The sequence below is a fragment of the Paraburkholderia sp. JPY419 genome (genome assembly GCF_050435705.1).
Classification (GTDB): Bacteria; Pseudomonadota; Gammaproteobacteria; order Burkholderiales; family Burkholderiaceae; genus Paraburkholderia; species Paraburkholderia youngii.
In genome coordinates this window covers 1024670-1255355 of sequence record NZ_JBNDKV010000001.1, presented here as the reverse complement: position 1 = coordinate 1255355, position 230686 = coordinate 1024670, and the positions used below count along the sequence as shown (strand labels likewise).

206 protein-coding genes and 2 pseudogenes (1 of these 208 only partly in view) are annotated in these 230686 nt (G+C 61.9%); 129 read left to right on the top strand and 79 right to left on the bottom strand.

The annotated features are described in order from the left end of the window. The 4 genes from QFZ91_RS05820 to QFZ91_RS05805 all read left to right on the top strand — a co-directional run. Positions 1-332 carry the final stretch of an enoyl-CoA hydratase/isomerase family protein gene (locus tag QFZ91_RS05820; RefSeq protein WP_429566559.1) on the top strand. 463 nt of this gene lie to the left of the window's left edge, so only the last 332 of its 795 coding nucleotides appear in the window; its start codon lies off the left edge, out of view; the stop codon is at positions 330-332. A gap of 52 nt (positions 333-384) precedes the next feature. Beyond that, on the top strand, positions 385-1164 hold the full coding sequence (locus QFZ91_RS05815; protein ID WP_429566558.1) for an SDR family NAD(P)-dependent oxidoreductase: 780 nt from the start codon (positions 385-387) through the stop codon (positions 1162-1164). Between the two features lie 21 nt (positions 1165-1185). Then, on the top strand, positions 1186-2178 hold the full coding sequence (locus tag QFZ91_RS05810; protein ID WP_368591436.1) for an NAD(P)H-dependent flavin oxidoreductase: 993 nt from the start codon (positions 1186-1188) through the stop codon (positions 2176-2178). Between the two features lie 132 nt (positions 2179-2310). Beyond that, entirely contained in the window at positions 2311-2991 is a 681-nt protein-coding gene (locus tag QFZ91_RS05805; protein WP_184228899.1) for a TetR/AcrR family transcriptional regulator, read from the top strand. Between the two features lie 20 nt (positions 2992-3011). Here the strand turns inward: QFZ91_RS05805 and QFZ91_RS05800 are convergent, their stop codons facing one another. Next, positions 3012-3899, bottom strand: a complete 888-nt coding sequence (locus QFZ91_RS05800; protein ID WP_429566557.1) for an SDR family NAD(P)-dependent oxidoreductase — start codon at positions 3897-3899, stop codon at positions 3012-3014. A 180-nt stretch (positions 3900-4079) separates the two neighbouring features. On the opposite strand from QFZ91_RS05800, the gene QFZ91_RS05795 reads away from it, so the two are divergent. From QFZ91_RS05795 to QFZ91_RS05785, 3 genes are read left to right on the top strand one after another with little or no spacing between them, the layout of a single operon-like run. Next, a complete protein-coding gene (locus tag QFZ91_RS05795) occupies positions 4080-4523 on the top strand; it encodes a nuclear transport factor 2 family protein (RefSeq protein ID WP_429566556.1) in 444 nt (147 codons plus the stop codon). Continuing rightward, positions 4520-5539, top strand: coding sequence for an SDR family NAD(P)-dependent oxidoreductase (locus QFZ91_RS05790; RefSeq protein ID WP_429566555.1), 1020 nt, complete (start codon positions 4520-4522; stop codon positions 5537-5539). The genes QFZ91_RS05795 and QFZ91_RS05790 overlap by 4 nt, the downstream gene beginning before the upstream one ends. 37 nt (positions 5540-5576) lie before the next feature. Further along, positions 5577-6728, top strand: coding sequence for a Gfo/Idh/MocA family protein (locus QFZ91_RS05785; RefSeq protein ID WP_429566554.1), 1152 nt, complete (start codon positions 5577-5579; stop codon positions 6726-6728). A gap of 82 nt (positions 6729-6810) precedes the next feature. Here QFZ91_RS05785 and QFZ91_RS05780 read toward each other — a convergent pair whose 3' ends face one another. From QFZ91_RS05780 to QFZ91_RS05760, 5 genes are read right to left on the bottom strand one after another with little or no spacing between them, the layout of a single operon-like run. Further along, entirely contained in the window at positions 6811-7587 is a 777-nt protein-coding gene (locus QFZ91_RS05780; protein WP_176122725.1) for an enoyl-CoA hydratase-related protein, read from the bottom strand. 43 nt (positions 7588-7630) lie between these two features. Further along, a complete protein-coding gene (locus QFZ91_RS05775; protein ID WP_176111384.1) occupies positions 7631-8395 on the bottom strand; it encodes a glucose 1-dehydrogenase in 765 nt (254 codons plus the stop codon). Between the two features lie 38 nt (positions 8396-8433). Next, the gene (locus tag QFZ91_RS05770; protein ID WP_429566553.1) at positions 8434-9687 is read right to left on the bottom strand and encodes a CaiB/BaiF CoA transferase family protein; all 1254 of its coding nucleotides are present in this window, start codon (positions 9685-9687) and stop codon (positions 8434-8436) included. Between the two features lie 2 nt (positions 9688-9689). After that, on the bottom strand, positions 9690-10166 hold the full coding sequence (locus tag QFZ91_RS05765) for a MaoC family dehydratase (RefSeq protein ID WP_176111382.1): 477 nt from the start codon (positions 10164-10166) through the stop codon (positions 9690-9692). 48 nt (positions 10167-10214) lie between these two features. After that, complete coding sequence (locus QFZ91_RS05760) at positions 10215-11378, bottom strand: acyl-CoA dehydrogenase family protein (RefSeq protein WP_429566552.1); 1164 nt, start codon at positions 11376-11378, stop codon at positions 10215-10217. Positions 11379-11761: 383 nt separating this feature from the next. Here QFZ91_RS05760 and QFZ91_RS05755 point away from each other — a divergent pair, with 383 nt between their 5' ends. The 16 genes from QFZ91_RS05755 (at position 11762) to QFZ91_RS05680 (ending at position 27056) form a co-directional block, all read left to right on the top strand. Beyond that, positions 11762-12127, top strand: coding sequence for a Zn-ribbon domain-containing OB-fold protein (locus QFZ91_RS05755; RefSeq protein ID WP_176378387.1), 366 nt, complete (start codon positions 11762-11764; stop codon positions 12125-12127). 57 nt (positions 12128-12184) lie between these two features. Beyond that, positions 12185-13336: a thiolase gene (locus QFZ91_RS05750; RefSeq protein ID WP_429566551.1), complete on the top strand. Its 1152-nt coding sequence runs from the start codon at positions 12185-12187 to the stop codon at positions 13334-13336. 92 nt (positions 13337-13428) lie between these two features. Next, on the top strand, positions 13429-14229 hold the full coding sequence (locus QFZ91_RS05745) for an enoyl-CoA hydratase/isomerase family protein (RefSeq protein WP_429566550.1): 801 nt from the start codon (positions 13429-13431) through the stop codon (positions 14227-14229). Positions 14230-14240: 11 nt separating this feature from the next. Next, on the top strand, positions 14241-15047 hold the full coding sequence (locus QFZ91_RS05740) for an enoyl-CoA hydratase/isomerase family protein (RefSeq protein ID WP_429566549.1): 807 nt from the start codon (positions 14241-14243) through the stop codon (positions 15045-15047). 17 nt (positions 15048-15064) lie between these two features. Then, positions 15065-15874 (top strand): enoyl-CoA hydratase/isomerase family protein, encoded by an 810-nt coding sequence (locus tag QFZ91_RS05735; protein WP_429566548.1) that lies wholly within the window; start codon positions 15065-15067, stop codon positions 15872-15874. Positions 15875-15918: 44 nt separating this feature from the next. Then, complete coding sequence (locus tag QFZ91_RS05730) at positions 15919-16773, top strand: SDR family oxidoreductase (protein ID WP_429566547.1); 855 nt, start codon at positions 15919-15921, stop codon at positions 16771-16773. A 3-nt stretch (positions 16774-16776) separates the two neighbouring features. Then, on the top strand, positions 16777-17919 hold the full coding sequence (locus QFZ91_RS05725) for a CaiB/BaiF CoA transferase family protein (RefSeq protein ID WP_368597038.1): 1143 nt from the start codon (positions 16777-16779) through the stop codon (positions 17917-17919). A 42-nt stretch (positions 17920-17961) separates the two neighbouring features. Beyond that, the gene (locus QFZ91_RS05720; protein WP_429566546.1) at positions 17962-19161 is read left to right on the top strand and encodes an acyl-CoA dehydrogenase family protein; all 1200 of its coding nucleotides are present in this window, start codon (positions 17962-17964) and stop codon (positions 19159-19161) included. A gap of 31 nt (positions 19162-19192) precedes the next feature. Continuing rightward, positions 19193-20347 carry an acyl-CoA dehydrogenase family protein gene (locus QFZ91_RS05715; protein WP_429566545.1) on the top strand — a complete coding sequence of 385 codons (1155 nt, stop codon included), beginning with the start codon at positions 19193-19195 and terminating at the stop codon, positions 20345-20347. 34 nt (positions 20348-20381) lie between these two features. Next, on the top strand, positions 20382-21548 hold the full coding sequence (locus QFZ91_RS05710) for an acyl-CoA dehydrogenase family protein (RefSeq protein ID WP_176122713.1): 1167 nt from the start codon (positions 20382-20384) through the stop codon (positions 21546-21548). Positions 21549-21564: 16 nt separating this feature from the next. Next, positions 21565-22371, top strand: a complete 807-nt coding sequence (locus QFZ91_RS05705) for an enoyl-CoA hydratase (RefSeq protein WP_176378378.1) — start codon at positions 21565-21567, stop codon at positions 22369-22371. Positions 22372-22393: 22 nt separating this feature from the next. After that, positions 22394-23263, top strand: a complete 870-nt coding sequence (locus QFZ91_RS05700; protein WP_176111370.1) for a MaoC/PaaZ C-terminal domain-containing protein — start codon at positions 22394-22396, stop codon at positions 23261-23263. A 139-nt stretch (positions 23264-23402) separates the two neighbouring features. Then, positions 23403-24611 carry an acyl-CoA dehydrogenase family protein gene (locus QFZ91_RS05695; RefSeq protein ID WP_368597043.1) on the top strand — a complete coding sequence of 403 codons (1209 nt, stop codon included), beginning with the start codon at positions 23403-23405 and terminating at the stop codon, positions 24609-24611. Positions 24612-24620: 9 nt separating this feature from the next. Beyond that, a complete protein-coding gene (locus QFZ91_RS05690; protein WP_429566544.1) occupies positions 24621-25403 on the top strand; it encodes an acyl-CoA dehydrogenase family protein in 783 nt (260 codons plus the stop codon). Further along, positions 25384-25755 carry an acyl-CoA dehydrogenase family protein gene (locus QFZ91_RS05685; protein WP_429566543.1) on the top strand — a complete coding sequence of 124 codons (372 nt, stop codon included), beginning with the start codon at positions 25384-25386 and terminating at the stop codon, positions 25753-25755. The genes QFZ91_RS05690 and QFZ91_RS05685 overlap by 20 nt, the downstream gene beginning before the upstream one ends. A 71-nt stretch (positions 25756-25826) precedes the next feature. Then, positions 25827-27056, top strand: a complete 1230-nt coding sequence (locus QFZ91_RS05680) for a cytochrome P450 (RefSeq protein ID WP_429566542.1) — start codon at positions 25827-25829, stop codon at positions 27054-27056. A 99-nt stretch (positions 27057-27155) separates the two neighbouring features. Here QFZ91_RS05680 and QFZ91_RS05675 read toward each other — a convergent pair whose 3' ends face one another. Next, positions 27156-27815 (bottom strand): TetR/AcrR family transcriptional regulator, encoded by a 660-nt coding sequence (locus QFZ91_RS05675; RefSeq protein ID WP_176122707.1) that lies wholly within the window; start codon positions 27813-27815, stop codon positions 27156-27158. 1370 nt (positions 27816-29185) lie between these two features. Between QFZ91_RS05675 and QFZ91_RS05670 the strand changes: the two genes are divergently transcribed. The 5 genes from QFZ91_RS05670 (at position 29186) to QFZ91_RS05650 (ending at position 37439) form a co-directional block, all read left to right on the top strand. Beyond that, a complete protein-coding gene (locus QFZ91_RS05670) occupies positions 29186-30883 on the top strand; it encodes a DUF1302 domain-containing protein (protein WP_429566541.1) in 1698 nt (565 codons plus the stop codon). A 14-nt stretch (positions 30884-30897) separates the two neighbouring features. Next, positions 30898-32247 carry a DUF1329 domain-containing protein gene (locus QFZ91_RS05665; RefSeq protein WP_368597048.1) on the top strand — a complete coding sequence of 450 codons (1350 nt, stop codon included), beginning with the start codon at positions 30898-30900 and terminating at the stop codon, positions 32245-32247. 145 nt (positions 32248-32392) lie between these two features. Continuing rightward, on the top strand, positions 32393-33754 hold the full coding sequence (locus QFZ91_RS05660; protein WP_429566540.1) for a DUF1329 domain-containing protein: 1362 nt from the start codon (positions 32393-32395) through the stop codon (positions 33752-33754). 127 nt (positions 33755-33881) lie between these two features. Continuing rightward, the gene (locus tag QFZ91_RS05655; RefSeq protein ID WP_429566539.1) at positions 33882-34946 is read left to right on the top strand and encodes a WD40/YVTN/BNR-like repeat-containing protein; all 1065 of its coding nucleotides are present in this window, start codon (positions 33882-33884) and stop codon (positions 34944-34946) included. 12 nt (positions 34947-34958) lie between these two features. After that, entirely contained in the window at positions 34959-37439 is a 2481-nt protein-coding gene (locus QFZ91_RS05650) for an efflux RND transporter permease subunit (RefSeq protein WP_429566538.1), read from the top strand. A 78-nt stretch (positions 37440-37517) separates the two neighbouring features. Here QFZ91_RS05650 and QFZ91_RS05645 read toward each other — a convergent pair whose 3' ends face one another. Further along, on the bottom strand, positions 37518-38300 hold the full coding sequence (locus QFZ91_RS05645) for an SDR family oxidoreductase (RefSeq protein WP_176378370.1): 783 nt from the start codon (positions 38298-38300) through the stop codon (positions 37518-37520). Positions 38301-38332: 32 nt separating this feature from the next. Next, a complete protein-coding gene (locus QFZ91_RS05640; protein WP_429566537.1) occupies positions 38333-39343 on the bottom strand; it encodes a zinc-dependent alcohol dehydrogenase family protein in 1011 nt (336 codons plus the stop codon). 137 nt (positions 39344-39480) lie between these two features. On the opposite strand from QFZ91_RS05640, the gene QFZ91_RS05635 reads away from it, so the two are divergent. The 17 genes from QFZ91_RS05635 (at position 39481) to QFZ91_RS05555 (ending at position 56552) form a co-directional block, all read left to right on the top strand. Next, complete coding sequence (locus tag QFZ91_RS05635; RefSeq protein WP_429566536.1) at positions 39481-40230, top strand: electron transfer flavoprotein subunit beta/FixA family protein; 750 nt, start codon at positions 39481-39483, stop codon at positions 40228-40230. A 2-nt stretch (positions 40231-40232) separates the two neighbouring features. Next, positions 40233-41165, top strand: coding sequence for an electron transfer flavoprotein subunit alpha/FixB family protein (locus QFZ91_RS05630; RefSeq protein WP_429566535.1), 933 nt, complete (start codon positions 40233-40235; stop codon positions 41163-41165). Between the two features lie 159 nt (positions 41166-41324). Further along, positions 41325-42683, top strand: coding sequence for an aromatic ring-hydroxylating oxygenase subunit alpha (locus QFZ91_RS05625; RefSeq protein ID WP_429566534.1), 1359 nt, complete (start codon positions 41325-41327; stop codon positions 42681-42683). Continuing rightward, positions 42683-44392 (top strand): FAD-binding protein, encoded by a 1710-nt coding sequence (locus QFZ91_RS05620; protein WP_429566533.1) that lies wholly within the window; start codon positions 42683-42685, stop codon positions 44390-44392. Before QFZ91_RS05625 ends, QFZ91_RS05620 begins: the two co-directional genes overlap by 1 nt. A 16-nt stretch (positions 44393-44408) precedes the next feature. Further along, the gene (locus tag QFZ91_RS05615) at positions 44409-45395 is read left to right on the top strand and encodes a thiamine pyrophosphate-dependent dehydrogenase E1 component subunit alpha (RefSeq protein ID WP_176122697.1); all 987 of its coding nucleotides are present in this window, start codon (positions 44409-44411) and stop codon (positions 45393-45395) included. Then, positions 45392-46384: an alpha-ketoacid dehydrogenase subunit beta gene (locus QFZ91_RS05610; protein ID WP_429566532.1), complete on the top strand. Its 993-nt coding sequence runs from the start codon at positions 45392-45394 to the stop codon at positions 46382-46384. Before QFZ91_RS05615 ends, QFZ91_RS05610 begins: the two co-directional genes overlap by 4 nt. A 44-nt stretch (positions 46385-46428) precedes the next feature. After that, entirely contained in the window at positions 46429-46659 is a 231-nt protein-coding gene (locus QFZ91_RS05605; protein ID WP_152851317.1) for a biotin/lipoyl-containing protein, read from the top strand. A 91-nt stretch (positions 46660-46750) separates the two neighbouring features. Beyond that, positions 46751-47527: a 2-oxo acid dehydrogenase subunit E2 gene (locus tag QFZ91_RS05600; RefSeq protein ID WP_429566531.1), complete on the top strand. Its 777-nt coding sequence runs from the start codon at positions 46751-46753 to the stop codon at positions 47525-47527. Between the two features lie 33 nt (positions 47528-47560). Beyond that, positions 47561-49093: a class I adenylate-forming enzyme family protein gene (locus tag QFZ91_RS05595; protein WP_429566530.1), complete on the top strand. Its 1533-nt coding sequence runs from the start codon at positions 47561-47563 to the stop codon at positions 49091-49093. A 32-nt stretch (positions 49094-49125) separates the two neighbouring features. Then, positions 49126-50019 (top strand): crotonase/enoyl-CoA hydratase family protein, encoded by an 894-nt coding sequence (locus QFZ91_RS05590; RefSeq protein WP_176378362.1) that lies wholly within the window; start codon positions 49126-49128, stop codon positions 50017-50019. A 48-nt stretch (positions 50020-50067) separates the two neighbouring features. Then, the gene (locus QFZ91_RS05585) at positions 50068-50847 is read left to right on the top strand and encodes an enoyl-CoA hydratase/isomerase family protein (RefSeq protein ID WP_429566529.1); all 780 of its coding nucleotides are present in this window, start codon (positions 50068-50070) and stop codon (positions 50845-50847) included. Positions 50848-50920: 73 nt separating this feature from the next. Next, the gene (locus tag QFZ91_RS05580) at positions 50921-52123 is read left to right on the top strand and encodes an acyl-CoA dehydrogenase family protein (protein ID WP_429566528.1); all 1203 of its coding nucleotides are present in this window, start codon (positions 50921-50923) and stop codon (positions 52121-52123) included. Positions 52124-52125: 2 nt separating this feature from the next. Further along, positions 52126-53247, top strand: a complete 1122-nt coding sequence (locus tag QFZ91_RS05575) for an acyl-CoA dehydrogenase family protein (RefSeq protein WP_429566527.1) — start codon at positions 52126-52128, stop codon at positions 53245-53247. Positions 53248-53508: 261 nt separating this feature from the next. After that, a complete protein-coding gene (locus QFZ91_RS05570; protein ID WP_429566526.1) occupies positions 53509-54321 on the top strand; it encodes an SDR family NAD(P)-dependent oxidoreductase in 813 nt (270 codons plus the stop codon). A gap of 11 nt (positions 54322-54332) precedes the next feature. After that, positions 54333-55118, top strand: coding sequence for an SDR family NAD(P)-dependent oxidoreductase (locus tag QFZ91_RS05565; RefSeq protein WP_429566525.1), 786 nt, complete (start codon positions 54333-54335; stop codon positions 55116-55118). A 25-nt stretch (positions 55119-55143) separates the two neighbouring features. Next, positions 55144-55977, top strand: a complete 834-nt coding sequence (locus QFZ91_RS05560; RefSeq protein ID WP_429566524.1) for an SDR family oxidoreductase — start codon at positions 55144-55146, stop codon at positions 55975-55977. After that, complete coding sequence (locus QFZ91_RS05555; RefSeq protein ID WP_176378355.1) at positions 55974-56552, top strand: nuclear transport factor 2 family protein; 579 nt, start codon at positions 55974-55976, stop codon at positions 56550-56552. Before QFZ91_RS05560 ends, QFZ91_RS05555 begins: the two co-directional genes overlap by 4 nt. Positions 56553-56580: 28 nt before the next feature. Here the strand turns inward: QFZ91_RS05555 and QFZ91_RS05550 are convergent, their stop codons facing one another. The 4 genes from QFZ91_RS05550 to QFZ91_RS05535 all read right to left on the bottom strand — a co-directional run bounded on the left by QFZ91_RS05550 (position 56581) and on the right by QFZ91_RS05535 (position 59794). Further along, complete coding sequence (locus QFZ91_RS05550; protein ID WP_429566523.1) at positions 56581-57351, bottom strand: SDR family oxidoreductase; 771 nt, start codon at positions 57349-57351, stop codon at positions 56581-56583. Between the two features lie 11 nt (positions 57352-57362). Next, positions 57363-57683, bottom strand: a complete 321-nt coding sequence (locus tag QFZ91_RS05545; RefSeq protein ID WP_018436097.1) for a 2Fe-2S iron-sulfur cluster-binding protein — start codon at positions 57681-57683, stop codon at positions 57363-57365. 21 nt (positions 57684-57704) lie between these two features. Further along, positions 57705-58967: an NAD(P)/FAD-dependent oxidoreductase gene (locus QFZ91_RS05540; protein ID WP_429566522.1), complete on the bottom strand. Its 1263-nt coding sequence runs from the start codon at positions 58965-58967 to the stop codon at positions 57705-57707. A gap of 98 nt (positions 58968-59065) precedes the next feature. Continuing rightward, positions 59066-59794, bottom strand: a complete 729-nt coding sequence (locus QFZ91_RS05535) for a TetR/AcrR family transcriptional regulator (protein ID WP_429566521.1) — start codon at positions 59792-59794, stop codon at positions 59066-59068. 165 nt (positions 59795-59959) lie between these two features. On the opposite strand from QFZ91_RS05535, the gene QFZ91_RS05530 reads away from it, so the two are divergent. The 6 genes and pseudogenes from QFZ91_RS05530 to QFZ91_RS05505 all read left to right on the top strand — a co-directional run bounded on the left by QFZ91_RS05530 (position 59960) and on the right by QFZ91_RS05505 (position 66644). Next, positions 59960-61204 carry a cytochrome P450 gene (locus QFZ91_RS05530; RefSeq protein ID WP_429566662.1) on the top strand — a complete coding sequence of 415 codons (1245 nt, stop codon included), beginning with the start codon at positions 59960-59962 and terminating at the stop codon, positions 61202-61204. A 115-nt stretch (positions 61205-61319) separates the two neighbouring features. Then, positions 61320-62922 (top strand): annotated as a pseudogene (locus QFZ91_RS05525) (GMC family oxidoreductase). Beyond that, positions 62919-63689, top strand: a complete 771-nt coding sequence (locus QFZ91_RS05520) for an enoyl-CoA hydratase/isomerase family protein (protein WP_429566520.1) — start codon at positions 62919-62921, stop codon at positions 63687-63689. Before QFZ91_RS05525 ends, QFZ91_RS05520 begins: the two are co-directional and overlap by 4 nt. 38 nt (positions 63690-63727) lie before the next feature. Continuing rightward, a complete protein-coding gene (locus QFZ91_RS05515; protein WP_429566519.1) occupies positions 63728-64894 on the top strand; it encodes a serine hydrolase domain-containing protein in 1167 nt (388 codons plus the stop codon). An 8-nt stretch (positions 64895-64902) separates the two neighbouring features. Next, on the top strand, positions 64903-65760 hold the full coding sequence (locus tag QFZ91_RS05510; RefSeq protein WP_429566661.1) for an FAS1-like dehydratase domain-containing protein: 858 nt from the start codon (positions 64903-64905) through the stop codon (positions 65758-65760). Between the two features lie 62 nt (positions 65761-65822). Then, positions 65823-66644 carry an HpcH/HpaI aldolase/citrate lyase family protein gene (locus QFZ91_RS05505; protein ID WP_429566518.1) on the top strand — a complete coding sequence of 274 codons (822 nt, stop codon included), beginning with the start codon at positions 65823-65825 and terminating at the stop codon, positions 66642-66644. 75 nt (positions 66645-66719) lie between these two features. On the opposite strand, the gene QFZ91_RS05500 is transcribed toward QFZ91_RS05505, so the two are convergent. Then, entirely contained in the window at positions 66720-67625 is a 906-nt protein-coding gene (locus QFZ91_RS05500; RefSeq protein ID WP_429566517.1) for an SDR family NAD(P)-dependent oxidoreductase, read from the bottom strand. A gap of 157 nt (positions 67626-67782) precedes the next feature. On the opposite strand from QFZ91_RS05500, the gene QFZ91_RS05495 reads away from it, so the two are divergent. After that, a complete protein-coding gene (locus tag QFZ91_RS05495) occupies positions 67783-68985 on the top strand; it encodes a cytochrome P450 (protein WP_429566516.1) in 1203 nt (400 codons plus the stop codon). A gap of 32 nt (positions 68986-69017) precedes the next feature. Beyond that, positions 69018-69188 carry a rubredoxin gene (locus QFZ91_RS05490; RefSeq protein WP_018436109.1) on the top strand — a complete coding sequence of 57 codons (171 nt, stop codon included), beginning with the start codon at positions 69018-69020 and terminating at the stop codon, positions 69186-69188. 49 nt (positions 69189-69237) lie between these two features. Here QFZ91_RS05490 and QFZ91_RS05485 read toward each other — a convergent pair whose 3' ends face one another. The 5 genes from QFZ91_RS05485 to QFZ91_RS05465 form a co-directional block, all read right to left on the bottom strand. Further along, a complete protein-coding gene (locus QFZ91_RS05485; RefSeq protein WP_429566515.1) occupies positions 69238-70434 on the bottom strand; it encodes an acetyl-CoA C-acetyltransferase in 1197 nt (398 codons plus the stop codon). 50 nt (positions 70435-70484) lie between these two features. Next, complete coding sequence (locus QFZ91_RS05480; protein WP_429566660.1) at positions 70485-71777, bottom strand: acetyl-CoA hydrolase/transferase family protein; 1293 nt, start codon at positions 71775-71777, stop codon at positions 70485-70487. 13 nt (positions 71778-71790) lie between these two features. After that, positions 71791-72978 carry a CaiB/BaiF CoA transferase family protein gene (locus tag QFZ91_RS05475; RefSeq protein WP_429566514.1) on the bottom strand — a complete coding sequence of 396 codons (1188 nt, stop codon included), beginning with the start codon at positions 72976-72978 and terminating at the stop codon, positions 71791-71793. Further along, positions 72975-73961 carry an NAD(P)H-dependent flavin oxidoreductase gene (locus QFZ91_RS05470; protein ID WP_429566513.1) on the bottom strand — a complete coding sequence of 329 codons (987 nt, stop codon included), beginning with the start codon at positions 73959-73961 and terminating at the stop codon, positions 72975-72977. Before QFZ91_RS05470 ends, QFZ91_RS05475 begins: the two co-directional genes overlap by 4 nt. A gap of 107 nt (positions 73962-74068) precedes the next feature. After that, positions 74069-74845 carry an enoyl-CoA hydratase gene (locus QFZ91_RS05465; protein ID WP_429566512.1) on the bottom strand — a complete coding sequence of 259 codons (777 nt, stop codon included), beginning with the start codon at positions 74843-74845 and terminating at the stop codon, positions 74069-74071. Between the two features lie 201 nt (positions 74846-75046). On the opposite strand from QFZ91_RS05465, the gene QFZ91_RS05460 reads away from it, so the two are divergent. The 5 genes from QFZ91_RS05460 to QFZ91_RS05440 all read left to right on the top strand — a co-directional run bounded on the left by QFZ91_RS05460 (position 75047) and on the right by QFZ91_RS05440 (position 80244). Next, entirely contained in the window at positions 75047-75841 is a 795-nt protein-coding gene (locus QFZ91_RS05460; RefSeq protein ID WP_429566511.1) for a crotonase/enoyl-CoA hydratase family protein, read from the top strand. Positions 75842-75889: 48 nt separating this feature from the next. Continuing rightward, positions 75890-77131 (top strand): CaiB/BaiF CoA transferase family protein, encoded by a 1242-nt coding sequence (locus tag QFZ91_RS05455; protein WP_429566510.1) that lies wholly within the window; start codon positions 75890-75892, stop codon positions 77129-77131. A gap of 168 nt (positions 77132-77299) precedes the next feature. Continuing rightward, positions 77300-78451 carry a Re/Si-specific NAD(P)(+) transhydrogenase subunit alpha gene (locus QFZ91_RS05450; protein WP_429566509.1) on the top strand — a complete coding sequence of 384 codons (1152 nt, stop codon included), beginning with the start codon at positions 77300-77302 and terminating at the stop codon, positions 78449-78451. 17 nt (positions 78452-78468) lie between these two features. Next, complete coding sequence (locus QFZ91_RS05445; RefSeq protein ID WP_018436118.1) at positions 78469-78789, top strand: NAD(P) transhydrogenase subunit alpha; 321 nt, start codon at positions 78469-78471, stop codon at positions 78787-78789. Beyond that, on the top strand, positions 78790-80244 hold the full coding sequence (locus QFZ91_RS05440) for an NAD(P)(+) transhydrogenase (Re/Si-specific) subunit beta (protein ID WP_429566508.1): 1455 nt from the start codon (positions 78790-78792) through the stop codon (positions 80242-80244). Positions 80245-80976: 732 nt separating this feature from the next. Here QFZ91_RS05440 and QFZ91_RS05435 read toward each other — a convergent pair. Next, positions 80977-81849: an SDR family NAD(P)-dependent oxidoreductase gene (locus QFZ91_RS05435; protein ID WP_429566507.1), complete on the bottom strand. Its 873-nt coding sequence runs from the start codon at positions 81847-81849 to the stop codon at positions 80977-80979. A gap of 139 nt (positions 81850-81988) precedes the next feature. On the opposite strand from QFZ91_RS05435, the gene QFZ91_RS05430 reads away from it, so the two are divergent. Beyond that, positions 81989-82783, top strand: coding sequence for an IclR family transcriptional regulator (locus tag QFZ91_RS05430; RefSeq protein WP_176111329.1), 795 nt, complete (start codon positions 81989-81991; stop codon positions 82781-82783). Between the two features lie 109 nt (positions 82784-82892). Here the strand turns inward: QFZ91_RS05430 and QFZ91_RS05425 are convergent, their stop codons facing one another. After that, the gene (locus QFZ91_RS05425; protein ID WP_429566506.1) at positions 82893-84332 is read right to left on the bottom strand and encodes an MFS transporter; all 1440 of its coding nucleotides are present in this window, start codon (positions 84330-84332) and stop codon (positions 82893-82895) included. A gap of 218 nt (positions 84333-84550) precedes the next feature. On the opposite strand from QFZ91_RS05425, the gene QFZ91_RS05420 reads away from it, so the two are divergent. The 3 genes from QFZ91_RS05420 (at position 84551) to QFZ91_RS05410 (ending at position 87433) form a co-directional block, all read left to right on the top strand. Beyond that, positions 84551-85747, top strand: a complete 1197-nt coding sequence (locus tag QFZ91_RS05420) for an amidohydrolase family protein (protein ID WP_429566505.1) — start codon at positions 84551-84553, stop codon at positions 85745-85747. Between the two features lie 135 nt (positions 85748-85882). Next, on the top strand, positions 85883-86677 hold the full coding sequence (locus QFZ91_RS05415; RefSeq protein WP_176122671.1) for an enoyl-CoA hydratase/isomerase family protein: 795 nt from the start codon (positions 85883-85885) through the stop codon (positions 86675-86677). A gap of 60 nt (positions 86678-86737) precedes the next feature. Continuing rightward, positions 86738-87433 (top strand): SDR family NAD(P)-dependent oxidoreductase, encoded by a 696-nt coding sequence (locus QFZ91_RS05410; protein WP_429566504.1) that lies wholly within the window; start codon positions 86738-86740, stop codon positions 87431-87433. 242 nt (positions 87434-87675) lie between these two features. Here QFZ91_RS05410 and QFZ91_RS05405 read toward each other — a convergent pair whose 3' ends face one another. Further along, positions 87676-88518: an SDR family NAD(P)-dependent oxidoreductase gene (locus QFZ91_RS05405; RefSeq protein ID WP_429566503.1), complete on the bottom strand. Its 843-nt coding sequence runs from the start codon at positions 88516-88518 to the stop codon at positions 87676-87678. 134 nt (positions 88519-88652) lie between these two features. Continuing rightward, positions 88653-89804, bottom strand: a complete 1152-nt coding sequence (locus QFZ91_RS05400) for an NADH:flavin oxidoreductase (RefSeq protein WP_429566502.1) — start codon at positions 89802-89804, stop codon at positions 88653-88655. Between the two features lie 108 nt (positions 89805-89912). Between QFZ91_RS05400 and QFZ91_RS05395 the strand changes: the two genes are divergently transcribed. Beyond that, positions 89913-90377 (top strand): PaaI family thioesterase, encoded by a 465-nt coding sequence (locus QFZ91_RS05395; protein ID WP_429566501.1) that lies wholly within the window; start codon positions 89913-89915, stop codon positions 90375-90377. Between the two features lie 34 nt (positions 90378-90411). Here the strand turns inward: QFZ91_RS05395 and QFZ91_RS05390 are convergent, their stop codons facing one another. The 6 genes from QFZ91_RS05390 to QFZ91_RS05365 all read right to left on the bottom strand — a co-directional run bounded on the left by QFZ91_RS05390 (position 90412) and on the right by QFZ91_RS05365 (position 96926). After that, entirely contained in the window at positions 90412-91110 is a 699-nt protein-coding gene (locus tag QFZ91_RS05390; protein WP_429566500.1) for a TetR/AcrR family transcriptional regulator, read from the bottom strand. 112 nt (positions 91111-91222) lie between these two features. Then, positions 91223-92587, bottom strand: a complete 1365-nt coding sequence (locus QFZ91_RS05385) for a hypothetical protein (protein WP_429566499.1) — start codon at positions 92585-92587, stop codon at positions 91223-91225. Positions 92588-92619: 32 nt separating this feature from the next. Next, positions 92620-93471, bottom strand: coding sequence for an oxidoreductase (locus tag QFZ91_RS05380; RefSeq protein ID WP_368597093.1), 852 nt, complete (start codon positions 93469-93471; stop codon positions 92620-92622). Positions 93472-93508: 37 nt separating this feature from the next. Beyond that, entirely contained in the window at positions 93509-94939 is a 1431-nt protein-coding gene (locus QFZ91_RS05375) for a hypothetical protein (protein WP_429566498.1), read from the bottom strand. Continuing rightward, positions 94894-96354, bottom strand: a complete 1461-nt coding sequence (locus QFZ91_RS05370) for an acyl-CoA reductase (protein ID WP_429566497.1) — start codon at positions 96352-96354, stop codon at positions 94894-94896. The genes QFZ91_RS05375 and QFZ91_RS05370 overlap by 46 nt, the downstream gene beginning before the upstream one ends. Positions 96355-96428: 74 nt before the next feature. Next, on the bottom strand, positions 96429-96926 hold the full coding sequence (locus QFZ91_RS05365) for a MarR family winged helix-turn-helix transcriptional regulator (RefSeq protein WP_429566496.1): 498 nt from the start codon (positions 96924-96926) through the stop codon (positions 96429-96431). Between the two features lie 162 nt (positions 96927-97088). Here QFZ91_RS05365 and QFZ91_RS05360 point away from each other — a divergent pair, with 162 nt between their 5' ends. The 15 genes from QFZ91_RS05360 to QFZ91_RS05290 all read left to right on the top strand — a co-directional run bounded on the left by QFZ91_RS05360 (position 97089) and on the right by QFZ91_RS05290 (position 113326). Beyond that, positions 97089-98168, top strand: a complete 1080-nt coding sequence (locus QFZ91_RS05360; protein WP_429566495.1) for a phosphotransferase — start codon at positions 97089-97091, stop codon at positions 98166-98168. Between the two features lie 166 nt (positions 98169-98334). Continuing rightward, complete coding sequence (locus tag QFZ91_RS05355; RefSeq protein WP_429566494.1) at positions 98335-99153, top strand: SDR family NAD(P)-dependent oxidoreductase; 819 nt, start codon at positions 98335-98337, stop codon at positions 99151-99153. A gap of 86 nt (positions 99154-99239) precedes the next feature. Continuing rightward, on the top strand, positions 99240-100196 hold the full coding sequence (locus QFZ91_RS05350; protein WP_429566493.1) for a MarR family transcriptional regulator: 957 nt from the start codon (positions 99240-99242) through the stop codon (positions 100194-100196). Between the two features lie 335 nt (positions 100197-100531). Continuing rightward, entirely contained in the window at positions 100532-101554 is a 1023-nt protein-coding gene (locus tag QFZ91_RS05345; protein WP_429566492.1) for an alcohol dehydrogenase catalytic domain-containing protein, read from the top strand. Further along, entirely contained in the window at positions 101542-102708 is a 1167-nt protein-coding gene (locus tag QFZ91_RS05340) for a DUF1214 domain-containing protein (RefSeq protein ID WP_429566491.1), read from the top strand. Before QFZ91_RS05345 ends, QFZ91_RS05340 begins: the two co-directional genes overlap by 13 nt. A gap of 30 nt (positions 102709-102738) precedes the next feature. Continuing rightward, positions 102739-103908: a sulfotransferase family protein gene (locus QFZ91_RS05335; protein WP_429566490.1), complete on the top strand. Its 1170-nt coding sequence runs from the start codon at positions 102739-102741 to the stop codon at positions 103906-103908. After that, on the top strand, positions 103908-104417 hold the full coding sequence (locus QFZ91_RS05330) for a VOC family protein (protein ID WP_429566489.1): 510 nt from the start codon (positions 103908-103910) through the stop codon (positions 104415-104417). The genes QFZ91_RS05335 and QFZ91_RS05330 overlap by 1 nt, the downstream gene beginning before the upstream one ends. Further along, on the top strand, positions 104414-105187 hold the full coding sequence (locus tag QFZ91_RS05325; RefSeq protein ID WP_429566488.1) for a 3'(2'),5'-bisphosphate nucleotidase CysQ: 774 nt from the start codon (positions 104414-104416) through the stop codon (positions 105185-105187). Before QFZ91_RS05330 ends, QFZ91_RS05325 begins: the two co-directional genes overlap by 4 nt. A 24-nt stretch (positions 105188-105211) precedes the next feature. Continuing rightward, positions 105212-106114 (top strand): sulfate adenylyltransferase subunit CysD, encoded by a 903-nt coding sequence (gene cysD, locus QFZ91_RS05320; protein WP_429566487.1) that lies wholly within the window; start codon positions 105212-105214, stop codon positions 106112-106114. Continuing rightward, on the top strand, positions 106114-108039 hold the full coding sequence (gene cysN / locus QFZ91_RS05315) for a sulfate adenylyltransferase subunit CysN (protein WP_429566486.1): 1926 nt from the start codon (positions 106114-106116) through the stop codon (positions 108037-108039). The genes cysD and cysN overlap by 1 nt, the downstream gene beginning before the upstream one ends. 183 nt (positions 108040-108222) lie before the next feature. Continuing rightward, a complete protein-coding gene (locus QFZ91_RS05310; RefSeq protein ID WP_429566485.1) occupies positions 108223-109893 on the top strand; it encodes a 4Fe-4S dicluster domain-containing protein in 1671 nt (556 codons plus the stop codon). A 36-nt stretch (positions 109894-109929) separates the two neighbouring features. Continuing rightward, complete coding sequence (gene panC, locus QFZ91_RS05305) at positions 109930-110766, top strand: pantoate--beta-alanine ligase (protein ID WP_368597108.1); 837 nt, start codon at positions 109930-109932, stop codon at positions 110764-110766. A 97-nt stretch (positions 110767-110863) separates the two neighbouring features. Next, on the top strand, positions 110864-111718 hold the full coding sequence (locus QFZ91_RS05300) for an SDR family oxidoreductase (RefSeq protein ID WP_429566484.1): 855 nt from the start codon (positions 110864-110866) through the stop codon (positions 111716-111718). 50 nt (positions 111719-111768) lie between these two features. Beyond that, the gene (locus QFZ91_RS05295) at positions 111769-112437 is read left to right on the top strand and encodes a TetR family transcriptional regulator (RefSeq protein ID WP_429566483.1); all 669 of its coding nucleotides are present in this window, start codon (positions 111769-111771) and stop codon (positions 112435-112437) included. Between the two features lie 40 nt (positions 112438-112477). Continuing rightward, positions 112478-113326, top strand: coding sequence for a 3-hydroxybutyryl-CoA dehydrogenase (locus tag QFZ91_RS05290; protein ID WP_429566482.1), 849 nt, complete (start codon positions 112478-112480; stop codon positions 113324-113326). 82 nt (positions 113327-113408) lie between these two features. Here the strand turns inward: QFZ91_RS05290 and QFZ91_RS05285 are convergent, their stop codons facing one another. Further along, positions 113409-114674 (bottom strand): MFS transporter, encoded by a 1266-nt coding sequence (locus QFZ91_RS05285; protein ID WP_429566481.1) that lies wholly within the window; start codon positions 114672-114674, stop codon positions 113409-113411. Positions 114675-115005: 331 nt separating this feature from the next. Between QFZ91_RS05285 and QFZ91_RS05280 the strand changes: the two genes are divergently transcribed. From QFZ91_RS05280 to QFZ91_RS05270, 3 genes are all read left to right on the top strand, one after another. Further along, entirely contained in the window at positions 115006-115758 is a 753-nt protein-coding gene (locus QFZ91_RS05280) for a lipoyl protein ligase domain-containing protein (RefSeq protein ID WP_429566480.1), read from the top strand. Between the two features lie 378 nt (positions 115759-116136). After that, positions 116137-117171, top strand: coding sequence for a phosphate ABC transporter substrate-binding protein PstS (gene pstS, locus QFZ91_RS05275; RefSeq protein WP_429566479.1), 1035 nt, complete (start codon positions 116137-116139; stop codon positions 117169-117171). Positions 117172-117310: 139 nt separating this feature from the next. Next, positions 117311-117508 carry a DUF3562 domain-containing protein gene (locus QFZ91_RS05270; RefSeq protein ID WP_429566478.1) on the top strand — a complete coding sequence of 66 codons (198 nt, stop codon included), beginning with the start codon at positions 117311-117313 and terminating at the stop codon, positions 117506-117508. 11 nt (positions 117509-117519) lie between these two features. Here QFZ91_RS05270 and QFZ91_RS05265 read toward each other — a convergent pair whose 3' ends face one another. Beyond that, positions 117520-118446 carry a LysR family transcriptional regulator gene (locus QFZ91_RS05265; RefSeq protein ID WP_429566477.1) on the bottom strand — a complete coding sequence of 309 codons (927 nt, stop codon included), beginning with the start codon at positions 118444-118446 and terminating at the stop codon, positions 117520-117522. Between the two features lie 131 nt (positions 118447-118577). Here QFZ91_RS05265 and QFZ91_RS05260 point away from each other — a divergent pair, with 131 nt between their 5' ends. After that, positions 118578-119972, top strand: a complete 1395-nt coding sequence (locus QFZ91_RS05260; protein WP_429566476.1) for an MFS transporter — start codon at positions 118578-118580, stop codon at positions 119970-119972. On the opposite strand, the gene QFZ91_RS05255 is transcribed toward QFZ91_RS05260, so the two are convergent. After that, a complete protein-coding gene (locus QFZ91_RS05255) occupies positions 119953-122703 on the bottom strand; it encodes an MGH1-like glycoside hydrolase domain-containing protein (RefSeq protein WP_429566475.1) in 2751 nt (916 codons plus the stop codon). The two genes, QFZ91_RS05260 and QFZ91_RS05255, sit on opposite strands and share 20 nt — an antisense overlap. A gap of 49 nt (positions 122704-122752) precedes the next feature. Continuing rightward, complete coding sequence (locus QFZ91_RS05250; protein WP_176122641.1) at positions 122753-124093, bottom strand: MFS transporter; 1341 nt, start codon at positions 124091-124093, stop codon at positions 122753-122755. A 361-nt stretch (positions 124094-124454) separates the two neighbouring features. Between QFZ91_RS05250 and QFZ91_RS05245 the strand changes: the two genes are divergently transcribed. Next, positions 124455-124628 carry a hypothetical protein gene (locus QFZ91_RS05245; protein WP_013093753.1) on the top strand — a complete coding sequence of 58 codons (174 nt, stop codon included), beginning with the start codon at positions 124455-124457 and terminating at the stop codon, positions 124626-124628. Positions 124629-124728: 100 nt separating this feature from the next. Continuing rightward, positions 124729-125142: a hypothetical protein gene (locus tag QFZ91_RS05240; protein ID WP_176111297.1), complete on the top strand. Its 414-nt coding sequence runs from the start codon at positions 124729-124731 to the stop codon at positions 125140-125142. Here the strand turns inward: QFZ91_RS05240 and QFZ91_RS05235 are convergent. Then, complete coding sequence (locus QFZ91_RS05235) at positions 125131-126660, bottom strand: CHAD domain-containing protein (RefSeq protein ID WP_429566474.1); 1530 nt, start codon at positions 126658-126660, stop codon at positions 125131-125133. The two genes, QFZ91_RS05240 and QFZ91_RS05235, sit on opposite strands and share 12 nt — an antisense overlap. Positions 126661-127285: 625 nt before the next feature. Here QFZ91_RS05235 and QFZ91_RS05230 point away from each other — a divergent pair. The 4 genes from QFZ91_RS05230 (at position 127286) to QFZ91_RS05215 (ending at position 130052) form a co-directional block, all read left to right on the top strand. Next, entirely contained in the window at positions 127286-127789 is a 504-nt protein-coding gene (locus QFZ91_RS05230; protein ID WP_429566473.1) for an STM2901 family protein, read from the top strand. Continuing rightward, positions 127761-128150, top strand: a complete 390-nt coding sequence (locus tag QFZ91_RS05225; protein ID WP_429566472.1) for a DUF1493 family protein — start codon at positions 127761-127763, stop codon at positions 128148-128150. The genes QFZ91_RS05230 and QFZ91_RS05225 overlap by 29 nt, the downstream gene beginning before the upstream one ends. Before the next feature lie 264 nt (positions 128151-128414). Beyond that, on the top strand, positions 128415-128972 hold the full coding sequence (locus tag QFZ91_RS05220; RefSeq protein WP_176369214.1) for a TetR/AcrR family transcriptional regulator: 558 nt from the start codon (positions 128415-128417) through the stop codon (positions 128970-128972). Between the two features lie 135 nt (positions 128973-129107). Beyond that, complete coding sequence (locus QFZ91_RS05215; protein WP_429566471.1) at positions 129108-130052, top strand: alpha/beta fold hydrolase; 945 nt, start codon at positions 129108-129110, stop codon at positions 130050-130052. 39 nt (positions 130053-130091) lie between these two features. On the opposite strand, the gene QFZ91_RS05210 is transcribed toward QFZ91_RS05215, so the two are convergent. Both QFZ91_RS05210 and QFZ91_RS05205 read right to left on the bottom strand, forming a co-directional pair. Continuing rightward, positions 130092-130883, bottom strand: coding sequence for a DUF2182 domain-containing protein (locus tag QFZ91_RS05210; RefSeq protein ID WP_429566470.1), 792 nt, complete (start codon positions 130881-130883; stop codon positions 130092-130094). Between the two features lie 2 nt (positions 130884-130885). Further along, positions 130886-131488: a DUF1326 domain-containing protein gene (locus tag QFZ91_RS05205; RefSeq protein ID WP_176378302.1), complete on the bottom strand. Its 603-nt coding sequence runs from the start codon at positions 131486-131488 to the stop codon at positions 130886-130888. 336 nt (positions 131489-131824) lie between these two features. Between QFZ91_RS05205 and acnB the strand changes: the two genes are divergently transcribed. The 6 genes from acnB (at position 131825) to QFZ91_RS05175 (ending at position 141518) form a co-directional block, all read left to right on the top strand. Continuing rightward, positions 131825-134410: a bifunctional aconitate hydratase 2/2-methylisocitrate dehydratase gene (acnB, locus tag QFZ91_RS05200; RefSeq protein WP_429566469.1), complete on the top strand. Its 2586-nt coding sequence runs from the start codon at positions 131825-131827 to the stop codon at positions 134408-134410. Between the two features lie 940 nt (positions 134411-135350). Further along, the gene (mgtA, locus tag QFZ91_RS05195; protein ID WP_429566468.1) at positions 135351-138104 is read left to right on the top strand and encodes a magnesium-translocating P-type ATPase; all 2754 of its coding nucleotides are present in this window, start codon (positions 135351-135353) and stop codon (positions 138102-138104) included. 152 nt (positions 138105-138256) lie between these two features. Continuing rightward, on the top strand, positions 138257-139321 hold the full coding sequence (locus QFZ91_RS05190; protein WP_429566659.1) for a porin: 1065 nt from the start codon (positions 138257-138259) through the stop codon (positions 139319-139321). A gap of 57 nt (positions 139322-139378) precedes the next feature. Further along, positions 139379-139621: a hypothetical protein gene (locus QFZ91_RS05185; RefSeq protein WP_429566467.1), complete on the top strand. Its 243-nt coding sequence runs from the start codon at positions 139379-139381 to the stop codon at positions 139619-139621. A gap of 263 nt (positions 139622-139884) precedes the next feature. Beyond that, positions 139885-140253, top strand: a complete 369-nt coding sequence (locus tag QFZ91_RS05180) for a YciI family protein (RefSeq protein WP_429566466.1) — start codon at positions 139885-139887, stop codon at positions 140251-140253. After that, a complete protein-coding gene (locus QFZ91_RS05175; RefSeq protein WP_429566465.1) occupies positions 140250-141518 on the top strand; it encodes an RNA polymerase sigma factor in 1269 nt (422 codons plus the stop codon). Before QFZ91_RS05180 ends, QFZ91_RS05175 begins: the two co-directional genes overlap by 4 nt. A 47-nt stretch (positions 141519-141565) precedes the next feature. Here QFZ91_RS05175 and QFZ91_RS05170 read toward each other — a convergent pair whose 3' ends face one another. The 4 genes from QFZ91_RS05170 to QFZ91_RS05155 all read right to left on the bottom strand — a co-directional run bounded on the left by QFZ91_RS05170 (position 141566) and on the right by QFZ91_RS05155 (position 143621). Next, positions 141566-142057: a lytic transglycosylase domain-containing protein gene (locus tag QFZ91_RS05170; protein ID WP_429566464.1), complete on the bottom strand. Its 492-nt coding sequence runs from the start codon at positions 142055-142057 to the stop codon at positions 141566-141568. 23 nt (positions 142058-142080) lie between these two features. Then, entirely contained in the window at positions 142081-142419 is a 339-nt protein-coding gene (locus QFZ91_RS05165) for a hypothetical protein (RefSeq protein ID WP_429566463.1), read from the bottom strand. A gap of 4 nt (positions 142420-142423) precedes the next feature. Then, positions 142424-142798, bottom strand: a complete 375-nt coding sequence (locus tag QFZ91_RS05160) for a hypothetical protein (protein ID WP_176122630.1) — start codon at positions 142796-142798, stop codon at positions 142424-142426. A gap of 208 nt (positions 142799-143006) precedes the next feature. Further along, the gene (locus QFZ91_RS05155; RefSeq protein WP_429566462.1) at positions 143007-143621 is read right to left on the bottom strand and encodes a TetR/AcrR family transcriptional regulator; all 615 of its coding nucleotides are present in this window, start codon (positions 143619-143621) and stop codon (positions 143007-143009) included. A gap of 84 nt (positions 143622-143705) precedes the next feature. On the opposite strand from QFZ91_RS05155, the gene QFZ91_RS05150 reads away from it, so the two are divergent. Further along, positions 143706-144836 (top strand): MBL fold metallo-hydrolase, encoded by a 1131-nt coding sequence (locus QFZ91_RS05150; RefSeq protein WP_429566461.1) that lies wholly within the window; start codon positions 143706-143708, stop codon positions 144834-144836. Positions 144837-144847: 11 nt separating this feature from the next. On the opposite strand, the gene QFZ91_RS05145 is transcribed toward QFZ91_RS05150, so the two are convergent. Further along, entirely contained in the window at positions 144848-145699 is an 852-nt protein-coding gene (locus tag QFZ91_RS05145) for a LysR substrate-binding domain-containing protein (RefSeq protein WP_176111970.1), read from the bottom strand. A gap of 108 nt (positions 145700-145807) precedes the next feature. Here QFZ91_RS05145 and QFZ91_RS05140 point away from each other — a divergent pair, with 108 nt between their 5' ends. Then, positions 145808-146671 carry an alpha/beta fold hydrolase gene (locus tag QFZ91_RS05140; RefSeq protein ID WP_429566460.1) on the top strand — a complete coding sequence of 288 codons (864 nt, stop codon included), beginning with the start codon at positions 145808-145810 and terminating at the stop codon, positions 146669-146671. A gap of 23 nt (positions 146672-146694) precedes the next feature. Here the strand turns inward: QFZ91_RS05140 and QFZ91_RS05135 are convergent, their stop codons facing one another. From QFZ91_RS05135 to QFZ91_RS05110, 6 genes are all read right to left on the bottom strand, one after another. Further along, positions 146695-147402 carry an ABC transporter ATP-binding protein gene (locus QFZ91_RS05135; RefSeq protein ID WP_176378292.1) on the bottom strand — a complete coding sequence of 236 codons (708 nt, stop codon included), beginning with the start codon at positions 147400-147402 and terminating at the stop codon, positions 146695-146697. Further along, on the bottom strand, positions 147395-148159 hold the full coding sequence (locus tag QFZ91_RS05130; protein ID WP_176378291.1) for an ABC transporter ATP-binding protein: 765 nt from the start codon (positions 148157-148159) through the stop codon (positions 147395-147397). Before QFZ91_RS05130 ends, QFZ91_RS05135 begins: the two co-directional genes overlap by 8 nt. Further along, positions 148156-149145 carry a branched-chain amino acid ABC transporter permease gene (locus QFZ91_RS05125; RefSeq protein ID WP_429566658.1) on the bottom strand — a complete coding sequence of 330 codons (990 nt, stop codon included), beginning with the start codon at positions 149143-149145 and terminating at the stop codon, positions 148156-148158. Before QFZ91_RS05125 ends, QFZ91_RS05130 begins: the two co-directional genes overlap by 4 nt. Positions 149146-149165: 20 nt before the next feature. After that, complete coding sequence (locus QFZ91_RS05120; RefSeq protein WP_429566459.1) at positions 149166-150026, bottom strand: branched-chain amino acid ABC transporter permease; 861 nt, start codon at positions 150024-150026, stop codon at positions 149166-149168. A 96-nt stretch (positions 150027-150122) separates the two neighbouring features. Beyond that, complete coding sequence (locus QFZ91_RS05115; protein ID WP_429566458.1) at positions 150123-151298, bottom strand: ABC transporter substrate-binding protein; 1176 nt, start codon at positions 151296-151298, stop codon at positions 150123-150125. Positions 151299-152086: 788 nt separating this feature from the next. Continuing rightward, positions 152087-152794, bottom strand: coding sequence for a FadR/GntR family transcriptional regulator (locus tag QFZ91_RS05110; RefSeq protein WP_368621267.1), 708 nt, complete (start codon positions 152792-152794; stop codon positions 152087-152089). A gap of 131 nt (positions 152795-152925) precedes the next feature. Here QFZ91_RS05110 and QFZ91_RS05105 point away from each other — a divergent pair, with 131 nt between their 5' ends. The 8 genes from QFZ91_RS05105 (at position 152926) to QFZ91_RS05070 (ending at position 161475) form a co-directional block, all read left to right on the top strand. Then, complete coding sequence (locus QFZ91_RS05105; RefSeq protein ID WP_429566457.1) at positions 152926-153804, top strand: fumarylacetoacetate hydrolase family protein; 879 nt, start codon at positions 152926-152928, stop codon at positions 153802-153804. Between the two features lie 2 nt (positions 153805-153806). Then, the gene (locus tag QFZ91_RS05100; protein WP_429525182.1) at positions 153807-154592 is read left to right on the top strand and encodes an alpha/beta fold hydrolase; all 786 of its coding nucleotides are present in this window, start codon (positions 153807-153809) and stop codon (positions 154590-154592) included. A gap of 149 nt (positions 154593-154741) precedes the next feature. Continuing rightward, complete coding sequence (locus QFZ91_RS05095; RefSeq protein ID WP_429566456.1) at positions 154742-156079, top strand: amidohydrolase family protein; 1338 nt, start codon at positions 154742-154744, stop codon at positions 156077-156079. An 87-nt stretch (positions 156080-156166) separates the two neighbouring features. Beyond that, on the top strand, positions 156167-157186 hold the full coding sequence (locus tag QFZ91_RS05090) for an ABC transporter substrate-binding protein (RefSeq protein ID WP_429566455.1): 1020 nt from the start codon (positions 156167-156169) through the stop codon (positions 157184-157186). An 8-nt stretch (positions 157187-157194) separates the two neighbouring features. Continuing rightward, positions 157195-158721, top strand: coding sequence for a sugar ABC transporter ATP-binding protein (locus QFZ91_RS05085; protein WP_429566454.1), 1527 nt, complete (start codon positions 157195-157197; stop codon positions 158719-158721). Then, on the top strand, positions 158718-159728 hold the full coding sequence (locus QFZ91_RS05080; RefSeq protein WP_429566453.1) for an ABC transporter permease: 1011 nt from the start codon (positions 158718-158720) through the stop codon (positions 159726-159728). The genes QFZ91_RS05085 and QFZ91_RS05080 overlap by 4 nt, the downstream gene beginning before the upstream one ends. A gap of 2 nt (positions 159729-159730) precedes the next feature. After that, positions 159731-160687, top strand: a complete 957-nt coding sequence (locus tag QFZ91_RS05075; protein WP_429566452.1) for an ABC transporter permease — start codon at positions 159731-159733, stop codon at positions 160685-160687. Between the two features lie 410 nt (positions 160688-161097). Then, entirely contained in the window at positions 161098-161475 is a 378-nt protein-coding gene (locus tag QFZ91_RS05070; protein WP_176378281.1) for a DUF3022 domain-containing protein, read from the top strand. Between the two features lie 476 nt (positions 161476-161951). Here QFZ91_RS05070 and QFZ91_RS05065 read toward each other — a convergent pair whose 3' ends face one another. The 7 genes from QFZ91_RS05065 to QFZ91_RS05035 form a co-directional block, all read right to left on the bottom strand. Then, positions 161952-162218, bottom strand: a complete 267-nt coding sequence (locus QFZ91_RS05065; RefSeq protein WP_429566451.1) for a hypothetical protein — start codon at positions 162216-162218, stop codon at positions 161952-161954. 305 nt (positions 162219-162523) lie between these two features. Continuing rightward, positions 162524-163267 carry an acetoacetyl-CoA reductase gene (gene phbB / locus QFZ91_RS05060; protein WP_176378279.1) on the bottom strand — a complete coding sequence of 248 codons (744 nt, stop codon included), beginning with the start codon at positions 163265-163267 and terminating at the stop codon, positions 162524-162526. Positions 163268-163486: 219 nt separating this feature from the next. Then, entirely contained in the window at positions 163487-163642 is a 156-nt protein-coding gene (locus tag QFZ91_RS05055; protein ID WP_429566450.1) for a hypothetical protein, read from the bottom strand. A 1048-nt stretch (positions 163643-164690) separates the two neighbouring features. Then, positions 164691-165530 carry a phosphatidylinositol-specific phospholipase C gene (locus tag QFZ91_RS05050; protein ID WP_429566449.1) on the bottom strand — a complete coding sequence of 280 codons (840 nt, stop codon included), beginning with the start codon at positions 165528-165530 and terminating at the stop codon, positions 164691-164693. A gap of 102 nt (positions 165531-165632) precedes the next feature. Continuing rightward, complete coding sequence (locus QFZ91_RS05045) at positions 165633-166484, bottom strand: carbohydrate ABC transporter permease (RefSeq protein WP_429566657.1); 852 nt, start codon at positions 166482-166484, stop codon at positions 165633-165635. Next, positions 166484-167353: a carbohydrate ABC transporter permease gene (locus tag QFZ91_RS05040; protein WP_176378275.1), complete on the bottom strand. Its 870-nt coding sequence runs from the start codon at positions 167351-167353 to the stop codon at positions 166484-166486. Before QFZ91_RS05040 ends, QFZ91_RS05045 begins: the two co-directional genes overlap by 1 nt. 40 nt (positions 167354-167393) lie before the next feature. Then, positions 167394-168650, bottom strand: a complete 1257-nt coding sequence (locus tag QFZ91_RS05035) for an ABC transporter substrate-binding protein (RefSeq protein ID WP_429566448.1) — start codon at positions 168648-168650, stop codon at positions 167394-167396. 562 nt (positions 168651-169212) lie between these two features. Here QFZ91_RS05035 and QFZ91_RS05030 point away from each other — a divergent pair. The 4 genes from QFZ91_RS05030 to QFZ91_RS05015 all read left to right on the top strand — a co-directional run bounded on the left by QFZ91_RS05030 (position 169213) and on the right by QFZ91_RS05015 (position 173904). Continuing rightward, positions 169213-170478: an ABC transporter substrate-binding protein gene (locus QFZ91_RS05030; RefSeq protein ID WP_429566447.1), complete on the top strand. Its 1266-nt coding sequence runs from the start codon at positions 169213-169215 to the stop codon at positions 170476-170478. Positions 170479-170558: 80 nt separating this feature from the next. Further along, positions 170559-171434 (top strand): branched-chain amino acid ABC transporter permease, encoded by an 876-nt coding sequence (locus QFZ91_RS05025; protein WP_429566446.1) that lies wholly within the window; start codon positions 170559-170561, stop codon positions 171432-171434. Between the two features lie 23 nt (positions 171435-171457). Further along, the gene (locus QFZ91_RS05020) at positions 171458-172384 is read left to right on the top strand and encodes a branched-chain amino acid ABC transporter permease (protein WP_429501678.1); all 927 of its coding nucleotides are present in this window, start codon (positions 171458-171460) and stop codon (positions 172382-172384) included. After that, positions 172381-173904 (top strand): ATP-binding cassette domain-containing protein, encoded by a 1524-nt coding sequence (locus tag QFZ91_RS05015; protein WP_176111268.1) that lies wholly within the window; start codon positions 172381-172383, stop codon positions 173902-173904. The genes QFZ91_RS05020 and QFZ91_RS05015 overlap by 4 nt, the downstream gene beginning before the upstream one ends. Positions 173905-173938: 34 nt before the next feature. Here QFZ91_RS05015 and QFZ91_RS05010 read toward each other — a convergent pair whose 3' ends face one another. From QFZ91_RS05010 to QFZ91_RS05000, 3 genes are all read right to left on the bottom strand, one after another. Next, positions 173939-175486 (bottom strand): methyl-accepting chemotaxis protein, encoded by a 1548-nt coding sequence (locus QFZ91_RS05010; protein ID WP_429566445.1) that lies wholly within the window; start codon positions 175484-175486, stop codon positions 173939-173941. A gap of 61 nt (positions 175487-175547) precedes the next feature. After that, a complete protein-coding gene (dctA, locus tag QFZ91_RS05005; protein ID WP_429566444.1) occupies positions 175548-176918 on the bottom strand; it encodes a C4-dicarboxylate transporter DctA in 1371 nt (456 codons plus the stop codon). Positions 176919-177065: 147 nt separating this feature from the next. Then, positions 177066-178232, bottom strand: a complete 1167-nt coding sequence (locus tag QFZ91_RS05000) for a mandelate racemase/muconate lactonizing enzyme family protein (RefSeq protein ID WP_429566443.1) — start codon at positions 178230-178232, stop codon at positions 177066-177068. A gap of 119 nt (positions 178233-178351) precedes the next feature. Here QFZ91_RS05000 and QFZ91_RS04995 point away from each other — a divergent pair, with 119 nt between their 5' ends. Further along, positions 178352-179308: a LysR family transcriptional regulator gene (locus tag QFZ91_RS04995; protein ID WP_176111264.1), complete on the top strand. Its 957-nt coding sequence runs from the start codon at positions 178352-178354 to the stop codon at positions 179306-179308. A 179-nt stretch (positions 179309-179487) separates the two neighbouring features. After that, positions 179488-181077, top strand: coding sequence for a methyl-accepting chemotaxis protein (locus QFZ91_RS04990; RefSeq protein WP_429566442.1), 1590 nt, complete (start codon positions 179488-179490; stop codon positions 181075-181077). 19 nt (positions 181078-181096) lie between these two features. Here QFZ91_RS04990 and QFZ91_RS04985 read toward each other — a convergent pair whose 3' ends face one another. The 3 genes from QFZ91_RS04985 to QFZ91_RS04975 all read right to left on the bottom strand — a co-directional run bounded on the left by QFZ91_RS04985 (position 181097) and on the right by QFZ91_RS04975 (position 183677). Continuing rightward, positions 181097-181942 carry a GNAT family N-acetyltransferase gene (locus QFZ91_RS04985; RefSeq protein ID WP_429566441.1) on the bottom strand — a complete coding sequence of 282 codons (846 nt, stop codon included), beginning with the start codon at positions 181940-181942 and terminating at the stop codon, positions 181097-181099. Between the two features lie 33 nt (positions 181943-181975). Beyond that, the gene (locus QFZ91_RS04980) at positions 181976-182305 is read right to left on the bottom strand and encodes a hypothetical protein (RefSeq protein ID WP_429566440.1); all 330 of its coding nucleotides are present in this window, start codon (positions 182303-182305) and stop codon (positions 181976-181978) included. Positions 182306-182369: 64 nt separating this feature from the next. Further along, a complete protein-coding gene (locus QFZ91_RS04975; protein WP_429566439.1) occupies positions 182370-183677 on the bottom strand; it encodes a tryptophan leader peptide in 1308 nt (435 codons plus the stop codon). A 508-nt stretch (positions 183678-184185) separates the two neighbouring features. Between QFZ91_RS04975 and QFZ91_RS04970 the strand changes: the two genes are divergently transcribed. Both QFZ91_RS04970 and QFZ91_RS04965 read left to right on the top strand, forming a co-directional pair. Further along, complete coding sequence (locus QFZ91_RS04970; RefSeq protein WP_013093709.1) at positions 184186-184671, top strand: adenosine-specific kinase; 486 nt, start codon at positions 184186-184188, stop codon at positions 184669-184671. A 50-nt stretch (positions 184672-184721) separates the two neighbouring features. Further along, complete coding sequence (locus QFZ91_RS04965) at positions 184722-185624, top strand: ATP adenylyltransferase family protein (protein ID WP_429566438.1); 903 nt, start codon at positions 184722-184724, stop codon at positions 185622-185624. 16 nt (positions 185625-185640) lie between these two features. Here QFZ91_RS04965 and QFZ91_RS04960 read toward each other — a convergent pair whose 3' ends face one another. Then, positions 185641-187296 (bottom strand): FAD-dependent oxidoreductase, encoded by a 1656-nt coding sequence (locus QFZ91_RS04960; RefSeq protein ID WP_429566437.1) that lies wholly within the window; start codon positions 187294-187296, stop codon positions 185641-185643. A gap of 204 nt (positions 187297-187500) precedes the next feature. Between QFZ91_RS04960 and QFZ91_RS04955 the strand changes: the two genes are divergently transcribed. Continuing rightward, entirely contained in the window at positions 187501-188181 is a 681-nt protein-coding gene (locus tag QFZ91_RS04955; RefSeq protein ID WP_429566436.1) for a DUF4410 domain-containing protein, read from the top strand. 72 nt (positions 188182-188253) lie between these two features. Here QFZ91_RS04955 and QFZ91_RS04950 read toward each other — a convergent pair whose 3' ends face one another. Then, a complete protein-coding gene (locus QFZ91_RS04950) occupies positions 188254-189477 on the bottom strand; it encodes a YeeE/YedE family protein (protein ID WP_429566435.1) in 1224 nt (407 codons plus the stop codon). Positions 189478-189913: 436 nt separating this feature from the next. On the opposite strand from QFZ91_RS04950, the gene QFZ91_RS04945 reads away from it, so the two are divergent. From QFZ91_RS04945 to QFZ91_RS04935, 3 genes are read left to right on the top strand one after another with little or no spacing between them, the layout of a single operon-like run. Continuing rightward, complete coding sequence (locus QFZ91_RS04945) at positions 189914-192304, top strand: filamentous hemagglutinin N-terminal domain-containing protein (RefSeq protein ID WP_429566434.1); 2391 nt, start codon at positions 189914-189916, stop codon at positions 192302-192304. Between the two features lie 56 nt (positions 192305-192360). Continuing rightward, positions 192361-192516 carry a hypothetical protein gene (locus tag QFZ91_RS04940; protein ID WP_429566433.1) on the top strand — a complete coding sequence of 52 codons (156 nt, stop codon included), beginning with the start codon at positions 192361-192363 and terminating at the stop codon, positions 192514-192516. Positions 192517-192544: 28 nt separating this feature from the next. Beyond that, positions 192545-193093: a hypothetical protein gene (locus QFZ91_RS04935; protein ID WP_429566432.1), complete on the top strand. Its 549-nt coding sequence runs from the start codon at positions 192545-192547 to the stop codon at positions 193091-193093. A 17-nt stretch (positions 193094-193110) separates the two neighbouring features. Here the strand turns inward: QFZ91_RS04935 and QFZ91_RS04930 are convergent, their stop codons facing one another. The 3 genes from QFZ91_RS04930 to QFZ91_RS04920 form a co-directional block, all read right to left on the bottom strand. Beyond that, positions 193111-195126 (bottom strand): acyl CoA:acetate/3-ketoacid CoA transferase, encoded by a 2016-nt coding sequence (locus tag QFZ91_RS04930; protein ID WP_429566431.1) that lies wholly within the window; start codon positions 195124-195126, stop codon positions 193111-193113. Between the two features lie 31 nt (positions 195127-195157). Then, complete coding sequence (locus QFZ91_RS04925) at positions 195158-195625, bottom strand: CBS domain-containing protein (protein WP_176378254.1); 468 nt, start codon at positions 195623-195625, stop codon at positions 195158-195160. 361 nt (positions 195626-195986) lie between these two features. After that, on the bottom strand, positions 195987-196910 hold the full coding sequence (locus tag QFZ91_RS04920) for a LysR family transcriptional regulator (RefSeq protein WP_429566430.1): 924 nt from the start codon (positions 196908-196910) through the stop codon (positions 195987-195989). A 169-nt stretch (positions 196911-197079) separates the two neighbouring features. Here QFZ91_RS04920 and QFZ91_RS04915 point away from each other — a divergent pair, with 169 nt between their 5' ends. The 4 genes and pseudogenes from QFZ91_RS04915 to QFZ91_RS04900 all read left to right on the top strand — a co-directional run bounded on the left by QFZ91_RS04915 (position 197080) and on the right by QFZ91_RS04900 (position 201307). Continuing rightward, the gene (locus QFZ91_RS04915; RefSeq protein WP_429566429.1) at positions 197080-198918 is read left to right on the top strand and encodes an assimilatory sulfite reductase (NADPH) flavoprotein subunit; all 1839 of its coding nucleotides are present in this window, start codon (positions 197080-197082) and stop codon (positions 198916-198918) included. A gap of 8 nt (positions 198919-198926) precedes the next feature. Next, positions 198927-200660: an NADPH-dependent assimilatory sulfite reductase hemoprotein subunit gene (locus QFZ91_RS04910; protein ID WP_429566428.1), complete on the top strand. Its 1734-nt coding sequence runs from the start codon at positions 198927-198929 to the stop codon at positions 200658-200660. A 172-nt stretch (positions 200661-200832) separates the two neighbouring features. After that, positions 200833-200973: pseudogene (locus tag QFZ91_RS04905) on the top strand (peroxidase); the annotation flags it as partial. A 115-nt stretch (positions 200974-201088) separates the two neighbouring features. Next, positions 201089-201307, top strand: a complete 219-nt coding sequence (locus QFZ91_RS04900; protein ID WP_176121968.1) for a DUF2945 domain-containing protein — start codon at positions 201089-201091, stop codon at positions 201305-201307. Between the two features lie 113 nt (positions 201308-201420). On the opposite strand, the gene QFZ91_RS04895 is transcribed toward QFZ91_RS04900, so the two are convergent. The 8 genes from QFZ91_RS04895 to QFZ91_RS04860 all read right to left on the bottom strand — a co-directional run bounded on the left by QFZ91_RS04895 (position 201421) and on the right by QFZ91_RS04860 (position 213143). Next, on the bottom strand, positions 201421-202320 hold the full coding sequence (locus tag QFZ91_RS04895; RefSeq protein WP_429566427.1) for an NAD-dependent epimerase/dehydratase family protein: 900 nt from the start codon (positions 202318-202320) through the stop codon (positions 201421-201423). A 100-nt stretch (positions 202321-202420) separates the two neighbouring features. After that, the gene (locus tag QFZ91_RS04890; protein ID WP_176121970.1) at positions 202421-202777 is read right to left on the bottom strand and encodes an STAS/SEC14 domain-containing protein; all 357 of its coding nucleotides are present in this window, start codon (positions 202775-202777) and stop codon (positions 202421-202423) included. Between the two features lie 169 nt (positions 202778-202946). Next, positions 202947-204473, bottom strand: coding sequence for a glycosyltransferase family 39 protein (locus tag QFZ91_RS04885; protein WP_429566426.1), 1527 nt, complete (start codon positions 204471-204473; stop codon positions 202947-202949). A 355-nt stretch (positions 204474-204828) separates the two neighbouring features. After that, complete coding sequence (locus tag QFZ91_RS04880) at positions 204829-205707, bottom strand: ATP-grasp fold amidoligase family protein (protein ID WP_368717375.1); 879 nt, start codon at positions 205705-205707, stop codon at positions 204829-204831. A 512-nt stretch (positions 205708-206219) separates the two neighbouring features. After that, positions 206220-206705: a hypothetical protein gene (locus QFZ91_RS04875; RefSeq protein ID WP_429566425.1), complete on the bottom strand. Its 486-nt coding sequence runs from the start codon at positions 206703-206705 to the stop codon at positions 206220-206222. Between the two features lie 205 nt (positions 206706-206910). Beyond that, entirely contained in the window at positions 206911-207180 is a 270-nt protein-coding gene (locus QFZ91_RS04870) for a hypothetical protein (protein ID WP_429566424.1), read from the bottom strand. A gap of 436 nt (positions 207181-207616) precedes the next feature. After that, positions 207617-210256, bottom strand: coding sequence for an ATP-binding protein (locus QFZ91_RS04865; protein WP_429566423.1), 2640 nt, complete (start codon positions 210254-210256; stop codon positions 207617-207619). A 148-nt stretch (positions 210257-210404) separates the two neighbouring features. Then, positions 210405-213143 carry an ATP-binding protein gene (locus tag QFZ91_RS04860; protein ID WP_429566422.1) on the bottom strand — a complete coding sequence of 913 codons (2739 nt, stop codon included), beginning with the start codon at positions 213141-213143 and terminating at the stop codon, positions 210405-210407. 531 nt (positions 213144-213674) lie between these two features. On the opposite strand from QFZ91_RS04860, the gene QFZ91_RS04855 reads away from it, so the two are divergent. The 5 genes from QFZ91_RS04855 to QFZ91_RS04835 are packed head-to-tail and all read left to right on the top strand — an operon-like array spanning position 213675 to position 218316. Beyond that, complete coding sequence (locus QFZ91_RS04855) at positions 213675-214538, top strand: branched-chain amino acid ABC transporter permease (protein WP_429566421.1); 864 nt, start codon at positions 213675-213677, stop codon at positions 214536-214538. Beyond that, the gene (locus QFZ91_RS04850; protein ID WP_429566420.1) at positions 214535-215515 is read left to right on the top strand and encodes a branched-chain amino acid ABC transporter permease; all 981 of its coding nucleotides are present in this window, start codon (positions 214535-214537) and stop codon (positions 215513-215515) included. Before QFZ91_RS04855 ends, QFZ91_RS04850 begins: the two co-directional genes overlap by 4 nt. Then, positions 215512-216276 carry an ABC transporter ATP-binding protein gene (locus tag QFZ91_RS04845; RefSeq protein ID WP_429566419.1) on the top strand — a complete coding sequence of 255 codons (765 nt, stop codon included), beginning with the start codon at positions 215512-215514 and terminating at the stop codon, positions 216274-216276. The genes QFZ91_RS04850 and QFZ91_RS04845 overlap by 4 nt, the downstream gene beginning before the upstream one ends. Continuing rightward, positions 216273-216989 (top strand): ABC transporter ATP-binding protein, encoded by a 717-nt coding sequence (locus QFZ91_RS04840; RefSeq protein ID WP_429566418.1) that lies wholly within the window; start codon positions 216273-216275, stop codon positions 216987-216989. The genes QFZ91_RS04845 and QFZ91_RS04840 overlap by 4 nt, the downstream gene beginning before the upstream one ends. A gap of 46 nt (positions 216990-217035) precedes the next feature. Continuing rightward, on the top strand, positions 217036-218316 hold the full coding sequence (locus QFZ91_RS04835; RefSeq protein ID WP_429566417.1) for an ABC transporter substrate-binding protein: 1281 nt from the start codon (positions 217036-217038) through the stop codon (positions 218314-218316). A 176-nt stretch (positions 218317-218492) separates the two neighbouring features. Here the strand turns inward: QFZ91_RS04835 and QFZ91_RS04830 are convergent, their stop codons facing one another. From QFZ91_RS04830 to QFZ91_RS04820, 3 genes are all read right to left on the bottom strand, one after another. Then, positions 218493-219398: a LysR family transcriptional regulator gene (locus QFZ91_RS04830; protein WP_429566416.1), complete on the bottom strand. Its 906-nt coding sequence runs from the start codon at positions 219396-219398 to the stop codon at positions 218493-218495. A gap of 156 nt (positions 219399-219554) precedes the next feature. Continuing rightward, entirely contained in the window at positions 219555-220523 is a 969-nt protein-coding gene (locus tag QFZ91_RS04825; RefSeq protein WP_429566415.1) for an alpha/beta hydrolase, read from the bottom strand. Positions 220524-220548: 25 nt separating this feature from the next. Further along, entirely contained in the window at positions 220549-221442 is an 894-nt protein-coding gene (locus QFZ91_RS04820; RefSeq protein ID WP_429566414.1) for an MBL fold metallo-hydrolase, read from the bottom strand. Positions 221443-221751: 309 nt separating this feature from the next. On the opposite strand from QFZ91_RS04820, the gene QFZ91_RS04815 reads away from it, so the two are divergent. Together QFZ91_RS04815 and QFZ91_RS04810 are read left to right on the top strand one after the other, a co-directional pair. Further along, a complete protein-coding gene (locus QFZ91_RS04815; protein ID WP_429566413.1) occupies positions 221752-221940 on the top strand; it encodes a hypothetical protein in 189 nt (62 codons plus the stop codon). Between the two features lie 770 nt (positions 221941-222710). Next, complete coding sequence (locus QFZ91_RS04810; RefSeq protein ID WP_429566412.1) at positions 222711-224639, top strand: enterotoxin; 1929 nt, start codon at positions 222711-222713, stop codon at positions 224637-224639. A gap of 19 nt (positions 224640-224658) precedes the next feature. Here the strand turns inward: QFZ91_RS04810 and QFZ91_RS04805 are convergent, their stop codons facing one another. Next, the gene (locus QFZ91_RS04805) at positions 224659-226530 is read right to left on the bottom strand and encodes a beta-galactosidase (RefSeq protein WP_429566411.1); all 1872 of its coding nucleotides are present in this window, start codon (positions 226528-226530) and stop codon (positions 224659-224661) included. A gap of 121 nt (positions 226531-226651) precedes the next feature. Between QFZ91_RS04805 and QFZ91_RS04800 the strand changes: the two genes are divergently transcribed. Then, positions 226652-228394: a tetratricopeptide repeat protein gene (locus QFZ91_RS04800; RefSeq protein WP_429566410.1), complete on the top strand. Its 1743-nt coding sequence runs from the start codon at positions 226652-226654 to the stop codon at positions 228392-228394. Positions 228395-228460: 66 nt separating this feature from the next. Here the strand turns inward: QFZ91_RS04800 and QFZ91_RS04795 are convergent, their stop codons facing one another. After that, a complete protein-coding gene (locus QFZ91_RS04795) occupies positions 228461-228709 on the bottom strand; it encodes a hypothetical protein (protein WP_018436237.1) in 249 nt (82 codons plus the stop codon). 195 nt (positions 228710-228904) lie between these two features. Between QFZ91_RS04795 and QFZ91_RS04790 the strand changes: the two genes are divergently transcribed. Next, positions 228905-229396, top strand: a complete 492-nt coding sequence (locus QFZ91_RS04790) for an aminoacyl-tRNA deacylase (protein ID WP_176121979.1) — start codon at positions 228905-228907, stop codon at positions 229394-229396. 24 nt (positions 229397-229420) lie between these two features. On the opposite strand, the gene QFZ91_RS04785 is transcribed toward QFZ91_RS04790, so the two are convergent. Continuing rightward, on the bottom strand, positions 229421-230665 hold the full coding sequence (locus QFZ91_RS04785; protein WP_429566409.1) for a D-amino acid dehydrogenase: 1245 nt from the start codon (positions 230663-230665) through the stop codon (positions 229421-229423). Between the last annotated feature and the right edge of the window lie 21 nt (positions 230666-230686).

The following is a 230686-nucleotide window of genomic DNA, read 5'->3' as shown; positions in this document are numbered from 1 at the left end:
GGCCGCTCTACACCAGTCTGTTGCGAGCGAAAGAACTGATCTTCACCGGCGAGCGCATCACACCGCAGCAGGCGGTCGAATTCGGTCTTGCCAATCGTGTCGTCGAACCTGAAAAGCTGATGAACGAGGCCTTGGCGCTTGCTGAAAAACTGCTCAAGCAACCGCGCAATGCGCTGCGCGAAACCAAGAAGCTGATGAACCTGCATCTTCATCGCAGCGCGGCGCAGATGCTCGACACGACGCTTGCGCGGCAGTTGGCGGCGACGCTCAGCAACGAGCATCATCAGATCGCGTCGTCTTTCATCGCTCAGCAGAAACGCAAGCAAGGCTAATTCCGCTCGCCGAGTCTCGTGTTCATCCCTCCGCTCATTTCGTGGAGTACCAATGCGCTCATCACTATTCGACCTCACCGACAAGGTCGCGATCGTCACCGGATCGAGTCGCGGCATCGGTTACGCCAGCGCCCTCGGCATGGCGGAGCACGGCGCGAAAGTCGTCATTTCCGGCCGGAACGCCGACGCCTGCGAAACTGCGGCGCAAACCATCAACGATAAGATCGGCAGCCGCGTGGCCATGCCGTTCGCGTGCAATATCGGCCGTAAAGCCGAACTGCAAGAACTAGTGGCCGCGGCGAACGGCGAGTGGGGCCGAGTCGATATCGTGATGGCCAATGCGGCGATTCATCCGTGGATCGGATCCACCCTGGATCTGCAAGACGAAACGTTCAACAAGTTCATGCAGGTCAACGTTCAGAGCAATATCTGGCTCGCGCAATTGACCGTGCCCGGCATGATCGAGCGTGGCTATGGCCGCTTCATTTCGGTGGCATCCGTGGTCGGATTGTTCGGTGATGCCGCGACGGGAACTTACGGGCTCACCAAAGCCGCCGACATGCAGCTCGTGAGAAACCTCGCGATGGAATTCGCAGCAAAGGGCGTCACCGCCAATTGCATCGCGCCCGGAACGTTCAAGACCGAGATGGCGCGATCGCAATGGGAGGACGCGGCGATGGTCGAATGGTACCGTGGCCGCAATCCGTCGCAGCGCTTCGGCGAGGTCGAGGAGATCGCCGGGCTCGCCGTGATGCTCGCTTCGCCTTCGGGCGGTTATATCAACGGCCAGACGATCGCGGTGGATGGCGGCCACACGATTTCGTTTCGCTGACGTGCGGGAGGAAATGGCATCGTGCGCCCCCACACGTTCAGCACGCGAATCACCGATCTGCTCGGTATTCGCCACCCGATTCTTTGCGGCGGTCTCGGGCCGCGCGTATCCGACGCACGGTATGTCGCGGCGGTGGTCAACGCAGGCGGCATGGGCTTCATTGTCGGCGCGGGCTTTCCCGATTCCGACGAATTCCGCAATGAGTTGCGCACCTGCCGTGAGCTCACCGGTGCCAGGAACTTCGGCGTCAATCTGTACATATCGCGGCAAGCGGGTGGCGTGGAGCGGGTCAAGCAACAGATCCGCATTCTGATCGAAGAGAAGGTTGCCTGCGTGGAGACGGCCGGTGCGAGCCCGGAAGCGGTCGTGCCGCTGCTCAAGGAGGCGGGCATCAAGGTTTTGCACAAGGTGCCCGCCGTGCGCTATGCACATACGGCGGCGCGGATGGGCGTCGACGGCGTGATCGTCGTCGGTAATGAATGCGGCGGTCATCCAGGCGTCTACCAGATCGGCAGCATCGTGCAGGCCGCGCAGGCGCCGCGGGAAATCGGCTTGCCGGTCGTGATCGGCGGCGGCATCGGCACCGGGCGGCAGCTTGCAGGGGTGCTCGCGATGGGCGCCGACGCGGTCCTGATGGGTACTCGCATGATGGTCGCCGAGGAGCTATGGATTCATCCCGAGGTCAAAGCGAAGGTCGTGGCGGGCGACGGCAGCGAAAGCGTCGTGGTCAAGTCTGCGATTCGCGATCACCACCGCGTGCTGCGCAACGAGAGCGCCGAGGCGGTCATGGAACTGGATCGTGCGCAGGTAAGCGAGTTCGAGCGGTTCCGTCCGCACGTGATGGGCGCGCTCGCGCACGAGGCTTACGTGACTGGCGACACACGCAAAGGCATGATCGACTACGGGCACGCCGCGGTCTTTGCTGACGCGGTCCGCAAGGTCGAGGCAATTTTCGATGAGATCATCGACGACGCGGTGGCGGCGTCGAGCCGGTTGAACAGACTGATGACCTAGACGACCAGCGCGGCGACGATAGAGCGAGCAGCAGCCCGTCACGAGGCTCAGGCGGTTGCGACCCCCAGGCTACAATCTGACGCGAAGTGGTTCCAATACCGGCGAACCATACGCATCATCTATCGACAAGTCATGAGCGCAGAGAAAAGGTCGCGAGCCGCGCGTAAGGGGGAGGCTTTACCACGCGCAAAACGGGGTCGCCCATTCAAGGCCGATGCAGAGAGGCGCCAGGACGAACTGCTCGACCATACGCTGGAACAGTTCATGGCCGTCGGCTATCGAGCCGCGACGATGGACGGCATTGCGGCATCGTTTGGCGCGAGCAAGTCTACGATCTACCGGCGCTATGGAAGCAAGGCGGGCCTGCTGCGCGCGGCGATGGAGCGCGGCGTTCCGCTGCTGCTCGATCCGCTCACCAACGTGTCCACCGACGCACGTCGTTCGCCGCGCTCCGTGCTGCGCGACTATGGGGAAATCATCCAGTCCTACCATGCGGACCCGAGCATACGCGCGATGTGGAGGGCGGTAAGCGAGGCGCGAGAAGAACTGAACGAGATGCTCGAAGACGTCGTCGATCAGCAAGACAGGGCGTTGGCTCCGATCGCTGACTATCTCACTGCGTTGGCAATCAACGGAAAGATCGTGGTCTCCGATCCGCGCGCGGCGGCCGCGTGCTTTGGCGCGCTGACGAGTGGCGGCCTCGCCAGCTTCCTTGGCGAGCCGCTTCGCGATAAAGAGCGGCATGCCGCGCTAGAGCTCGCGCTTACGCTGTTCCTCGACGGCATACTTCCGCGCGCAATGGATCGGAAGTAGTCGCGATTTTCGTTACGGCATTAGCCAAACAGTTTGCGCAAGGTGCCGCCCATCGGAACGGGGAGCGTTGCGCCATCGTCGTATGGCCAGCGCAACATGCCGAGGGCGGCCGCGGCGCCTCCATCCACATGCAGCACCTGACCCGTGACCGATTTCGCAAGATCAGACGCGAGGAACAATACGGCATTCGCCAGATCGTCCGCACTCGGAGGAGCTTGCAACGGGATGTACATCTCGAAGGCCTTCGCCCACCACTCGGGCGGGGCATCGGCGTTGAGCGAGCGCCAGGGTTCGGGAATAGCCGCGGCATTGCCCGCGCTGGGCGTCGTGTCGGGCGCAATCAGGTTCACGCGGATTCCGAGCGGCCCGAGCTCCCAGGCCATTGCCTTCGAGAAGTGGGTCGTTGCGGCCTTCGCGCCAGCGTAGACTGCGAAGCCGCCGGCGCCGCGATGCGCTTCGATGGTCGTAAAGTTCACGATCGAGCCGCCACGGCCGCCGCGCTGCAACAGCGGCACTGCGTGACGCATGGATTCAATCACGTAGCCGAAGTTGCGCTGAATGTCGTCCGCGCAATCGCGCTGCGTGCGTTCCATGAAGGGCTGCATACGAGTGCCGCCAACCACGTTCACGAGTAGATCGATCGCATCGAAGAAGCCCGCAGTCGCATCATAGAACTGCGCGAGCTGCTCTGGCTGTGTGGCATCCGCGTGCATGCCGAACACGCGGCGGCCGAGCGCTCGCAATTGCGCCGATGTGTCCGCAATGCCTTCGTCATCGATGTCGCACAAAGCGAGATCGACGCCGGCCTCGCCTAGTGCCAGGGCGACCGCTTTTCCAATTCCTGCGGCGCCGCCAATCAACACCGCTCTGCGACCTTCAAGTGCGCCTCTGCGATCCAGAATACCCATTCGCCTTGTCCTTTCGTTTGGTGATGTGCGCGACCGAAGCGTGTCGCAATCTCATGTATTGAATAATGGTACTGGCGGTGCTATTGTTGATCAAGAACATCAAGGCAATCAGCGGAACACGCGATAGCGGGTTTCGATAAAGACTCCGATGCGACCGCGTCGATCAATGGAGGAACCCGAGTGACCGACATCGAAAAGCTCGTTGCAATCGAGGAGATCAAGCAACTCAAAGCGCGCTATTTCCGTTGCATCGACACAAAGAACTGGGACGGATTCAAATCCGTGTTCGCGCCTGATGCCCGGTTCGATATCAGCGATGACGTGCCCGGATGCATTCTCGTCGGCAGGGAAAAGATCGAACAGGCAGTCAGTGTTCCTCTTGCGGAATGCGTGAGTGTTCATCACGGCCATTGTCCGGAAATCGAAATCACGTCGGGCACGACGGCGAGCGGCATCTGGGCGATGGAAGACATGTTGCGCTGGGAAGCGGACTCGGGATATCCGAATCGCACGCTCCACGGCTACGGCCACTATGTCGAGACCTACGAGAAGATCGACGGCAAGTGGCATATCAAGAGCATGAAGCTGCAGCGACTGCGCGTCGATGTCGGAGCGCCGGCATGAACGCGCAGGGCGTGTCGGATGCGGATTCGACAATCCGCTTCGACGGCCGCGTTGCGATCGTGACTGGCGCGGGAAGCGGATTGGGCCGCGACTATGCGAAGGCGTTGGCGGCGCGTGGCGCCGCCGTCGTCGTGAACGATCTGGGAACCGATCCGCGCGGCAACGTGCTGTCGGACATCGGTGCCCGGAGCTCGGCTCTGGGTGTCGTCGAAGAAATCGAAACCGCAGGTGGCAAAGCGATCGCCTGCCATGAAAGTTGCGCGACGAGAGCCGGTGGAACTGCAATCGTGGACGCCGCGCTGAATGCATTCGGCAGGGTCGATGTCCTCATTCACAACGCCGGATTTCTACGCAACGCGCCATTTGAGGAACTCACCGACGAGCAGATTCGCTCGATCATGGACGTTCACCTGATGGCCGCATTTTATGTGGGCCAGCCAGCGTGGCGCGCGATGCAGGCCGCGAAATATGGGCGAATCGTCCTGACCAGTTCCGCATCCGCGATGTTTGGTTCCGTGTGGCAAGCCAACTACGGTGCCGCAAAAGCGGGTTTGGTGGGGCTGATGAACAGTATCGGCGCGGAAGGCGAGAAGTACGGCATTCAGGTCAACGCGTTGCTGCCGTGCGGCGCCAGCCGGCTCGGTCAGGGCAGCGATGAATGGCCTGCCGATTTCCATGACGGTATGCCGGAAGATTTCGCACTGGTCGCGGCGGGCATCCGCAACGAATTTGTCGTGCCGATGGCGATATGGCTGGCAAGTGAACGGTGCAAGGCCAATCGCGCGCTGTATACGGCTACGGGCGGGCGGTTCGCACGCGTTTTCGTCGGCGAGGCCGATGGGTGGTTGAGCCAGCACGGCCGCCCTCCTACGCCGGAAGACATCGAGCGACATCTGGCCGAAATCGATGACACGACGCACTTCGACCAGCCGCAAAGCGTTTGGGGAGAGTTCGAATCGATCATCAGCGCCTATCGCGCCGAGGCAAAGCGGCGGCTGGACCCGACAGGCCTTTGACCAACGACAGGGAGCAACGAGACATGGAGAAACGATCGTGACACGCAAAATCGGCATCATCGGCGCCAACTGGAGCCTGAAAGTGCATGGCAGCGCCTGGCGGCTGTTGCCGGATGTGGAGGTGGCGGCAGTCTGCACCGCGCACCGCGAGACCGCCGAAGCAGCGGCGAAAGCCTTCGGCGTGCCGCGCGCCTATTGGGACGTCGCGGATCTCGTCGCCGATTCCACTCTCGACATCATCGATGTCGGCAGCCGGCCTTCGTATCGCTATGACATGGTGATGGCCGCGCTCAACGCGGGCAAGCACGTCTATGACGCGCTGCCGTTCGCGGTCGATACGGAACATGCGTTCGCGCAGAGCGAACTGGCCGCGAAAAAAGGGCTGGTCGGTGTGGTCGACGCGCAGTTCCGCTGGGTGCCCGCGGCGATGCACATGCTGAAGCTTGTTTCAGAGGGCTTCCTTGGCGAGCCACTCGGTTTCAATTTTCAGCTTCTTCAGCCATTGCGTAACCACGACGGTTTCATTTATCCCCATGCCTCCTATCCTGGCGGCGGCGTGTCGCCGTACAAGTGGTTAGCCGAATCCACAAGCGGCGGCAGCGCATGGCGCAATTTCGGCAGCCACATGGTCCTGTTTCTGATGCCATTGCTCGGCCGGGTGAAGGCGGCGACCGGGTCGGACACGACGGGCATCAAGCAATGGCGTTTGCCGGACGGTAGCACGTACGCGCCAGACACCGCCGATCTCGGCTGCGGCGTGTTGCGCATGGAAAACGGCGCGTTGGGCACGATCCAGACAAGCTGGGCAGTCGCCGACGGCCCCGGCATTCGTGCCGAATTGTGGGGAACGAAAGGACGCCTGCTCTACGTCGATCCTACGTTCGGCGATGGCATTTCATCGCGTCTCTATGCGGGCAAGCCGGAGCCGTTCGAGTTCGGTACGGCCGCGGGCGAATGGCTCGAAACCCCGGAGCACTATTTCGCGGTGCCGGGAACGGGGTTCTCGAAACAGAATGCTCCGTCGTACATGGTGTCGATGGGCTGGATGTTTCACGACATGCTCGAAGCGATCAAGCACGAGCGCACACCCTCGCCGAGCTTCGAAGAGGCTGCCCACGCGCACCGGGTAGTGGAGGCGGTGATCGAGTCCGGCCGGAGCGGACGATGGATCGAGATCGCCGATCGTTGAAGCGGCCAGCATGGCCCCTCACTACTCGAGCCAGGTGGGCGGGCGGCGGTTCGCACGCCCGTCGCCCACGCTTCTTCTTCACTTACTTCACGTACTTTCGGAACTCCGGCTTACGCTTTTCGCGGAACGCATTGCCGCCTTCCTTCGATTCGTCCGTGTCGTAGTACATCGCGAGCGCCTGCATTGCGAATGCGCCGATACCGCGGATATTCTCGGTGTCGATATTGAACGAACGCTTCGCCAGCGCAATAGCGGTGGGACTCATCTGCAGAATCTCGTCACACATCTTCTTCGTTTCGGCGTCGAGCTGTTCGGGCGGCACGACGGCATTGATGAGCCCCCAGTCGAGCGCCTGTTTCGCGCTGTATTTGCGGCACAAATACCAGATTTCCCGCGCGCGCTTCTCGCCGACGATGCGCGCGAGGTAGGCGGTACCGAAACCGGGATCGACCGACCCGACCTTCGGTCCGACCTGGCCGAACACCGCGGTCTCGGAAGCGATGGCGAGATCGCAGATCGTCACGAGCACGTTGCCGCCGCCGATTGCGTAGCCGTTCACCCGGGCAATCACGGGCTTCGGAATGTCGCGGATGATGCTTTGCAGTTCCTCGATCGGCAGACCGACGGTGCCGCGCCCGTTGTAGCCGTCGCCGGACTGGTCGCCGCCCGTACAGAATGCCTTGTCGCCGGCACCCGTGAGCACGACGACGCCGATATCCTTGTTCCATCCCGCGAGGCCGAAAGCCTTGATGAGCTCTTCGACGGTGTTGGCGCTGAATGCGTTGTAGACCTTCGGGCGATTGATGGTGATCGTCGCGATCCCATCCGCCTCCTGATAGCTGATGTCCTTGAATTCCATGTCGTAGTCCAATGTTGTTGGTTGTTTGCGGCAGCGGTGCCTTTTAGCCGGCCATCGTCAAACCGCCAGACACGCTGATGACCTGGCCGCTGATGAAGGCGGCGTCGTCACTCGCGAGGAAGGCAACCACGCCCGGGATGTCGCTCGGGTCGCCCATGCGGCCGAACGGTACGGCCTTCACGAGGGCCGCCTTGATGCGCTCGCCTTTCTCGCCTTGCGCGAGGTTGTCGAGAAGAGGGGTCGCGGTGGGACCCGGGCAAACGACGTTGACGGGAATCATCTGGCGAGCCATTTCGCGCGCCATCGTCTTCGTGAATGCGATCAGGCCGCCTTTGCAGAACGAGTACACCGCTTCCATCGAGGAGCCCACGCGCCCCGCATCCGACGAGATATTGACGACACGGCCGCGGCCGCGCTCGGACATCCGTCGCAGCACGGCATGGTGCATGTTCAGCGGTCCGTACAGGTTGATCGCAACCACCTTGTCCCAGAACGGCTTCTCGGTTTGCAGGAAAAATGCTCCCATGTCCCATCCGGCGTTGTTCACGAGAACCTCGATTGGTCCCAGTTCTTCTTCGACTCTCGCCACCGCGGCATGCACGCCTTCATGGTCCGTGATGTCGACGCGGTACGCGCGCGCCTTGCCGCCCGCTGCTTCGATCTCCGCCGCAACACGCGCCGCGCCCTCTTCGTTCAGATCGAACAGCGCGACGGTCGAGCCTTCCTCGCCGAACCGTTTGCTGATGGCCGTTCCGATTCCGCCTGCGGCGCCGGTGACGATGACGACCTTCTCCTTGAGCCCCTTCATTGATTCCCTCCGTGATATGCGAGGCGCTTTCGCGCCAGTTAATCCTTGCTCAGCGCTTCGGAAACTTCGTCGGCTTTGCCCGTGGCCCGGGCGAGCAGCGCGCTGGCTTCGTCTTCGCTGTAACCCGCTTCGATCAGAACCTGGATGCTGTGCTCGCCGAGATTCGGCGGCAGATAGCGAACGTTGCCGGGCGACTCGGAGAAGTGCACCGGTATCGAGGTCATTACCATGTCGCCTTCGGTTGGGTGCTCGAAACGCTGGAAGAAGCCGGTCTCCTTGATGTACGCGTCGTGCATCAGGTCTTTCAGGTCGCGTACCGGGCCGTGCGGCACGTCGGCGGAGGCGAAGATCGCGTTCCATTCCGCGGTGGTCTTGTTGCGGATCGCGTCGCCGACGATGCGGTACAGCTCGTTGATGTTGCGCATGCGCTCGGTCATGTGACAGAAGCGCGGGTCCTCGAGCAGATGCGCGGCATCGATTGCGCACAGCACGCGGCGCCATTGCTCGTTGTTCACGGCGAGCAGGCAGATATGCCCGTCTTTTGTCGCGTAGGGCCGGCGGTGCGGCGAGAACATGCGCGGGTAGCCGAGACCGGTTCCGTCATTGGAGCCCAGTGCACCTTCCCAAAGATGCTCGAACAGATTGAATTGCAGCATCGTCTCGAACATCGGCACATGCACGAGTTGGCCGACACCGGTCCGCTCGCGGTGATAGAGCGCCATGCCGATCGACGACGCCAGCACGTAGCCGCAGAACTTGTCGACGATCACGGTGGGGAAGTAGCGCGGCGAGCCGTCCGTGTCGCGGTTCATCGAGGCGATGCCGCTCTCGCCCTGGATCACGTCATCGAAAGCGGGGCGGTCCTTGTAGGGACCGTCGATTCGATAGCCCGCGCCCGACGCATAGACGATGCGCGGATTGCGCGCCCGCACCGTCTGATAGTCGATGCCGAGGCGCTCGGCCGCGCTCGGGCGCATGCTGTGCACGATCACGTCGGCGGTCTCGACGAGCTTGAGCAGCGCTTCGCGGCATTCGGCCAGCTTGAGATTCAGGATCACACTCCGCTTGTTGCGGTTCATGATCGTATAGAACACGGCCATGTCGGGATTGCGGCCGGGACCGTTCTTGCGGTTCTGGTCGCCTTCGGGCGGTTCGATCTTGATGACGTCCGCGCCCATGTCGCCGAGCAACTGTGTGGCGACCGGACCGAGCACGTTGATGGTCAGATCGATCACGCGGACACCGGCTAGCGGGCCGGTCGCCTGTTCGAGAGGTTGTTGTGGATTTTCCATGCTCAGGCCTTGTACTCCTTGCCCTTAACGAGCCTGAGCGGCGTGTACACCATCACTTCCGTGCCGTCCTGCTTGACCACGCGGTTGCGGGTGCGCACGAGCCCGAGGCCGGGACGCCCCTTGCTAGGCCGGCATTCGATCACTTCGCATTCGACATGGATCGTGTCGCCCACGTAGGTCGGGCCTTTGATGTCGAGCTCCATGTTCAGGAACGCAAAGCCGACGCCCTGCATGGTGGCCTGCGTGAGCAGCCCTTCCATGAGCGTAAACACCAGCGCTCCCGGCGCGACACGGCCCTTGATGGCGGATTGCTCGCGCAAGAACTCGGTGTTGGTGAACAGGACTTCCAGCATGCCAGTCACCGAGACAAAATTCACGACGTCCGTTTCCGTGACCGTCCGGCCTACGGTCTTGAACTTGCGTCCAACGGGCAGATCCTCCCAGTGAATCCCCAGTCCAACCGTTTCGATTTCTACCATTGCCTGTCCTCTGTTGTTGTCGCTCGATTGTTAGATCAGCTGTCGTCGTCAGTTCTTCTTGATGCGGCCGAGCACGTTGTCCGCGACGATGTTGCGCTGAATCTGGTTGGTGCCCTCGATGATCTGCACCACCTTCGCGTCGCGGAAATATCGATTGATCGGGTACTCGTTGGAGATGCCCGCGGCGCCGAAAAGCTGTACGGCGTCGGTCGCGACCTTCATCGCGACATCCGATGCGAACATCTTCGCCATCGCCGCCATGGGGGCGAGTTCACGGCCTCTGACGCCCGCGTCGACGAGCGACGCCGTGCGATAGACGAGCTGGCGCGCAGCCTCGGTCTGGGTGACCATGTCAGCGATCATCCAGCGCACGCCCTGAAAGTTGCTGATGCTCTGACCGAATGCAACGCGGTCCTGAATGAATTTGACGGTGTGATCGATCGCGCCCTGCGCGATGCCTACCGCGCGCGCGGCCACGATGGGGCGGCTCGTGTTGAGCGTCTCCATTGCCACCTTGAACCCCTGGCCGCCTTCGGGCCCGAGACGATCTTCCGTGCGGATGAAAGCGTCGTCGAAATAAAGCGGACACGACGGGACGCCGCGCGCGCCCATCTTGTCTTCTTCGTTGCCGATCGTCAGACCCGGCGTGTTGCGATCGACGATGAATAGATTGATGCCGAGCGGCTGTCCTTCTTCATCGAGCGTCTTCGCGGCGACCAGAATGAAGTCGGCGATATGCGAATTCGTGCACCAGATCTTCGAGCCGTTGAGCACATATCCGCCGTTCTTGCGGCGTGCCGTGGTGCGAATGCCCGAGACGTCGGAGCCGCTTTGCGCTTCGGTAATCGACAGAGCGCCCCGCAAGTCGCCGGAGGCGAGTCCAGGCAGAAGGCGAGCCTTCTGTTCTTCGGTGCCGCCTTCGAGAATCGCTCCGAACGGCGTCCATTGCACGACCAGCAGATAGCCCGTGTTGTAGCAAACCCGCCCGAATTCCTCGACGGCGATACAGGCCGACATCAGGCTTCCAGCGCCGCCATACGCTTCGGGAAACGGCAGCGTGAAGAGGCCCAGTTCCTTGAGCAGAGCGTACATATCGTGCGGATACTCGGCCGTACGGTCGATCTCGTCGGCGCGTGTCGCCACGCGCTCCCTTGTGACGCGGCGGATGAGGTCGCGGATCTGAACCTGGTCGTCTGTTAGTTCGTATGTCACTTCGAGCTCTCTTGCTAGCGGTTTTTCTGGGGCGGCCCCGGATTCGTCACCGGAGAGGGACACGTCGCCCCCGCCGACCTCTTCCGACTCACGCCGGTCTCTTCAGGTAATTGAACAATGTTCGATAAATTAAACGAATCGCTTGCCGGTCGTCAAGCGCTGAAACCTGCGGCCGCGGGTTTCTCCGAGGTGCGCCAGCAATTTGGTCGGGATGTAGTGGCAGCCTTGCGCGACGGGGCGTGGCGGGGGTTTTCCGGCGTTGACAGCATCCTTCCAATCCGTTTAAGATTTGGAACAGTGTTCGGTTATGTGTTCCATTTTGACCCGACAGAGTGGCTCGATTCGGCGCGAGCCCGTGGCAAAACGATTTGGAGGAGCGGGGAATGGACTCTCTTTGTCCTGAAGTCGATTATCAGAAGTTTCTGGCCGAGGGCCGCTTGATGATCCAGCGTAGCCGCAGCAGCGGTCGCTATGTGTTCTACCCGCGCGTAGCTGAGCCGGTTACGGGGATGCGCGACCTCGAATGGGTCGAAGCCTGCGGGAATGGCACGGTTTATTCCACCACCGTGGTGCGCCAGAAATCGCCCACGCCAAGCTACAACGTCGCCGTGATCGATCTGGAAGAAGGTGTGCGCATGCTCAGCTGTGTAGAGGGCATCGAGCCAGAGGCCGTGCGCATTGGTATGCCCGTGCAGGCGAAGATCGTGTACCGGGGAGATGCGGCACTGCTTGTGTTCGAACCAGCCTGACGCCCGCTAACCGCAACCGGCCGTCAAGAGCCGGTCGCACCGATGAAAGGTAGATCGATGGAATTCAACTTGCGCGGGCGTACCGCACTGGTGGCAGGCGCCACCTATGGCATTGGGGAAGCACCTGGCTTGTCGTCGCTGGATCTTGCTGCGCGTGCCTCCGTTGACGCGCTGGCTCAGGTAGGGCTGACGCCTGGCGATGTCGACGGGCTTTTCGTGTGTACGCCGGACGACATGCTCTCGGGCCTCACGTTTGCCGAATACCTCGGTATTAACCCGAGGTTCACCGACAACAATCGAAGCGGCGGCTCGGCGTTCGAAATATACGCGCACACCGCGGCCATGGCGTTGTGTACGGGACAGATCGACGTTGCGTTGATCGCATATGGAAGCAATCAGCGCAGCGCGGCGGGCAAGCTGGTGCAATCGTCGCGCCCCTCGCCGTGGGAGAGCCCGTACAAGCCGATGAATCCGGTTTCGTCATATGCGCTTGCGGCGGCGCGGCATATGCATCAGTACGGCACGAAGCGCGAGCATCTCGCCGAAGTGGCCGTAGCCGCGCGCAAGTGGGCGCAGCTCAACCCCGAAGCGTACATGCGTACGCCGTTGTCGATCGAAGATGTGATGAGCGCACGCCTCGTGTCCGACCCGCTTTCCGTGCGTGATTGCTGCCTCGTGACCGATGGCGCGGCGGCGGTCGTCATGGTGCGCGCCGATCGGGCGCGCGATCTGACCGACAAGCCGGTATATCTATTGGGTGCAGCTTCGGCCACCTCGCACCGCGAAATCGCGAGCATGCCGGACCTCACGGTGACCGCCGCAGCGGAATCAGGCCGGCGTGCGTATGAGATGGCGGGCGTGAAAGCAGGCGATATCGACGTCGCGATGCTCTACGACGCTTTCACGATCAACACCATTCTGTTTCTCGAAGACCTCGGCTTTTGCGCTAAAGGCGAAGGCGGCCACTTCGTAGCGGACGGCGGCATCGCGCCGGGTGGCCGGCTGGCGGTGAACACCAACGGCGGCGGTCTGTCCTGCGTTCACCCCGGCATGTATGGACTCTTTCTGATGGAAGAATCGATGCGGCAATTGACGGGCCGCGCCGGCGAGCGCCAGATCCCCGGCGCGAAGCTGGCGATCGCGCACGGCAACGGCGGCGTGCTGTCGAGCCAGGCCACGGTGATTCTCGGAACACAGGAAACGCTGTAAGACACGCCGCCCGCCAGGGTCACTGTCAACAGCTTTGCATGGGATCAGAGTAAGTGCTACAGCGCCGACTCTGATCGACAGGAGACGGACAGATGAGCGAAGAGACCAGCAACGATGCAGCCGAGATCGTACACGTCCGGCAAGACGGTGCGATCGCGATCGTCACTTTGAACTATCCGCAACGGCGCAACGCGTTTTCGCTAAAGATGCGTGAGACCTTGTGCGCGCAGCTTTATCGCCTGATGCACCACGAGGAGACTTGCCGTGCGATCGTATTGACCGGCGCAGGCAATACGTTTTGCGCAGGCGGAGACATTTCGGAGATGCAGGCGCGCAAGGTACTCGAATACCGCCAGCGCAATGAACTGCCACTGGATATTTTCAGGCTGATGGTCGAAGGACCAAAAGCGGTTGTCGCGGCCGTCGAGGGGTTTGCGTTCGGCGCCGGCCTCTCGCTCGCCGCCGCTTGCGACTACGTCGTCACGTCGTCGGCCGCGCGATATGCGAGCGCGTTCGTCAAGGTGGGGCTGCTGCCCGATACGGGGCTCTATTGGTCGCTGTCGCAGCGCGTGGGCGGCGGTCTTGCACGCGAACTGATGCTGAGCGCGCGCGAGTTCGATGGCGTCGAAGCAGGCGAAACCGGTTTTGCGAATCAGGTCGTAGAGCCCGGCGAGGCGCTGAACGCCGCATTGAAGGTGGCGCAACAGTACGCGGAACTGCCGTCGGTGGCCACCGCGCACCTGAAGGCCGCGCTCGCGACGGGCATCCGCACGCTCGACGATGCGATCGAAACCGAAGTCAACCTGCAGCCTATCCTGCGCCGCAGCCGCGAACACCAGGAGGCGGTGAGCGCCTTCATGGAAAAGCGCAAGCCGGTATTCGTGGCCGACTGAGGGAAGGCAATATGAGCGAAAAACAAACGGCAGAAAACGAAGTGACGTCGCTGATCGAGGTGACCCGCGAGGGACCCGTCGCGATCGTGACGCTGAACAATCCCCGGCGCCGCAACGCGATGGGACGCCAGATGCGCCAGTTGCTGCGCGACACCATGCATCGGCTGATGGTCGACGATCCGGATTCGCGCGCAATCGTCCTCACGGGCGCGGGCGAGCACTTTTGCGCGGGCGCGGACATCTCCGAGATGACGAAGCGCACGATCCTGCAAAGCCGCGAGATCCTGGCGGAGTCGTGCGTCGTGGTGCGGGAAATGCAGGCTGGACCGAAACCGGTCGTGGCGGCGGTGGAAGGCGTGGCCTTCGGCGCCGGTCTGTCGCTCGCGGTGGCGACCGACTACGTCGTCGCCGCTTCGACTGCGCGGTTTTGCGCGGCGTTTCTGCGTGTAGGTCTGATTCCGGATACCGGCATTCTGTGGACGCTGCCGAAGCGCATCGGCATGGCTCGCGCGCGAGAGATGCTCTCGCTCGCCACCGAGATCGACGGAGACAAGGCCGTAAAGATCCACCTTGCGAACGAAGTCGTCGAGCCGGGTACTGCGCGCGCGAAGGCAATCGAAGTGGCGCGCGGCCTCGCCGAGCTGCCGCCGCTCGGCGTGGCGCTGCTGAAGGACGCGCTGACCAACGCCGCGACGACCATGGAAGGCGCGCTGAGAGCCGAGATCGACTTTCAGCCCATCCTGCGTCAGTCGAAAGACCATCAGGCTGCCTGCAAGGCGTTTATGGAAAAGACCACACCGGTCTTCACGGGCGAGTGAGCGCAGGGAGCAATGCGATGACTATCGAGCAGGAAGAAAAGGCTGCGGACGAGATCGTGCAGCTACGCCGCGAAGGCGACGTGACCATCGTCACGATGAACTATCCCGAGCGCCGCAACGCGTTCTCAATGAAGATGCGTCTCGCGCTGACCGAGGTGTTCCAGCGGCTGATGCACGACGACCCGGATACCCGCGCGATCGTGCTGACGGGCGCGGGCGGCCATTTTTGCGCGGGCGGCGACCTGTCCGAAATGCACGCGGCCACGCCACCGCTGCTGGCGCTTCGTGAGCGCATCGCAGTGGGCGTGCGTCTTTTCAAGCTGATCTATACGGGCACGAAACCCGTCGTTGCGGCGGTAGAGGGCACGTGCTACGGAGCGGGGGTGTCACTGGCTGCCGCATGCGACGTCGTGGTAAGCGCCGATACAGCGAGATATTCGTGTGCCTTTAGCAAGGTTGGACTGTTGCCCGATACCGGCATTCTGTGGACGCTGCCGCAAAAGATCGGCGGCGGCAAGGCGCGTGAGCTGATGCTCAGGGGCAATGTGGTCGACGCCGCCGAGGCGCGCCGCCTCGGCCTCGTCAGCGAGGTGGCCGCAAGCGGCGGCGCACTCGATGCGGCGATCGAGACAGCGGCGCGCTTCGCGAGTTATCCGCCAGTGACGCTGGCGCTCCTGAAGGCGAGCCTCGTCAACGCGGGCAATTCGATCGAAGACGCATGCCGCCTCGAAACCGACCTCAATCCGCTGACCCGTCAAACGAGCGACCACACGGAGGCGGTAAAGGCCTTCATGGAAAAACGCAAGCCGGTTTTCACGGGCGCCTGACGCTGCCATTCTCCGTTGCTGTCTCTACTGGAAGTTCAACGCATATGTTTACGCCCGACCTGCTGAAGAACAAACGAATTCTCATCACCGGAGGCGGCACTGGCCTTGGCAAGAGTATCGGCCGACGCTACCTCGAACTGGGCGCCGAACTCGTCATCTGTGGTCGCCGCAAGGAAGTGCTGGACGCGACGGCCGACGAGTTTCGCGGCGTGGTGCCGGGCGCCCGTGTCACGACGGTGCAGGCGGACGTGCGCAGCGCGGAGTCCGTCGAGTCGATGATGGACACGATCTGGCGGGACGGTCCGCTCGACGTGTTGCTGAACAACGCGGCGGCCAACTTCATCGCGCGCACGGAAAGCCTGTCGGCGCGGGCAGTGGATGCGGTGCTCGACATCGTGCTGCACGGCAGCTTCTATTGCACGATCGCGGCGGGCAAGCGCTGGATCGACGCGGGTCACTCGGGCAACGTGATCAGCACGGTATCGACGCCCACGATGACGGGCTCGGCCTTTACCGTGCCGTCCGCCGCGGCGAAGGCGGGTGTTCTGGCGATGACCCGCAGCCTCGCGGTCGAGTGGGGCCCGAAGGGCATTCGCCTGAACGCGGTGGCGCCCGGACTTTTCCCGACACCGGGCGCATGGGAGCAGTTGTACCCGCCCGGCTCGCAGGTCGAGCCGCAGGAGCGCTCGGTGCCACTGCGGCGCTTCGGCGATCACACGGAACTTGCCGATCTCTACGCTTATCTGGCGTCGGATGGCTCCGGCTACATCACCGGCGACATGATCGTGATCGACGGCGGCCGCTGGATGCAGGGTGTGGGCGGTCCGACCTTCCGCGCCATGCAGGACTGGACCGACGAGCAATGGGACGCAATGCGCGCCCACGCTCGCAAGGGGTGAACGATGGGGCCGCTTGCAGGAGTTCGAATCGTCGAGCTGGCGGGCATCGGGCCGGGGCCCATGGCGGCGATGCTGCTCGCCGATCTCGGCGCGACGGTGTTGCGCATCGAGCGCCGCCAGCCGGTCAAGCTCGGTATCGAGCGTCCGCTGCGCTACAACCTGTTGCTGCGCAACCGAAAGACGATTGCGCTCGACCTGAAGGACCCGCAGGCCGTCGAGCTCGTGCTCGGTCTGGTGGAGCGCGCCGACGCACTGATAGAAGGTTTCCGGCCGGGCGTGACCGAACGGCTCGGGCTGGGCCCGCAGGTCTGCCTCGAACGTAATCCGAAGCTCGCTTACGGACGCATCACCGGGTGGGGCCAGGAAGGTCCGCTCGCGCGGTACGCCGGGCACGACCTGAACTACATCGCGATCACCGGCGTACTCAACGCAATTGGCCGCTGCGACCAGCCACCGTCGATACCGCTGAATCTGATCGGCGACTATGCGGGCGGGTCGCTGTACCTGGCAATGGGACTGCTCTCGGCGATTCTGCATGCGCGCAACGGCGGCGCCGGGCAGGTCGTGGATGCCGCAATCGTCGATGGCACGGCGAACCTCGCCACCACGTTCTTCGGCATGCAGGCCGCCGGCATCTGGCGTGACGGCCGCGGGACGAATGTCACCGACTCGGGATCGCACTTCTACGACGTGTATGAATGCGCGGATGGTAAGTGGATCACGGTCGGCCCTATCGAGGACAAGTTCTATGTCGAACTGCTTCGCCTGCTCGACATCGATCCGCAAACGCTGGGAACGCAGCTCGACGCCAGCAACTGGCCCGCGGCACGCGCGCTGTTCGCGCTCAAGTTCAAGAGCCGCACGCGCGAGCAATGGTCGACTCTGCTCGAGCATACGGACGCGTGCTTTGCTCCCGTGCTGTCGTGGACCGAGGCACCCGAGCATGCGCATCTGAAGGCGCGCGGCACGTTCATCGAAGTCGACGGCATCGTGCAGCCCGCGCCGGCGCCACGCTTTTCCGCCACCGTGCCCGCGAAGCCGACGCCGCCCGAGGCCCCCGACGCGTCCACGGTCGAGGCCGCGCTGGCCGCATGGCTCGATCCGGGCCGCATCGGCGAGCTGAAAGAAGCGGGAACGCTGGCCTGATCCGCACCGTCAGGCGACCCATCAAGACGAGACGAGACACTCATGGATCTGCGATATACCGACAAAGAGCTGGCGTTCCGCAATGAGGTGAGAGCCTTCTTCAAGGAAGCGCTGCCCGCCGACATTCGACGCAAGGCGAACTTGGGGCAGCGTTATTCGGCGGCCGACCTGCGCCGCTGGCAGCGCATTCTGTACGAGCGCGGCTGGGCGACTCCCGCGTGGGACAAGGCGTGGGGCGGGACGGGCTGGAGCGCGGTGCAGCAGTACATCTTCAAGGAAGAGCTGCACATGGCGCCGGCGCCCGAGACGCTGTCGTTCAACGTGAACATGATCGGTCCGGTTTTGATCGCGTTCGGCAGCGAAGAGCAGAAGCGCCATTTCCTTCCTCGCATCGCGAGCCTCGAATACTGGTTCTGCCAGGGGTTTTCCGAGCCCGGCGCCGGTTCGGACCTGGCCGCGCTGCGAACCCAGGCGGTCCGCGACGGCGACCACTACGTGATCAACGGGCAGAAGCTGTGGACTTCGACCGCGCATCACGCCGACTGGATGTTCTGTCTCGTGCGCACGGATTCGAGCGGCAAGAAGCAGCAGGGCATCACGTACCTGCTAATCGACATGAAGACACCGGGCCTGACCGTGCGCCCGATCATCACGATCGACGGCCACCATGAAACCAACGAGGTGTTTTTCGACAACGTGCGCGTGCCGGTTGCGAACCGGATCGGCGAGGAAAACAAGGGCTGGGATTACGCGAAATATCTGCTTGGCAACGAGCGCAGCGGCATCGCGCGCGTGGGCGTTTCGAAGATGCGCGTGCGTCATGCGAAGGAGCTCGCGAAGCGCGTGCCCTGCGGCGACGGCGTGCTGTGGGACGACCCGCGTTTTCGCGAACGTGTCGCGGCCGTCGAGGTGGAGCTGAAGGCCCTGGAAATGACGCAGATGCGCGTGATCGCCGAAAGCAGCGCGCAGGACAGCCACGTGCCCGACCCGAAGACTTCGATCCTGAAGATCAAGGGTTCGGAACTGCAGCAACTCGCGGCTGAATTGCTCCTCGAGGTCGCAGGGCCGGACGCCTTGCCGCTCGATCTAGACTTCCTGCGCGGGCTTGGCGATCCGGTTCGGGAACCCGAATGGGGGCTCACGATCGCGCCGAATCACTACTTCGCGCGCCACGTCTCGATCGTGGGCGGCTCCAACGAGATTCAGAAGAACATTCTCGCCAAGTCCGTGCTCGGACTTTGAGCGACCGGCGAACTGCGGAGAAGCATCAGATATGGACTTTGATTTCACCGATGAGCAACGCATGCTCAAGGACAGCGTCGAGCGGCTCGTCAAGGACGAGTACGGCTTCGAGCAGCGCGCGAAGTATCTCGCTGAGCCTGACGGTTTCAGCCGGGAGCTCTGGGCGCGTTACGCCGACATGGGTCTGCTGGGCCTTTCGTTCCACGAGGAATACGGCGGCAGTAACTGCGGCCCGGTCGAAACGATGATCGTGATGGAGGCGTTGGGCCGTGGGCTCGCAGTCGAACCGTATCTTGCGACGGTCGTGCTGGGCGGCGGCTTCGTGCGCCTGGGCGGCAACGCGGCGCAACGCGCGGCGATTCTGCCGCAGATTGCGCAGGGTGAGCTGCAGATGGCGTTCGCCCACAGCGAGGCGCAGTCGCGCTACGACCTTGCGGACGTTGCGACCACCGCACGGCGCGACGCCGACGGCTGGGTGCTCGACGGCGCCAAGCGCGTGGTGCTGCACGGCGGCAGCGCCGATCTTCTGGTGGTGTCGGCGCGCGTGTCGGGCGGCAGACGCGCGCGCGACGGCATCGGTCTGTTCGTGGTCAGGGGCGACGCGGCGGGCATGACGCGCCACTCGTATCCGACGCAAGACCGGTTGCGTGCGGCAGACATCGAATTGTCCGGCGTGCGCGTTGCGGATAGCGACGTGCTGGGCGTGGCGGGCGCCGCGTTGCCGCTGATCGAAACGGTCGTTGCGCACGCCATCGCGGCGGTGAGCGCGGAAGCCGTGGGCGCAATGGCCGCCGCGCACGAAGAAACGGTCGAGTATCTGAAGGTCCGCAAGCAGTTTGGCGTGCCTATCGGATCGTTTCAGGCGCTCCAGCATCGCGCGGTCGACATGCTCGTCATGGTGGAGCAGGCGCGCAGCATGGCGCTCTTCGCGACCATGATGAGCGAGGAGCCGGATGCGGCCGAACGCGATCGCAGTATGTCCGCGGCGAAAGTGCAGATCGGACGCTCGGGCCGTTTCGTCGGTCAGCAAGGCGTGCAACTTCACGGCGGCATCGGGATGACCGAAGAGTGCAAGATCGGCCACTACCTGAGACGCCTGAGCGTGATCGATATCCAGTTCGGTTCGACCGAACATCATCTGACCCAGCTCGCCAATGCCGGCGGGCTGATCGATGCAGCAGCGTGAGCCGCGCGTCCAGCCAAGCAAACGGAATCCATTCATGAGCCGAATTTCCAAACCCGATCAATATCAGGAACTGCGCGACGCGTTGCGCGACCTCTCGAAGGAGTACCCGGACGAGTACTGGCGCCGTATCGATCATGAGCGCGTCTATCCGGAGGCCTTCGTCGACGCACTGACGAAGGCCGGCTGGATGGCTGCGCTGATTCCACAGGAGTATGGCGGTTCCGGCCTCGGGTTGACCGAGGCGTCCGTGATCATGGAGGAGATCAACCGCAACGGCGGCAACTCCGGGTTCTGCCACGGCCAGATGTACAACATGAATACTCTGCTGCGTAATGGCTCGGAAGCGCAAAAGCGCAAATACCTGCCGAAGATCGCGAGCGGAGAGTTGCGTCTGCAATCGATGGCCGTGACTGAGCCGACCACCGGAACGGACACGACAAAGCTGAAGACCAACGCTGTAAAAAAAGACGGCCGTTACGTGGTCAACGGCCAGAAGGTGTGGATATCACGCGTGCAGCACTCGGACATGATGATCCTGCTCGCGCGCACCACGCCGCTGTCGGACGTGAAGAAGAAGTCGGATGGGCTGTCGTGCTTCCTCGTGGACCTGCATCAGGCGATCGGCAATGGCCTGACCGTGCGACCGATTCCGAACATGGTCAACCACGAGACGAACGAACTGTTCTTCGATAATCTGGAAATCCCTGAAGAGAACCTGATCGGCGAGGAAGGCAAAGGTTTCAAGTACATCCTCGACGGGCTCAACGCCGAGCGCGCACTGATCGCCGCCGAGTGTATCGGCGACGGCTACTGGTTCGTCGATCGCGCATCGAAGTACGCGAGCGAGCGCATCGTGTTCGACCGGCCGATCGGCATGAATCAGGGCATCCAGTTTCCGATTGCCGAGTCATACATCGACGTGCGTGCGGCCGACCTCATGCGCTACAAGGCTTGCGAGCTGTTCGACAATCATCAGCCGTGCGGCGCGGAAGCGAACATGGCGAAGCATCTCGCGGCCACGGCTTCGTGGAAGGCCGCCAATGCCTGTCTGCAGACACATGGCGGTTTCGGGTTCGCATGCGAATACGACGTCGAACGCAAGTTCCGCGAAACGCGTCTCTATCAGGTGGCGCCGATTTCGACGAACCTGATTCTGTCCTACGTCGCCGAGCACGTGCTCGACCTGCCGCGTTCATTCTGAGCTTTGGAGGGATCTCATGCGCTTCGAGACCATTCTGTACGACGTCAAGGACCGTATTGCAACGATCACGCTGAACCGTCCGGAACACATGAACACCTGGAACGACCAGGTGGCGACCGAGGTGTACGAGGCGATGCAGGCGGCGGGCGCGGATCATGGCGTGCGCGTCATCGTTTTCACCGGTGCTGGCAAGGCGTTTTGCGCGGGCGGCGATATTCACAGCTTTGGCGGCGACCCGGCCGCGCTGATGACGAAGCTGCCGCGCCCGTTCGACATGCGCAAGCGCGCCGACTGGCAGACGCGCTGCTCGTACTATCCGGCCATCCCGAAACCGGTGATCGCGATGCTCAACGGTGCGACGGTCGGCATTGGCCTGATCCACGCGCTCTTTTGCGACCTCCGCTTTGCGTCGGAAGACGCCACCATCACGACGGCATTCGCGCGCCGGGGCCTGACCGCGGAATACGGCATGGCCTGGATACTCGCGCGCCACGTCGGCCAGGCGCACGCGCTCGATCTGCTGATGTCGGGACGCAAGATCAAGGGGCGTGAAGCCGAACGGATGGGACTCGTGAATCGGGCAATCCCGGCCGACAAGCTCGTCGAGGAGACCTATGCCTACGCGCGCGAAATGGCCGAGTACTGCTCGCCGCGCTCGATGCGCATCATGAAGGAGCAGGTCTGGGAGGTGCCATTCCAGACGCCCCACGAGGCGGTGATGTACGCCGGACTGGACATGCCGATCGCCAACCAGTGCGATGACTACAAGGAAGGCATGGCGAGCTTCCTCGAGAAGCGCAAGCCGAACTTCACGGACCACTGAGCACACATAGGACTATCACCTCATGCTGAACTACGAAGTCGTCAAGAACTGGCCGATCGAGGATGTTACGCAGACGTACAGCGAGCGCGACGTGATGCTGTATTCGCTGGGTCTCGGGCTGGGCGGAGACCCGCTCGACACCGAACAGCTGCGCTACGTGTACGAAAAGGACCTGCAAGCGATGCCGACCTGCGCGGCCGCGTTCGCGTGGCCGAAATCGTGGATGCGCGACCCGCGCACCGGCATCGACTACCTGAAGCTCGTGCATGGTGAGCAGGACGTGCGTTTCGTGCGCCCGATGCCGGTGGCGGCGACCATCGTCAGCAAGACGCGGGTGAGCCGCATCTCGGACAAAGGCGCGGGCAAAGGGGCGATCGTCGAACTCAAGCGCGACATCATCGACGCCTCGACGGGCGAACAGCTTGCCGAAGTCCGGCAGGTGTCCTTTCTGCGTGGCGACGGCGGGTTCAGCGCCGAGTCGGGCGCGAGCGACGCGCCGCCCGAAGCGCTTCCGGCGGTGCCCGAGCGTGCGCCCGATGCGGAATACGTGTTCCCGACCGGTGCCCATGCTGCGTTGATCTACCGCCTTTCGGGCGATGCGAACCCGCTGCACGCGGACCCGGAGGTAGCATCGAAGGCTGGCTTCAGCCGTCCCATTCTTCACGGCCTCGCGACCTACGGTATGGCGGGTTACGCAGCGATTCGCAGGTTTGCGGGCAACGACGCATCGCGCCTGAAGCGACTGGCGTTGCGCCTGACTTCGCCGGTGTACCCCGGCGAAGAAGTGCGCTTCCAGTTCTGGCGGGACAGTGACACGCGCCTGCATTTGCGCGCGCGCGTCGACGCGCGCGACGTGGTGGTGCTGAACAACGGCATCGTGGAAATTGCCTGAAACCGCGCCCGGCAACGCCGACGTGCTTTGCCGGGCAGCGACTGGAGCCTGAAATGAAACGACCCCCATGTTCACTGTTGTTCGCGGCCCCCCGGGGGGGGCTTCAGCCTCCCTTGGGGCGGCCCGGCGGGAGGCTGAAATGGACCTGAAAGAGAGTCCCGCCGACAAGGAATTTCGCGCCACGGTGCGCGAATTTGTAGCGACGCATTTGCCCGACGACATTCGTGAACGGGTGCTGAACTTCCGCCATGTGCCGCGCGAAGACTATGTGCGCTGGCAACGCATTCTGGCCGGGAACGGATGGGGCGCACCTGCATGGCCCGCGCAATTCGGCGGCGCCGCCTGGAATGCCGCGCAGCGCAACATTTTCGACGAGGAATGCTTTACCGCCGGCGCGCCGCGCCAGATGCCGTTTGGCCTTTCGATGGTCGGACCGGTGATCCAGAAGTTCGGCACCGACGCGCAGCGCGAACGGTTTCTGCCGCGCATCGTCTCGATGGAGGACTGGTGGTGTCAGGGTTACTCCGAGCCGGGGGCGGGTTCCGATCTGGCGTCGCTCAAGACGCGTGCGGACCGCGTCGAGCGCGACGGTCAGTCGTTCTACGTGGTCAACGGCCAAAAGATCTGGACTTCGTTTGCCCAGTGGGCGAACTGGATTTTCTGCCTGGTTCGCACGGATGGCAGCGGCCGTCCGCAGGAAGGCATCTCGTTCCTGCTGATCGATATGTCGACGCCCGGCATCACGGTCAGACCGATCCGCACGCTCGACGGCGGCCACGACGTCAACGAAGTGTTTTTCGATAACGTGGAAGTGCCGGTGAGCAATCTCGTCGGTGAAGAGCATCGCGGCTGGTCGATCGCGAAGTACCTGCTCGGCCACGAGCGGACCAACATCGCGGGGCTTGGCAACTGCAAGCGTTTCATGCGACGTCTGAAGGAAATTGCCAGCACCGAGCGTAAGCACGGCAAGCCGCTCATCGAGGACGTCCGCTTTCGCGATCGCATCGCCAGGGTGGAAATCGATCTGATCGCGCACGAATGGTCGCTGCTGCGCGTCGTCTCGGCCGAAACAGCGGGACGTCCGATCGGACCGGAGGCTTCGGTGCTGAAAATCCGCGGTTCGGAGATTCAGCAGGAGCTTACGGAACTGATCATGGAGTGCGCAGGCCCCTATGCGGTGCCTTTTGTAAGCGAGGCGCTGGAGGCGGACTGGCAGGGCGAAACCGCGAACGGCGAGTTGCTCAACGCGCTGGCCGCGCACTACCTGGACTGGCGCAAGATTTCGATCTACGGCGGTTCGACTGAAGTGCAGAAAAACATCATCGCCAAGCAGGCGCTCGGCATCTGAGGACACGCCATGGACTTCACGCTGGTTGAAGAGGAACAGATGCTGGCCGACGTGGTCGGCCGTTTCGTCGAAAAGGAATACGACTTCGAGGCGCGACGCCGTCTCGCCGCTACGCCCGAGGGCTGGTCGGCTGCGCACTGGACTACGCTGGCCGAAATGGGCGTGCTGGCACTGAACGTGCCGCAGGATCATGGCGGCCTTGGCACGGGGCCGGTCGAGACCATGCTCGTGATGGAAGCCTTCGGCCGTGGACTCGTATTGGAGCCGTTTGTTTCGACCGCGGTGCTCGGCGCGAAGCTGATCGGGCGCGCAGGACACGAGGCGCGCAAGGCCGAGTTGCTGACCGGCATCGCCGACGGCAGCCTGAAGACCGCGCTGGCGACGCTCGAACCCGGCGCGCGTTTCGATTTGTGGAATGTTGCGACGAGGGCCGAGACCACGCGTGACGGGTTCATCCTGAATGGACGGAAGGGCGTCGTATTGCACGGCGACAGTGCGGACATTCTGCTGGTTTCGGCGCGTACCGCGGGCGAGCAGACCGATCAGCACGGCATCACACTCTTCGCCGTCGATGCGCGAACCCAAGGCGTCCGCGTCAGAGGATTTCCCGCACTCGATGGCCAGCGAGTCGCCGAGGTGGTGCTGGAGGACGTTCGCGTTGATGCAAAGGCTGTCATCGGCGCGTTCGATCAGGGCTACCCCCTGCTCGAGTGGGCGGTCGATCAAGGCATTTTTGCGCTGTGCGCGGAAGCGCGTCGGCGCGATGTCGCGGTTGAGCGAACTGACCTTTGAATACCTGCGCACGCGAAAGCAGTTCGGTTCGCCGATCGGTAAATTCCAGGCGCTGCAGCATCGCGCCGCCGATATTTTGACCGCGGTAGAGCAGGCGAAATCGATCGTCTACTTTGCCGCCGCCAAGCTCGGCGAGGACGACGACCGCGAAGCCCATCGTGCCGTCACAGCCGCCAAGGCGCTGATCGGCCGTAGTGCGCGCTTCGTGGCACAGCAAGCGGTGCAACTGCACGGCGGGATGGGTATGACCGACGAACTGGCGGTGGGGTGGTACGTGAAGCGGCTCACCTGCATCGATATGACCTGGGGAAACACCGAACACCATCTCGAACTGTACGGAGCGTTTCTGTAATCGCAGTTTGCCCGACGACCCAGAATGGTCCCGACCGCCGATACCGGTCGATTCGAAAAAGGAGACAACAGATGTCAGTAGCTGCTCATGGCGCGGCTCCGGAGCTCGCGCCAATTCCCGCGCACGTATCGCCCGAACGTGTGTTCGACATCGATATCTACAATCCGCCGGGTGCCGAGGACGACTATCATCTGTCGCTCAAGCAGTTGCACGCCGAAGGCATTCCCGACATTCTGTGGACACCGCGAAACGGCGGACACTGGATCGCGACGCGCGGCGATGACATCTATCACATCCTCAAGGACTACGAGAATTTCTCGTCGAAGCAGCTGACGGTGCCGCTCGTCGAGCATCAACCGTTGCCGCCGATCTTCTTCGATCCTCCGCAGCACACCGCCTATCGCGCGCTGATCGCGCCTGCGTTCATGCCGCAGGCAATCGGCAAGCTCGAGGAGAAGGCGCGCGAAATGGCGATCGAACTGATCGAGGGTTTCTATCCCAAAGGCGAGGTGGAATTCGTATCGGGGTTTGCGCAGCATCTGCCAATCGGCATCTTCATGAACATGGTGGCGCTGCCCGCCGAGGATCGCGAGTACTTGCTCGGCCTCGCCGACAAGATGGTCCGCCCGGTCGATGCCAACGAGAAGCTCAAGGCGCTCGGTGCGATTTTCCAGTACCTGGGGGTGAAGATCGCGGAGCGCCGCGCGAATCCGGGTGACGACCTGATCAGCAAGATCGTCCATTCGAAGATCGACGGGCGTGCGCTCACCGACGAAGAAGTGCGCGGGCTTTGCGGTCTCGTGCTGATTGGCGGCCTCGACACGGTTGCCTCGGCAATGGGTTTTATCGCGCGATTCCTCGCCGGCAGCCCGGCCCACCGCAAGCAGCTGATCGACAATCCCGAACTGACGCAGAAGGCCGTGGACGAGCTTCTGCGGCGCTTCCCGGTGGTGAATCAAGGGCGGCGGATCACACACGACTTCGAATACAAGGGCGTGCTGATGAAGGCGGGCGACATGATCGTCATGCCGACCACGCTGCACGGTCTGGACGAGCGAAAGTTCGACGATCCGCTGACGGTGGATTTCACTCGGCCCACGCCGATCCATTCGACGTTCGGCAATGGCGCGCATCGTTGTCCCGGCTCGTTCCTTGCACGCGTGGAATTGAAGGTTTTCCTTCAGGAATGGCTGAAGCGGATTCCCGATTTCCAGATCAAGCCTGGCGAGAAGGCCGGTGTCCACGGAGGTGTGAACGGCACGCTGTACCACTTGCCTCTTGTCTGGGACGTGGCGCGCTGAAGAACGGTTGCGATGGCCTTAGCAGGCCATTGTGACCATGGGCGTCTGTAGAAGACTATCTACGGCTCGGTACGCCCGTCATATCGCCCGCGCCTCGTTCTATGGCGATGCCTTGCTCAGCGCGCGCCAGACAACCTTCATGGCGTGACGGAACGAGTCGACATCGAGTGTGTTCGTGTGGGCCCGGCGAAGATAGACGACGAGGCCCTGAAGATGTGAAAGGAGCAGGGCACCGCGCAGCGTACATTCTCTCGCCGCCAAGGTCGGGTTTATCTGTGCGATCAGTTCCGCCAGCAAAGCCTGGAAATCCGCGGTGGTTTTCGCCATCAACGCATGCAAGACGGGCTCGTGCTCCGCCAGACTCCACGTTTCCAGAACAAACGCGCTAACGCGCTGGCCGCCGGGCGCCGTCAGCACAGAGAACGCCTCGTCGACGATGACTTCCAACCGGGTCTCCGGTGGCCGCCGTTTGTCTTCTGCGATCGTCCGATAGTGTTCGAAATAGCGATCTGTAAATGCCTCGATCGTGGCCCGCAATAGTTCTTCGCGAGTGCTGAAATAGTGCTGCAAGGTCCTCAGTCGGATTCCCGCGTCGCTGGCAATGCGGCGTTGGGTGAACCCAGCGTTACCTTCCGATGCAAAGACCTCGATCGCCACTTCGATGATGGCGGGCACGCGGGTGGTTCGATTCCCTCGCCGTCTTGGTCCGTCTTCCGCCGTCTTGTCGAGATCTGCCGATGAGATAGTCAGGTCTTTCATCTGTCGTGCTCTCCTTCGCGTCTGCTGCCTGTCGCGCGCATTGTCAGTCCCGGATATGCAAACCTGCAGATCATTCCCCACCTGATACGAGCATCGCTCGATCCTGATCGGCCAGCCGCGACTTTTTGATCTGATGATAGTCAGCTGACGAATAAAAATTCGTCCATCGACTAATTACTTTCAGATGGCGTCTCAACCATTTAATTGCTGCGTCACATATCGTACTCCACTGCAGCATGGTTCTGTCCATACCAGCATTTCCCCTGGTGCCACTTGGGCTTGATAATGGGTCGGCTGACCACTACTATTTAGTCAAACGACACATTACGGCAGAAGCAGATTTTTCTCGCAGCGTCGGAAGCCGGAACGGAGATTCGCAGCTGTCAGGCCGGGCCGGTCAAGGTCGCCAATTTTTGCGTTCGTGGCAGCGATTGCCAGCGGCGCACACGGGGCGGTTGAAGGAGCAGGACATGAAGCGTGGAGAAAGTTCTTTGCGTTCGCTCATCGAAAAGTGGCTCGCGCCAACTGCGACCACCCCGGTGCACGTAACCCGATGTACCTTCGCAAATTCGAGTCAGACGAGGTGTGTGCTCGCGCGGTCGTCTGCCTCGGAGAGGTCCCTCGCGATATTCTTCTTTCGGCACGACGACGGAGCCTGGCGAGTGTTCCCACCGCCTCCCCGAAAACCAGAAATGCACTCCTGCCCAGGCGCGGGATAAGGAATTTTGTCTTGTCGCGATTTGTGGTCAGAATATATGGATGCACTTCCAGGGAAACTGACCCAATCGCACAAGCGTTTTCGGCTGCTTCCGCGATTCGTCCTCCTTTCGCGTTCGAAGTGACAGACGAAAGACTACCTCGTCCCTGATCTGCACCGCGTACCGGACTCGAGCCGAAAAATCCCGGCTGCGTGCGGCCTGCAGATCGATTCATGATCCGCTCTCGCGGATTGCCAGGAAGCCACCCATGGTTTGCATCGCCATTCCTCGCAGGCGACGCGGATGCCTTGTCAATGCAAGCGTCGCGGCATCCCGTTTGCGCGACGCGCTGGCCACGCATCGGGCACCGATGCGTGCTCCGGTCATGCGCGCATCGCTTCGAATTCGTCACCAATCGCAAACCCACGTTTACCCCGAATTTCGAACGGCGTTCGAAAAAATGCATCACGTAGGGGTGGGCGAGCGTTGACAGTCGAGTTTCGAGCGTTTATCTTTGCGAACAGCATTCGTATTCTGGTGACGTGGTAGGAGGTATCTGAAACGCGATGCTGATGAGGTGGGGGAGGCCGGTTTCGCTTCATTGCTAAGACTGCGGGAATCCAACGGCCTTGGCCTTTTCTGCGGCAGTTCGACAAAGACAAGAGGAGACGCATGAAACAGAAGAGTCTTAAGCCAAGGGCGATCAGCCTTGGCGTACACGCCGCCTGTATCGCCGCGGCATGCGGGTTGTGGAGCGCGAACGCCAATGCATTCCACTTCGATGTGCCGAACCCGGACATCGACATGCAATGGGACAACACGGTGCGCGCGGACTACGGCATCCGGCTGCAGAACCCGGACCAGTTCTACACCAGCAGTCCGACGTACGATGAAGGCAATCTGTCGACGCCGAAGTTCAGCACGATCCAGGCGATGCTGAACCTCTACAGCGAGTTCGATTTCAAGTACAAGGAAACGTCCGGCTTCCGCATCAGCATGGACGCGTGGTACGACCCGACGTTCAAGAATCACAATACGAGCAATCCGGCGTTTCTGCCGAACTATCCGAACAACGAGTACACGAGCTACATCAAGAAGTACTATCAGGGGCCGAGCGCCGAACTGCGTGATGCGTTCGTGTTCAACACCTTCGACCTCGGTGGTCACTCTGTCAACGTCAAGCTCGGCCGGACGGCGATTACCTGGGGGCAGTCGGCGTTCGCTACGCTGGGTGGTGCGAACTCGGTGGCGATCGGTCAACAGCCGCTCGACCTGATGAAGCTGACGCAGAGCCCGAGCGCTTCGCTCAAGGAAATCGTGTTGCCAACGGCTCAGGCCGCCGTGACGGCGAACATTACCGACACGATTTCCCTCGGGGCACAGTACACGTTCGAATGGAATCACGACCGGCTGCCTGAAGGCGGCACCTATTTCGGCGGCGCGGATCCGATCCTCTACGGCCCTCCGATCGCCAGCTACGAAACCATTCCGGGGCTGGGCACGTTTGGGATTCCTCGCATCGCGCCGACCAAAGGTCAGATAGGCGACATCGGCTTGAACGGCAAGTGGCGAGTCGATTCGCTCGCAACGACCTATGAATTCACGTATCGCCACTTCGCCATGAAGATGCCATGGGCGGCGGTGCTGCTCCCGGGTGCCGGACCGCAACTCTTCCCTGGCTTCAACCTGCCCGGTGTTACGGCGAAGTACGGCAACAACGTGAACCTGATCGGCGCTGGCTTCAACAGCGCAATCGGCAACGCGGCAGTGGCGGGCGAACTGTCGTATCGCTGGAACATGCCGCTCACAGCCGTCAATACCACGACGGTCAACGACGCGCCGACGGGTCGCACGCTGCACGGTCTGCTGAACGTCACGCAGTCGTTCGGCAAGACGCCCTTGTGGGACAACATGTTCCTTCAGGCTGAATTCGCGTTCAACCAGCTGCTGAGCGTGACACACAATGCGGGCAACTTTGCGAATTCCAGCTATGACACGACCGGCCAATGCTCAGCATCGGGGAACAACCCCTTCAACAACTGCTCGACGCGCTTCTGGGCTGGAATCGGCATTGGTGCGAGCCCGCAGTGGTATCAGGTGTTCCCGGGGGTCGATCTGACGATGCCACTGTTCGTCAATCTGAATCTGAAGGGCTACTCTTCGGTCATTACGCCAGCGGCCGAAGCACAAGGGCAGAACACGTTCGTGGTCGGGCTTGATTTCACGATTTACAACAAGCACCAGGTGAACGTGACCTACACGTATTACATGAACAAGAAGGGGTACTCTACGACGGGAGCCGCGACTGCACTCGGCGCACCGTATAGCGACAAGTCGTGGATCGGCATCACCTATCAGACAACGTTTTGATGATGGAGGCACCTGTGAAAAGACTCCCAAAGCTTCTTAAGGCGCTGGCGATACTCGCCGCAGTTTGGGCTTCACCCTATACGCTGGCAATCGAGAGCGGGATTACCCCGTTCGGAGCGGAAATTGCCGGCAACAAGGACGGCACGATTCCCGCCTACACGGGCGGCATCAAGGAATTCCCGGCCGGCTTCAAGCCCGACTCCGGAAAATGGGCGGACCCTTTTGCCGGTGAAAAGCCTGTTCTGCAAATCACGGCCCAGAACTATCAGCAATACGCCGACAAGCTGAGCGCCGCTTCGATCGAACTGTTCAAGCGCTATCCGACTTACCGGATGGACATCTACCCGACGCACCGCTCCGTTTCGTATCCGGATTGGTACCTCGAGAACTCGGAGAAGAACGCGCAAAGCGCCAAGCTCGAAAAGAATGGCCTTTATATTTCGGGCGCGTTCGGCGGTAAGCCGTTCCCGGTCCCGAAGAACGGTCAGGAAGCGTTGTGGGACTGGGAATTGCGTTATGTGGGCACGGCCCAGAAAAACAACGTGAAGACGTGGCTCGTCGATTCGAGAGGCACTCCGATTCTTGCTGCACAGTTCAAGAGTTCGCTGCTCTATCCGTATTTCGAGCCTAAGTATGAAGCGGAGTTTCGCAAGAAGGGTCCCCTTGCGATCTGGTATCAGGTCTATAACGACTACGCCGCACCGTCCCGTCTGATCGGCGAGACGTCGCTCTTCTGGTACTTCACGGATTCGGCCGATCACGATCAGCAATCGTGGGCATACAACCCGGGCCAACGCCGCGTGCGCGTGGCGCCCGATCTCGCCTATGACACCCCGAACCCCGGCTATTCCGGCGCGATCACGATGGATGACATCCAGCTGTTCTACGGGAAGATCGACCGCTGGGACGCAAAACTGGTCGGAAAGAAGGAAATGTACATCCCGTACAACGACTACAAGCAGCAGTACGATACGCCTGCAAGCAAGATCCTCACGTCGAATTTCGTGAATCCGGATCATGTGCGCTGGGAACTGCACCGCGTGTGGGTCGTGGACCTGACGCTCAAGCAGGGCGCGCGTCATATCTACAGCAAGAAGACGCTGTATTTCGACGAGGACGGCGGTGGCGGAATGATGGACGCGTATGACCAGTCGGGCAAGCTGTATCGCGGTGGCTTCGAAACCACGGTGCCCGCCTACGACTACAAGGTTCCGTATTCGCTCGGTAACTGGTTCTACGACTTCAACAGCGGCATCTATATTTTTGGCAGCCATCCGGCGGAGTCGCCGGGGATCATGTTCAACGTGAGCTTCCCGAACGACTACTTCACGCCGGAGCGTATGCAATCTGCGGGTGTGCGCTAATTGCGCGCTGAGTCGAGGATAAGGTATTGAGTGAGACGTCCCGCCCGGCTTGCCTGGCGGGACGTCTCACCAGCGGAGGCTGGATCGAGTCGCACGCATCGAAAGTAGTGTGGTTGCTTTTGGTATTGGGTCAATCTGGAAAGTGATGGAGACAGTTTTGAAGAAGCACCGGCTGTTGATTAACGCGTTCGCGCTTGCTGCAGCAATTTGCGCCGCGCCGATGTCGAATGCGATCGAAAACGGGATCACGCCTTTCGGGGCTGAAATCGCCGGGAACAAGGACGGGACGATTCCCGCCTACACAGGCGGTATCACACAGTTTCCGACCGGATTCCAGGCAGATTCTGGCAAGTGGGCAGACCCGTTCCCGGGTGAGAAGGCAGTGCTGCAAATCACTAACGAGAACTATCAGCAGTACGCGGACAAGCTGAGCGCGAGTTCGATCGAGCTGTTCAAGCGTTATCCGACCTATCGGATGGACGTCTATCCGACCCATCGCTCGGTGTCGTATCCGGACTGGTATCTCCAGAATTCGGAAAAGAACGCGCAGAACGCGAAGCTCGAAAAGAATGGCCTGTTCGTTTCCGGTGCGTTCGGCGGCAAGCCGTTCCCGGTGCCGAAGAACGGTCAGGAAGCATTGTGGAACTGGGAACTGCGCTACGTGGGTACGGCCCAGCGCAACAACGTGAAGACGTGGCTGGTTGATTCGAGAGGCACGCCGATCCTCGCCGCGCAATTCAAGAGCTCACTGTACTACCCATATTTCGATCTGAAACAGGAAGGCGAATTCAGGAAGAAGGGCGGTTTCGCGATCTGGCAATACATCAACAACGATTTCGTTGCGCCGGCGCGAATGATCGGCGACACCACGCTCTACTGGTTCTTCACCGATACGGCCGATCACAACCAGCAATCGTGGGAATACAACCCCGGTCAGCGCCGCGTGCGCGTCGCGCCCGACCTTGCCTACGACACGCCGAACCCCGGCTATTCGGGCGCGATCACGATGGACGACATCCAGTTGTTCTACGGACGCATCGATCGCTGGGACGCGAAGCTCGTCGGCAAGAAAGAGATGTACATCCCATACAACGACTACAAGCAGCAGTACGAAACGCCGGCGAGCAAGATCCTGACGCCGCATTTCGTCAGCCCGGATCATGTGCGCTGGGAACTGCACCGCGTGTGGGTCGTCGACTTGACGCTTAAGCAGGGCTCGCGTCACGTGTATGGCAAAAAGACGGTCTATTTCGACGAGGACGGTGGCGGCGGAATGATGGACGCCTATGACCAGTCCGGCAAGCTGTATCGAGGTGGCTTCGAGACCACGGCGCCTGCGTACGACTACAAGGTGCCGTATTCGCTGGGCAACTGGTTCTACGACTTCAACAGCGGCATCTATATTTTCGGCAGCCATCCGGCGGAGTCGCCTGGGATCATGTTCAACACGAGCTTCACGAAGGACTTCTTTACACCTGAGCATATGCAGTCGACCGGCGTGCGATAGCCGATTCAGGTACAAGGAAGGGCGCAGTACGTGCGCCATGCCGGGTATCGCATGGCGCACAGAGAAGTTTCATAAAAATCCAGGACTGTTCGCGTGACCGATCGCCAGTTACTGTGAAGGAGACACAATGCGCAATACCCTGTTTCGTTGGCTGGCACTCGTCGCGGCGGCATGCGCCGCCAGCGGGTCGGTCCATGCCGAATTCGCCGATCCGATGCGTTCGCCTGCCGTGATCAACCTGCAGGCCGCGCATGAACCGCTGATCGCGTTGGCCCAGGCCGGACAGCGTCTGGTCGCGGTAGGCCCGCGCGGGGCGATTCTGGTTTCGGACGACATGGCCATGCACTGGCGCCAGGTCCAGGTGCCGGTGAGTTCGGATCTGGTCGCTGTCACGTTCAAGTCGGCCGCGCTCGGCTGGGCGGTCGGACACGACGGCGAGGTGCTGCACACCACCGACGGCGGCAATACCTGGACGCGGCAGCTCGACGGCCAGCAGGCGGCGAAGCTGATGAGCGCCTACTACGCGAAGCAGCAGGGCGATTCACCCGATCTGAAGGCGTCGCGCGAAGAGGCAGAGCGCTTCGAAGCAGACCGGGGGGGACGTCCTTTCCTCGACGTCTGGTTTGATGATGAGCGTTCGGGCTGGGTCATCGGCTCGTTCAACATCATTTTTCACACCGACGACGGCGGCAAGAACTGGGTGCCCTGGTTCGATCGCGTCAACAATCCCAACGCGTTGAACCTGCATGCAATGCGCCGTATCAACGGGACGCTTTATATCGTGGGCGAACAGGGGCTTCTGCTCAAGCTCGATCCGGGCAAGCAGCGTTTCGTCGCGGTGCCTACGCCGTCGAAGGGCAGCCTCTTCGGTCTCGCTTCCTCGGGCAACGCGTTGATCGTCTACGGTCTGCTCGGCAACGCATATCGCTCCATCGACAGCGGCGCGACCTGGGAGAAGATCACGCTGCCGACCGGCGCGAGCATTCTGGCGTCGGCTGAACTGCCGAACGGTCACCTTCTTCTCGCGACCCAGGCGGGTGAGCTGCTCGAGAGCGCCGATCAGGGGGCAACGTTTCAAAAACTTGGCGCGAGCCAGCCGGGCGGCATCTTCGCGATGGCGTTGCGCGGCGACACGGCGGTGCTGGCTGGTGCGGCCGGCCTGTCGCGGATCACATTGTCGAAGTCGAACTAAAAGGGAGCAGACATGGCTGGCGGCAACAATGCCCAATTCGACAAGATGCCCGTTGTGGCGGATCTTGCCCAGTTCGATTCACGTTCAGGCAACGCGCTTGAACGGTTGATCTTCAACCGCCGTCCCTGGCTCATCGTCATCTGCGCGATCATCACGGCGGTGCTAGGGTTTCAGGCCCTGCGTCTCGATGTGAATGCGAGCTTCGAGAAGATGATTCCGCTGTCGCATCCGTACATCAAGAACTATCTCGCCAACAAGGCGGACCTTAAAGGGCTCGGCAATTCGCTGCGGATCGTCGTCGAGAATCCCTCGGGCGATATCTACGATCCGAAGTATCTTGCCGCGCTGCGACGCGTCAATGATGCATTGTTCCTGATTCCGGGCGTCGACCGTCCTGGCGTGAAGTCGATCTGGATGCCGATCGTGCGCTGGAACGTGGTTACGGAGAATGGCTTCGCGGGCGGCCCGGTGATGCCTGACGGCTTCGACGCGTCCGCGCGGGCCATCGCACAGCTGCGCACGAACGTGGCGCGCGCAAACATCGTGGGCAGCATCGTGTCGAATGATCTGCATTCGAGCATGATCCAGTTGCCGCTGCTCGATCACTATGCCGATACCGGCAAGGCGCTCGACTACGCGAAGCTCTCGCATCAGATCGACGAGGTCATCAAGAAGGAAGGTCACGGCGAGGTGCACGTGCACGTGGTGGGCTTCGCGAAGCTGATCGGCGACCTGATCGACGGCCTCAAGCTGGTGGCGATGTACTTCGGCGTGGCCGCGGCGATCGCGCTCGGCGTGATCTTTCTGTACACGCGCTGCTATCGCAGCACGCTGCTGGTGGTGGCATGTTCGCTGATTGCCGTCGTCTGGCAGCTCGGCATCATTCGCTCGCTCGGCTATGTGCTCGATCCCTATTCGGTACTGGTCCCGTTCCTCGTTTTCGCCATCGGCGTATCGCATGGCGCACAGAAGATGAACGGGATCACGCAGGACATCGGGCGCGGCACACATCGCTACGTGGCGGCACGCTACACGTTCCGGCGGCTTTTCCTCGCCGGTCTCACGGCGTTGCTCGCGGACGTGGTTGGCTTCGCGGTGCTGATGGTCATCGACATTCCGGTGATCAAGGATCTGGCGTTCACGGCGAGCGTCGGCGTGGGCGTGCTCGTGTTCACGAATCTGCTGCTGCTGCCGGTACTGCTTTCATACATTGGCGTCAGTCCGTCAGCGGCACGACGCAGCGTGCGCGGCGAACAGAACGAGGCGCGCGGAACCTCGTCGGCAGGCGCGCTGTGGAACCTGCTCGACCGCTTCACCGAACGCCGCTGGGCCGTGGGTGCGATCGTTTGCGCGGCGGCACTCACGGTGTTCGGCTGGTCGATCAGTCAGCATCTGCAAATCGGCGACCTCGATTCGGGCGCGCCGGAGCTTCGTCCAGACTCGCGCTACAACCTCGACAACGCTTACGTCAACACGCATTTCGGCTTGTCGAGCGATCTTTTCGTCGTGGTTGGCAAGTCGTCGCACGGCACTTGCGACGCCGACAATTTCCCGCTCGTTCTCGAGGCTGACCGACTCGAAGCCACACTGCGCAACGTGCCGGGCGTGCAGACGACGACTTCGGTTGGTGGCCTCGCGCGCTGGGTGACGGCGGGCTTCTACGAGGGCTACCCGAAGTGGTACACGATCGACCGCGTGCCTTCGATCGTCAACAAGACGGTGTGGCAGATCCTGCTCGATCATCCGGACCTACTGAGCCAAACTTGCGGCACGGCGCCCGTGATCGCCTATCTGACCGATCACAAAGCCGCGACGCTCTCGCGTGTCATGGAGGCGGCGGAAGCATTCGCGAAAGAACATAGCGACGCCGACCACCAGTTCCTGATGGTTGCCGGCTCGGCCGGCATCGATGCAGTGACGAACGTGGTTGTCGCGAAAGCGAACCGCACCATGCTGTTCATGGTGTATGCGGCGGTGATCCTGCTGTGCTTCATCACGTTCCGCAGCTGGCGCGCGGTCGTGGTGGCCGTCGTGCCGCTCGGAATCACTTCGGTGCTGTGCGAGGCGCTGATGGTCAAGCTCGGCATCGGCGTGAAGGTGGCGACGCTGCCGGTGATCGCGCTGGGCGTGGGGATTGGCGTCGACTATGCGCTCTATCTGCTGAGCGTGCAGCTCGCGTATCAGCGTGCGGGGCAGCCGCTGCGCGTAGCATATCGTCATGCGGTGCAGTTCACGGGCAAGGTCGTGGCGCTGGTCGGCGTGACGCTGGCTGCCGGCGTAGTGACGTGGGCCTTCTCGCCAATCAAGTTTCAGGCCGACATGGGCATCCTGCTGACGTTCATGTTCCTGTGGAACATGATCGGTGCGCTGATCCTGATCCCGGCGCTGTCGAATTTCCTTCTGCAGGGAATTTCGCGCAAGGCGGTGGCGAGCGGCGTAGCGGGTGGTTCGGCGAACGTCGAAGCTTGTAGCGGCGAGGTCACGCTGCGGTAGCGAGTATGTGGCGGTGCCGCGCGTTGCGCGCGGCACCGCCTCGCAGCACAAATAAGTTGGCCCGCTGGCCGCTCGGCCTTACACCACGGACATCGAAAAGCTCAGGATCTCCGAGACTCCGCCGTCGACCATCAGCATCTGGCCATTCATGTAAGAGCTGGCCTGCGACGCGAGAAACACGGCGACGCCGCCTAGTTCCTCGGGATTGCCCCAACGGCCAACCGAAATGTGCGAGCGCACGATCTCCTTCATTTGCGGATTCGATGTGACGGGCTCAGCCATATCCGTGAGGAAGTAGCCGGGGCAGATCCCGTTGCAACGAATGCCGTGTCGCCCCAGCTCCGCACCGAGCGATTTCGTGAGTCCGGCAACGGCATGCTTACTGGCCACGTACGCTTGAAGCTTCTCACGGCCGAGCACCGACACATAAGACCCGACGTTGATGATGCGTCCGTGTCCGCGTTCGATCATCGGGCGCGCCACTTCCTGCGCGAGCAGGTATGCGGCCGTAACGTTGGTATCCATCGTTCTTTGCCACATATCGACGCTCGACTCGAGAAAGTCGCTCCACTCGCAAATGCCCGCGTTGTTGAGCAGTACGTCGATGCGGCCATGGCGCGCAAGGACGTTGCGAACGCCGTTTCGGATGGCGTTCTGATCGGTGAGGTCGAACGGTTCGATATCGACGACGCCGCCTGTTTTGCGAATCGATTCCGCGGCGGCTTCGAGGCTCGTACGCGAACGCGCGCAGAGGATGACGGTCGCACCGGCCGACGCCAACGCCGACGCCATGGCAAAGCCGAGACCGCGCGATGCGCCCGTGACGAGCGCGATTTGTCCTTCCAGTGAAAAGAGCTTCATTGTCTGACTCCCGTGGATGATGGGAAGGCTGATTACTGGTGGCGAATGACGACCTTGCCGAAATGTTTCTGGCTTTCGAGGTGCCGAAGCGCATCGGGTACATGCGCGAAGTCATAGACCGAGTCGATCACCGGCCGCAGTTTGTGCAATGCGATTGCGCGGTTCATCGATTCGAAGTCCTGGCGGGAGCCGACGCGGATCGGTGCGATTGTCAGTCCGCGCGTGAAGAATCCCTCGCCGGGGGAGGGGGCACCGGTCAGCAGTCCGACGACGCTGATCCGGCCGCCGTCCCGTGTGCAAGCAACCGACTTGCCGAACGTTTGAGCTCCGCCCACCTCGACGACGAGATCGACCCCAAGGCCATTGGTCAGGCGCAGCACGGCGTCTTCCCAATTGGGCGTGTCGCGGTAGTTGATGGTCGCGTCTGCGCCCAGTTCGGCCAGGCGTTTCAGTTTCGACTCGCTGGACGAAGTGGCGATCACGCGGGCGCCGAAAAGACGTGCTAGCTGCAGAGCGAAGATCGATACGCCGCCGGAACCTTGCACGAGGACGGTCTGGCCCGGCAGCAGGGGCGCATGCTGACACAGTGCGTTCCATGCGGTGACGGCGGCGCACGGCAGTGTCGCGGCTTCCTCGTCGGAAAGGTGCTCGGGAACACCAATCAGTTCTTCCTCGCTCAGTACGACTATGTCGCGAAGCATCCCTTCGACGATAGCGCCGCGGCCCAAAGTATCTGCGTATTGCGGGCGCGCTCCGCCGTGCCAGTTCTCCGCGAAATTGGCCATCACCCGGTCACCCGGTTTGAAGCGACGTACACCTGCGCCGACCGCGAGCACGACCCCCGCGCCGTCCGAGGCCGGAATGAAGTTCGGTGCCATCCAGTCGCGAAACGCTCCATTCATCAGCAGCAACTCACGGAAATTCAGTGAACTCGCGTTGACCTGCACCGATACCTGATGAGCGCCAGGTGGCGCCGGATCGGGTTCCTCGCATAACGCCAGTCCCGCAATGCCTTCGAAACGCTCACATCGATAGAGCTTCATTTGTCGTCTCCTTGGTGTTGAACGAGGGCGTCGAATTGATCGCCGAGTGACGCTTTCCTCATTCTTCTCGTTGACAGCTACAAAAAGAACGGTTCAGAATATAGAACATTGTTCAACAAAGCGTTCGGAGCGTCAAATTGAAGATACTGGTCGCGGTGAAGCGCGTGATCGACTACAACGTGAAACCTCGGGTCAAGTCCGACGGCTCGGGGGTCGATCTGGCCAACGTAAAAATGGCCATGAACCCGTTCGACGAGATCGCGGTGGAGGAGGCGGTGCGCCTCAAGGAAGCAGGCGTTGCGACTGAAGTCGTCGTGGTATCGGCGGGCACCGCGCAATCGCAGGAGGTACTGCGTACGGCACTCGCCATGGGGGCGGATCGTGCGGTGCTAGTGGAGAGCGATGCGGATCTGCAGCCGCTCGCGGTCGCAAAGCTGCTGGCCGCCGTAGCCGCGCGGGAAAACCCGCAACTGTTCTTGCTCGGCAAGCAGGCCATCGACAACGACGCTGGCCAAACTGGGCAGAAACTCGCCGCATTGCTCGGCTGGCCGCAGGCGACGTTTGCGTTCAAGACGGAAGTGGATGGTCAACAACTGCTCGTCACGCGTGAGATCGATGGCGGGCTCGAACGCGTCGCGCTGGATCTGCCTGCAGTTATCACGACGGATCTGCGCCTGAACAGTCCCCGCTATGTGACGTTGCCCAACATCATGAAAGCGAAGAAGAAGCCTCTCGATACGCTGAATCCTGAAGCGCTGGGCGTTGACGTCGCGCCTCGCCTGAAGGTTCTCGAAGTGACCGAGCCACCGGCGCGCAGGGGCGGTGTGATGGTTCCGGATGTTGCAGCGCTGATTGAAAAGCTTCGAAACGAAGCGAAGGTGATCTGATCATGACTATTCTCGTTATCGCCGAACACGACAATGCGACCCTGAAGCGCGCCACGCTCAACGCCATCACGGCGGCGGGCGCAGTGGGTGGCGACATTCATGTGCTGGTGGCGGGCCACGGCGCGTCGGCCGCCGTCGAGCAAGCCGCGAACGTAGCCGGTGTCGCCGAAGTGCTCGTCGCGGAAGCACCCGAATACGCGCACGGGTTACCGGAAAACCTCGCCGCACTCGTGGTCTCGTTGGCCCGCGCTTATACACACGTGATCGCAGCGTCCACGGCGGTGGGCAAAAACTTCATGCCCCGTGTGGCCGCGCTGCTCGATAGCGCGCAGATTTCCGATGTCGTTGCCTTCAAGGCTGCCGATGTTTTCGTGCGCCCGATCTATGCGGGTAATGCACTAGCAACAGTGCAATCGTCCGACCCGATCAAAGTCATCACGATTCGGCCGACCGCGTTCGATGCCGCAGCGACCGGTTCGACCACCGCGCCGTCACGCGCTGTTGCATCGGCGCCGGCTTTCGATAAGGCCCGTTTTGTCGGGCAGGAACTCACGAAATCGAGCCGGCCGGAGCTTGCGGCGGCAAACATCGTGGTGTCGGGCGGGCGTGGCATGCAGAACGGCGACAACTTCAAGCTGCTCGACGCGCTTGCGGACAAGCTTGGTGCGGCCGTGGGCGCGTCGCGTGCGGCGGTCGACGCCGGCTTCGTGCCGAACGATTATCAGGTCGGTCAGACGGGCAAGATCGTCGCGCCTCAGTTGTATATCGCGGTGGGCATCTCGGGAGCGATTCAGCACCTCGCCGGCATGAAGGATTCGAAGGTCATCGTCGCGATCAATAAAGACGCGGAGGCACCGATCTTTCAGGTGGCCGACTACGGTCTCAGCGCGGACCTGTTCGAAGCTGTTCCGGCGCTGACCGCAGCGCTCGATTGACGTTCGCCCGGATTGACAGCAATCCGGGCGTCAGCCTAGCATCTGAACGCCGTTCACAACAATTGAACCGGTCGTTGCATATCGATTGCGAACCACTCGGCCACAACATAAAGAGTCGGAACCGGCGCCTACGCCGGCCACATCACGAAGGAGATAGCAATGGGTAACAGAGGTCCCGATTCGGGTGAACACACGGTCCGTCTCGATTTTGTGCCGAAGGACAGTTACCTGTCGAAGCAATTCCTCGAGCGGGAGAACGAGCGCCTGTGGCCGCACGTGTGGCAGGTTGCATGTCGGCTGGAAGAAATTCCCAACGTCGGCGACTACGTCACCTTCGACGTGGCCGGCGAGTCGATCATCGTGGTGCGAACGGCGGCTGATCAGATCAGGGCCTTTTTCAACGTCTGCCAGCATCGTGGCCGTCGCTTGACCAACGGCAGCGGCAAGGCCTCGAAATTTCACTGTGCCTATCACGGATGGCAGTGGAATCTGGATGGCAGCGTCGCGCGCGTGCTCGATCGTGACGACTGGGCCGGCTGCGAGGAAATGACCGACGGTGATCTGCGTCTCACCGATGTTCTGGTGGACACGTGGGGCGGATTCGTCTTCATCAACATGGACCCGAACGCGGAGCCGCTCGCTAAATTCCTCGATCCGGTACCGGAGATCACGAACTGCTTCGAGTTCGAGAAGATGCGCTACCGCTGGTACAAGTCGATTCGTCTTCCGTGCAACTGGAAGGTTGCACTCGAAGCGTTCAACGAGGGTTATCACGTCGCGGCAACACATCCTCAGTTGCTGGATGTCGCGGGAGATGACGTAACGCGAAGCTTCGCCTACGGCCGCCACGGCATGTTCGGCTACTCGACGGCCACGCGCATGATCGGTGCGCCGTCACCGCGAACCGGCAAGCCGATGCCGGAGGACGTGCGTCAGGGTCTCGTCAACTTCTTCCGTGTGATGGAAGAGACCCTGAAAGCAATCAATACCGCGCGCGACTACGAAGCGGCGAAGCGGCTGATGACGGAAATGTCGCCCTCAGGTAACCAGTTCGAAGTCCTCGCGAAGGCAATGGATTTCCAACGCGAAGCGGCGATCGCCGAGGGCGCCGGCTGGCCGGAGATCACTTTCGAGCAACTCGGTCGCGCGGGCGCGGACTGGCATGTCTTCCCTAACCTCGTGTTTCTTCCGTACCCCGACGGCGCGCTGTTTTACCGCGCACGCCCGGACGGCGACAACCCCGATTCGTGCATCTACGACATCTGGTCGCTGCAGCGCTTCGCGCCGGGCGCGGAGCCGCCGCTCAAGCGCGAGTTCTACTACGGTGTTGATGACTGGAAAGAGAACGCTCAGGAGAACTTCGGCCTGATCCTGTGGCAGGACTTCCAGAACATGACCAATGTGCAGCAGGGGATGAAGTCGCGCGGCTTCAAGGGTTCGCGCACGAATCCGCTGCAGGAATCGTCGGTTTCGAACTTCCATCGCGCGCTGCGCGAATTCATCGCGCGGGAGGAGTGATGTCGACGAGCTGGGACGCAACGTACGACTTCGTGGTGGTAGGCAGCGGCGGTGGTTCGATGTGTGCGGCGCTTGCCTGCAAGTCGGTGGGCAAGGAAGCGCTGATCATCGAGAAGCAGGCGAAGGTCGGTGGCTCGACCGGCTATTCGGGTGGTGTCTGGTGGCTGCCGAACAATCACGTGATGAAGCGCCACGGCGTGAGCGATTCGTATGAGCGCGCACGGCAGTACTTCGACGCCGCGGTCACGTATCAAGGACCGGGCACCTCGAATGCGCGACGCGAGGCTTACCTGCGCACCGGGCCGAAGATGGCGGAGTTTCTCGAGCAGCAGGGGATGCAGTTCGTGTACGCGGACGGCTGGTCCGATTACTACGACACGCTGCCCGGCGGGGAACCCCGTGGCCGCTCGCTATTGGCGAAGTTGTTCGACGTGAAGGAACTGGGCGAATGGGCGCCGCGCTTGTCGCGCTATAAAGGCCCGTCGATGCCAGCCAACTCGGACGAGTACCCGACACTGTTTCTGATGAAGCGGACGTGGGGCGGCAAGCGCAAGGCGATGCAGCTCGGCGGCCGCATGCTTTACCAGAAGATCACCGGCAAGGAGCTGGTGGCCAACGGTGCGGCGATTCAGGGGCGCATGCTTCAGATGGCGCTGCGCGCGAACGTGCCGATCTGGACGGACACGCCGGTACGGGAGTTCATCGTCGAGGACGGACGTGTGGTCGGCATTGTCGCAGTGCGCAGCGGCCGGGAGTTGCGCGTGCGCGCTCGCCAGGGCGTCCTGCTCAATACGGGCGGCTTTTCACACAACGCGGAGATGCGCCGCAAGTACCAGCCGCAGCCGTCGTCCGCGGATTGGACCAATGCGAATCCAGGCGATACCGGTGAAATTCTGCAAGCTGCGATCGCGCTCGGCGGCGCGGTGGATTGCATGGAAGAAGCGTGGTGGGTCGTGACGTCGCTCGGCCCCAACGAGGAACTGCCGGAAGGTGCGCGCGCTCCGGATGGTTCGCCGTTGCCGTTCATGCATCACCTCGACCTCTCTCTGCCGTTTTCGATCATGGTCGATCAGGATGGCGAGCGCTTTTGCGACGAAGCGGGAGCGTACATGGAGATCGGTCAACGCATGTACGAGCGCCACAAGCAGACTGGAAAAGCGGTGCCCGCGTGGGTCGTGATGGACAGCCGCCAGCGCAAGTACTACCCGTGGGGTACGGCGATGCCGGGCCAGATTCCGCAGAAGTGGCTCGACAGCGGATACATGATCAAGGCTGACACGCTCGAAGAGCTAGCCGCGAAATGCGGCATCGAGCGTGCTGGTCTGCTCAAGACGGTCCAGCGCTTCAATGGGTTCTGCAAAACGGGCGTCGACGAAGACTACGGCCGCGGCTCGCGCGCATTCGATCGCTGCCATGGAGACCCGACCATCAAACCGAACCCGAATCTCGGGCCGATCGAGGAGGGCCCGTTCTACGCGGTGCGCATGTATCCAGGCGATGTCGGTACTGCTGGCGGTCTCGTAACCGACGAGTTCGGACGTGTGCTGAAGGATGACGGTTCGCAAATCCCTGGGCTTTACGCCACCGGCAACTGCACGGCATCCGTGGTTGGCCGGTGTTATCCGGGCGCCGGCAGCAGCATCGGCGCATCGTTTGTGTTCGGTTACATCGCGGCGCTGCATTCGAGCGGCGCGCAAAAGATCTGGTGACACAGGAGAGTGACGAATGAATGCCTATCAGCCGCCCAGCAGCGAAGTCCTGGTCGACATCTACAGGCGCATGACACTCATCAAGCAGAACGATGAGCGCTTTCGCGCCGTGATCAAGGCCGGCAAGCTGGTCATGCCGTACTACTCGCCGCGTGGGCAGGAAGTGATTCCGTCGGCGATGTCGGTGTGCCTCACCGATGACGACTACATCTGCACGATCTACCGCGGTGTTCACGACATGATCGCCAAAGGTGTGCCGCTCAAGGAACTCTGGGCCGAACTCGGTGGACGAGTGACCGGGACCTGCAAGGGCAAGGGCGGTCCGATGCACGTTACCCATCCCGCTTCCGGCGTGATGGTCACGACCGGCATCGTCGGCAGTTCGATGCCAATTGCGAATGGCCTGGCGCTTGCCGCGCAGATTCGTGGTGAACGGCGGGTGGCAGTCGCTTACTTCGGCGATGGCGCATCCAACATCGGCGCGTTCCACGAGTCACTGAACATGGCGTCCGTCTGGAAACTGCCGGTGATTTTCGTCTGCCAGAACAACGGCTACGCCGAGCACACCAAATACGCTTACGGCACCTCCGTGTCCAATATCGCGCAACGCGCCGTCGCGTACCAGATGCCCGGCGTGACGGTGAACGGCAACGATCCGATCGCGATGCACAAGGCGGCGCGCGAGGCGGTCGAGCGTGCGCGTGACGGTGGCGGCCCGACGCTCATCGAAGCGAACACGTTCCGCTTTCAGGGCCATGTATTTGGCGATCCGGACGCGTACATGGACAAGCACGAAAAGGCGGCCTGGGTCGCCAAGGACCCTGTGCCGCTGTTCCGCCAGTGGCTCATCGATGCAAAGCATGCGAGCGAAGAGCAACTGGCCGCGATGGAAGCCGGGCACGAGGCGCAGATCGACGCTGCGGTCGAATTCACGTTGTCGAGCGAATATCCCGATGTCGCTGAGCTTCGTCGCGACATCTTCAAGGACGAGGTGCTTGCATGAGCCAGATGCCAACCAACATCAACACTATCCAGGCCGTCAACTTCGCGCTCGACGATGCAATGGCCGCCGACGTCAACGTGATCGTGCTGGGTGAAGACGTTGCCGACGGTCAGGAAGGCGGCATTGTCGGCGTAACGAAGGGACTGTCGTCGAAATACGGCACGTCGCGCGTGCGTTCGACGCCGATCTCGGAGCAGGCCATCATCGGTGCGGCAATCGGCGCTTCGATGGTCGGCATGCGCCCGGTGGCGGAAATCATGCTGATGAACTTCACGACCGTCGCGATGGACATGATCGTGAATCACGCGGCGAAACTGCGCTTCATGTCGGGCGGGCAGACCAATGTGCCGATCGTGATCCGCACGATGACCGGTGCCGGCTTCGGCACGGGTGGTCAGCACGCGGACTACCTCGAAGCGTGGTTCGCGCACGTCGCCGGCATCAAGGTGGTCGCGCCTTCGAATCCTGCCGATGCGTATGGCCTGATGCTGTCCTGCATCCGCGATGACGACCCTTGTCTGTTCATCGAGAACATGCCGACCTACTGGAACCCGGGCAATGCGCCGGAGCGCGGCGTGGCGATTCCACTTGGAAAAGCCAACGTCGTGCGCGCAGGCACGGACGTCACGTTGATCAGTTACAGCCGCCGCGTGCAAGAGGTCATGGTCGCCGCGGAGGCGCTCGCCAAGGACGGTACCTCCTGCGAAGTGATCGATTTGCGCACGGTCTCGCCGCTTGATACCGAAACCATCCTGACTTCGGTTGCCAAAACAGGGCGCGCCGTCGTGGTGCACGAGGCCGTCAAGCCGTTCGGCGTGGGTGCTGAAATCGCATCTCGCATCTACGAGGCCCTCTTTCGCGAACTCAAGGCGCCGGTGCAGCGCGTGGGCGCGCAATTCTGCCCCGTGCCGTTCTCCAAGCCGCTCGAAGACGCGTTCGCGCCGGGCGTGGCAGACATCGAAGCGGCGGTTCGCGCGACGCTGAAATGACAAGCACGCGCTCCCGCAATTTCCATCATCAATAGAGCAAGCTCATGACCACACAAGTTCTGCTGCCCAAACTGGGCTTTTCCATGAATGAAGGCACGCTGGCCGAATGGCTGGCGGAAGACGGCGCGACCGTGAGCGAAGGGCAGATTCTCTACGCGCTCGAGAGCGACAAATCGGTTCAGGAGGTCGAGTCGCCAGCGTCGGGCACGCTGCGCATCGTCGCCCAGGTTGGCGAAGTGTATCCCGTCGGCACGGTGCTGGCGGAAATCGTCTGATTGGCCGCAGGCCGGTCACGCTGTTCAAGAGTCGTTTGAAAAGGCATCCGCGATGAGTGTCGAATCCGTAGCTACCCGAGCGCAGTCCAACGTGAATACTGGTTCAGGCGAGGCCGCTGCGCCAGCGTTTGGTGCGAATCTGCCGCCCTGGCCGCAGGTCGATTTCGCCGAATTCGGCGAGGTAGAGGTCAAGCCGGTGTCGCGCATCCAGAAGCTCACAGGAGCCTTCCTATCGCGCAACTGGCTGACGATTCCGCATGTGACCCACCATGACGATGCCGATATTACGTCGCTCGAAAGCTATCGCAAGGCGCGCAACGACGCGAATCCGGCGGTCAAGCTGACGCCGCTCGTCTTCCTGATCAAAGCCGTGGTGCGGGCTTTGCAGGAGTTCCCGCAATTCAACGCGTCGCTCGACGGTGACGGCAAAAACATCGTTCTGAAGAAGTACTTCCACATCGGGGTCGCCGTGGACACGCGCTTTGGATTGCTCGTGCCGGTGCTGCGCGATTGCGACAGGAAGAGTGTCGAAGAACTCTCGGTGGAACTTGCAGCAATTTCGCAGAAGGCCCGCGAAAAGGGACTATCGATGGCAGAGATGTCGGGTGGCTGCTTCTCGATCAGCTCGCTGGGCGGCTTTGGCGGGACTGGCTTTACGCCTATCGTCAATGCGCCTGAAGTGGCGATTCTCGGTGTGACTAAAACCCGGCTGGCGGCCGCGCCGGCGGATGACGGCGGCGTCAGCTGGCGCAAGATGCTGCCCTTGTCGCTCAGCTACGACCATCGCGTGATCAACGGAGCCGACGCGGCGCGCTTCGCTGCATTCATCGGCACCGTGCTGGCCGATCCGCAGACGCTCGCAGGTTAACAGACGATCTGACACAACAACGACGGGATTGAGATGAGAACCCTTGGCGAGATGATCGAGCGAAACGCTCGCTTGCATGCCGACCACACGGCGCTCGTGTATGCGGAACGGCGTCTGACGCACGCTCAGTTGGCGGAGCGTGCAAGACGCTTTTCGGGCGCGCTGTATCAGCGCGGCCTGCGACGTCAGGATCGGATTGCGATCCTCGCAATGAACTGCGCGGAGTACTACGAGACCTACCGTGCATGCGAGTGGGCCGGTTTTATTCTCGCGACCGTCAATTTCCGGCTGGCGCCCGCGGAGATTCTCTACATTCTGAAGGATGCGGCGCCCAAAGCGCTCGTCTTCGAGGCTCAGTATGCCGATGTCGTGGACGGACTGCGTTCGCAACTGCCCGGAATCGAGCAGTACATCTGCATCGGCGACGCGCCTGATTGGGCCGTTTCATTCGAGGCGGTGATGGAAGCCGGCCCAGTGGAAGGGCCGCCGATCCGCTCGAATCCCGAGGATTACGCGTATCTGATGTACACGAGCGGCACCACAGGGCGTCCCAAGGGTGTCGTGCGCACGCACCATGCGATGTGCGTGACCGCGGAAAGCTGCGCGCTCGTGACGGAGTTTTCTGGCAAGACGCGTGTGCTGCAGACGACGCCGGCGTTTCATGTCGGCGGGATCGGCTTCGTTAATGCGGTCGCGTGGATGGGCGGCACGACGGTCGTACATCGCGCCTTCGATCCAAAGCAAATGCTCGAGACGATCGCACAAGAGCGCATCACCTTCACGTTCATGGTTGCCGCCATGCTTCAGGCGGTCCTCGACGTGCCGGAGCTGTCGGGCTATGACGTGTCGAGCATCGAAAACATCGTCACCGCGGCTGCACCGGTGCCGCCGCCACTGCTTGTGCGTGGCATTCAGGTGCTCGGCCCCGTGTTTTCGGTGCAGTACGGTATGACCGAGAGCAATGCCTGCTGGCTGCCTGCGCACGAGGTGAAGCCTCAAGGGACGCTGGAACAGGTACGGCGCCTGGCATCGGTGGGACGTCCGTGTCCCGGCATCGACCTGCGCATCGTCGACGATCACGGCAACGATCTGCCGCAAGGTCAGACCGGCGAGGTCTGGCTGCGCTCGCAGACGCAGTTGAGCGGCTACTGGAACAACAGCGTGGCGACGGTGGAAGCACTGCGCGACGGCTGGTACCGCTCGGGCGACATGGGCTACCAGGACAAGGACGGCTACATCTTCCTCGTCGACCGCAAGAAGGACATGATCATTTCCGGCGGCGAAAACATTTATAGCCGTGAAGTCGAAGATGCGCTGGGGCAGCATCCGGCGGTCATCGACGTGGCGGTGATCGGCGTGCCGCACGAGAAGTGGGGAGAGTGCGTGAAAGCGATCGTCGTGTTGCGGCGGGGCGAGCAAGCGGGCGAAGCCGAGCTGATCGAGTTCTGCCGCGGCCTGATCGCGAGCTACAAATGTCCGAAGACCATCGCCTTCGTCGACGAGCTGCCGAGACTGCCGACCGGCAAGATCAGCAAGGTGAGCTTGCGCCAGCAGTTTGCCCAGTGAACGGCAATCGCCTCATTCGGAGAGAATCGATCATGGCCAAATGGCTAAAGAGTTCGGAATGCGTGAAGTTTGAAGTAGCGGAACGGGTTGCGCGCATCACGCTGAATCGTCCGGACAAGCGCAACGCCATCAACAATCCGCTACTGCAGGAACTCAAAGCGGCGTTGCTCGAAGCCGACGACCTCAAAGCGGTGAACGTGATCGTGCTGTCGGGCGCCGGCCGCGATTTCTGCGCGGGCTACGATCTCGTGACGACGTATTCGGACCGTGCCGCGGACGCCGTTGATCCGGGTGACTATCGCGGCACGATTCGCAGCTTCGACGACGACTGCTGGTCGATGGAGCGGCAGTCGGAGACGGTCAATCTGATGGCCGAAATCCACAAGCCGATCATCGCGCAGGTGCATGGCAACTGTCTTGCGGGCGGCACGGACCTGGCGCTCGCGTGCGACATGGTGATCGCCGCCGACGATGCGAGGATCGGTTTTCCCGCCACGCGTGCGAACGGCTCGCCGCCTGCGCATATGTGGTTCTATCACGTGGGCCCGCAGTGGGCGAAACGTCTGCTGCTATCGGGCGACTCGCTGACGGGCCGCGACGCCGCGAAGATTGGGCTGGTCATGGATGCGGTGCCGGCAGAACAGCTCGACGCGGAGGTGAACGAGCTGGCGCGCCGTCTGTCGTTCGTCGATGCCGATCTGTTGGCTGCGAACAAGCGCATCGTCAACCTCGGCCTGGAGTTGGCCGGCTCGCGCACGCTGCAACGCATTGCGGTCGAGAACGACGCCCGTGCTCACCAGAGCCAGGGGCCGCGGCGCGCGCAATTCAAGGCAGACATGGAAGCGGTTGGCCTCAAGGAGGCGCTCAAGCGCCGCGACGAGCCGTTCGGCGACGGGATGATCCGGCTGCACGCTCGCGGCAGTTGACCCGTCGTTCGAAGCGACCACTCCAACCCAAACGAAGGTCCGAACATCATGGATGTTGAACTCACATTGAACGGCGCGGTTGCGACGCTGTGTCTGAACCGCCCCGAGAAGCTCAACGCGCTGACACCGGAGATGCTCCAGCTGATTCTCGGCCACCTCGATCGCATCGAACAGGACCCCGAGATTCGCGCGGTGATCCTCACCGGCGCAGGCCGCGCCTTTTGCGCCGGCGCCGACATCAAGGGCAGCGGCGCCGCGCCGCCGCAGATGAGCGTAGCGCACGCGCGTGCATCGATGGCGGTGTATCAGAAGATCGCGCTGCGGTTGTACAACCTCAACAAGCCGATGGTCGCGGCGGTACGGGGTGTGGCCGTGGGGATCGCATGGAGCTTCGCGCTGTGCGCGGACCAGCTTGTCGTTTCCGATACTGCGCAGTTCATTCCCGCATTCCTGATGCGCGCCACCTTGCCTGAAGGTGGCATGGTGCATCTGCTCGCCCGTCATTGCGGCGAGTTTCGCGCGAAGGAAATCATGTATCTGAATCGCCGGCTGAGCGGCAAGGAAGCGCTCGATATGGGTCTGGCGAGTCATCTCGTCGAAGACGGCGACCTCGATGCGGCTGCCGAAAAGCTGGCTGGCGAGCTTGCGGCCGGCCCGACTTTTTCGCTCGGGCTGACCAAGCAGTTGTTCAGGTTGAACACGGGCAGCATGGAAGAGTTTCTTGCTCAGGAACTTAACGCGGTGGCGCTTGCGGTGAACTCGGAGGATGCGGCGGAAGGACGGCTCGCGGCCAGAGAAAAGCGCGCACCAGCGTTCAGGGGCCGCTAGGCGGAACCCCGCACGAGCGCGGCACAGCGGCGCGGCAGAGCAGACAAAGGCGAAAGAGATTCAGGAGTCAGGCATGCATTTCGGCTACAGCGAGGAAGACGAATCATTTCGTCAGGAAGTCAGGAAGTTTTTCAACGAGCATGCACCGGCCGACATCTCGCGCCGCTGGCATGATGGCGTGCATCCGCCCGCGCGCGATGACATCCGCAGATGGCAGCGCATTTTGTACGAGCGCGGCTGGGGCGCGCCCCATTGGCCGGCCGAACATGGCGGCACTGACTGGAGCGCGTTGCGCAAGCACATCTTCATGGAAGAGCTGTACAACGCCGATGCGATGGACTACGGTTGGCAGTCCACTCAGATGGTGGCGCCCGTCATCATCGCGTTTGGCTCGGACTGGCAGAAGGAGCGTTTTCTCGGGCCTATCCTGCGTGGCGACGAGTTCTGGTGCCAGGGCTTCTCGGAACCGAACGCGGGCTCGGATCTGGCCGGACTGAAGACCACGGCCGTGCTCGACGGTGACGAGTACGTCATCAACGGCCAGAAGATCTGGACCAGCGACGCGACGATTGCCGATTGGGGCTTCTTCCTCGTCAAGACCGATACGACCGTGAAGCCGCAACGCGGTATCTCCTTCCTGCTGGTCAGAATGGACACACCGGGCATCACGGTGCGTCCGATCGTCTCGATCGAGGGCGGCAAGGGGCTGAATGAAGTGTTCCTCGAGAACGTGCGCGTGCCGAAGGCGCATCTCGTGGGCGAGGCTGGCATGGGCTGGACCTATGCGAAGTATCTGCTCGAAAAGGAGCGCACGGCGAGCGCGTTCCTGTATTTCAACAAACGTGAGCTGCAACGCGCGAAAGACATCGCCGGACAGGAGACGGTGGACGGCGTGCGCTTGATCGATACGCCCGGGTTCGCGCGCAAGGTCGCGGAGGTCGAAGCGGACCTGATGGCGCTCGAATGGTCCGTGCTGCGCATCCTCGCTGAAGAGAAGAGCGAGCGCAATCTCGACGCTGTCGTCTCCGCGCTGAAGATCAGCGGCTCGGAGATGCAACAGCGTGTGACGCAGCTGCAAATGGACGCACTCGGTCCTCGCGCGATACGTTTCGACGACCACAGCGAGCCAGATGGTGATCCGGTAGTCGACGAAAACTGGCCGGACTACATGGGTGGCCGCACGTCGGGCTATCTGATCGCTCGCGCATCCACCATCTATGGCGGCGCGCGCGAAGTGCAGAAGAACATCATCGCCAAGCTGGCATTTGGACTGTAGCCATGGACTTCAACTTCTCCGAAGAACAATTGATGCTGAAGGATGGCGCCGAGCGCTATGTTCAGCAGGAGTATGGATTCGAGGCGCGCACGCGCATCGCGGCGGGACAAGAGGGCTTCAGCCGCGAACATTGGCGCGCCTATGCGGAGCTTGGCTGGCTCGGCCTGACCATGCCGGAAGACGTCGGCGGTCTCGGTTGCTCGTTTGTCGAGACGGCGATCCTGATGGAGGCGCTGGGCCGCGGCATGGCGCTCGAGCCGGTCGTACAGACGGCGCTGCTTTGCGCGACGATCATCGAACGAGGCGATGCGCCGGGTCAGCGCGAGACGCTGCTTCCCGCCGTCATCGAGGGCAAGCTGCTGCTTTCGCTCGCGGATAGCGAAGCGGGCAGCCGGTACAAAGTGGGATGCCACGCCCGAACGCACGCGCTCAAGACAGCCTCGGGTTACCTGATCAGCGGGGCAAAAACGCTGGTGATCGCAGGCGCGTCGGCGGATCAGTTTCTCGTGACCGCGCGAGTCGAAGGTGCGTCGCAGGGCGTGGGCGTTTTTCTCGTCGATCGGCGCGCTGCGGGCGTGACGTGCCGTTCGTACCGCTTGCTCGATGGATCGCGTGCCGCGGATATCGACCTGCACAACGTCGAGCTCGGTGAGGATGCGCTGATCGTCGGCCCGGAACGCGCGCTGGAGGTGCTCACGCAAGCCACGGAACTCGCGATTCTCGCGAGCGTGGCCGAGAGCCTCGGCATGATGGAAGCGGTGACGGCGATCACCTCGGAGTACATCAAGGGACGCTCGCAGTTCGGCCAGCCTATCGGCAAGTTCCAGGCGTTGCAGCACCGCATGGCGGAGATGTTCGTCGCCACCCAGGAGGCGCGCTCAATGCTGTACTGCGGGATCGCCCACCTGAACAGCCCGGCGGCCGAACGCAGCCGCGTGATCTCGGCGGCCAAGGCCGTTGCCGCGCGCGCCAATCGCTTCGTTTGCGCGCAGGGCATCCAGTTGCACGGTGGCATGGGGCTCACCGAGGAATATCCGGTGGGGCACTACTTCCGCAAGATGACGATGATGGAGAAGATGTTTGGCGATATCGACTTTCATCTCGACCGCGTTGCGGCCGGCTGATCGAGGCGCCGTTCGAGTCGCCGTTATGCCGCAACTATCGTTCGATGGACAAGTCGCCATAGTGACTGGTGCTGCCGGTGCAATTGGCCGCGCGATTGCGACTGAGTTTGCGCTTCGCGGCGCACGGATCGTCGTGAACGACTATGGTGGCGACACGACCGGCGACGGCGGAAGTGCCGAAAGCGCGCAAGCGGTTGCCGCCGAGATCCGGACACTCGGCGTTAATCCCGCATCGTCTGCGGCTTCCCGGGCTTCATGACGATGAGCACTTTGGCAAAACAACTCCATGGAAAGGTCGCCATCGTCACCGGTGCGACCCAAGGTCTGGGCGAAGGCATTGCTCTACGACTTGCGCGTGCTGGCGCGAAGATAGTCGTAAACGGCCGCTCGGCGGAAAAGGGAATGAAAGTCGTTGAATCTCTTTTCGCCATCGGCGCAGGAGCACTATTCATTCCGGCCGACGTGACCGACAAATCTCAGGTCCAATCTCTGGTGCAAGACGGCGCCAGCCATTTCGGGCGGCTGGACATTCTCGTCAACAATGCGCAGGTCGTACCGGACCTGGTAGAGGTCGAATCCTCGGCCAACGACGCCAACCTCGAAGTGGCGCTTCGTTCCGGCCTCTACGGGTCGTTGTGGGCCAGTCAGGCGGCACTGCCATGGTTTCGCAAAGCAGCAGGCGGCCGGATCGTCAATTTCGGGTCGATCAATGCCGTCTACGGCAGCAGATACGGTCTTGCCTACAACGCCGCGAAGGAAGCGATCCGCGGTCTCACGCGAACCCTTGCGAATGAATGGGGGCGCGACAACATCACGGTCAACGCAGTTCTGCCGTCCGGCTGGAGTCCGTCTTACGCAGCCTTCTATCGCGGCGATGCAAAGAAGGCCGAAGCGGTCGCCCGTCTCAATCCGATGCGCCGTCATGGTCGTGCCGAGGAAGACATTGGTGCAGCGGTTCTGGGACTTGTGTCCGAGCACGGCCGCTTCATCACTGGCCAATCCCTCTTCATAGATGGCGGCGCCAATCTTCTGGGATTACCTCAATTGCATTCCGTGGGCACCGTGTTTCAGTGAAGGCGGACAAGATGAGCCAGTTCGACAAGAAGCGCGCAATCGTTTTTGGCATCGACGCGATCGGTCGTGGCATCGCTCTGCGCCTCGGGCGCGAGGGAGTCGCCGTTGCGTTGATCGATGCTGATATCGCCGGGGCCGAGGCTGTCGCGCGGGACATTTGTCGTGCCGGTGGACGAGCAATTTCGTCAGGCGTTGCATGGGATGCAGTGCATGGAGCGATCGAGCATGTCGTCGACCAACTCGGCGGCCTGGACATACTGGTCAACAACGTTTTGCCACAGCCGCATATCGGCTCGCTGGAAGAGCAACCGCCGACGGAGTTCGAGACGTCACTCGGGCGCGTTCATGCGGCCGCAGCAGCCATGCAGGCCGCGCTGCCACACATGCGTGCAGCGGGCGGCGGACGCATCATCAATGTGGGCCACCGTTACGGCGAAAACGTCAATGACGGAATCGCTGCCTACAACGCGGCAGCGTGGGGGCTGGTCGGACTGACTCGTACGGCAGCCGTGGATTGGGGCAAGTATCAAATTGCCACCAACCTGCTGCTACCTCTTGCTGATACTCCAGAATTCAGGGTCTTTCATCAGCGACGTTCAAAACTCCTCGACCTGATGGTTGCGCAGTTACCTCTGCGTCGCCTCGGCGATACGGTGGAGGATATTGGCGCGACAGTGCTTTTCCTGGCCTCCGAGGCATGCAATTTTGTTAATGGCGCCGTGATCTACGGTGATGGTGGTCAGCACACAGCGGGCCCGGTCCTCAATCCCGGCAAGCTTTCACTGGCCACTCAATAAAGATCACTTACCGAGGAGAATGAGGATGCAGCGTGTCAAGGACAAGATAGCCATTGTGACCGGAGCCGCGTCGGGCATCGGCGCGGCCTGTGCTGCGAGACTCGCGGATGAGGGCGCGCTGCTCGTCGTGGCGGACCTCAATCTCGAAGGCGCACAGGAGCAGGTTCGTCGCATCAAGGAGTCGGGCGGCCAGGCAGTCGCGGCGCGTGTCGATATCGGCGACGAAGGTTCGATCGACGCGATGTTCGAGTTGACGCTCAAGAGCTGGGGCGGCCTCGATATCCTGCACAACAACGCCGCGGCCACGTCGCTTTCCAGTACCGTCGATGCGGCGGTCGAGACAGTCGACGTCGCTGTCTGGGACGACACGATGCGCATCAATCTTCGCGGCACCATGCTGGCTTCCCGGCGTGCACTGCCGCTGATGCGGGCACGTGGTGGCGGTTCGATCATCAATACCTCGTCGGGTTCGGCTCAGGCGGGTGCTCTGGGGTATAGCGCATATGGTGTCTGCAAGGCCGGTATCGAGAACCTGACGCGCTACATCGCCGCGCAGCACGGTAAGGAGGGAATACGCTGCAACGCGATTGCTCCCGGCCTGATCGTCACTCCGGTGACCCAGGCGTACTACGCGGGCGTGCTCGGGGAGATGATGTTGAGCCACCATCTGACGCCGCGGCTCGGGCAGCCCGAAGACATTGCGCATGCGGTGGTGTATCTCGCTTCGGATGAAGCGGCGTTCGTCACCGGCCAGGTGTTTAACGTCGATGGCGGGCTTCTTTCGCACCAGCCTTACTATGCGGACGAAATCCGTGCGCGCTCGGCGGCGACGACTAACGTTGCGAAGGGGGCGGCATGACGACGGATTCCGGTCTTCATGCGCGTATCGAGCGCATCGAGGCGCAGCTTGCTATACAACAGTTGCCGGTGCGATACGCGCTTGCGGTCGATTCGCGCGATCTGGACAGTCTGGTGCAACTGTTCGCCGAAGACGTCAACTGTGGCCGATGGGGCGTGGGGCGCGCGGCGCTGAAGACCTTCTATGGGTCCGAGCATATTTTGCGCGGCTTTTACCGCAGCATTCACCAGATCTGCGGCCACACAGTCGATTTCATCGACGCCGACCATGCAACGGGAAGCGTCTATTGTCGCGCGGAGCATGAGGACAACGGTGCGTGGGTGGTGATGGCCATCTGCTACTTCGACCACTACGTGCGGCGCGATGGGCAATGGTACTTCGAGCGTCGCGACGAACAGCACTGGTATTCGACGGATTGGCTCGAGCGCCCCGGTGCGCCGCGCTTCCAGAACTGGCCCGGCAAGTATGAAGGCGACCGGTATCAGCCGCGCCTTCCACAGAGTTTTCCTACGTGGGCAACCTTCTGGAGCGCGAGCGAACAGCACGCCATCGACGCTTTGACGAAGGCGCCGTAAGCACGGCAGCGTCCGCGGCTCTTGCGCGTTACAGCGCGGCTTCTCCACGCAAGAGCACGTCGGCACCGCCGTCGGCGAAGGGGACTTGACCCACCATGTAGCCATTGGCTGGACTCGCAAGGAATGCGAGGAGCGGCACGATCTGCTCGGCGGTGGCGTAATTGGGCACGACGGTGGGCACGCCGGCGGCAAGCGCCTCGCGACCTTCGGCAGTTTCCAGCAGCGGCGCGACCATCGGCGTCTTCACGACGCCCGGCGCGACACCATTGAGCAACACGCCCTTGTCAGCCCAGCCGGGCAGCACCGCCGTGCGCCGTATCCACTGGGTCAGCGCGCGCTTGGATGACGCATAGCCTTGTGCGCCGATCTTTGCAGCTTGCTCGCGTGCCGCGGCTTCGTTGCCGTCGAGGCATAACTCGACGAGGCGTGCATCGACCGGATGAAGCGATGCGAGCGATGAGATCACCACGGCGCGTGGCTCCCTTGCGCGATGCAGCAGCGGCAACAGGCGTGGCAACAGATCGGTAACGCCGAAGTAATTCACCGCCACCAGCGTGTCGCCGGGCACCGGCGGCGACACGCCGGCGCAGGCGACCACCGCATCGATCGACGGTGTGATCTGCTGTACGCGCGCGACCAGCGCTGCGCGCTGCGCCGGGACAGTGAGGTCCGCGCAAACTTCCGCATCGCGGAGGTCGACGCCGATCACCCGTTCGCCGAGCGCGGTCAAATGCCGGGCCAGCGCCGCGCCCATGCCCGATGCGGCGCCGGTGATCAGCGTCGTGCGCGGAACCTTCATGTCCGTCACGCTTACGCAGCCACGCCGGGCAGATGGACGACCAATCCGTCCAGCTCCGGCGTCACGAAGATCTGGCATGTCAGACGGCTGTTTTCGCGCACGTCCATCGCACAGGTGAGCATGTCGACTTCATAGGATTCGGCCGCTGGCATGTGGCTGCTCCAGGCCTCGTCGACGTACGCATGGCAGGTTGCGCAGCTGCAGCTGCCGCCACAGTCGCCGAGAATGCCGGGGATCTGGTTGTTGACTGCCGTCTGCATCACGGAATCGCCAACGGTGGCGCTCACGGCGGCTTCGCTGCCGTCCGGCTGAATGAATCGAATGAGCGGCATGGCTTCTGAACCTCTGAAAAATTAGTTGGACTGGGGAAGCAGACTCTTCAACGGGATCGATTCGTCGGCGAGATCGGCCGCGCGGACTGGAATCTTCTCGGCAACGAATCGCTTGGCCAGCACGAATTCGGGCACGCGACTGACCGTATCGGCTGCGAGCATCACGCCGTCTTTCAGATAAAACGCAGAGAACGAGCGGGTATCGGGATTGCCGCGCAGCACGAACTCGTCGTAGCCGTGGGACAAGCCGACCATCTTGAGCTTCAGATCGTATTGATCGGACCAGAACCACGGCACGCTATTGTAGACGCGCTCCTTGCCACACAACGAGGCAGCCGCGGTGCGGGCCTGCTCCAGCGCGTTGGGCACCGACTCGAGCCGCAGGCGCCGGCCGAGCGAAGGGTTGGGGTGGTTGGTGCAATCCCCGACCGCGAAAATATCCGGATCGGACGTGCGGGTGTATTCGTCGACCACGATGCCGTTGTCGACGGCCAGCCCGGCTGCTTCTGCAAGTTCGGTGGCGGGCTCCAGTCCCACGCCGACGATGACGAGATCCGCGGCGACGCGCGTGCCGTCCGCGCAGCACACGGCCGCGACCGCGTCGCCCGACGCGTCGAGTTCGAACTCACTGACGATCGCGTTGGTGCGGATGTCGACGCCGGCCTCGCGGTGCACTTTCTCGTAGAACGCGGAAAGCTCGGGCGCCGTGACGCGCGCGAGGACGCGTGGCAATGCTTCGAGCACGGTGACGTGCAAGCCGCGCTTCACGGCTACGGCAGCCACCTCCAGTCCGACATATCCGCCGCCGATGATCACGAGGCGCGAGCTGGCATGAAACTGGTTTCGAATGCGCGCGACGTGATCGAGCGTGCGAAGGTAGTGAAAGTTCTGCAGCTTCTCGATCGTTTCGATACCGGGCAACGCCAGGCGCCGCGCGCGCCCGCCGGTAGCCAGAACGAGTTTCGTATAGCCGATTTCGCTGCCGTTGGAGAGCGTGACCCGTTTCGCGTCACGGTCGATGCGTTGCCCGCGCACATTCGGAATGAACTCGACACGCGCTTTGTCGTACGTCGACAGCGGTTTCAGGTAGAGCTGCTCGGCGGTCGATTCGCCCGACAGAAATGCCTTGGAGAGCGGCGGCCGTTGGTACGGCAAGTGGGATTCCTCTCCAACCATCACGATGCGCCCCGTCCATCCCTGTTCGCGAATCGCGGTCGCGCATTCTCCCGCTGCGTGACCCGCCCCGACGATCAGTGCGGTGTTCTCTGCGTCTCCAGCTGTCATGAAGCCAACTCCATCTCATACGGCCACAAGTTCGCTGCGGCCAGAAACTGCGAATAGTGTTCTAAATTGTGAACGAGCGTCGTTGCTGCTGTCAATGCTCATGAACCCCGCTGAGCCGCCGTGGAGCTGACCATTCCTTCGATGCCGCCAACCGCGAAACGGATCAGGTAGGTGCGCATGCGCTCGATATGCGCCGTCGCGAGTGCCCGTGTTCGGGATCGCGCTTCCTGCGCGTAAAGCTCGTTGAGCACGAGATGAAACACGGACTCGACGAAATGCTGCACCAGTTCGACGGTCTCCCGGGTGGCATGAGGAAGCGCGTTGGCGAAGGCGTCACGATAGCGCGCGGCCGCCGGCGCGTATTGGTCATAAAACGGCGCCGTGAGGTCGGGGCGCTCCAGAAGGCAGCCAATCTGGGTCAGCAGGCGCAGGTAGTTTCGCCACCCCGGATCGCCGCTCGTCAGATGCGCGAAAGCCGGTGCGGAAAGTGCGGTCACGATCGTCTCGACATCGGGACGCTTGCCTCGCAGCGGCGCGAGTCCGGCCTCGAGCGATTCGATGACCTGCCGGCTGATCACGGCCGCCCGACGGCCGATCGCCTGTTGAAACAGCGCATCTTTGCTGCCGAAGTGGTAGCGCGCGAGGCTCAGCTCCATGCCACAGCTCTGCATGATGTCGCGAATCGACGTGCCGAAGTAGCCGTGCATCGCGAACAGCCGCTCGGCCGTATCGAGAATGCGCTCTGGCGTCGTGCTGCGCGCCGTGGCGCGCGGCTCATTGATGGCAGTCGCCGGGCTGCTAGCGGCGTGAGTGGTTCTGGACGGCATGGTTTCCCTTTTCATGGCGGGTGCGGATCGGACAGTGCGCGACCCCTTTCAGCGAATGATAAAACGATCTTGCACATTCGTGCAAAATCGAACATAGTTCAGCTATCGGCACGTCGCTACCAGGCAGAGGTGCCTTTAAATGAACGATTAATGGAGACAGGTACCATGGCGGGCGCGCTGCAACTCGAGGACTTCGACGATCCCACGTTCAACCCCTTTTTCGAGGATTCGCTCGCTTTCGGCGCCGATCCCAACCCGTATCCGCGGATTGCCGAGCTCCGCGAGAAAGGCTCGGTTCAGAAGGGCGACTACCGTGTGCTGATGGGCGCGGCAGCGGATCTCACGATGTCGGATGTTGCGCATTACTGCGTATTCGGATACGACGAGGTAGCGCAGGTGCTCGGAGATCCGGTCACGTTCTCGAACAAGTCTTACGAGCGCAATATCGGCATCAGCTTCGGACGCAGCATCTCGACGATGGACGCGCCCGAGCACCCGCGTTACCGCCGCATCTTCCAGAAGGCCTTTTTGCCGCACACGGTGGCAGCATGGGGCGATACGCTGGTCGATCCGGTCGTGAACGAACTGATGTCGAAGTTCATCGATCGCGGACATGCGGATCTCGTCAACGAGTTCACGCTTCACTATCCGTTCAATATCATCTATCGCCAACTGGCATTGCCGCCGGAAGACGTCAAGATCTTCCACAAGCTGGCGATCGCGCAGACGCTGGTTTCGATCGATGTGGCGCATGGTGTGGAGGCGTCGACGAAGCTGGGTGCTTATTTCGCTCGACTCGTCGAGGAGCGCCGCCGCAATCCGGGCGACGATCTCGTCAGCTCGCTGGCCATCGCGGAAGTCGATGGCGAGTTGCTGCCGGACGAGGTCGTCATTTCGTTCCTGCGCCAATTGGTGAATGCGGGCGGTGACACCACGTATCGCGCAACTAGCGTGCTGCTGCTCGCGCTGTTGCGCGATCCCGCGCAGCTCGAAGCGGTGCGCGAGGATCGCACGCTGGTCGCGCAGGCGATCGAGGAGGCTCTGCGCTGGGATGGCCCCGTGTTGATGCAATCGCGGATGGCCTCGCGTGACGTCACGCTCGGCGGTGTGGAGATTCCGGCGGGCGCATTTCTCGACGTGTTGGCGGGAAGCGCCAATCGCGACCCCAGCCGCTTCCCCGATCCGGACAAGTTCGACATCTATCGAAAGCCTGCGCACCGGCACTTCGCATTCGCGTATGGCCCGCACGTATGCATCGGCCAGCACCTTGCGCGCGTGGAAATGACGCGCGCGCTCAACGCGATTCTCGATCGCCTGCCCAATCTTCGCCTCGATCCGGCCGCGGCAGCTCCACAGATCAATGGAATCATGATGCGCGTTCCGCATTCGATTCCCGTCGTCTTCGGCTAACCAGAACAGCGCCAGCCTCGCGTGTCGTGGACGAGGCTGGCCGACAAGGCACGTGTGACGGGCCAGCTCACGAGGTAGAGCTGGTCCGCACGCACGGACGGTGGAGAACGCATAGATGATCGAGTTTGACTTTATCGTGATTGGCGCCGGTGCCGCAGGTTTGCGTGCTGGCCAATCGTCTTTCGGAAAGCGGGCGCCATTCAGTGCTGCTGATCGAGGCAGGTCCGGAAGATCGCAATCCGTTGATCCGAATGCCTAAAGGCTTCGGAAAGCTGCTAGGCGATCCAGCTCATGCCTGGTTCATTCCGGTGCAGCCCGATGACGGGAACGGGCATCGCAACGAGATCTGGCTGCGCGGCAAGATGCTCGGTGGTTCCAGCAGCATTAACGGCATGGTGTATATGCGGGGTCATCCCGAGGACTACGACGGATGGGCAGAGCTGGGTGTCGAGGGATGGAGCTGGCAGAATCTGGCGCCGTGCTTCCGGCGCATCGAGGATCACGCGCTCGGCGCCGATGAGCTACGAGGCGAGGGTGGACCGCTGAAAGTGTCGCAGTACGCGCAGCGCAATCGTATCGGCGACGCCGTGCTCGAAGCGTGCCGGTCGCTCGGCGTGAGGCGCGTTGAAGACATCAACCGGCTCGATCATGAGGGCGTGGCCTATCTGATCTATACGATCCGCAATGGTCGCCGGCAAAGCTCGGCCGAAGCCTTTCTGAAGCCTGCAAGGAAGCGCAAGAATCTGACCGTCGTTACCGGCACGCAAGCCGCGCGAATCGTGTTCGACGGCACGCGCGCCGTCGGTGTCCAGTGCGAAAGCGCGGGGCAGCAGATCGCTTACCGGGCGCGCCGCGAGGTCGTGCTGTCGGCGGGCGCGCTCGAGTCGCCGCGGCTTTTGCAGCTTTCGGGCATTGGCGATCCAGTCCATTTGCAGTCGCTCGGCATTCCTGTCGTGGCGGCGAATCCGGGTGTCGGACGGAACATGCGCGAGCACTATCTGTATATGGTGCAGGCGCGTCTGCAGCATTGGCGCGATTCGCAGAACCGGCAGTTCAGCGGCATGCGGCTATGGCGTAACGCGATGCAGTATTTTCTCTTCCGCCGTGGCGTGATGTCGCTCGGCTCGTATCAGGTGGGTGGTTTCGTCAAGACCGCGCCCGATGCGAAGCGTCCCGACGTTCAATTGATGATGGCGCCGTACTCGATGGATTTCGGCGCGGCGGGTTACGCGTTCGAGTCGTTCCCGGGCATGCAGCTCTTCAGCTATCCACTGCGTCCACGCAGCGAGGGGCACGTCAGGCTCCAGTCGTCGGACCCGCGCGTGCCGCCTGAAGTCGTCGCGAACTACCTTGCCGATCCGTACGACCAGCAGATGGCCGTCAATGCGTTCCGGCTCATGCGCAACGTGCTGGCCGCCGAGCCGCTCAGGAGTCTGCTGGTGGGGGAGACACGCCCCGGCCTCGACGTCCAGACCGATGACGAAATTCTTGACCTGTACCGGCGCGACGGCCAATCCGGTTTTCACGCATGCGGCACTTGCAGGATGGGCTCGGACCCGCTTGCCGTACTCGATTCGCGGCTGCGCGTGCGCGGTGTCGAAAGTCTGCGCGTGATGGATCTGTCCGTCACACCCACGATGATCTCCGGCAACACGAACGGCCCGATGATGGCGATGGCATGGCGCGCCGCCGGGCTGATCCTGGAGGATGCGCGATGAGTCGCCTCGAAGACTATCGCGGACGCTTCTCGAATATCGAATTCGAGCGACGCGACGGTGTTTTGCAAGTCCGCCTGCATACGGATGGCGGCCCGCTGAAGTGGGGCGCACTCGAACGCAGCATTCACAGCCAGCTAGGCGAGGCGTTCTATCAGATCGCACGCGACCTCGACAATCGCGTGATCATCCTGACCGGAACCGGCGATTCGTTCTGCGACGCGATGAATTACGCCGAGTTGCCGGCGGAGCCGCTTTCGCAAGTCTGGCCGCGCTTGCAACGCGAGGGGCAAGACTTGCTGATGCAACTGCTGGACATTCCGGTTCCGGTTATCGGCGCGATCAACGGGCCTGCGCATATTCATGCCGAGCTGCTGGCGCTGTCCGACATCGTGCTCGCCTCCAGCCACGCAGAAATCTCGGATCAGGCGCACTTCATTCACGGCGTCGTACCCGCGGACGGCGTGCAGATCGTCTGGCCGATGCTGATCGGCCACAACCGCGCCCGCCACTTTCTGCTCACCGGCGAGCGCATCAGTGCGCAACGCGCGTGGGAGCTTGGTGTAGTCGGCGAAGTCGTCGCGCCCGACACGTTGCTCGAACGCGCCTGGCAAATCGCGCGCGAAATCGCGGCGAAGCCGGTCGAAACGTTGCGATACACGCGCGCGGTCTTTACGCAACCGTTCAAGCGTCGCATGGTCGCCGAACTGGGCTATGGGCTGGCGCTCGAAGGGCTTGCCGGTATTGCCGCGCAGTCTGGCAGAACGTAGCCCGTCAACGCGACATGTTCACAAATGGGAGACCCGATATGACATTGGCAGTGCAAGCATCAACGCAGCGCAGCGCGATCGTTCAGCAGGCGCTCGACCGCGCGACGCGCGAAGGCGGTGAGATCGGCGTGCAAGTGGCGGCTTATCTGAACGGCAAACTCGTGATCGACGCATGGAGCGGCGTGGCCGATCCGTCCACCGGCCGTCCTGTCGATGGCGACACGCTCTTCAATGTCTATTCGGTCACGAAGGCCGTTGCGGCAACCGCGTTGCACATCCTGGCCGACCGCGGCCTGATCGAGTACGACGCGCCGGTGACGCGCTACTGGCCGGAGTACGGCGCGCACGGCAAGGAGAAAACCACGGTGCGCGACGTGCTGACTCATCGCGCGTGCGTGCCGCAAATGCCTGAAGACGTCACGCCGGAGCTGATGTGCGACTGGCACTGGATGACCCGCGCGATCGCGAACCTGGAGCCGCTCGCCGAGCCGGGGACGAAGACGCTTTACCTTTCGATGACGTTCGGCTGGATCGTTGGCGAGCTGGTGCGACGTGCCGATCCGAAGAAGCGCTCACTGGGCCGTTTCGTCCGGGAAGAGATCGCGATGCCGCTAGGCATCGAAGATCTATGGATTGGCATCCCTGACGAAGTCGAACCGCGCATCGCGCGTCTCACGGATGCGATGGTGCCGGCTCCCGCGGAGTACCTGCCGCCGCTATTCCTGCGCTCGATGCCCGAACAGGTTGCATTGACGCCGCAAGTGTTCGAGCGTCCGGACGTGCGGCGCGCGGAAGTGGCGGGTGTTGGCGGGATCTTCAATGCGCGCAGCGAGGCGCGCTTCTGGGCGATGCTCGCATGTGGCGGTGAGTTGGACGGCGTGAGGATACTGTCGAAGGAGCTCGTCGCCACGCTGAATACGCCACGTGCCAATAGCGAAGAGCCCGACCCGGTGATGTTCGGCTTTCCGATTCCGATCACGATCGGCGGCTTCTGGTTCGGCGGCAACCATCCGCCGGTGACGGCGGTGCGTTCGCCGCGCGCGTTGTGCCATCCGGGTCAGGGCAATTCGATCGGCTGGGCGGACCCGGACACCGGCCTTGCCGTCGCGATCTGCCATAACAAACTGTTCAACCCGACCACACCGGAAGAAGACCCACTGCTTCCGATCGCTGCGGCGATTCGCAACGCGCTGGATCTGGAGTGAGCGGCACGATGGTCATGGATATCGCGTATTTGCAGCAATGGACCGGGCGCACGGAGGAAATGCGGGACCACGTCACCCTCACGCCGATGACAGCGCTCGGCGCCGTCCTAGACCGGGACGACCCGCCCGCGGCAGCTGGCGATGAGTTGCCGCCGTTGTGGCACTGGCTCTATTTTCTGCCGGTTCATCGTCAGTCGATGGTCGGGCTCGACGGGCATCCGAAGCGTGGCGGTTTCCTGCCACCGGTCGACTTGCCTCGCCGCATGTGGGCAGGCAGTCAACTGGAGTTCGTGCGATCGCTGGAAGCGGGCAGCGCGATCACCCGACTTTCTTCGATCGAGAGCGTCGCGCACAAGCAGGGGCGCACCGGCGATCTGGTGTTCGTCAAGATCAAGCACGAAGTAAGCGATGCGAATGGCGTTGCGCTCGTAGAACGCCAGGATATCGTGTATCGGGATCATCCGGTTGCTGGCGAGAAGCCGGCGGCGTCACAGGCCGCGCCCGCAGGCGCCCATTGGGCCCGCGAGATCAATCCCGATCCCGTGCTGCTGTTCCGCTATTCGGCACTGACGTTGAATGGTCATCGCATTCACTACGATCGGCCTTACGCAAGCGGCGAAGAGGGCTACGAGGGTCTCGTCGTGCACGGCCCGCTGCTCGCCACGCTACTCATGGACTCGCTGAGATCGGAACTGCCGGGCGCGCGCGTCGGAGCGTTTTCGTTCCGCGCAATCAAACCGGTGGTGGACACTTCGCCTTTCTATGTATGCGGAAAGCGAGACGAATCCGACCCAGGCAAAGTGAGCTTGTGGATCGCTGGTAGCGACGGGTCATTGCGGATGGATGCCACGGCTGTTCTCAGCTGATCGTTGAGTCCGGTCCGCCGGCGGGTACGCCGTAGCCGGACCGGGCGCTGAATTGGAGACTTATGCGTTCGTTTCTTTTTGTGCCGGGAAGCAAGCCCGAAAGATTCGCCAAGGCGCTCGCGGCAGGCGCCGATGCGGTGATCGTTGACTTGGAGGACGCCGTTGCAGACGCGGACAAAGCGTCGGCGCGTGCCCATGTTGCCGATGCGGTACGAACATTTTCGGCATCGCCAGTTTGCGTGCTGTTGCGCATCAATGGCGCTGGAACACAGTGGTTCGACGAGGACCTGTCACTTGCCGCGTTCGATGGGATCGATGGCGTCGTGCTGCCCAAGGCGGAGACGCCGGCTGCGTTGACCGCCGTAGCGGCGGCAACGACGAAGCCAATCTGGCCGCTCATCGAATCCGCCGCGGGCGTCTGGAATGCGTTGGAGGTGGCACGCATGCCCGGCGTGAAGCGGCTGGTCTTCGGCTCGGTCGACTTCGAGCTCGATCTGGATTGCGACGGCTCATGGGACGCGTTGCTGCTCGCGCGTTCGCGTATCGTGCTGGCTTCGCGCGTCGCTGGAATTGAAAGTCCGGTCGATGGCGTCACCGTGGCGATCGACGACGAGCGGCAGCTCGCCGAGGACTCGTCGAAGGCGCGATCGCTGGGTTTTGGCGGCAAGCTGTGCATTCATCCGCGCCAGGTCAAAGCGGTCAACGCCGCTTTCAGCCCGAGCGCGGATCAGATTGCCAAGGCGCGGCGGATCGTCGAAGCGTATGAGCGGGCGGAAGGCGGGGCAGTGTCCGTCGATGGACGGATGGTGGACTTGCCCGTGTTGCTCAAGGCAAGACGTATCGTCAGCGCGTCCGAAAAGGTGCGCGATTCGGCAGAGGGGTGAGAGGTGCGGCGGACTGAGCGCTGCATCGCCCGCGCCGCCACTTCAAGGGGTGACGCGGGAGTGCTGCGATTTGGCTTACACCGGGTCCCACGGCGTGAGCGCCATGGAAGGCACGTTCGGGAAGAAGCTCGCTTCGAACGCCGGCATGACCTGCTCGGCAATCGCTTCGGGCGTCCAGCCGCCGTCGCGATGCAGCGAGCGGATCATCCGGATCTGGTTGAAGAAGTAGATCTCGTTTGCGCGCACGCCGAAGATCTGCCCCGACACCTTCGCGGCATGGTCGGAAGCGAGGTAGACCGCGAGCGGCGCGATCTTGCGCGATTCCATGCGCTTGAGAACTTCGACGCGTGCCTTTTGCTCAGGTGTCTCCGAGGGGATCGAGGCCGTCATCGCGGTCCATGCCCACGGTGCGATGCAGTTCGAGCGCACGTTGAATTTGGCCATGTCGAGGGCAATCGACTTCGACAGACCGACGACACCCATCTTGGCGGCCGAGTAGTTCGCCTGTCCGATGTTGCCGATCAGACCCGACGTGGAGGTCATATGAACGAAGCTGCCGCCGTTTTGCGCCTTGAAATGCGGAGCCGCGGCGCGTGCCACGAAAAACGACCCGTTCAGATGAACGTCGACGACGGCCCTCCACTCATCGAGGCTCATGTTGAAAAACATACGGTCACGCACGATGCCGGCGTTGTTGACCACACAGTCGATGCGGCCGAACGTGTCCAGCGCGGCCTGCACGATCTTCTGCGCGGAGTCCCATTCGGCCACGCTGTCCGTGGAAGCAACCGCTTGGCCGCCGGCCTCCTTGATTTCCGCGACGACGCGCTGTGCGGCGAATTCGCCGGTTTCGGCGTTGCGACCGAGGTCGTTGACGACGACCTTGGCGCCGTTCGCCGCGAATTGCAGCGCGAAATCGCGCCCGATGCCGGCACCCGCACCCGTTACCATTACCACCTTGTCCTTGACGAAATCGCTCACTCTTGTCTCCGTTCTATACAGGCGTTGATGTTGAAAAGCTCGCCCACGTATAATAACAAAAACTGAACGCCGTTGCGGAATATGAACGATGTTGCTTTGGCAGCGAGTGCCTGGTGGTTCATCCATTCGAGGGCTACAAAATGAAAGGAGACACGCAATGAACGACATGAAAGGCTGGACCGTGCCGGACCATGTTCCGCGGGAACTCGTGGTCGATTTCGACTATATGAATCCGCCCGGTGCCGAAGACGACGTCCATCGGGCGTGGAAGACGCTGCATACGGGTCCCGATATCGTCTGGTCTCCGTACTATGGCGGCCACTGGATCGCCACCCGCGGCGAAGACATCGAGGCGATGCAGAAGGACCATACCCGTTTTTCGCATCGCAGCGTCAACATCCCGCCGCTCAATGAAACGCAGCTCGTGCCGCTGGAACTCGACCCGCCCGAACATACCCAGTACCGCAACCTGATCGCGCCCGCTTTTCTGCCGCAAGCTATCGCGTCGCTGGAAAACGACGTGCGCAGCCTCGCAATCGAGCTGATCGAAAAAATCGCTCCACGCGGCGAATGCGAGTTCGTGTCGGAGTTCTCGAAGATCCTGCCGATCGTGATTTTCCTGCGTCTGGCCGATCTCCCGTTGAGCGATCGCGGACAATTGCTCGAATGGGCGGAATGGGCCGTGCGCGGCAATGTCGAGCAGCGCAACGAATCCCAGCACCGGCTGATTGGCTATATTTCCACCTGGGTGGAAAAGCGCAAGGCAGAGGCGGGCGGCGATCTCGTCAGCCTGATCGCGAACGCGCAGATCGACGGCAAACCGATCAGCCCTGAGCGGATGTTCGGCATGTTTATCGTCGTGCTGTTCGGCGGCCTCGATACCGTCGCATCGATGATGGGTTTCATCGCGCGCTTCCTCGCGGAGAACCCGGCTCACCGGCGCCAGCTAATCGACAATCCTGAACTGATGGTTTCGTCAGTCGATGAAATGATTCGTCGCTTTGGCGTGGCGAACACCGCGCGGCTCATCACGCAGGACATGGAATACAAGGGCATCCAGTTCAAGAAGGGTGACCAGATTCAACTGCCGAACTCGCTCTTTGGCCTCGACGACCGGAAGTTCAGCGATCCGCTCGCCGTCGACCTGACGCGCAAGCCAGTGCTTCACGCGGCGTTCGGCAACGGCCCGCATCGCTGCCCGGGGTCGTTCCTTGCGCGTACGGAGATCAAGGTTTTTCTGCAGGAGTGGCTCAAACGCATTCCCGATTTTCGTATTCGCGAGGGCGACAAGCCGCGATGCGGTTCGGGCTCCGTCAACGGCATGCTTTATCTGCCGCTCGTCTGGGACGTAGCACCCTGAAGTATCCCACCCTCAACGACTCATCGACGATCATGAAAAAGTGGCAATGTATCTTTTGCGGTTTCTACTACGACGAAGCAGCGGGACTTCCGGCGGAGGGCATTGCGCCAGGCACTCGTTGGGAAGACATTCCGGATGACTGGGCATGTCCTGAATGCGGGGCGACCAAGGCTGATTTCGTGATGATCGAGGTCGAGGCCTAAGCGTTCGGACACGCGCACGGCGTCGAGCCGTGCGCGTCATAGCCCCGGGTCAGGCGCGCTCGAACACGGCGGCAATACCCTGGCCGCCGCCGATGCACATGGTCTCGAGCGCATAGCGTCCCTTTCGGCGCGTCAGCTCGTGCAACAGCGTGGTCATGATCCGCACGCCCGTTGCGCCGATCGGGTGTCCGAGCGATATGCCCGAGCCATTCACGTTGAGCCGGTCGATGTCGTGCCAGTTCCAGCCTTTTAGGACAGCCAGTACCTGGCATGCGAACGCTTCGTTCACCTCGACGAGATCCATCTGATCGAGCGTAAGACCGGTGCGCATCATCAGCTTCTGCACTGCGGGCACGGGACCGATGCCCATCCGTGACGGCTCGCAGCCAGCCGCGGCCCATCCCGTTAGCCATGCCATAGGCTCGAGTCCGAGCTCTTCGAGGCGGTCTTCCGCGACGACGAGGCAAGCGGCGGCCGCATCGTTCTGCTGGCTGGAGTTACCTGCGGTGACCGTTCCGCCCGGCATCAACGCGCGAAGCTTGCCGAGGCTTTCCATACTGGTGTCCGCACGGAATCCCTCGTCTTTGGAAAACAGCAGCGGCTCGCCTTTTTTCTGCGGAACGCTGACCGCAACGACCTCTTCGGCCATATGGCCCGACTCCCACGCTGCCGCGGCGCGCTGATGGCTGCGCAGCGCGAACTCGTCGGCGGCCTCGCGGCTGATGCCATAGTCGATGGCGAGATTTTCTGCGGTCTCGATCATGCCGGAGATATACCCGAAACGTGATTCCGGCTGCGAGCGCTCTCGGCCGCGCGCGAGCCGGTCGTGAAACTGCACGGAGCCCGAGCGGGCGCCCCAGCGCATGTCCGTGCTGTAGTACTCGATGTTGGTCATGCTTTCCACGCCGCCAGCCAGCACAACGTCCGCGGCACCGGTCTGCACCATCATCGCGGCGGTGGCGAGCGCCTGCAGGCCGCCGCCGCAGCGGCGGTCCAGCTGCATGCCGGGCACGTCGACGGGCAGGCCGGCCTGCAGCGCGATCCAGCGGCCTACGCACGGCGTTTCGCTGTTCGCATACGATTGTGCGAAGACGACATCGTCGATGCGAGCGGGGTCGAGCCCTGCACGCCGGATCGTTTCGTTCGCGACGAGTGCACCGAGCTCTTCGACGCTAACGCCGCGCAGGCTGCCACCAAAGGTGCCCACGGGCGTTCGTACAGGGGAGACAATTGCCGCGCGTTTCATGGGACGTTTCCTTGCAAAGTTTGAGGTTGCGGATGCGGCTGCGCTTGCGATCAGGCAACGAGCGTCGCGCTTCCGGTGCGATGAAGGGGCAGGGCGCCCGCCATCTGATCGAGAGCGCCGCGATGATCCGGATGGGCGATCGCCAGCATGCGTTCGCGCCGTTGCCGCAGCGTCAGGCCGCGCAGATCGGCTACGCCGTATTCGGTCACCACGATGGCGGCGTCGCTGCGTGGCGTGCTGACCGGTCCATTCAACGACGCGACGATGCGGCTGGCGCCCTTGCTTGCGGTAGACGGCAATGCGATGACTGGAACGCCGCCACGCGAGCGCCGCGCGCCGCGCAGAAAATCCAGTGCGCCGCCCACCGCGCCCACATACACGCCACCGGCAACCTCGGCGTTGATCTGGCCGCTCAGATCGACTTCCACAGCCGAGTTGATGGCGACGAAGCGCTCGATGCTTGCGAGCACGTTCGCGTCGTGCGTGTAGCGGGTCGAACGGAACTCGACGGCGTCGTTGCGATGCGCGAACTCGTGAATGCGACGGCCGCCCATCATCACGCCTGCAATGGTCTTGCCCGCGTCGATGGTCTTGCGCGCATTGTTGATCACGCCGATTTCCATCAGATCGGCGACTTTGTCCCCGATCGTGCCGGAATGAATGCCGAGGTCGCGCCGATCGCCGAGGCAAGCGAGGATCGCTTCGGGAATCGCGCCGAGGCCGAGTTGAATCGTGGCGCCGTCTTCGATCAAAGCGGCCGTGTGTTGTGCGATCGCCTGATCCGTCGCGCTTGCCGCGCTTGGCGAACTCTCGGGCAGAGCGCGTGATGTCGGGAGAATGAAGTCGATCTCGTCGTCGCGAAGATACCGTTCGCCGTAAGTCCAGGGTGCCTGTTCATTGACCTCCGCAACGATGACGCGCGCGCGCTCGAGCGCAGGGATCAGATACTCATGCGCGACCGACAGGCTATAGCGGCCTTGCGAATCGGGGGGCGCCAACTGCAGCAGCAGCACGTCGATCGCAAGCTGACCCGAGTCGATCATCTCCGGGAACTGCGAATAGTGGCACGGAAGAACGTCGAGCGCGCCAGCCTTGGCCAGTGCGCGGTTGGAGCCGCTGCCGCAGTACGAAACGAAATCGATGCAGTCGGCGTGCTCGGGGCGGCACGTGTCGTAGTTGCTGGCGCCGAGAAAAACCCGGAACGCGCCGACAGCATGCCGTTGCTCGAGCAGCTTGCGGGTGAGCGCAAGAGGCTCCGCGTTCGATTGGCCCCATGTGACAGTGTCGCCGCGACGGATGATGGACGCAAAGTCGATGGCGTCCGCCTCTAGCAGTATGGGCATGATGTTGTTGGCGTCAATTGGCGGCTTGCGCAAAGTCATGCGCTTCGTTGTGCTGCCCCCGCACGGCGCCCGAGGCAACGAGTTCCGCAATCCGGTCTTCGCTGTAGCCGATGCTGTGCAGGACGAGCTCCGCATGCTCGCCCAGTCCCGGAACCGCGAGCGGTGGCGACGCGGGCTCCATGCGGAAATGAATCGGGCTCGCTACGTGGGCGCGTCCGGACGGATCGGTCTGGACCATTCTTCGCTCATGAGCATGTGGATGGTTTAGCGCCTCCGCGGTCGAGAGCACCGGCGCGACGCTGACGTTCCGGCCTTTGAACCAATCGAGCCATTCATCGAGCGTGCGTGTAAGGAATGTTTGCGTCAGGAATGCTCGAACGCGTATCTGGCCTTCACCGGCCGGGCCGGTCGCGTCGGCGACCAGGTCGGGACGGCCGAGCGGCGTAAGAAGGTTGCTGGCAAAACTGTATTCCCGGCCGCCGAGGCAGAGCCATTTCGAATCGGCGGTCTCGTAGGTGCTGAGCATCGCGAGTCCGCTATCGCCCTCGGTCGCTTCCGACGATTGCCCGGCCGGCATGTTGAGCAAACGGCCGCTCAGGTACGGCTGTGCCGTGAGCGCTGCATCGAACAGCGACACGTCGATGTAGTCGCCGCGCCCGATTTCCCGGGCGCGCAGCAGCGCCATCAACACAGCGGACAATGCCGTCAGCGAACCGGCCAGCGCGGCGAGCGACGGTCCCGTGGCAATCGGCATTCCCCGCTCATCGCGCGGCAGCGTACCTGCAAGCGATTGAACTACCGGATCGTGTGCGGGCAATTGACAGAGCGGGCCGGTCTGGCCGAATGCGGTAATCGCGCAATAAACGACCTTCGGGTTCGCGCGGCTCACCGTGTCGTAGTCGATACCAAGGCGAGCAGCGACGCCCGGCCTCGACGATTCGATGACGACATCGGCCTCGTTCAGCAGCTTCAGCGCGACCTCGCGTCCGTCCGGATGCTTCAGGTCGAGGCCGATGCTGCGCTTGCCGCGGTTGATCGCCGCGAAGAAAGCGCCGTCCGTGCCGGGTGCGCCGCGCGTCGGGTCGCCGGTGACCGGTTCGACCTTGATGACTTGCGCCCCGTGATCGGCGAGGTTGGCAGCGAGGAACGGACCCGGCATGAACTGCGACAGGTCAATGACTCGAAGGCCGGTCAGTTTCATGCCAGAGCAGCGCTGAAGCCTAGCTGGCGTTGGGCAATCGCGGCGGCTTCCTTGACGATGCGGGCGATCAATTCCGCGCAGGTCGGCAAATCGTGAATGAGGCCTGTGACGATACCGGCGGGGAAAGCGCCGCCTTCGACTTCTCCCGTAGCGAACGCATCCATCCAGCGCTGTGCTCCGGTCAGTGCGTAAAGGTCCGAGTGCGTCACGTTTTTGCTGCGCTCAAGTTCGAGCGCGGCGAGGCTCACGCTATTCTTGACCACGCGGCTCGGGTCCCCGATCGAGCGGCCCAACAGGACGGTATCGCGCTCGGTCGCTTCCAGCAGACGTTGCTTGATCGCTGGGTGGACCGGCGATTCTTGCGTGAGCATGAAACGCGTACCCATGTTGATGCCATCCGCGCCGAGCGCGAGAGCCGCCATCAGGCCGCGCCCATCGGCGAAGCCCCCGGACGCGAGAATCGGCACCTTGAGCTTTTCGGCTGCGGCGGGAATCAGGATCAGTCCGGGGATATCGTCTTCGCCAGGGTGCCCCGCGCATTCGAACCCGTTGATGCTGACGACGTCTGCGCCGAGCGATTCGGCCTTCACCGCGTGGCGAACCGTGACGCACTTATGCACGACCTTAACGCCATGTGCCTTGAACTCGGCGATGTATTTCGCGGGGTTGCTGCCAGCCGTTTCAACGACCTGGACGCCCTGGGACACGATCGTGCGAACATACCCGTCATAGTCGAGACCGGCATTCGCGCCGAGAACGGTCAGGTTGACGCCAAAGGGCTTGTCCGTGAGCGAACGCACCTTGTCGATTTCGCGCGCGAGTGCATCGGCGCTTGCATGGGTGTGCGCGGAGATGAACCCGAGCCCCCCCGCGTTGCCCACGGCCGCCGCCAGTTCGGCTCGCGCCACCCAGCGCATGCCGCCCTGAATGATGGGATATTGAATGCCGAGTAATTCAGTAATGCGGTTGACATACGGTTTCATCGCGCGCCTGTAATCTGGATAGGGAGTGTGGGTGCCAGAGAAATGCGCCTGACGCGCGTGACCTGGCGTGCTCGGTTTGCCACGATGCGCGTGGCGTTCTTGGTGATTCAACAATCGCGAAACTGGGGTTTGCGCTTTTCGGCGAAGGCTGCCATGCCTTCCTTTCGATCTGCGGTGGCGAAGGTCGAATACGCCATGCGCCGCTCGAACAGGATGCCTTCCGCGAGGCTGGATTCGTAGGCGCGGTTCACACACTCCTTCGCCATCGCCACGACGGGTTGCGAATATCGCGCGATCTCATCGGCCGTTTTCAGTGCTTCTTCGACGAGCGTGCCGACTGGCACGATGCGGCTTACGAGGCCGCATCGTTCGGCCTCGACGGCGTCCATCTTGCGGCCGGTGAGGATCATCTCCATCGCCTTCGATTTGCCGAGCACGCGCGTGAGGCGTTGGGTACCGCCAGCGCCGGGAATGGTCGCCAGCGTGATTTCGGGCAGGGCGAAACGGGCGTTGTCGGCGGCGAGAATGAAGTCGCACATCATGGCCAGTTCGCAGCCTCCGCCCAACGCAAGACCCGCGACCGCCGCGATGACCGGCTTGCGGCAACGCGAGGTGCGTTCCCAGTTCGATGTGATGAACTGGTTCTTGTAGACGTCCATGTACGTCCATTCGTTCATCATCTTGATGTCGGCTCCGGCGGCGAACGCCTTTTCGCTGCCGGTCAGCACGATCGAGCCGATGGCGGGATCGGCTTCAAAGTCGTCGAGTGCTGCCGTCAGCTCGTCCATCAGCTGGTTGTTCAGCGCGTTGTAGGCTTGCGGACGGTTCAGCCTGAGCAAGCCGGCTTTTCCGTGCGTTTCGACGATGATCGTCTCGTAGGCCATGGTTCTTCCTTGAGGGAATGAGGGGCAACGCTGCTCGCGCGTGGTTCGTCGGCGCGCGGCGCGCCCTTCGGGTTACGTCACAGCGTACCGCACGTTGCCAATTATTTGAACGACGTTTATGATTCTGAATGTGAGGCCCGGCTTTGTCAATTGAGCGCGAGGGCAGATTCACTAACGGGAAACACCGCGAGGAGACACTGCATGACTACTCGTCACGAGGACGGACAGATTCGCGTTGAGCAGCGCGGGAACCTGCTTTTGATGGGCATCGACCGGCCGGAAAAGCGCAACGGATTTACCCCGAAGATGTTCCGCGAACTGGCCATGGCTTACACGCAGCTCGAACAGAGCAGCGATATTTTTTGCGGGCTGGTCTACGCCGCAGGGGATCACTTTACGGCAGGGCTCGACATGCCGAAGATCGCGCCATTGCGCCGGGAAGGGAAATCCCTGCTTCCTGAAGGCGAGGTCGATCCGTTCAACTTGCGCGCGCCGCTGCGCACCAAGCCGGTCGTCATTGCGCTCAAGGGAATCTGTTTCACGGTCGCGGTCGAATTGATGCTCGCATCGGAAGTGGCTGTGGCGGCCGACAACTGCCGTTTCTCCCAGCTTGAAGTCAAGCGGGGGATCATGGCAGGTTGTGGCGCGACGTTCCGCATGGTCCAGCGTGCCGGCTGGGGCAACGCGATGAAGGTACTACTTACTGGCGACGAATTCACCGCACAAGAGGCGCGGCACATGAACTTCGTGCAGGATGTCGTGCCCGCGGGGCAGGAGTTCGACCGGGCGCTCGCGATCGCAGAGCGAATTGCGGCGCAGGCACCGCTCGCCGTGCAGGCCACGATGCAGAACGCGCGGGTTTCGCTGGGACAAGGCTGGCAGGATGCTTACGCGACCATTCAGTCGACCCAGCAGTTTCTCTACAACACTGAAGATGCCACGGAAGGTGTTCAGTCCTTCATCGAAAAACGTGCGGCGAAATTTGTCGGCCGCTGATGCATGGCTTCCGGCGCAGCCGGTGCGAATTCAAGGGGACAGTTTGTTATGACAAAAGGCGCGTTGGCGGGTGTTCGCGTCCTCGACCTGAGCCGTATTCTCGCGGGGCCGTGGGGGGCTCAAATGCTGGCGGATCTCGGCGCCGAGGTCATCAAGGTCGAGCGTCCGGGAAAGGGCGACGATTCGCGGCAATTCGGCCCCCCGTTTCTGATGGATCGGGACGGCAAGGCCACGCGCGAGTCGACGTTTTTTATCAGCGCGAACCGCGGCAAGAAGTCGATCACCTGCGATATCTCTACGCCTGAAGGCCAGGCGCTGATCCGCTCGCTGGCTGCACAATGCGACGTGTTGCTCGAGAACTATAAGGTGGGCGACCTCAAGCGTTACGGGCTCGACTACGAGAGCCTCAAGCTGGTCAATCCGCGCCTGATCTACTGTTCGATAACCGGGTTCGGCCAGACCGGACCGTATAGCCCACGGCCGGGCTATGACTCGATTTTCCAGGCGATGGGTGGCTTGATGAGCGTGACTGGAAACGGTGACGACGTGCCCGGCGGCGGCCCTATGAAAACCGGGCCCAGTCTTGCCGACATCCTCTGTGGTCAGTACGCCGCTTCGGCGATCATCGCGGCCCTCTATCATCGCGACGCGGCGCAAGGCGGTACTGGCGAAGGGCAGTACATCGACCTGGCGTTGCTGGACGCGATGATTGCTGCCACATCGCACTATGCAAGCCAGTACCTCGTTTCTGGCCAGATTCCGATCCGGCGCGGTACCGAGGGCAATGGTGGCATGCCGTCCCGCATGTTCCGTTGCGCCGATCGCGACATCATGATCGTTGCCGGCAACAACGAGCAGTACACGCGAATGTGCAATGTTCTCGGGCATCCCGAGCTTGCTACTGATCCGCGATTCAGCGAGATCGCTCTGCGCGTCAAGAATCGTCGCGCACTGGGCGAAGTGTTCGAGCCGCTGATCGTCGAATGGCAGAGCGATGAACTGCTCGCGGCACTCGACGCCGCCGGTGTGCCGGCTGGACCGATCAACAATCTGGAACAGGTGTTCGCAGATCCGCATGTGCAGGCACGCGAGATGTGCGTGGAAGTCGCGCACCCGCTCACAGATCAGGCCGTTCGTATGGTGGCGAATCCGGTCAAGATGTCGGGCACGCCTATCGATTCATACGGCGCGCCGCCGACGCTCGGCCAACATACGGACGAAGTGCTGCGTGACGTGCTCGGTATGTCGCAGCCCGATATCGATGCTCTGCGCGAAAACAAAGTTCTATAGAGCGCGGAAAAGCCTGTGAAGCGCATTCTTCGAGGGTGCGCTTTTTTTATGGATTACCCACCAGTTCCTTGAGGGGTGCATTGCGCCCGAAGGTCGAATGGTTGCTGCCTCCCGCAGCAGGCCTCGTGGGTACGTTCATACCACGCATATGCAACCAGGAGTACTTTGATGCACATTGGAATCCCCGCGGAAACGCGGGCGAACGAAAGCCGTGTGGCCGCGACACCTGAAACAGTCAAGAAATACGTCGCCCAGGGACACACGGTGACGATCCAGACCGGGGCGGGCATTGGCGCGAGCTATCCTGACGAGGCGTACATCGCCGTGGGCGCGCGGGTCGCCGACGCGGCTGCCGCCTTCGGCGCGGACCTCGTGCTCAAGGTTCAGTCGCCAACGCAGAGCGAATTGCCGTTCATGAAGCGGGGTTCGGTGCTCGTCGGCATGCTCGACCCCTTCAACGTCGACAATGCGACCACACTCGCCGCGGCTGGCGTCACCGCGTTCGCGCTCGAAGCCGCACCGCGCACGACACGCGCACAGAGCCTCGATGTGCTGTCCTCGCAGGCCAATATCGCCGGGTACAAGGCGGTGCTCCTGGCTGCGAACCTTTATCCGCGCTTCATGCCGATGCTGATGACCGCCGCAGGCACCGTGAAGGCGGCGCGCGTGCTGATTCTTGGTGCGGGCGTGGCGGGTCTGCAGGCCATTGCCACGGCGCGGCGCCTTGGCGCGGTGATCGAAGCTTCCGATGTGCGCCCGGCGGTCAAGGAGCAGATCGAGTCTCTCGGCGGAAAGTTTCTCGACGTGCCGTTTGAAACCGATGAGGAACGCGAGGCGGCCCACGGTGTGGGCGGCTACGCTCGCCCCATGCCACCTTCGTGGCTCGCGCGCCAGTCGGCGCTGGTGCATGAGCGCGCAAAGCAGGCCGACATCGTCATCTCGACCGCGCTGATTCCGGGCCGCGACGCGCCGACGCTGCTGCCTTCGGAAACCGTGCAGGCGATGAAGCCGGGCTCGGTCGTGATCGACCTCGCTGCGGGACGCGGTCCGGTCGCCGAGCAGGCCACGGGACGGCGCGGCGGCAATTGCCCTCTCACCGAGGCCGACAAGGTCGTAATGCACCATGGCGTGCAGATCTGCGGCTACACGAACCTCGCTTCGATGGTCGCCGCCGATGCCTCCGCGCTCTACGCGCGCAATCTGCTCGACTTCCTGAAGCTGATCGTCACGAAGGAGGGCATCGTCAACATCGATCTCGCGGACGACATCGTCGCGGCTACGCTGCTGGCCCGTGACGGGCAGGTCACGCGCAAGGCATGACGAGAAGGAGAACAGGAATGGAAGTCATCAATCATACGGTCATCAATCTGATCATCTTCGTGCTAGCCGTCTACGTCGGCTATCACGTGGTCTGGAACGTCACGCCTGCTCTGCATACGCCGCTGATGGCCGTGACCAATGCGATTTCGGCGATCGTCATCGTCGGCGCGATGCTCGCCACGGGACTGACCGTGGGCGGGGCGGGCAAGTTCTTCGGCACGTTCGCCGTGCTGCTCGCGGCCGTCAACGTGTTCGGCGGATTCCTCGTCACGCGGCGCATGCTGGAGATGTTCCGCAAGAAAGAGCCGAAGAAGCTCACCGGCAAGGAGGGTGCGTAAATGAGCATGAACCTAGTTACGCTGCTTTACCTGGTGGCGTCGGTCTGTTTCATTCAGGCGCTCAAGGGGCTTTCCAACCCGAGGAGCGCGCGCGCTGGCAATACCTTTGGCATGATCGGCATGGCGATCGCCATTCTCACCACCCTTGCGCTTATCGTGAAGGAGTCCGCGCAGTTCGGCTCGAATCTCGGGCTCGGGCTTGCGTTGCTTTTCACGGCGCTCGTGGTGGGCGGCGGTCTTGGCGCGTATGTCGCCGCGCGCGTCGAGATGACGAAGATGCCCGAGCTGGTCGCGGCGATGCATTCGCTGATCGGTCTTGCTGCTGTCTGCATTGCGTACGCGGTAGTTTCCGATCCCGCCGCATTCGGGCTCGTTGCAGAAGATGCGCCGTATCCGGGCTTCCTGCCATACGGCAACCGCATCGAGCTGTTCATCGGCACTTTCGTGGGGGCGATCACTTTTAGCGGCTCGGTGATCGCGTTCGGCAAGCTGTCGGGCAAGTACAAGTTCCGGCTGTTTCAGGGCGCGCCCGTGGTCTACGGCGGCCAGCATCTGATCAACCTGATGCTCGCGCTCGCGATGCTCGGCTTCGGTGTCCTGTTCTTCCTCACGCAGTCGTGGCTGCCGTTCATCATCATGACGATCATCGCGTTCGTGCTCGGCGTGCTGATCATCATTCCGATCGGCGGTGCGGACATGCCGGTGGTCGTGTCGATGCTGAACTCCTACTCGGGCTGGGCGGCGGCGGGTATCGGCTTCTCGCTGAACAACGCGATGCTGATCATCGCCGGCTCGCTGGTCGGTTCCTCGGGTGCGATCCTGTCGTACATCATGTGCCACGCGATGAACCGCTCGTTCTTCAGCGTGCTGCTTGGCGGCTTCGGCGGCGAGGCTGGCTCAGCGGCAGCGGCTGGCGCGCAGGAGCAGCGTCCGGTGAAAGCGGGCTCCGCCGATGATGCGGCGTTCATGCTGGGCAACGCCGAGAGTGTCGTGATCGTACCGGGCTACGGGCTGGCCGTGGCGCGCGCGCAGCATGCGCTGAAAGAGCTGACCGACAAGCTCGTCGAAAAGGGCGTGGACGTGCGCTATGCGATTCACCCGGTGGCGGGCCGCATGCCCGGTCACATGAACGTGCTGCTCGCCGAAGCCGAGGTGCCCTACGACCTCGTGTTCGAAATGGAGGACATCAACAACGAATTCGGCCAGACCGACGTAGTGCTGGTGCTCGGCGCGAACGACGTCGTGAATCCGGCGGCGAAGAACGATCCGAAGTCGCCGATCGCGGGCATGCCGATCATCGAGGCGTACAAGGCGCGCACGATCATCGTGAACAAGCGCTCGATGGCCGCCGGTTATGCGGGCCTCGACAACGAGCTCTTCTACATGGACAAGACGATGATGGTGTTCGGCGATGCGAAGAAGGTAATCGAAGAAATGGTAAAAAATTGCAGCTAGGGGGCGAGTCATGACGACCGGGACAGGCAACAGTCGCATCGCAAGTACAGACCAGTCAGCAGTAGGAAATATCGACTCGGGCAGGGACGTGCGGGATATCTCGCGACCGCATCAAGGTTCGGACGCTGCCGGACGAGGCGGGAAGTCACCGCCGTGGGCTTGGGGCAACTGCCGCAGCGAATTCGACTGGATGGACGTGCACTTGCCGTCCTTCACGTCGGAATGGTTTTAAGAACTTTCTTAACCGACGGTTCGAAACCGCACTCTCCGCAATCGGCCTCCAACTTCTAGCGCGACGCGGGGCAGCCGGCCCTGCGTTGCTCTGGAGGGCCGGCTCGGTGGTCTTCTCGCGCGTCGCTCTCTCGCGATGCGCATCCAACTCGACGTTTTCCCACAAGCCGTTGATTGTTTTTGCGGGCGACGGTGAGCCTTGGAGTCTGCACGTGCAAACGCTCCTGTGTCGACGAACACATCCAAAACCAGCGATGAAAAAAACGCCTTGGCTCGGTGTCCCGCAGCCAAGGCCAAACTCCACACGCTCTCGCGAAGTGTGTGAGAGGAGAAGTCGTCCCTGATCACTCTTCGATCTTGGTGCTACGCGCCGGGCGCAAAATCATTTCTCGGATCGAAGTTCGCGATAATGCAACGATCTGTTTAAGTTGGATCATTTTCTTGATCTATCGAAAATGCAACTGTTCGTTTCGTATATTGCACTACGTTCAAAAAGACGCACTAAAGCATTGACTGCCCGCCGTCCACACTGATAGTCTGTCCTGTTATGAAATTAGCGTCGTCACTGCACAGAAATGCAACTGTTCGTCCAATATCGCGCTGAGGATCGCCGAAGCGCCCAACTGCAATTTCAGAGAGATAGCGAGTACGTTCCTGGGGATTGGCTTCGAGGTAGGCTTCGGCAGCAGGCGTGAGCGCTGCCGGGCAAATGACATTGACGGTAATGCCATAGGCGCCCCATTCGCGCGCCGCGACACGCGAGAGACCACGAATGCCCTCCTTGGTTGCGGCGTACGCGCCGAACCCCTTGAGACCTTCGATGCCGGTGCGTGAACCGAAGTTGATGATGGCGCCGCGGCCTCGCGACTTCATCTGCGGCAATACGGCTTGCATGAAATACAGCGTACCGTATAGGCCCGACTCGAGCGTATTACTCCAGTCATCGTCGGTAACAGACTCAACTGGTACACCCGGGCTGCTGCTTTGCGCATTGTTGATAAGCGCGTCTACACGTCCGAACCGCTCGACGGCAAGCTCGACTGTCCGAACGGCGTCGGCGCGATTGCGCGTATCACCGGGCACCACGAGCACTTGTGAACCGAGGACGGTCAATTGCTCGGCGGCCTGCGTGAGTTTGGCCTCCGTACGACCAGTCAGGACCAGGCTCGCTCCCTCAGCGGCAAGTGCGCGTGCAATACCGAGTCCGAGGCCTTGCCCACCTCCGGTCACAATGGCGACCTTTTCTGCCAGTTTTTTCGTGTGCATGTGTGAGTCCGAAAGTGATGGTGAACGGTGTAGTTCGGCGCGCAAGCGCACCTCGAGGATGTTCCGGAAAGTGATGCCCGGCATTCCAATTTTATGAACGTCGTTCAACTATATCGTAACAAGAGAGCGGGGGCGCCCTGGCGTATTCCCGAATTCGGATGGCGCAAAAGTGTGCCACATTGCGATCGTTGTAAAACTATGTGAATAGTTCCCGTATAATCGATACAGTCAATTCATGGGGAAAATCATGTTGAAAGAGACCTCAGCGCCGGCGGACCGGGACGTCAGCGGGCCGCGCTCGCTGACCCGACTCCTCGGAATTTTCGATGTGCTGGCGAAGTCTCCGGACGGTATGTCGCTGGCAGAACTGAACGTCGCCCTCGAGTCACCCAAGAGTAGCCTGCTCAATCTGCTGAGGCCTCTAGTGGCGGAAGGGTTCTTGATGCACGACGCAGGCCGCTATCGTTTAGGGCCGTCGATCTTCCGGTTGTCCGCGGGTGTGATGGCCGCGTGGAACTTCTCGAAGATGCTGCGCCCGTTCCTGGTGGATCTCTCGAAGAGCACCAATGAAACCGTGTATATCGGTGTTCTTGACGCCGAGCACAAAGAGATCACCTATGTCGACGTGATCGAAAGCGAGCAATCGGTGCGCTATTCAATGCACATCGGTCTGCGTCGCCCGCTCTATTGCACGGCTGCGGGGCGCGTACTGCTGGCCCATGCACCGGACGCGTTCGTTACCGATTACATGAAGTCGGTCAAGTTCGAGCGCCGCACGCCGCAAACGATCGCAACGAAGAAAGCGCTGCGTGATGAACTCGATCATATTCTCCAAAGCGGCCTGTCGGTGAGTCGCGGCGAACTGCTGCCGGATTCCGCCGGTGTGTCGTCGCCGATCTTCGGGCCGAATGGCAATGTGATCGCGGCGATGGCGATTGGTGCGCCGCTCGAGCGCTTCGACCGCGAACGCCATCGACTCGAAGAGAACATGATCAGAGTCGCTCAGCGGGCGTCCGCGTTGGGGCAAGCAGAAGAGGAGTGACTGGCCGGGCGGTCGGCTGCGCGGTGAAGCGCGTGCTTCACCGCGCAGCGGGCGTGGCGCAGTTTGAGATGCGTTGCACCTGAGCGCAACGCATCGATCGAAACGACAATCAGTTTGTACGACGCTTCGGCAGCATGGATGCGATCAGCAGTCCGGCAATCGAACTGCAGGCAATGTAGACGAATACCGAAACATGGCCGCTATCGGCGGGAAACGATGCACCGCTGTGTCCGGCCGTCGCGCTGCGCAGTAGTGAAAAGACCGCCTGGGCGCCTACCGCGAAGAAACATGAGAAGAACACGTAGAGCATGCCCGTTGCCTCGCCTGTCTGATGTGCAGGCGTCGTTTCCACGATCTGGTTGTACAGCGCAGTGCTCGTAAAGGCGAGGCCGAACGAGCACAGCACCGCACCTGGCACGAAGAGCAGCAGGCTGCGATGAAGCACGATCAGTGAGGCCCAGGCCAGGGCCAGTATGAGCATGCCGATCATGGCAGCGGGGCGGGCCTTGTAGCGGGCCGCAACACGGCCGCTCCAAGGGCTTGCGACCAGCGCGACGATGTTGATGCTAAACATCAGCAGTCCAGCCGTCGTTGCGCTCAGCCCGAATCCGGCGTGCGTGCCGGCAGGTTGCTGGGCGAGCAGCGAGAAAACCTGTCCCAACTGCATGGCGCCAGCCGCGAGGAATGCCATGCATGCATTCGCCAATACGACTTCGCGCATTTTCAGCAGACGTACGTTGATGAGCGGATGACGGGCTCCGAGTTGATGGCGTGCCCAGAGTCCGAGCACGATCATCCCGCCAACGATCAAAGCCCATAGCCGCACATCGCCGAGTCCCCACGCGCGGATTTCCTGCACTGCGAACAGGATGGCACACAGTGCTGGAGCGAACGCAAGGCCTCGAATGTAGTCGATCCGGACGCCGGGATTCGGCGGAGACGGCGGTGCCCACGTGCGTACGGCTGCGGCGGCGACGACGCACAGCGCGACTTTGAACCAGAAGCCGCCCTGCCACGAATAGTGATCCACGACGACGCCCGCGCAGATGTAAACCAGCCCCGCCGATACCATTCCCGCCGCACTGATCAATCCGACCGCGGCTGGCACCCTGGCGGATGGCAGGTTCTCACGAACCAACCCGATTGAGAGCGGCGTAATGCCTGCCGCGATCGATTGCATCGCACAACCCGCGACGAGTATGCCGACGTCGGTCGCGCACGCAGCGACGACTGCGCCGACCGCAGCGACAGACATCACCACCAGCAGGATTCTGCGGTAGCCCAACAGGTCACCGAGTCGCCCACTCACCGCTGCAAAGACGGCCGAGCCGAGCCAGTATGCGGTCACGGTCCAGCTCACGGAGTTCGACGCAGGAAAGGCCTTGTAGAGCGTGACCAGCACCGTATAGATGACGGTGATGCCAGACGAAGCCGCTACCGCGGCAAGCAGGATCGCGATCGTGAACCCACGTGGTGGTCCCGCCACGCGTTGCGCTCGATGTGCCTGCGGGGAGAGTACTTCTGCTTGCATGAACGTCTCCGGTTGCATGTATCGTTTGGATTATACTTATATCCGAACAGTGTTCGCATTGGTGTTTTGTATGTGCGATCGATGCAGGCCACAAGGATGGCGAGGGCGCTGCCCGATATCAAACCGATATCGACGCTTTTGAGTTCGATATGAGAGTTTTTCGGTCGATGGCTTGACCCGATACTTCTCTCAAGGGCGCTCGTTCAGCAGCGCTCCCCACAATCAGGAGATAGAACATGCAAGCGTATCAAGGGAAGATCTACGACGCGGACACGCACTTCTACGAAGTCGAGGACGCATTCAGCCGCTACTTGCCCGCGCAGTTCAAGAAGGACTGGTCGTTTACCAGCCGCGTGACGGCAGACGGCAATCGCTGCATGTATGTCGGTGACCGCAAGGTGGAAATCAGCGAGGGCTACACCTCGGCCGAGGGGCACGTGCCGCCGCCGGGCAAGCTGCATGAATGGTTGCGCGCGATGAAGGAAGGCAAAGATAACGTCGACATGCGGGTGCCCCCGACCCCGGACATGTTCAACCGCGACGCGCGTTTGCAGAAGATGGACCAATTCGGTGTCGAGGCGTGCACGATGTACATCGGCGAAATGGTCGCGTGTATTTCGTATCTCAACGAGCCGGTCGCCGCCAATGCGGTTCTGCATGCGTATAACCGCTGGATGCTCGAAGACTGGGGTTTCAACTACAAGGATCGCATCTACACGACGCCGGTCGTCACGCTCGACGATCTCGATGCCGCTGTCGCCGAGGCCAAGTGGCTCGTGGCGAACGGCGTGCGCGTGGTCCTGATGCCGATGGGGCCGTTCAATGGCCGTGCGCCGGCGGACCCGTACTTCGATCCGTTCTGGTCGATTCTGAACGAGGCTGGCGTGCGCGTGACGTTCCACGTGTCGGAAGCGATCTACATGAAGGATCACATGGCGGTGTGGGGCGAGCCGGTGCAGCAGTCGCGCCAGCGTCAGACCGCCTTCGTCTGGATGCACGGCTACGGCGAGCGTCCCGTGATCGAGACGCTGTCGTCGTTCATCTTCTATAACTTCTTCGAGCGTTTCCCGCGCGTCAAGCTGTGCAGCGCGGAAAACGGCGCGGAATGGGTGCCGTCGATGCTCGTCAAAATGGACAAGTGCCGCGGGATGGCGAAGAATGGTTACTGGCCGTGCGGTCAGTTGAAGAAACGCCCGAGTCAGATCTTCAAGGAAAACGTCTTCGTGGTCGCGTATCCGGAGGACAACATCGCCCAGATCATCGCTCAAACGGATTCGTCGGACTTCCTGTTGATGGGCTCCGACTATCCGCACGCGGAAGGGGTGCCGGAACCGAAGGACTTTGCGTCGGAAGCATGCAATGCGCTGTCGGAAGAAGACACGCGCAAGATCATGTACGACAACGGTCGCAGGTTCATTCCGCTGCACGTGTGACCGCTTTTGCGCTGGGCGCCGGGTGTGCGCTGGTCGGCGTCATGCATTCGCGCGGCAGCGCGAATGCAGCGTCCGTCGACGGCGGCAGACTGTCCTGCCGTCCCGCCGGATTTCTTCATTGTGAATAGGTTAGCCATGAATATTTCGGACTATAAGGCGTTGTTGCTCGAACGCGATGGCGGCATCCTGACTGTCACGCTCAACCGCCCTGAAACGTTGAACGCGTTCGACGAGCAGATGGACATCGAGATGTCGCGGCTTTTTCTCGATGTCGCCGAGGATGATGAAACCCGGGTCGTCGTGTTGACGGGCGCAGGGCGCGCTTTTAGCGCGGGTGGCGATATCGAGCACATGCAGCAGGTCATCGACAACCCGACGCTGTTTCTCGAAGGCATGCAGCGCGCGAAGAAAATTGTCTTCTCGATGCTCGATTGTCCGAAGCCGGTCATCGCAAAGATCAACGGTCATGCAATTGGCCTCGGCGCGACGATCGCACTATTCTCGGATCTGAGCTACGCGGCCAATCACGCGAAGATCGGTGATCCGCACGTGAAAGTCGGCTTCGTGGCGGGCGATGGCGGCGCGGTGATCTGGCCGCAGCTGGTGGGCTATGCGAAGGCCAAGGAATACCTGTTGACGGGCGACCTCGTCACCGCGGAAGAGGCAGCACGACTGGGTCTCATCAATCATGCGGTGCCGGCCGACGAACTGGATGCCGTGGTCGACGCCATGGCGAGGCGTCTCGCCAACGGCGCTTCACGCGCGATCCAGTGGACCAAGGCGTCGATCAACATCGGCCTGAAGCAACTTGCGCATTCCATTCTCGACGCGTCGATTGCATACGAGGCGTTGTCGAACCTGACGGAAGACCATCAAGAGGCGGTCAACGCGTTTCGCGAGAAACGCGAGCCGGTGTTCAAGGGACGTTGAGCTTTTTACTGCGTCCGGCTTTAGCGATGTAGGCGGCGGGCGCGGCCAGGGAGGTCTGACATGCAACGGGTAGTGGCGGTAACGGGTGGATTCGGCGCGCTTGGGCGCACGGTTGGTCACGTGTTTGCTGAGAACGGCTGGGAGGTTGCGCTGATCGACAAGGCGCCTGCGCCAGAGAAAGCGAGCGCGGAGCAATTGCACGCTTCGTGGTGGCGAGGCGGCGTCGAGCTAACTGATCTCGATTCGGCGCGCTCCGCGATTTCGGATATCGTCGAGCAGCTTGGCAAGCTCGATGCGATCGTCAATATAGCGGGGGGCTTTCGCTGGGAGACGTTGGCGGACGGCAGTCTGGACACGTGGGATCTGATGTACCAGATGAACGTACGCACGGCAGCGACTGCGTCGAAAGCCGCGCTCGACTATATTGCCAACAGCGCGGAAGGCGGACGCATCATCAATATCGGAGCCGGCGCTGCACTCAAGGCGGGCGCGGGCATGGGAGCGTATACGGCTTCGAAGTCGGGGGTGATGCGTTTGACCGAGGCGCTGGCCGAGGAACTCAAGGGCCGCTCCGTTACCGTCAACGCTATCTTGCCAGGCATCATCGATACGCCGCAAAACCGCAAGGATATGCCGGACGCCGACTTTTCCCGCTGGGTGCGGGCTGAAGAAATCGCCAACGTGATTCTCTTTCTCGCGTCGGTTGCCGCGTCGGGGGTAACCGGGGCGTTGATTCCGGTGACCGGGCGCACGTAAAAAAACCGCAAACGATGGTCCAGCGGGCAGTCAGGCGAGATGTCCCGAGCGTTTTCTGTCTCGCTGGATGGTCAAACAGGCCACACCAAATGCGATCCGGCGAAGAAGGCCGTCGCCAGCAGCGGACTAGTCAACGGTATGCTTGAACTGCGTTCGCTTGCGGTTGAAATCGATCGTGGACTATAGCGCTCAGCAGATCTTTGCCGGGCCTCTCGCGGCGTTCGCTCATCCAGCCTTGAAACTCAGTTGATCGATCTGACTTGGCCGCCATCGACGCGATAGTTGGCACCGGTCATGTAACCGGATAGCGGACTAGCCAGCAGGGCGACCATGCGGCCGATATCCTCCGGCTCGCCGAACTTGCCGGCCGAATTGACGAAGATCTGGGAAGTAAAGCGGCGCTCCACCTCTGCCCAGTCATCGACATCCCAACCCTGCTTCAGTGCGAGATCCGTAAACGTACTTTTGACCGCAGGCGACATGATGATGCCGGGCGTCACGGTGTTGACCGTGATCCCCGTCGCGGCGAGTGTCTTGGCAAGCGATGCGCTCATGTTGACCATCGCTGCCTTGATGGCCTGATATTCGGCAAGATCGGGTTCCACTTGTGTGGCGGCCGCGCTTCCGATATTGATGATGCGCCCGAAGCCGCGCTCCTTCATTCCTGGAGCCAGCTTCTGGATAAGCCTGACGGCCGCGCCGACATTCTGCTCGAAGGTCCAGAGCCAATCGGTCCAGAGCGTCTCGAGCCAGGCTGGATTCATCGCACCACCTTTGCCGTCCATGCGATGTGAACTGGCACGGCCGCCGGCGTTGTTGACCAGGATGTCGACTCCGCCGAGCCGCTCGATGATCTGATCCGCGACGCCGTTGCAAGCCGCCTCATCGGATAAGTCACCCACGACGTAAGAAACCTCGCATCCGGCAGCCGTGATTGCTTCTGCCACGTTCCGGCAACGTCCTTCATTGCGGCCGTGCACGAGCACGACGGCGCCCTCGCGAGCCAGGACTTTTGCGATGCCCTCGCCAATTCCCGAGTTGCTGCCGGTGACCAGTGCGCGCTTGCCGCCAAGCTGCAGATCCATTGTCAGTTTCTCCCGCTCATAGAAAATGTCCTCATCGTGTCGCCGCTTGCACCGAAGCGGCGATCTCGGCCGCCGTGGGATTGCGCCGGAGCGTGAGTCCGCCAGTGACATGAGGGCAGTGCGAACAATGCACTTCAAGTTAGTCGTGCGAGCGAATCGTTGCTGAACCCGAGGAACGGCTCGCCAAGCCGCGCGCGCCGCGCCCAGTTTGGATCATGCAGAAGCGAGCGTCCTACGCCAACAAGATCGAATTCGCCGCGCGAAAAGCGATCGAGCAGAGGGGTGAGATCGGGCTGCGCGGAGGTCTCGTCCCCGGCCATCGAATCGTAGTAGCCCTTGTTAATGCCGATTCCACCAACGGCCATCGAAAGCCTGCCGGTTACCTTCTTCACCCAACCAGCGAGATTCATTTCTGAGCCCGGGAATTCCGCCCGATTGAAGTACCGGGTGCTCGCCTCGAAGATGTCGACGCCCGCGTCCGCGAGCGGGGCGAGGATCCGTTCAAGCTCGTGCGGATCGTTGGCGAGACGCGCGCGGAAATCCTGCTGTTTCCACTGGGAGAAGCGGAACGTGATCGGCATCGTGGCGCCGATCGCTTCGCGAATTGCGCGAACGACTTCGGTGGCGAAGCGGCTGCGCGCTGCCAGATCTTTGCCCCATTGATCCGTGCGCTGATTGGTTTCGGCCCACAGAAACGCGTCGATCAGATAGCCGTGACCACCGTGAATCGCGATTCCGTCGAAGCCGGCGGCCTTCGCATAGCGGGCGCTTCGACCATAGGCCGCAATGACGTCCGCGATCTCGGTGTCGGTCATCGGGCGAGTTGGCGTCATGACCCGCTCCATGTAGCCTGCGTTCAGCGATGTCGTTCGTCCCGCCGGTCCCCACAATCCGGAGGGGCGCAGCGGTGCCGCAGCCGGGAAGGGGCCCGTATTCGCTTCCTTCATCGGACCCATGTGCCACAACTGAGGAAAGATGATGCCGCCACTTGCATGCACTTCGTCCGTCACGCGGCGCCAGGCCGTAACGGATTCGTCGTCGGCCAGCACCGGGATCGAATTTTCGCCTAGTCCCGCTTCGCCAAGTGCTGCCGGATGATCGACACCAACGCCTTCCGTGATGATGAGACCTGTCTCGCCCTGCGCACGGCGCTTGTAGTAGGACGCGACGTCACTGCCAGGCAGTCCATTGGGTGAAAAGCCGCGGGTCATGGGTGACATGACGATACGGTTGGCAAGCGTGACGCCCCGTACGGTGAGGGGCGTAAAGAGCGATCCGATATCCATGGGCGTTCATATAATTGACTTTCGTGCGGATAATGATACGCTATCTTTGATTGAGGAAGAAAGAAATCTGCCGCCGTGTTACATCCGGCGTCGAAGAGGAGAATTGCATTGGAGCAAACAGACGCACTGGCCGTCTTCTGCGGGCAAGCAGATGACGAAGGGACCATTCCAGAAGGATTTGCGTTGATGCCGGCGTTTGGGCCCTTCCATCAGATGTTCGGACCAACGTACTTTCGTAAGACCGAGCGCGGACACGTGATTGGGATGTATGTCCGCGAGGCGCATCGCAACCTCGGTCAGATGATGCACGGCGGCGCGGTTTGCATGCTCGCTGATACGGCCATTACATGGGCGAGCAAGCATTCGCGCGAGCCGGCGGTGAAAGTGTTGACGACGAGCTTGACCGTCAACTTCATGGGCAACGCTGAGCCCGGCGATTGGGTTGAAGCTCGTGTCGACGTTTTGCGTTCGGGAAGGCGAGTGATCTTCTCGGACTGTCAAATCTGGGCGAATGCGAAGTGCATTGCCCAGGCGTCGGGGCAGTTCCAGGTGATGGGGGCGTTTGACAACTAGTCCTTCGCGGGACTAGAAAATGTAGCGCCCCACGTTACGGCATTGATCTGCCCCGAACCCTATCCAGAGTCGCCCGATATTTCCACGCCGTCAACACGAACCGATGAATGCGTTCGGCCCGGCGTTTGCGCTCTGCACGCGTGGTTTGTATCGCAAGGTGGACTTCGGGCGCGCCGGTGACCAACGTCAGCAGATCGCGCGCCGAGTTCGCAGGGTCGTCGATCTCGATCACTCCGCTGGCCGCGGCGGATTCGAGCGCGCTCGCGAGGGGCGCCAGCATCGTAGCTGTGTATTGCAGAAATTGTTTTGCGATGTCCGGGAAGCGCATCGCTTCGCCGATCACTAGCCGGGAAGTGTGCATGCTGTCCGGGGTCGCCATGTGCTCGACGAGCGCGTCGATGAGGGCTGCCAGGTTCGTCGAAAAATCGCGGCCCGGCTCGACATGCTGTGAAATCTTGCCGCGCAAATCAGCCATCCCGCGCCAGACGATGGCGCGAAACAACTCTTCCTTGGTTCCGAACTGACGGTAAATCGTCGTCTTGCTGACGCCCGCGATCGACGCGATTTCTTCGACTCTGGCGGCGCCGAAACCTTCTCTCATGAAGACCGATTTGGCGGCATCGAGGAGGCTCTCGCGCATCTGGAGCGCATCGTCGTGGGTGGGCCGGCCGGCCGTTCGCTGTTTGCCCGCGGCAGCGAGCCGCGAAGCTCCGTCGGGAGCAAGAACTGCCATAGGTTTGAACATCGGTGAGTGTTTTATGACGGATACAGGCCGCCAGTATACTCACGTGTCCCGAGGGGCGCCACTGACGGCGCCCCTCGGTTCCAAGGTCAGTGCGCGAGGCTCAAACGTTGATCATGCCGCGTACATACGACTCCATCGTACCTGCGCACGAAAGTTTGTCTTCGCCTTCTTCGAGATCCGCATACCGGCCGACCTGCCTGACTAGCGGTCCCCGCAGTCCGTCGGTGTTGCCGGCCGGCGAAAAGTCGACGGTGACCTTGTCGCCGGTAATGAAACCGCCCCAGTATCCTTCGGCCAGCAGATCGAAGAACGCGAACCGCCCTTCGACGACACCCTGACCATCGGAAGGATTCAGCAGGTGCTCACCCGATTTGTCGAGAACGAACGGAACGATCCACGGGCAGATAGCGTAGCCCTGCGCAACGTCCGACCAGGGACCGGTGCCGATCATCTCGGTCATGCCATAGCTGTTCTGAACGTTCTCCGGCCGGATACCGTAAAAGCGGATGACCTGCTCGCGGTAGTCGGCGGGTGCGGCAGTGCCTTTCAATCCGCCTCCGGCCGTGATCACCGTGTCGGGGTGGCAGATCCCATCCGTTATCCCGCGCTGGCGGGCGCGCTCCACGAGAGTCCAGTGCAATGACCAGTTGCCTTGCACGAGCACAGGGACGTCCCGGCGCGCCGTAAGCTTGTCGAGAAACCGGTCGATCATCGCGCCCGTGTGTCGCTGGCGTGCCACCGCCTGCTCCTGGAATGCCGCGACTTCACTGGGCTTGGCGGAGCCATCGGCCATTGCGCGACGCATGCGGCCCATCGAGATCGTTGCAGAGGCGAGCACCGGGTCGTCGAACATCAGGGTGCTTTCGGCGCCGAGTCGCTTTGCTGCGTTCAGTACCGGCTCAATATGCCGATGCGCGCCGCCAGGCGGCATCATCAGGAATACCGGGCGTTTGCCGAAGTCTCTTTGGATCAATGCGTTGCCGTGCACGCCCAGCTTCACGCAGGACTCGGTGACATTGTCGAGATCGGCTCGCGTCTGGCTGACGAAGCTGCACTTGCCGGACGTGCCGCTCGAGCTGAACACGTGATGACCTGCGTCGCGCAAGCGATCCATCCACGCGTCGACGTTATCGACGCCGTTGACCTCGACGTCACCAACGCGTTTGCTCGATAGTGTCTGCAGCCAGACGGACAGATGCTTCCAGCGGCCGTTGTCGATGAACTGCTCAGGGTAGCTCTTGTAGATTTGATGCGCGAACAGCAGCGGCACCATGTCTGCGTGACGGTTGACGTCTGCGATGCCGACATCGTCCGCTCTGCGGCGCAGCAGCTTGATCTGCTCGCGGCGCTCGGCGAAGCGCTCTTTCATGGCTGCGAGCTGAAGCTCACGGAGATTCTCGGGGTGATTGCGGAAGGGGTCGCTGTCGCCACGAAGCATTGCGTAGAACGGGTCCAGAGCGGACATGTTTGTCTCCTCTGCAGAAAATTGCTGCGATTTTATTGATCGAAATTGGTGGAACTCGAGACTTCAAGCCATGTTTCGAGGTTGTCCTGTACCGATGCGAGCTTTTTGCGGACGACGTCGACGGCGTCGGGACCGAGCGGCAGACGCAGCGGCGGCGCGTCTGCCGACACCGCGCGGACGATGGCCTCGGCGGCCTTCGCGGGATCGCCCGCCTGGGTGCCGTGGTAGCTGCTCATATATCGGCGCATTTGCCCCACTGTCTCCGAGTAGTCGGGCAATTCGTTCTCGCTCCACTTCAGCGATCCACCCGCGAAGTTCGTGCGGAAACCGCCCGGCTCGACGAGGGTCACGCCAATGCCAAACGGGTGGAGTTCCTGAGCCAACGATTCTGAAAGCCCTTCGACCGCGTGCTTCGACGCGCAATAGAAGCTGCAGCCAGCGATGCCGATCACGCCGGCGACCGACGAGAAATTCACGATATGGCCGCGCTTACGCGCGCGAAAGTGGGGCAGCACCGCTCGTATCACATTGACCGTGCCAAAGACGTTGGTATCGAATAGTTGCCGCGCCTGCTCGTCGGAAACCTCTTCGAGTGCGCCAAACAGGCCATAGCCGGCATTGTTGACGAGTATGTCGATAGCGCCAGTGCGCTCGAGTGCCTGCCCAACGGCGCGTGGTACCGCCGCCGCATCGGTGACGTCGAGCAGCAGGCCGTGTGCGCGGCCGGGCGCAAGATTTTCAAAGGAGGCGATTTGCGTTTCATTGCGTACAGTGCCGACCACTTTGTCGCCGCGAGCGAGGACTGCCTCGGCCAGGGAGCGGCCGAAGCCGGACGAAACACCGGTGATAAACCACACGGCCGGATTTGTCGTTTGTCGTGTCATCGTTGAGTAGATTCTGTAGATTTCTGGGTAGATAAAATCATCCGGCGGTGCGAGCCTCAGTCATGTCTGCGACCTCTCCGCGAACATAGGCGTCGATCGTTCCGGCGCAAGAGAGCTTGTCGTCACCGCCGGGCAGGTCCCTGTAGCGAACGACGTCGCGAATGATGGGCGTGCGCACGCCGTCGATGCCATGACCAAACTCGACAGTGACCTTGTCGCCGCTGATGACCCCGCCCCAGCGACCATCCGCCAGCAAGTCGATCATCGCGAGTCGTCCTTCGACAACGCCTTTTCCATCGGGCGGATTGAGAAGTTCTCCGCCTTTGGAGTCGAGCACCAGCGGGACCAGCCACGGCGGTACGGCCCACGCCTTCGCTTCATGGAACCACGGGCAAAAGCCTGACACTTCGCCCATTCCGTAGCCGTCGTTGAAATTGGCCGAGTTGAAATTGAAGAAGCGTTCGCACTGCTGCTGGAAATCCTCGGGCAAGTTCGCGCCTTTTTTGCCGCCTCCGATACTGATGATCGTATCGGGATGGAACTCGCCGTCGGCGATGCCGCGTTCGCGGCCGGTGGCCACGATCTGGTACAGCATGCCCAGCATGCCCATGATGAACATCGGCTCACGACGCCGGTCGAGCAATTGGTCGATGAAAAGCCGGAAATCGGCTTGTACGCGCTCGCTACGTTCCCGACTCTCGTTCTGGAACGCCTCGATTTCACTTGGCAGCGCGGTACCGTCCGCGATCGCGCGTCGCATGCGCGCCATGCGCGTCGTGTGCGCGGCACTCTGCGGTACGTCGGACATGTAGTGGAGGTCGCCGGGCACGGCAATCGATTCAGCGAACTTCGCCATCCGTTCCGTGCCCGTATAAGAGCCTGAAGAAGGCGTCAACAGGAACACCGGATAACGCCGCGACGGATCGCGCATACCGCTCGCGGCCCACCGAATACCCTGGGCGAGCAGCCGCCATCCAAGTTCACGGTCGACCTCGCTTTGGTATATGAAGGACTGCTTGCCCGACGTCCCGCTCGAACTCATCACGTAGTGTCCGTTGCGGCGCAGCTCGTTGATCCAGTCATCGAGGTCGCGAATCGCGTCATATTGGAGTCCGTCGATCTTGCGCGTCGTGAGCGTTTGCAGCCACGCAGTGAGATGGCGCCATTTACCCTGCTCGATGAACGCATCGGAATAGCTTTTATATACGGCGTCGGCAAAGAGCAATGGCACGGCATCGCTGATGTTCTTCACTTCGGTAACGCCAGCCTCGCTGGCCCGCTTGTCGAGAATACGGATCTGCTGCCGTCGCTGTGCGAAGCGCTCGCCCACGGCCTGAAGCTGCATCGTGTGGAGGTTTTCGGGCGCATTCCGGAAAGGGTCGGCGACGTCCGTGAGTGGCAGCAGCTTAGAAAGGGCTTGCATCATCGAGTCCCCTCCTGATTCGGACCTGATTCCTCCGATACCCATTTCATGAATCGATGGATCGGGAACATGCCGTCATGGGGATAGCCGCCGACTCCGTCAGAAATCGACTCGCCCAGCGCCACCATGCGCTGGACACCAGCGCAGGCGAGCGCATCGCGTACCTCCGTGACCCGGTGAGGCGGATAGATCCCCACCGTCTGCGTGGCGACCGTCGCGTGCCGCGCGCCATCGCGAAGGCTTGTTACAGGAACGACGTTGACGGTCTTGCAAATGGGGTGAAAATCCACCATTTCGTCAGAACGAATGACGAGCCCCTTGCCGTCATAGCCACCGAACACGCGATAGATCGGTTCCATTTCACGCAGCACGTCCACGGCCTCGCGAATGTCGGCGGGCACGAGCGGGCCTTGGCCGTCGCCGTACCGATAGTCTTCGCCGAGTGCCAGCGCTAGTTGCTCGCAGTAGCGGTCGGCGTCGTCTTCGTCGCCTTCGACGAATTGATACCGGCTAGCATTGCACGCGTCCTGATTGAACGACAGCACATCGGCTGCGCCCGCACGCGCGACCTCGCGCAGTACTTCGTCCGATGCAAAGGCCTCGCGGCCGATCAGCGAGATCGATACCTTCGGATCGAACGCGACCAGCTCGAGCCCGGGGCCGGCATAGCGCATCACGTGCCGAACCGCGCTTTCCCCGCCCCACACGACGATTTTGTCGAAGTACTGCGGACGATAGAGAATCGACTCGACGTTTTCGTCGCCACCGCGCCAGTACGCGGCAGAAAACGACTGGGTAATCGGATGATCCGGGTCGATTTCGGCCATGGTGCGCAGGATTGCGGTGGCCGTGAAAAGATCGTTCGAAGGCAGCTTCAGCAGGTGAACACCCTTCGTCAGCGCCGCGCGCATGACCGTCATGGCTGCGACCATCGGCGAGTTGCCTGCGAGGATATGTACGAGGCGCGGGGGAAACGCGCGCAGACGACTCGGGCGCCCGCGCAGAGTACGTTCCACCCAACCGTCCACGAGGCGCGCGTCGCCGAGACTCACGCTCAGTTCGTCCTCGATCACTTCACGCAAGAAAAGATTGGGAATGTCGCGATAGCAGTTTTCGAGGATCCGTCGCCCGAGCGGACTGACCTTGATCATCGAGTCGAGCGCGGCCTGCATCAGCGGATTCACGTCGAGGTGCAAACGCGGACCCAGCTCGACAAGAAAATCGATGATCTTCGCGACAGGAACATCGAAGGCAGGGCCGGATTCAGCGCGTGGCCACACCAAATCGTCCAATTCGATTTTAGGCGTGCAAAAGCCCTGCCCCAGATCGCGAGACACGTGTCTGATCGCGCTTCCGGTGACGGTGCGCCCGCGGTATATGTGAGGAACCAGCAGCGGTGCGAGGCTGGCATCCTGCGCCGGGTCCGCGCTTTGCTTTACGGTTGTTTCGGTATGCTCCATGAACAACTCCTTTTCAGTAGCGGGTACGCGTCGACCTGAGCGCCGACGTGGATCGATTCGGGGGATCTCGCCGCTCAACTCAAGTTCGCGATCATCCGATCGAGCAGATTCCGGGCGGCTTCAACTTCATCCACTGTGAAGCCGTGAAGTTGGCGATTGCTTGTTTCGACGATGAGCGGCAGAGTCTCGCGTAACAGCTGTCGGCCATCTTCTGTCAGTGCGAGCTCGACGGAACGTCTATCGGAAGTACTGCGGATCCGTTCAACCAATCCTCTTTTTTCAAGCGAATCGAGCTTGCGGGTCATGATGCTGCCGTCAGCGAGAAGTATTCGGCACAGGGCGGTAGGTGTACGAGCACGCTCGTCGAACAGCGCTTTCAAAATCCCCCACTGAATTGCAGAAAGTTTGCTCGCCGCGAGCTTCCGGTCGATTTCCGCGCCAAGCAGAAGATGAACCATGTTCATCTTGAACGCGACGCTTTCTTCTGTGCGGTACTCGTCCGGAGCAAGCGTATGCGCGAGTTCGGCGCTAGCCGGACGTCCCTGAAGTGCGGGGGATTCGAGTGGGGTCATCGATTACCTGCTAAAAAAATTTTTGCGTTTGCAAGCAACTATATGCACGTCATTCAAAATATGCAACGCACCGGGGGGTGTGGTTTTCCCCATGTTGCGACCGAAAGGCTGTCTGCGCGACGATGCGCACGCGTCTTTCATCCGCAATATTCGGGAGGAACCTTGTCTGAATCTGGTGTGGTAAGTGACATGAGGTTGCCTGTCACTGTCGGGGAAGTGACGGCGGAGTGGCTTACTTCAGCGCTGGGATTCCGCTTCAGCGGCGTCGAAGTGCTCTCATGCGAACACGTGGATGTACTGCCGGGCACGTCGACCAAGGTCCGCGTGGCTCTGGAGTACAACGACGCGGGACATGCGATGGCACTACCGTCGCGCATGATCGTGAAGGGCGGTTTCGAGGAACATAGTCCGTCGATGAAGGAGATGTATCGCAACGAAATGCGCTTCTATCGGGACGTACTGCCGTTCATAAATATGAACGCACCGAAATGTTTTTATGCGGGCGCCGATCCTGACGCCTGGCAGGCGGTCGTAGTGATGGAAGACCTGGTCGAGCGTAACGTTCGATTCTGTCGTGCTCAGCAGCCGCAGGGCTACGAACAGGTGGCCTTGCGTCTGAGTGCAATGGCGCGCTATCACGCGCAAACATGGAATAGCCGGGAGTTCGACAAGGGCGGGCGGCTTGATTGGGTGGGGGAGCGCTTTTCGGATTGGTCGTTGGAATATCAGAACCGCTACCTCGAGCCGGATGTCTGGGCGCACTACGTATCGCTGCCGAGAGGGGCCGCTGTAAGCCGGCGTCTGCACGATCGCGGCTGGATGGTGGCAGCGCTCGGGCGCATTGCGCGCGAACACAAGGGCAAACCGGTGTGTCTGATCCACGGCGATACGCACCTTGGAAATCTCTACGTCGAAGCTGATGGAGCGCCGGGTTTTTTCGATGCTCAGGTTAGCCGGGCGCCTTGGAGTCTCGAGGTCGCTTATCACATAGGGTGCGCGCTCGATATCGAAGACCGGCGCTCGTGGGAGCGGTCGCTACTAGAGCACTATCTTTCCCAATTGGCGATTAACGGGGTTCAGGCGCCAGACTTCGACGCAGCGTGGGGCGACTATCGACGCGATCTCGCATACGGATACTTCATCTTCGCGATCAACGAAACGCGCTTCCAGACCGAGGCGGTGAACACGGCGTATGCGGCGCGCTTTGGTGCGGCATTGGTGGATCATGGCGAAGTGGGCTAGTCGATTTGATCGAAGGCCAATAATGCAACTATATGTTGCATTATTGGCCTGACGAGACTAAGCTCAAGCATCAGTGACGTCCTCGCGAGCGAGGGATGAGCGCTAACGAATACCCGCTCGATCGAACGCTCCAGACGACGATCGATCTACCACAACCGGCTACAGCATGCCCGCTCCGAAGGTCTTTCATCAACGTTTAAACGGCAAGATCGCGATCGTGACCGGCGCAGGATCGCTCGGTCAGGGTTTCGGCACGGGCAAGGCAATTGCCTGTCTTTTCGCCGCGGAGGGCGCGTCCGTTTGTCTCGTCGATCAGCAATACGAGCGGGCGGCGGAAACGCTCGCGCTGATCACGGAGGCGGGCGGCAGCGCGTTCGTCTCGACCGGCAATGTCACCGACGGTGCGGTCTGTGCGCGCATTGTCGAGGAGACCGTCGAGAGGTACGGCGGCCTCGACATTCTCGTCAACAACGTCGGTATCTCGGGCGCGCCGGGGCGGTTGCAGGACGTCGACGAGGCGTCCTGGGATCGCGTGATCGACGTCAACCTGAAAAGTGCCTTTTTGATGAGCCGAAGTGCGGTGCCGAAGATCGTGGCGCGCGGAGGCGGGGCAATCGTCAACATCGGTTCGGTCGCGGGTATCCGCAGCCACGGGTCAGCCGCATACGGCTCATCGAAAGCGGGCATGGTCGGCTTTACGCGTGAACTCGCGGTGATGTACGGCCGCGATCATGTTCGTGCCAACGCGATTGCTCCGGGGCATATTTTTACGCCGATGGTCGAAAGCATGCTCAATGACAAGGCCCGCGAACGCCGCCGAAAAATCGCGCCCCTTCCGTTGGAAGGGGATGCGTGGGACGTCGCGGCCGCCGCGTTGTTTCTCTGCAGCGATGAATCGCGATTCATTACCGGCACGTGCCTACCCGTAGACGGTGGTGTGACGGAGGTCGCCGCGCTTGCGGCATACGACCTGGTTCAACAATAGCCGTCGATCTCGGCAGTGTGTGGCTCGCCACATGAAGCGTGTCTATTGGCACAGAGCTTACAGGGCGTGTTTTCTGGTAACTTAGCGTGGCTGAATTGACCCGCGTGACAGGAAACGGCACCTGTAGGGCGCTGGCACGGACCGCTGAGTCGCGGTCCATGCCGATCGCCTGTTTGCTCGGCAACGCGTATTTGCTGTCCGGCAAGCGGGGGTCCGAACCAATCGATAATCGCATGGGTGCTCGCAAGACCGCAGATTCGCTATTCGCCGCGTTAGCGGATGCTTCCCGACGACAACTGCTGACTCTGCTGAATGCGGGTCCTCAAAGCGCAGCCGCATTGGCGCGTGAGCTGAAAATATCGCGTGCGAGCGTGATCGAGCATCTGAATGCGCTTGTCGAAGCCGGCTGGGTCGACGTCGCTTTGGAAGACGACGGCGAGGCGTCCTATTCGAAACGTTCTCAAGCTGAAGCACAATTTCTGGCCGAATGCGAGGCGTTGCAGAAGCCCGTGTGCTCAGAGGCTAGCGATGAGTTGGACGAACAGGCTGCGGCTTGGGCGCGCGAGTGGCCAGCGGAAGACGCGAATGTCTACCTGATCGGGCAACGACTCCTACGACTATCTGCTCACATCGACCGGGCGCTCAAGGAAGCCGCCGCGAGTCAGGGCCTGCTGGCAGCCGAACTGTTGCTATTGGATGCGCTTCTGGTTTCCGGTCCGCCTTACACGCAGTCTCCGACGCAACTTCAAAAACCGCTGGCAATGACGCTGGGCGGCATCACGAAGTGTGTCGGCAGGCTCGAACAGATGGGCTTGGTGGAGCGCATGCCAGACCCGGCGGATGGTCGTGGAATACTCGTACGAATGAAGTCACAGGCACGCAAAGTATTGAGGAACATCCTCCATCAGGAGGCGTACGGCACTGACTGGGTGGCATCCAGTCATATGGCGCCTGAACGGCGAGCGGCACTCTCGACCTTATTGCGGGAACTGCATGTCTTTGCAGACGCGGAGGCCGCACGTCGGGATGCCGAGCGCGGCTGACATAGCTTCGGTGATCGCCATTTCGACAGCAAACCCCTAAGTCATCGCCATCGCTGCTCGCAATCAGCGCGCAAGACACAAAACCCATCCTCGGCCTGCGCTCTCAGCAGGCCTTCTCTCCCGTCTTTCGTTGCCATCGACGCATCCGGTGGCATATGGCCAATCCCGCATGACGCTATGTTCGTGAGCGAAAGCTCAGGGGAACACATTGGCGCGTTTGCTTCCAGTGCCGTCTCGGTACAAACACCTGGACACCGCAATTTACTTTCCCAGTAAATTATATTTCAGATGTTCGATGACGGGCAGCACATTGACGCCAAACGGAGACTGAAGCGATGAGGGCCGCATATTTCACGAAGGTAGGTTTGCCTCTAGAAGTTAGGGGTGTTGCCGATCCCACTCCAGCATCGGGAGAAGTTGTACTGAAGATTCACCGCTGCGGTATCTGCGGATCGGATCTACACATGACGGATGGACACGCACCGCATTTCACGCTTCCAGAAAATTCGACCCTAGGTCACGAATTTGCCGGCGAGGTGGTCGCCGTAGGTAAGGGTGTTGAGAAGCTGAAGATTGGCGATGCTGTAACCGCGCTGCCGTTTGTCGGATGCGGGCATTGCGCGACCTGTCTTTCCGGGAAGCCGAACTTCTGCGCGCAATTCAAGGGAGCCGCCGCCGGCTTCGCTCAATATGCAGTCGTTGCCGAGCGCGTAACGACCCGGCTTCCGAAGACGCTGAGCATGGAGGACGGCGCACTGATCGAACCGATGGCTGTCGGCTTGCACGGAGTTGCGCTGGCGAAGCTCACGCCGGGCGCGAGAGTGCTCGTGATTGGCGCGGGTCCCGTTGGGCTAGCCGCGACGTTCTGGGCTCGCCGCCTCGGCGCTGGTCGCATTGTTGCGACCGCTCCGTCACAGCGCCGCGAAGCGCTTGCGCGACACATGGGGGCCGACGAGTTTGTGGTTCCGCAGGAGGGACACGATCTGGCGGCACTAGCTGCCGATGCTCTCAAGGGTCCGCCAGACGTCGTGTTTGAATGCGCGGGACAGAAAGATCTGATTGCAAAGGCGATTCATTGCGTTAAGCCGCAGGGCGACGTCATAGTACTCGGCTTCTGCACAGTGCCGGATCAATTCATTCCGGCAGTCGCGGTATGGAAGGAAGTGCGAATTCAGTTCGCGGTCACCTACAGTATGCAAGAGTTCACTCACGTCGCGAACGTGTTCGACGCGGGCTCTGTAGAACCGCGCGCGATGATTACCGACCGCGTCTCGCTTGACGCGCTACCCGATGCATTTGAAGCACTGCGTGAACGGTCGACGCAATGCAAGGTAATGGTGAACCCATGGCTCAGCTGAAATCCTGGAGCGACTATCTCTCCCAGTTGGCAAACGCGGAGAGTCTGCTCGAATTGACCGAGACACCGCGCGATCCTCAAACGCGCGCGGAGCTGTATCGGCAGTTTCAGATGAATCTCTCGCTTGCCTACTTCATCTACTTCCAATCCGATCCGCTTCATCCTGACTGGTTGCCTTTCCTTAACTCGGTCTTCATGCTGCAGCCGAATCCCGACGACACCTATTTCGTCGCACCGTTGCGAGGTGACCTGCGATATCGGTTAGTTGGAGAGCGCGGCAGCGTGCATTTGCTGACGCTGGATATCGGCCGCGGCATCATGGGTACTACCGATAAAATCCACCCTCCGCTGGGTCAGTTCGACCTGGACGACCTCGAGATCGGCGCGGACGGCAGCTTCGAAGTTTTGTTGAGCGCACGGCGTCCCGCCGGTTATCACGGCAACTGGCTCGAGTTGCACCCCGAGGCTGACTTCGCAATGCTGCGCCAGCGCTCGTATGCGTGGGGAGCGGAACGTGACGCACGAATCGCTATCGAGTGTCTCGATGCTCCCCGGACGAAACCGCCAATGGGTCACGAGGAGATCGCGAGGCGTACCGGCGAGTTGATGGACTACGCGGAGCGTCTGTCACGTCGCTGGCTCACGCATATGCAGCAACTGCGCATGCGGATCAACGTGAACGAGTTCGAGTTTTTCGCTTTCGGTGGTGGCCTCGCGAAACAGGCGTACTGGCAAGCGATTTTCGATTTCGGTGACGACGAAGCGCTCATTCTCGAAACCCCACTGCCGCAGACACGCCACTACTGGAACGTGCAATTGAACGACGCTCTGTTCAACGCGCTTGACTATATCGATCACCAAAGCAGCCTCAATGGGCATCAGGCGCACGTCGACGAAGACGGCTATTTCCGCGCCGTGATTGCGCACCGTGATCCGGGTGTCGCGAACTGGCTGGATACAGGCGGGGTCAATCGGGGGACCGCAATAGGCAGATGGTATGGGTGCAGTTCGGAGCCGGTTCCGACGCTCAAGCGTGTGCCAGTGTCCGAGTTGCGCAATCACTTGCCGACGGGGACTCGCTTCGTTGACGCAACCGAACGCGAGAGACTCGTGCGCGAGAGACGCATGGGTGCGCAGCTGAGACGGCGGTGGTAAGCACGATTAAGGATCTTCAGGAGACGATAGATGTCGCCATCAAAACGATTTTCGGGTGCGGAGGATGAGCTTCATGCAGTCGCGAGTGCCGCTACTGGCTTGAGCGATTTCGGCTCCAGCGCCGAATACATGCCCGGCCTGACGCAACTTCTGAACGCTTTCGACGAAGATGGCCCGCGCTTCGCGCCAGGGGGCCGGGAATTTGCGCGGAATGCAGTTGTCGGTGCGTTGGTCTCGCGCCTGACGCTAGCGGAGGGCCTGCGCAAGCATGCCGATGTCTTGTCCCAGACTCCGCGGCGTCCGCTCGTCATCACCGGCATACCTCGGACCGGCACGACCGCATTGCACAAGTTGCTTTCGGTCGACCCGCAATTTCAGGGTTTGGAAAAGTGGCTGACGGTCTTTCCGCAGCCACGGCCACCACGCGACACCTGGACCAACCACGTTCAGTTCCAGGCGACCGCGGCCGGACTCGAGGCCTTTTTCAGGTCGGCGCCGGAGATGCGCGCAGCACATAACATCGTCGCCGACGAGGTCGATGAATGCCTCGAAATACTCAAACAGGGCTTTTGCAGCAATCTGTGGGGATCGTCCTTCCGCGTACCTCAATACGATCGCTGGTGGCGCGAGCAGAGCGAACTGCCGGCCTATCGCTACTTTGCAAAGGCGCTTAGTCTGATCGGCGCGCGCGACCCTGAAAAGACGTGGCTGCTGAAAAATCCCGGACATCTGATGCAGTTGCCCGCTCTGTTCGAGGTTTTGCCCGACGCATGCGTGGTGCAGACACATCGAGATCCCGTGGAGGCGCTGCCTTCGCTCGCGAGCGTGCTGGCGATGGCGCGTCGAATTTCCGAGGGCGAGCAAGTCGACAGGGACGAGATCGGCACGCGCGAACTCGACAACTGGGCGCGCGCCAGCGAAGCAGCAATGGCGGCACGCGCGTCCTTGCCGAAGAAGCAGTTCCTCGATATAAGGCAAGCCGAGCTTCACGCCGATCCGATTGGTACGATGCGGCGGATTTACGGTCACTTCGGCTTCCAACTGACCGAGGAAACGATGGAAGCAATGCGCCGACGCGTTAAGCAGAGCCCTGAACGCGCTCATGGCGTGCATAAATATACCCAAGCCGAATTCGGCCTTGCACCCGAGGCGATCCGGGAGCGATTCTCCCGCTACATGACTACCTATGGACTGCAATGATGAGCACGCCGTCACTTTCTCCGTTTTCCGGCTTTCTGCAGATCGCGTACGTCACCACCGACGTGGACAAGGCAATTGACCACTTTTGCAGGGAACAGAATGTGCAGACGTGGGCGCGCTTGCCCGGCATTGAAATCGAGTCGATCGCCGGGCATTACTGCAAGCTGAACATCGCGCTAGCATTCGTCGGATCGGTTCAGCTCGAACTGATCGAGCCGTTATCTGGCGACGACCGTGTGTATCGTGATGCGCTGCCGCGAGACGGATTCGCGATTCGCCATCACCACATCGCGCAGTTGATCGATAGCGAAGCGGCGTTCGAAACGCAGCGTAGCGAAATGGCTGCCGCGGGCGTGCCCATCATCATCGACGGTCAGTCGCCCGGGTCCGCCCGGTACTTCTACGCAGATCACCGGGCAACGCTGGGTCACTATATCGAGCACATCTGGTACACACCAGCGGGTCTGGCCGCGATGGAACAGGTGCCTCGCAATGGAGCGGTTCAATGAACACGGCTGGCACCGTGCATTCGGTTGACGACGATCACCGCCTGGCCGTGCACATTGCTACGGCGGCCGGAGCTGCCTTGAACGCGATACGCGCGTCGGCGGTCCTTGCGGGCAAACCACTGGGAGCAGCGGGCGATGCCACGGCAAACGAGCTGATCACGCACATTCTCGCTCACACCAGACCGGCAGACGGCTTCCTTTCGGAAGAGTCCGCACCGGATCCAAAGCGGCTAGCCCTCGATCGTGTATGGATCATCGACCCCCTCGATGGCACGCGCGAGTATGGCGAATGCCTCGGGCGGCGCGACGACTGGGCGGTCCATGTCGCACTGACGGTTTGCGGCGAGCCGCGCGCTTGTGCTGTCGCGCTTCCGGCTCGTGGCGTCACGTTCGGAACTTTATCGCCGCCTGAGTTGCCCCCAGCGCCTGAGGGGCGCCTAAAAATTCTCGTGAGCCGTTCCCGCGCCCCCGAACTGGCACTACGGGTTGCCCAGCGCTTGAATGCCGAGCTCGTGCCGATGGGTTCGGCAGGCGCAAAGGCAATGGCAGTGCTGCGTGGCGAGGCGCACGCATATCTTCATGCCGGCGGGCAATATGAATGGGATTCGTGCGCTCCGGTAGGGGTCGCGCTTGCGGCCGGACTTCATGCCAGCCGCATCGACGGTAGCCCATGCATCTATAACGGGTCGGACGTCTCGATGCCCGATCTGCTCATATGTCGACCGGAGATCGCCGAACTGATGCTGGCCGCCATCGCGGCCGCGCAGTGAATCGCCTTTGTAAAAGGATTTGCCATGCCCACATTGACTCACCTGCGGCGGCTCGAAGCCGAGAGCATTCATATCATGCGAGAAGTCGTCGCTGAGGCACAGCGCCCTGTGATGCTTTACTCGATCGGCAAGGACAGCGCCTGCATGCTCCATCTGGCAAAAAAGGCGTTTTACCCGGCGCGGCCCCCGTTTCCGCTCCTGCATGTCGATACGACCTGGAAGTTTCGCGACATGTACACGATGCGCGACCGGATGGCTCGCGAGGCCGGAATGGAGCTCATCGTCCACCAGAATCCGGAAGCGAAAGCACTTGGAATCAATCCGTTCGATCATGGTTCGCAGGTTCACACCGACATGTGGAAGACACAGGGCCTGAAGCAGGCGCTCGATAAGTACGGCTTCGACGCCGCTTTGGGGGGCGCTCGCAGGGACGAAGAGAAGTCGCGTGCGAAGGAGCGAATCTTTTCATTCCGTACAGCCAGCCATCAATGGGACCCGAAGAGTCAACGACCCGAACTGTGGCGCCTTTATAACGCGCGCAAGAACCATGGCGAGTCGATCCGCGTGTTTCCCATCTCAAACTGGACCGAGCTGGACATCTGGCAGTACATCTACCTCGAGAACATCGCCATCGTGCCGCTATATTTCGCGGCGCGGCGACCCGTAGTGAATCGGGGCGGCACGCTAGTGATGGTGGACGACGACCGCATGCCGCTTTCGCCGCACGAAAAGGCAGAGGACAGAATGGTGCGTTTTCGCACGCTGGGTTGCTATCCGCTGACCGGCGCGGTCGAGTCGAACGCCACGACATTGCCGCAAATCATTCAGGAAATGCTCTTGACGACGACCTCCGAGCGCCAGGGTCGGGTGATCGATCACGACGGCGCCGCATCGATGGAGAGGAAGAAACAGGAGGGGTACTTTTAATGGCACACGTCTCTGACCTGATCGGGACCGATATCGAAGGGTACCTGAAGCAGCATGAAAAGAAGAGCCTTCTGCGTTTCATCACATGCGGGAGCGTGGATGACGGCAAGAGCACGTTGATTGGCCGTTTGCTCTATGAATCGAGGATGCTATTCGAGGATCAGCTTGCCGCGCTCGAAGCCGATTCGAAGAAGGTCGGTACGCGTGGTGGGGAAATAGACTACGCGCTGCTGCTCGACGGTCTGGCTGCGGAGCGCGAGCAGGGCATCACCATCGACGTCGCCTACCGGTTTTTCTCGACGGACCGCCGCAAGTTCATCGTTGCCGATACGCCCGGGCATGAGCAGTACACCCGCAACATGATAACGGGGGCTTCCACGGCGGATCTCGCCATCATCCTCGTCGATTCACGCAAAGGCTTGTTGCAGCAAACGCGACGGCATAGCTATCTCGTGTCGTTGATCGGCATTCGCAACGTGGTTCTTGCGGTGAACAAGATGGACCTGGTCGATTACTCCCGTGAGCGGTTCGACGAAATTTCACGCGAGTATTGCGAATTTGCAAAAAAAATCGGTATATCCGATGTGACGGTAATTCCGATTTCGGGCGTAAATGGCGACAACGTTGTTGAAAGGAGCACAAAGACGCCATGGTACGACGGGCCGTCCTTGATGCATCACCTCGATACTGTCGAGATCGACGAAGCCCGTTTGCAGACCCTGCCATTGCGTTTCCCGGTGCAGTGGGTCAACCGCCCGAACCTTGATTTCCGTGGGTTTGCGGGAACTATTGCGTCCGGTGTCGTACGCGTCGGGCAGCGTGTGCAAGTTCAGCCGTCAGGGCGGGAAACCACCGTCGCAAGAATGGTGACGGCCGATGGAGATCTCGACGAGGCCTTCGCGGAACAGTCGGTGACGCTTCTGCTCGCCGACGAAGTGGATGTCTCTCGTGGCGATCTGATTTCAGCGGCCGATTCGCCAGCGCAGGTTGCCGACCAGTTCGAAGCAACGCTCGTATGGATGAGCGAGCACCCCATGCTCCGTGGGCGCAGCTACCTGCTGAAGATCGGCACTCGGACCGTCACGGCAACGATATTGCCGCTGAAATACAAGCTCAATGTCGAGACGCTCGATCACGTCGCCGCTGAGACTCTCGCGTTGAACGAAATCGGCGTTGCCGAACTGGAGTTCGACCGTCCGATTGCTTTCGATCCATACGAGCGGAACCACGAGACGGGCGGTTTCATCGTCATTGACCGCATGACCAATAGCACGGTCGGTGCGGGTATGCTGCGCTTCGCACTGCGCCGTGCGACCAATATTCGCTGGCAGACGCTGGAAGTCGACAAACATGCGCGACGGACCCTCAATGGGCATCAGAGCGTCGTCGTCTGGCTGACAGGCCTTTCTGGTGCGGGTAAATCGACGATTGCGAATCTGCTCGAGAAACGCTTGCATGCAATGGGCAAGCGAACCTATCTGCTCGATGGGGACAATGTTCGGCATGGATTGAACAAGGATCTCGGCTTCACGGCCGAAGACCGCGTCGAAAATATCCGGCGCATTGCCGAGGTGGCGAAGTTGATGGCCGACGCCGGCGTGATCGTCATTACCGCATTCATTTCGCCGTTTCGTGCGGAGCGCGCACTGGCGCGCGAACTCATGGAGGAGGGTGAATTCATCGAGGTCTTCATCGACACGCCATTGGAAGTGGCTGAGCAGCGCGATCCGAAAGGACTCTACAAGAAAGCGCGTCGCGGAGAGTTGAAGAACTTCACTGGCATCGATTCACCCTACGAGGCGCCGGTGAAGCCCGAAATCCACATCGATACCACGACCAGTTCTGCCGAGGTTGCTGTAGAGACGATCTTCCAGAAGTTGCAGACCGCGGGATTTCTTGACGTGTCGAGGGGATCGCCGCTCTGAGAGGTCGCGGGGCGGCGTGCCTCGCGCGTCTTGCGTTCATATTGTTATACGCCATTCATTTATATATACTCCCTGCTGTCGATCACGGGAGACGCAGAGCGCAATTCCCGTGTTGACATCGTCCACTCGGGCGACAGTCCAACAGGTATCGGGACGTTTCGACGCGTCAAGGAGGCAGTGGGGATGGCGGAAAGCAATCAGCAAGGCTATGGGCCGCGCGAGTCGATGGAATACGACGTGGTCATCGTCGGCGGCGGTCCCGCAGGCCTCTCCGCGGCGATCCGCCTGAAGCAGCTGGCAGTCGAAAAGAATGCCGAGATTGGCGTCTGTGTGCTGGAGAAAGGCTCGGAGATCGGAGCGCATATCCTCTCGGGCGCAGTCATGGACCCACGCGCGCTCGATGAACTGATACCCGACTGGAAGGAACAGGGCGCGCCGCTGAACGTCGCCGTGACCGAAGACAAGTTCCTTTTCCTTTCGGAAACTGGTGCGAAGTCGGTTCCGAACTGGGCATTGCCGGACAACTTCAAGAATCACGGCAACTTCGTGATCAGCCTCGCGAATGTCACGCGCTGGCTTGGGACAATGGCCGAGGCACTGGGCGTGGAGATTTTCCCGGGCTTTCCGGCCGCTGAAGTCCTCTACAACGAGGACGGCTCGGTCAAGGGCGTCGCCACCGGCAACATGGGCATTGGCAAAGACGGCGAGCCTACCGAGAACTTCCAGCTCGGGATGGAGTTGCACGCGAAGTACACGCTGTTCTGCGAAGGCTGCCGCGGTCATCTTGGCCGTCAGCTCGACGAGAATTTTAATCTCGGCAAGAACGCCGATCCACAGGTCTATGGCATCGGCATCAAGGAGCTGTGGGAGATCGATCCTTCGAAACATCAGCCGGGTCTGGTGGTTCACACGGCTGGCTGGCCGCTGGAGTCGGACACCTATGGCGGCTCGTTTCTGTACCACATCGACAACAACCAGGTGATGGTGGGTTTTGTCGTCGGTCTCGCGTATCAAAACCCCTATCTTTCGCCATTCGAGGAGTTCCAGCGCTACAAGACGCACCCGGAAATCCGCAAGTTCCTGGAGGGCGGCAAGCGCGTGTCGTATGGTGCGCGCGCGATCACAGCCGGCGGCCTGATGTCTCTCCCTAAGCTGGTATTTCCGGGCGGTGCGCTCGTGGGTGACGATGCCGGCTTCCTGAACGCCTCGCGCATCAAAGGCAGTCACGCTGCGATCAAGACCGCCATGCTGGCCGCGGATGCCGCCTTCGATGCGTTGCAGGCTGGCCGCCAGCACGACGAACTCGCGGCCTATCCGGAGGCGTTCAAGCAGTCGTGGCTCTACACGGAGCTGTACAAGGCGCGCAACTTCAAGCAGTGGATGAGCAAAGGCCTGTACCTCGGCACGCTGATGGTGGGCATCGAGCAGAAAGTGCTGGGCGGTAATGTGCCCTGGACGCTGCATCACCGGCATCGCGATCACGCAATGCTGAAACCCGCCTCGCAGTGCAAGCCGATCGAGTATCCAAAGCCGGACGGCAAACTCACGTTCGACCGTCTGTCGTCTGTTTTCATTTCGAATACGAATCACGAAGAGAATCAGCCGGCGCATCTCACGCTCAGGGACGCGAGTGTGCCGGTGAACGTCAATCTGCGAACGTATGCAGGCCCAGAAACCCGCTTCTGTCCAGCAGGCGTCTACGAGTACGTGAAGGACGAGCAGGACGAGGACCGTCTGCAAATCAACGCGCAGAATTGCGTGCACTGTAAGACCTGCGACATCAAGGACCCGACCCAGAACATCGTGTGGGTCACGCCGGAAGGCGGCGGCGGTCCGAACTATCCAAACATGTAAGCAGATGTCAGCCAGGTCTCAGAGGTAAGTCTCAGAATGAAACTGATTCGGTCAATCGACGAGCTGCGCGCGCAGTTGCGCGGGCAAAACCGTACCGCATTCGTGCCGACCATGGGCAATTTGCACGAAGGGCATTTGTCGCTTATCCGGCTTGCCCGGCAGCATGGGGATCCGGTCGTCACGAGCATCTTCGTCAATCCGCTGCAGTTCGGGCCGGAGGAGGATTTTGCGCGCTATCCGCGAACGCTGGAGGCGGACATCGAGAAGCTCCAGAAGGAGAACGTCTATGTCGTCTTTGCCCCTACGGAAGAGGATCTATATCCTCAGCCGCAGGAGTATCGAGTGCAGCCGCCTGGCGGCATTGGCGACATGCTGGAGGGTGAATTCCGGCGCGGGTTTTTCCAGGGTGTGTGCACGGTGGTGATGAAGCTGATGTTGTGCGCCCAACCGCGTGTCGCCGTTTTCGGAAAAAAGGACTACCAGCAATTGATGATTGTTCGGGAGATGTGCAAGCAGTTCGCGATGCCGACGGACGTGGTAGCGGGCGAAACCATCCGTGATTGCGACGGTCTTGCCTTGTCCTCTCGCAATCGTTTCCTGACGCCCGAGGAGCGGGTCGAGGCGCCAACGTTGTATCGGCTCCTGAACCAGATCCGCGACAAGGTTTTGAGCGGAGAGAAAGATATTCAGGGTATCGAACGACGCGCGTTCTCCACGTTGGTCGATCGGGGCTGGCAGCCGGATTACATCTCGGTGCGCAAGCAGGCCAATCTGCGATCACCCACGGCGCAGGAGGCCGATGACAGCAAGCTGGTTATCCTTGCCGCTGCGCGCCTCGGCAACACGCGACTGATCGACAACATGGAAATTTGAGTTCTCGATGCATAGCCTTGCGCCGCGCTTGTGGACCAGCAGGGCAGGGTGCCAATCCGAAGGCTAATCACGTGCCTTCCCAATCCGGCCGTTTGACATGATCGAATCAGACTCGGATCACGGCGGGTCCTCCCGCCGCGCAGTACTCGTAACAGGCGCCGCCAGGCGGATCGGGCGGGCGCTTGCGCTCGGTTTCGCTGCGCGAGGATGGGATGTCGCGGTGCACCATCACGAGTCAAAACAGGAAGCCCGAGAGGTTGTCGACCACATCAAGTCGCAGGGGCGCAGATCGGTCGCCCTATGCGCTGACCTGGCGATCGAGGAACAGGTCGAGCAACTGGTACCGGCGTGCGTGGAGACCTTCGGTCGACTTGACTGCGTGCTGAACTGTGCGTCACGGTTCGATGAAGATACCGCCCAAACCTTCGGTTATGCGCGGTTGCTCGAACTGACGGCGATCAACGTTGCCGCACCGCTGGCGTTGGCGCGAGGACTCTTCGAGGTGGTGCCGGACAGCGCGGTATCGGACGAAGCGAAGCGCGGTGTAGTGGTGAACGTGCTCGACCAGAAGCTGTTCAACATGAACCCCGACTACATCTCCTACACGGCAACCAAGGCTGCGCTAGCCAACGCGACCGTCGCACTTGCGCAGGCTCTCGCTCCGAAAATCAGAGTCGTGGGGCTGGCTCCGGGATTGACGTTAGTGTCGGGCGATCAAACACAGGCGCAATTCGACACAGTCCATAAGATGACGCCGCTTCTGCGCGGTTCGCGACCGGAGGATATCGTCGAAGCGGCGGCGTATCTCGCGAATGCGCATGGCGTCACGGGGACGACATTGGTCGTTGACGGAGGTCAGCATCTTGTATCGAGCAGCCGTGACGTAATGTTCATGGGCTCGGTGTCGAAAGGCCGCACTGCGGCTGAGTGTCTCTGCGCAGACCGTCAGTGAATCACTGATGGCGAAGAAAATGTGCATCCGCCGACCGTCGAGGGCAAGCAATGAAGCGGAAATTGCAAGGACTCGCTACACGCGAGAAGCTACTCGATAGCGCGGAATGCCTTTTTTTCGAACGTGGTGTCGCGTCGACGACCCTCGAGGACATTGCTCGTGCGAGCGGTATGACTCGTGGCGCCATCTATGGTCACTTCACGAACAAGTGGTCGCTCGTAAGCACGCTGTTCGAACGCTCAGAACTTCCGCTGGATGCATTCACTGTGTGCGGCGCAGAAGCCGCGATCGCAACCATCGATGCGTTGCGTGTCGAGCTCGAGCGGCGGTTGGTCGATGTGCTACGGATAGGGACGAAGCGGCGGTTGTATTCGATCGCGCTGTCCACTACGGAAATTGATGGCGATTGCACTTTGCCGGCATCGATGTTCAGGGAGTCGGCGCTTCTTGCACAGTATTCGATCGAGACGACCTTGGCACGCATCGCAAAGCCGCCAGGTACATCTGAGGATCTCGACTACGCGTTCGAGGCAACTTTTATTCATGCTTGCCTGACAGGATACTTCCGCCGCAGCTTGATCATTCCGCCTCCTGCAGGAGCCGAAAAGCTGCTTGCCGGAAAGATCGTGCGAAAGGCCTTGTCGTCATGGTTCATAGAGAGCCCCTCGTTGTTCGCGGCTCGCGGCGGGCTGGCGTCCGAAGCCGGCATTCGTCGATGAAAAGGAACAAGATAACCTCGATCTTGCAAGGAAAGAACATATGAATTTCAAAACGCTAGCTGTAGTCGGTGCCGGAACAATGGGCAATGGCATCGCTCAGGTCGCCGCGGTGGCGGGTCTCCACGTGGTCATGACCGATGTCAACGAGACGGCGCTCTCCAAGGGCCTGTCAATCTTGACGGCGAATCTCGGGCGTCTCGTCGACAAGGGAAAGCTGGACGCGGCGTCGCGTGATTCTGCGCTAACCCGTATCGAAACTTCCACTGACTATCAGCGCCTCTCGACGGCAGACATCATTATCGAAGCGGCAACCGAGAACGTTGATCTGAAGATCCGCATCCTGAAGCAAATCGAGTCGGTGGCGCGTGCCGATGCGGTCATTGCGTCGAACACATCGTCGATTTCAATCACCGCGCTCGGTGCGGTGCTTACTGATCCGACACGTTTCATCGGCATGCATTTCTTCAACCCTGTACCGCTAATGACGCTCGTGGAGGTCATCCGTGGGCTGCAAACCGCCGACTCCACTGTCAATGCGGTGCGCGAGTTGACTGAACGGCTCGGCAAGACTCCGATAGGCGTGACCAACTCGCCAGGCTTCGTAGTGAACCGTATCCTCGTGCCAATGATCAATGAGGCGTTTTTCGTGCTAGCGGAAGGCGTCGCCACCGCGGAAGAAATCGACGCCGGAATGAAGCTCGGTGCGAATCACCCGATCGGGCCACTCGCGCTCGCCGACCTGGTCGGGCTAGACGTTTGTCTTTCTGTCATGGATGTTTATCTGAAAGACTTCGGAGATTCCAAGTATCGCGCATCCCCGCTATTGCGGGAGCTGGTTGCGGCGGGACGGCTAGGGCGAAAAGCCGGTTGCGGGGTCTATAAGTACTGAAGCCGCCTGGCAGCGTAAGCTGAGCGGCAACAGGGATTTTGCGGCCGAATACGGACAACCGCTACTGATTATGCTGCGGGTTTCAACTACCGCCTTGCGATTCAATCAATGTGGATGGAGGCATCAACTCGGCCTCCATGTGCACTGGGTGTCGCCGCAAGAGCAGCGGTCCGGCGAGCATCAGCAAGGCAGCGGCAGTTAGCGTCTTCGAGACACCAAATTGATCCGCACAAACGCCCCATATCAATGCACCCAATGCCATTGAGCCTTGGAACGTGAGCAAAAAAACTGCTAACGCCCGAGCTCGCACCCAAGCGGGAAGAGTCGCCTGGAAGGCCGAGGAGACGGTGGAGTTGAATGTGATCCACGCGGCACCCCCGACGAGCAGGGACAGATATACAGGTGCGCTGTACTGCACATAGGCGGCGGTCAGCGTCGCAATGCCGAACAACACAGACGCACCGCAGACTAGAGTATTGAGCGCCAGATAGCGGCGTACCCGACCAAGTGCAATTCCACCAGCCACGGCGCCTGCTCCCATACTCCCCAGCATCGTACCGTACCCACCGCCGCCTAAACCTGGGTTATTTTTCGCTACGATCGGCAGTAGCGCCCACAACGCGCTTGCGCTAACTACAAAGGTGAATGTGCGAACCAGATGTCCGCGCAAAACACCGCAACCAAGCACATAGCGTACGCCCACCCACATCGCGCTTACCAGACGCTCCTGCTTTGAAACGACTTGTTCTTTTTCCGGCTTGTACCAAAGCAAAAAGATGGTCACTGCGACCGCAAATAGCCCGGTCGTTAGTGCGAACACTGCATACGATCCTATCCCAGCGATGACTGCACCTGCCAACGCGGGGCCCACTGCGCGCGCGCCATTGAACGCGACTCCATTGAGAGCGATCGCAGAGAGCAACGCCGATCGAGGCACTGCTTCCGCGGTTGAGGATTGCCAGGCCGGAACCGATACGGCACTGCCTGAACCGAGCAAAAAGGTGAAGATCAGCAGTCTGACTGGATCGATTGCATCCAGCATCAACAGAACATAAAAAAAGATCGACGAGACCAGCATCCAACAGTGCGCGGCTAGCAAGAGGCGGCGCTTATCCATCGAATCGGCGAGTACTCCTGCTGGCATCCCGAGCAGGAAGGCCGGCATCGTGGTCGCAGCCTGGGTCAGTGCAATCATCACCGGGGACGTCGTGAGCGAAGTCATCAACCATGCTGCCCCAACGTTCTGCACCCAGGCGCCAAGGCTCGCCGCCAACATTGCCATCCATATTGCGCGAAACGGGCGATAGCGAAGCGGGCCGGGCTCGGGTTGTGGTTTCGTGGAATACATTGGGGTTCAGGCTGTGGACATTACGCGTCTTGCTGGGTGCAGATCGCTTTACGTGGATGCCGGGATCGATGCACTGGGTGCGAAAATTAGAATATGGTGCATAAATATGAACACGCCTGACGCAACCTGTCAATGCCGATTTTGATTTCCACCGTCGTGAGAAGAAGACGCCGGTGCTGACGTTCAAAGTCGGTGAAGCATCGCGCGCCGGTTCGACGTCAACGTTGACCGGCTCAGAAACTGATGTCACATTCCTCGTTGGAAACGACGAGGCTTCGGCCATTTCGTCTTGCAACCGATCCTGAGAGTTGCTCTGTTTCGCGTTTCGACTATGTCATTCGAATTCATCCAACCCGATCCGACCGTCCACGACCCCCTTCAAGCAGAGCACACATTGCTGGACTTAGCGGCGTGTGGCCGCACTGTTGCTCAATTGTGGGAAGCGCCGAAGTCTTTGGTGGTACCGCGCAGCTATCTGCGTTACCCCCAGTTCGAATCTGCACGCTCCGCTTTTCTTCGCGGCGGATGCCCCGTCTGGCTACGCATGTCGGGCGGCGGCCTCGTACCGCAGGGTCCGGGGATTCTAAATTTGAGTCTGGCTTATTTCGTCGAGCAGCAGCCGAGCAAAATGAGCGAGGCGGTGTACCTGCACTTATGCGAAGTCATCGGGAGCGCGCTGCGCGTGATCGGCGTCACGACCCATTACCAGGCAGTGGACGGTTCATTTTGCGACGGTCGCTTCAATTTGGCTTGGGGAGTCGACACTGACGCTCGCAAGATTGCTGGCACGGCGCAGTATTGGCGACAGGCGCCAGCCGCGATGCGGACGAGCGATGGACGGGGCCATCTGGTGCTCGCGCATGCCGTATTGCTTGTCAGTGCCGATCCGGATGAGGCGAACCAGCGGGCCAACGCCTTCGAAGAGGCGGTGGGCAGTGGCCGTCGATACGACGCAAACAAGATCGTCACTGTGCTGCAAGCGCTGGGAGGGGCAGGGATCGGCAGGGAGCTGCTGATGCCCGCCGTGTTGGCTGCGATCGAGGACAGTCTCACCGACATTCCACTACCGACAGAAGCGCAGTAACCCGCTTGGCGGGCTCGCTCGCCTCGGTCGGTGTAGCGGGGCGGCGCACGGCGAGCCATTCTCCCTGATATCGAACAATGCCGCTGTCAACGGAATGTAACCTGAAGTGCTTAAGTTTGAAGGTTCGAGCGATGGGCAGCCGTGCCGGGTGCGTAAAGCAGAACAAAGGGCGAAACCTTCTGGAAACGCTCAATACAGACACGGACGTGCTGGGGCGGATTGAAATGCATCATCGCAAGAACACCGCGCGCCCGCGCAAGTTGCGGGTGTCCAGCGCAAGTACCCTGGGCCCGCAGGAGGCGTAGTTGAGGAATTGCGTCGCGGAGCGCAGCTTGCTGCAACCATTGATCCGGTCAGTCAATCTCGTGGAGGCAAACCATGCTGTTCAAACGAGGAATTGCAGTTCTTGCCGTTGCTCTACCTCTCACGGCCGCGCAAGCGCAAACCGTCGACATCACCGGTGCGGGCAGCACTTTCGCAGCCCCGATCTATAACAAGTGGGCCGACGCCTACCATAAGGCGGGGGGCGGCAAGGTCAACTACCAGGGCATCGGGTCAGCGGGCGGCATCAAGCAGATCCTCGCGAAGACCGTGGATTTCGCAGGCTCCGACGCGCCGATGAAGGACGACGAACTGGCGAAGACTGGCCTGTTCCAGTTCCCGACGGTGGTGGGCGGCGTGGTGCCGGTCGTGAACCTGCCTGGCGTGAAGCCGGGTCAACTGGTTCTGTCGGGTGCGGTGCTCGGCGACATCTATCTGAGCAAGATCAAGAAATGGAACGATCCGGCGATCGCCGCGCTGAATTCGGGCATGAAACTGCCGGATACGGACATCGCCGTGGTACGCCGCGCCGACGGTTCGGGCACGAGCTTCATCTGGACGAACTTTCTGTCGAAGGTGAACCCGGAGTGGAAGTCGAAGGTCGGCGAAGGCACGACGGTGAACTGGCCGACCGGTACGGGCGGCAAGGGCAATGACGGTGTTGCCGCCTTCGTGCAACGGCTGCCGGGCGCGGTCGGCTATGTCGAGTGGGCGTATGCGAAGCAAAACAACATGGTCTACACCAGCCTGAAGAACTCCGCCGGTGCGGTGGTTGCGCCGAAAGCCGAGACCTTCAAGGCGGCCGCCTCGGGCGCGGACTGGAAGACGTCGTTCTACCAGATCCTGACCAACGAGCCCGGCAAGGACGCATGGCCGGTCGTCGGCGCGACCTTCGTGTTGCTGCACGCGACGCAAGAAAAACCGGCGCAGGGCGCGGCAACGCTGAAGTTCTTCGACTGGGCGTTCAAGAGCGGCGGGCAGGCTGCCAGTGATCTCGACTACATCTCGCTGCCGGATTCGGTCGTGTCGGAAATCCGCGAGCAGTGGAAGACCAAGGTCAAGGATGCGTCGGGAAAACCGGTGTTTCAGTGAAGGCCTCGTTGCGACCCGCCTCGAACAGATCGTGGTCGGTCATGGGTGCAATCAATTGACTCAGATCAAGTAACGGCCGCATCGAGGCGGGTAACGTGCGCGTGACGGTCTTTCATCACCGCACGCTGGGAGCCAGGCAATGGTCACGCGCAACGTCGAGGAAGTCATCAAGCAGATTGCCGCCGCTACCAACACGCCTGAGGAAACGGTCTCGCAGATGTACGCGCAGACGTGGATCGAATACAGCGAAGGTGCACGAATCACGGACTACCTGACGGTTCTGGTCGCTCGTCGTGTGCGCGACAACCTGCGCAGGCGGCAACAGCATTCGCATTGAGCGTGGGTTGGTCAAGCGCCGTTGGGCCATGCCGCTTCCGCACCGAAGCGCTCGACCATAAATTCAATAAAGCTCCGAAGCTTAGGCGACGTCCGCCGCTCACGCAGATACAGCAGGTTCAGCGGCCGCTCGGGCGCGGCAAACGCCGGCAGCACTTCTACCAACCGTTTCGCTCGCAGATCCGCGGCCACCAGGATCTCGGGCAGCATGGCGATGCCCAGGCCGCGCAACACCGCCCGTCGCAGCGCTTCAGAATTGTCGATCCTCAGCCTGCCGTCGACGGGCACGCTCACGCGGCCGTCCGGACCCTGCAAGCTCCATTCGGCCTGCGCCGCGTGCCATTCCGAGCGCGGCGGATACGCGTACGTCAGGCACTGATGCGCGCGCAGCGCGTCGGGCGATGACGGCATGCCATGCGTTGCCAGATACCCGCGTGACGCGCACAACACCAGACGGTACGGCTGCAGAGGCCGCGCGACGAGATCCGGATTGCCCAGCGCGCCGATCCGAACCGCCGCCTCGAAGCCGTCGTCGAGCAGGTCCGACAGCGCATCGGTGGCGACGATATCGAGCTTCACATCGGGATAGCGCTCGCAGTAATCCGCGATCACCGGCATCAGGCATTCGTTGCTGAACACGACGGGCGCGGTTACGCGCAGGCGTCCGCGTGGCGTCGCGAGGTGATCAAGCGCGAGCCGTTCTGAATCGTCGACCAGCCCGACGATCTCGATGCATCTTTCATAGTAGGCCTGCCCAAACGCGCTGATCTGCTGCTTGCGCGTGGTGCGATGGATGAGTGTCGCGCCAAGCCGTGTTTCCAGCGCCTGAAGGTGATTGCCGACCATCGTCGGCGACAGGTCGCATGCCACCGCCGCCGCCGTCAGGCTGCCGCTTTCTACTACGCGCACGAACACCGTCATCGCTTTGAGGAGGTCCATTCCTCAATAATAATTGGTTCTGTTGCTATTTGCTGTCCGTTTATCAATCTTCGCTGTGGGAATACAGTCCGCGTATCCGACGCTTGCGGCCCATTCCGGTGCCACATCGCCCGACTTCACGCACGGACATCATGCGCAAACAGCTCAGCTCACCGGCCCGGTCACCACGTCTTGCCTTGCTCGCGACGAGCCTCGGCTTCGTCATCATCTGTCTCGACGTCACGGTGGTGAACGTCGCGCTCGCACGAATGCGCGATGGCCTCGGCCTCGATTCGACGGCGCTGGAATGGATCGTCAACGCGTACACGCTGGCGTTCGCGAGTCTGCTGCTGACCGCCGGCGCGTTGGCCGACCGGTTCGGCGCGCGCCGCATGTTTGTCGCCGGGTTCGTGGTGTTTACCTGCGCATCGGTGGGGTGCGGGCTGTCGGATGGCGCCGCGCTGCTGGTTGGGTCGCGGATGGTGCAGGGCATCGGCGCGGCGCTGTGCGTGCCGTCGTCGCTGGCGCTGCTCGGCGCGGCGTTTCCGGAGCCGCAGGCACGGGCCAGGGCGGTCAGCTTCTGGGCGGGCACGGCGGCGCTCGCGCTGGGGGCGGGTCCGCTGGTCGGCGGCGTGCTCGTCGACCGCTTCGGCTGGCCGGCCATTTTTCTGATCAACGTGCCCATTGGCGTCGCGGGCATCTGGCTGACCATCGCTCATGCACCCGACACGCAGGGTCATGCGACCCGTCGCATCGACCTGGCCGGCCAGACGCTTGCCGTCGTTGCGTTGGTCGGGCTGACGTATGCGGTTGTCGAAAGCGGCAGACTGGGCTGGACTGGCATGACCGTATTGACGGGAATGGCCGTCGCGGCCGTTGCGGGCGGGCTGTTCGTCATCGTCGAGGCGCGGCAGGCGCAGCCGCTTTTACCGCTCGCGCTGTTCCGCCACGCCGCGGTGAACGTTAGCGCGCTAACGGGGCTGTCGCTGAATTTTGGCTACTACGGACTGATGTTTGCGATGAGTCTGTTTTTCCAGAACGCGCGTCACGACACGCCGCTCGAAACCGGCCTCGCGTTCCTGCCGATGACGGCGGTGGTCGCGGTCGCAAACGTCGCGTCGGGCTCGCTCACGGCGCGCTTCGGTTATCGCCTGCCGATGCTTGCCGGCCAGGCGCTGGCGGCGCTCGGCTATGTTTCGCTTGCGTTCGTGCGGGTGGATAGCAGCGCGCTAGCAGTCGCGTTGCCTCTGCTGAGTGTTGGCGTCGGTGTGGCGCTCGCGGTGCCGTCGATCAACACCGCGGTGCTGGCGCACGTGGAACCGTCGTACATGGGCATTGCGTCCGGCGTGTTGAACACCGCGCGTCAGATTGGCGGCGTGCTCGGCGTGGGGTTGTTCGGCGCCCTTGTGCGGCCGGAGTTCGACCATCTTGCCGAAGGTCTGCATCTGGCCGCGATCCTGGCCGCTACTGTGACGCTTTTGAGCCTCCTGAGCATAGTCATGGGCCTCAAGACGTCCGGATCGATGGTCACGGACGCTGCGCGTTGAGAGCATTGTCGCCGCCGCCTGCCTCATGCGCGGAAGCGCCGGCCATCACGCGCCAGCGGTCGCTGTCGAGCACGGCTCGAGCGTCGATCCGCCCGAACATGTCCAACAGAGGTGCGACGAGGCCCGTCCAGCCCGTCTGATGACTGGCCCCGAGCCCTGCACCGTTGTCGCCGTGGAAATACTCGTAGAACAGGATCAGGTCGCGCCAGTGCGGATCGTCCTGAAACTTGCTGGTTCCGCCGTAGACGGGACGTGTTCCATCCGCATCGCGCAGGAAGGTACCCGTCAGTCGCCGGACGATTTCCTGTGTCACCTCGAAAAGCGTCATGTAATGCCCGGACCCGCTCGGGCATTGCACCTTGAATTCGTCGCCGAAAAAGCTGTAGAGGTTCATCAGTGCCCTGACAACGAGCAGGTTCACCGGCATCCATACCGGACCTCGCCAATTGGAGTTCCCGCCGAACATGCCCGTATTCGATTCGGCCGGCAGGTACTGCACTTTGTAATCGGTCCCACCGATGTTGAGCACATACGGATGCTCGAGGTGATAGCGGGAGAGCGAACGGATGCCATGCGGTCCGAGGAACTCGTTCTCGTCGAGCAGGTATCCGAGCACGCGTTCGAGCTTGCGTCTGTTCAGGATCGACAGCAGCCTGCGCTCCCGATGGCCGATAAAGCCCGTATCCGTCGGAGCCACGTGGGCGAGCAGCTCCGGGTAGCGTTTGCGGAATTGGGCGATCAGCTCCATCAGTTTCGGATACCGCGTCACCGAATCTGCTTCGAATACGGTGGTCGCGCACAGCGGCAGCAGCCCCACCATCGACCTGATCTTCAGACGCATGGTCTGGCCGTCGGGAAGCCGCAGCAGATCATAGAAGAAGCCGTCATGCTCGTCCCACATGTCGTCCGGATGTTCGCCGCGCCGATCCATCGCATAGGCGATCCACATGAAGTGCTGGACGAACCTGAAGGCGATCTCCTCGTACATCGGATCGTATTCCGTCAGGATGATCGCCATCTCCAGCATGCACTGGCAATAAAAAGCCATCCACGCGGTTCCGTCCGCCTGTTCCAGCGATCCACCCGTCGGCAGCTGCGCGCTGCGATCGAATACCCCGATGTTGTCCAGCCCCAGAAAGCCGCCGGCGAACACGTTGCGTCCCGACGGGTCCTTGCGGTTCACCCACCAGTTGAAATTGAGCATCAGCCCCTGAAACGAGCGTTCGAGAAAGCGCGGGTCGGCCCGTCCCAACTCTTTGCCGTACCGGTAGAGCCAAAGCGTGGCAGCCGCATGCACGGGAGGATTGACGTCGCTGAAGTTCCACTCGTAGGCCGGAATCTGGCCGCTCGGATGGACATACAGGGTGCGCAACATCAGCAGCAATTGCTCCTGCGCGAAATCGAAGTCGACGAGCGCCAGAGAGATCGTGTGGAACGCCAGATCCCAGGCCGCGTACCACGGGTACTCCCATTTGTCTGGCATCGAGATCACGTCCGCGTTCAGCATATGGAACCACCCGGTGTTGCGCACATCGAGCCGCTCGCCGTCCAGCAACGGATGGCTCCCATGCTCGCGCAGCCACAGTTCGAGATCGAAGTAGTAGTACTGCTTGCCCCACAACATGCCCGCCAACGCCTGACGGTGCACCCGGCGCTGGTCTTCCGTCAGCGATTTCGGCGCGATGCGCTCGTAGAACTCGTCCGCATCGGCAATGCGTTCGTTGAACGTGTTCTCGAAGCCGTCGAACGCGTTGTCGTGGCTCACCGCGCTCAGGCGCAACCGGATCGTCACGCTGTCGCAGCCGGGTATGTTGCATACGTAATGGGCCGCCGCCTTGGTTCCCGTTTTGGCCGGATTCACCGCCTCGCGTTGTCCGCCGATCACATACGCGTGGAATGCGTCTTTCACATAGGGCGAAGCATTGGGCTGATTCCACAGACGCCGTGCATTGCTTTCGTTTTCCGTGAACAGCAGTTCCGTCGCGCCTTCGCAATAGAGCCAGTAGTCGCCCAGCTCATGATGGTGCGCTCGAATGACGCCCGGCGCCTCTTCGCACAGCGACGGCCTGGGATCGTCGTGGTTCTCCGACCATGTATTGCGAAACCATAGCGTTGGCAGGATTCGAAGCTGCGCCGCGTCCCGCCCGCGGTTGTGCATGCAAATGCGCACCAGGATGTCTTGTGGATCGCGCTTCGCGTATTCGACGAATACATCGAAATAGCGGTCGTCATCGAACACGCCGGTATCGAGCAGTTCGTACTCGAGTTCTTCTCGCGATCGCTTGCGGTTCGTCTCGATCAGGTCGAGGTACGGATATTCCTGCTGCGGGTACTTGTACAGATACTTCATGTACGAGTGCGTGGGCGTGCTGTCGACATAGAAGTAATATTCCTTCACGTCCTCGCCATGATTGCCCTCGCTATTGGTGAGCCCGAACAGGCGTTCCTTCAGAATCGGGTCGCGCCCGTTCCAGAGTACGAGCGCGAAGCAGAGTCGCTGCTGGTCGTCGGATACTCCGCCGAGCCCGTCTTCTCCCCACCTGTAGGCGCGTGAGCGCGCCTGATCGTGGGTGAAATAGTTCCAGGCGTCGCCATCTTCGCTGTAGTCCTCGCGGACCGTTCCCCATTGCCGCTCGCTCAAGTACGGCCCCCACTGCTTCCACGGCACCTGCGCCGCATGCGCGTCGTTCAAGCGTTTTTGTTCCGTGACATCGACGTCTGCGAGAGCCATTTCTGCCTCCGTTACGACCGGATGAACCTGCAACAGGCGGGGCGTCGCTCTATGACGATCGCCCAGCGAGCCCGGTGGATACGTGCTGCTGCGAAGCAATCCTGATGTGCGAGACGAACCACGCCGCGAGCACGAACCACCCCGCTGCGACGACGAACGCGACGACGTAGGCGGTTCCGGCACCAGCAAGCGCCTTGACCCACGACAGCATCCACCCGGTCGCCGCGGGGCCGAGGATCTGCGGCAGCACCATCGACACTTGCCAGATGCCCATGTCCTTGCCGCTGGATGCATCGTCTGGCAACACTTGCAGTGCGAGCGCCCAGTCGACGGCTTGATAGGTCCCGTAAGCGGCGCAGAAAACGAGTCCGACTGCGATCACCAGCAACAGGTTCGGACGCAACGCCAGCATGACAAAACCGATTGCGGCTCCGGCCATGATCCAGCTTGTCAGGCGGACGACGGGGACGGCGCCGTGGCGGTCGGCGAGCCGTGCGCCCAAGAGACTGGCCGGGATCGCCAGCACCACGCCGACACCAAGAAGCCCGTTCATCACACCGGTCGGATGACGAATGCCGATCACGTCCTGCAGGTAGTACAACATGAAGGTGAAGATCGACCAGATTCCCATGTTGCCGAACAGACGGGTTACCAGCACCCAGTAAAAGTTTCGGTGGAGGCGCGGATCGAGATAGAACGAGCGCATGAACGCGAGGAGTTCGAACCGTTCATGGGATCTGACAGGCGTCGGCTCGCGCGAGCCGCGAATCGTCAGCCAAAGGCAGAGCAGCATGATCGCAATGAACGTGGCCACCGTCGGATACAGGCGGCCCGGCGAATAGAGCACGACGAGCACCACGTTGCCACTGATCGTGCCGAGCACGGACATCACGTTGAGCCACGCGCTCGCGCGGTTGGTTTCCCGTTTTGGCACGACATCGGGCACCAGCCCGGCATACGGACCCGCCGCCCAGTTCCACCAGAACTGCAGATGCAGGAACGCGAGTGCATAAAGCCATACGCTCGCCCCTCTGTTGAATGAAGCAAGCCATACCAGGGCAACCGCAGTGCCGAACACGCCGGTGACGAGAAACGATCGCCGACGTCCATGTTTTGCGATGGAGCGATCTGACAGGGCGCCGGCCAGCGGCGCCACGATCATTGCAACGAATGCGCCGGACGCAATGACGGAGCCGGCCACACCTTCCTTCAATGCGGCATCGCGTCCGAGCATTTCGGCGACCTGTGACGGCACCAGCACCGGAACGACCGTCATCCATTGCGTAAACAGCGCAAACCACAGCGACGCGATCTGTATGTGACTGAGCGTCGTCAGGCGAGGGGCGGGCGGTCTGGTCGACACATTCCGGGCTGGACTGGATAGCGGCATGTCAGAGGTCCATGGGCGTCGCGCGTTTTGCTGCCCGGTCAATGCTTGCTAGCTTACGGGGCTGCAGAGAAAGATTAGAACATTTGATCTGGCTTATGCATGCGAGGGCAGTGCGTTCGTTGCCGTCGGGCGAGTACCCACGTCAAACGCAGCACCGGCACGTCGTATGGCTTGATGTCCGCGAACCAGGTGGGATATTGAATCAGCAGCCGCCCTTGCACGTCGGCCAACTTGCTCCGTGCGGCTTTCCTTCCCGCACGCGACTTCGGCCGGGGAGCACAGACTATGCCAGACACAGCAACGCATGGCGTCAGGCGCGCAATGTGCTTGCAGATAGACCCGTGGATCAAGGAGAAAAACGATGACCCTGCTCATCTATCTGGTCGGATGGATCATTTTCATTGGCGGCGTCGCGTGGGGATTGATGGCGCTGCATGTCGCGCAGCACATCATTGCCATCGTGGCCGTGATTCTGCTCGGCATCGCGGTGATTACGGGCGCTACGCGAGCGCGTAATCGAGATCGGTCGTCATAGCGAAGTTCCCTCGTGCGCCACGGCGCTCAGGTACGCTACGGCGCGCTCGCGATGTACCATTTCCGCGTGGAGTCGCACGCCGGACATCGTGGAGTACATCATGGGAAGCGCATGGAAACGCCGCTTCAAACTGCTTGTCCAGCGTTTCTGGCAGCCAACCAGCGCGTGCATGACCTGTATGCCGGGGAGCTGGGGCAACGTCATGAGCCTCACGCACTGGGCGATCGCATTCAAGACCGGGCTGCTCACCGGTGTGCTCGCGCTGCTGCTCACCTTCACGCCGGCGGCGAAGTGGTACGGGAATCGCTATAGCAACGCACTGCTCGTCGGTTGCCTGACCGCCATCGGCGATGCCTACTCTCATCTGAGCCACTACCGCTTTCATGCTCTCGAACACATCGCGACGGGGATCATGTCCGGCCTGTTTGCGCTCGCTGCGTCGTACCTGTTCGAGGATCGCGCGCGCCGCGTGCGCGCGGTATGGTCGCGTTTGTTCGGACAATCAGTGCGGTGACGAAAGCAGCTTGAAGCGCTTCCACAGCTTCTTCAATGTCCGATGATCGGCAGCGACCCGTGACGCGAGAAAGCCGCGTGCGAAGGCCGCGCCCGAGGCGGCCTCGGGCGCCGTCGTCAGCAGCGACTTCAGCAGCTGATCGGCGACGACGGCATCGTTGCGCCAGCCGAGATCGTCCTGAAGCGCGGTGAGCGCTTCGACATAGTGGCGGACGACCCGCCGCGGGCATAGCGACGCGAAGAACTCGGTGGCGTATCGAACCTTCTTCGCCGCGATGCGGGCGCGGTGACGGCTGTGATCGTCGAGATCGGCCAAACCCTTGCCACGTTTGGTCAGTTTCTTGTGCCGACGTCGCAGAACATCGGCGGCGAACGGCTTCACTGGGCTGCCGATCTCGTCGCGCTGTTCGTCGGACATCTCATCTCGCCAACCCTTGCGGCTCAACCACAGCGCCAACTGGAGCGCGAGCCGCGTATAGCGAACCGATTCGACCGCGGCCGCCGCGCGCTGCCGGTTGTCGACGGCATTCTGCTCGCAGGCCTCTCTGACGGGGCGGATCTCGTCCGTATTGCCGTCGGCGCCGGCATGTTCGAGCGTCGATGCCGCGAGCACTTCCCAGTCGCGCGCGGCGCCCAGTTCCGAGGCAATCCAGCGCAACTCCTCGTCGAAGCCGGGAGCGGCGGGGATGACCTTCGCAAACAGGTCGAGAGCCGAACGCAAGCGGCGAAGCCCCACGCGCATCTGATGGACGCTCGATGGATCGTGGCCCGACACGACGCCCAGTTCATTCGCGTGGACCTGGTCCAGACAGTTGCGCACAATGACGCAGAATGCATCCTCGATCGAATCGCGCTTGTCCAGTTGCACCGGTTGCGCTTTCACCGCCTCTCTGTGCTCGGCTACCAGCAGTGCATACCCGATATCGGCCTTGCTGCGACGATCGATATGTAGTGGCACGGTTTCGAGCATTTCCAGCGCGACGCGGTACAGCATGTCCGGATCGCCCTGTTTCAATTCCAGTTCCACGGCGGCGATCTGCACCGAGCCCGACTCCGCCTCGATGGTTCCTTCGTCGAGCGCAAGCTCGAGTTCGTCTCCGGACGGCTGGCGCAGCTCAAACGCCGAGCGATTGATCCGCGTGACGAACACTGGCTTCAGTTGGGCGGGAACGGTCTCGTCGCGAATCAGCTTCCCGCAGTCGCTGTCGTCGGGGATCTGGTCGCACAGCAGCTTCAGATCGGGCGTGTCGCTATTCACGGGCATCTCGAACTCGTCCCTGTCGAACAGGCCGGCCTTGGCCGATCCTTCAAGCTTCAGCGTCTGGATTTTCTCCTTGCCGACGCTGCGCACGCGCAGCGAAGCACCGCACCAGTGAAATGAAAACTCGGGCGTATCGAAATAGGTGCTCGTCAGCAGGCGAGGCGCCCCCGCTGTGGCTTCCGATTGCGCAAGTATCGACGCGTTACGCAACTTGCCGAGATCTTCGTTCGCAACGCGCAGCTTCAGCTCCCGTTCCATGCCGCCTCCGAAATGAGCACCATACCGTCAGACTACACCGGATTCGCTGGGCTGCGTCGCGTCCGATCGTCCCAAGTGGCCGCTCCGAACCCGACGTTTCCTGGAGACGGGTTGGGTTAGCAGCGCAAGCAGGCATTCGTGCAAAACTTGTCCACCGTCTTAGCCACCTCTTCTGTGCAAGCTTTCGTCGTGCTTAAAACGGTGATGCACGTCGACCCGATACAAGCTCACAACGACAAATAGCGAGTGTTCCCAAAGTAAATCGGGGAAAACGGTATGCGCAACTGTGGACCGACATGTTGGAACCGCCAGGCTAACGGCCCGCATTTGTGGTCGACGCCATTCGGGTCGGAATGAGGATGTGCAAATCTTGACAGCATTTTGCAAATTCCCCCGAGGATATAGAGTATGCTGAAAAAAAGACTCAAGAAACTCCCAGAAGTCGCGCCCAAAAATATTTTCCGAAATGACACTAGAGCACATTCCCCAATTCTTCGAAGGAGTAGGGCAATCATATGCCGCACAGAGTAAAAACGATCATTCTCATGGCGCGGTAACGACATTAATCGATGTGATGCAACGCGCCACCAGGCGATGCACGTAACGCAAGCGGAGCGCCAAACAGGTGAACGAATACGAGCAGCTCATAAGCAATGATTCAACAAAGAAGATCAATACATATATCCATGGCGGAAGAGCCGTCGATAACGAAACACTTTTCATTTGCATCGCAACCGAAGAAGCTTGCAAACACTTTGGAATTAAGGACTACAGTGGTGTGCTGGCAATCGTATTGGTACTTGCTGGACAACCGTTAATTCCAACTCGAGCAAAGCCAATGGGGACAACACGTGGGACATCTATTGCATCGCTGGTCCTTCGCGCACTCGTGAACGTCAATTTCAAAGAAGCAATTCTGCCTACCCTCACCAATCAATCAATGAAGAACTTCAGGTTTTCCTTGACGAGAAATCTAGGTGCATTCGTAGGACGCTGGATTCCGCAGCTAGGTATTACATTAGCAGCTTATGACGTTATAAGGATCGCCGCCTCATCTGTCATGCACTACAATAAACTGGTAAGAAACGAGGATCGTATAAATGATGCCACCACCGGAAGTTTCGGCTGAGCTGGAGGAATTCTTGCGGGAGAGAATTGGAATTCCGCCAAAAATAGCAATAAAGCCATCCAGTTCTTTAGAAGACGATTTTGGCGTCACGGGCGACGATGCGAGCAAGCTCATCAACACGTTCGCAATAACATTTAACGTTCAATCCGGCGATTTCGAATTTCTTAGATATTTTAATATGGAAGGATTCAGCGTTTGGCCATTTTCGATTCTTACCCGGTATCTTCTAAAACTCAGAGGCGTGAAAGACTACAAAAATAAAGAGCCAATTACAGTCGGAATGCTGCAGCGTGCGATTGAGCTAGGTGTGTGGGACAGCCAACGCGTATCGGAAGCGCGAAGCGCGTCGCCCGGGGAGTGACCGCCAATGGGAGTCATTGCGGCCTGCGGTCGATAAGGTCTCACCTCGTGCCATGCAGTAAGAATGCCGTACAAAACTCGCCCGAAGGCAGTGCCTTGCCCTAGGGTTTGCACGGCTCGACGCACCCCGAGTTCGCGATTCTCACAACCGTACACACGGGGACATCTTGATTAGGAAATGATCATTTCCTATAATCGCGCCATGACCACACGCCACCATCCTGCCAGACAGCCTCGAGCTCCAGGTCGTCCTCGCGAATTCGATATGGATATCGCGCTGGACGGCGCAATCCAGATTTTTCGCGAACGCGGCTATCAAGGGACGTCTCTTGGCGACCTCGGTGCCGCGATGGGCCTCACGGCCGGCAGTATCTACAAGGCGTTCACTGATAAGCGAGCGGTGTTCCTTGCCGCGCTCGAGCGCTACATCCATCTACGAAATGGCCAGTTGCAAAGCCTGCTCGACGCGGAGCAAACCGGCCGCGACAAGGTACGGGCCGTTCTACGGTTTTATGCCGAGTCCGCGGTCGGCGACGAGGGCAAGCGGGGCTGTCTCGTAGTCGGAAGCGCAATCGATCTGCTCGCTTTCGATGATGAGGTCGCCGGTCATGTCGCCGCTTCTTTGCAGCGAACGGAGCGTCTGTTGTGCCGTCTGATCCGGCTGGGCCAGACAGACGGTTCGATCGCTTCCGCCGTGGATGCGGACGCCACCGGTCGCGCCCTGTTGAGTTTGACGCAAGGTTTGAGGGTCGTCGGCAAAGTCGGGCGGCCCCGGGCGCACATAGTGGCGGCGGCGGAGCAGGCCATGCGTCTGCTGGACTAAGCACAGCAAGATATAGCATCGCATCAGTTACCAGTGCTGCTCGCCAAATTAGGAAATGACTATTTCCTAACTTAAACCGCCGATGAGAAGCAGCCGTTCAACGATGTAATCACTCAACCCAAAGGAGTCTCGTTCGTGAAAGCACTTCACTCGCCCATGCCATCTGGGCGTTCCGAAATCGTAAGCACGCTGCCAGCATCAAGGCCCGTTCCGGGGTTGGAAGGATTCGAGCACAAGTTCGCGACCGTAGACGGCTTGAGACTTCACTACGTCACCGGTGGAAACCCACAGAGCGATGTGGTCGTGTTGCTCGCGGGCTTTCCGCAGAGCTGGTTCGCGTGGCGCAACGTGATGGCGCTGCTTGCAAAGACCTATCGAATCGTCGCACCGGATCTTCCCGGACAAGGTGATTCGGATCGTCCGATGGACGGCTACGACACCCAGACCCTTGCGAGCCATGTCCACGGTTTGCTCCAGCAACTCGGAGTGACCCGGTACTTTCTCGCCGGACACGACATTGGAGCGTGGGTGGCTTTTCCGTACGCGGTGATGTTCGCCGACGAGGTCCGTCGACTTGCGCTGCTGGATGCGGGGATCCCCGGCGTGACCTTGCCCGATGCATTGCCGATTTCACCCGAGCGTGCATGGCGTACCTGGCATTTTGCGTTTCACGTCCTACCTGACCTGCCGGAAGTGCTGCTGGCCGGCAAGGAACGCGAATACCTCGACTGGTTTTTGCGGCGAAAGACGGCCAATCCCGATACTTTCACTGAAGCCGGCATCGATGAATATCTGCGCATTCTGAAGAAAGACGGCGGCTTACGCGCCGGCCTTGCGTATTACCGCGCCGCGCACGTGTCCGCCCGACAGAACGCGGAATTGAAGCAGCGAGGCATGCTCGATTTGCCACTGCTGACGCTCGGCTCCGATCAAGGGTCCATCGCCGATATGGCGACCCCTCTGCGAGCGTTTTTCACCGACGTCCAAGGCCGCACCATTAGTCACTGCGGGCACTTCATTCCCGAAGAACAACCGCGCGCGGTCGCCGACGAACTCACGGCATTCTTTGGCAGCGCATAGGGATAACGGGGCAGGTGGACGCGGGCCGCCTGGCACGGCTCAGGCGATGCGGGCGTGCTGTACGACGATCCACGCGGACCAAGCAAGCAACGCAACACCGAGCGGCTTGCCGATGGACCTGCCCCAGCGGAAGTTCTTCTCGGCCGACATGATCCCGCCCAGCGCCAGCATCCAGCCGACGCTGCCGGTGCCGACCGCGAACATCAGCAACATCAGCGCCCAACAGCAGCCGACGCAGAACGCGCCGTGACTGATGCCGAGCACGAAGCTCTCGCGGCGCGCGTTTTTGCCCCGCCAATGCCCGGTGATGAACATCAGCGGCGAGCGGCATTTGTCGAGACATCGATGTTTGAGGCTGCTGAACTGATAGAGGCCCGCGAGCGCGACGATCGCGGCGCCGATCAGCCAGCCGTTGGCAAGCAAGCTCGGAACTTGCTCGGCGGCCAGATGGAGCGCCGCGTCGAAGCCGTGCGCGACTACGCCGAACAGCGCCCACGTCGTCGCATAACCGACGATCAGAAGCGCTATCAGCGTGCGCCGGTTTTCGCGCGCGACGGTCATCCGCCGGAAGGTGTCGAACAGCGGGAAGGCGCTCGGCAGCATCATCGCCGCGATCATCAGCAGCCATGCGGCGCTGTGCAGCAGCGCCGCGATGGTGGCGCTAGCACCGGGCACCTCGCGGCATATCGGGCCGACGAGCGGCAGTTCGGCCCAGCTCGCGTGACGCAGGTAACGCGCATAGGGACCCGCGTCCCACACCCATAACGCGATCCACGCGCTGCTCGTCAATGCGACGAAGAGCGGTGCGAACAGCCGCGAGCGTGCTTGCATCTTCACGACGCGAAGTTGAACGATCCCTGAATGGCGTTATGTCCGCTCAAGGCTAGGTCGAGATCGAGCTTTTCGTGCCGCAGGCGGAAAGAGTTCGCCTTGCCGACGAAAGCAGGGGAGCCCGGTATCGTCGAAAAGATGCTTTCGACCAGCTTGGTCGGCTCGCCGGTCGGGCCGCGATAGGGCTCCAACTCGGCATCGATTGCTTCGCCGACTTTCATCCTGCCCTTGCCGTCGACGACCGTGTATTCGATCGGGACGCGTTCCACGCACACGACTTCGCCGATCAACTGCACGAGATCCGCGAGGGGGCCGCCGCGCTCGCCACGGTGCACGCTCACCAGAGCGTCGAATTGCGCGTCGCTCGCGCGCTCGTCGACGAACATCGCGACGCGCCAGCCACCTTTGAGCACATTGCCGGGAATGAATGCCGCGAACGCGATAGTCAGGCCCGAGACATCGACGCCGTCGATCGTGCCTCGCTCGTAGTGGTATGCAAGCGCGCTGCGGCAAACGCCGTTGTCGGGATCTTCTCCGATCCAGCACGGACACAGCACCTTGCATTCGCACACTTCGAGGATGCTGCCCATCAGTTGATAGCTCATTTGCACCTCCGCTGCCGGTTGAATCCGGCCGGGAAGAACATCGCCGGACATCCTCTGTTGTAGGCGTTAAGCGCGCAGTAATCAAAGCATTCGAGCGACGGCGAATGATTGAAACGGCTTACACAGTCGGTGCTTTTGCGGTGGCGGGCAGGCGTGCGCACAGCACCCGAAGCGCATCGCGCATCGCCATTTCCCACAGGCTAACTCTTATATAAGACATAAGACATTTGACCGTGGAGGGGTATTGCAATTAAAATCGCGATCGAAGCAGTGCCCGGCACAGCTTGGAGTGCCTAAAAAGCCTTTCCCTGAAACGCAAATACCAGCAGGTCCCCCATGCTTGAAAACTTTCGTGCTCACGTGGCCGCACGCGCCGCGCTCGGCATTCCTCCCCTGCCGCTGACGGCTCAGCAGACCGCCGAGCTGGTCGAACTCCTGACCAACCCGCCCGCTGGCGAAGAGCAGACGCTGCTCGACCTGATCACCAATCGCGTGCCCGCCGGCGTGGACGAGGCCGCCCGCGTGAAGGCAGGTTTCCTCGCCGCCGTGGCCAAAGGCGAGACCGCCTGCGCGCTGATCCCGCGCGCCCGCGCCACCGAACTGCTCGGCACGATGCTGGGCGGCTACAACATCCAGCCGCTGATCGAACTGCTGTCCGACGCCGAAGTGGGCACCGTGGCCGCCGACGCGCTGAAGAAGACGCTGCTGATGTTCGACCAGTTCCACGACGTCAAGGAACTGGCCGACAAGGGCAACGCCAACGCTAAGGCCGTGATGCAAAGCTGGGCCGACGCCGAATGGTTCACGAGCCGTCCCGAAGTGCCGCAAAGCCTGACCATCACCGTGTTCAAGGTGACGGGCGAAACCAATACCGACGACCTGTCCCCGGCCCCGGACGCGACCACCCGCCCGGACATCCCGCTGCACGCGCTGGCGATGCTGAAGAACGCGCGCCCCGGCATCACGCCGGAAGAAGACGGCAAGCGCGGCCCGGTCAAGTTCATCGAGTCGCTGAAGGAAAAGGGCCACCTGGTCGCGTACGTGGGCGACGTGGTCGGCACCGGCTCCTCGCGCAAGTCGGCCACCAACTCGGTGCTGTGGTTCACGGGCGAAGACATCCCCTTCATCCCGAACAAGCGCTTCGGTGGCGTGTGCCTCGGCGGCAAGATCGCCCCGATCTTCTACAACACGATGGAAGACGCCGGCGCGCTGCCGATCGAACTCGACGTGTCGAAGATGGAAATGGGCGACGTGGTCGAACTGCGCCCGTACGAAGGCCGTGCGCTGAAGAACGGTGAAGTGATCGCCGAGTTCCAGGTCAAGTCCGACGTGCTGTTCGACGAAGTGCGCGCCGGCGGCCGCATTCCGCTGATCGTCGGCCGCGGCCTGACCGCCAAGGCGCGTGAAGCGCTGGGTCTCGCTCCGTCGACGCTGTTCCGCCTGCCGCAGCAGCCGGCCAACAGCGGCAAGGGCTTCTCGCTGGCGCAGAAGATGGTCGGCCGTGCTTGCGGTCTGCCGGAAGGCCAGGGCGTCCGCCCGGGCACGTACTGCGAACCGAAGATGACCTCGGTCGGCTCGCAGGACACCACGGGCCCGATGACCCGCGACGAACTGAAGGACCTGGCGTGCCTCGGCTTCTCGGCCGATCTCGTGATGCAGTCGTTCTGCCACACCGCCGCTTATCCGAAGCCGGTGGACGTGAAGACCCACCAGACGCTGCCGAACTTCATCAGCAACCGTGGCGGCATCGCGCTGCGCCCGGGCGACGGCGTGATCCACTCGTGGCTGAACCGCATGCTGCTGCCCGACACCGTGGGCACCGGCGGCGACTCGCACACGCGCTTCCCGATCGGTATCAGCTTCCCGGCAGGTTCGGGTCTGGTCGCCTTCGCGGCCGCCACCGGCACGATGCCGCTGGACATGCCTGAATCGGTGCTGGTCCGCTTCAAGGGCAAGATGCAGCCGGGCGTGACGCTGCGTGATCTCGTCAACGCGATTCCGCTGTACGCGATCAAGCAAGGCACGCTGACGGTTGCCAAGCAAGGCAAGAAGAACATCTTCTCCGGCCGCATTCTCGAAATCGAAGGCCTGCCCGATCTTAAGGTCGAGCAAGCGTTCGAACTGTCGGATGCTTCCGCCGAGCGTTCGGCCGCCGGTTGCACGGTGCACCTGAACAAGGAACCGATCATCGAATACCTGAACAGCAACGTCACGCTGCTGAAGTGGATGATCGCCCAGGGCTACCAGGACCCGCGCAGCCTGCAGCGCCGCATCAAGGCGATGGAGCAGTGGCTGGCCGACCCTCAACTGCTGTCGCCGGATGCCGACGCCGAGTACGCAGCCGTCATCGAGATCGATCTCGCCGACATCCACGAGCCGATCGTGGCTTGCCCGAACGATCCGGACGACGTGAAGACGCTATCGGACGTGGCGGGTGCCAAGATCGACGAAGTGTTCATCGGCTCGTGCATGACCAACATCGGTCACTTCCGCGCCGCGTCGAAGCTGCTCGAAGGCAAGCGCGACATTCCGGTCAAGCTGTGGGTGGCTCCGCCGACCAAGATGGATCAGAAGCAGCTGACCGAGGAAGGCCACTACGGCGTGTTCGGCACGGCTGGTGCGCGTACCGAAATGCCGGGCTGCTCGCTGTGCATGGGTAACCAGGCTCAGGTGCGCGAAGGTGCGACGGTCATGTCGACGTCGACCCGGAATTTCCCGAACCGCCTCGGCAAGAACACGAACGTGTACCTCGGCTCGGCGGAACTGGCGGCGATCTGCTCGCGTCTGGGCAAGATCCCGACCAGGGAAGAGTACATGGCCGACATGGGCGTGCTCAATGCCAACGGCGACAAGATCTATCAATACATGAACTTCGACCAGATCGAAGACTTCAAGGAAGTCGCAGACGGCGTGACGATGTAAGTGTGCTGTCGGGCTACGGCGTGTTGTTCGCGTCGTAGCGCCACGAAATGGCGCCGCGGGCTGAATGCCTGCGGCGCCATTTTTTTGTGCGTCGCTATGCGAATCAATAGAACTCGCGCATGGGTTGAGACTCTCTCAAAATTCCCCAAACCATCTCTTCGCAGATTTTCCTTCGGTCTGCTTGACATAGCCTTTCGTGGTGTTTACGATTCGTCCGTTTTCAACGATTGGGGCTAATGCCTTGGAACCCTGTAGTAGTCGATCTTCGAGCAGTTTGACCGCCTGACCCGCAGGACGTCCGCCCCATCAAGCCGCCGTCCCGCCATCAGGCGGGACGGTGCGCGTCGCAGTATTCGTCGCAGTACCCCCCTCGCACCTTCAAATAGCTACGCACAAACCGGCGCGATTGCGCTCGTTCGTGCTTCCCGCGTTGCGCACTTCGATTCGCGCAGCGTTGTCCGTTCACGTCCGTACGGTCCTTGCAATCAGTACGGGTCTTGATTGAATAAACGCGCTCGTGCATCTGGCACGAGGAAGGAGCCCCTATGCCCGACGGTGACTCTTGTCCCTTACCTCCATCCAGTTTTTCTTCCGCCTGAGCGGAGGCTGCACCGTTTCCCGTCACTCGAGCATTGAGCATTGACGTCATGGTTCAGGCCTTCGGGCAGGCAAACCGGAACGACGCTCCGGGCAATAGCCCGGACGGAGAAACATCATGCACTTCGCTCTTCTTGTATCGAACCTGCCTCATATTCAAGAGGCACGCCCGTACTATGACTCGCTGCTCACTCTGCGTACCGGCGAGCAGCAAAACATCACATTGATCGGAAAGTGTTGGGCCGCAGTCCGCGCCCGGTTCCGCTGACTTTCTGCATTAAACATCAACTTCTTGAGGCCGCGACAGGGGTCGGCTAGCGCTCGCCCCTGCCCGGGATAGTCCATGCAAAAACAACCCTCGCATCATCACGAATCTCGTCTCAGACAGAAGGGATTTCTAACTGCATCCTCGTCCCGGGATCGCAACAGGATTTCCGCGCAGGTTGCCAGCGAAGCCGGAAACAGCATCGAAGCCACCTTGCTGCATACGCAAAGCTCCGTTGACGGCCTGGTCGACGCCGATGCCGAACAGCGCCTGCGCAGTACGGGTCCGAACGAGGTCGCGCACGACCAGCCGCCACACGCGCTGATCCAGGTGCTGCATGCTTTCTACAACCCGTTTGTGATCGTGCTGCTCGTGCTCGCCGGCATCAGCTATTGCACAGACGTCTACTTTGCCGCGGCAGCAGATCGCGACTGGACCGGCGTGAGCATCCTGCTCACGATGGTCACGGTGAGCAGCCTGCTGCGCTTCTTCCAGGAATACCGGTCGAACAAGGCAGCGGAACGGCTCAAGTCGATGGTGCGGACCACGGCTACCGTCGTGCGCCGTGCGTCGAAGGCCGGGAAGTCGGTGAAGCGCGAGATTCCGATGTCCAATCTCGTGGTCGGCGATATCGTTACGCTGCAAGCGGGCGACATGATTCCCGCCGATATTCGCCTCATCAAGTCGCGCGATCTGTTCATCAGCCAGGCCGCGCTTACGGGCGAAGCACTGCCGGTCGAGAAGTACGACACGCTCGGCGCCGTGATGCAGAAGTCGGCCGATGTCGCCGATGCGGGCCCGGCCGATCCGCTCGAACTGGCGAACGTCTGTTTCATGGGCACCAATGTGGTCAGCGGCACGGCAACGGCAGTTGTCGTCGCGACCGGTGCCGATACTTACTTCGGCGCACTCGCGAAGAACGTGACAAGCCGGAAGCGGATCGAAACGAGCTTCGATCGCGGCGTGAACAGCGTTTCGTGGCTACTGATCCGCTTCATGCTCGTCATGGTGCCCGTCGTATTCCTGATCAACGGGCTGCTCAAAGGTGACTGGCTTTCCGCTCTGACGTTCGCGCTTGCCGTCGCGGTTGGCCTTACGCCGGAAATGCTGCCGATGATCGTTTCGGCGAATCTTGCGAAAGGCGCTGTGGCTATGGCACGACGCAAGGTGGTGGTCAAGCGCCTGAACTCTGTCCAGAACTTCGGCGCGATGGACGTGTTGTGCACCGACAAGACCGGCACTCTCACGCAGGACCGGATCATCCTCGAACATCATCTGGACATCGAGGGCCGCCGCGACGACCGTATCCTCGAGCTGGCATGGCTCAACAGCTTCCATCAGAGCGGGCAGAAGAATCTGATTGACATTGCGATCGTGAGCCATGCGGAGGCGGCCGGCGTGCCACCCACGCAGGCCCACTTCGCGAAGGTCGACGAACTGCCGTTCGACTTCGTGCGCCGACGTCTGTCCGTGGTCGTCGAGCGCGCCGACGGCAGCCAACTGATGGTATCCAAAGGCGCAGTGGAGGAGATGCTTGCGGCCTGCACGCAGGTGCAGCAGGGCGATGTCGTTTGCGAGCTCGACGAGGCCGCGCGCAGTGCGATGATTGCCAGATCGCAGGAATACAACGCGGAAGGCTACCGCGTACTGGTCGTCGCCACGCGCGAAATCTCGCGAGCCGAAGCGAAACCGCAGTACCGGAACGCCGACGAAGAGCGCCTCGTGGTTCGCGGTTTCCTGACCTTTTTCGATCCACCGAAGGATTCGGCCGCACAAGCGATCCGCGCGCTGAACGAACATGGCGTGACGATCAAGGTGCTCACGGGCGACAACCCGATCGTGACGGCGAAGGTCTGCCGGGACGTCGGCCTTGATCCGGGCATCCCGGTGCTGGGGCGCGACGTCGAGCAGATGAACGACGACGAACTCTGTGCGGCGGTCGAGTGCACGACAGTCTTCGCGAAGCTCACGCCGTTGCAGAAGGCCCGCGTGGTCAAGTGTTTGCAGACCAACGACCATACGGTGGGCTTCCTCGGCGACGGCATCAACGACGCGCCCGCGCTGCGCGACGCGGACGTGGGCATTTCGGTCGACACGGGCACCGACATCGCCAAGGAAACCGCCGACATCATCCTGCTCGAAAAGAGCCTGATGGTGCTCGAAGAAGGCGTCATCAAGGGCCGGGAAACGTTCGGCAATATCCTCAAGTACCTGAACATGACTGCCAGCTCGAACTTCGGCAATGTGTTCTCGTTGCTGGTGGCGAGTGCGTTCCTACCATGGGAGCCGATGCTCGCGATGCAGTTGCTGGTCCAGAACCTGATCTACGACCTGTCGCAAATGTTCCTGCCTTGGGACAGGATGGACCCTGAATTCCTCAGGAAGCCCCGCAAGTGGGATGCCGGCAACATCAAACGTTTCATGATCTGGCTCGGGCCGACGTCGTCCGTATTCGACATCACGACCTTTTGGCTGATGTGGACGGTGTTCGGCGCCGGCGCCGCTTATCACGCCGATGGCGGCGGCCAGATCATCATGAATTCCGGCTGGTTCATCGAAGGTCTCGTGTCGCAGACGCTGGTCGTACACATGCTGCGCACGCATCGGATTCCGTTCCTGCAGAGCATGGCAGCACTGCCGGTCACGCTGTCGACGACCATTGCGATTCTCGTTGGCTGCTGGCTGCCGTTCTCGCCATTCGCATCGGCGCTTGGCTTCCAGGCGCTGGATCACCGCTACTGGGGATGGCTCGTCGCGACCATCGCCAGCTACATGCTGCTTACCCAACTCGTCAAGACCGTCTATATCCGGCGCTATGGCCGGTGGTACTGACACGGCGATTCCGCTGACGTGCGGGCGCGTCAGCGGTTGACGCAGGGCGCGGCGGCACCCGCCTGCCCGCCCGTTCCATTCATAACTTTCAGGAAGATGGTTGCATGTCGACAACAACAAAAGCAGTCCTGGACGGTTTCACAGCTGGCGCAATGGCGCTTGCGGCTTTGACAACCAACGCACAAGCCCAGAGCAGCGTGACGATGTACGGTGAACTCGACACTGGCCTCGCATGGCTGAACAACGTGGGCGGTCATGCGCAGTACAAGGCAACGAGCGGTCTGATCGACGGCAGCTTCTGGGCACTCCAGGGCAGCGAAGATCTCGGCGGCGGCAACAAGGCCATTTTTATGCTCGAACGCGGCTTCTCGATCGCGACAGGGGAGCAATTCGATGATCATCCGTCCTACGTCGGGCTGAGCAGCGACGCGTGGGGGACGGTAACGCTCGGCCATCAGTACGATTCGGTCCACGACTTCTTCGCTCCGATAACACTGACGGGCGGAGCGGGCGGCACCGCGTTCGCTCATCCGTTCGACAACGACAACGCCAACAACTCGTACTTGGCACGCAACTCGGTGAAGTACACGAGCCCGTCATTCGGCGGTTTGACCGTTGGCGGTATGTACGCACTATCGAATGCTGCCGGTCAGTTCGCAAACAACCGCGCGTATAGCTTGGGCATCAGCTACCAGAATGGTCCGTTCAACGCCGGGGCAGCGTGGCTGCATGCGAGCGGGCGTGGTGCCACCAGCACTGGTGCGTACGATGCGGTCATTGTGCCAGGCGGTGCTCGCCGCACGTTTGACGCGTTCGCGCAGACGCAGAATTCATATGGTGCAGGGGCGAACTACGCGATCGGCGACCTTACGCTCGGAGCAGCGTGGTCGCGCTCCACATTCAGCGGTCTGGTCGATGCGGACACCGGCAACCCTGCTCCTTCGGCGCAGTTCAACAACTACGAGGTCAACGCGCAATATCAGCTCATGCCGACGCTGTCGCTTGCCGGCATGTACAACTATACGAACGGTTCGAACCAGCACTGGCACCAGGCCGGCTTGCAGGCGGCTTACCTGCTATCGAGGCGTACCGATGCATACGTCGAGACGGTCTACCAGCGGGCCTCGACGGACGCGCCGGCAGTGATCAACAGCGCGGAGCCGTCATCCGGCCGTAACCAGCTGCTCATTGGCGCGGGAATCCGGCATCGGTTCTGATTGAACTGTCCACCCAGGATCGATACCCGGCCGAGGTCCGTCAACAGGGAGAACTGCGTGAATCAAACAGGCGAGACGAATCGGAGTGGCAATGTCATGCGACATGCGTTCATGATGCATGAGATACCGCGCTTGCATACGGTGCTTCACCTGATCCACGACATCGCAGACGGACCGGGCCGGCCTGATGCCCTGGCGGAGATCGCCCGGTTGGCGCGCTGCGCGCTGGTCGTTTCAGTGCCGCCTGATCCCCGGATTGTCGAACGCGACGATGCATGCAGGAATACGCTCAATCCGTGATGATCGAACGGCAAGGGACAGCGGTTCCACATCGCTGCGCCGCAAGCGAATCCCGAGTCGACAACGCGCGTCGAGCGCCCGACAATGTTTCACGAAACACGGTCGAACGGGCTGCAATCCAGTCGTTTTTTCCCACCGCAGTGCGGCTGCTCGCGCCGATGCGCGATTATTTGATGCACGTTGTCCATCAGCATGCGGCCTGCGCGTCATTGTGATGGCGGCCGATGCAATTCATCCGCCTCAACCCCATGACGGAGGCTCAAATGGAATACCTGTTGATGATCTACTCGGAAGAAAACAGCTGGAACAAGATGACCGACAGCGAGCGGCAGCAAGGCGTTGCCGCCTATCACGCGTACACCGAATCGTTGAAGAAATCGGGCGCTCTGCTGGGCGCCAACCGGCTGCAGCACTCGAACACGGCCACCACGGTGCGGCTCGTCGACGGCAAGCCGCAGGTGCTCGATGGCCCGTTTTCCGATTCGAAAGAGCAACTCGCCGGCTACTACCTGATCGACGTGCCTAACCTCGACGCGGCGATGACGTGGGCGTCGCGCTGCCCCGGCGCGGCGCACGGCGTGATGGAGGTGCGCCCGGTCTGGACCGCTCCGTACGAAGCGCCGTCTGCATGAGCTCGTCCCGCGACGCCCGAGGCGATGACGGCGTCGCGCGCTCGATCGCCGAGGCGGTCGCTCGCCGCAGCTACGGCAAGCTCGTCGCGCTGCTGGCAATGCGCACGCGCGACGTCGCCGCGGCCGAGGACGCGCTCGCCGACGCATTCGCGGCGGCGCTCGCGGACTGGCCGGCGCACGGCTGTCCGGCGAGTCCTGAAGCGTGGCTGATGACGGTTGCGCGCCGCCGGGCGATCGACGGCGCGCGTCATCGCCAGGTCGGCGACGACGTGGCGAACCAGCTGCTGATTCTCGCCGACGAAATCGACGAGTGCTCGACAGACGCGTTGCCCGACCGGCGGCTGGCGCTGCTGTTCGCGTGCACGCACCCTGCGCTCGAGGCCCCGATTCGCACGCCGCTGATGCTGCAAGTGGTGTTGGGGCTGGAAGCGAAGACGATTGCGTCGGCGTTCCTGATGTCGCCCGCCGCGATGAGCAAGCGCCTCGTGCGGGCGAAGACCAAGATCCGCGAAGCGGGCATTCCGTTCAACGTGCCCGAGCGCGAGGAGCTGCCCGGCCGGCTCGACGCGGTGCTCGAAGCGGTCTATGCGGCGTACGCGGAAGGGTGGACGGATCCGATTGGCGGCGATACCGAGCGGCGCGAGCTCGCCGACGAGGCGCTGTATCTCGCGCAACTGCTCGTCGAGCTGCTTCCGGAAGAACCTGAGACGCTGGGCCTGCTCGCGCTGATGCTGTTTGCACAGGCCCGGCGTGATGCGCGACGCGATGCGGCTGGCGACTACGTGCCGCTGTCGGCACAAGACCCTGCAACCTGGAACGCGCCGATGATCGAAACGGCGAACGCACTGCTGCGGCGCGCGAACGCGTTCAACGCAATCGGCCGCTTTCAGCTCGAGGCCGCGCTGCAATCGGCGCATGTGGATCGCTGCCGGACGGGGCGCCCGAACTGGGACGAGATCGTGCAGCTCTACGATGGGCTGCTTTCGATTGCGGCGTCGCCGGTAGTCGCAGTGAACCGCGCCCTCGCGGTGGCGGAGCGTGACGGCCCGCAGGCGGCGCTCGATGCGCTGGCGCCGTATGCGGACGATCCGAGGCTCACCGACTACCAGCCCTACTGGGCTGCACGCGCCAATCTGCTCGCGCGTGCCGGCGCGACGGCACAAGCCCTCGGTGCGTACGATCTGGCGATCGGTCTCGAGCGTGACCCGGCCGTGCGCCGGTTCCTGCAGCGCAAGCGGATGGAGCTTGCATCCGCGGGGAGCTAGCGGAGCGCGGTGCGCTGGCAACGACCCGCGGCGCCCGCGCCTGAACCTCATCGCTCCGGCTGCAACAGCCCCCAGCTGACGAGAATCGCCTGAATGCTGCGCGCGTAGCTGTCGCGCTCGCGCGGCGATTCCGAGTGATACGCGCCGATCGCGCGCCATGTGTTGCCGTAGCGCACCATCTTCTGCTTGAGCAGCCAGGCGGCCACGAAGATATTCACGCATGGGTCGGCGAGCGCGCGGTGCGGAATGCCCTGGCTCGCCAGTTCCGGAAAGTGGATCGAATTGATCTGCAATTGGCCCACGTCGATCGACCCGTTGGCATTGCGGTTGATGGCGCTCGCGTCGCCTTTCGATTCGCGCCATGCCACGGCGCGCAGCACGTGCGGATTGACGCCCTGGTAAGCGCCAGCCTTGTCGAAGCAATCATCGGCGCTCGGGGCGGCGTGCGCGGACGAACTGCCGAGGACCACCAGCGCCGCCCAGGCGCAGATGGCCCACGATCGCAAGGGGCGGAAGGCGTTGGTCTTGGGCTGGTCCATGGGTCGGGGCTCCGGGTCCGGCTTTACTGCGCCAGCGCGGAATCGAGCTGCCGCTCGATGTCCTTCAGATAGGCGCGCGATTCATCGGAGACGACGAGGCGCGGCGTCGGCATCGCGCAGTGGCAATCGCGCTTTTGCGTCTTCTTCTTGTTGCGCGAGCTCGAGCGCGGCGCGGGGAGCTCGTCATCGTCGCCGGTGGAGGGCGGCAGCATCGCGAGCGTGGGCAGCGGCGGGTAGACCTTGTCCGCGGAGGCCAGGGTGGCAGGGGGGGCGGCGGTTGCGGGCGCGCTGGCGGCGGGCTGGCCTGCCCACGCGGCCGAACTCAAGCATAGCGATGCCGCGGCGAAAGCGATCAGGCGCATCGTGTCAGCTCCCATCACGTAGCGGCTGGATCGACACGCTGTACGTCTGGTTCGCGCCGGTCGTCAGGTTTTCGAGCGCGGGTTTGAGCCCCTGCTGTGGCACGCCCCGCCAGATCGCCTCGTTGATGTACTTGAAGTCCTGGCCCAGCGCCGTCACGCGGATCACCGTGGGCCGCTTCTGCGCGGCGGCGAGCGCGCCTGCCTTGGCGAGCACCGTAGCCAGTTGCGGATCGCGCGCGCCGAGTGCATCGGCGGGAATGTCGAACTTCATGATGACGTTCGACACCGCAGGTTTCTCGGCTTGAGCCGTAGTGGGCTGTTGCACTTGTGCGCAGCCTGTCATGAACATTACGGCAAGTAAGAGCACAACGCGCGTCACATCGGGTCTCCAAAGTTTCGAGGCGATGTACGCGTTTTCGGCTTCGGAAGCTGAGACTTGATACCTCAAAGCAAACGTTTGCGAAAAAGGAGGAGTTCACTCTCCCGGTGCTGCTTCGCGGAAGGTCGCTGCGCGCACCGCCGTCTTCCAGCAAAGAACTTCTTGCCTCGGCGGGGACGCCAAAGCAAACCCAATCCGGCAAACCGACTCACGCATAACGCGCGAGAAACATATCCGCCGCTGCCTCCGCGATTCGCTTCTGCTCGCCGGCATCGAGCGGCACTTGACCCATCGCCACTTGCGGCCAGAAGGCAAAGGCCTTCACGAGCCCCTGCAACTGCAGTGCGGCGAAGACGGGGTCGCCGGTCTTGATGCGGCCGTCCGCGGCAGCCGCCCGGACCCACGCGGTCAGATCCTCCTCGCGCTCCCCCATGCGTGCGACCATATCGCGCGCGCGCTCCGGCGAATGGATGCCAGCCGCGATCGCCACCCGTGCCAGCGACAAGAAAGACTCGTCGTTAAGCAGGCTCAGCTTGCGCTCCAGCAGATCGAGCAACTGCGCGCGCAACGGTCGATCGGCGCGGTAGCAGGGCGCATTGCCATCGTGGCTCGCGTCCCACAGTTGCTGGAGAATCGCCGCGAAAAGCGCTTCCTTGCTCGGGAAATGGTTATAGACCGTGCGCTTCGAGACGCTCGCGCGGGCGGCGATGCGGTCCATGCTGGTTGCGTCGTATCCGGCCGCGAGGAATTCCTCGATCGCGGCGGTGACGATCGCGACGCGCTTTCGGTCAGTCAGACGTTGGGGGCGGGCGGGCGATTCCATCCCCTAATTTTACACTGGTCAGTTTACTTTTCTTGAAAATAAACTACACTGCCGGGTGTACATTTTCTTCGAAAGGTCAACTTCATGACGTCGCTTCCCGCCTATGTCCGCCAAATGCTCGGCGTGAACGCCGCGCAACGCAGCCGCGCGAAGTTCGGCCTGTCGCCGCAGCATGACGGCGAGCGCTTTCGCAACGTCAAGCCGCGTCCGGCGCAAAGCCTGCGCAAAACGCTCGGGCTCGCGTGGACGGTACTGTTCAACAAGCCGCGCGGCACCGTCCCGGCCGACGCGTTGCCCGTCGAAACGCTGACACGCGCGCGACTCGATGCGGCGCCCGATCGCAGCCTGTACCGGCTCGGTCACTCGACGATGCTGCTGAAGCTGCGCGGCAAGTTCTGGCTGACCGATCCCGTATTCGCCGAGCGGGCGTCGCCGTTCCGCAATCTCGGTCCGAAGCGCTTTCATGCGCCGCCGATCTCGCTCGACGATTTGCCGCCGCTGCATGGCGTGATCCTGTCGCACGATCACTACGACCATCTGGACCGCGAGACCGTCCTGATCCTGGCGCAGCGTACCGAGGTGTTCTTGACGCCGCTCGGGGTCGGCGACCGGCTCATCGAATGGGGTATCGACGCGGCGAAGGTCCGGCAGTTCGACTGGTGGCAGGGCACGGTGGTCGAGGGCATCGAGTTCACCGCGACGCCGGCGCAGCACTTCTCGGGGCGCAGCCTGTTCGATGGCAACCGCACGTTGTGGGCGTCCTGGGTGATCGTCGATAACGATCTGCGCGTATTCTTCAGCGGCGACACCGGCTACTTCGATGGTTTCAGCGCGATCGGCGAGCGCCTCGGACCATTCGACGTCACGTTGATCGAGACCGGCGCGTACGACGCGATGTGGCCATACGTCCATATGCAGCCCGAAGAAACCGTGCAGGCGCATATCGACCTGCGCGGCCGCTGGCTCGTGCCGATTCATAACGGCACCTTCGACCTCGCGATGCATCGCTGGCAGGAGCCATTCGAGAGGGTGACGGGGCTGGCGCTCGCGCGCGGCGTCGCGCTGTCGACACCGCGCATGGGCGAGCGGCTCGATCTGACTGCGGTGCATCGCGGTGAACGCTGGTGGCGCGGGGTTGCGGAAACCGTCGCTGCGCCGAAGGCTGCATGGCGGATGTGTGCGTCGTGCCGAGCCGGCGCGGAGGAGCCTTCCTGACGTCTTCCGGGTTAATTCTTCAGGTCGGCGAGAATGTGCTCCGCGAGAAAATCGCACACAGGTCGCTTCGAAGCCGCGCTTCGCGCCAGCACGACTTCGAGCGTGCCGATTTCCGGCAGGCCATTCGCGGCCCCCAGCAGCGAGAAGTGAGCCGGTACCGCGCACTTGGCCAAAGGGGTCACCGCGAGTCCGGCCTCGGCCATCGTCAGCAGACCCAGCAGACTCGGACTCTCATACGACGTTCGATACGTGATGCGCGCACGCTCGAGGCTCCGGATGGCCTTCTCTCGCGCGACGCTGCCGGGCAAAAACACGGCGATGGGCAAGGGCCTTTCGCGCCAGATCTCGGTCGCGCCAGGGGCGGCGGCCCACACCATCGGTTCGTGACGCAGGAACTCGCCGTGCAATCCTTTCACGCGCGTCGCGCAGACGAGATCGACCGTGCCGTCCTTCAACATCGGCTCGAGCGCGACGCTTGGCAGCCCCACCACCTGAATCTCCACCTTCGGATAGGTCGCCGAGAATTTCTTGAGGATCGGCGGGAACAGTGACGTCGCATAGTCGTCCGGCACGCCGATCACCACGCGCCCGGTCACGTCGGGCCGAACCACCGCTGCCCACGCTTCATCGCGCAGCGCGATCATCCGTCGTGCGTAGGTCAACAGCATTTCGCCGTCCTGCGTCGGCACCACGCTGCGAGGCTTGCGCACGAACAGCGCCTTGCCGAGCGCCGTCTCGAGCGTCTTGATCTGCATGCTCACCGCCGATTGCGAGCGATGCACGACCTGCGCCGCGCGACTGATCGTGCCGGCGTCCGCCACCGCGATGATCATCGACAGCACGTCCAGATCGAGCGCTTTCATTTCCGTTGCCATGATGGTTCGTATCAGAAAAGTAGATCGATTCCATCAATATTATGCGATTTTCTTTTGCCAGCACACCATCGATAGTGTCGCCAAAGGAGCCCTTTGATGAATGCACGTACCAGCCCATCGATCCTGGCCTCAGCCTATGGCGCGTCCGCGCCGTCGTTCGTGACCACCGCATCGAGTGTTGCCATACCGTATGTCGAGTCCGGGAGCGGCGAGCCGATGGTGTTCGTGCACGGCTCACTTTGCGACTATCGCTACTGGGACGCCCAGATGGCTTCGCTGTCTGGCCGGTTTCGCTGCTTCGCGCCGAGCTTGAGCCATTACTGGCCCGAGATCGATGCGTTTGGACACGGCGACTTCAGCTGGGAGGCGCACGTCGAGGAAATGGCCGGATTCATCACGGCGCTCGACCTGGCTCCGGTTCATCTGGTCGGTCACTCGCGGGGTGGGTGCGTGGCATTCCATCTCGCGCGTGCCTATCCGCGCCTCGTGAAAACGCTGACGCTAGCCGATCCCGGCGGCCCGCTGCAAACCGAACCGCGGGGTCAGCCCGCGTTCATGCCGCCGGCGACCAACGTGTTGCGCGCCCGGGTCGCGGAACTGATCGAGCGGGGCGAGTACGACGCCGGCTTGTCGATGTTCGTCGACTCCGTGAGCATGCCGGGCTACTGGAACAAAAGCCCGGCGAGCTTTCGTCGCATGGCGCTCGACAACGCGCTCACGCTGCCGAAGCAGTTGCTCGATCCGCTTCCGGCCTATACGCCGGAAGCCGCGCGCGATATCAAGTGCCGTACGTTGTTGATCGACGGCCAAAGAAGTCCCCGCATGTTCCGCAATACGGTCGACAAGCTCGAACAGTGGATCGAGTTTGCCGAACGCGAAACGATCGACGGTGCGTCGCATGGGATGAATGTCGCGAGACCGGATGCGTTCAATCGGGCGGTCACGACCTTCGTCGCGTAGCCCGGCCACGCATCGCGCGCCGCTCAGTGTTGAGACACGGCCAGCAAGGTATCGATCTTGTGATCCTGGGCCAGCAGCTCGGCCGCCGTGCTCGAATGAATCACCGAGCCGCGCTCCAGCACCACGGCGTTGTGCGTAATGCTCAGCGCCTTGCGCGCATTCTGCTCGACCAGAATCACCGACAGGCCTTCGTCGCGGATGATCTCCGACAGGATGCGCATCAAGTCCTGCACGATGATCGGCGCGAGGCCTTCGAGCGGTTCGTCGAGCAGCAGCACCCTGGGATTGAGCATCAGCGCGCGGCCGATGGCGAGCATCTGCTGCTCGCCGCCGGAAAGCTGATTGCCCATATTGGCGCGGCGCTCCTCCAGGCGCGGAAACATCTTGTAGATGCGCGCCAGGTCCCAGGGACCGGACACGGCGATCGCGCTCAGGTTCTCTTCGACCGTCAACGACTTGAAGATATTGCGTTCCTGCGGGACCCAGCCGATGCCGGCCAGCGCGCGCTGGTGCGGCTTGAACCCGGTGACGTCCTTGCCATCGAGCCAGATCCGCCCGCTAAAGCGACGCGTGTGACCGACGATGCTGTTGATCAGCGTGGTTTTACCCGTGCCGTTGCGGCCAAGCAGCGCGAGAGCCTGGCCGTGATCCAAGGCCAGATCGATACCCGTCAGGATTTTGGCTTCGCCGTAGCCCGCTACGACTCCTTCCAGCTTCAGCAATTCAGACATATTCACCTCCAACCAGCTCCTCGCCCAGATACACGGCCTTCACGCGAGGATCGCGGGCGATGTCCGCGCATGCGCCCTCGGTAAGCAGACCGCCGCTCACCAGCACAGAGATGCGGTTGGCAAAGCTGAACACGAGGTCCATGTCGTGCTCGATCAGCAGAATGGTCACGTCGTCGGGCAATGCGGCGACCGTATTGAGAATCTCGCGGCGTTCGCCGTCGGGAACGCCGGCCACGGGCTCGTCCAGCAGCAGCACGCGCGGCTTTGCCGCCAGCGCCAGCGCGATTTCGAGCAGGCGCTGCTTGCCGTAGGGCAGCACGCGCGTTTCGCGACTCATCACGTCGAGCAACTTGCACTGTTCGAGCAGCGAAGCGACCTCGTCCATGATTTCGCCACGCTGACCGAGCGCACGCCAGAAGCGTGCGCCCAGGCCGTCGCGCTCGGAGATCGCGACGGACAGCGATTCGGCCGGCGTCATGTGCCTGAAAAGCTGGTTGATCTGGAACGTGCGGACGAGCCCGGCGCGAGCCCGCTTGTGCACGGACAGCGACGTGATGTCGTGGCCTTCGAGCTCGATACGGCCCGAAGTCGGCGACAGCACGCCCGTCAGCTGATTGATCAGCGTCGTCTTGCCGGCGCCGTTGGGGCCGATCAGCGCCTGGCGGGCGCCTTTCTCGACCGCGATCGACACGTCATTGGTGGCGACGAGGCCGCCGAAGCGCTTGATCAGATTGAATGTTTGCAGTGCGATCGTCATGCTTTGCTCCCGCTGCGACGGAACCACGTCCACGGACGCACGAGCCGCTCGTGACCGACGATCACGATGATCACCAGCAGCAAGCCGATCCAGAACTGCCAGTATTGCGGCGTGATGTCCGCCAGCCGGTCCTGCATGAACCTGAATACGACCGCGCCGATGATGCCGCCATACAGATAACCCGCGCCGCCGATCATCAGCATCAGCAGCACGTCGGCCGAGCGGTGGAAGTCGAGCACGTCGAGCGACGCGAAGCCGGTGGTCTGCGCGAGCAGGGCGCCGGCCACGCCCGCGTAGGCCGCGCTCAGCGTGTAGACGGCAGTTCGGCGCAGGTTGACCGGCACGCCCATGGCCGCCGCGCGAAGCGGATTCTGGCGGATCACCTGCAGCGACATGCCGAACGGCGACTTGACCACCGCGCGCGCGATCACGAACAGCACGAACAGCGTGACGGTCGAATAGGTGTAGGCCACCTTGCCGAACAGATCGAACTCGATGTGACCAAAGAGCGGCACCATCGGCACGCCGGTCATGCCGTCGGCCCCGCCGGTGAGCCAGCCGAGCTTGTTGGCCAGTTCGTGCAGGATGGAGGCCACACCTAGCGTCACCATCAGGCGCGTGAGGTCCGAACCGCGCATCACCAGCACGCTGGTGGCGAGGCCCGCCAGCGCCGCCACTCCGCACGAAAGCAGCATGCCCAGCAGCGGATCGACATTGAAGTACTTGGCCAGCAACGCAGCCGAATAAGCACCGAGACCGAAAAAGGCCGCATGGCCCAGCGACACGATGCCGGTATAGCCGAGGATCAGGTCCAGCGATACCGCGAACAACGCGAGAATCGCCATCTCGTTGAGCAGCAGGAAGTTATTGAGCGGCGTCACGCAGATGCCCAGCGCCACGATCCAGAAGATGATTTCCGCCGGGCGCCAGCGCGACCACTGCCTGCCCATGCTGCGGACTTCGGGCACGATCGTGGATGCACCCATTTCGCTAGAAGTTGCCGACTTCATTTGCCCCCCGCCCTGACGAATAGACCCTGTGGTCGCCACATCAGGGTGATGATCATGACGCCGTAGATGATGAATGCCCCCAGATCGGGGATGTAGTACTTGCCCGCCACGTCCGCGATGCCGAGCAGCAGCGAAGCCAGCAGCGGACCGGTCAGCGAGGTCGTGCCGCCCACCGCGACCACGACCAGGAAATAGATCATGAACTTGAGCGGAAAGATCGGATCGAGGCCGAGCATGTTTGCGCCGAGCGCGCCGCCGAGGCCGGCGAGGCCCGAGCCGAACGCGAAGGTGGTCAGAAACACGAAGTTGATGTTGATGCCGAGGCCGCTCGCCGCGCGCGGATCATCCACCGATGCGCGCAGGCGGCTGCCAAAGCGGGTTTTGGTCAGGATCAGCTGGAGCGCGACGACGAGTACCACGCAGACCAGGATCACGAACAACCGGTAGTAACCGATGCCGATGCCGGCGAACACCGTGCGGCCCTGCAGCCATTGCGGCAGGTTCAGGAACTGCTGGGTCGAGCCCATGAAGTAGTCGACCGTCGCGATGGCCATGAAGGTCAGGCCGATCGTAAACAGCACCTGATTGAGTTCGGACTGCCCGTACACGCGCTTATACAGCGTGCGTTCGAGAATGCCGCCAAGCACCCCGGACGCGACGAACGCAATCGGCAATGCGCACAGGAAAGGGATGCCCAGACGCGACATCGCGAGCACGGTGGCGTAGCCGCCCACCATGGCGAAGGCGCCGTGAGCGAGATTGACGAAGTTCATCAATCCCAGCGTGATGGCCAGACCGCTCGCCAGCACGAACAGAAGCATGCCGTAGGCAATACCGTCGAAGAGAATGGTTAGCATGAGTTTTTACCGCCGAAACGCCGCGCCCCTGGCAGTGCGAGGGGCGCGGCGGGCAAATCGAATGATCCGGATACGGCGTGCCTCGCTTTCGCGAGCTTATTTGATCTTGGCCGGATCCTTGACGGCGTCGATCTTGTCGAACGACACGTTGAACAGCTGGCCATTCACGCGTTCCGTCCGGGTGATGTACACGTTCTGGACCATTTCACGCGTCTGCGGATCGAGTTCCACCGGGCCGCGGGGGCTGTTCCATTTCTGGCCCTTCATGGCTGCCAGCAGCTTGTCGCCGTTGGTGTCGCCCTTGGTGGCTTGGAGCGCCGCGTAGATCAGGTGCATGCCGTCATAGGCGCCGACGCTGTGGAAGTTCGGGCGCATGCCGGGGTTGGCTTTTTCGAAGGCGGCCACGTAGGCGCGGTTCTCGGGATTGTCGAGAGCGGCCGAGTAGTGCATCGATGTCACCGCGCCCAGCGCCACGTCACCCATGGCGTTCAGGATGTCGTCATCCACCACGTCGCCAGTACCGATCAGTTTGATGCCCTGCTTGCTCAGGCCGCGCTCGGCGAACTGCTTCATGAACGCGGCGCCGGCACCCGATGGCACGAAGATGAACAGCGCGTCAGGCTTCAGGTCGGCGACCTTCTGCAGGAACGGCGAAAAGTCCGGGTTGGCGACCGGCACGCGCAGTTGCTCGACGACGCTGCCGCCTTCCGATTCGAAGACCTTCTTGAACGAGTTCTGCGCGTCGATGCCGGGACCGTAGTCGGCGACCAGCGTGACCGCCTTCTTGATGCCGTTCTTCGGCGCCCAACGCGCGATGCCCAACGTGTTCTGCGGCAGCGTGAAGCCCGCGCGCACGATGTAAGGCGATTGCTCGGTGATCATCGCGGTGGCCGCGTTCATCACGATCATCGGCACCTTCGCCTGGGTCGCGAGCGGCGCGGCGGCGAGCGCCAGCGGCGTGAGCCCGAAGCCGGCCAGCACCGACACGTGATCCTTGACGATCAGCTCCTGCGCGAGGCGCTTGGTGGTATCCGGGACGTTGGTGTCGTCCTTCAGGATGACCTGGATTTTCTTGCCCGCGACCGTGTCGCCATGCTGGGCCATATACAGCTTGACCGCCGCGTCGACCTGACGACCCGTGGACGCGAACGGTCCGCTCATCGGAACGATGAGCCCGACCTTGACCACATCGTCCGCATGGGCGACCACGCTCGAACCTGCCAGCACGAGTGCGGCGGCGGCCTTAAGCAAAGTGCGCTTTTTGTTTTGCATTCGATTTCCTTGCTAACGAACCACGTAAACAACGTTGAAAATCGGACCCCTTGTTCATTGCTGGGCGAGCGCTGTGAGCGGGGTCCGGCGTAACGGTTTGCACACCCGAAGCCGAGGGATTGAATGATCGGTTGGGAGTAGCGCGGTCATGAAATCCGGCGGTGAGCCTGCCAGTGGCTAACGACCGTACTGTGTCTTGTCGTGGGGCGTGGGCACGGGATGGACGTGGCCGTCATTGGATCGGCGCGCGTGCCGCTGGACCGGCGCTCGGGCGGGTCGGGCGGATAATGCGTTGACGTCGATCAGCTTGCATCCGAACATCTTTTGTCCCCTCTACGGAGGCCTCCCGATTGTGGCCGGCTCGGCTGCGAACCCGTCCGGCCACGCCGGCGGTGCAGGTATCTGTTCGCTTCTGCGTGCGCTTTTCGACTCGCCGATGTGGCGGTCGCCCCCGCGCCGCGGAAGACGTTATGCTCCGGCAGGCTGCTTGAAGTTGTTGGCCTGCCGTGCGCACCCAGCACGATAAGCACGCGCGCCAAGGGTTGAAAGAGCGGGTTAACCACATACGCATGGTTCCGCATGAATCGCGCATTGCCGGGTCCGTGCGCGGGCGGCGGCGATCTGCGTCGCGCGGAACCTCGCCCCGGTAGGGCTCGACGAACGTCGCGGGTGAGGCATCCAGGTTTGGTCTGGCGTGGTCTCGCGTCGCGTGTGATAAACAGATTCGATACCCCGGGAAGGAAATCGCAACCCTTGAATGCGTGCCGCCGCAAGTATTCGTAAAGCTGTCAACGTCCGAACAGGTTTTCCCTGATTTGCCGCAGATGGTTCGTCAATAGCTCGCAAGCCATCTCGGCATCGCGATCGCGAAGCGCATCCACGATCGCGCGATGCTGCGCCTCATATTGACTGCGCCGCTCGGGCGTCAGCGACAGGCGCTTCAGACGTCCCCACTCGCCCTGTTCGCGCACCTCGTTGGTCAATTCGAGCACGCGCAGAAAGAAGGTGTTGTGCGTAGCGACCGCCAACGCGCGATGCAGCTCGCCGTCCCAGTGCTCGAACTCCTCGATGGTTTGCGCCGCCTCGGATCGCTCGATGCAGTCGCTCATCTGCGCGAAGTCGGCCGCCGTGGCATATCGGACGATGAGCCCGGGCATCAGCGGCTCGATCAAAAGCCGCGCTTCCATCAGTTCGGCTGGGCTCGTCTGCACGGCGTGCGGCTTCGCCTCGGGTAGCGGCGGCGCAGGCACGCTTGCGCCAGGCAGCACGAACGTGCCGCTGCCGACCGTCTGCCGGATCAGCCCACGCTCTTTCAAATCGGCGAGGACTCGCCGGACGGCGCCACGTGAAGCGCCGAACTCCTCGCTAAGTTCGCGTTCGGGCGGCAGGCGCACGCCTTCGGCGAAGCGTCCGCTGCGAATCGCTTCCTCCAGATAGCTGGCGAGCTCCCGTGCCCCTTTCGCCCTGACTGTCAGCCTTGTGTCGACGTCACTCATACCCCTGTCCTGCTGCGCATCAAACAAGAACCAATTGGTTCTGATTTTTGGTTAACCCTGGTTCTTTTCGTCCGGTTTTGGTCCTACAGTGGTTCCAGATTGACCCACCAGACCTAGATTAAAGGCCCATCATGAAATTAGCAACCTTGCGCCACGACGGCGCGACGGCGGTCGCCCTGGTCGACACCGACGCCGGCGTTTATTGGCCGGTATCCCAGCTCTGCGACGGCTTTTCCGGCGATATGGTCCAATTGGTACAACAATTCTCCGACCTGCGCGAGTCGCTGTGCCCGCGCGGCGAAGGGCGCCCGCTCGCGTCGGCGACGCTCCTCGCGCCGATCGACCAGCCGCGCCGCAACGTGTTCTGCGTCGGCAAGAACTATCACGACCACGCCGAAGAGTTCAGCAAGTCCGGTTTCGACAAGAGCGCGCAGGCAGGAGAGCACATACCCGAAGCACCGGTCGTTTTCACGAAGCCCGCATCGACGATCATCGCGACTGGCGAGCGCATTCCGCGCCATGCCGACGTGACGCAACAGATGGACTACGAAGTCGAGATCGGTGTCGTCATCGGCAAGGCAGGTCGCGCGATCTCGAAGGCGAAGGCGCTCGATCACGTGTTCGGCTACACGATCATCAACGACGTCACCGCGCGCGATCTGCAAAAGCTGCATCGTCAGTGGTTCATCGGCAAGTCGCTCGACGGCTTCTGCCCGATGGGCCCGTATCTCGTGACGGCCGACGAACTCGACGCGTCGAACATCGACGTGCGTTGCTGGGTCAACGGCGAGTTGCGTCAGGAATCGAACTCGAAGCTCTTGATCTTCGATATCCCGACGATCATCGCGACGCTGTCGGCCGGCATGGAACTGCAGCCCGGCGACGTCATTGCGACGGGCACGCCGGCCGGTGTCGGCATCGGCTTCAATCCCCCGAAATTTCTGCAAAGCGGCGATGTCGTGCGCATGGAGATTCCGCGCATCGGCGTCCTTGAAAACGAGGTGGCGTAAACATGGCAACAACTCAAGTGCAAGGCATCTTCATCGAGATCGAAGGCGACGGCGCGCCGGTCGTGTGCATCCACGGTCTCGGCGGTTCCTCGAACAACTGGACGCCGGTGCTGCCGGCGTTCGAAGGCAGGAAGGTCATCCGCATCGATCTGCCTGGCAGCGCGCGTTCGCCGTTGCCCGCGCAGAAGCTGTCGATCGATTCCTACGTGAACACGATCGCCTCCGTGCTGCGCGAACTGCAGGTGAGCGACGCGGACATCGTCGCGCATTCGATGGGCACCATCGTCGCGCAGCATCTGGCCGTCAGGCATCCCGAGCTGGTTAAAAGCCTCGCGCTGTTCGGGCCGCTCATTGCTCCGCCCGACGCCGCGCGCGACGGCATGCGCCAGCGCGCGCGCATCGCGCGCGACCAGGGCGTGCCGGGCCTGCAGGAAATCGCCGATGCGATCGTCAAAGGCGCCACCAGCGACGAAACCAGGTCGCAGCGGCCCGTGACGCTCGCGCTCGTGCGCGAAAGCGTGATGCGTCAATCGCCCGAAGGTTACGCGCAAAGCTGCGAGGCATTGGCTGGCGCGCAGGCGGCGGAGATCGAACGCATCCAGGTGCCGACGCTGCTGGTGACAGGCGACCAGGACGGCGTTGGCAAACCCGATGCGGTGAAGGCGATGGGCGAGCGTATTGCGGGGGCGAAAGTCGTCGTGCTGAGCGGCTGTGGTCACTGGACCACGTTCGAAAAACCCGTCGAAACGACGGCGGAGTTGAAGCGCTTCTATCAAGCGGCTCGGTGACGCATTGAACAGGTGGGCGCCGCGTCGATCAGAATAGCCGCGCAGAACGGCGATCGACGGGCCCCCGATCGGGAAACAGGCACAGTCAGGCAGTAACCAACCGGCGGCGGACGCCCGTGCGCGTTCGACCCCACGTGGAGGAGACAGACATGAGTTCGATCTTGTTTACCAACGTATCGGTTTTCGATGGTAGCGGTGCTCAGCCCTTCAGAGGCCAGGTGCTGGTGGACGGGCAGCGCATCGTCCGCGTCGCTCGCGACGACGAGCCGATCAACGCGCCCCAGGCACAGCGTATCGACGGCCGTGGCGCATTCCTGATGCCGGGCATGACCGAAGCGCACACGCATTTCTCGTGGAACGACCAGCCGTCGCTGTCAGCGATCCAGTTCATGCCGCCCGAGGAGCACATGCTGTGGTGCGTGCGCGTCGCGAAGCGTTATCTGGAAATGGGCTGGACCTCGGCACTGGGCGCGGCCGCCGCCAAGCCGCGGCTCGATGTCGTGCTGCGCAATGCGGTCAACGCCGGCGAATTTCCGGGACCGCGCTATCTGGCGGGCAGCCAGGAGATCACCGTTCTCGGCGGCCTCGCGGACAACACGCTGCCGCACATGCCGTTCAAGGAACTGAACTTCGGCGCGGTCGTGAGCGGGCCGGAAGAAATGCGCGCGACCACGCGCATGTTCGTCAAGTACGGTGTCGATCATCTGAAGATCAATCTGTCGGGCGAGTACATCGCGGGCATTTCGGCGGAATCGTCGCCGTTTTCCGAGGAAGAGATCGCGATGCTCGCTGCCGAGGCGAAGCGCGCCGGCAAGCGCGTGGCCGCGCATGCGCGCTCGAGCGAATCGGTCAAGCAATGCGTGCGGCACGGGCTCGAACTGATCTTCCATGCGAGCTTCGCCGACGAGGAAGCCCTCGACATGCTCGAAGCAAACAAGGAAAAGCACTTCGTCGCGCCGGGCATCGGCTGGCTGATCAGCACGCTGTATCACGCGGAGAAGTGGGGCATCAGCGAGGAACTGGCGACGAAGATGGGCTACAAGCGCGAGCTCGAAACCGCCGCGGTGACGCTGCAGAAGATGCACAAGCGCGGCATCCGCATTCTGCCGGGCGGCGACTACGGCTTTGCGTGGATGCCGCACGGCACGAACGCGCGCGACCTTCAATACTTCGTCGACTACATCGGCATGACGCCGATGGAGGTGCTGATCTCGGCCACGCGCTACGGCGGCGAGCTGATGATGATGCCCGACGAGCTCGGCCAGATTCGCGAGGGCTATCTTGCCGACATCATTCTGGTGGACGGTGATCCGCTCGCGGACCTCACCGTGCTGCAGGACCCGAGCAAGATCACGCTGGTGATGAAGGACGGCGACATCTTCAAGAGCGCGCACGACGCGCTGCCGCCGCGCGGCGAACTTCATGTAGGCGCGGCGTTGCCGGCCGATCCCGGTGTCGGGACGGCGGCATCCGCGCCTGTGCACTGAAACTGCATCGCCCACCAGAAGTTGCGCGGAGCCGGCCGCACGCCGCGGCTGGCGCCTTCGCGCGCACACCAAACATCAGGAGACGACATGAAACCGCGCACTTTGCTTGCCACCGTGGCGACTAGCCTCGCGTGCGCATCGGCGTTCGCCGCCGCGCCCGATATCGGCCTGTCGAACGGCTATTTCGGCACCGAATGGCGCAACCAGATGATCGACGGCGCCAATCAGCAGTTCCAGACCTACAAAACCAGGGGCCTGGCCGACAAGCTGATCGTGCAGCAATCGGGCGCCAACACTGGTCAGCAGATTCAGGACATGCGCAACATGATTCGCCAGAAGGTGGGCGCGATCATGGTCGACGCGAACTCGGCCACCGCGCTCAACGGCGTGATCTCGGAGGCGCAGCGCAGCAAGATCCCGGTGGTGTCGTTCGACCAGGCGGTATCCAATCGCTACGCGACGAACGTGACCGTCGATCACTACAAGTGGGGTCAACGCTACGCCGAATGGATCGCGGAGCAACTGCACGGCAAGGGCAATGTCGTGGTGCTCGACGGCATCCCCGGACATCCGGCGGCGGAGGCGCGCAAGAAGGCCGCGCTCGAGACGTTCGCGAAGTATCCGGGCATCAAGGTCGTCTGGTCCGGCTATGGCGAATGGGACGAGGCCAAGGCGCAAGCGGTGATGGCGACGGTGATCGCGGCGCAACCGCAGATCGACGCGGTGTTCACCGAAGACGCGATGGCGCTCGGCGTTCTGCGCGCATTCGAGAACGCGAACCGGCGCGTGCCGATCATGACCGGCGAAGCGCAAAAGGGCTTTCTGACGGAATGGAAGAAGCAGCGCGACGCCGGCAATCCGATGAAGGTGTTCGTGCAGGTGAATCCGCCCGACATCAGTCGCACGGCGCTCGGCATCGCAGTGCGCCTCGCGCACGGACGCACGCTCAAACCGCTGCCCGACAACACCTACTACTTCCCGATCACGAGGACCGTGACGGCCGAGAATCTCGATGCTACGCTCGCTTCGATGAGCGACAAGCCCGACAGCTACTTTCTCGGTCAATGGCTGAGCGAAGCCCAGCTCGATGCGCTGTTCACGCAATAGCGCCGATCATGTCCGTGCTCATCGCGAAGGGATTGACGAAACGCTATGGCGGCGTGCTCGCGCTCGACGGCGCGAGCCTCACGCTGAACCCTGGCGAAGTGCTGGGGCTGCTAGGCGCCAACGGCTCGGGCAAATCGACGTTGTCGAGCATTCTCGCCGGCGACACCATACCGGACGACGGCACGATCGAAATGATCGGTGCGCCGCTGCGACCCGGCTCGCCGAAGTCGGCGCGCGCGGCGGGGATCGCGATTGCGCATCAGCATCCCGGTCTCGCGCCGGATCTGCCGGTGTGGGAGAACGTGTTTCTTGGCGCGGAGCTGTGCCATACGGGTCGCTTTCTCGATCAGCGGCGCACGCGCGATCGCGCCACGCGGCTGCTGGAGAGCCTGAGACCCGGCTGGGATATCGAAGCGAGCGCAGGCAGCCTAAGCGCTGCCGATCAGCAACTGGTCGAGATCGCGCGGGCGCTTGCGCTCGGGCCGCGCATCCTGATTCTCGACGAACCGACCGCCGCACTCGACGCCGCTGAAGTAGACAACCTGATGCGCGTCGTGCGTAGTCTGACGGCGCACGGCACGGCGGTGGTTTTCATTTCGCACCGGATGGCGGAGATCGAAGCGCTGTGCGATCGCGTGATGGTGTTGTGCAACGGCCGCCCGGTCGGCGAGCTAGCGGTGCGCGGGCAACTCGACGAAGCGCGTGTGCTCGAACTGATGGGCGGCGCGGCTGCCACGCATATTCATGACGGCAAGCGGAGACGTGGCGGTGATCCGGCGGACACGGAAAGAACCGTCGCGCTCGGCGTCACCGATCTGCGCGCCGGCGCGCGGCTGCGCGGCGTCAGCTTCGAACTGGAACGCGGAGAGATTCTTGGCATCGCGGGACTACAGGGCCATGGCCAGGAAGAACTGCTCGACGCGCTCGCGGGCTTTCGTGTGCCGGACGGCGGCGAGGTGAGGCTCGACGGACGAGGTGGAGCGAGGACGATCGTGCCGCGTTCGCCGCGTCAGATGATCGCCGCGGGCGTGTGCCTCGTGCCCAACGACCGGCATCGGCAGGGCCTGTGGCTCGATCACCCGGTCGAGTTCAATCTGGCGCAGGTCAGCGTGAACTTCGCGGCGAGCCCGTGGCGGCTGCGTCGCGCGCCGATCCGCCGGTTCGTCGACGACGTGGTCGCGCGACTGCGCATCAAGACGTCCGACGTGCGCCAGCCGGTGCGGGATCTGTCGGGCGGCAATCAGCAGAAAGTGGTGATCGGGCGCTGGCTGAACCGCCAGGTCGACGTGCTGCTGCTCAGCGATCCGACCAAGGGCGTCGATGTGCTCGCCCGCAGGGAAATCTACGAGACGATCGGTGCATTCGCGCAAGCGGGGACGGCCGTGCTCGTCTATGCATCGGATACCGAAGAATTGCTCGCGGTGTGCGACCGCCTGATCGTCATGTACGAAGGTCGGATCATCGCGCAGCTGGAAGGTGATGAGATGAATGAATCCCGCGTGACCAGCGCGCTGTTCGGCCGGAGCGCGGCATGAAGGCGCAACTGGAAGACGGACTTGCCGACACTGGCGCCTGGTCGCCAGGCAAACGGATGGGCGCGGCGCTGAGAATATCGTGCGCGCGTGCCGCGAGTGCGCTGCCCGCGCTCGTCATGCTGCTCGCGGTCGTGATCGCGAATGCATGGCTGCAGCCGGACTTTCTCACCGCTGATTCGCTCGCGAGCAACATGCAGAACGCCGCGCCGGTGGTCCTGATCTGCATGGCGCAGGCGGTCGTCGTGCTGATGGGAGAACTGGATCTGTCGATGGGCGCGGGAATCTCGTTGGTCAACTGCGTGCTCGCGGCCGCGCCCGGTCTGATGGGGTGGGGCCTCGGCGCGACCTGTGTCGCCGCGCTGGCCGCCGCGCTGCTTGCCGGCGCGTGCAACGGTCTGCTGGTCGGCTATGCGAAGCAAAGCGCGCTGATCGCGACGTTCGCGACCGGCGCCGTCTGGTTTGGCTGTGCTCTTCTGCTGATCCCGCAGCCGGGCGGCGCGGTGCCGGACGCATTGGGCGAATGGTTCGCGGCGCGTATCTCGGTGATTCCGCTCGCGGCGCTGCCGGTGCTCGGCGCGATCGCGCTGTGGGCGGTCCTGCAGCGGCATCGCTTCGGACGGCGACTGATCGCGACCGGCAGCCACGCCGATGCGATGTTCAAAGCCGGCATCGATGTCCGGCTCGTCAAACTGCTCGGCTATCTGCTCGCGTGGCTCTTCGTGTTTGCGGCGGCGCTCTGCCTGACCGCGCAAACCGCGTCCGGCGATGCGCGTCTGGGATTGCCATACACGCTGAACTCGGTCGCGGCTGTGGTGATCGGCGGCATCTCGCTGGCGGGTGGGCGCGGCACGATGCTCGGCGCCGTCTGCGGCGCGCTCGTGCTCACGCTGATCGGCAACGTCGTCTACTTCGCGGGCATCCCGAGCAACTACCAGGAAGTGTTCAAGGGTGTCGTGATCGTGTTTGCGCTCGGCTTCACGTTCGTGGGCGCGAAAAGGAGAGTGTGACGATGAAACCGAATTCGCGCCGCGCCTTTTTGCTGGCGCTCGCCGTGATCGTGCTCATCAGTGGACAGTTCGCGGTGCCGGGCTTCGCGAGCCTGGGGCAGGTTGCCAATCAGTTGAAGATCGCGACGTTTCTGGGGCTATTCGGCCTCGCGCAGTCGCTCGTAATGATCGCGGGAGAGCAGGGGCTCGATCTGTCGGTAGGCGCGGCCGCGACGCTGGGCGGCACTCTTGGCGCCGCGCTGCTCGGAGCGGCATCGGCTGGATTGCCGGCCGCGTTCGCCGTCGCGACGTTGGCGGGCGCGCTGGTGGGCGCGCTCAATGGCGTCGGCATCACGCTGCTGGGCATCCCGCCGCTCGTGATGACACTGGCGATGGCAAGTCTCATCGACGGCGCGTTGATCGTCTGGTCGTCGGTCATGCACGTCAATACGGCCGCGAGTCCCGCACTAGCCGCGCTCGCCGGCAGGACGCTCGGCGGCGTGCCGAGCGTCGCGCTGATCTGGCTCGGCGCCGGCGCGTTGATGTGGCGTTTTCTTGATCATTCAGCCTGGGGGCGTCGCCTGATGGCGACCGGCGCGAATCCGGTCGCTGCCGCCATCGCTGGTACGCGCGTGCGCGCGATCCGCATCGCGGTGTATGTCGCGAGCGGCATCATCGCCGCTGTGACGGGCGTGCTGCTCGTCGGCTATGTCGGCCAGGCGTTTCTGGGGCTCGGAACGACCTATGTGCTGCCGAGCGTCGTCGTCGCGGTGATCGGCGGCGTGTCGCTCGCGGGCGGACGGGGCGACTATGTCGCGGTCGCGAGCGCCGCCGTGCTGCTGACGGTTCTCACGAGTCTGTTGACCGCGCTGCAGATAGGCGAAGCAGGACGCCAATGCATTTTCGGTGCGACGCTGCTCGTCTTTCTTGCGCTCAACGGTTGGTCGTTCAAGGGGGCGATGCGACGTCGGCATGCATGAGGCGCTTTTCGCACTTGCGGAGGCGGCGGCATCGCCGCCCGCTGCGTTGCGATCTGTGTCCGGATGGAAACAGGGCAGTCGTCTGCGCGACGACCAGGCCGCGCAAGCGAGCGAGATGCTTGTTCGAGCTATTCCTTATGTCGGCTTCTGCTTAAAGAACTGAAGTGCGATTTGAACCGGCAATATGTGCGCGGCAGCGTCGTTTTGTCGCTGTATGAAGCTGGCGAATCGCTCCTTGCGTTCGTGAATATCTGCTGACCGGTTTCATCGGTACATATTGCCTGATGAGCGGCAACAGGGATTGTGAGTCCGGCTCCAGTCGAAGCACTGGACAGACAGCGACAGCCGGACACGGTTTTTGCTCGCCTGCAGGCGAGGGGCGGGGGCCTCGACCACGAGGAGGACTTTCTATGAAAGACATCGATCTGAATCAGCGCATCGAAGAAATCGAACTGGCTCTTTCCACGCTATTCGAGTCGCCGAAAGCGCCCGCGATCAGCGGTTACGACGACGGCCGCAACTTCCTCATCCAGGCTTCCTGGGTGATCGAGTCACATGGCGACACGACGCTGGATGCGCGGTGCGTGCTGACACTGCACTTTTCGGCTTCGCAGATTGAGCGATACGCGCAGATGGATACCGCACAACGTATCCTCGTGCGCGAACGCCTGTGCCGGATGGTCCGCGATCACCTCCGAGCGGAAGGCAGGGAACTGAGCTTGCAGGGAGAGTGCGCCGAAGATCTGCATGTGGAGGATCGGCTGCTGGATGTCGACGATCAGCTCTGATCGACCGCGGACGACGTATGTCCGCGTCGACGAGTGACTAGCACGCCTCCTCGCTCGGAACCGGGGGACGCAGCGACTCGAGCAGCTTCACCAGCCTTGCCTGCTGCTGCGGAGTCAGTCCTTGAGTAGCGCTCACCTGCTTGACACGCGCGCGCCAGTAGGTCCGGCTGAACAACGAATCCACGCCATCGTGGGACAGGATCCGTTCCAGATGCGAAATCGCATCTCCAGCGGTCAGGGGTGTATAGGGACTCTCCCTGTCCGCGGGCCCTCTTTTGATTGTTGTTTTCATCCACTTCTCTCAGGTGGTGACCGGCAGGGTCCGGCCGTGTACGTCGGACTTCAATTGGCCCGTCTGTGCCATACAACTCCTGCGAGGCGCGCGTGCCCGTCAGCTATCTGGCGAGCCAGGTAGCGTGACGCGCGCCGGTCCTCGCAGCGACGCGACCCATCGCAAGCGGCACGGCCCTCAGTGTTCAGCAAAGCTCCGCGGCGGCCACCCACGGCATCGTCTCGAACTTCTTGAGAACGGTGTGCAGCGATCCGGAGAACCTGTCGGCAAACGCGATCGTCATGTCTTCGACATCATGTTTGCGGTTACTCGTAATCCGTACGTCCTCGATGGCATCGGCGACCGGCATCAATACCTGCCACACTGCGGCGACCCTCATGCCGCCGCGCCTCGTACGAACCGTGATCTGATGGCCTGTGGCCTTTTGTTTTCCGGTGATTTCCGGTGTCATTCTTCAGCCCTCTCGATGTATCTGATTTTTTATTGGCGCGGTCGACGCACTTACATTCGCCCGCGCGGTTGATGCCACCACTCATGATGATCCAGATGTCGTAGCAGTCTTGCCCTTTTGCGCTCACGGCGATAGTGATCAATCACCATGAGCATTGCGATGCTGAGGGCCGTGCCCCCAATGATCAGGCCCATCCAGGTCTCACTCATGACACGTTCCTCTCTCATGGAAGCACAGGGGTGTTGCGTGAATGGTTCACGCCGATTCGTCCGATGTTGCGGCACGTACCGGCGCGGTATGTTGCGTCACTGCATGTGCTGCCCGCCGTTGATCGCGATATTGGAGCCGGTCACGAAGCCGGCATCTTCCGAGCACAGATAGAGCACGAGCGCCGCGACTTCGTCGGGCTTGCCGAGACGTCCCATCGGGATATGCGGCAGGACCTTCGTGTCGAGGATCTCCTGCGGAATCGCGGTGACCATCTTGGTGGCCAGGTAGCCCGGCGAAATCGTGTTTACCGTGACCCCTTTGCGCGCCACTTCCAGCGCCAGTGACTTGGTAAAGCCGTGCATGCCGGCCTTGGCCGCGGCGTAGTTGGTCTGGCCGACCGAGCCTTTCGAGCCGTTGACGGACGAGATATTGACGATGCGCCCCCAGCCTCGTGCGACCATCTCTTCGCACAGCGGCTTCGTCATGTTGAAGACCGAGTCGAGGTTGGTGCGAATGACCGCATCCCAATTCACCTTGTCCATCTTCCTGAGGGTCATGTCCTGGGTGATGCCTGCGTTGTTGATCAGGATGTCGACCGGGCCGACTTCCGCCCGAATCTTGTCCGCGCAACGCTGGCATGAGTCGTAATCGGCCACGTCGACCGGGTAAGCGCGAAAGCTCCGACCCTGAGCTTCCATGTCAGCCAGCCATTTGTCCGCACCGGTGTTGCTCGGCGAGTGCGTGACTACCACCGCATACCCTGCGTCGTGCAGTTTCGTACTGATCGCTTCTCCGAGTCCGCCCATGCCGCCCGTTACTACTACGATTCGTTTCGTCATCCTTTCCATCCGTGATCGAAATGTCTGCGAGGATCGTGAATACCCAATGGCCGTCTCGCACAACCCGCCATTGCTTGCCACAACGCGCGGCCGCCTCCAGCGTCACGGGAGGAACGGCTTCGGCATTGATTGAACTGCGCGGGTTTTTATAGGCTTGTGGTATTGCGCGAATGGAGCTGGTGCATCAGCTGGCGGCGACATGCCGCGCCGGCGCACTGCTCAAAGATTCCAGGTGCCCCGAACGGTGCTCCCCGCCTGCCGGTCCGGGCCGGCGAGTTTCCGTGTTCCTTCGAACGCTTCGGTGGCGGGCGAAAAGAACGTCGACAGATTCGTTCGGCAGAATTTCAGCAAATCTTCGGACGAAAGGTCTTTCATTGCTTCTCCTGGATTGAGTTTCGAACCCGCCTGCTCCGGAGACCACATCCGCAATCAGTATGCGGAATATCGTCGGTGAGGATTCCGGAGAAAAAGTCTTATTAGTAAGACTAAATGAACGCTGCAAAAACAGTGATGTCGGATCGCACTTCTCATGTCTGTATTCGCCAGTCGAAATACAACATGGTGTTCTTCACCAGTCATAGCCGCTGAATTGGCCATGGCCCGCGTCGGTAGGGTCGTGCGGCCGCCCCCGCGCTTCGATCTCTATTTCAATTGTCATCAGATGACATAACAATCGATTTTAGAGGGTTCATTCTAACTTCAAAATGTTAAATTTTCGGGAAGAAAGGCTAGGTGAATACCCTATACCCAAAGCTCTGCCTTGAAGGGTCGCTGTCGAGCCAACGCGATGTTTGATCGTCCGGACAACGGACTGGAACGGCGACCCCGATGAGTCGGCTCTTCGACTGCTTCGCAGAGCATCCCCGAAATGTCATGGAATTGGCCCGATGACTGGATCATGCATTGGGATGAATCATTGCATGTTATGCAAGAAATGACAATTCGACCGACGCTTCGTTGCACCGCTGCTGTCGCCCGGGCGAGTCGCTGCACGGGACGCCGGTCCGCCAGCGCACTTTGCGCTGACCGTGTTCGGCTGGTTGTCCACGCAAGTGACAGTACGTGAGGGTGCGGCGCGGCACGGATGGTGAATGCGCGTCGGTGGTGGTGAGCGGCCAGGCGGTGCGAAGGGCAATGCAGGCGCACATAGAACATCTGTCGCGAGCGTAAGATGGAAGCGATTGATCGATGAATTACGAGGAGGCGCCATGAAGGCGGTGTGCCCGCTGCACGGGCCAACGACCATCGTCGGTACGAACGCGTACGGATTTCCGATCTATGCGTGTTGTCGCGACGACGTTCCTTATGTCACGCCGCCAGACGCCTGCACGCGTGAACCGGCGAGGCGCGGACCGGAATCGAGGCCGCCACCGCGGCAGCCTCGAGCAAAGGAATCACGCTGAGATTCGCGCGCAGCGATGCGTTATCGGCTCCAGTTGCAATCGATCAACGCATCAACGAGGCGCCAGTCCTGCCAGTCGCAAAAGTCGAGCAGCATGGTGCCGCATGGTTGCGGACGAGCCGCGAGCCGCTCGGCAAGCTGCTCGTGAATACCGCGATGCTGTGTATCGCCGCACGCCACGACTACCGGCGGCGCCGCCATTCCCGTGCCGCTGCAAAAGTTGATGACCCAACGCTCGTCGCACACACCGGGGGTGCGGTTCAACAGCAAATCGATGGCGCGCCACTTGTAAACGATCGATGTTGGCACCGGCACGCGAAATTCGTCCTGGATGGTGAACGGCGCCGGCACGTCGTCGATATCGAACGTTGCGTTGTCAGGCCAGGCCGTCAGGTCGATGCCGAGCGGCTTTTCACTCGCGAAGCGCCGCAGTAGCACGATGCTCCCGCGTACCGCCTCCAGCAGCGGCAGGCCGGAGACAAGGTGCCAGTGCACATCGGCGTGTCGTTCGACATACCATTCGAAGGTCGCAGAAAACGCGCGGGCGCAGTCACGCGCGGGCCATTCCTCCTTGATCGACATGACGATGCATTCGCCGGGGTGACGCGCGAGAAACTGAGCGCATGTCCGTACCACATCGTCGAAACTCAGACCCAGCGAGATGCCGCCGTGATGAATCGCAAAGCGATCGCGCTGATGACAGCAGCGGATGTCGAGAACCCGCACCCCATGGTGCAACTGATCGTCGAGCGTGGCATGTTGCGTGCGCGCGAGCCGGTCATCGACCGTGTAGGCGCAGGTGTCGTGGCTTCCTGGCAAGGTCAGTGCAGACAGCAAGCGGCTGCCGTCGATGGCCGACATCCAGTCTGCGGGCGAAACGTTGGGATGGGTCAGGGCAGGGCGCAAGAAAACCTCTGGATAAGCAAAGCGTCTGCTGCAACGTCGACGCAGAGTTGGAGCCCGTTACTTCAAGCCGCCCGAAAAGCCCTGCAGCAGATAGCGCTGCACATAGCCCGCGAGCAGAAGCGTCGGCACCGACGAAATCAGCCCTGCGCTCATCAGTTCGCCCCAGTCGATGCCGTTCTCGGTCACGTAACCCGCCATCGTGAGCGGCAGGGTGAAATGACTCGGTGACGAGACGAACAACAGCGCCAGCAGAAACTCGTTCCACGCGATGATGAACACGAAGATCGCGGTGGCAACGAGACCCGGCGCGCACAGCGGCACGACGATGAAGACGATGCGCTGCGCGAGGTTCGCGCCGTCGAGCGCCGCAGCCTCCTCGAATTCGATCGGCACGTCGCGCACGAACGGCAGCAACATCCAGATCGCCATCGGCAACGCGTACAGCTGATAGGCGAGTACCAGCCCAAACAGCGAATCGAGCAGATGGAGCCACTTGGCCAGCGAAAACATCGGTACGGCCACGGTAATCGGCGGCATCAGCTTCAGTGCCAGCACGAGCATCAGGAACAGCAGATCGAGTCGCGCCGGAAAGGCCAGTCGCGCGAGCGCATAGGCGGCCGGAAAAGCCAGCGCGAGTGCGAGCAACGTGGCGCCCACTGCGACCCACACGGAGTTCAGCACCGACTGGGCCATGCCGCTTTCCCACACCGCCGCGAAATGCTCGAACGTGGGCGCCGAAGGCCACAGCGCGAGCGGACGGGCGAGGCGTTCCAGCGTCGGCGTGAAGGCCGCGCCAGCCATCCATATGCACGGCAGCAGCAACACCGCCAGCGCTACGACCCGCAACAGACCTCGCACCGCGGCACCGGACGAGCGTCGCGCGAAACCCTGCAAGCGCGCGAGCGGCATCAACGGTCGCGCCTGACTGCCGATTTCCATATGTATCCCGAGACCAGCACCGCGCACGTGAGCAGCATCAATACCGAAGCCGCGCTGGCGGGTCCTACGTTGAAGAAGCGGAAACCCGTGTCGTAGATGTACGTCGACAGCGTCTGCGTCGCATTGCCCGGGCCGCCGCCCGTCAACGCGTACACCTTGTCGAACAGCTTGAAGGTATCGATCGAGCGCAGCAGCATCGCGAGTGCGACGTGCGGTGCAACGAGCGGAAGCGTGATGTAGCGCAGGCACTGCCATTCGTTCGCGCCGTCGGTGCGTGCCGCCTCGGCGATTTCAGGCGGAATCGACTGTAGCCCCGCGAGAATGATCAGGAATGCCATCGGCGTCCATTGCCAGACATCGACCAGCATCAGTGACCACAGCGCGAGGTGCGGATCGGATAGCCAGGGCACCGCTGGTAGATCTATCGCCTTGAGCAGCGCATTCAGAAAGCCTCGGTAGTTGAGCCAGTTGCGCCAGATGGCGGAGCACACCAGCGTCGAGAGCATCATCGGCAGCACCGCAAGCGGCAACGCGATGCGCCGGCCCGCAAACGCGCGGACGAACAGCAGCGCGAGCGCGAGTCCGAACAGGACTTCAGCGAGCGAGGCCACGATCATGAACTGGATCGTATTGACGAAGCTCGTGCCGAACTCGCCGTCCGCAATGACCGATCGATAGTTGGCGAGCCCGATGAACGAGCGCTGCCCCGATGCGTAATCGACCGAGAAAAACGAATCGATTAGTACGCGCGCGACCGGATAGAGCGCCAGCACGCCGAGCACGAGCGCGGCTGGGCTCATCAGGACGAGCAGCGGCAGATAACGTCGCAAGCGGCTCATCGATCCGTTTCCACGCTAGCCTGCGCCGTCACTGCCGCTATCACTGCACTGCCGCGTTGGCTTGGCCGATCTTCTGTGCAGCCTGATGCAACGCTGCGTCGGGCGTGGCCTGCCCCGTCAGCGCGAGTTGTAACGCGTCGCCGAGAATCGCCTCGATTTGCTGCCAATCTCTTACGCGAGGCCGCGCACGGCCCGCTTCGAGCGCCTTCAGCTGATCCGGGTACCAGCGATATTGCCTGACGAGTGTCGGATTGACGAAGACGCTCTTGCGCGTCGGCGGAATGCCGAGCACGGCAAGTTGTGTTTGCGTCGCCGACGAAGTCAGGTAGGCGAGGAAGTCCGCCGCCACTTTCGCATGTGCGGCATCTTTTGCAATGCCCATTTGCCAGATGCCCAGCATCGGCGCCGGCCCCTTGACCTGGCCAGGCGGCGGTTGCAGCGCGACCTGGCCGACGACGCGCGACTTCGCCGGATCGTCGAGCGCTGGCAGCCAGGCGGGCCATACTTCGATGGCCTGCGCGGCCGTGCCGCCCTGCAATGCGTCGCGCACTTCACCGGCGCCATACACGTCGACATCCTTCGGTGCCCACTTCTTCAGCGCGAGCAGCATCTTCAGCGCGGTCAGCGCTTCGGGCGAATCGATCGTGACCTTGCTGTTCGTGTCGACGACTTCTCCGCCATAGGCCCAAAGGATCGGCAGAAAACCGGTGACGACGGGGTTGCCCTTCACGCCACGAAACACGACAGCGGAAACGTCCTTGTCGGCAGTCCCGATGGTCTGTGCGATCTTCAGCACCTCGTCCCAGCTGCGCGGCGGCTGCAGGCCGCGACTCGCGAGCAGATCCTTGCGATAGGCGAACATCTCGACATTGCCGACGATCGGCATCGCATACAAGGTTCCGGTCGACGCGCGTCCGAGGGAGATCGTCGACGTCACCATATCGGCATCCGCGAGCGTGGCGGGCAGCGGCTGAAGCCATCCGTTGGCGATGAATTCGGGCGACCAGGTGTCGTCCATCATCACCAGGTCATAAGCGCGCGTGTTTTCGCGTAACGACAGCTTCAGCTTCTGATACAGGTCGTTATTCGGCAGCTTCAGCAATTCGATATCGACGCCCGGGTGCTCTTTCTTGTAGCCGTCCACCGCCTGCGCGAGTCCGCGGCCGTAGATGTCGTCCCGGCCTGCGATCACCAGATCGGCGGCGTGCGCGCCAAGTGCGGCGATGGACAGGGAAGCCGCGACGCAAGCCGCGCGAAGACAGGCGAACAGGGTCGTTCGCTGGATCATTGAAGCCATGGCTCTTGAATTCCTGTTGGGGAAAGGCGTATGCGTACGATGAGTCCAGATCAACCCATCCCGCTTTTTTTTATCGGGCGCGTAGCGTTGCGAAAACAGATGCCAGGTTCGGCAGCGGGAATTGCAGCAACCTATCATGACGTACATATGTCAGCAAGCAGGGTTGCCGCGTAATGTTCGGACCCGCACGCAGGCGCGCGTGCCACCCTCGAGCTGATCGTGGCGCGGCTTGATGCGCTGCGTCGCGGGCGGTTGCAAGGCGGCCGGACGTTGGTCCATTGAACCGCCGACACAATGCTTCGGATGACGAATAAGCGAGAGGAAGAAGGCCGCTAATCTCACACTACACAGCGATAGTTCTCACCAAGAAAAAACCGCTTCCTGCCGGCGCGAGCCGCAAGATTTTTGCCGCTCTGCACCATGAAGTCCGTACGGACCCGGTCATCGTTTGTACCGATTGAGCGGCGCAAAACGGGTGAATATTGTTGTGTGCGCATTCTTAAGATGCTGCAATGTGGCGGGCAATTGTTGCTCAACGATCCATTCGAATCGGAGATGCATGATGTCCAGTAACAATGTGTGGCGAAACCTTCATTGCATCGTCGCGACGGGGATGGTAGCGGCGGGGCTAGGTCTGGCGGCAGGCGCTCATGCGGCGGCCGAGCCGATCAAGATCGGCGTGATCAGCGAGGAATCCTCGGTGGCGGGCGCTTCGATCAGCAAGGCGGCGCAGCTCGCCGCGGACCAGATCAACGCTAGCGGCGGCGTCGATGGCAGGCCCATCCAGATCGTCGCGTACGACGACCATTCATCGGCCTCGGACGGCGTGCGCGCCTTCCAGCGCGCGGCGACCCAGGACAAGGTGGTCGCTGTGATCGGCAGCTACATCAGCGAAGTGGCGCTCGCGATGGAACCGTGGTCCGGGCGCCTGAAGGTGCCCTTCATCACCCCCGGCGCGGCTAGCAACGACATCTCGAAGCACGTTCACGACGACTACGACCACTACAAATACACATTCCACGGCTGGATGACGTCGGCATTCATCGCGCAATCTATCTGCGACTTCTCGCACGACGTTCTGGTCGGCCAGTTCAAGATGAAAACGACCGTCGTCATGAGCGAAGACGCGGCGTGGACCAAGCCGCTCGACGAACGTTACCTCGAATGCCTGCCCAAAGCGGGACTTCAGGTGCTCGATCACATCCGCTTCAATCCCGATACCTCCGACTTCACGCCGATCTTCAACCAGATCGAGGCGAAGCACCCCGATACGATCACCACCGGCATCAGCCACGTAGGGGTGCAGCCGACCGTGCAATGGCACGACCAGCAAGTGCCGATTCCGATGTCGGGCCAAAGCTCGCAGGCCACGACCACCAGCTTCTGGAAGGACACGAACGGCGCGACCGAGGGCGTGATCACGGCCTCGGCCGCCGCGCCGGGCGTGGCGATCACGCCGAAAACGGTCCCCTTCACGGATGAGTACCAGAAGAAGTTCGGCGTCTCTCCGGCGTATTGCGGCTTCACGAGTTACGACCTCGTCTACATCATCGCGGACGCGATCAGGCGCAACAAGGGCTCGACCGATCCGGACCAGATGGTCGACGCGCTCGAGAAAACCGACTACGTGGGCACGATCGGACGCTGGCAGTTCTATGGCAAGAGCGATCAGTTCACGCACGCGCTGAAGTACGGGCCCGGCTATATCACGGGTATCAACCTGCAATGGCAGAACGGCAAGCAGGTCGCGATCTGGCCCAAGTCGATCGCCAACGGCGCGGTGAAATTCCCGACCTTCATCAAGGTGAAGCAGGCAAGCGCGAACTAGCCGTACGACGATCGCGACTGTCCGGGCGAAGGCCCGGACACCGCACGAATCGACACCCTAACCAACATGAAAGGCCGGGCATGTTGCTACTGCAGATTCTCGTCGACGGCTTTGCAATCAGTTCCCTCTATGCGCTGGGCGCGATCGGCTTCACGTTGATCTTCGGCGTCTCCGGCATCCTGAATCTCGCGCACGGCGGCGTGATGCTGGTCGCGGCGCTGATGGGCTGGATGCTCGCGGGCGAGGCGGGGCTTGGCACCTATCTCGGCACGCTGCTCGGCGTGATCGCGGGTCTCGTGACGGCCTTCGTCACCTACTTGATGGTGGTGCGGCCCATTCAACGCTCGGCTGCGATTCCCGGCGAAGAGAAGGAAATCTTCGTGCTCACCGGCACGCTGCTGTGGGGCATCATGATCCAGCAGGGCATGGCGTGGCTCTTCACCGACAACCCGGTGACGATGCGCCCGCTGATCAGCGGGGTGGCGATGGTGGGCAGCGTGCGCGTGCCGTACAACGAAATCATGATCGCGCTGGTCTGCTGGGCCGTGATCGGCATGCTGTGGCTGTTCGTGAACCGCACGCGTGCAGGCAAAGCGCTGCTCGCGGCTTCGATGAATCCGCGCGGTCTCACGCTGCTCGGCTTCGAACTCTCCCGGATCTATCTTCTCGCGTGGAGCATCTACGGCGTGCTGGCCGGCATTGCGGGCGTGCTGCTCGCTTCGTTCCTTGGCGTGAGCACGAACAATGCGGGGCAGCTCACGGCCAGCGCGTTCTCGATCGTCGTGCTGGGCGGACTCGGCAGTGTGTCGGGCTCGTTGATGGCCGCCTATGTCGTGGGTTATCTGGAGACGGTCACGGCCTATCTGATCGCGCCGACGCTGCGCCCGCTGCCCGCGTTGTTGTTACTGGTACTGGTCGTGTATGTACGGCCCCAGGGCTTCCTGGGACGCCGCTAACAGTGCGAATGGAGCGTACCCCTATGTCCGTTCTTCTCCGTTCGCGTGGCGCATGGGTCGCCGTTGCGCTCGCCGTGATCGCTGCGACGTTGCCGTGGTGGCTTTCTGGCTACATCCTCGGCGTGCTCACGGTTGCGTTTTACTTCGGCGTGTTCGCGATGTCGTGGGACCTGTTGTTCGGCTTTGCCGGCGAGGTCAACTTCGGGCCGACGTTCCTGATCGGACTCGGCGCCTATTCGGCTGCGATCCTCAACGCCAGGTGGGGCCTGCCCATACCCGTTTGCGTGCTCTCGGGCGGCGGCGTCGCGCTAGTGGGCGGCTTGCTCCTCGCGGTGCCCGCGCTGCGGCTGCGCGGTCCTTACTTCGGGCTAGTTACGCTCGTGGCCGTACTGCTGCTGCAAAACGCCATCGTGATCTTCGCGGGCATAACGGGCGGCGAGATCGGCATGATGGTGCCGGACGTGATGTCGGTCGATGCGAACCATAACTACTGGATCGCCCTCGCGTTCCTGATCGTTTGCGCGATCCTGCTGTTCGGCCTGTCGCGTTCGGCAGTCGGTCTGATCCTGCAGGCGAGCGGCCAGGACGCGACCGGCGCGCAGGCGTTGGGTTTCAATGTCACGCGGCACAAGCTCGTGGCCTTCTGCATCAGCGCCGTTTTCTCGGGCGTGGCCGGCGCGATGCTGGTGTTCTACCAGGGCACGGCTTCCGTGAGCACGGTGGTGGATCTCAGCGTGGGCGTGCAGATCATCATCGCGGCCGTGCTCGGCGGACGCCGGACGATACTCGGAGCGGTGCTCGGCTCGATCTTCCTGATCGTCGCCGGCGAGTTCCTGCGACCGCTCGGGCAGCTCAACACGTTCGTCGTCGCGGCGGTCGCGCTGGCTGCGCTGCTGTTCTTTCCAGACGGTCTGCTCGGCAATCTGCTACGTGCGAGGGAGCGCCAATGAACGACACGCCGCTGCTCTCCGTACGCGGGCTGACCAAGCGCTTCGGCGGTCTCGTCGCAGTCAAGGATATCGGCTTCGAGATCCGGCCCGGCGAGATCCTCGGTCTGATTGGACCGAACGGCTCGGGCAAGTCCACGGTCATGAAGCTGATCATGGGCATCGAGCGGCCCAATGCGGGGTCGGTCAAGGTGAACGGCGTGGAGATGGCCGGCTGGGCGCCGCACCGCATCGCGCGCGCGGGCGTGGGCATCGTGTTTCAGCATTCGCGGCCGCTGCATCGGCAAACGGTGCTGGAACATATCAAGCTCGCGCTGCTGCCTGATTCGCTCGTCAAGCTCGCTGCCGAACCCCACGTGCACCAGCGCGCGCAGGAAATCGCCGAGCGCGTGGGCCTTGCCGGCGTCATGCATCGGCATCCCGCGACGCTGCCGTTTGCGGATCTGCGCCGCATGGAGATGGCCAAGGCGATTGCGCGCGACCCGCAGGTCGTGCTGGTGGACGAGCCGTTTGCGGGACTGACGGTGGCGGAATCGCACGCGTTTTCCGAGCTGATTCGAGGCTTTCGCGCCGAAGGGCGCGCGGTGCTGCTGGTCGATCACAACGTGAAGAGTCTGTCCGCGCTCGCCGACCGTGTGCTGGCGATGTACCTTGGCGAGCGTGTCGCCGAGGGCACCGCCGAACAGGTGATGCAGAACGAGACGGTGCGCCGCGTCTATCTGGGCGGCAAGCTGGAGCTGCGCCAGCGCACCGGAGCCGCGGGCAATGCGAAGCCCACCATCCTCGAGGTGAGCGGTGTGCGCGTGCTCTACGACAAGGCTTGCGCACTCGACGACGTCAGTCTGCAAGTGCGCGAGGGCGAATTCGTCTCGGTTGTCGGCCTGAACGGCGCGGGCAAGACGACGCTGTTCAACGCGCTCTCGGGCCTCGTGCCGTACAAGGGGACGATCCGCTTCGATGGCCGCGATCTGCGCGGCATCAGCGGTGCCGCGATCTCGCGCGCCGGCCTCGTGCAATGCCCGGAAACGCGCGAGCTATTCGGCGACATGACGGTACGCGAGAATCTCGAACTCGGCGGATATCATCTTGCTGATTCGGCGCGCGCCAAGCAGCTGTCGTGGCTGTTCGATCTGTTTCCGATCCTGAAGTCGCGCCAGGGCCAAACCGCGCGTACGCTGTCCGGCGGCGAGCAGCAAATGCTCGCGATAGCGCGCGCGCTAATGACCCAACCGAAGCTGCTGATTCTCGACGAGCCGACACTCGGCCTCGCGCCCGTGATTCTCGAGCAATTGTCGAAAGCGCTGGATTCGCTGCAGAAGTCCACGCCCATCACCGTCTTGCTGGGCGAGCAGAACGTCAGGTTTGCGCTGCCGCATGCCGATCGCGTTTACGTTCTCGAACACGCGCGCATCATCTGGGAGGGCAGCGCTGCGCGCTTCGAGGCGGAGATGGGGCGCGGTTTTCTCGAGGCGGTGCCTGCCAATGACGCGGACACCACGACCTCCGGCGGCTCGCGAACCTAAGGCGTGTCGCGGCACGCGAGCCTATAGCGTGGCATCAGGACAGGGACGCAAAGCGGAATCGGCCAGCCGCCCGGGTCAATAGGCCAGTCTGCTCGGTGAGCGACGCGGCCGCGGCGGCTGCCTGTTCGACCAGCGCGGCATTTTGCTGCGACATCTGATCCATCTGCGTAATCGCGCGATTGACTTCCTCGATGCCATCGCTCTGTTCGGCCGAAGCCGTCGCGATGTCGCTCATGATCGACGTGACGCGACCGACGGCCGTCTGTACTTCGCCCATCGTCTCACCGGCCCGGCCGACGAGGCGCGAACCGTCGGCGACGCGCGCGGTCGACGCGTCGATCAGCTCCTTGATTTCCTTCGCCGCGGTCGCCGAGCGCTGAGCGAGATTGCGCACCTCGCCGGCGACGACGGCAAAGCCGCGTCCTTCCTCTCCGGCGCGCGCGGCCTCGACAGCCGCATTCAACGCGAGGATGTTGGTCTGAAAGGCGATGCCTTCGATCACCCCGATGATCTCGCCCATTCTTTTCGCGCCGTCGTGAATGTCGCGCATCGCGTCGATGACCTGACGGACGACGTCCGCGCCCGCACCGGCCGTCGCCTTCGTCGCGTCGGCCAGCTCGCGCGCTTCACGCGCGTGCGCCGCGTTCTCCGTAACGGCGTTGGTCAGTTGTTCCATACTCGCCGCCGTTTCCTCGATGGACGCCGCCTGCGCCTCGGTGCGCGCCGACAGGTCCGCGTTGCCGGCCGAAATTTGCTGGGTCGCGGACGCGATCGACTCGCTGCCGCGAGCGATCTGTTCGATCATCGTGCCGATGTCCTTCTGCATCTGCCCAACGCTTCTGACGAGGCGACCCATTTCGTCATTGCTGTCGAAGCGCAGTTGCTGCGACATGTCGCCCTGAGCGAGTCGCTCGACATGGCGCACCGTCATGTCGATCGGGCGCGCGATTGCGCGAAGCAGCGTGAAGCCGCAGGTGACGCAGGTCAGAAGACCGACGGCGATCGCGATTGCGGTAATGGTTGCAAGTGTCTGGTAGCTATGCTGTGCCGTGTCGTAGCGAGCGTTGCCTTGCGCGTTGCGAAACTTGTCCAGCTCCGCGGATTTCTGCGTTAGAGCCGCGGCAAACGGCGGCATAACGACCATTGCAATATGGTCGGCACCCTCGTGGTCGCCACGGCTCATCGCGTCCATCATCGGCTCGAGTGCGCCATGCAGCATCGCTTCGCGGGCGTCGGCGACGGCCTTCGACAAGGCCGCTTCCGCATCGGAGACGGGCAGTGCGCGGTACTCTTTCCAGGCTTTGTCGGAGACCGCTAGATAGTTGCGCGCCTTATCGATGAGGGCGGCTCTATCCGCCGCCTCCGGGTGCAGCAGCACGCGATCGAGCGTAGTGCGCACTACGGTCAGGTTCAGGTTGGACTTGCCGAGCGCGGTCGAGGCGGCCACGTCGTTGGTATACGCCTGCGCAACCGCATGGTTCGAGCCACGCATGCCGGCGATACCCAGTACGCCAGTCACCGTCAGCAGGAACCCGAGCAGGGTGAGGGTGGCGAGAAGACGGAACTTGATGGTCAGTTTCATGCTGAATTCGGAAAAGTGAGATACCGCTGGGTTAACGGCACCCATTCCGAAAAGTTCAGTTCTATTGATGGTTCGCTGAGCCATCGAGAACCGCCTCCGCTTCAGTCGGCAATGTCGGCGAGACTGCGGGTTGCGTGGCAGGACCCGGTGTTCGGAAGTGAGCCGTGTTGTCGCGATTCAGCACCGCGCGCGCCAGGTTCCTATCGAGTTGGCCCTCCCAGCGAGCGACGACGACGGTCGCAACGCCATTGCCGATCAGGTTCGTGACCGCACGCGCCTCGTTCAGAAAGCGGTCCACGCCGAGCAGCAGCACGAGGCCTTCGACGGGAATCTTGTGCATCGAGGCAAGCGTCGCGGCCAGCGCGACGAATCCCGCCCCGGCCACGCCCGCGGAGCCTTTGGACGTGAGCAGCAGCACGCCGAGCACGAGCAACTGGTCCCAGATACTGAGGTGGACGTTCATCGCCTGGGCGATGAACAACGCCGCCATCGTCAGATAAATCGCCGTTCCGTCGGCATTGAACGTATAGCCGGTGGGCAAGACCATGCCAACCACCGGGCGAGCGCAGCCCATCGCCTCCATCTTGATCAGCATCTGCGGCAACACCGCTTCTGTCGACGCCGTGCCGAGCGTAATCAGAATCTCGTCCCTGATGTAGCGGAGAAACTTCCAAAGCGAAAGCCCGCACATTTTCATGACAAGACCAAGCACGACGAACACGAAGAAGAACGAGGTCAGATACAGACAAAGCATCAACTCGCCGAACGATGCCAACGTGCCGATGCCGTATCTGCCGATCGTGAAGGCCATGCCGCCGAATGCGCCGATCGGAGCAACGTACATGACGATCCGCACCACGCCGAACATGCCTTGAAGGAACATGTCGAGCATGTCGACGAATGGTGCGGTACGAGGTCCGAGCTGCGCCAGCGAGATAGCGAGCAGAACTGAAAAGAAAATGATCGGAAGCATCTCGCCCTTGGCGAATGCCCCGACGATGCTATTCGGAACGATGCTCATGAAGAAGTCGAGCATCCCGTGTTGCTGCGCCGCGTGCGTATAGGTCGAAATCGCGGCGGCATCGATCTGCGAGGGATCGATGTTCATGCCGCTGCCGGGTTCGATGACATTGACCACCACCATCCCCGCAATCAGCGCGACCGTCGATGCCAGTTCGAAATAGAGAAGGGCTTTCACGCCTACCCGGCCCGCCTGATGGAGGTCGTTCATGCGCGCGATCCCGACTACGACCGACGCGAAGATGATCGGCGCAAGCAGCATTCGGATCAGCTTGATGAACAGGTCGCCCAGCGGCTTCATCTGCGACGCGAGTTCGGGGTAGAAGTGACCCAGCAGGACGCCGGCCACGATCCCGATGAGGACCTGAACGTACAGCTTGGAAACTGCTCTTCTTACTTTCGATACTGGCATGTCTGTCTCCTGTGCGTGGCGTCTTCAAAGGGAAAATGCGGCCCTCCCACGCGAGCAGCGTGGGAGGGCCGCATTGAGCCGGCTTCGTTCCGTCTTTTTATGAACCATTCGAGCGCGAATGTTTGTCGGTGCCGTTGCGAGCGCGCGTTATTCAGCCAGCTTGCGCATCTCGGCGATCAGGTCGGATTTGCCTTCGAAGCCGATGCCGGGCAGCTCCGGCATCGTGATATATCCGTTCTCGACGCGAACGCCGTCCGGGAAACCGCCGTATGGCTGGAACAGGTCGGGGTACGATTCGTTGCCGCCGAGTCCGAGGCCCGCAGCGATGTTCAGCGACATCTGGTGCCCGCCGTGGGGAATGCAACGGCTTCTCGACCAGCCATGCTGATGCAGCATATCGAGCGTTCGCAGATATTCGACGAGACCGTAGCTCAATGCGCAATCGAATTGCAGCCAATCGCGATCGGGGCGCATACCTCCGTAGCGGATCAGGTTGCGGGCATCCTGCATCGAGAACAGGTTTTCGCCGGTCGCCATCGGCTTGTCATAGTAGTTGCGCAGCGTCGCCTGCAACTCGAAGTCGAGCGGGTCGCCCGCCTCCTCATACCAGAACAGGTCGTACTGCGACAGCGCCTTCGCATAGCTGATCGCCGTATCGAGATCGAAGCGGCCGTTGGCATCGACCGCGAGCTTCTGGCCGTCCTGCAGCACGCTGAGGATCGAGTCGATGCGTCGCAGGTCTTCGTCGAGCGACGCACCGCCGATTTTCTTCTTCACGACCGTGTAGCCCCGGTCGATGTAGCTGCGCATCTCATCCTTGAGCTTCTCGTGGTCCTGGCCCGGATAGTAGTAGCCGCCCGCCGCGTAGACGAAGATCTTGCGGTTGGCCTCGCCATTGCCGTACCGCTCGGCGAGCAACTGGAACAGCGGTTTGCCGGCGATTTTCGCCACCGCGTCCCAGACGGCCATATCGATCGTGCCGATCGCGACGGAGCGCTCACCGTGGCCGCCGGGCTTCTCGTTGATGAACATCGTCGCCCAGATCTTGTGGGGATCGAGGTTGTCGCCGGAGTCGTCGACGAGCGCGGCCGGGTCGGCCTCGAGCAGGCGCGGGATGAAGCGCTCGCGCATCAGCGTGCCCTGACCGTAGCGGCCGTTCGAGTTGAAGCCATAGCCGATCACCGGCTTACCGTCGCGGATCACGTCCGTGACGACCGCGACGAGACTCAAGGTCATTTTGCTGAAGTCGATGTAGGCGTTCCGGATCGGCGAACTGATCGGAACGGTCTTTTCGCGGATTTCAACGATTCTCACGCCACTGTCTCCAGAGATTTGAACGGTTATTGAGCCACCCTGGCTGCAATGTGGTGCGTAGCTTAGCCCCGAAAGTGCTTGCTAGAATTCACTTGTGTTCACTATATATTTCACCAAAAGTGAGTACTGCACCCGTATCCGACTTCGAGTTCTTCATTCTTCTTGCGAAACTCAGGAGCATGTCCGGCGCCGCCCGGGCGCTCGATCTCAGTCCGCCAGCGGCGACCAAGCGGCTGGGGATCATCGAGCAGCGGCTCGGCGCGCGTCTGGTCAACCGGACTACGCGCAGCGTCAGCCTGACGCCCGAGGGAGAGACCTATCTGCGCTACGCGTCCCAGATCGTCGGGCAGGTCCGCGAGATGGAGGAGGCCATCTCCGGCGCCCGGCGCGATCCGCATGGGCCGTTGCGCATCAACGCGACGCTGGGTTTCGGCAGGACGACCATCGCGCCGCTCGTCTCCGACTTCGCCAGGCGTTTTCCGAACGTCGAAGTGCAGTTCGAGGTGACGGACCGGCCGGTGGATCTCGTCGAAGGCGCCTTCGACATGGCGATACGGTTCGGCGAGCTGCCGGACAGTCGGCTGAGCGCGAGGCGCATCATGAGCAATCGCCGTTTTCTTTGCGCGTCGCCGAAATATCTGGAGCGTTTTGGAGCGCCCGAGCGCGTGGAGGACCTGCATCAGCATCGCTGCATCATTCATCGGCAGAACGATGACGCTTATGGCGTGTGGCGCTACATCGTGAACGACCACATCGAAGCGATCAAGGTCAAAGGCGTGCTATCGAGCAACGATGGCGACATTGCGCTTCGGTGGGCGCTCGACGGTCACGGGATTCTGATTCGCTCCGAATGGGATCTGGCCAAGTACGTACAGAGCGGGCGCCTCAAGCTGGTGCTGCCGAATACCGTGCTGCCGTCGGCGGACCTGTTCGTCTACTACCCGAGGCAGCGCAATCAGACGGCGCGGGCGCGAGCCTTCATCGATTTCCTCGTCGATCATTTTCAGGCGCCGTTCACACCGGTCGACACTACCGTCGAAGTTCCGGAAAGGAAGAAGAGGGGCTCGCGGAAGTGAGGTTCATATCGCTAGGCGTCGCCGCGACAGGTGCATAGCACTTGTTGGGGCGAAGCTTTCGATTACCCGACTAAGCTAGTCAGATAACCCTCAATATTTTGAGGGTATTGCCGTTAGAACGTCCATTGACCGACATTCCGGCGCCTTCAGCAGAGCGCGGTGCCTCGCTAACGACCTTCATGCGCAATAACCCCCCTGTAACACAACGCGAATTCGATTTCCCCCCCTCGGAGATGCTTGTCTCGGCAACCGACCTGAAAGGAAGGATTCAGTACTGCAACCCCGGATTCATTGCGATCTCAGGCTTCACGCGAGAAGAGTTGCTCGGCGCGCCACATAACATCGTCCGGCATCCCGACATGCCGCGCGAGGCCTACGCCGACATGTGGGAGACGATCCGCGCGGGTCAGCCCTGGACGGCGCTCGTGAAAAACCGCCGCAAGAATGGCGACCACTACTGGGTATGCGCGAACGTCACGCCGGTGATCGAAAGCGGTCAGACCGTCGGCTATCTGAGCGTTCGCACCAAGCCTTCTCGCAACGAAGTGAGGCTTGCCGAGTCAACCTATACGCGGATGCGCGAAGGCACGTTGCGCTCGCACAAGTTGCGCCGCGGGAAGCTGGTGCGTACCGGGATAGCCGGCAAGCTGCAGGCACTGACGCACTTGTCCGTCGTGGCGCGCATCGGTGTCGGCTATGCGATTGCGCCGCTGGTCTTCCCGCTCGTCGGTGCGGCGCTGTACGGCGGGATGCCGCCGTTGCCGTACTGGAGCGCGACTGGCGTCACCGCGATGCTGGCCGGCCTGGCCTGGCTGGCGTTGAGAAAGCAATTGGGTGCGCCGCTCGCGGGGCTCTCCAGTTTCGCCACCCGTATGGCTGCCGGCGACCTCACTGCCCAAATGAGCATCTCGAGGAACGGAGATTTCGGCGACGTACTCAGCGCGCTGAACCAACTGAAGGCGAACCTCGGCGCGATCGTGCTGGACGTGCGTGGCCAGATCGGCGGGGTGGTGGACTCCGCTCGTGAAATGTCGAGCGGCAATGAAGATCTGGCGCGCCGCACTGAATCGCAAGCGGCGTCGCTCGAGGAAACCGCTGCGACCATGGAGCAATTCACCACCAGCGTGAAGGCCAATGCAGACGCCGCCGCGTCCGCGCTCGGACTTGCGCGGGAAGCACAGGATGCCGCGGCGCTTGGCGGCGAGATCGTCGGTCAGGTTGAGCGGACCATGTCCGGCATTACGTCGGCGTCGCAGCGTATCGCCGATATCACGGGCGTGATCGATGGCATCGCCTTTCAGACCAACATCATTGCTTTGAACGCGGCAGTCGAAGCCGCCCGTGCCGGCGACGCCGGCCGATCGTTCGCGGTCGTCGCCACCGAAGTCCGCATGCTCGCGCAACGTTGCGCGGAGTCCGCGCGGCAAATCAAGTCCGTGGTGGATCTGACCGTCGCGGAAGTCTCGCAAGGAACGGAACTGATCGACCGCACCGCGTCGCAGATGAAAGTGATCGACGAGACGGTCAGACGCGTACTGACCATCATCGACGATGTGTCGAACGCCAGCGACGAGCAGGCCAAAGGCATCATGCAGGTGAATCAGGCAATCACGCACCTCGACAGCGCGACCCAGCAAAACGCCGCGCTGGTGGAGCAAGCGACGGCCACTGCGCAACGGCTGATCGACTCCGCTCAGGTGCTGGATGAGACCGTGCGCCTTTTCACCATTTCCGGTCAGCGTGAGTCGTCGCTCTCGGCCGCTCGATGATCGGTCTGTTGCTTTGCAGTCAACCTAGTTCGAACGTACTCACCCCGAACACGCGTTGCACGGGAATGGCCGGCGCGGCGCGCGTGTACATGCGCGCCGTTTCGAATGCGCTCACCATGCCGTAGCGTTCAGCGAGCGCGACCGCAGCCGCGTTGACTTCCGGGACATCGAGCGCGATGACTTCGCCTGCGGCGCTCGCGACCAGCCCGTCGAATAGATCGTTGGCAATCCGTGCGTCGTCGGCAAAGAGCGGACCGATCTTGTAGCCGCTCCTGCAGCGGCGCAGCACACCGTACCCTCTGATCTGATCGTTGCGCACATCCGCCAGAGCCAGCGCCTGTGATTGGGCGATCCAGTCCGCGAGGAAGCGGGAACGGTTGGTCGAAAAACATGCGCTGTCGTAGGCAAGCAGTTGCGCGAAGGGTACCTCCCGCGCGTTCGTCAGCCTGGGCGTCGACGCGGCTCGCACGACGCCCTGGAAGCGGATGTTGCGATACGCGAGCTGGAAGCCGGATTTCATATAGTTCGGCTGCTGGGCAACGACACCATCGAGGCCGATCGTCCGATCTCCCAGATAGCGCATCGCGTGCTGCCACGTGCGCAGACCGAAACCCCTGGCGCGAAATGCCGGCTTGACGATGTAGAGGCCAATGAAACCGGAGCGCTCGTCGTAGGCGACTGCCGAGATGCATGCCACCGGCTCGCCGCGCCAGATACCGACGAAAAAGCCATTGGGATCTGCATTCCAGAAGCATCGCGCGTCGTCGAGGCCCGGATTCCATCCCTCTGCCGCAGCCCATTCGATCGCCAGATCGACCTCGCTGGACGACATGTTGCGCACAACGAAATCGCTATGATCATCCATGCTCAAACGCAGCAACGTGATTGGCTACAACGTCTATGCGGGCGTGAAGACGACGGCGCCATGCCCGGCAACTTGCGCGAAGGTCCGGGCGAAGCGGTAGGCCTGTCCTTCGATGACCAACTGGTTGAATCCCGACCGGGTGGTCTCCAGAAGCGCGTGGACCATCGCGTTCGGAATGGCCGCGCAGCTTGTCCAGTCCGCGTCTGGCTCGCCGGGGTCGCCAAGATAGACTTCGCTATTTTCGCCGTGAGAGAGCACGAAAATCAGGCTCTGTCCTTTGTCTAGCGAAAGCTCCAGGTACTCCGAAAGCGTGGATGCCGCCTCGGTCGCTAGATCGAGCGGGGCGCGAGAGGAAGAATTCATAAGTGGCCTTTGTGGTCGGGCGTGGCATCCACGGGTTACAAGACATCGCATACCAGCAAGACGATCAATCCGGCAACTGCTCGGGCGCACCATCCAGAATGCGAAGCTTGTCGTCGATATCGGGAAGCTGATGGCCGGCCGCGCGAAGCTCGTTGACGAGCCGATGCGCGGTTGCACGACACTGCGCCAGCGTCTCGTGCAGTCGCGGTTCGCCTCGCAGACCCGCCACCACCTTTTCCAGCTCGGAGGGAGGCTCGCTCAGCAGCGCGGGCACCACCTCTTCTGGCGGAATCAGCGACCCGTGGCTCAAAAGCTGAGCCGTCCAGTCGCATCCATACAGCAGCGTGCGCCGCTCGGTCCGTTTCGCTTCGTCCTGCTCCAGGGTCGCGAGACTGTGCCGGTTCTTGTGAATCGAAGCGCGCCAGGTTGCAAGTATGTCGGCGCGCAACTCCGCAATTGCGTTGCCGAGAGACGTGCTCTGTCCGCCAACCACGAGCCGGCGTTCATCGAGCCTGTCGACGTGGTCCCGGTATCGTTCGAGGAAGGGCTGCCAGTTCAACGGCAATTCGGTCGTCTCGGAGAACGAGCGGCTGATCTCATTGAGCTCGCTCCTGACCTCCTCGATGGCCCGCGCATCGGCAAGTCGTGCCTCATAGACCTCGTGAGCGGTCACCATCTGGCGATGAAGCGCGAACAGCGGATTCTTGTGGCGGCGTTGCAGGTGTCGCTCGGCAGCGCCGGGATGAGCGCTCCATCGCCAGTTGGGCAGCGATTTCGCGTCGAACTCGACCGCGTCTACCATCGGCCGGAATACCGCCAGCCCCTCTTCGGTTGCATGGCGGAAACAGTCGGCCAGCTTGAAGTCATTGCCTTGCACGTGAGTGCCTTCGGTCCCCGCATATGGAGAATCCGGCGCGAGCCGCAGGAAGGCGGTAGCGAGGAAAAACTCCATCGGTAGCTCGACGGACAGTCCCTCCAGGCGGAAGGTGCGCTGTTGAGCGGAAAGGTCTTCGACAGAATGCGCGAGGCGGTTTTCGAGTTCGAGGAGCGAGTCGATCTTGTCGCCGGAAGACGGCTGCATCGCGTCGGCGAGCAGGCAAAAAGATTCGCGCACCATTTTTGCCGCGATGGTGCCGTGCTTCTCGGCGAAAAGCCACAGCCAGAGAGCAAGCTGATAGCCCCGAACTCCGTTTCGGGCGAGCGTTTCGACTTCGGGCGTGAAGGTGATCCCGGGCGCGGCCCAGTTCGCAAACGGTGGCGAGTCGCTGACCAGGTACATGTCCAGAAGCTGCTTCAACGACTCATGCGTCCCGCTCGGCCAGCTTCGCGTCTCGTCGTTCTGCTTCTCGGTCTTCCAAAGTTTCCAGGCCATCGTGGACCTCGCAAGAGTGTGCGGGATGCGGCTTGGTGAAGATACTTGCACACTCGGTCGGGGGCGTAAACCGGCGCTTGACCTTGTTGACTCGGACAGGCTGTTGCGGAGCGATGGGGGTTAAAGCGGGTCAAAACGCTATGACGGAGACGCGGCTTGTGGTCGATCAATGCCGCCATAAGTCAGGCTTTCTCTGCCTGTTCGACGTAGGTCTTATGCTAGCCGGAAGCGGCTTTCTGGGCAGCCGCGGCGCGGATCGTGCGCCGCGACGGCGCAGGTTTCCTGGATGCCGGGATCGCTTCAGGATAGACCCGCAACGAGCCACGCGCGGTACGCGACGGGCTCCGGAATTCGGGAATTCGTGGCGTCGTTCGCCGGAGGCCCGGTTTTCGTACTAGGCTAGAAGCCGGATCGACGAAGACCGGCTGACGCGAACCATCCGCAGTCGGGCTGGCCGGTGTTCGACGTGTTTTCATCGGCGTGTTGCCGCAATGGAGCGAGGTCCACCATGCAATTGTCCGCCGTCAAGGTCGTCAAGCCCGAAGCGACCAACTTCATCCTCGGGCAAAGCCACTTCATCAAATCCGTCGAGGATATTCACGAAGCGATGGTTGGCACGGTGCCAGGCATCAAGTTCGGGCTCGCGTTTTGCGAGGCCTCCGGCAAGCGCCTCGTGCGGCGCTCCGGCACGGACGACAGCCTCGTCGAGATGGCATGCCAGAACGCGACCAACGTCGGCGCGGGCCATAGCTTCTTCGTATTTCTCGGCGACGGCTTTTTCCCCGTCAACGTGCTGAACACGATCAAGGCCGTGCCCGAGGTCTGCCGCATCTTCTGCGCAACGGCGAATCCCGTCGAAGTGCTGGTCGCTGAAACGGATCAGGGGCGCGGGATAGTCGGCGTGATCGATGGCTTTCCACCCGTCGGCACCGAAAGTGCGGAAGACGTTCAATGGCGCAAGGATCTTTTGCGCACGATAGGCTACAAGCTGTAGCCGCTGCGCTTTCACTCGCTTTACACGCGCCGCCTACCTGCCGACATGCTATGGAACGACAACGACGCCTGATTCCGGGCACGCTGTGGCCCGCCATTCTGCGACAGACCGACCATGCGCTCGGTTGCGGCGCGCTACGGCCGATCGACACGCAACAGTGCATGATCGACAGCGGCGGCATCCGCTTTCTCGTGCGTCAGGTGTCGAGCCTGACGCACAAGGAACAACAGCGCGAGCAAGCGCACAAGCTGCAGACCGCAAAGCGCCCGCAAGCGGACCCATTTCTTCCCCCCGACCCGGATCTGTTCGTCGCCGACATTTCCGACACGCATCTCGCGTTGCTCAACAAGTTCAACGTGATCGATCATCATCTGCTGATCGTCACGCGCGAATTCGAACCGCAGGAAGCGCTGCTCGATCTTGCCGATTTCGAAGCGCTGCTCGCGTGCATGGCCGAATTCGACGGCGTCGGCTTTTACAACGGCGGCGCGGAGGCGGGTTCGAGCCAGCCGCACAAGCATCTGCAGATCGTGCCGCTGCCGCTCGGGGACACCGGTCCGCCGGTGCCTATCGAGCCCTTGCTGGGCGCGCACGAACGCTTGCCGGAGCTGCCGTTCTGGCATGCGTTTGCGCGCTTCGACGCGGATGATCTGACGCGCGCGGATGCGCCGAAGCTGGCGCTGTCCCGCTATCGCACGCTGCTCGAAGCGGCGGGTGTCGGCGCGGTCGAAATCGATCGTGCGTGGTGTCATGCGGCGCCCTACAACCTGCTGGTCACACGGCGCTGGATGCTGCTCGTGCCGAGATCGCAAGAGCGTGTCGAAGGCGTGTCGGTCAACGCGCTCGGCTTTGCGGGTTCGCTGTTCGTGCGTGACGCGGCTCAACTGGACGTGATCGAAAGGCTAGGCCCGATGACGGTATTGGAACGCGCCGCGCTGCCTGCGAATACATAGCGACCGAGCGGCGACCTCACGCACCGTCCGACTGCAAGTACCTGTGCGCGAAAGCAATCGCCATGCTGCCTTCGCCGACGGCCGAAGCGACGCGCTTCACAGGGCTCAGCCTCACGTCCCCGCACGCAAACACGCCAAGCACACTCGATTCGAGCAGATAAGGATCGCGGTGATGATGCGGCCAGCGTGCGGCCTTGACGACGTCGTCGCCGGTCAGAACATAGCCGCGTACGTCGCGCGCGATTTCGGCCGGCAGCCACTCCGTCTGCGCATCGGCTCCGATGAAGACGAACAGGCCGCCGCAGTCGTGCCGGCTTACTGCGTCCGTCGTCGAATCGCGAATGTCGATGGCCGTCAGATGCGTGTCGCCATGCGCGCCGACGACTTCCGAGCGCAAGCGCACCGCGACATTCGATTTGCCCGCAAGCTGTTCGACCAGATAGCGCGACATGCCCTTTTCGAGCGAATCGCCGCGCACGACGAGCGTCACGCTGCGCGCATGATTGGCGAAGAACAACGCCGCCTGGCCGGCCGAATTGCCGCCGCCGATCAGATGGACATCGAGGCCGTGGGTTGCGCTCGCTTCGCTGCGCGCCGCGCCGTAGTAGATCCCCTTGCCGATAAAGCGGTCGAAGCCGTCGATGGCAAGCCGCCGCCACGTGACGCCCGTCGCGAGAATGATGGTTCGAGCGTGCACGGCGTCGCCGCCATCGAGATGAATCCGCCGCGTCTTTACATCGATGCGCTCGACCGAGCGCGTCACGAGGATTTCCGCGCCGAGCCGCCGTGCCTGTTGCAGCGCGCGGCTCGCCAGTTCGTCGCCGGAAACGCCATTGGGAAAGCCGAGATAGTTCTCGATGCGCGACGACGTGCCCGCCTGTCCGCCCGGCGCCTCGCGCTCCAGCACCAGCGTGCGCAGACCTTCCGACGCGCCGTACACCGCGGCAGCCAGCCCCGCGGGGCCGCCGCCGATGATCGCCGTGTCGTATCCGGCCATACGCGGCTGCGTTTGAAGGCCGAGCAGTCCCGCCAGTTCGCGGGTCGCGGGCCGGCTCAGCACCGTGCCGTCGACGAGGCGCAACGCGGGGCACTCGCGTTCCGTCGGACAGGTGCCAGGCCAGCGCGCGGGCAGTTCGGGCGCATCCGGCGCCAGCCAGTCGGCGCTGATCTGATTGCGCGCGAGAAACTGGCGCAGCAGCGTGCACGCATCGTCCCAACGGTTGCCGACGATCGTCACACGCGCTTTCGGCGGCTCGGCAGAAAGGCTTTGCAGGCCGCCGATGCGTTCGCGCGCGAGCGCCCCCATCTTGAACGCCACCTCGGGCGACGCCGCCGCGAGCGCATAGTATTGCGGCGCGTCGACGCGCATCACGCGCGAAGGCTCGGCTGCTCGATAGGCGCCCGGAAACGGCGAACTCAGCGCAAGCGGCACTTCGCCGAAGATCGTGCCGGGCAGACGCCAGCCCAAGGTCCGCTCGATGCCGTCGAACGTCTTGATGACTTCCATCCTGCCCGACAGCACCGCGTATAACGCGCGCTCGCCACCTTCATGAACCGCGAACTCGCCCGCGCACAGATGCAGGTCCGCGGCCGTGTGCGCGAGGGTTGCCAGTTCGCTGTCGGGGAGGCTGGAGAACAGCGGCACGGCGCGAATGTCGTCGATCGTCAGCATGGCTTTGTTTTCCGTTTGTCGAACTCGCGCCAAGGCATACGCGGACAACGCGCATAGCCACCAACCGCATCGACCCAGTATAGGATTTTCGGATCGCGGTGCAGACGATCGAAAGTCCTAAGATGGGTGAAGAGCCAAGATGTGAGCGGCGTATTTCGTCGTTGTCATGCAACCAGTACCAGGCGATCAGTGCGGAGGTGCGCAATGATGTTTCGATGGATGCGAATGGTCGGTCTGGCGACGTATGTGTGTGCCAGTGCTTACGGATGTCTGGCGGCGGATGCGTCGGCAGCGCTCGCGGCTGCTGTCGCGCCGCCGGTTGTCTATGTCGCCGATTTCGATCTCGACGCCGCGAATATCGCCCCTGACAGCGGGCCGGGCCACCGCGCGCGGGGCATCGTGGGCAATCTGGTGCCGGCGGGTCCGCTGCGCCAGCAACAGGACCCGCAGGCGCGGGCGCGAGAGATCGTCGCGCTGATGGCGCAATCCTTGACGGACGATCTGAAGAAGGCCGGAGTAGACGCGCGCCGCGTCGCGCCGGGTGAGCCGCTGCCTCACGACGGCTGGCAGGTGCGCGGTGTTTTTCTCAGCGTCGACGAGGGTAACCGGCTGCGTCGCGCGATGGTGGGCATGGGCGCGGGCCAAAGCCAGTTTCAGGTCGCGGTTTCCTGCGATAACCTGGCCGCGCCGGAGTTGCCGCCGCTTTATGAAGGTGTTGAAGAGGGCAAGAGCAGGGATATGCCGGGCGCGGTGATCAAGCTCAATCCGTACGTGATCGCCGCGAAGGTCGTTCTGTCCGGTCGCGATGAAAAGACGGCGGTCAGAAACAGCGCGCAGCAGATAGCCGACGAGCTCGCGCGACGGCTTCAGACTGGCGCCCAGTAGAAGACTCGACTTCGTTGCGACGACTTTCGACCGGAACTGCGCGGGCGGGGCAGCAGCGCAGCCCCCGCCCGATCAGCAGCCCGTCTGCTTGACGCGCTCGACCGGGAGGCCGAACAGCGGACGCAGCCTCGTGCCGACCACGTTGCCGAAAAATGCCGCGACAAGCCACAGCCAGCCGTGCAGGCTGCCGGACACGATGCCGCTGAAGTACGCGCCGATATTGCAGCCGTACGCGAGACGCGCGCCGTAGCCGAGAATCAGACCGCCGACGATCGCCGCGATCAGCGAGCGCAGCGGCAGACGCCACACCGGCGCATAGCGGCCGGCCAGCGAAGCGGCGAGCATCGCGCCGATCACGATGCCGATGTCCATCACCGACTTCATGTCGTGGCTGATCGGTGCGGAGAGGGCGGCCGCGTTCGGGCCGGTGCTCCACACCGGCCAGCTCGCGACGTCGACGCCCATTGCGGAAAACGCCTTGGCGCCCCACAGCGCGAACGCCGACGTGACGCCCCACGGACGACCCGACAGCGCGAGCGTCACGAAGTTGAGGATGGCGAGCACGACGCCGCCGGCGAGGAGCGGCCACGGGCCATGCAGCCACGGCGATGCGTTCGGTGCGCGCTCCACCTCGCTGACCAGACGGCCGTGACGGCGCTTCTCGATCAGCACGGTCAGCGCGGCGATGGCCGCGAACACCACGAGGTTCAGCGCGATCCCCGGAACCACGCCGAGCGTTTGCACGAGCGAGATCGGCGGCAGATGCGGCATCGCGGACCAGAACGGCATGTGCGCCGTGCCGATCACCGAACCGATGATGAACGCGATCAGCGTGACCACCATCCGCGTGCTGCCGCCGCCGACCGTGTACAGCGTGCCGGACGCGCAGCCGCCGCCGAGCTGCATGCCGATGCCGAACATGAACGCGCCGACCACGACCGAGGTGCCGACGGGCGACACCTCGCCGACCACCGGATGCCCGAACAGCGTGCCGGCGGACAGCGCCGGGAAGAACAGCAGCACGCCGACCGCGAGCATCAGCATCTGCGCGCGCAGGCCGGCGCCGCGGCCGTCGGCGATGAACACGCGCCATGCGGACGTGAAGCCGAACGCGGCGTGATAGAGCGTGATGCCGAGCAGCGCGCCGAGCACGTACAGCGCGGCCTGCTTCACGCTGACGGTCTGCGCGAGATAGATCGCGCCGAGCACGACCAGCGCGAGCGCGACGGCGAGCGGCTTCGGATTGATGTTGACGACACGGCGAGGCGCGCCGAATGGCGTGGAGAGATCGGACATGATGAGTGGAGCGGACGCGCTTGTCGCGCGAAGGCGGCGCGCCGGTCAAGCGGCGGTCGCTGCGCGGGAGGGGCCGCGAATAATTGTTTCGGGAAAGCCCGGAAGTATACCGAAATGTCAGGTCGCGGCCGCTGCCTGCCAAGGTTCGCGCTACTCGACGGCAAGTCGGGGCGCGTGCGGTGTCGCGAGCCTGCAATGCCCGCCGGACGGGGTTTTTGCGGAGATCGACGGTGGTTGGAGGTCCGTCGTTTAATAACCTATCGTAATAACGGTATTTCAAACTTGCATTGAAATCGTCATCAACGTGGAAGGCGGTGGTAATAAAAGCCTTACACGAAGGCGCAAATCGTTGAGATTGCCCGCAACTGGCGAGGAGGCGAACTGCTAGTCTTCATACGGGGCGGAACCGTTTCGCGCGAACGTGGAAGGGGGATGTATGAGAACTCGAAGGCCACCTCTGCTGCGGCGAGGTGCATCGCAACGTCGTCATTCAAGCGGGCGAATTTCATTCGCCATCGTTGTTTCGCTGACCGGACTGTTCACGACGCACGTCGCGTGCGCGGCGGGGGCGCTGCCACAGGGCGGCCATTTCGTCGTCGGCTCCGGAAGCATTGCTCAGAACGACGCCGGCATCAGCATCACACAAGCGGGCTCGCGCGGCATCATCGAATGGAACAGTTTTTCGATCGGATCGCGCCGCACGGTGTCGATCGACAACGGCACCGGCGCGACGCTCAATCGCGTGACGGGTAACGATGTGTCGGCGATCTACGGCACGCTGAAGGGCACCGGCAGCATCTACCTGATCAACCCGCATGGCGTGCTCATCGGGCCTGGCGGCGTGGTGTCGACGGGCGGGCGCTTCGTCGCTTCGACCCTCGACGTCCCCAACGATGTCTTTCTCAACCCGCCTGTGATCGGTGGGTCAGCCTATACAGGCAGTTCTACGGCGGATGTCGTCAATCTCGGCAAGATCAGTTCGTCGGGTGGAGACGTGTTCCTGATATCGGCCAGCAAGGTCACGAACGCAGGGACGATCGTCGCGCCGAACGGCAATGCCGAACTCGCCACGGGCCGTCAGGTGCGTCTATACGACGGCAAATTTCAACAAGTCTTCGTGGACGTGGGCAGCGGCGGCACGGTGACGAACTCGGGCACGGTGCGGGCGGCGATCGTCAACGTGCAGGCGGCCGACGGCAACATCTTCGCGCTCGCGGGTCATTCGGGCGCGCTGCGCGCCACCGGCACCGCGACCCGCGACGGCCACGTATGGCTCGTCGCGAACACGACCGTCAACGGGGTCCTCGTCAATTCCGGCAACGTCGATGCGCGCGGCGCGCGAATCAGCGCGCGCAATGCGGACGGCAGCGGCGGCACGGTCGACATGTCAGGCAAAGACGTCAAGGTCGGCGGCGCGGACGTGCGGGCGAAAGCATGGAACATCACCACCGGGGATTTCATCGCGGACGGCCCCACTGCCCATACGCTCGGCGCGAGCCTGAGCAACGGCGCGTCGATCTCCGTGATCGCGAACGGCGGGGACGGCAAGCTCGGTGCGACCGGTGAAGGAGACATCGCGATCGACGCCAGCGTGCGCTGGCACGGAGCCTCCTCGCTGACGCTCGATGCGGCTCACTCGCTTACGATCGCACCGCGGGCGACCATCGCCAATGCGGGCAAAGGTTCGCTCACGCTGTCCGCCGATACCAATGGTTTCGACAACGGCGGCAGCCTGACCAATCTGGGTACGATCAACTGGTCACGCAGCCTAGGCGTCGTCAGTGGCCTGTACGACATGGACGGCAGCTACACGCCCGGCACCGTGTACACCAACGCATCGTGGCGCCCTGCGCCGTTCAGTGGGCTCGTCACGCAGTTCACGGCCTATCAGCTCGTCAACTCGATGGCGGATCTGAGCGCGGTGAATAACAACCTGTCCGGCAACTATGCGCTCGGCAGCAGGGGGCTGGAATTCGCGGGTGCGCCGGACTTCGGCGGCATCGGCACCGCCGCGAATCCGTTCACCGGTCAGTTCGACGGCATGGGGCATCTGCCCGCGGACCTGCATCTGTCGACCGCGGCCGATACTGGACTCTTCGGCGTGATCGGCAAGAGCGGCGTCGTGCGCAATTTCACGCTGGCGGACGGCGTCGCGACCTCATCGGGAGGAACGGTCGGCTTGCTGGCCGGCGTCAACTACGGGCACATGGTGAACGTCGGCGCCACGGGCACCATCGATGTGACGGGCAACACGAGTACGGTGACCGGCGGCCTGGTGGGCGAGAACTTTGGACGTATCGAGCGCTCGTGGGCTGGCGTGACCATCAACGGCGCGGATCAGATCGGTGGACTCGTCGGCCTGAACGATGGCCGCATCGGTCAGTCTTTCGCGATCGGCCGGGCAACAGCCGATGCGCAAGGCACACTCGGCGGACTCGTCGGCACCAACCATGGCGCGATCGCCCGCTCGTATGCAGACGAATTCCTGAGCGGCGGCGCGACTGTCGGAGGGCTTGTCGGCACTAATACGGGCTTCATCCGCGAGTCCTATGCCGCGTCCAGGCTCACGCCGGGCGCGAACGCGACGACAGGCGGTATCGCGGGCACGAACAGCGGCCGCATCGCCGCGAACGTGTTCTGGAACCGCGAATCGTCAGGGGCGGCGGCGGGCGTCGGCGCGGGCACGGCGGTGGCCGACTCGGGCGGACTCACTGATCAACAGTTGCTCGAGCCGGCGAGCTTCGGTCCGACCTGGGATTTCAGCGCAAACGGCACGTGGGTCGCGGGCTACCCGGGGCCGCAGTTGCGCTGGCTGGCAGGGCCCTGACATCGAGCGCATCGGCTACCATATAACCATGGTCGCAACCTAGAAAGGAGGCTGCCATGACTCAGTCAATGATCGGCCTGGTAGTGGTGTTGGCGGCCCTGCTGGTCATCGCGTTCGTGTTCGCGCGGCGATACAGGCACGCACATCCGCAAGAGACTATGACCCAGTGGCTCGACGCCCATCACATGGGTTGGCTACATCACAGGCACTGACTCCGGAGTTTGGCGGGTAGAGTCCCCAATGACATCCCGGCGATCGAATTCATCGCGATCAGCATTCGGTCGTGCCCGTCGCACACGCGTCGCGCTGCTTGGCGCGGCGGTATTCGCGCTTGGGGCCTGCGCGCAGCCGTGGGAGGCGTTCCATGCGGGCGAACCGGAATCGGCCGTGGTCGCCAGAATGGGGCAGCCGCGCGAGGTCTACGAGCTGCCCGACGGTTCCAGGCGGCTGATGTGGCCGACGCAGCCCATGGGGGAAGTCACCGTCGCCGCGGACATCGACCCGACCGGCAAGGTGATCCGCGTCCGGCAAGTGCTGCAGCCGAACGAGTTTTACCGCGCGGAGCCTGACAAGTGGACGAAGAATGACGTTCTGTTCAACTTCGGCCGGCCGGAGGAAACGACTTACTTTCCAGTGATGAAACGCGAGGTCTGGAGCTATCGTTATTTGGAAGACAACGTTTGGTACCTGCTGTTTAATTTCTATTTCGACGACACCGGCGTGCTGCGCTCAACCCAGAAGAGCCCGGACCCGCTCCACTTGCAGGGTGGTGACAACAAGCCGATGTGAGGTCGATTTCAGCTTCGCTAGCGCTCCGACGACTGCTCGCGCAGGAAGGCCTGCGCTTCCGCCTCCGTCTCATAGACATAAGGTGACAGCCCGCGCCGCGTCAGTGCGCCACCCAGCTTGGCGCGCATGAAAGCGCTGGTAGTAAAGCGCGTCACGCCGAGGTAGTAGCGCTGCACCATATCCTCGACCATTTCGACATACGCGTCTTCCAGCGCGGGGTCCAACACGAAACCCTCGTAGTTCACCACCGCATAAACCTTGTGGTCCAGTGGTTCGCAGACGCGGCATACCTGAGCCCGGATCGCGGCGATGTCGTCGGGACGCTTCACCTCGAGACGCGAGAAGTTGAGAAACATGATGTTCTTGTCGTCGTCGTAGATGAAGCGCGCTTCCAGCGGCAGCCGCAAAACATTCGAGCGCAGGCCCATCGGTTCCGGCAGGAAAATCCGCTCGTCCATCTGCTTCGGCGAACGCAGGATCGGTGCGAAGTCCATCCTGGCCAGAATATCGCGCTCCAGATCGACGCCAGGTGCGATCTCGATGAGTTCCATGCCCTCGGCGCCCAGTTCGAACACGCAACGCTCGGTGATGTAGAGGACCGGTTGTCCCGCTGCCGCCGCATACGGGCCAGAAAACGTGCGATGTTCGACTTCCTCGATGAACTTCCTGGCCGTGCCGTCACGGTGGATGCGCAGCTTGCCGTCGACGACTGAAATCTGGCTTTGGCCCGCCATGAACGTGCCGACAAACACGACCTTCCTGGCATTCTGGCTGATGTTGATGAAGCCTCCGGCACCAGCCAGGCGCGGCCCGAATCTCGACACGTTGAGGTTACCCATCCGATCGGCCTGCGCGAGGCCGAGAAACGCGATGTCGAGCCCGCCGCCGTCATAGAAATCGAACTGGGCGGGCTGATCGATGATCGCCTGCGGATTGGTCGCCGCGCCGAAGTTCAAGCCTCCCGCCGGAATGCCGCCGATCACGCCGGGCTCGGTGGTCAGCGTCAGCAGGTCGAGGATTCTTTCCTCGTTGGCGACGCTGGCGATGCCCTCAGGCATGCCGATCCCGAGATTCACCACGCTGTTCGGCTGGAGTTCCATTGCCGCGCGCCGCGCGACCACCTTGCGCTCACTCATCGGCATCGGCGCCACACTGCTCGCGGGCACCCGGATTTCGCCGGCGAACGCCGCGCTGTACGGTGTGGCAAAGGTCTGCTGGTGGTTCTCGGGCGGTGCCAGCACGACGCAATCGACCAGCACGCCGGGGATCTTGACCTGTCGCGGATTGAGCGAGCCGCTTTCGGCGATTCGCTCCACCTGGACGATCACCAGACCGTGGCAGTTGTGCGCGGCCATGGCGATCGCCAGAGCCTCCAGGGTGAGCGCCTCGCGCTCCATCGTCACATTGCCGTCGGGATCGGCGGTAGTGCCGCGCACGATCGCGACGTTGATCGGGAAGGACTTGTAGAACAGATATTCCTCGTTGCCGATCTGCATCAACTCGACCAGGTTCTCGGTGGTGCGTTCGTTCAGTTTGCCGCCACCGAAACGCGGATCGACGAAGGTACCGAGGCCGACTCGTGAAAGATGGCCGGGTTTTCCGGCTGCAATGTCGCGAAACAGGTGACTGATCACGCCCTGCGGCAGGTTATAGGCTTCGATCTGGTTATCCACCGCAAGCCGCTGTAGCTTCGGCACCAGACCCCAGTGTCCGCCGATGACGCGTTTGACGAGGCCCGGCGTCGCCAGGTGGTTCAGTCCCCGATCCTTGCCGTCTCCCTGACCGGCCGCATAGACCAGCGTCAGGTCGCGGGGCTTTGGGAGGGTGACTAACGCATCCTCGTCACGGGTCGCACAGAGTTCCTCGATGGCGATAGCGATGTCTTCGGCGAAGCCGATACCGACGAAGCCGCCTGTCGCGACCGTATCGCCGGCGCGGATCAGGCGCACGGCATCGCGCGCGGACGCCACTTTGCCGGACGAGCGGGAAAGGATCGCCGGTGAAGGCTTCCCCGCGGTTGATTGCGTGCTCACGTTTCACCTCGTCTGATTCGAGCGCGACTGTCTAGTAGGCGCCGCCGGTATCGATGGTCAGATGGAGCATGTCGTCCTCGAGAACCCGGATGAAATGCTCGTCCTCCTGCAGGAGTTCCTCCAGCACGTCACTATTGGAAAGCACGCCGATGACGCGCCCCGATTCGATAACAGGCAGGTGCCGGATCCGCTTCGTGTGCATCGACGCGAGGCATTGATCGCAGGTATGCTCGGGCGTCACATAAAACACCTGAGTGGTCATGATGTCGCCAACCTTGGTGTTGGCGGCGTTGCGGCCGAGCACATCGACTTTGCGCGCGTAGTCGCGCTGGGACAGCACGCCAACCAGATTGCTGTCTTGCAGCACCAGCACTGTCGTCACATCCTTGTCGGCCATTAGCTGCAGCGCGCTGAGCACCGTGTCGTCGGGTCCGACCGAAACCAGCTCCCGCGGGTTCGCGGACAGAATTTGACGTGCTGTCTTCCTCTCCTTTTTCATGAGCGCCTCCACACAGAAGGGGAGCAGGTGCGGACTCCGCCTGATCAAAGCGAAATCGGAATCCGATCGTTCAGGTTCAGCCAGGTCTGGCGATATTTTTTGTCTTCGTCGAATTGCAGTGTAGGTCGCTTGATCTGCGCCGAACGAACATTTTCCGTTCCGGCTTATGTGGAAGAGTGCGGTTGACGGGGAACGAGCGGTGCGGCGATTTTCACATTCGCCCGCTCAGGTGAATGTCGATGGGACCTCTATTGCCTTTCGGTTTTTGCGAATGATTGGCCGCAAATTGACTCGCGGACTGTCGCTCGATATTGCGATTGACTGGAGTTCACTCGCGACAGCAATAGCGACGTCGTAGCGATTAGAGAAGTTGTCGATCCGTCCGCCGCTTGCTACCGCGAACGGTCGGCCGTGAGCCCACCTCGTGGTCCGCGCGCGGTTCGTCGTACGCAGTGGCGACGGCCCGCAGCCCCTGCCGGACGCGGTCGATAACGTTGCCTTCCTGTCGTCTCGCGTACACCACGTAGGCCGACCATGAGAATTCCGGCGCACCCGTGACGAGGCGCAGACGGCCGTCCAGCAAAAACGGCTCGGCGGTGCCGATGCGAAAGTAGCCAGATCCGCCAACTGACAACAAATAAGTCAGCGCCAACGGTCCGAGCGAAATGGAGACAGGTGGACTACCGAGTTCCGGGAAGGCCGCCTGATGGTTTGCCTGAAAGCTCGGGCCCCAGTCCACATAGACATACTGGGCGGGATCCATCGCGCCATCTGGCGCGCTCGTCACCATCACCAGCTTTTCTTCGACGAGCAGTTCCGAAACCAGGTCAGGACGTTGCGGAGGGTTGTAAAGAACAGCGATGTCGAGCGATCCTTCATGCACACGGTCAAGCAAACGCATCGGACTGTCGACCTCCGCGCGCAGGGCGATCTGCGGGCATTCGCGATGCATCCAGATGAGCCAGTCGGCGAGGAGCGGATGCCACAGGCTGAGTTCGCCGCCCAGACTGACACCCTCTTCGCGTCCGGGCGGGAGCGCCACATGCTGACGAGCTTGTTCCCACACCTGCACGAGGGTCGTTGCGTGCTGGACGAAGCGTTCCCCAGCCGTCGTCAGACGGGCGCCAGCCTTGTTGCGCACGAACAGCCGGCGTCCCAGCTGTTCCTCCAGCGTGCGGATGCGCGCGCTCACCGCCGTCTGCGTCAGGTGCAAACGCTCCGCGGCCGATATGAAGCTGCCACTTGCCGAGACTTCGAGAAAGGTGCGAGCTAGCGTGATATCCATCGTTTCATATCAAAATTTTTGCTTTCAATTGCAATGATAATCCATTTGCCTGCGGATAACCGGTGCCGGAAAATGGCTGTTGGTTCATCACCAAGCTGACCTGTCGAGGCCCGCGCGACACGCTCACGCGGACACCCCGGGGCAGCGTACGTCTGGAGTCGATAGAGAGATGGCTGTTGCGGAATTTCGGGACCCGGAGCTGACCGAGGCCCAGTGGGAACACATCAAGGCCCTCACGACCTCGCTCGACTCCCGGCAACTCGTCTGGGTCAGCGGATATCTGGCGGGGTTCGATCAAGCCAGCACACTGCGAGCCGAAGCGCGCGCACCGGCTGCTGAAGCCGATCTCGGCGGCACTTCGGCACGCCGGCTCACCGTGCTCTACGGCAGCGAAACCGGCAACAGCGCGGCGCTCGCCCGCACGCTCGCCGAGCAGGCGGCGCAACGCGGTCTCGCCGCATCGCTGCATGACATGGCGAGCTACAAGGTTCGCCAGTTGAAGGACGAGCAGGATGTCCTCGTCGTCGTGAGCACCTATGGCGAGGGCGATCCGCCGCAGTCGGCCACCGACTTCTTCGAGTTCATCGAAGGACGCAAGGCGCCGAAGCTCGGCGGCATGCGTTTTGCCGTGCTGGCGTTGGGAGACTCGACCTATGAACACTATTGCGAGGCGGGCAAGCGGCTCGACCGCCGTTTCGAGGAGCTCGGCGCCGAGCGCCTCGCGCAGAGAGTCGATTGCGACGTCGATTACGAACAACCGGCGAACGCCTGGATCGAGCAGATCCTGGCGTTGCTGGGCAGCAATTTATCCGCAGGCGGTCATCCGCCCGGCGCCGAGCCGCGCGCGCCCGCAGGCGCGTTGCCGCAACGGCGGGCCGCCATCGACAGGCAACATCCATTTCACGCCCGCGTCATTGAAAACATTGCGCTGACGGGGCGTGGATCATCGAAGGAAACCCGGCATATCGAGCTGTCGCTCGAAGGCTCGGGCCTTAGCTTCGAACCGGGCGACGCGTTGGGCGTGGTGCCGACGAATGACCCATCAGTGGTTCGCGCGGTACTGCAGGAACTCGATCTCGATGACTCGCAAGCCGTCGACGTGAAGGGCAACGACACCACACTCGGCGATGCGCTCGGCGCGGGCTTCGAAGTCACTGCGCTCACGCCACGCTTTCTCGAGCATTGGGCACGGCTTTCCGGTGCGGCAGAGCTCGAACGTCTCGTCGACAATGCGCATGCCGGCGAGCGAACCGCCTACATGCGCGGTCACCACATCATCGACGTGCTCCGGCGGTTTCCCGTCAAGGGCATCGACGCGCAGCATTTCCTCGCCGCGCTAAGACCTTTGCAGCCGCGCCTCTATTCGATTGCATCGAGCCTCGCCGCGGCACCCGATGAAGTGCATCTGACCGTTTCGGCGCTGCGCTACGAACTGCACGGCGAACCGCGCGCAGGCGTAGCGTCGGGCCAATTGTCCGAGCGCACCGAGCTCGATGCTCAGCTGCCTGTGTACATACACCGAAATTCGAACTTCCGGCTGCCCGGAGGCGACGTGCCGATCATCATGATCGGCGCCGGCACCGGCATTGCGCCGTTTCGCGCCTTCATGCAGGAACGCGAAGCACGCGGGGCCAACGGACGGTCGTGGCTTTTCTTCGGTGAACGCAACTTCCGGACCGACTTTCTCTATCAGACGGAGTGGCAACGGCTGCTGAAAGACAACGTACTGACCCGGATGGACGTTGCCTTCTCGCGCGACCGGCGCATCAACGGCGAAGGGAAGACCTACGTGCAGCACCGGATGCAGGCGCAGGGCCATGACCTCTTCGCGTGGCTGGAAGAAGGCGCGCACCTGTACGTCTGCGGCGATGCAAGCCGCCTCGCGCCCGATGTCCATCACACGCTTCTCGAGATCATCGGCAGCGAGGGCGCGCTCGATACCGAATGTGCGCAAGCCTACCTTCAACAGCTTCAACGCGACGGGCGCTACCAGCGCGACGTCTACTGAGCGACATGATGAGCAACCCACCTACCGAACCGGATCGCAGCCGCGACCTGTCACAGCCCGTCGAACGCCTGAGTGCGGACGAACGTCTGAAGGCCGCGAGCGACCAGTTGCGCGGCACGATAGGCGCAAGCCTGGCCGATCCGCTGACGGGCGCCGTAGCCGATCCCGACACCAAGCTGATGAAATTCCACGGCATCTATCAGCAGGACGACCGCGATCTGCGCGACGAGCGCCGGCGGCAAAAGCTGGAACCGGCGTTTCAGTTCATGATTCGCGTGCGGATGCCTGGCGGCGTCTGCACGCCAGCGCAATGGCTCAAACTCGACGAGCTCGCGCGTGCGAACGGCGGCGAAACATTGCGGCTGACGACGCGGCAAACGGTCCAATTCCACTGGGTGCTCAAGGACGACCTGCGACCCCTCATCCAGGGCCTGCGCGAAGCGCAGCTCGATACGATCTCTGCCTGCGGCGACGACGCCCGCGGCGTGATGTGCTCGATCAATCCGCATCTGTCGTCACTCCATGCCGCTGTCTATGACCTCGCACGCCGCGCCAGCGACCAGGCGATTCCACGCATGCACGCTTATCGCGAGACCTGGTATGGCGAGACACGCATCGAGGGCCCCGAACCCGAGGAGCCGTTCTACGGCAAGACGTACTTGCCGCGCAAGTTCAAGATTGGCTTCGCGGTTCCACCGGTCAACGACATCGATGTCTACACACAGGACCTCGGTTTTATCGCCATTGCCGAGCACGGCGAACTGAAGGGATTCAACGTCGCGATCGGCGGCGGAATGGGCCGCAGCGATCAATCGTCGGCGACTTATCCGCGGCTCGCCGACGTAATCGGTTTCGTCACGCCGGATCAGGTGCTTGCCACCTGCGAAGCGGTGATGAGCGTTCAGCGCGATTACGGCGACCGCAAGGAACGCGCGCACGCGCGCTTCAAGTACACGATCGACGATCTCGGTCTCGACTGGGTCAAAGCCGAGATCGAGCGGCGGCTGGGCTTCGCACTCGGAAACGCGCACCAGTTTGCCTTTACGACGAACGGCGACGCACTGGGCTGGCAGACGGGCGACGACGGCGCGCATCACCTGACGCTGTTCATCGAGAACGGCCGCCTGAGCAACGGGCCGGACCATGCGCTGCTCGACGGTCTGCGTGCGATCGCGCGCGTGCACGTCGGCACGTTTCGCCTGACGCCTAATCAGAACATCGTGATTGCTCAGGTGCCCGACGCGAACCGCGAGCAAATCGAGCGGCTCGCCGAAGAACACGGCCTGCTCGCTCACGTTCGTGACAGCGCGTTGCGCCTGAACTCGATGGCCTGCGTCGCGATGCCGACCTGTGGTCTGGCGATGGCCGAAAGCGAGCGCTACCTGCCGTCTCTCGTGACGAAGATCGAAGCCTTGCTCGAAAAGCACGGGCTGACGGATGTGCCGATCACGATGCGCATGAGCGGGTGCCCGAACGGTTGCTCGCGGCCCTATATCGCAGAGATCGGACTGTCGGGACGCGCGCCGGGCAAGTACAACCTTTATCTCGGTGGCGGCTTTCACGGGGAAAGACTCAATCGCCTGTATCGCGAGAACGTCGGGGAACAGACGATCCTCGAGTCGCTCGACACGACGCTCGGCCATTTCGCCAGCGAACGCGTCGAGCACGAGCACTTCGGTGACTTCGTCATTCGCGCAGGTTATGTCGATGCCGTGACCTCGGGCCGCGATTTCAACCGTTGATCCAGCGTATTGAACGGTCTGCTTCGACGATGTCGCTGTACTTGCGGTCCATGAAGGAGAATTGGATGTTTTGGGAAAGAAAGCTGGCCTCGTGGGCGGCCGATCTTCGCGAGCACAGAAATCTGCCAGCACGCGTTTCGCTCTGGAATGGCCAGTCGCATGACCTTGGCGTACCCCGGGCAACTGGAAGAGCGGCGACGACGTGATCATTCCGCTCACGTTTCAGGACGAACAGGTTATCAAAGAGAAAATTCCCAAGGGCTATCGTGCGGAGCATCCGTATCTGCGCTATACGCCGCAACCCGGCGAATAACGGATGAAATGCGACGCCGACCCGGGCGTCGGCGGCGTGAGGCAGGCGTTCGGACCCGGCCTCAGGAACGACGAATGCTGCGATCCTATGGGTTCGACCACTGGAGAGCACAATCATGTCCCATCGACTGAAAACAGGTGATCGCGTTACGTGGAACACCCCGCAAGGCGTGACGACAGGCACAGTCGTGCGCAGGATCATCAGGGATACGGAACTGGAGGGTCAGGTTGTCAGCGCGTCGAAGGACGACCCCCATTACGAGGTCGAAAGCGAGAAAAGCGGTCAGCATGCGGTGCATCGCGCGGACAGTCTGGAGAAGGTGCATAAGCACTGATCCGCGCCGGATCGAGAAACGACGCCGTTGCACCGGGCTGCGTCGTTGCAAGGTAGACCATCGAGACTCGCACGGCATGATCGGGCCGGCAGGGTACCGGCCCGCCATGCCTGCTAGGCTATCTTCTTCGCTTCGTCGCGCCAGTAGTGTTGCTGTTTCCACCCAAGAAGGCGCTTGAGTTTCTCATTGCTGAGCAGAGTCTCGAATTCGCCGAGTTGCTTTCTGAGCGGCACGCCCGGGTAGTAGCGCCGAAGCAGTTCCGCTGTGGGGACGTCGGACGATACGTCGTCGGCCGCGACGTTCATGACCTGAAAGCCGAGGCCATCCTTTTCGATGGCGAGCCGGCACGCGCTCGCGAGATCGCGGCCGTCGATATAGCTCCACGCAATCCTCTTGCGCAGTGCCGGGTCTTTGAGCCACTCCGGAAACTTCGCGTAGTCGCTGGGTTCGAGCACATTGCCGATACGCAAGCAGTAAATGTCGGAGCCGGTGCGCGCGTGAAACGCCTTCGCCGTCACTTCGTTGATCACCTTGGACGTCGCGTAGCTGTCCATCGGGTCCACCGGATATTCCTCGTCGAGCGGGAAGTATTCCGGATTGCGGTCGCGGTGCGCGAACACGATGCCGTAGGTGGTCTCGCTCGATGCCACGATCACCTTGCGGATGCCAAGCTTCGACGCCGCGTCGAGGATGTTGTACGTGCCCATCACGTTGATTCGGTAAACCTCGTTGTCGGGCGTGATCATGATGCGAGGGATCGCCGCGAAATGCACGATCGCGTCGATCGGCTTGGGTTCGAGGTCGTTGGCGAATTCCCCCGGCGCCGTGCTCGATGCCAGCGCATTGAATACCTGGCCCGCATCGGTGATGTCCGTAATCAACGTGCGCGCGGTGCGCGCTGCCATCGGCACGCGATCGACGTTCATCACCTCGTAGCCGTGCTCGATCAGGTCCTGGACGACCCATTTCCCGGCCAGGCCGCTGCCGCCGGTCACAATCACTCGCTTCGTCATGTGCTCCTCTTCTCCTGTTGTCCTTCTTGTTGCGGTGGCGCTGCGTGTCCCTGATGCGGCAGTGCTGGTCTGTGCTCAATGCGTTCGGCTGAGACGACGTTCAGGCGTTGATCCAGGCTCGCGCCTGTTCCAGCTCGTTGACGCGAAACGCCTTCATTTCGGCCTTCGTAAAGAACCGCGCCAAATGCATCGACGCGTGAATCCAGCCCGCGTCGGCCACCACGGCGGCGCGCGTGACCTTGCGGGCGACGGCGACGCCGAGCGTCAGGTCGGTCCACAGCGCCTTCGGTTCGATGCCGCTGAAATGCTCGATGCGTTCGAGCACGCGGGTCTTACCGTTCAGTTCAAGATCACCACGCATGCGCTCGATGGCTTCGCGCAGTTCGTGGTCGGTGATTTTGCCTTCGACGGTTATTTCGATGACCGGTGAATCGGGTACGGTGTGATACACGATCATGGCAGGACCCCTGGCGAGAGAGACGTTACACGCTCAGGCACAGATGAACCTGGCGTCCGACGGTGTGCTCATGGTACCCCTTTCCATACGCCCGGTTGGGTTGCGAGCGTATTGCCATCGAGATCGACGACGAGCGGCCGGCCGCGGTCCGGCGTGATCGGCGCGTGGTTCACGACTGCGGCACGATCACGAACAGCTGGTAGGGACGCGCGGGCAACTCCCGTCCCCACGCGGTCTTGCCCACCTCGAGCGCAACCGGCGCTGCATGGCTTAGCGACGATGCAGTCGCGATGCAGTCCGAGTCGTCGCCACGGCACACGATTAGCGTACCTTGGCGCGCGAAATCGGCGGGTGTGATCCAGGGCGTTGCCGCCGGCCAGTGGAGATCCCAGAAGCGGGCGCGGCCGCCGTCATAGAACACCATCGAAGCGGCCTCATGCGTCGAGCCCGCCACGATCGACAGCGGCCGGCTGGTGCGTTCGCGCCATACTGCCTGCGCGGCCGCCGCGAGTTCCGCACGCGGCTCGGCCGCGTCGTCGGTATTGCGCCGCGCCCCCGTGTAGCCGACCACTGCCGACACCGCGAGCACCAGCGCCCAGTAAACCGCCATCGCGCGTATCGCGCGCCGCGGCGCGAACTCGACGCGGGCTTGCGCGAGCACGGCAAGCCAGAGCGGCACGATCGCGAACCACTGCGCCATGCCCCAGACCGAGGCCATCTGCGTCTTGCCGGTCACGGACAGCACGCCCACGGCGAACAGCGGCCCCAGCGCGAGCCACCAGAGATCCGGGTGCGACGCGGGCCGAACGACGCTCAGCGCCATCAGCCGCGCAGCCCCGCGGGAGCGCACCATCAACAGCACGAAAACGAAACTGAGCGCGAGATAGCCGATCTGCGCGAGCGTGTAGATGCCAAAGCGCCCGACCGCGGCGAGCAGGGTGCCGCCGGTGCGTTGCGCGGCATACTCGAGCGTCGGGAAATGATTGACCATCATCCAGTGGACGTGCGGGGCCAGCACGGCGACGCCGGCCGCCACCGCGAGCAGCGAATCGACGCTGACGAGGCGCGCACGCCATGCGGGGCGCGCGAGCAATGCCAGCAACAGCCCGAGCAGCAGCACGATCGTGAAGTACTTGCCCAGCACCGCAAGCGCCGCGCACGCTCCGAGACCGAGCGCCGCGCCGCTGCGCGCGAGGCGGCTGCCCGGTTGCGCGTAGCGGACGAAAAAGTAGGCGGTCCACGGCCAGACCGACAACAGGATCGAGTTCGGATTGAATTTGATGGCGAGATTCGAGTAAAGCGGCGATACCGCCATCGCAAGCCCGGCGAAGATCGCGATCTGGCGCGGCACGAAGCGGCCGGCGAGCGCGACGATCCCGGCGAGGCCGACCAGCACGTTCACCGCCGACAGCGCGAAATACGCGAGATCCGTATGCGGGAACACGCTGAACCAGGCCGCTGCGACCCACGACGAAAGCGGCGGGTGCTTTGCGTAACCGGCCTGCCACTCGATGCCCCAGACGTAGGTCTCGACCATGTCGCCCTGGATGTCCAGATTGCCGCGCGCGAGCCAGGCGGCGAGAGTCCAGACGACTGCGTGGAAGGGTAGCAGCCAGCCGAGTGATGCGATGCCTGCGGCGGCAGGTTGGTCGGAGGCCGAGGCGAGCGACGGAGGATGCGAAAGCTGGGTCGACATTGAGCGTGATGGTCTGTGTGCCGCCGTACCGGGCGGCGTTTTTAGCCCGGCATTGTAATATGAGCTTATGGAACAAGTGGGCGAAACCGACAGACCACCCGGCAACCCATGGCGCCGATCGAGTTAAAAAGGCTTGATGGAGGAAGGACGCTAGCGGCGAAAATTGGCCCGTGAAGGGCGCGCGTCCATCGACTAACAGAGCTGCATGCCGCTAATGGGCCTGGCAGTCACAGCCGGCCGCCAGGCGAATGAAGCGGAACGCCGTCACGACCATCAGCTGCCGCGCATCTTCGGCAGCCGGGTGACCGTCGTACCAGCCGGAGCTCAGGGCGCGGTTCTGGCTATCGCACATACATCATGTCAGAAGACGTCCCCATTCATAATCGACACGATCGGGTAGCATGGGACTTACGCCGGCCCCCGGCGTAAAGGTGAGTTCGCCGAAGAACACCCGGTCAGATGGTGAGTACAGGTCGACGCGTACATAATCGAAACCCTCGGACAAAAGCGCCGCCGTATCAAGCAACAACTCCAGATTGTTCGGCCGCGGTGCCGGTCTCGTGCTGCGAACGTAGGGAGCAAACTCGAGGTCGATACGGTTCCATTGTGCGTCGTATGTGTCGCCGCGCGTATTACTTCCGAAACGGTCTGAGATCACGAAGATAAACATCACAGGTCGCCCCGATCCGTTCGCAAAGCAGTGAACCTTGTAGTCGGCTGGAATCATGCCGTGCTCGTCGAGCAGCAGACTCTCGAAGTAAATGCGTGGCTGAATTCCTCGGTAGTGCCGTTCCCGCGCATTTCTGTAGAAATTGGTGGAGAGCCATTGGCTGGCGAGGAGCTGGAGATGTTCAAAACTCTGCTGCGACTTGTCCCGGACGATTTCTACAAAATTGTTTCCATGATTTGCCTTCATGACGAAGGAATTCGGCAACATGTCGAAAACATTCTGCGTAAAGTCCGAGGGTGCGGAGATGATGGGGATAAGGTATTTCTCACCGATCTTTTCTCTGACGTAATCGCGCACGGTCAGTTTGTCCGTCAACGCGCTGTATCGCGAGTCCGGCCGCAAGCAACGTAGCAGGATTTTCTCGTTGTAGGTTGTGGGGTGAAATAGTTTAGGGAAGCGCCCGATACGCTTCCGGTGTAGCAAGCTGAGGAAAACCGCATCGGGAAGAAGCTGTTTCGCGTTGTCTTTCGTCCATTGAACAATGGACTGGGACGGGTAGGTCATTACACGTCTCCCAACAATGACTACGCACGGGTATCAACGTTCCTGAAGGTGCGACTGACAGAAGTTCGATGCAGCCAGCAGAGGCTATGATCATTCGACAAGAAGCCAACGTCAAGAGCGGTGCCGCCGCATGTATCGCACCACGGCCGAGTAGCTATTGATATTCACAAAGGCAAGCCCGGCTGATATGGCGATCGCATTCACTACAGCAAATCCGCTCAGTGCCAATAATCAGAAATAATGGGCCGCTGACCTTGTTTCCTGACCTGATGTGTTCGCAATAAGCGTCAAGAACGCGCTTGAAGTGGAAGGTACCGTACGCATGGGGATCGTCGCTTCGATCGACGACTACGCGTCGTCTGGCGCAGCCGAACATCCAGGTACGGCTGATTGGCCGGGATCAACCAACGTAGATAGCGAACCTCGGACATGCCACCTGACGCGGCTGCTCGTGCAGGATGTCTGCGAGCGGAACCAGTTTCGGAGTCGGCCATATGGGTCGGCGCATATCGCTAATTCATCTTCCAGGTGATCTTGTTATGCACCTCGACCGCATGCGTGCCGATGGCGGGTGGGTGCAACAGTTGTCCCGAGAACGTCCCCGTGCCGCTAATTCCTTTGTACTTGCCGGTACCTCCGGTCAAAGTTTGAGTGTCCGTTTCGAAGGTGAGGTTGATCTTGTCACCGTCCACATCAGTTTCGGTGCAAGCACCCTTCACTTCATATTTGCCGCTTCTAGCGCTTTCATAGAAAAGGCAGTGAACCGACATACGATCGAAAGGTTTTTCTCCGACTGAATTGCGCGTGGTCCCGAACCCCTCGATCAGCAAACTAGACCCTTGATCGCCCATGTCGATGGTGGCCAGTTCGTGGTTGATAGCGTAATTCGTATAGGTCGTGCTACCGTGCCGAGGCATATCGAACGTCTGGGCCAATGTCGCGCCGGCGGAAACAGTCATGGATGCGGCCAATGCCAATTTTGTTAACGTTGATTTCATTTTCCCTGCTCCGTTGACTACTTCTCGAAACTCGTACTACATTGCGGGCTCCATAGAACTGTAATAGATACTTGGTTTGAATAGAGATAGTGTGGGTGATGCTTGCAGAAAAGATGGCAATGCCCCCTTGCTGCAAGCAAAACACTCCTGTGACGGCGCCGGCCAGTGACACTTCCGTCAGCCGTCGCATGACCGGACAATCGCCTTATTGACCGCTCTTCGCTGTATTTAGGGCATCGTTCGGCGGCATCGAGGGCGTATCGGGCTCGTTCTTGCCGAGTTCATTCTTGCCCGGTATCGCATCCAACGGGCTCGACACGGGGTCTCCGTTACGCGTCATGCCGGAAGTTGCCGCGCCATGCGCGCTACCTCCGCCGCTTCCACCATTGCCATTTCCGCTCCCCTGAGCAAACGCGACGCCTGCCACCATAGTAGCGGCTGTGCAGGCCAAGGCCACCTTCAGTGCGTAATTCATGATGCGTCTCCTGCAAGTTCGACGAGATTGATTCGCGTCGAGACTGATGTGCCGCTCATGACGACAAACCGTTTGCGTAGCGGCAGTGCGCAAGCGGTTGAATTCCGGTCGAATACGCTGGATACGCGTTGCGCGAGGGCCCGGTATGGGGATTAGTCGCGCGCCGCCGCCATTAATGACGCGGCAGTCGCCGCATCCATGCGCGATTCGTTGCAAGATGCGAGTTCGCTGGCAAGAGCAGCGTAGGCACGGCGGGGTCAGGTCGCACGAAGGTATGCCGAATCAACGCCGAAATTGCGCCGAAAGATGTGACCACGACGACGGCGTATTGAAGGCACTCGCTTGGATTGGTGGAAGATGATTTGTGCTTCAGGCGGGCGCGGATAACCGCGGTTTTCGGTGCAAGGAGGCTGAATCTGCCGCGCCGCTTTTTGTTCTATCGCGCCGGAAATGCCATCGCTGTGACTTGCTCGACATTGAGCCGTGCACCTTCGCTGGCAAATCGATCGCGCTCCTCACGCGTGAATGATGAGTCGACAATGTCTCGCGCATGCTCGTAGCTGGACACCGCATGCGGAGGTATCCAATCGCGGTAACCAAGGTCTGCCTGCAGCAGGCGCCTGTCAATCCAGGCAATTGTCCTCGCGGCGTCGGCAAGACGGCCCTGCCGCACCAGCAAATGCGCTACGTAGCAGTAGGGACAGGTCATCGGACCATCCGCATGCATCGACAGCGTGCAAGCGCTGCGCAATTCAAGCTCAGCCGTTGCGATGTCGTCGAGATAAACGAGCGCCGCGCCGCGTACAACGAGGATTTGCGACCGCAGGTGGACACTTCCGGTCACGCTGGCGCTGTCGAGAACATCGTTACATCGCCGCAATGCGGAAGCAAAGTCGCCCGCCATCAAGTCGCAGGCGGCCAGCAAAAATTCGCAGCGGTCTCCGAAGAAGCTGTCGCCACGGCGATGCCCCTGCAATGCCGCATTGGCCAGTCTTCCTGCTTCGTCCGGAGTGCCATCGATATAGTATGCGCAAGCCGCTCTGCACCAATCGGTGTAAGTTTGCAACCACGACGGCCATGCGTCGTCGTACAGGGCTTCTGCCTCGGCCAGTGCTGCCTTCGCCGCGTCGCGATCGGCCAGCATGGCAAACTGGAGCGCTGCAACCATCAAGGAACTGAAGACACCGAAGCGGTCGTTCAGGCTTTGAAAGAGTCGAGCCGCCTTGAGTGCCAAAGCGGCCTGGCGCTTCGTCTCCGTGCGCATGCGGAGATCCGCGACGGCAAACCAGAAGCGCGCCGCGAGTCGAGGCGGCATCGACTCGTCCACCCAGGGCTCGATCGTGCGGTACAGCCGCGCGCCTTCGTCGTTGAAACCTCGTGCATCCCATAGCCTGTCCGTGGCAGCGGCAAGCTCGACCGCGATCTGGCGATCGCCCGTCGGTCCAAGTGCCCACGCCACGGCCGCGCGCACATTGTCCAGGTCTGGCGCGATGCGACGCATCCGCGCCAGAGGCTCCTCGAAGGGATCGTCTCCGGTCAGGTTCTCCGCCAGCGCTTCGGCGTGGCGCCGGCGCGTCGCATCGAGCGCACCAGTGAGGGCAAGCCGCTCCAGGGCAAAGGCCCGGCTGCTTTCGAGCAGCCGGTAGCGCGGCATCCCGCCGCCTTCAACCATCACGAGCGATTTGTCCACGAGCGAGGCCAGGTGATCAATGACTGCCCAGCTATCGATTGTCTGGTCGCTCGCCGCGCGCTGTGCGGCTTCGAGCGGGAAACTGCCCATGAACACGCCGAGCCGGTCGAACACGGTCTGCTCGGGCGCCGTCAGCAGCCCATAACTCCACTGCAGCGCCCCCCGCAAAGTCTGATGGCGGGGCAGTGCGGTTCGATTCCCGCCCGCCAGCAGCCGCAACTGCTCGTCGAGCCGCAGCCTCAGCCCATGCACGCCGAGGAGCGCCCCCCGCGCCGCGGCGAACTCGATCGCCAGCGGAATCCCGTCGAGCCGCCGACAGATCTCGACCACATCGCACACGTTGCCGCTGTCGACCGTGAACTTCGGATCGGCGGCCTGGGCGCGCGCAACGAACAGCTGAATCGCGCCAAAACCCAGCGCGACGGTCGCGTCGGCGCTCGCGGGCACGGCCAGCGCGTCGAGCCGAAAGATCTGCTCCTGATCGATATGCAACGGTTCCTGACTGGTGACCAGCACCCGCACGCCCGGTGCAGCGGCCACGATCTGCGCGACCAGTTCCGCTGCCTGTTCGAGCAGGTGTTCGCAGTTGTCCAGCAACAGCAGCAGTCGCTGATCCCTGATCAGGTGCACCAGCGACGTGAGCCCACCGGCTTCGGGCGCGATCTGGTGGCCCAGCACGCGCGCCACGGTCGGCACGAGCAGCTGAGCGTCTGCCAGCGAGGCCAGTTCGACAATCCAGGCGCCGTCTGCATAGTCGCGGTGCAGCCGGCGCGCCACGGCCTGCGCCAGCCGTGTCTTGCCGATGCCCCCGGGGCCCACCACACTGACGACACGGGAGCTCTGCAGCAAACGCGTCAACGAGGCAATGTCTTCCGCCCGCCCATAGAGCGGTGGCATCTGGGCCGGCAGATTGCCGGTCGCCCGTGCGGACCTCGTCAGGAAAGTGCTGCCTTCTCCAGCCAACCCATCGAAGGTCCGCGGCTGTGAAGAGGTCCTCTGGTCCAGACCTTCGCGAGAAGTCGACCCGATTGGCTGGACGTCAAAAATATAGCCCCGCCGCGGCACTGTTCGAATCAGCTGCTGGCGTCGATCGCCCAGCGCCGCGCGCAATTCACCGATGCACTGCACCAGAGAATCGTCAGTGACAATAACGTCGCGCCACACGGCCTCGATGAGCTCTATTCTGCCGAGCAGGCGACCGGGGTGCTGCGCCAGATGCAGCAATAGCGCAAAGGTCTTGGGTCTGAGGGCAATAGGGCGTCCCTCGACGCGCAGTTCGCCGCGCCCTATATCGATGTCGAATCCGGGGTAGTGCAGTACAGATACGATGGCGTCGCTGACGGAGTCCGGCGTCGTGATGAATTTCTGAGATTTTCCCTCGTTCATTCGCCCATCGTCGTGCGAGTCGACGCCTCCCTGACCACCGTTGTTCGGTGCTACTGACCCGGCTGGGTCTGACCGGGATGATGGCATGGACACCGCCACTCCCTTCGTGAACGCGCGCAGAGCCCGCATCTATCGTGCCACTTTCGTCCTATCGTCCCGGAAATGCCATCGCTGTGACTTGCTCGACATTGAGCCGTGCACCTTCGCTGGCAAATCGATCGCGCTCCTCACGCGTGAATGATGAGTCGACAATGGCTCGCGCTTCCTTGTAGCTGGACGCCGCAGCCGGCGGTATCCAATCGCGGTAACCAAGGTCTGCCTGCAGTTGACGGTTGTCAATCCAGGCAATCGTCCTCGCGGCGTCGGCAAGGCGGCCCTGCCGCGCGAGTAAATGCGCCACATAACAGTAGGGATGGGTCATCAGACCGCTTGCATGCATCGACAGCGTGCACGCGCTCTGCAATGCAAGTTCAGCCGCCTTGAAGTCGCCGAGATAGACGAGCGCCGCGCCGCGCGTAAGGAGGATGTGCAACTGCAGGTGGACAGTCTCTGTCACCCTCAATCGGTCGAGAATATCGTTACATCGCCGCAACGCAGAAGCAAAGTCGCCTTCCATCAAGTCGCAAACGGGAAGCATAGTTTCACAGCGGTCTCCGTAGAAACTGTCGCCACAACGATGGCCTTGCAACGCCGCTTGGGCAATCCTTCTTGCCTGATCCGGCTTGCGGTCGATGTGATAGGCGAAAACCGCTCTGCAATACGCGACGGACGTTCGCAGCCACGATGGCCACGCATCGTCAAACAGGGCTTCCGCCTCGGTCAGCGCTGCCTTCGCCGCTTCGCGATCGGCCAGGAAGGCAAACTGATGCGCGGCCACCGTCAGGGACCTGAAGGCTCCGAACCGGTCGTTCAGGCTTTGAAAGAGTCGAGCCGCCTTGAGCGCCGAAGCGACCTCGCGCTTTAGCTCCGTGCGCATGCGGAGATCCGCGACGGCAAACCAGAAGCGCGCCGCGAGTCGAGGCGGCATCGACTCGTCCACCCAGGGCTCGATCGTGCGGTACAGCCGCGCGCCTTCGTCGTTGAAACCTCGTGCATCCCATAGCCTGTCCGTGGCAGCGGCAAGCTCGACCGCGATCTGGCGATCGCCCGTCGGTCCAAGTGCCCACGCCACGGCCGCGCGCACATTGTCCAGGTCTGGCGCGATGCGACGCATCCGCGCCAGAGGCTCCTCGAAGGGATCGTCTCCGGTCAGGTTCTCCGCCAGCGCTTCGGCGTGGCGCCGGCGCGTCGCATCGAGCGCACCAGTGAGGGCAAGCCGCTCCAGGGCAAAGGCCCGGCTGCTTTCGAGCAGCCGGTAGCGCGGCATCCCGCCGCCTTCAACCATCACGAGCGATTTGTCCACGAGCGAGGCCAGGTGATCAATGACTGCCCAGCTATCGATTGCCTGGTCGCTCGCCGCGCGCTGTGCGGCTTCGAGCGGGAAACTGCCCATGAACACGCCGAGCCGGTCGAACACGGTCTGCTCGGGCGCCGTCAGCAGCCCATAACTCCACTGCAGCGCCCCCCGCAAAGTCTGATGGCGGGGCAGTGCGGTTCGATTCCCGCCCGCCAGCAGCCGCAACTGCTCGTCGAGCCGCAGCCTCAGCCCATGCACGCCGAGGAGCGCCCCCCGCGCCGCGGCGAACTCGATCGCCAGCGGAATCCCGTCGAGCCGCCGACAGATCTCGACCACATCGCACACGTTGCCGCTGTCGACCGTGAACTTCGGATCGGCGGCCTGGGCGCGCGCAACGAACAGCTGAATCGCGCCAAAACCCAGCGCGACGGTCGCGTCGGCGCTCGCGGGCACGGCCAGCGCGTCGAGCCGAAAGATCTGCTCCTGATCGATATGCAACGGTTCCTGACTGCTGACCAGCACCCGCACGCCCGGTGCAGCGGCCACGATCTGCGCGACCAGTTCCGCTGCCTGTTCGAGCAGGTGCTCGCAGTTGTCCAGCACCAGCAGCAGTCGCTGATCCCTGATCAGCCGCACCAGAGACTTGAGCCCACCGGCTTCGAGCGCGATCTGGTGGCCCAGCACGCGCGCCACGGTCGGCACGAGCAACTCGCCGTCTGCCAGCGAAGCCAGTTCGACAATCCAGGCGCCGTCTGCATAGTCGCGGTGCAGCCGGCGCGCCACGGCCTGCGCCAGCCGTGTCTTGCCGATGCCCCCGGGGCCCACCACACTGACGACACGGGAGCTCTGCAGCAAACGCGTCAACGAGGCAATGTCTTCCGCCCGCCCATAGAGCGGTGGCATCTGGGCCGGCAGATTGCCGGTCGCCCGTGCGGACCTCGTCAGGGAAGTGCGCTCTTCCCCAGCCGACTCTGTGTTCGAAGGGACTGCTCTTCTGACAGCCGTATCGACGAAATCAGAAGACTGCCTCGGCGCTCCTTCCCGAACCGATTGCGGCACGCCGATGCCGCCATTGAGCGCGAGCGATGGTGAAGGTGCCGTCAGGTCCGCGCCTTCGTCGGAAAACGACCCGACCGGCCGGACGTCAAAAATGTAGCCCCGGCGCGGCACCGTCCGAATTAACTGCTGACTTCGATCGCCCAGCGCCGCGCGCAATTCACCGATGCACTGCACCAGAGAATCGTCAGTGACAATAACGTCGCGCCACACGGCCTCGATGAGCTCTATTCTGCCGAGCAGGCGACCGGGGTGCTGCGCCAGACGCAGCAATAGCGCAAAGGTCTTGGGTCTGAGGGCAATAGGGCGTCCCTCGACGCGCAGTTCGCCGCGCCCTTTATCGATGTCGAATCCGGGGTAGTGCAGTACAGATACGATGGCGTCGCTGATGGAGTCCGGCGTCGTGATGAATTTCGCGGAATTTTCGGCGTTCATTCGGCCAATCGTCGTGTGAGTCGACGCCTCCCTGACTATCCTTGTCCGAGTCATCCATTGATGGAGCATATGACTCTAGCGACCTTGCCGCCAGTATTTGATGCCTTTTCGGACGCAAGCGTGCATCGCGCTACCCGATACGGTCCGTTATGCGCAAGATCACCTTTTAGTGGAAGACATGATTCAAATTGGCGATCGAAACGAAGAGTGATGGAGCACATCCGGTCTCGAAGCATTTCACCGAAGTGGCGGATTTCGACTTCCAAACCGCACTCGTTTGCCGAACTCATCAACTATCATGCTTAGAACGCTTAAGGCTTTTGTCGATGCTGTTGGCAACCAAAAAGGTCGTCGACTTGCGCCCCGCCGATTCTGAACCTTACGATTAACCGACTCATTCCAGTCGCCACGATTTATCTATAGAGTGACATTCGGCCAATACAGGATAAAACGCCGTCACTGAATGGAGGAGGCTATGAAGTTCGACGCTTCATCCGCACGATGACCGGTTGAAGATCGGTCACTGGTGACATGATCAGTCTCTACACAATGCAGGCCTTGCACGGTCTGGTCTATGGGATGCTGCTCTTTTTGGTTGCGTCCGGACTGACACTTATCTTCGGGTTGCTGCGGGTTTTAAATATCGCTCATGCGGCCTTCCATATGTTGGGCGCTTACCTCGCCTATGCGATCGTCGCGATCACAGAGAACTTTTGGCTTTCTCTGCTAATCGCCCCTATAGCGGTGGGATTACTCGGTGCGGCAGTTGAATACGGCCTATTGCGACGCATTCGCGGCCATGGACACGAGCGTGAATTGCTTTTGACTCTCGGTCTGTTTTACATGATCTCCGAAGCAACGCGGTGGATCTGGGGCAGCTACACGTTGGAGGTTCCAACGCCCTCGCTTCTGGCCGGATCGATTCCCCTGTTGGGCGGACGATACCCGACATATCGCCTGTTTATTCTCGCATTCTCAGGTCTGATTTGCGTGCTTCTGGGGATTGTCCTCAACCGGACGCGGCTTGGCATCGTCATTCTTTCCTGCGTCTCGGATCGAGAAATGGTAAGTGCGCTGGGTGTCAATACGGGTCTGGTGATGACCACGGTTTTTGGCTTGGGTTCTGCTCTCGCTGCTATCGCTGGGGTGGTTGCGGCTCCCTTCCTGCAGGTCGAACCATCGATGGGACAGGCAATTCTTGTAGATACTTTTGTCGTTGTCGTAATCGGCGGATTCGGATCGCTCTCTGGAGCGTTGATATCTTCCATTTTGATCGGTGAGATACAGTCATTCGGGATACTTTTCGTTCCACAGTTCGCGCTTGTTTTCCAATTTCTTCTGATGGCGGCAGTGCTGATAGTCAGGCCACAAGGTCTATTGGGGAAGATGCCGTGATCCTGCTCGCGGGATGGATTTCAGCGCTCATGGCGCTCTACCTTTTACCTCTGATTCTGGACATCGCTTCGCTGCGACTTGTCATAGAGATACTTTACTTTGGCCTCTTTGCTGCCTCCTTCAATCTTCTGTTCGGGTTTGGCGGAATGCTTTCTTTCGGTCATGCAGCCGCATTCGGAATAGGTGGTTACGCGGCCGGTCTGACATGGAAGTTCCTCGGTGCCGTTCCAGTTCCACTGACGTTGATTGGTTGCGCGCTCGCTAGCGCATTTTTGGGGATCGTCGTGGGAGTCTTTTGCGTTCGTTCTCGAGGGACGTCTTTTTCGATGCTCACGCTGGCCTTTAGTCAATTTCTCTTTGCAGTCGCACTGAAATGGCGGGCCGTGACGAGGGGCGACGACGGCCTGAGCGTTCGTCCTCCGGATTTGCGCTTGCCCGGCGGACTTCTCTTGCACATGAACGAGCCACAGCACTTTTATTGGCTTGAACTGACGGTAGTGATGCTGTGCATTGCCGCGATATGGCACATCACCCGCACACCATTGGGAAACGCCGCAGTGACGGTGCGCGAAAACGACGAGCGGGCTGCATTGCTTGGCTACAATGTTTTTGCCACAAGGTTGATCGTGTTCTGCATTGCATCTTCTTTTGCGGCGGTCGCGGGCGGACTTTTTGCGAGCTTTCAAGAACTTGTTTCGCCCGAAGCACTGGATTTCAATACCAGTGCCGAGGTGGTGTTGATCGCGCTTCTCGGCGGTATGGGAACGCTTGTCGGGCCTCTATTAGGTGCAGCAGCTTATATTCTGTTACAAAACTGGCTGTCGAGTATCACTGAACACTGGCCGTTCGTGGTCGGTCTGCTGTTCGTCCTGTTAATACTGTTCATGCGCACCGGTTTAGTTGGCATCGTCGGACAGACGGGTCCAATCCAGCACCTGATCGGAATGTGGCGTTCGCCCAGGCGAGAACAGCCATGAACCCCACGCTCGAACTCCGCAAAATTCAGCACGATTTTTCGGGGTTTCATGTGTTGGGAGGAATCGACCTGAAGATCTTCCCGGGCGAGCGGCACGCGATCATCGGACCGAATGGCGCAGGCAAGACGACGTTGTTCAATATCATCAGCGGGCGCTTGCATCCAAGGAAAGGGGGAATTTTTTATAAACAAAAGGACATCACGCGGATGTCTCCCTATCGTATCGCCCGCCTGGGTGTTGCTCGTTCCTTCCAAAGTATCAACACTTTTCCGCGCCTGACTGTCTTCGAGTCCGTGCGAAGTGCTGTTTTATCCCGCCGCGGCAGCCGACTCGATTTCTGGCACGTCGTCGATCATCAGGAATCCGCAGCCTGGGAGACAAATCATGTTCTCGGATTGCTGGGACTAATCGAGCGACGCGACACGCCGGCATGCGCGCTTTCATACGGCGAACAGAGACAGCTTGAGATCGCGCTCACCATCGCGACGTCTCCTCAATTGGTTCTGCTCGATGAACCGACCGCAGGTCTCGACGTCGACGAATCACAGAGAGCCGTTGAGTTGATTCGTCAGATAAGCAAGAACAGGACGCTGGTGATGATCGAGCATGACATGGACGTCGTTTTCGCAGTCGCCGACCGCATTAGCGTACTTCACCATGGTACGTTGCTCGCGTGCGGTACACCGGATCAGATACGTCATAGCAAGGATGTCCAGTCAGCGTACCTCGGGTCGGACTTTCGCGCGGGAAGAAGATCATGATGCAAGCCACGGAGTTGCACGCCTACTATGAAAGGTCGCACATTCTTCAAGGCGCGTCTCTGATGGTCGAGGATGGTGAAGTTGTTTGTCTCTTGGGCCGCAATGGTGTCGGCAAGTCGACGACACTGAAGTCCATGATGGGACTCGTCAAGCTGGCGTCAGGCTCAGTGGTCTTTAATGGCAAAAACATAACCAATTTGCCGGCTCACTCCATTGCGAGGCTGGGTTTTGGATATGTGCCGGAGGAACGCCGTATCTTTCCGACTATCAGCGTGAAGGAAAATCTTCTGATGGGAATGAAAGAGGCGCCACCGTCAAACAGCGGCTCGAACGGGAATCGCTGGACCTTGGAACGCATCTACGAGTTCTTTCCGCGGCTGCGAGAGCGGAATGCCCAGCGAGCCGGTACGTTGTCCGGCGGCGAACAGAAAATGCTCTGCACGGGCCGAGCGCTAATGGGCAACCCAAGCTTGCTATTGGTAGACGAGCCAACCGAGGGACTCGCTCCCGCAATCGTCACGCAAGTCGAGAGAATACTCAGCGCTGCCCATCACGATGGCACAGCCATTTTGCTGGTCGATCAGACGATGGGGCTCGCACTGTCGCTCGGAAACCGCTTTTATGTGATGTCGAAGGGACGTATAGTCTTTGCTGGTAGCTCAGTGGATTTGATCGCGGACGAGCAGGTCAGAAAGCGATATCTGGAGTTATAAATATACGCACTTAGTGTTGGTGACTGCGTCTTCAGCGAGGCTAAGCATGAACATTCGAACTGGTCGGCGCACGTTTGTCAGAGGCGTCGCTGCGGCTGGCGCCGTTGCTGTCGGACCGTGGATTGCCGCGCGCCCTGTCTGGAGTCAGACCAGTCCCATCAAGATTGGTGTGATCGAACCGCTGTCGGGACCGGTAGCCTATGTGGGAGGGGCTTTCGTCGCGGCCGCCAGATTCGGCGCCTACAAGCTGAATCGGACCGGCGGGGTGCTTGGGCGGAAGGTGGAGATTGTAGCCGCGGATAGTGAACTCAAACCTGACGTCGCGACTCGTCGCGCGAATGATCTGCTCTATCGTGAGAAGGTGGACGTTCTTGCGGTGGGGCCGGGATCGGCTGTGGCGAAGGCGGTTTCTCAGGTTGCCAATCTGAATCGAAAGCTATTCGTCACATACGCTTCTGAGGCGGCTGAACTGACGGGCGAAGAGTTCCTAGACACGACCTTTCGGTGCTGCCTGAACACCGATATGCACTCGAGAATACTCGCTTTCTACTTCACCAGAATGGCGAACCACAAGCCCACGAGATTCTATCTTCTGAACCAGGACTACAATTTCGGACACGCTTGCGCGGAGGGCTTCAAAAAGGCATTCGACAAGATGAAGGCGCCCAATCAGAGCATTGTCGCAGATGAATACCACCCGCTTCAAAAAGTTCAGGATTTCGGTCCGTACGTCACCAAGATCATGGCTTCCGGTGCCGAAGTCGTTATTACGGGGGACTGGGGCCAAGATCTGCGCCTGCTGCTCCAACAAGGGAAGTCCTTGGGCTGGAAGGTGAAGACGGGCGGATACTTTCTCAGCGATCCGACAGTATTGCAAGCAGTGAAGGACGCGGCGGTCGGTCATATCACCGCGAACGTTTATCACACAACGCTCGATACACCGGAAAACATGGCGGACATCCGGGAATGGCGCGATTACTATCCAGACGCCCCGATCAGTTACAAATATCCGGACCTCATCGTGGTAAGCGCGATTCTGTGGATCGGTGACGTGATAAAGCGAGCAGGCACGCTGGATACTGCCAGGTTGATTTCGACGTGGGAGGGAGACAGATTTGCAGCAGTTTGGGGTGACGTAGAAATGCGAGCATGCGATCATCAGATGCAGACTCCCGCGTTTGTATCCGAGATACTCGAGCCCGAACAGATACCCGTCGAGATTCGTTACTACGGCAGTGCTTTCCCCTACATTGGCAGACCGACCCGAATTCCGAAAGATGAGCTGACGGTAATCCCAAAGGACACAGGCAATTGGCGCTGCGCTTGAACTGCCTCACATGTGGCACCCCGACGTCACGATTCGATGCCGACTTGCCGACCGCCTTGTCGCGGGTTGGACTACAGCGTACTCAGGAAGGCGGCACAACCGCCGGGCTGTTTCGGCCTGGAATCCTCTGAGGAGGTGCAAATCATCGGCGATTGTCTGCGTGACGACCCGAAGAGTTACGCGGGTTCGCTTGCCCTGAGAAGTTCTATCGCCCATTCGACGAATACGCGCACCTTGGAGGCGAGGTGCCGATTGGCCGAATAGGCAACGTGCACAGCGACGTCATCGCCGCGCCAATCGGGAAAGAGGCGCACGAGGGCGCCAGAGCGAAGGTGCGGGGTGACGAGGAACGCATAGGTGGTGAGTACGCCGAGCCCTGCAAGTCCAGCCGCTAGCGCGGCGCTCGAGTCGTTGACACTTAACCGATGACTGCCGTGGATTTCGAAGAGCTGTTCGTCCCGATGGAGCTGGAAGACGAAGTCTCGCCCCGAGCGCGGCGAATTCATGCGGACGATCGTATGGCCTTGCATGAGGTCCGCGGGCTCGCGCGGTTGGCCGTAGCGCTGAATGTAGGCGGGCGACGCGCACGTCACGAGCGGCAGCGTACCGGCCGAGCGCGCGATCAGGGAGTCGCTGAGTAATGGCCCGAGACGGAGAACACAGTCAAGGTTCTCGGCGATGAGATCAACCGACCGGTTACCGACGCTCAGCTCGACCTGCACATCGGGATAGCGCGCAAAGAAGTCCGGCATGGCCGGGACGACCAATTGGTACGCCAACGAGCCGGGCAGTTCCACCCTGATTTTTCCCTTCGGCGAACGGGTTGCGCTCAGGACGCTGCCATCAAGCGAGCCAACCTCGTCAAGCACGCGAATCGAGCCCTCGTAATAGATCTGGCCTTCTTGCGTCAGCGTGAGTTGACGACTTGTACGTTGCAGCAGCCGCACCCCCAGTTCTTTTTCGAGTTCCTGTATGAGGCGCGTGACGGACGATTTGGGCACATTCATGAGGTCTGCAGCACGCGTAAAGGTGCCTGAATCGACGACACGAACGAAGGTCTGCATTGCGGCCAGCTTATCCATGCACTAGTCCTGTCAGATTGGGATGCATGCGGGTCGCGGGTCGATATGGATATTTGCGTCGTGCGAGGATGCATGCGATGTGCTGAGGCATTCTCGCACGACGCAGGCGCCGAAAGCGTGTCGTAAGCGTCGGTCGCCGGTACGCTTGCGCCGCCATCAAGCCTCGCTCAGGAAGCTGACCAATGCCTGATATGCGTGCCCCCGGTTCTTCTCGAGCATGAGCATGTGGGTTGCTTCGCCCAGTTCGAGCCAACGCTTGTCCGGCGACCCGCTCAGATGCGCGAAGTAATCCTGCGCAAGCGCGAGCGGCACGTCGACATCCCATTCTCCATGAATCAGCAGGACCGGCACTTCGATGTGGCCCGGGTCATAAAACGCCTTACCTGCTCCCCAGTACTCGCGAATGTCCTGAATCGGCCCGTTCGCGACACGGATCGACTGGTTCTCGCGCAACGCCTCGTCGGGCTCCGTGCGAACCGTATTGTCGAGCCATGCTTCGAAGCCACCATCCGGTATCAGTGTGCTGCGCTTCCACTCGGGGGCGGCATTGACCCAGCGCTCGCGCGCATCGGCCGCGCGCACCACCCGGTAACCACCCAGCGGGCCACCTGGGTCCAGTGGGACGGGCTTGTCGCTGACCCACTGTGGCGCGACGAGCCCGAGCCTGCGAACCTTGTGACCGTTGCGGGCGGTGAATGCGCCACTCACGCTGCCGCCCCAGGACATTCCGATTACATTGATACGCGCGATGCCTGAAGTGCGCAGCACGAAGTTCACGGCGCTCGTGAAGTCGCGCAAGCCGGATTCGGTACGCCCCAGCGGCTCGCTCTGCGCAGCGGCGACACGCATTTGCGGTGGTCGTGTCGACTCACCATAGCCGCGCGCATCCACGGCGTAAATATCGAAGCCAGCGCGAGCGAGGTAGTCCATAAACGAATAACCGCCGATCGGCGTGTCGTAGAGGCTGCCGGATCCGTAGGTGGCGCCGTGCATCAACATCACGGTGCGTGCTTCACCAAAGTCGGTGCGGCCTGCCGGCCGTTTGTTGCGGATGTGAAGCTCGATCTCGGGCGTATCGCTCGGGATCATGAAGTCGCGGGATTCAATCTGTGCTTGGGTTGCCATGATGTTTGCTCTCTGGTGCAGAGGTTCAGCGGGGCAGCCAGACGAAACCGCCGGCCTGCCTTTCGACCACGCCCACGGACGTTCCGGGGAAATGACTGCTGAAGAACAGCGAGTGCCGGTCCGCAGCGTGGTTCAGCGCCCAGAGCCGCGAGCGCTCGGCATCGTCGGGAAACTCGCAGAAAGTCGAGTTCCACTCGGGCTTGGCTATCTGAATCGGGTGATGCATGACGTCGCCTGAAAACAGCGCGTGCTGCCCTTCGGAAGTGAAGCCGATCGACAGATGGTCGAAGCTGTGGCCTTTGGTTCGATGGAACGTGAACCCCTCCAGGCCTTCGAGCGTGGGCTGGCTTTGTGCGTCGATCAACAGGGCCTGGCCCGCATCGATAATCGGCTGCACGCTGTCCTCGAATACGCCTGCGCTCGGTGTCTGCACGTGCGCTTCGTGGGCATAGAAACGGTACTCGGCATCCGAGAACACGTAGGTCGCATTGGCGAAGGTCGGGCGCCACGCGTCACCTTTGCGCACCGTGTTCCAGCCGACGTGATCGACGTGCAGGTGCGTGATCAGCACGAAGTCGACGTCGGCCGGCTGGACGCCGGCTGCCGCAAGGCGCTGCAGGTAAGCCGTATCGAGTTGATCGAACACGGGGTTCAGCGGTCGATGCTTGCCGTTGCCGGCACCCGTGTCGATCAGGACGGTTTTGCCCTCTGTCTGCACGACCCAGCTATGCACGCTCAACGCGAGCGTCTCACCGTCTTGCGAGGCGTTCTCGCGGCCGATCCATGGCGGCGGATCGTTGGCAAGGATCGAGCGATCCCGATCGGGAAACAGGTAGGCCGAAGGAATCTCAGGAAGAACGAGGTCGGCGACCCGTGTCACGGTCGCACTGCCGATTCGATATCGATGAATGGTGTCCACTTTGATTGCACATCCTTTTGGAAGAGGCCGCGGCGATGTGTCGAGGCGTGGACGTATAGTCCTGCTTCCCGCCGTCTGGAAGAAGCGGGGCTGGGCGAAAGCATGGTTGCGGAAAAACGAACGTTGTGACGCTTGGACTGGATCGCCGCTGAGGGTGCAACGGCGCTGGCTGACGGACTGCGGCGACAGCTTTTTCCGGCTTTCCGGGTGCGGCGGTCCGGGTTGTCATGAATGACGCGCACCGTACTCAGGAAGGCGCCATAACCGCCGGGCTGTTTTGGCCTAGAATTCTCTGAGGAGGTGCCAGTCATGTCAGCTACCAGGCGCAACGTTCCAGGCCATCGCGCCTATCAAGCCGCACTGGACAGAACGACCCGCTACCCTTCGGAGCACGTCACGATGACAGCCAGTTCCAGGAAAAGGCTGCGCCCCGGTGCGCCGCATCGCAAGGTCGGGCGCGGCAAGGTCGGCGTCGGCGGCAAGAGCAGCGAAAGGTAGGAAGGCTCGTGGTGACGTCAACGAGACATCACCCCGGACGATTCATTATGGGCGACCCGCGCGCTTCGTCGCAGAGGTGTCGTTGCATGCCGCGGTTTCCGCACACGCTCGACAGACGATTGAGACAGCGTTTGCGCAGATCGAAAGCAAGCTCACCGACGGGTGTTCGTAAGCGTTGCCGTGCGGCTATACGATCGTCGATCCGTTTCTGCTTGTTCTTTATCGGTGGGGCATGCGCAGCGGCCTACCGATTGGTGACACGTATCAGGCTTTGACCGCATCGACGCGGCGCGTCCTCGCGCGGCCGGCGGTACAACGTGCACGCCATAGTGAATGCATTTCGCTCGAGTCTTGACGGCCGCCCCCAGTCTTATCGACAGAACTGCAAGATGGCATCGGCGACGTCCCGCGGCGCTTCGGGTTTTTGCCGTTACCGTCATCGCCGATAGTCAGCGAGTCGAAGGTTTGCGCCTGCTGGGTCGCGAAGAAGGCTTGCCCGCGTTGCCAGTTGTACGTTTCTACGCGTTTCCCCGCTCCGACTCGCCCGCCTGCGCGGATTTGATCGGTGCCGCACGCCGGGCAGGCCAGCAAGGTCGCTTCAGTCCACGCCCACTTCGCGCGTGAGCGGTCTGTCGCCCCATGAGAAAATTTCACCCGCGCGCGCCGTGCCTTGAACACCTAGGTCCATTGCCGTTACCCTGTTTGCTGCTGCTCTGGCCCGAGACAGGTGCTCCATGCGCGCCAACCATGCTTTGCCTACGCAAACCGGCATGCCCGTGCTCCAGACGACGGGCCATCTCTCCTCATTCGGCAACGACGCGATTGCATTGCGCTGGACACACGAGAACGAACGTCTCGCCGGTTTCTCGCTGATCGATTGCGAGCGCAAACGCACGCTGCTCCTCATCGCGCCGTTCACGATCGCGCTCGCTGACGGAACCACCACGGGCCTGGCCGAGATGAAGGTCGTTGCGCCGGTGAGCGACGCGGCGGTCGAACCCAACCCGCGTGCGTCCCGCCAGGGCGAACGAATCGCAGGGCGGCGCGCGAGCATCTCCCTGGTCGATACTCATGGACGCCTAAAGGTGCAATGGAGCGTCGAGCAACGCGACGGGTCACGATATCTGCGCGTCCAACTTGCGATTACGGCGCTTCTTCGGGACGAAGCGATCACCGCCGTGTCATTGCTCCGGACGCGCGCTGCTGGCGCCAAGGCCAGTCCTGAGCGCAAGGGCACGCCGGTCGTTGCGGGCAACTTTTATCTGGGCTTCGAGCATCCGCTGGCGACAAGTCAGGTAGAGGGCGACACCCTTGGCTCTACGCTGCATCGCGCGTTGCCTCTACAGAAAAACAGAACGCTGGTCTACTCGGCTGTGGCAGGTGTAGCCAGTGACGGCCAGATTCGGCGCGACTTCGGCATCTATCTGGAGCGGGAACGCGCCCGCCCGTATCGGCCGTTTCTGCACTACAACAGCTGGGGCGACATCGGCTACCTGACGCCATATTCGCAGGAACAGGCGCTTGAACGCATCGAAACGATCGGCCACGAGTTGCATGCAGTGCGCGGGGTACAGATCGATTCGTTTCTGTTCGACGATGGCTGGGACGACCTTGGCGGCGGCTGGCAATTCAGCAACGCATTTCCAGATGGCTTCGTTCCGCTGCGCGACGCTGCCGCGCGATTCCGCGCCGCTCCCGGCATATGGCTTTCGCCGTGGGGCGGCTACGGTACGCCGAAACAGGAACGCGTAGCGCGAGGACGTGCCGCTGGTTATGAGGTCATCGACAACGGTCTCGCGTTGTCGGGTCCGACGTATTACCGGCGCTTTCATGAGGTCGTGATGGACATGCTCGACAAGGGCGGCGTCAATCAATTCAAGTTCGACGGCACGGGCAATGCCGACATGGTGTTTCCTGGCAGCCTGTTCGACAGCGATTGGGACGCGGCGATTCAACTGATCGAGGACATCCGCGCGGCCAAGCCCGAAACCTTCATCAATCTCACGACAGGTACGCATCCGTCGCCGTTCTGGCTGCGCCATGTCGACTCCATCTGGCGCGGCGGCAGCGACGATGGCCTGGCGGGAAGCGGCACGAACCGCGAGCGCTGGATCACCTACCGCGACACGCAGACGTATCACAACGTCGTGGAGCGCAGTCCGCTCTTTCCGCTCAATTCGCTGATGCTGCACGGCATCCTCTATGCGCAGTGCAATCCACGCCTCAATACGTCGACGGCACACGCATTCTCCAACGAAGTGTGGTCGTACTTCGGGACCGGCACGCAATTGCAGGAGCTATACATCACGCCGGCGCTGCTGGGCGAGCACGACTGGGATGAGCTTGCGCGCGCCGCCAGATGGGCGCGCGAAAACGGCGACATCCTGCGCGACAGCCATTGGATTGGTGGCGCGCCGGACGAACAGGCGGCTTACGGTTGGGCAGCGTGGGCGCCGCGCAAGTCGATCGTGACGCTGCGCAATCCTCACAGTCGCACGCAACGCTTCATGCTCGACCTGCGGTGCCAACTGGAGTTGCCGGATGGGGCGGCGGGACGATTCGAAGCGCGCGGCGTTGGGCGTGCAAGGGCTTCCGGCATTCCCGCTCAACTGGACGCTGATGTACCGCATGCAGTGCAACTCGCGCCGTGCGAAGTGCTCACGCTCGAACTGCTGCCGGTCGCCGCCGCGAAACGGTGAAGGGGAGAAGGCGTGCGCGCTAGTACAGGCGATCGGCCAGTGGAATCGGCCTCGCGTCGATCTGATGGAGGTCGAAGACCAGTACCTCGTTGTTACCTTGCACGAGCCACGGCGCGGGGCAATACAGGCGCTTTTGCGGGCCGATGTTCCAGTAGCGTCCCAGGTTGTGACCATTGATCCAGACGAGACCCTTGGTCCAGTTGCTCATGTCGAGCCAGGTGTCGCCGACTTCGGTCAGCAGCACACTCGCCTTGAAAAAGAGACCGGGTTTGCTCGGGTTCGTGCAGCCTTCGTTGAGGTTGGCGATAAACGTTTCATCCATCGGCAACAGGTGGACGTCCCATTGCTCGAGCAACGAGACTGAGCCGTCTACGTGTTGCATCGTGACCGGTTCGAGCAGACCTTTGCGGTCGGCGAGCGCGGGTCCGAAGTTGACGCGTCCCATGGCCTCGACGAGTATCTCCAGCGGTACGAGACTGTCCGTGCTCGACCCTTGATTCTGCCGCGCCGAAGGCAGCGCAAGCGGCGCGCGATGCATCATGTGGAGCGACTGCGCGTACCTGCGCGGCAGTTGCGCTCTCGATACGCCGCCCGCGTACTGTTCACCAAGGAAAACGGTCGCATAGTCGTGAACGCCGCTGATATCCAGCACACCGCGCGCGTGCTCTGGCAAAAACTTGCGATACAGCACGAAGCCAAACGCCTGACCGTAGTGTTCGAACGACTGCGGTTCGACGCCTTGCTCGTGCGGCAGTGCCGCTGGCAGGTTGTCCCAGATCGACGCGTAGAGCGTTGGCATCAAGGCCCCAACGCCTGCGCAGTCAAGCGTGGCGATGGCATCCGGTATGGCTGGCAACGGTTCGGGCAGATAGCTGGCGATCAGGTCTCGATACTTGAGGTACTTCGGCGTCGCCATGCCTTGTTCGTTGATCGGCGCGGAGTAGTCGTAGCTCGTGATGTCGGGCTGATAGTTGCCCGAATCGTCCACGTTCGCGCCGGCAAAAAAGCTGAAGCTCGTGCCGCCGTGAATCACATACAGGTTGAAAGACAGTCGCGCCTGCATGAACGTGGCCAAGCTGCTGGAGAGGTCGTAGTCCACGCCCGCGAAGCCCGCTTCGCCCCAATGCGTGAGCCACCCCGGATACACCTCGCCTGCCATCGCGGGCACCGAGGGGAAATTGCGGCGCACCGTTGCGATTTGCGCTGCGTTGCCGTTGCTCAGCGCGATCGCGCCGCCCGTCACCGTGGTGTGATTGCGTTCGAGTTGCGCGAGACCGTCTTCGGTGTAGAACGGCCCGCTTATGCCTCCTTTGAGCCAAAGCTGCCTGAGCTCTTCGAGGTAAGCCGGATTGCTCGCATACGAACCGAATTCGTTTTCGATCTGGATCATCAGGATCGGACCGCCGTGCTCGCTCATCAATGGCTTGATGCGCGGGGCCAGTTCGTCGATATAGCGAGCCACCGCCGCCATGTAGCGAGGATCGGTGGCCGAGTCGGTCCGCAACTGGATGTCCGGCTCGCGCAACAGCCAGGCAGGCAGACCGCCCAGATCCCACTCTGCGCAAACGTAAGGCCCGGGGCGCAACAGCACCCACATCTGCTCGGATCGACATAGGCGAATGAAGGCCTCGATATCGCGATTACCGCTGTGGAAGTCGAACACGCCTCTGTGCGTCTCATGGTAATTCCACATGATGTACAACGCGACGCAGTTCATCCCCATCGCCCTTGCCATGCGGATCCGGTGTTGCCAGTATTCGCGCGGGATGCGGGCTGGATGCATCTCGCCGCTGCGAATCTGGAACGGCAGGCCGTCGAGCAGGAAGTGTTCGCCGTCGGGGCTAAAGGAGAAGGTGTGGCCGCGTTCGAGGTTCACGATGGGCGTCGTCAAGTGGGCGAATGTAGGCTAACTGTATTCGATAGAATGAATGCACGCGACGGCATTGCGGCATTCCGGGCGAAGCGATGCGCCGCGCAACGCTGTAGCGGTAATTCTGTAGGCCTGACTGGAAATGAGTACGGGCAAGATTTTGTCCGGCATCGCGATGGCCGCGCTATCCACCGCATGCGCCGCTGCGGGGGCGTCCGGTGCGTGTGTGCCGTGGTTCTCCGAGGTCGCCGTCAGGAACGGACTCGAAGTGCGGACCGGCTGCGCTGTCTCCGCGCCCGCGCTCCCACGCGTCACCGAACGGCTGAACCGCGCGGTGAAGCACGACGGGCTCTCCGCCGAGCAACGTGCCGCGCTGGCGACAGCGGCCAACACGATGCTGCACGCGATCTTCTCGCAGACAGATCACGACGCAGCCACCAACGAAGCCGCGCTCAACAACTTCGAACCGATCCTCGAAAGCCTCGCATCGCAGATCAGGACGCGCACCGATATCGACCTCACAGCCGAGGCTTCGGAATGGAACGCACGCTATGAAGAGCTGCTGCGCAGGTTGTCGATCACGCACAGCACGGCCCCCACCGAACTGCAGGCCGCCGCCGCCGTGAGGCGTCTCGATCTGGATCGCGCCTCTGCGTTGCTGATGCGGCTCATGGCCGAGGCACCCGGTACCGCCCAGCTAAGCGCCGCGCGCAACTACGAAACGGCGAGCGTCGAACTGCTTCGCTTCATGCCATGGAACGCGCTGCCGTACCTGGAGCATGCCCATGCGCTGCAACCCGACGATAAGGACATCGCCACCGCATTCGCCGACACGCTGCTCGTGCAGCACGAGCCCGAGCGTGCCGAGCCGGTGTATCGGGCGCTGCTGGTCCAGTATCGGACGCTTGCGCAACAGCGTCCCGCCGCATGGCAGCCGTCCATCGCGCGGACGCTCGGCAAGCTTGGCAGTCTGTATGTGATGCGGCAGCAGCAGAAGGAAGCCGAAGCCGCATGGCTGCACGCGCTCGAAATCTACTGGGCGCTCGCGCGCGCGGACCCCTCGGTCTACGGTCCCGCAGTGGCTAACTCCTTCGATAGCCTCGCAACGTTGTACCGCGACACGCAGCGTCTGCAGGATGCGGCAGACGCGTGGCGCGAAGCCCTCGCCCTCGACCGTGCGCTGGCCCGACAGGACCCGGCAAAGTACCGGCCCGCGGTCGCGATGACGCTCAACGACCTCGGCATCCTCTACAGTGCGACCCAGCGCACCCATGACGCGGAACTCGCCTATCTCGAAGCGCTCGGCATTCAGCGCGCACTCGAACATGACAATCCCGCCGCCTGGCGTCCGGCGCTTGCGCGCACGCTGAATAACCTCGGGAACTTCTATAGCGCAAGCGGGCGGCTGCCGGAAGCGGAGCACGCTTACCGGCAAGCTCTGAAGATCCGTCAACAGCTCGCCCGCGAAAATCCCGCGATCTACGAGCCCGACGTGGCGCATACGCTGGGCAATCTGGGCGTGCTGTACCGCCTCGAACGGCAGCCGGCCAAGGCGCTGCAGACCTACCAGGACGCGCTGCGGATCGTCCACGCGCTGTCGCGCGTTACGCCGGCCGCGTACCAGCCTGACGAGGCACGGATACTGAACAATCTGGGCGTAGTCTACAGCCGCACCGGCAGGCCGCGCGAAGCGGAAGACGCATGGCGACGAGCGCTGGATCTGTACCGCAAACTCGCCCACGACGATCCGTTGACCTGGCGGCAGGATCAAGCACGCACGTTGCGCAATCTAGGCACGCTGCTCAGCCACACGCAACGTTCGGCGGAAGGCGACGCATTGGAACGCGAGGCCGACGAGCTCATCGATTCAACGCGGGCGCAATAGCTCCCGAGGCAAGCCGCCGGGCCGCAACCGAGACGCACCAGTGCGGAAATCGTCGGCTGTCGGCGCTCATCCAAATACGCCCCGGATCACGTCTTTCTCAAATTCGACGGTCCACGCGGTGCCGTGCCCGGTCTGGTACTCCCGTTCCCGCAGTGATGACGTGCGAACGACGGTGACACTGCCCCTCAGCGGGTAGACCTCGTCGACGATATCGGTCGCTCCGGTCTCCTGAAGGACAAAGTCGGACTCGGCGAGATGGTGCCGACGCAGGACGGCGAGAAAATCAGCCCTTTCGTCGGGTGCGATCACTGACATTGGGCGCCTCCTTTGGGCTGAGTCTCGCCGAAAAACCCGTGATCGATCGAGACGTAGCCGGCCCCTTATAAGGTACAAACCGTGCTTTCATTCTAGGCGTTTGCGCCACTTGGCGTGCGGATTGCCGGTGCGTGAACTATTCTGAAAAGATCGCAAGTGTTCATTCCTTTTCAGATATTCGACAGGAGGTGTGCCATGGCGATGTCGCCAACCTTGCAGGAGTGCCTGCGCAGCAAGGGTTCCCGCTACGAAGTCGTGCGTCATCCATACAGCCACTCGAGTGTCGAAACGGCTGCCGCGGCGCACATTCCGGGTGACCGCCTTGCCAAGACCGTGCTGCTCGAAGACGAACACGGCTATGTGGCCGCCGTGCTGCCATCGACTTACGCCGTGCAGCTCTCCGAGTTCTGGAGCAAGACCGGGCGCCGGCTTGCTCTCGCCACGGAAGTCGAACTGCGCGAATTGTTCAAGGACTGCGATGCGGGAGCGGTGCCGCCGATTTGTATGGCGTATGGCATGAAAACCTACCTGGAGTCGAGTCTGGCAGGCCAGCCCGACGTCTACTTCGAGGCGGGCGATCATGAAGAACTCGTTCATATGGAAGCGGATCAGTTCCTCGCGCTGATGGACGATGCGGAGCGTGCGCATTTCGCACGGCGGATGCGAGGGTTGGGCGGTCGGGCCTGAGGCGGGGCCCGAGTGGTGCCGCCCTCAGTCGCAAAGCAGCCCTACCATCGGAATCGCCGGGGTTCGTCCCGCGATCAGGTCGGCCGTGATTCGAGCCGATCCGTGTGACATCGTCCAGCCGATATGACCGTGGCCGGTGTTTAGATAGAGATTGCGGTACTTCTTGCGCCCAAAAAACGGCAGGTTCGTTGGCGTCATCGGCCTCAGCCCGGCCCACATTTCGGCGCGATCGTAGTTGGCGCCGGCCGGGTAGAGGTCCTGCGTCACGCTCTTCATGAAGGCAAAATCAGAAGGCTTGTGGCTCATGTCGTAGCCAGCAAACTCCGCTGTTGCCGTGACCCGGAGCCGATCGCCGAAGCGCGAGATTGCGACCAGGTTGTGCTCGTCCACCGCTGCAACGGCGGGTGGCATGGGCCGCCCATCGATCGGAATCGTCAGCGAGTATCCCTTGATCGGATAGATCGCAAGATCGATGCCGATCTGTCGGGCGAGAACCGGACTATAGGGGCCGAGGGCGAGCACATACGCGTCGCCTTTGACAAGGCCTCGGCTCGTTCTCGTGCCTGCTATGTCCTGCCCGGCGGTTTCGAAGCCGTCGATCGTCGCATCCGTCAGAAGCGTACCGCCACGCGCGACGACCTTTTCCGCAAGGGCGCGGGTGAACTTCGCAGGGTCTCCGGTCTCATCGGTCGGGCAGTGAATGGCGCCCGCTATCCGGTCTATTGCCGAAGCCAGCGACGGGTCGAGCGCGACCACCTCATCGGGGCTGAGGACCCTGATGACTTGCCCGTCGGATTCCAGCAGTTTCATATGTTCGATTCCGCGGTCCTGCGCCTCCTGAGTCCGATGGAGATAGAGAATTCCGCGCTCGTTTCGATCGTATTCGATGGCCTCTTCAGCGACTACATCCTGTAGCACTCGCTGAGAATACGCGGCAAGCCGATGCTTGAGCAGGGTATTGCGGCGTGCCTTCTCCGATGTGCATTCCATCAGGAAACGCCACGACCAGCTGTAAAGCCTCGGGTCCGCCGAGAACTTGAAGCGCAACGCCTGATCTTTCAGCACCAGCGATTTGAGCAGAATCATTGGCGCTCTGGGCGAGGACCAGACAAAGGAATGCCCGGGCGCGATCATGCCCGCATTACCCCAACTGGTTTCCGCGGCGACTAAAGGCTGCCGCTCGACGATCACGACCTCATGGCCATCTTTCTGCAACTGGTACGCGGTCGTCACACCGACCACCCCGCCGCCGAGCACGATAATTTTCATAATGTCCTGAGATACAAGGGG

Coding starts and splice junctions, on each gene's coding strand:
- QFZ91_RS05715 (WP_429566545.1), top strand. CDS start 19,193: ATGGACTTTGATTTCACCGATGAGCAACGCATGCTCAAGGACAGCGTC.
- QFZ91_RS05480 (WP_429566660.1), bottom strand. CDS start 71,777: ATGCCCATACTGCTAGAGGCGGACGCCATCGACTTTGCGTCCATCATC.
- QFZ91_RS05470 (WP_429566513.1), bottom strand. CDS start 73,961: ATGAAACCGTATGTCAACCGCATTACTGAATTACTCGGCATTCAATAT.
- QFZ91_RS05150 (WP_429566461.1), top strand. CDS start 143,706: ATGACGTCGCTTCCCGCCTATGTCCGCCAAATGCTCGGCGTGAACGCC.
- QFZ91_RS05105 (WP_429566457.1), top strand. CDS start 152,926: ATGAAATTAGCAACCTTGCGCCACGACGGCGCGACGGCGGTCGCCCTG.
- QFZ91_RS04955 (WP_429566436.1), top strand. CDS start 187,501: ATGATGTTTCGATGGATGCGAATGGTCGGTCTGGCGACGTATGTGTGT.
- QFZ91_RS05755 (WP_176378387.1), top strand. CDS start 11,762: ATGGACTCTCTTTGTCCTGAAGTCGATTATCAGAAGTTTCTGGCCGAG.
- QFZ91_RS05210 (WP_429566470.1), bottom strand. CDS start 130,883: ATGCAAGCACGCTCGCGGCTGTTCGCACCGCTCTTCGTCGCATTGACG.
- QFZ91_RS05640 (WP_429566537.1), bottom strand. CDS start 39,343: ATGAAGCTCTATCGATGTGAGCGTTTCGAAGGCATTGCGGGACTGGCG.
- QFZ91_RS04900 (WP_176121968.1), top strand. CDS start 201,089: ATGTCCCATCGACTGAAAACAGGTGATCGCGTTACGTGGAACACCCCG.
- phbB (WP_176378279.1), bottom strand. CDS start 163,267: ATGACGAAACGAATCGTAGTAGTAACGGGCGGCATGGGCGGACTCGGA.
- QFZ91_RS05015 (WP_176111268.1), top strand. CDS start 172,381: ATGAACGACACGCCGCTGCTCTCCGTACGCGGGCTGACCAAGCGCTTC.
- QFZ91_RS04890 (WP_176121970.1), bottom strand. CDS start 202,777: ATGATCGTGTATCACACCGTACCCGATTCACCGGTCATCGAAATAACC.
- QFZ91_RS05380 (WP_368597093.1), bottom strand. CDS start 93,471: ATGACACGACAAACGACAAATCCGGCCGTGTGGTTTATCACCGGTGTT.
- QFZ91_RS05280 (WP_429566480.1), top strand. CDS start 115,006: ATGTCATTCGAATTCATCCAACCCGATCCGACCGTCCACGACCCCCTT.
- QFZ91_RS05585 (WP_429566529.1), top strand. CDS start 50,068: ATGGATGTTGAACTCACATTGAACGGCGCGGTTGCGACGCTGTGTCTG.
- QFZ91_RS05710 (WP_176122713.1), top strand. CDS start 20,382: ATGAGCCGAATTTCCAAACCCGATCAATATCAGGAACTGCGCGACGCG.
- QFZ91_RS05245 (WP_013093753.1), top strand. CDS start 124,455: ATGACCCTGCTCATCTATCTGGTCGGATGGATCATTTTCATTGGCGGC.
- QFZ91_RS05805 (WP_184228899.1), top strand. CDS start 2,311: ATGAGCGCAGAGAAAAGGTCGCGAGCCGCGCGTAAGGGGGAGGCTTTA.
- QFZ91_RS05030 (WP_429566447.1), top strand. CDS start 169,213: ATGTCCAGTAACAATGTGTGGCGAAACCTTCATTGCATCGTCGCGACG.
- QFZ91_RS05290 (WP_429566482.1), top strand. CDS start 112,478: ATGAATTTCAAAACGCTAGCTGTAGTCGGTGCCGGAACAATGGGCAAT.
- QFZ91_RS05385 (WP_429566499.1), bottom strand. CDS start 92,587: ATGTCCGCTCTGGACCCGTTCTACGCAATGCTTCGTGGCGACAGCGAC.
- QFZ91_RS05420 (WP_429566505.1), top strand. CDS start 84,551: ATGCAAGCGTATCAAGGGAAGATCTACGACGCGGACACGCACTTCTAC.
- QFZ91_RS05495 (WP_429566516.1), top strand. CDS start 67,783: ATGAACGACATGAAAGGCTGGACCGTGCCGGACCATGTTCCGCGGGAA.
- QFZ91_RS05260 (WP_429566476.1), top strand. CDS start 118,578: ATGCGCAAACAGCTCAGCTCACCGGCCCGGTCACCACGTCTTGCCTTG.
- QFZ91_RS05050 (WP_429566449.1), bottom strand. CDS start 165,530: ATGTCGGCCATCGACGGCAGCCGCTTGCTGTCTGCACTGACCTTGCCA.
- QFZ91_RS04960 (WP_429566437.1), bottom strand. CDS start 187,296: ATGCTGACGATCGACGACATTCGCGCCGTGCCGCTGTTCTCCAGCCTC.
- QFZ91_RS05020 (WP_429501678.1), top strand. CDS start 171,458: ATGTCCGTTCTTCTCCGTTCGCGTGGCGCATGGGTCGCCGTTGCGCTC.
- QFZ91_RS05775 (WP_176111384.1), bottom strand. CDS start 8,395: ATGAAGGGGCTCAAGGAGAAGGTCGTCATCGTCACCGGCGCCGCAGGC.
- QFZ91_RS05790 (WP_429566555.1), top strand. CDS start 4,520: ATGAACGCGCAGGGCGTGTCGGATGCGGATTCGACAATCCGCTTCGAC.
- QFZ91_RS05110 (WP_368621267.1), bottom strand. CDS start 152,794: ATGAGTGACGTCGACACAAGGCTGACAGTCAGGGCGAAAGGGGCACGG.
- QFZ91_RS05590 (WP_176378362.1), top strand. CDS start 49,126: ATGGCCAAATGGCTAAAGAGTTCGGAATGCGTGAAGTTTGAAGTAGCG.
- QFZ91_RS05155 (WP_429566462.1), bottom strand. CDS start 143,621: ATGGAATCGCCCGCCCGCCCCCAACGTCTGACTGACCGAAAGCGCGTC.
- QFZ91_RS05100 (WP_429525182.1), top strand. CDS start 153,807: ATGGCAACAACTCAAGTGCAAGGCATCTTCATCGAGATCGAAGGCGAC.
- QFZ91_RS05630 (WP_429566535.1), top strand. CDS start 40,233: ATGACTATTCTCGTTATCGCCGAACACGACAATGCGACCCTGAAGCGC.
- QFZ91_RS05730 (WP_429566547.1), top strand. CDS start 15,919: ATGTTTACGCCCGACCTGCTGAAGAACAAACGAATTCTCATCACCGGA.
- QFZ91_RS05400 (WP_429566502.1), bottom strand. CDS start 89,804: ATGGATATCGGATCGCTCTTTACGCCCCTCACCGTACGGGGCGTCACG.
- QFZ91_RS05560 (WP_429566524.1), top strand. CDS start 55,144: ATGCAGCGTGTCAAGGACAAGATAGCCATTGTGACCGGAGCCGCGTCG.
- QFZ91_RS04920 (WP_429566430.1), bottom strand. CDS start 196,910: ATGGATATCACGCTAGCTCGCACCTTTCTCGAAGTCTCGGCAAGTGGC.
- QFZ91_RS05295 (WP_429566483.1), top strand. CDS start 111,769: ATGAAGCGGAAATTGCAAGGACTCGCTACACGCGAGAAGCTACTCGAT.
- QFZ91_RS04945 (WP_429566434.1), top strand. CDS start 189,914: ATGAGAACTCGAAGGCCACCTCTGCTGCGGCGAGGTGCATCGCAACGT.
- QFZ91_RS05365 (WP_429566496.1), bottom strand. CDS start 96,926: ATGACCCCACTCGAATCCCCCGCACTTCAGGGACGTCCGGCTAGCGCC.
- QFZ91_RS05220 (WP_176369214.1), top strand. CDS start 128,415: ATGGATATCGCGCTGGACGGCGCAATCCAGATTTTTCGCGAACGCGGC.
- QFZ91_RS05460 (WP_429566511.1), top strand. CDS start 75,047: ATGACTACTCGTCACGAGGACGGACAGATTCGCGTTGAGCAGCGCGGG.
- acnB (WP_429566469.1), top strand. CDS start 131,825: ATGCTTGAAAACTTTCGTGCTCACGTGGCCGCACGCGCCGCGCTCGGC.
- QFZ91_RS05355 (WP_429566494.1), top strand. CDS start 98,335: ATGCCCGCTCCGAAGGTCTTTCATCAACGTTTAAACGGCAAGATCGCG.
- QFZ91_RS04950 (WP_429566435.1), bottom strand. CDS start 189,477: ATGTCCGATCTCTCCACGCCATTCGGCGCGCCTCGCCGTGTCGTCAAC.
- QFZ91_RS05310 (WP_429566485.1), top strand. CDS start 108,223: ATGGCGGAAAGCAATCAGCAAGGCTATGGGCCGCGCGAGTCGATGGAA.
- QFZ91_RS04910 (WP_429566428.1), top strand. CDS start 198,927: ATGAGCAACCCACCTACCGAACCGGATCGCAGCCGCGACCTGTCACAG.
- QFZ91_RS05405 (WP_429566503.1), bottom strand. CDS start 88,518: ATGGATCTGCAGCTTGGCGGCAAGCGCGCACTGGTCACCGGCAGCAAC.
- QFZ91_RS04860 (WP_429566422.1), bottom strand. CDS start 213,143: ATGAACGCCGAAAATTCCGCGAAATTCATCACGACGCCGGACTCCATC.
- QFZ91_RS05530 (WP_429566662.1), top strand. CDS start 59,960: ATGGCGGGCGCGCTGCAACTCGAGGACTTCGACGATCCCACGTTCAAC.
- QFZ91_RS05190 (WP_429566659.1), top strand. CDS start 138,257: ATGGCGCTTGCGGCTTTGACAACCAACGCACAAGCCCAGAGCAGCGTG.
- cysD (WP_429566487.1), top strand. CDS start 105,212: ATGCCCACATTGACTCACCTGCGGCGGCTCGAAGCCGAGAGCATTCAT.
- QFZ91_RS04825 (WP_429566415.1), bottom strand. CDS start 220,523: ATGGCAACCCAAGCACAGATTGAATCCCGCGACTTCATGATCCCGAGC.
- QFZ91_RS05750 (WP_429566551.1), top strand. CDS start 12,185: ATGGAATTCAACTTGCGCGGGCGTACCGCACTGGTGGCAGGCGCCACC.
- QFZ91_RS05235 (WP_429566474.1), bottom strand. CDS start 126,660: ATGGAACGGGAGCTGAAGCTGCGCGTTGCGAACGAAGATCTCGGCAAG.
- QFZ91_RS05575 (WP_429566527.1), top strand. CDS start 52,126: ATGGACTTCAACTTCTCCGAAGAACAATTGATGCTGAAGGATGGCGCC.
- QFZ91_RS05040 (WP_176378275.1), bottom strand. CDS start 167,353: ATGAGCCGCTTGCGACGTTATCTGCCGCTGCTCGTCCTGATGAGCCCA.
- QFZ91_RS04880 (WP_368717375.1), bottom strand. CDS start 205,707: ATGACCTACCCGTCCCAGTCCATTGTTCAATGGACGAAAGACAACGCG.
- QFZ91_RS05170 (WP_429566464.1), bottom strand. CDS start 142,057: ATGGACCAGCCCAAGACCAACGCCTTCCGCCCCTTGCGATCGTGGGCC.
- QFZ91_RS04790 (WP_176121979.1), top strand. CDS start 228,905: ATGGCGATGTCGCCAACCTTGCAGGAGTGCCTGCGCAGCAAGGGTTCC.
- QFZ91_RS05120 (WP_429566459.1), bottom strand. CDS start 150,026: ATGCTAACCATTCTCTTCGACGGTATTGCCTACGGCATGCTTCTGTTC.
- QFZ91_RS04935 (WP_429566432.1), top strand. CDS start 192,545: ATGACATCCCGGCGATCGAATTCATCGCGATCAGCATTCGGTCGTGCC.
- QFZ91_RS05340 (WP_429566491.1), top strand. CDS start 101,542: ATGGCTCAGCTGAAATCCTGGAGCGACTATCTCTCCCAGTTGGCAAAC.
- QFZ91_RS05115 (WP_429566458.1), bottom strand. CDS start 151,298: ATGCAAAACAAAAAGCGCACTTTGCTTAAGGCCGCCGCCGCACTCGTG.
- QFZ91_RS05595 (WP_429566530.1), top strand. CDS start 47,561: ATGAGAACCCTTGGCGAGATGATCGAGCGAAACGCTCGCTTGCATGCC.
- QFZ91_RS04885 (WP_429566426.1), bottom strand. CDS start 204,473: ATGTCGACCCAGCTTTCGCATCCTCCGTCGCTCGCCTCGGCCTCCGAC.
- QFZ91_RS05330 (WP_429566489.1), top strand. CDS start 103,908: ATGAGCACGCCGTCACTTTCTCCGTTTTCCGGCTTTCTGCAGATCGCG.
- QFZ91_RS05090 (WP_429566455.1), top strand. CDS start 156,167: ATGAAACCGCGCACTTTGCTTGCCACCGTGGCGACTAGCCTCGCGTGC.
- QFZ91_RS04845 (WP_429566419.1), top strand. CDS start 215,512: ATGAACCCCACGCTCGAACTCCGCAAAATTCAGCACGATTTTTCGGGG.
- QFZ91_RS05055 (WP_429566450.1), bottom strand. CDS start 163,642: ATGAAAGACCTTTCGTCCGAAGATTTGCTGAAATTCTGCCGAACGAAT.
- QFZ91_RS05455 (WP_429566510.1), top strand. CDS start 75,890: ATGACAAAAGGCGCGTTGGCGGGTGTTCGCGTCCTCGACCTGAGCCGT.
- QFZ91_RS05485 (WP_429566515.1), bottom strand. CDS start 70,434: ATGAAACGCGCGGCAATTGTCTCCCCTGTACGAACGCCCGTGGGCACC.
- QFZ91_RS05655 (WP_429566539.1), top strand. CDS start 33,882: ATGCGCAATACCCTGTTTCGTTGGCTGGCACTCGTCGCGGCGGCATGC.
- QFZ91_RS05415 (WP_176122671.1), top strand. CDS start 85,883: ATGAATATTTCGGACTATAAGGCGTTGTTGCTCGAACGCGATGGCGGC.
- QFZ91_RS05610 (WP_429566532.1), top strand. CDS start 45,392: ATGAGCCAGATGCCAACCAACATCAACACTATCCAGGCCGTCAACTTC.
- QFZ91_RS05725 (WP_368597038.1), top strand. CDS start 16,777: ATGGGGCCGCTTGCAGGAGTTCGAATCGTCGAGCTGGCGGGCATCGGG.
- panC (WP_368597108.1), top strand. CDS start 109,930: ATGAAACTGATTCGGTCAATCGACGAGCTGCGCGCGCAGTTGCGCGGG.
- QFZ91_RS05800 (WP_429566557.1), bottom strand. CDS start 3,899: ATGGGTATTCTGGATCGCAGAGGCGCACTTGAAGGTCGCAGAGCGGTG.
- QFZ91_RS05165 (WP_429566463.1), bottom strand. CDS start 142,419: ATGCGCCTGATCGCTTTCGCCGCGGCATCGCTATGCTTGAGTTCGGCC.
- QFZ91_RS04925 (WP_176378254.1), bottom strand. CDS start 195,625: ATGAAAAAGGAGAGGAAGACAGCACGTCAAATTCTGTCCGCGAACCCG.
- pstS (WP_429566479.1), top strand. CDS start 116,137: ATGCTGTTCAAACGAGGAATTGCAGTTCTTGCCGTTGCTCTACCTCTC.
- QFZ91_RS05445 (WP_018436118.1), top strand. CDS start 78,469: ATGGAAGTCATCAATCATACGGTCATCAATCTGATCATCTTCGTGCTA.
- QFZ91_RS05390 (WP_429566500.1), bottom strand. CDS start 91,110: ATGGCAGTTCTTGCTCCCGACGGAGCTTCGCGGCTCGCTGCCGCGGGC.
- QFZ91_RS04940 (WP_429566433.1), top strand. CDS start 192,361: ATGACTCAGTCAATGATCGGCCTGGTAGTGGTGTTGGCGGCCCTGCTG.
- QFZ91_RS05325 (WP_429566488.1), top strand. CDS start 104,414: ATGAACACGGCTGGCACCGTGCATTCGGTTGACGACGATCACCGCCTG.
- QFZ91_RS05450 (WP_429566509.1), top strand. CDS start 77,300: ATGCACATTGGAATCCCCGCGGAAACGCGGGCGAACGAAAGCCGTGTG.
- QFZ91_RS05660 (WP_429566540.1), top strand. CDS start 32,393: ATGGAGACAGTTTTGAAGAAGCACCGGCTGTTGATTAACGCGTTCGCG.
- QFZ91_RS05080 (WP_429566453.1), top strand. CDS start 158,718: ATGAAGGCGCAACTGGAAGACGGACTTGCCGACACTGGCGCCTGGTCG.
- QFZ91_RS05265 (WP_429566477.1), bottom strand. CDS start 118,446: ATGGACCTCCTCAAAGCGATGACGGTGTTCGTGCGCGTAGTAGAAAGC.
- QFZ91_RS05095 (WP_429566456.1), top strand. CDS start 154,742: ATGAGTTCGATCTTGTTTACCAACGTATCGGTTTTCGATGGTAGCGGT.
- QFZ91_RS05510 (WP_429566661.1), top strand. CDS start 64,903: ATGGTCATGGATATCGCGTATTTGCAGCAATGGACCGGGCGCACGGAG.
- mgtA (WP_429566468.1), top strand. CDS start 135,351: ATGCAAAAACAACCCTCGCATCATCACGAATCTCGTCTCAGACAGAAG.
- QFZ91_RS05615 (WP_176122697.1), top strand. CDS start 44,409: ATGAATGCCTATCAGCCGCCCAGCAGCGAAGTCCTGGTCGACATCTAC.
- QFZ91_RS05255 (WP_429566475.1), bottom strand. CDS start 122,703: ATGGCTCTCGCAGACGTCGATGTCACGGAACAAAAACGCTTGAACGAC.
- QFZ91_RS05735 (WP_429566548.1), top strand. CDS start 15,065: ATGACTATCGAGCAGGAAGAAAAGGCTGCGGACGAGATCGTGCAGCTA.
- QFZ91_RS05075 (WP_429566452.1), top strand. CDS start 159,731: ATGAAACCGAATTCGCGCCGCGCCTTTTTGCTGGCGCTCGCCGTGATC.
- QFZ91_RS05720 (WP_429566546.1), top strand. CDS start 17,962: ATGGATCTGCGATATACCGACAAAGAGCTGGCGTTCCGCAATGAGGTG.
- QFZ91_RS05130 (WP_176378291.1), bottom strand. CDS start 148,159: ATGACGATCGCACTGCAAACATTCAATCTGATCAAGCGCTTCGGCGGC.
- QFZ91_RS05505 (WP_429566518.1), top strand. CDS start 65,823: ATGCGTTCGTTTCTTTTTGTGCCGGGAAGCAAGCCCGAAAGATTCGCC.
- QFZ91_RS04815 (WP_429566413.1), top strand. CDS start 221,752: ATGTCAGCTACCAGGCGCAACGTTCCAGGCCATCGCGCCTATCAAGCC.
- QFZ91_RS05065 (WP_429566451.1), bottom strand. CDS start 162,218: ATGACACCGGAAATCACCGGAAAACAAAAGGCCACAGGCCATCAGATC.
- QFZ91_RS05025 (WP_429566446.1), top strand. CDS start 170,559: ATGTTGCTACTGCAGATTCTCGTCGACGGCTTTGCAATCAGTTCCCTC.
- QFZ91_RS04965 (WP_429566438.1), top strand. CDS start 184,722: ATGGAACGACAACGACGCCTGATTCCGGGCACGCTGTGGCCCGCCATT.
- QFZ91_RS05815 (WP_429566558.1), top strand. CDS start 385: ATGCGCTCATCACTATTCGACCTCACCGACAAGGTCGCGATCGTCACC.
- QFZ91_RS05035 (WP_429566448.1), bottom strand. CDS start 168,650: ATGGCTTCAATGATCCAGCGAACGACCCTGTTCGCCTGTCTTCGCGCG.
- QFZ91_RS05465 (WP_429566512.1), bottom strand. CDS start 74,845: ATGGCCTACGAGACGATCATCGTCGAAACGCACGGAAAAGCCGGCTTG.
- QFZ91_RS04785 (WP_429566409.1), bottom strand. CDS start 230,665: ATGAAAATTATCGTGCTCGGCGGCGGGGTGGTCGGTGTGACGACCGCG.
- QFZ91_RS04895 (WP_429566427.1), bottom strand. CDS start 202,320: ATGACGAAGCGAGTGATTGTGACCGGCGGCAGCGGCCTGGCCGGGAAA.
- QFZ91_RS05645 (WP_176378370.1), bottom strand. CDS start 38,300: ATGAAGCTCTTTTCACTGGAAGGACAAATCGCGCTCGTCACGGGCGCA.
- QFZ91_RS05780 (WP_176122725.1), bottom strand. CDS start 7,587: ATGGAATTCAAGGACATCAGCTATCAGGAGGCGGATGGGATCGCGACG.
- QFZ91_RS05740 (WP_429566549.1), top strand. CDS start 14,241: ATGAGCGAAAAACAAACGGCAGAAAACGAAGTGACGTCGCTGATCGAG.
- QFZ91_RS04915 (WP_429566429.1), top strand. CDS start 197,080: ATGGCTGTTGCGGAATTTCGGGACCCGGAGCTGACCGAGGCCCAGTGG.
- QFZ91_RS05285 (WP_429566481.1), bottom strand. CDS start 114,674: ATGTATTCCACGAAACCACAACCCGAGCCCGGCCCGCTTCGCTATCGC.
- QFZ91_RS04830 (WP_429566416.1), bottom strand. CDS start 219,398: ATGGATAAGCTGGCCGCAATGCAGACCTTCGTTCGTGTCGTCGATTCA.
- QFZ91_RS05180 (WP_429566466.1), top strand. CDS start 139,885: ATGGAATACCTGTTGATGATCTACTCGGAAGAAAACAGCTGGAACAAG.
- QFZ91_RS05345 (WP_429566492.1), top strand. CDS start 100,532: ATGAGGGCCGCATATTTCACGAAGGTAGGTTTGCCTCTAGAAGTTAGG.
- QFZ91_RS05540 (WP_429566522.1), bottom strand. CDS start 58,967: ATGACAGCTGGAGACGCAGAGAACACCGCACTGATCGTCGGGGCGGGT.
- QFZ91_RS05625 (WP_429566534.1), top strand. CDS start 41,325: ATGGGTAACAGAGGTCCCGATTCGGGTGAACACACGGTCCGTCTCGAT.
- QFZ91_RS05490 (WP_018436109.1), top strand. CDS start 69,018: ATGAAAAAGTGGCAATGTATCTTTTGCGGTTTCTACTACGACGAAGCA.
- QFZ91_RS04810 (WP_429566412.1), top strand. CDS start 222,711: ATGCCCGTGCTCCAGACGACGGGCCATCTCTCCTCATTCGGCAACGAC.
- QFZ91_RS04855 (WP_429566421.1), top strand. CDS start 213,675: ATGATCAGTCTCTACACAATGCAGGCCTTGCACGGTCTGGTCTATGGG.
- QFZ91_RS05705 (WP_176378378.1), top strand. CDS start 21,565: ATGCGCTTCGAGACCATTCTGTACGACGTCAAGGACCGTATTGCAACG.
- QFZ91_RS05175 (WP_429566465.1), top strand. CDS start 140,250: ATGAGCTCGTCCCGCGACGCCCGAGGCGATGACGGCGTCGCGCGCTCG.
- QFZ91_RS05140 (WP_429566460.1), top strand. CDS start 145,808: ATGAATGCACGTACCAGCCCATCGATCCTGGCCTCAGCCTATGGCGCG.
- QFZ91_RS05085 (WP_429566454.1), top strand. CDS start 157,195: ATGTCCGTGCTCATCGCGAAGGGATTGACGAAACGCTATGGCGGCGTG.
- QFZ91_RS05410 (WP_429566504.1), top strand. CDS start 86,738: ATGCAACGGGTAGTGGCGGTAACGGGTGGATTCGGCGCGCTTGGGCGC.
- QFZ91_RS05225 (WP_429566472.1), top strand. CDS start 127,761: ATGATGCCACCACCGGAAGTTTCGGCTGAGCTGGAGGAATTCTTGCGG.
- QFZ91_RS05605 (WP_152851317.1), top strand. CDS start 46,429: ATGACCACACAAGTTCTGCTGCCCAAACTGGGCTTTTCCATGAATGAA.
- QFZ91_RS05125 (WP_429566658.1), bottom strand. CDS start 149,145: ATGGGTGCATCCACGATCGTGCCCGAAGTCCGCAGCATGGGCAGGCAG.
- QFZ91_RS05375 (WP_429566498.1), bottom strand. CDS start 94,939: ATGGGTATCGGAGGAATCAGGTCCGAATCAGGAGGGGACTCGATGATG.
- QFZ91_RS04840 (WP_429566418.1), top strand. CDS start 216,273: ATGATGCAAGCCACGGAGTTGCACGCCTACTATGAAAGGTCGCACATT.
- QFZ91_RS04835 (WP_429566417.1), top strand. CDS start 217,036: ATGAACATTCGAACTGGTCGGCGCACGTTTGTCAGAGGCGTCGCTGCG.
- QFZ91_RS04870 (WP_429566424.1), bottom strand. CDS start 207,180: ATGAATTACGCACTGAAGGTGGCCTTGGCCTGCACAGCCGCTACTATG.
- dctA (WP_429566444.1), bottom strand. CDS start 176,918: ATGCCAGTATCGAAAGTAAGAAGAGCAGTTTCCAAGCTGTACGTTCAG.
- QFZ91_RS05680 (WP_429566542.1), top strand. CDS start 25,827: ATGTCAGTAGCTGCTCATGGCGCGGCTCCGGAGCTCGCGCCAATTCCC.
- QFZ91_RS05550 (WP_429566523.1), bottom strand. CDS start 57,351: ATGAAGGTTCCGCGCACGACGCTGATCACCGGCGCCGCATCGGGCATG.
- QFZ91_RS04990 (WP_429566442.1), top strand. CDS start 179,488: ATGCGCAATAACCCCCCTGTAACACAACGCGAATTCGATTTCCCCCCC.
- QFZ91_RS05440 (WP_429566508.1), top strand. CDS start 78,790: ATGAGCATGAACCTAGTTACGCTGCTTTACCTGGTGGCGTCGGTCTGT.
- QFZ91_RS04875 (WP_429566425.1), bottom strand. CDS start 206,705: ATGAAATCAACGTTAACAAAATTGGCATTGGCCGCATCCATGACTGTT.
- QFZ91_RS05545 (WP_018436097.1), bottom strand. CDS start 57,683: ATGCCGCTCATTCGATTCATTCAGCCGGACGGCAGCGAAGCCGCCGTG.
- QFZ91_RS04865 (WP_429566423.1), bottom strand. CDS start 210,256: ATGAACGAGGGAAAATCTCAGAAATTCATCACGACGCCGGACTCCGTC.
- QFZ91_RS05300 (WP_429566484.1), top strand. CDS start 110,864: ATGATCGAATCAGACTCGGATCACGGCGGGTCCTCCCGCCGCGCAGTA.
- QFZ91_RS05695 (WP_368597043.1), top strand. CDS start 23,403: ATGGACCTGAAAGAGAGTCCCGCCGACAAGGAATTTCGCGCCACGGTG.
- QFZ91_RS05145 (WP_176111970.1), bottom strand. CDS start 145,699: ATGAAAGCGCTCGATCTGGACGTGCTGTCGATGATCATCGCGGTGGCG.
- QFZ91_RS05250 (WP_176122641.1), bottom strand. CDS start 124,093: ATGCCGCTATCCAGTCCAGCCCGGAATGTGTCGACCAGACCGCCCGCC.
- QFZ91_RS05010 (WP_429566445.1), bottom strand. CDS start 175,486: ATGAAACTGACCATCAAGTTCCGTCTTCTCGCCACCCTCACCCTGCTC.
- QFZ91_RS04800 (WP_429566410.1), top strand. CDS start 226,652: ATGAGTACGGGCAAGATTTTGTCCGGCATCGCGATGGCCGCGCTATCC.
- QFZ91_RS05565 (WP_429566525.1), top strand. CDS start 54,333: ATGAGCCAGTTCGACAAGAAGCGCGCAATCGTTTTTGGCATCGACGCG.
- QFZ91_RS05070 (WP_176378281.1), top strand. CDS start 161,098: ATGAAAGACATCGATCTGAATCAGCGCATCGAAGAAATCGAACTGGCT.
- QFZ91_RS05475 (WP_429566514.1), bottom strand. CDS start 72,978: ATGAAACTGACCGGCCTTCGAGTCATTGACCTGTCGCAGTTCATGCCG.
- QFZ91_RS05765 (WP_176111382.1), bottom strand. CDS start 10,166: ATGGTAGAAATCGAAACGGTTGGACTGGGGATTCACTGGGAGGATCTG.
- QFZ91_RS05515 (WP_429566519.1), top strand. CDS start 63,728: ATGACATTGGCAGTGCAAGCATCAACGCAGCGCAGCGCGATCGTTCAG.
- QFZ91_RS05570 (WP_429566526.1), top strand. CDS start 53,509: ATGAGCACTTTGGCAAAACAACTCCATGGAAAGGTCGCCATCGTCACC.
- QFZ91_RS05745 (WP_429566550.1), top strand. CDS start 13,429: ATGAGCGAAGAGACCAGCAACGATGCAGCCGAGATCGTACACGTCCGG.
- QFZ91_RS05240 (WP_176111297.1), top strand. CDS start 124,729: ATGGGAAGCGCATGGAAACGCCGCTTCAAACTGCTTGTCCAGCGTTTC.
- QFZ91_RS05700 (WP_176111370.1), top strand. CDS start 22,394: ATGCTGAACTACGAAGTCGTCAAGAACTGGCCGATCGAGGATGTTACG.
- QFZ91_RS05770 (WP_429566553.1), bottom strand. CDS start 9,687: ATGGAAAATCCACAACAACCTCTCGAACAGGCGACCGGCCCGCTAGCC.
- QFZ91_RS05675 (WP_176122707.1), bottom strand. CDS start 27,815: ATGAAAGACCTGACTATCTCATCGGCAGATCTCGACAAGACGGCGGAA.
- QFZ91_RS05335 (WP_429566490.1), top strand. CDS start 102,739: ATGTCGCCATCAAAACGATTTTCGGGTGCGGAGGATGAGCTTCATGCA.
- QFZ91_RS05555 (WP_176378355.1), top strand. CDS start 55,974: ATGACGACGGATTCCGGTCTTCATGCGCGTATCGAGCGCATCGAGGCG.
- QFZ91_RS05580 (WP_429566528.1), top strand. CDS start 50,921: ATGCATTTCGGCTACAGCGAGGAAGACGAATCATTTCGTCAGGAAGTC.
- QFZ91_RS05370 (WP_429566497.1), bottom strand. CDS start 96,354: ATGGAGCATACCGAAACAACCGTAAAGCAAAGCGCGGACCCGGCGCAG.
- QFZ91_RS05430 (WP_176111329.1), top strand. CDS start 81,989: ATGTTGAAAGAGACCTCAGCGCCGGCGGACCGGGACGTCAGCGGGCCG.
- QFZ91_RS05135 (WP_176378292.1), bottom strand. CDS start 147,402: ATGTCTGAATTGCTGAAGCTGGAAGGAGTCGTAGCGGGCTACGGCGAA.
- cysN (WP_429566486.1), top strand. CDS start 106,114: ATGGCACACGTCTCTGACCTGATCGGGACCGATATCGAAGGGTACCTG.
- QFZ91_RS05270 (WP_429566478.1), top strand. CDS start 117,311: ATGGTCACGCGCAACGTCGAGGAAGTCATCAAGCAGATTGCCGCCGCT.
- QFZ91_RS04970 (WP_013093709.1), top strand. CDS start 184,186: ATGCAATTGTCCGCCGTCAAGGTCGTCAAGCCCGAAGCGACCAACTTC.
- QFZ91_RS05520 (WP_429566520.1), top strand. CDS start 62,919: ATGAGTCGCCTCGAAGACTATCGCGGACGCTTCTCGAATATCGAATTC.
- QFZ91_RS05690 (WP_429566544.1), top strand. CDS start 24,621: ATGGACTTCACGCTGGTTGAAGAGGAACAGATGCTGGCCGACGTGGTC.
- QFZ91_RS05650 (WP_429566538.1), top strand. CDS start 34,959: ATGGCTGGCGGCAACAATGCCCAATTCGACAAGATGCCCGTTGTGGCG.
- QFZ91_RS05670 (WP_429566541.1), top strand. CDS start 29,186: ATGAAACAGAAGAGTCTTAAGCCAAGGGCGATCAGCCTTGGCGTACAC.
- QFZ91_RS05620 (WP_429566533.1), top strand. CDS start 42,683: ATGTCGACGAGCTGGGACGCAACGTACGACTTCGTGGTGGTAGGCAGC.
- QFZ91_RS05205 (WP_176378302.1), bottom strand. CDS start 131,488: ATGAGCTATCAACTGATGGGCAGCATCCTCGAAGTGTGCGAATGCAAG.
- QFZ91_RS04980 (WP_429566440.1), bottom strand. CDS start 182,305: ATGAATTCTTCCTCTCGCGCCCCGCTCGATCTAGCGACCGAGGCGGCA.
- QFZ91_RS05425 (WP_429566506.1), bottom strand. CDS start 84,332: ATGCAACCGGAGACGTTCATGCAAGCAGAAGTACTCTCCCCGCAGGCA.
- QFZ91_RS05535 (WP_429566521.1), bottom strand. CDS start 59,794: ATGCCGTCCAGAACCACTCACGCCGCTAGCAGCCCGGCGACTGCCATC.
- QFZ91_RS05045 (WP_429566657.1), bottom strand. CDS start 166,484: ATGCCGCTCGCGCGCTTGCAGGGTTTCGCGCGACGCTCGTCCGGTGCC.
- QFZ91_RS04975 (WP_429566439.1), bottom strand. CDS start 183,677: ATGGCCTGGAAACTTTGGAAGACCGAGAAGCAGAACGACGAGACGCGA.
- QFZ91_RS04795 (WP_018436237.1), bottom strand. CDS start 228,709: ATGTCAGTGATCGCACCCGACGAAAGGGCTGATTTTCTCGCCGTCCTG.
- QFZ91_RS04985 (WP_429566441.1), bottom strand. CDS start 181,942: ATGGATGATCATAGCGATTTCGTTGTGCGCAACATGTCGTCCAGCGAG.